Source organism: Corynebacterium urinipleomorphum (assembly GCF_900155535.1).
In the GTDB taxonomy this organism is placed as follows: domain Bacteria; phylum Actinomycetota; class Actinomycetes; order Mycobacteriales; family Mycobacteriaceae; genus Corynebacterium; species Corynebacterium urinipleomorphum.
Map to the genome: position 1 here is coordinate 296,087 of NZ_LT706965.1, position 230,686 is coordinate 526,772.

Sequence of the window (230,686 nt, forward strand, 5' to 3'; positions counted from 1 at the left end):
GACGGTGACCGCGCCGTCGCCCTCGAGCAGCTTCACCTGGGTCGAGCCGTCCGCACCGTGAATCTCCGCGTTGCGGACGAGATTGTCTACGGCCTGTCGGATGAGCACCGGATCGCCGGTGACCATGACCGGTGTGGGGTGCACGCCGGGGCAGACCGAAGTTATGTCGAAGGAGGACATCGCCGGTGTCTGGGCGCGTGCGAGGTCGAGCAGAGCGGCGACTGTTTCGGCGCTGCGGCTGTTCACCGTCCGGATCTGGGAGAGGGCTTCGCTCATCTCGGCGGAGGTGGCGTTCGGCGCGAGCGCCACATCGGCGACCGTCTGGATGGTGGCGATCGGTGTCTTCAGTTCGTGCGAGGCGTTGGCGGAGAACCGCTGCTGGCTGGCAATTGATGCTGCCAGGGAGTCCAGCATGGTGTCGAGGGCGTTGGCCAAATCCCCGACCTCGTCGGCGGCGCCGGTGTACCCGGTGCGCTGGCTCAAGTCGCCGGCGGTGACATCACGGGCGGACTGCGCGATGCCGGAGAGGGGAGTGAGCACCCATCCGGCGACGAACCAGCCGATCGCGCCGGCGAGCACGGTGAGGACAGCCAGCGTGGTCAAAGAGACCGTGAGCACCACGCGGAGGATGTCGTCCGTGACGGGAACGGCGCCGCTGATCGCCGCTTCGTCGGGGAACACCGCCTCAAACGGCACGGGGGTGAGTTTGAGGTAGGCGTACATCACCGCAATGAGAATGCCACCGACCCCGGCGACGGTGAGCACGAACAGCAGCGTGATCCGCGCGCGGAGACTCATCGCGGCTTTCACGAGCTCAACTCCGCTGGGTCAGCCGCGAAATATCCCTCGCCAGGGCGGGTGTGGATGATCCACGGCTCACCCAACTTTCGGCGCAAATACGAGATGGTCACGCGGGGCGAATTGGTGAAGGGATCGGCGTTGGCGTCCCACGCCTCCTCCAGGAGTTCCTCGGCGGAGATCACGGCGCCGCCGGCCTCCAACAGAACCTGTAGGACAGCGAATTCTTTCGGGGAGAGGCGGATTTCGGTCTCGCCGCGCATGACGCGTTTGCGGTTGACGTCTACGCGCACGTCGCCGCAGACGAGAACCGAATTGCGCTGCGGTGAGGAACGGCGTGCCAGAGCCGAGACGCGGGCGATGAGCTCGGGGAGCTCGAAAGGCTTAGGCAGGTAATCGTCGGCGCCGAGTTCGAAGCCGCTCAAACGGTCGTCAAGGGTTCCGGCGGCGGTGAGCATGAGCACCCGGATGTGCGGGTAGTCGGCCACGATCCGGGCGCAGATCTCGTCGCCGTGCACGCCGGGCAGGTCGCGGTCGAGCACCACCACGTCCACATTGCCGGCGTGGGAGGTGAGGTGGGACAGGGCGGACGTGCCGTCGTAAAGCGCGTGCGTGCGAAAGTCCTCCCTGCTCAACGCGGTGGAAATCGCGTCGGCGAGGAACTTCTCGTCTTCGACGATGAGTACGCGCGCGGTCATGGTTGCTGATCTTAACGCCCTCGCAACATCGCCCTGAATAGCGTGCGGAGCATGCCAAAACGGATTGTAGGAATCGACGTGTGCCGGGCTGTCGCGCTCATTGCGATGATGGCCGCGCACCTGACCACGACGGGCGCGAACACCCTCGGCGTGGCGGGGCAGTTGCTGTACGGGTTTCCCGCGGCGCTGTTCGCGGTGCTAGCCGGGGTGTCCATGATGCTCATGAGCCGCACTGCCGGGCCGCTCCAGTTCACCGTGCGCGGCGTGCTGCTGATCGTGCTCCACAGGGCGCTCGTGCCGTTCGCCGGCGACATCAGTGTCGTCCTGCTCCCTATTGGCATGTCCATGATCGCGCTCGGATGGATCACGCACTGGGACGTGCGGGCGAAGCTCGCTCTGTTCATGGTGTTGACGGCCGCCTCCGGGCTGATCTACCAGTACGGGCTCAAACCGTGGTCCCTGTTCGGCCCGCCGTACCCGCTGGTCATGTGGGCGGCGCTGATGGTGGCCGGAATGGTGGCGGAAGAAGCGGTGCTGCGCACCCATGCCGCCACCGCGTCCGCAGCCATTGCCGGTGCGGTCGTCGCCGCGGTGATCGTGGTGGTGCGCATGAATTACGTCGTCCCGTTCGCATGGCTGGAACCCAACGGGCACACCGGTGGCGTGCTGGACATCGCGGGCTCCGTCGGGATGTCGCTCGCGGTGTTGGGGCTATGCAGCCTCATCCCGCGCTCGTACGTGCTCCAGCCCCTCGGATCAATGTCGCTGACCATCTACTGCCTGCACATCCTCACCGCGCAGTGGCTGAACTTCCCCGTCAGCGTCGTGTTGTCGGCGGTGTTCGCAGTCGCCTGGTCGGCTGTGTTCCGTCGCGGCCCGATGGAAGCTGCCGTGCGCTGGTGCATCGACCGGACCACGGAGGCGGCCGCGGCAGCGGCTGCAACAAAGACTCCCACTACAACCTCGTAGACCCCTGAAAGAAGGAGAATCATGAAACTCACTCGGATCCCCGCAATCGCACTGGCAGCCTTGCTGGTCGCGCCGGCTCCCGCGTTTGCGCTGGACAGTAGCGACATGGCTGGCTCGAACCCGGAAGCCGATACTGTCGTCTCCCTGCGCATGGAGGATCTCGAACCCGATGACGGCAGCTGCACCGGCACAGCGATCGCCCCGCACTGGGTGGTCACGGCGCGCCACTGCATGGAGATGTTCAACAAACCCGGCGGTACCGTCCGCACCGGCCAGGGCGAGTATCAGCGCATGCACAAGGTGGACCGCTGGGAGAAAGCCCCGCGCGGCGACATTGGCTTGGTGCACACCGTCGACGATATGCAGCTCGACCACTACGCGGAGATCTCCCATGAAGACCTGAAGAATGGAGAGGTGACCGTCTACGGCTGGTCCTCGGAGGGCACCGGCGGAGTCGAGAAACTCCCCGTAGCCACGGGCGACGCGGACACCTCCGCAGGGGCTGACGCCCCAGCGCTTTTCGGCGCCCCTTCGGCCGCCGTCGTCTCCCTCAAGAACGGCGCGCGTATCCAGGGCGGCGATTCCGGCGGCCCGATTTTCGCCTACGGAAAGGTGTCGGCCGTGATGTCCGCGGGTCTTTTCGACGATCCGGACAACCCCTCCGAAGAAGACCTGCTGAGCAACCCGAAGGTGGCAGTCTCCCCGGTGGCGGACCAGGCGGAGTGGATTGAAAAGACTGTCGCGGGTGACAGTGCAGGCTCCGAATCTGATGCCGTTGCGGATTCCGCTGAGATGATGGCGGAGGAAAACGGCGGACAGATGCCGGTCAGCCTGTGGTTGATTCTCGGCAGCGCTGTGGTCCTCGCTTGCGCAGTGGTGTGGCGTCTTAGCCGCCGATAAGTGTCCGCGGGTCCACGCCGGCAGAGACAGCGGCGGCCAGAGCGATGCGCGCTTGTCCCGCGCGCAGCCACCCGCCGGGGATGGCGCCGCGGCTGCCCAAGGTGGCGCCGCCGCCGGCACCGCCGTAAGCGAATTCGACTTTTCCGCCCGGAACGACGGTGGTGATTACCACGGGGATCCCAGCATCGATCGCGCGGTGGAGCGCCTGGCCCATCTCGTCCGACACGTTGCCGGAGCCCAATCCTTCGACGACAATGCCGTCGGGCTTCAAGGCGGCGACAGCGTCGACGATGGAACCGTCCGCGCCCGCCCATGCAGCCACGACCGGGATAGTGGCACCGGCCAGAGCCACGGGGGCGATCGGGTCAGGGCGGACGGGGGCGACCGCGCCGTTGCCCACCGTGGGGCGGAACGCGTCGAGGGCGTGCGTGTCGGCTTTGACCAGACCCCGCGCCGGGTGAATCTGCCCGCCGAACGCGACGACGACACCCTTGCTCAAATCGCCGCCGGAGACGATGTGCTCCATCGCCGCGCGCACGTTACCGGGCCCATCGGGCTCTTCCGCATCGGCGGCGCGCTGCGCACCCGTGACCACGACCGGCCGGGGATCGGAATGGAAGAGGTCGAGGGCGAACGCCGTCTCCGCTAGAGAGTCGGTTCCGTGGGTGACCACGACACCCGCGACGGACGGGTCCGCAAGCTGCTCGTGCACCACGGCGATCAAGGCATCAACATCCGCCAGGGTCATCGACGACGAATCCACGGCGCGCACGTCAACCGGGCGGCAGGGAACGTCCACCCCCGCGGATTCAATGAGTTCCGCGGCGGTGCGGCGGGGAACCAGCGCGCCGGTCGCATCGGCCTCGCACGCGATCGTTCCGCCGGTGGCCACCAGAGCGATTTCTGAAGCGTTCATGATCATCAGATTAGGCGTGCCGATTGGTACAGCACTAGCAACCCGGTAACGTTGAGCCAGTTAGCGGAAATCAAGGAGAGATATATGAACGCACCGACCACAGCACGGAAATTCGCGGCCCTCGCGGCTGCGTTCGGCGCCGCGGTGTCGCTCGCGGCGTGCTCGAACGACGAGACCGAGACTGAGACGAAGACGGCAACCGAAACGAGCACCGCTTCCGAGCAGGCTGCGCCGGTCGCCGAGAAGCCGACCGCTGCACAACTCAACGAAGTCCTGGCGCGCGCCACGAACTCGCAGCTGCCGATGGAAGAGCGTGTGAAGACGGTTCAGGGCGGCGAGAACGCACGCGAGCTTTTCGACGTGATGACGCAGGCCAAGCAGGAGTCCGGTGCCGACTTCCAGGTTGTCGAGCCGATCCTGCCTGGTTATACCCCGAACGAGGTTCTCGCCGCCGTGAACTTCACGCAGCCGAACCAGGGTCCGTCTGTGGCCGAGAACGTCTCGTTCATTTTCGAGGACAACACGTGGAAGCTGTCCCAGTCCTGGGCCTGCACGCTGATCACCAACACCGTGACTCCGGACCAGGTCCCGGCAATGTGCAACGCCCCGAGCGGAGCTGACGCACAGGCTCCGGGCCAGGGCGCTCAGGCTCCGGCGCAGGGCGGCGCGGCCACCCCGGTCCCGGGCGCTGAAGCTCCGGCGCAGGGCGGCCAGGGGGCTGCTCCAGCAGGCGGTCAGGGTGCTCAGGCACCGGCACAGGGTGGTGCTCAGGCATCGGCTCTGTAAGACTCCTTAGTCTTCTTCGCGCCACACCTCATCAGTCCACAATGTGGACAGGGTGAGTAGTGTGGCGCGTCCGTCTTTCTGGGCGATGCGCTGGCGCCACCGGCGGCGAATCCACCGGTCGTGGCTAGTCATAATCACGGTGCCGGGGAAATCCACCAGAGCAGCCTCGAGCTCCTCCGCGAGGGCGAGGGAGAGGTGGTTGGTGGGCTCATCCAGAAGCAGCAGGTCGGGTGGGGACGACAGAATCATGCCCAGAGACACGCGGCGGCGCTGGCCCAAAGACAAGTCCGCTAGTGGTTTCGCGGCCTGTTCCGGAGTCATCAACCCCATGTCCACAATGCCGGTCACGAGTTCCGCGCCAGTGACCGAAAGATCGGTCCAGGAATCATCCTGCTCCAAACGCGCAACAGTCATTTCTTCCGGCATGATGATCTCGCCTGAATAGTCGGTGAGCTCCCCGTCGATGATCTTCAACAACGTCGACTTGCCGGAGCCGTTCGGGCCCTCCACCAGCAGCTGCTCGCCGGGCTGGACCTTGAGGTTCAGTGGCGCCAGCCGGTCCGGGACCGCGAGGTCGCGGGCGATCACGGCGGGCACCCCCAGCGAGGTGGCGGTGTGCTCGGGGATGCCCACGAACCGCAGCGGTTTCGGTGGAGCGGGGATCTGGTTGCGTTCGAGAGCCTCCAGCCGGTTCTCCGCCGCGCGGCGGCGGTTGCCCACCGTCTTCGCGGCGCGGTCGGCGTAGAACTTCGCAGCGGCACGAGTCTCCGTCTTGTTTTCCTGCGAGTGGAAAATCTCGTCCGCGGATTGCTCGGCGGCTTTCTCCAGCCGCTCGCGCTCGTGCTCTTGGGCGGCGTAGTCGGAGGCCCAGCGCTGCCGGCGCTGCTCGCGGGCGCGGAGGTAATCGCTGAAGGAGCCGGTGAAACGGGCACCCTGGCGTGTCTCTTCGCCCATACCACCTTCCGCACCCAGGCCCGGGTCGAGGTCTATGAGACCGTCGCACACCGCGTCGAGGAAATAGCGGTCGTGGGAGGCGGCCAGCACAGGCCCACTGAAGGACTCGAGTTCACCGACGAGGAAGTCCACGGCTTCGTCGTCGAGGTGGTTCGTCGGCTCATCCAGCACCATCGCGTCCACCGGGCGGAGCAGGAGAGTGGCCAGAGCAAAGCGGCGGCGCTGCCCGCCGGACATTTCGCCAAGCGGAGTGGACAGATCCACATTGGCAAGGCCGAGGCCGGCGAGAACGGTGGCGATGCGTGCGTCGAGCTCCCACACCCCTGAATTCTCTGCGCGGGCCAGGGCGAGGTCGAAGTCATCGGCCAGGCGGGAATTCTCCGGGTCCTCAGCCATCCGGCCGGAGAGATCGGCGATGGCGCGCTCGACGCCGCGGAGCTCGTCCACGGCGCCGTCGATAAGCATGCGTGCCGGCTCGGTGAACGGCAGCGACGTCTCCTGGGCGATGAAGCCGTTGACGGGCGGGGTGACAAGGGTTCCGGACGTCGGCGTGAGGTCCCCGGAAATGACGCCCAGCAGCGTGGACTTGCCCGCACCGTTCTCGCCGATCAGGCCGGTGACGGAACCGGATGGGACGGCGAACGAGATGTCCGTGAGCACGCGGTGCCCGTCGGGGTAGGTGAAGGAGATTCCGTCGAGTCCGATGTGCAGCGGGGCAGGCATGGTGCGTTATTTTCCGTATCTCGTCGCGGTGGTCACGTCCTGGACCACCTTGAAGTCTTGGTTGGGGCCGGAGTACACCACGCGCGTTGTCGCGGAATTCTGGCCGCTCACCGGGATGGGCTGGGCGAGGTCGACAGTGATCTCCGCCTGGGAGGACGTGCGTGCGCTCTCCGCAGTGAGCTTCTCGCGAGCTGCGCCTGGGGCGGTGCCGAGGTCGAGCTCTTTCTCCGTCGGCTCCTCCGCGATATCGAGGTTCAGGGTGACCGTCGATCCCTCGATCTTGGTCACGGTGTACGTGGTCGTGCGGCGCATGGATGTCTGGCCCGTCGTGCGCGCCGACGCTGTCCACGACGCGCCTTCGCCCACGGCTTCGCGCGGGAAGACAGGCATCGTGGACAGAATCTGTAGCAGCGCGCGTTCGAGCCGTTCGCGGTCCTCGTCGCTGCTCTCCTCGGCGGGGAGAAGTTTCACGTCGCTGATCTGGCCGGACGGATCCGCCGTCCAGCGCATGCGGAATCCCTCTGCAATCACATCGGTGGTCTCGCCGGTGCTGGTGGCCTCTAGCTGCAGTGTCTGCTCGTCCACGTCGCTGGCCTCCGGCGCTTCCGGATTGACCTTGTCTGAAGCGACGGCACCCTGGAACACCCCGGTAGCTACCTCGACGCCAGTGTTCTGCTGCGCACCGTCAGTGGCGTAGGTCAGGACTGACTTCTCGCCCTCGCCGTCTTCGACCAGTGTTACCTGGCCCGGGTCGACATCGAAAGCCGGAATTCCTTCCAGCGGGTCCGAATCCTGCTGGGAGCATGCGGCGAGTGTTCCAGCGAGACTCGCCGCGCATGCGACGGCGAGGGCGGTCCGGGCCGAAGCTGCCCGAGATTTTCGGGGTGCCGGTGGTGCATAAAACGCTGGGAAATGCCTAAAGCTCACACATTGAACCTACCGCACGCCGGACCGACTACAGTAAGGCCACGATGAGCACCACTATCTCTCACGGATCTCACGGGTCCGGCGGACACGGCGAGCCTGCGGGTCCCGGTCGCCCTGCCCGCCGCCCCTACGTGGCATTGATCGTAGGAGTGATGGTGGCCGTGGGGATCGTGGACCAAGTGGTCAAGCAGATCATGGTGTCCACGCTCAATCCAGGCGAAGCTGTGCCGGTGTTCGGCGACTGGTTCCGCTGGCTGCTGGTGTTCAATTCGGGTGCGGCGTTTTCCATGGGGCAGAACCTCACGTGGTTGATCACCGCCATCCAGATGGCGTTCGTTGTGGGCACGCTCATTGCCGCGCCCCGTATCAGCCACCGCTGGGAGGCTGTCGGCCTTGCGCTCATCGCCGGCGGCGCGCTGGGTAACCTCATCGACCGGCTCTTCCGCCCGCCGGGCTTCTGGTTCGGTCACGTGGTGGATTACATTTCCGTGGGTGATTTCGCGGTGTTCAACCTGGCGGATGTGGCCATCAATATCGGCGTGGCCGTGTTCGTCATTGCTCTGTTTTCCAACATCGACGACGGAACTGCCGTACCGGACGAGGGCAAGCAATGATCAGCGGATACAGGTCGATCACAGTTCCAGAGGGGCTCGACGGCATGCGCGTCGATGCCGCTGTGGCCAAGGTCTTTGGTATCTCGCGGTCTGTCGCAGCTGAGCTCGAGGTGCTTATCGACGGCACCGTCGCCCCCAAATCCACCCGCCTCACACCGGGGCAGACCCTCGAGGTGACGCTGCCCGAGCCCAAGACGGTGCCCATGCCCACAGAGGAACCGGTGGAGGGCTTGGACATCCTGTACGACGACGAGGATGTCATCGTCGTGGACAAGCCGGTCGGAGTGGCTGCCCACCCGACTCTCGGCTGGGAAGGTCCCACCGTAGTCGGCGGTTTGGTGGCCATGGGCTTCCAGCTGCCGGACGCCGGCCCGCCGGAGCGTAAGGGCATTGTCCAGCGTCTCGACGTCGGCACTTCCGGTGTCATGGTGGTGGCTAATTCCATCCCGGGTTATTCAGTGCTCAAGCGCGCATTCAAGGAGCGCACAGTGGAAAAGACCTATAACGCGGTGGTGCAGGGGCTGCCCGACCCGATCGTGGGCACAATCGATGCGCCGATCGGCCGCCACCCGTCCTCCGGCTGGAAATTCGCGGTGACCCAGGACGGACGCCATTCCGTCACCCACTACGAGGTGGTTGAGGCATTCCGGGAGGCGAGCCTGCTCGAGGTGCACTTGGAAACCGGCCGCACCCACCAGATCCGTGTGCACATGTCCTCGGTCGGCCATCCGTGCGTCGGTGATCCGATGTACGGTTCAGACCCGAACCTGACCAAGCGCCTGGGGTTGAAGCGCCAGTGGCTGCACGCCACAACTCTCGGCTTCACCCACCCGGGAACCGGAAAGTGGATGGAAGTCTCTTCCCCGTACCCGGAGGACTTGCAGCAGGCCGTGGACACGTTGCGCGGATGAGCCGACGCGAAGTCACTGCCGGGGTGGTGATCATTGCCGTGGCCGTTCTCACGGGTGTTCTCGCCGCTGGTATCTCGTGGCTCGGCGCCGCTACAGCATTCGAGCCCGTTCCGCGTGGCGATCAACTGGGGCAGGAGACCGGGGAGGACTTCAACGACTACGCTGCCCGCGCCACTGACTCTCTTGCGGCCGCCCCAGCAGAGGTGCCGGTCTACGCTCTGCTGACATTCACCGGCGTTCTCAGTTCTGCGCAAGCATCCGAGGCGCTGGGTTCTATCAACCGTGTCAGTGCTGTCATTCCTGACGGTTCCGCTGCACAGCCGGTAGGTGAGCCTAAAGCAAGCCGCGACCGATCAGAACAATTCCGCTTCGCGGCAGGTGACCGGATCGCCGGTGCGGTTGTGCGCGACACTGGGGATGTCCTGCGCGTGGTTGCGCAGGACCCGCTGATAGCCGCCGCCGAGACGCTTCCGCCGGATGCTGTCTGGGGAGCATTCGGCGTGCGTCAGGTCGAGGTCTTACCCCGATAGTCGCCCTATCGGCCCGGCCTATGAACGGTGTAAGGTCATGGGAACGGTGTAAGGTCATGGACGGTTATTTTTCGGTCCTGAATGAGGAGATGAGACGTGTCAGCTATCCGTAAAACCGGGGCATCGCTCGCTGTAGCTTCGACCCTGTTCTTTGCAACGGCGTGCGGTATCGGGGGTGACGGTGGCAGCGACAACGGCAATTCCCTCAATGCGGGTGAATACGATGTGGTGGCCAAGGAAGACGTGGTCAACAGCATCATCGTCGACGGTACGGTTGCCCCCATCCGCCAGGCCGGTATCTCGACGACACTGACCGTGCCAGTGGAAAAAGTGCACGTTGGTGTCGGGGACAAGGTGAAGCAGGGGCAGCTGCTGGTCACCATGGACACCTCGTCGATTGAGCGGGAACTCGATGTGCAGCGCCAGGCAAACCAGCAATTGATGAGCCAAGGGCTGACAGGTGAACCGGTGCACATGACCGCCGCCAGCGACCTGAAGAAGGTCGTGGCGGACGCCAGCAGCACAATCGAGGATTGCCTCAAGCGAATTCTCCCGGGTAAGGCTCCTGCCCCGCAGCCTGCGCCCGCGCCCGCTCCCGCCCCGCAGGGCCCGTCGCGCGAGCAGATTGAGCAAGCGTTGAACGAGGCGCACGCACAGGGCCGTGCCCAAGGTGCGCAGGAAGCGCAGCAAGCCTTCCAGCAGCAGGCTGAGATGGCCGGTGACGTTGGCGTCGGAATGCCGACGGGCGCTGCTGATGCCATGGCGCAACAAGAAGCAATGGCGCAGCAGCAGGCCCTCGCCCAGCAAGAGGAAATGGCTCAGCAGCAGGCACTGGCTCAACAGGAAGCAATGGCTCAGGGCGGCGGGGCAGACACCAGCATGCTCGAGTACCAGATGCAGGAGCGAGAAATCACGTCTCCGATCAACGGGGTTGTGACCAAGATTGAGGCTGAAGAAGGTTCGCCTGCGGGTGGCGCGCTGATGACTATCTCCGACACTTCGCGCTACCTGATCAAGGCATCGGTGCGTGAGACCGATGTTGCTGACGTGAAGGAAGGCAACCGAGTCACTTTCACGACCCCGATCACAGGCGATAAGAAGTTTGAGGGCAAGGTGCGCCGCATCGCCCCAATGGCGGATGGTGCGGACGAGGGTGCGGGTATGGGTGCGGCCGCGGCTGCACGCGCCATGCAGGGCGGCGGACAAGGCAACAGCAAGAAGGACACCGGCGTGATCTTCCCGGTGGAGATTGAGGCCACCGGCGACACCAAGGGCCTGCGCTTGGGCGGTTCCGCCCGCGTGGAAATCATCACCGAGGAAGACCGCGGCCACCTGAGCATTCCGCGTGATGCTGTGTACGACGAGAACAAGGTGCTTGTCCTGAGCCGCGAGAATAAGGACGCCACCGAGGGCACGATCGAAGAACGCACGGTGACAACCGGTGTGAAGAACGACACCGATATCGCTGTCACCAGCGGCGAACTCAAAGAGGGCGACGTTGTCATCGCGTGGCCGGATGATTTCCGGGACCGGGTGGGGGAGACCATCTCGATCTCCGACGAAAACTTCGACCCCTCCGGTAAGGGCAACAAGGACGAGAAGACCGAGAAGGCTTCGAAGGACGACAAGGCCGGTAAGGACGATAAAGCTGAGAAGTCCGGCGCTTCGAATGAGTCGGATAAGTAAGGGGAGAGTAGCCCTGTGAGCACTGCCATCAACGGCGGCGAACAGCCGGCCATGGTCAAAATCGATCCCGACAAGCTGATCTTCATGCGCGGGATCGTCAAAACTTACAACGAAGGCAAAGACACTGAGCTGACGGTTCTGCACGGCATCGACTTCGACACCGAGCACGGAGAGTTCGTGTCCATTGTCGGGCCGTCCGGTTGCGGAAAGTCCACCCTGATGAACCTGATCGGGATGCTGGATAAGCCAACCCACGGCGGGTACGCGTTCAACGGCGAGGACGTCTTCCAGAAAGTGGATAACGAGCTCGCCGCGTACCGTTCGCAAAACATCGGCTTCATTTTCCAGAACTTCAATCTCGTCGGCCGCATCAACGCGCTGCAAAACGTGGCTATGCCGATGATGTACGCGGGCGTCGGCAAGCGCGAGCGCGAAGAGCGCGCGGCTGACTTGCTGGACATCGTGGGCATGGGCGACCGTCTCACGCACGCGCCGAACGAGCTGTCCGGCGGGCAGAAGCAGCGCGTGGCCATCGCGCGCAGCCTCGCCAACGACCCGGATCTGCTGCTTGCCGACGAACCGACGGGTGCTCTCGACTCCGAGACCGGGCGCATGGTCATGGACCTGTTTCACCGTCTCAACCAGGAGTACGGCAAGGCCATCGTGTTCATCACCCACAACCCGGATCTGGCTCAAGAAACGAGCCGGATCGTCGAGATGAAGGACGGCCGCGTCATCGATGTGCGTGCGGGAGGTGCAGCCTAAACCATGGAATTTCGTGAATCAGTCAATCTAGCGTTAGGCAGCCTGCGGACGAACAAGATGCGTTCGATCCTCACACTTTTGGGCATCATCATCGGAATCATGGCCGTGGTGATCATCATGACTCTCGGTCGCGGCTTGCAAAACAGTGTGACGAGCGGTCTCGAGGACATCGGTGCGTCGAAGTACGCTGTGTTCATCACGGAAAAGCCGGATGAGGAGGAGGGCAGCGACGAGAACGCGGGCGGGTTCAACCCTCCCATCACGGACGAGTCCGACCAAGTCACCCTCGATCAGCTGGACGAGCTGAAGCAGCACTTCGGCGACCGCATCGTCGGCGTGGACATTCAGGACACCTACGGCGGCGATGCGACGTACGAGGACAAGGATGCCGCTGTCGACATCGCGCCCGTTTTGGGCGATTCCATGGACGTGCGCAATGTCGAGGTAGCATTCGGCCGCGCCATCGAGCAGCAGGACATCGACAGCCAGCGCCCGGTCGCGGTGGTTTCGCAAGAGCTTGTCGACGCCTTCTTTGACGGCGATAGCTCCGCCGCCCTGGGCAAGCGCATCGACCTGAACGTCGAATCCACCGGCGTGTACACTATCATCGGTGTGGCCGAGGCAAAAGAGAAGGACGCCAGCAACTTCGGCCAAGAGACTGCCACCGGTCAAGCCTTCGTCCCGTTGAGCTCCATCGACCGCATCTCGGAGCCGATCGAGGGCACAGACGGATTCCTCGTGCAGGCCAAGGGCGACGAGGACTCGACCGCGTTCCGCGACGAGCTGCAGAACTACGTGGACCGCTGGTACTCCAAGAGTGAGACCGCGCAGGCTGAAGTCCTCGATATGCAGGCGGAGCTCGCCTCCTTCACCAAGGTCTTCGGCGCGATCAGCGCCGTGATCGCTTCCATTGCCGGCATCTCCTTGCTCGTCGGTGGAATTGGTGTCATGAACGTCATGCTCATTACCGTCACCGAGCGCACCCGCGAAATCGGCGTGCGTAAGGCGCTCGGCGCAACACGCCGTGACATCCGCACCCAATTCATCGTCGAAGCTGTCATGGTCTGCCTTTTGGGCGGCATTATCGGTGTGGTGCTGGGCGGCATTATCGGCACTATCAGCAGCGGCTTCATCGGCATGGTCGGCGGCGGGGAATACGGCCCTATCGCGTGGCCACCGCTGAGTGCAGTGCTGTTCTCGCTGCTCTTCTCCATGGCGATCGGCGTTTTCTTCGGCGCGTACCCGGCGAACAGGGCCGCCAAGATGCAGCCGATCGACGCTTTGCGCTACGAGTAAACTGTCCGCCATGGCCAAAAACTCCTCGTTCGTCCACCTGCACAACCACACCGAGTTCTCCATGCTCGACGGGATGGCCAAGGTGGACCTTCTGGCCGAGGAAGTGGTGCGCCAAGGCATGCCGGCTGTGGGCATGACCGATCACGGCAACATGTTCGGCTCCAACGCGTTCTACCGCCGCATGGTGGACGCAGGAGTGAAACCGATCATCGGCATTGAGGCGTACATGGCGCCCGAGTCCCGCTTCAACAAAAAGCGTGTCCTGTGGGGCACGCCGGACCAGAAGGGCGACGACGTCTCCGCGTCCGGTGCCTACCTGCACCAGACCATGCTGGCGGAGAACGCCACCGGCCTCCACAACCTTTTCCGTTTGTCGTCCCTGGCGTCCTACGAAGGACAGCTGGGTAAATGGCCGCGCATGGACGCGGAACTCGTCGCCGAGCACGCTGACGGCATTATCGCCACCACCGGCTGCCCGTCCGGCGATGTGCAGACCCGCCTGCGCCTGGGCCAGTACGACCAAGCGCTGGAAGCAGCCGCGATGTGGCAGGACATCTACGGCAAGGACAACTACTTCCTGGAGCTGATGGACCACGGGCTGCACATCGAGCGCCGGGTGCGCGAGGATTTGCTGCGGATCGGCCAGGCACTTGACCTTCCGCCGCTGGTGACCAACGACTGCCACTACGTGCTTGAATCCCAGGCTCCGGCGCATGAGGCGATGCTCTGCGTCCAGACCGGAAAGACCCTGTTGGATCCGGACCGCTTCAAGTTCGACGCCACGGACTTCTACATCAAATCCGCAGAACAGATGCGCGCGACCTGGGATGACATGGTTCCGGACGGTTGCGACAACACGCTCTGGATCGCCGAACGTGTCGGCGACTACGGCGAACTGTGGGAGGAACACCCGCACGACCGCATGCCTATTGCCACGGTGCCGGAGGGGGAGACCCCGACGACGTGGTTGCGCAAGGAAGTGCACCGCGGACTGGAAGACCGCTTCGAAGGCAAGGACGTGCCGGAGGAGTACCTGAAGCGCGCGGACTACGAGATCGACGTCATCGACATGAAGGGCTACCCGTCCTACTTCCTCATCGTCGCCGAGTTGATCAAGCACGCCCGTTCCGTGGGTATCCGCGTCGGCCCCGGCCGTGGTTCGGCCGCGGGTTCGCTCGTCGCCTACGCGCTGACGATCACGAATATCGACCCGATGGAACACGGTCTCCTCTTCGAGAGGTTCCTCAACCCTGAGCGCCCCTCCGCACCCGATATCGATATCGACTTCGACGATCGCCGCCGCGGTGAGATGCTCACCTACGCGGCGGAGAACTGGGGTGAGGACAAGATCGCCCAGGTGATCACCTTCGGTACGGTGAAGACGAAGCAAGCCATCAAGGACTCGGCCAAGGTCAATTTCGGCCAGCCCGGTTTCCAGATGGCGGACCGGATCAACGCCGCCTTGCCGCCGGCGATCATGGCGAAGGACATCCCGCTGTCGGGCATCACAGATCCGGACCACGCGCGGTACTCCGAGGCCGCCGAGGTTCGCTCGATGATCGAGACCGACCCCGACGTGGCCAAGATTTACGAGACTGCCCGCGGTCTGGAGGGCGTGGTCCGTCAAGCTGGCGTGCACGCCTGCGCGGTGATCATGGCATCTGTGCCGCTCATGGACCACATCCCGATGTGGAAGCGGCCCGCCGACGGTGCGCTCATCACTGGTTGGGACTACCCGGCGTGCGAGGCCATCGGCCTGTTGAAAATGGACTTCCTGGGTCTGCGCAACCTCACTGTCATCGGCGACGCGATCGAGAACATCAAAAAGAACCGCGGCGAGACACTTGATCTGGAAGGCTTGGATACCGACGATCCGGCCGTGTATGAGCTGTTGTCCCGCGGCGACACCCTCGGTGTCTTCCAGCTCGACTCCGGCGGCATGCAGGAGTTGCTGAAGCGCATGAAGCCGACCGGCTTCAACGATATCGTCGCGTCGCTGGCCCTCTATCGACCGGGCCCGATGGGTGTCAACGCCCACTGGGACTACGCGGACCGCAAGAATGGCCGCAAGCCGATCACGCCGATCCACCCGGAACTGGAGGAGCCGCTGAGGGAAATCCTGGATGAGACGTACGGCCTCATCGTCTACCAGGAGCAGATCATGAGGATCTCCCAGAAGGTGGCCAACTACACGGCTGGTGAGGCAGACGGCTTCCGCAAAGCGATGGGTAAGAAGAAACCTGAGGTGCTCGCCCAGCAGTACGAGAAGTTCTCGCAGGGCATGTTCGACAACGGTTACACAAAATCGGCTGTCGACGCGCTGTGGGGAACGATCGAGCCGTTCGCCTCCTACGCGTTCAACAAATCGCACGCCGCCGGGTACGCGCTGGTGTCTTATTGGACCGCCTATTTGAAGGCGAACTACGCGTCGGAGTACATGGCCGCGCTTCTCACTTCAGTCGGCGACAAGAAGGACAAGTCGGCCATCTACCTCGCTGACTGCCGTCACTTGGGCATCTCAGTTCTGCCTCCGGACATCAACGAGTCGGAGGAGAACTTCCTGGCTGTGGACGAAGACATCCGCTATGGTTTGGCCGCCATTCGCAATGTCGGTGTGGAGGTGGTGGAGTCCATCATGGAGACCCGCCGCACCAAGGGCGCTTTCACGAGCTTCTCGGATTACCTAGACAAGATCGACCTGCTGCCGTGCAACAAGCGAATTACTGAATCGCTGATCAAGGGCGGCGCGTTCGATTCCCTCGGCCACCCGCGAAAGGGCTTGCTCCTGGTGTCCGATAGCGCGGTCGATTCGGTTCTGACCACCAAGAAAGCTGCTGACAAGGGCCAATTCGATCTCTTCTCCGCGTTCGGCGGAGGCGAGGGCGAGGACAATGCGGGAAGCGCGTTCAGCATTGACGTCCCCGACGACGAGTGGGAGAAGAAGCACAAGCTCGCTCTCGAGCGCGAGATGCTGGGTCTGTACGTTTCCGGTCACCCGTTGGATGGATTCGAGGAAGCTCTCGAAGCCCAGACGGACACGCCGATGCCGAAGATTCTCGGCGGTGAGATGCGGCATGGCGACGAAGTCACCATCGGCGGAATCATCTCGAGTGTGGACAGGCGCTACTCCAAAAAGGATGGCTCGCCGTGGGCGATTGTCACCCTTGAGGACCACAACGGTGCACAAGTCGAGGTCCTCCTGTTCAACAAGGTCTACGCGCTGGTCGCTCCCCAGATCGTGGAAGACAACATCATTTTGGTCAAAGCCCACGTATCTATTCGCGATGAACGCATGAGCTTGTTTGGCGATGATGTGAAAGTGCCGGAACTCGGCCCCGGCAACGGCGCGGGTCTCCCGCTGCGTCTCACGCTGCGCACGGAACAGTGCACGGTGGACAATATCCGAAAGCTCAAGCAGGTACTGGTGAATAACCCGGGCGATTCCGACGTGTACCTGAACCTGGTGAACGGCGAGCAGTCCCAGTTGATGGTGCTGGGCGACCACCTCCGGGTTGAGCGCTCCGGCAGTCTCATGGGCGACCTGAAGGCCGCCATGGGTGCCGGCGTGCTGGGTTAGGAGAATTTACCGGGGCGATTCTTTCAACCGGGATGGGCTCCCAGGAGCGAAGGTTCGGTGAATATCGGTGCCGCAGTCAGTGAGTCTATGATTGCGAGGTATGACACTTTCGCCTGACTTTTCTCCCGTTCATGCAGCAGATATTCAAGGGGCTCAGGCGAGTATCTCCAGCATCATTGCGCCGACACCGCTGCAATACTGCCCGCGCTTGTCCCAGGCCTATGGTGTGGAGGTGTACCTCAAGCGCGAGGACCTTCAGGATGTTCGCTCGTACAAGATCCGCGGCGCGTACTACAACATCAGCAACCTGTCCGAGGAAGAGAAAGCTGCCGGCGTTGTGGCTGCGTCTGCCGGCAACCACGCGCAGGGGGTCGCGTACGCGTGCCGCTCCATGGGGATCGACGGCAAGATCTTCGTGCCCAAGCGCACCCCGAAGCAGAAGCGCGACCGGATCAAGGTGCACGGGGGCAACAAAGTGGAACTCGTCCTCGTCGGCGACACTTTCGACGAGGCTGCTGAGGCCGCCCGAGCGGACGCAGAGGCCCGTGGTGCCACAATCGTCGAACCGTTCAACGCACGCAACACGGTGATCGGGCAGGGCACCGTTGGCGCGGAGATCGTGTCCCAGCTTTCGGGATTGGGTAAATCGCTCGACTCTATCGTGGTGCCTGTCGGAGGGGGCGGCCTCATCGCCGGCATTACCGCCTACTTGGCGGACATGTCCCCGCGGACCGCCGTGGTGGGCGTGGAACCGGCCGGCGGTCGTTCCCTCCAGGCGGCGCTCGATGCAGGGGAGCCTGTCACCTTGGAAACGGTCGATCCTTTCGTGGACGGTGCGGCAGTCAAGCGTATCGGTGACGTGAATTACCGCATTATCGACGAGAATCTGGGACGCCTGCACGTTGTCGCCACAGACGAAGGAGCAGTGTGCACGAGCATGCTCGCGCTCTACCAAAACGAAGGCATTATCGCCGAACCTGCCGGTGCGCTGTCGGTCGCTGCGCTCGGGGAAGTGAACTTGGCTCCGGGCAGCACTGTGGTGTGCGTCATCTCCGGCGGCAACAATGACGTTCTTCGCTACGCGGAGATCATGGAGCGCTCGCTGGTGCACCGCGGTCTCAAGCACTACTTCCTCGTGAATTTCGCTCAGGAACCGGGGCAGTTGCGCCGTTTCCTCAATGACGTGCTTGGTCCCGACGACGACATCGCCCTATTCGAATACCTGAAGAAGAACAACCGAGAAACTGGTGCGGCGCTCGTCGGCATTGAGCTCGCGCGGGCATCGGATTTGGAACCACTGCTCGAGCGCATGGAGGAGGCCTCCTTCGATTGCCGCCGTCTCATGCCGGGCACACCGGAATACGAGTTCATCGTCACCGGTTAGCCAGCTGAGTGCGTCTGCCGGCAGCGTTGCTCGGCGCGGTGAATCACTTTCTGATGATGGCGAATCCCCATGGCTCCAGCTGGGTCTCCGTCGGGGTGACGGTGGGGGAACTGAAGGAGTAAACGAGTTCGCCGCCGGCCGGCACCGTAGCGGGGCGGTCAGAGAAATTCGCGGCGAGGAAGACATCGTCGTACCCCATGGTCAACCATTCATCAGAGTGATCGACCTGCAACTCGCGCAGATCTTCGCGCGCCAGATCCAGATCCCGGCGCAAAGTGAGCAAGGTCTTGTACGTCTCCTGCATGGTCGCCGCATCAGAGCCGAAATCCCAGACCAGCTTCGCCGACTCGAACGTCGCGGGATCCGCAGGGTCGGGCACCTCATTGAAATCCCAGCCGTAGCGCGCGAACTCGTGGGCGCGACCCTCGCGCGTTAGCCTCATCAGCTCGTCGTCGGTGTGCGAGACGAAGAACGGGAAGGGCGTCTGGGCGAAGGATTCCTCGCCCATGAAGATCATGGGGGTGAACGGACTGAAGAAAATCACCGCGGCTTTCAAGGCGTGCTGCGCGAGTGTGAGGTTTTGCGACGGGCGGTCGCCTTGTGCACGGTTGCCCACCTGGTCATGGGTGGTGGTGTAGGTGATCAGTTTCCACGGCGGTATCGCGGCCAGGTCCAGCGCGCGGCCGTGGGTGCGGCCGCGGTAATTGGAATAGTCGTTCCGGAACCTGTACCCGTGGCGCAGCGTGTCCGCGAGAATCTCCACTGTCCCGAAATCTTCGTAGTATGCAGTGTTCTCGCCTGTGACAACCGTGTGGAGGGCATGGTGGACGTCGTCAAGCCATTGCGCGTCGAGACCGTACCCGCCGACCGAATAGTCGGCAATGATGCGCGGATCGTTCAGGTCGCTCTCCGCAATGATGATCGGGTTAGGCCCTAACTCTGCCTCCACCTCGTCGGCGAGCATGTTGATTTGCTCCATGATCGAATACGCCGCGCGGTCGTCGTAAGAATGCACCGCGTCGAGGCGCAGACCGTCGATGTGGAACTCCGTGAGCCAGCGGCGCACAGCGTCGAGCACGTAGGCCCGGACCTCGTCCGAGTTCGCGCCGGAGAAATTCACCACATCGCCCCAACCCGTGGTGCCCGCGGTGGTGTAGGGCCCGAACTGGCCGTTGTAGTTGCCGTCGGGGCCGAAGTGGTTGAACACCACATCCAGATACACCCCGACACCCTTGTGGTGAGCGGCATCGACGAGGCGCTTCAAACCTTCCGGGCCACCGTAGCTCTCCTGTACGGCGAACCAGTCGACGCCGTCGTATCCCCAGTTGCGCTCGCCGCCGAAGGGCTGGACGGGCATCAGCTCGATCGTGGTCACACCTAGGTCCACGAGATAGTCCAGCTTGTCCGCGACAGCATCGAACGTTCCCTCTTCCGTGAACGTCCCAACGTGGAGCTCGTAGATGACCTGGCCCTTGAGTTCGTAGTTGGTCCAGTGCTGGTCAGTCCACGCGAACTCCGGGTCCGTGACCTGAGACAGACCGTGTACCCCATCGGGTTGTCGGGTGGAACGAGGATCGGGGAGGGGAGGGGACCAGGACGCGCCGTCGAAAAGCGAAAAACCGTACTTCTGACCTGCGACCTTGTCCACGTCGCTAATCCACCATGCTCTACGCTCCTCGTCGCGCCGCATCTGGTGCTCGGTGTCGTCGACGACGACTTTCACGTCGTGCGCGTAAGGGGCCCATACCTCGAACTTCATGCCTCTAACCCTAAGTAAAATGGTCCGGCGATGGTGACAACGTATTCATTGCCAGCTGAAGGCGAGCCGACGGTCAACGAGATTGAAATCAAGCGCTCCCGATTCATCACATGGATCGCGCGCGCTGAAACCGAGCAGGAAGCGCGGGACGTCGTGGCGCGAGCCCGGCACGAATTCCCCGACGCACGGCACCATTGCTCGGCGTTCATCGTGCATGTCGACGGCGCGGTGCCGGTCGAGCGCTCCAGCGACGACGGGGAACCGGCGGGAACTGCCGGCAAGCCGATGCTCGACGCGCTGCGTGGGTCGGGGCTGGAATCGGCGGTGGCTGTGGTGACCCGTTATTTCGGCGGCATCAAGCTCGGCGCGGGCGGACTTGTGCACGCCTACTCCGAATCTGTCTCCCAGGCCTTGGAAGCGGTGCCTCGCGCTGAGAAGTCTCTGCGCGAATTGGTCGACGTCGACCTTCCGCACACCGATGCCGGGCGGATTGAAGCTGAGCTTCGAAGACACGGAGTCGATGTCGTCGACGTCTCCTACGATGCCCGTGCGCGCTACACTTTTGCGATCAACCCGGGCGGAAGGGAGGAATTCGACGCACTGCTCGCCGCGGTGACCCAAGGTTCCGCCGCGGCACGCGAGGCGGGCACGATGTGGGTGGAACGGCACCGCTAAACTTGAGGCCATGACTCTACAGCCCCGCCCGAACAACCCCATTGAAGCTCGTAAACAGGCTGTACGCCGTTACTCCCGCAACGGCGTGGCATGCGTCGGTGGAGGCATCCTCGGCGGCGTGGCGCTGGGCGTGCTCTTTTCTTCCTTCTGGTTCTGGATGTCCCTCGGCATGGTCGTTGCTGTGGCCGGCGGGTTGTACAACTACAGCAAGGTGCAAAAGATCATCAACCACCAAGACCGCTTCTAGTGGCGGGTTCGAACACGGGCGCTGAGCCGGGCGGTGGCCCCGTACGCATCGACGTGTGGGTGTGGGCTGTGCGCATGTACAAGACGCGCTCTGAGGCGGCGAACGCGGTTCGCGCCGGGCACGTCAAGCTCAATGGAGCGGCAGTGAAGCCGTCCACCCAGGTCGTCCCCGGCGACCGGGTCAAAGCCTGGAAAGACTACCGCGACTTGGAGTATGAAGTGGTGCAGACACTGCGCAAACGGGTTGGCGCTCCCATTGCCCGCCAGTGCTACATCGACCACTCGCCACCCCCTCCGCCGAAGGAGTACTTCTACTCCATGCCCAAGCGCGACCGCGGTGCCGGGCGACCGACCAAAAAAGAGCGCAGGGAGATTGACCGGCTGCAGGGGCGGAGATGACTTTCTAGTTCAAGTTGAACGGAGCTGCTTAAACCTCGACGTGATCGGCGACGAGCAGGGCAGTGGGCAAAACATCGAGAACCTCGCGTACCGCAACCGTTCCTTCGAACGTCTTTCCGGTGAGACGGTCGGTCCACCGGCCCTCTGGCAACGTCACGGTCGTCTCGCCCCACCCGCCGCGATCTTCCAAAAGCAGCGGCCGGCGGGTAGCTAGCGCGACCACATCTAGCCCGGAAACGCCACGCGCCATGCCGATGAGATGGCTGGCAGCATCGCCCACGGCGAAGACCGCCTGGTACTCGCCCGACAGAAACACGTCTGGGTGCTGGCGGCGCAGATACACACCCTCGTGCACCACGGCTTGCTTCGCGCGGTCTGCAATCTCCTCTAGGTGCGGGTAAAGACCCGGGTGGCCGTCAGCGGATGCAGTGTCCCGAGCTTGGATGAGTTCACCGTGGATCCGGCCGGACAGCGCTGATTCCTTGAATTGGTCGAGAGCCTGGGCACGGTTGACGTAGTCGACGAAACGGCGGTTGTCTGGGTCGACGAGGGAAAGATCCACGAACTCTTGGCCCTGGTAGGTGTCCGGGATACCTGGGCCGATGAGCTGCAGCATCTTGCGGCCGAGGGATACCTGCACAGCGCCACGGTGAATCTCCCGGACGAAGTCGTCGATCATGGGGGACGCGGGGCCTTCAATGAGCGCGTCAACCCAGTCCGTGACTGCTTTTTCAAAGTGCGTGTCATTGTCGAACCAGGATGTGTGCACACCCGCTTCACGGACCGCTTTGATTGCGTAGTCCTGGAGACGATCCCGGACTGCGTCGGTGGTGCCGCCGTCCACAGGCCACACACCGATGACGTTCTGGAGCAGAAAGTGCGCGGTCGCTTCATCGGGTGCGGGCACGAGCGCACTGACCTGCTGCGCCAATTCGACGAAGTCCTTGTGGCGCTCGGTGATCTCGATGATCCGGGCTCGAGTGTCCTCGCTGCGCTTTGTGTCGTGGGTGGTCAGCGTGGTCATCGCGTGCGGCCAGAGCATGGCGCGTTCCTGCTGGAGCAGATGGAATTCCGCGGCGGACACTCCGAAACGGCCCGGTGCGCCTCCGACCTCCTGGAGGGCGACGAGCCGGCACGCGCGGTAAAAGAGAGTGTCCTCCACGCCCTTCGCCATCACCGCACCGCAGACCTGGGCAAAGCGAGTCTTTGCTTCACCATTGGCGAGGAATGCTGCGGAAATCAGGTCGAGGGCAGCCCGGCGCGACGGGAAGCGCCGCACCATGTCGGCCACGATCGTCGAGGTCTGACGGGACAGCGAGATGTAGTCGGCGCGGTAGACCGGCATGGCGGCCACCAGGTCGATCACTGTGCGCTCCAAGTCCTCGTCGGAGACATCGGCGCCGGCGGTGGAGAAGTTATCGCGCCGGATTGCACGCGTCAGGCGGCGGATTTCCGCGGCGAGTTCGGATTGGGCCACGTCCCTTTTCAAAGTGTGTTCCGCAGCGGCGATTGCTGCCTCGTCCCAGGTGGATCCGGATTGCTGGAGGGATAGCATGCTCAACGAATCTTCAGCTTCGCGGGAGACGAAGATACCGTCGAGTTCCCTCAGTGCGTCGTAGCCGGTGGTTCCGTCGACGGCGAGGCGGGGGTCCAACGGTTCGGTGACACCGAGAATCTTCTCTGCGACCAACCAACGGTCTTCGCCGATCAAGTCGCGCAGACGGTTGAGGTACGTGAACGGGTCTGCGAGACCGTCCGGGTGGTCGACGCGCACTCCGTCGATAAGATCCTCCGCGATGAGTTGCCGCAGGGTCCTGTGTGTGTGCTCGAAGATGAGCGGATCCTCTTGGCGGATGCCGGCGAGACCGTTGACCGAGAAGAATCGGCGGTACGAGATCACCCCGTCACGCCAGAACATCAGCCGGTAGCTCTGGCGCTCGTACACCTCGCGCGGGTCGTCGTCGAGGCTTTCGAAGGAGCCCGGTGCAAGGGGAAAGTAGTTCTCGTAGTACGCGAGAACCGGCTCGTCGATCTCGTCGAGATGCGTGAGCGTGAATTTGTCTTCGTCTCCCGGTTCACCGAGGACAGGCAGACCGAGCTTTCCTCCGGCACCGTTGTCCTTGTGCCAGTCGATGTCGAAGTAGCTTTCAAACTCGGAATCCTGGCCGTTTTTGAGCACATCCCACCACCACTTATTCAGTTGCGGTGTTTCCACTCCCAAGTGGTTCGGCACTATGTCCAGAATGAGCCCCAGCCCAGCCTCGTGTGCCACGGTGGCGAGACGGCGCAACCCTTCTAGGCCGCCGAGCTCAGGGTTCACCACAGTCGGATCCGTGACGTCGTAGTTATGGTTCGACTCCGGGTAGGAGCTGAAAATAGGGGACAGGTACAAGTGGGAGATGCCCAGGGATTTCAGGTACGGCACGAGGTCGGCGGCATCGTCGAACCCGAAGCTTCTTCCCGCAGGGTCCGCTTTCGCTCCCCTCAGCTGAAGGCGGTAGGTCGAGGTGATGGGGCGGAACATGCGCGGGCACTCCTTTTCGTCGCCACTGGTACTCCCTCATACCCTAGTGAGGCGTAAGCGGGCTTTCACTGCGTCTGGCCGGGGTGGCTGACGGGAAAGCCCAAAGAATAAGTGAACACCGTCGCACGTGGGAACAACGCACACACGGTGTGCACGTCCGAGTCCAATACAAAGAGATCTCTGTGGTCGCGGGAGACGAACACCAAATCTTCTCGGGGCGATAGAACTGAGGAGAAATGGGCGTGGAGCATGGTGAACGTCCATGGATGCGCCAGCCACGCGGCAGGTGGGTGTACACCGCCTCTCACCTCGAGCCCACGGGGCGAAAAGTCTCCGAGAGCGAATGACGCATTCCTGACCGTGAACTCAATTCGACCCGCTTGAGTGCGGAGCAACGTGTCCGCCGCAGAGTCCCACGCCTGACGGGTGCTCAGCTCCATCTGGCCCAGATCGATGGGGGTGAGCAGTCGACCGTCGGGCGCTCTTAACAGCGCCACGTGGTCCCGCGAGAGGGAGATGTATGCCGGAGAGGTGGACGAACCCGGGCTGGCCCAGCCGTGTTTCTTCACCACTCGGGCACGGGGCGCGGGAACAGCGTGCAGGGCAGCGCTCGTGTCAGTGGCGGCGGAGATGGCGGGGCGGTGAGTAGCGCTTACAGGTACGGGCAGAGGGTTCAGGGCAATTCTCATGTCCTCTTAGACTGCACTTCAGGCCATCTGGTTCCCTCTTAGAGGCAGCCCGCCTCTGTTTTTAGAACGGAGGCTGCTCGCTCAACCCCAGCACATCCAGGAACTTGTCGGCCGGCCAGATCTCGATTTTCTGGCCTTTGTCCATCAATTCGCGGGCGCGTTTTTCTTTCGAAGTCATGTTGGCCCACTCACCGACGACGAGAATCGTCGTCTTCTTCGTCACGTTCTTGCCTACCTGCCCGCCGCGGGCAGCGATGCCGTTCCAGAGCTGACCCTTATCAAAAGGCTCGAACTCGCCCGTCAGCGTCACATGCTGTTCGTAGAGCGGTGAATCCGGATCCGCGTCAACGGCGGGCTCGGGGATGGTGTCCGGAGTAGCCACGGATTGCCACGGTGCGGGGCCACGCCCAGCGCCGGATTTGCCAGATACTCCGGAACCGCCGGATTGCTCTCCACTCGTCTCGGCTGGTTGACCCACCTGTAGCGCCGTCTGCGCGCCGGAGAGATCCTTGAGCACCGGAGTGACCCGGGAATCTCCGACAGATCCGAGCGCGAAGCCCGAGGCGTGCACAAAATCAGCCAGGGTGCCGGTGTGTTCGGCGCGACGCGCGAGACTGACCATCACTTCTGCGCACGCTTCAGCATCCGCACCCGCGTCGTGGTGGTTTTCCAACGCGACACCGAAGTACCGCGCGACAGTGGGGAGGCGGTGGTTGGCCACGTCGAGGTTAGAGGCACGGGACTGGGCAAGGGTGCACCCGAACGTGATTTTCGGTATGTCACGCCCCGAAGCCAATGCCGCGTAACGCAGGGCAGAGGCATCGAAATACGCGTTGTGCGCGACAATGGGCAGGTCGCCCACGAAATCGGAGAACCACTCGAAGAGCTCACCGACGGCCGGTTGGTCGGCGACCGCCTCAGCTGTGATGCCGTGGCAATCGATGTTGAACGGGTCGAATTCATCGATCCCTGCCGGGGGGCGGCACAGCCACGACGCGCGTTCGGTGATCTCCCCGTCAACAACACGCACGAGGCCCATCTGGCAGATCGAACCCCAATTCTGGTTCGCTGTCTCCACGTCGAAAGCGACGAAGCTGAAACCGGGGATACTGTCGGTGCTGATTTTCTTGCCCGACCGTGCAGCCTCCACGATGGAGCGCAGCTGCTCCGGGCCTTTATCGTCCCCCGGCGCAAAACGGATCACGGTCTCGTTCTCACCGGCAGAGACGATCACGCACGCAGCATCCCACGCATCGCCGGGGCGCACGCTTATCGACGCCACTTCGGCCAGCGCCAGAACCGCAGGCTCCGAGCTACCGGTCAACGCGGCTTCGAGGGGATCCGGGTGGATCTCGAGGGCGGTGTCTGTGACCAGGATTGTCGATCCGTGAGCATTAATCATCTGTGGAGCGTGCCTCCGCATCCCCGCCGGTTTGCTGGGCCTCGTCCTTACCAGGGGCCGTCAACGATTCGATCGTTGCTTTGGTGCTGCCTGATTGCTCGCTGCGTTCCGGGTTCTCGGTCTCTGCGTCGTCGAAGATTGGCGGTTCAATTTGCCGCAGGACGATCGTCGAGCGTGCGGCGACATTCTTTGTTCCTCCTGCTTCGATCTCATCCGTCTCAGCTGGGTAACCAAGAGGCTCAGTGGTGTCGATGAGGACTTCCCATTTTGCACCGAGGCTCTTCGGGGGCAGGGTGAATTCGATGTCTTCGTGGTAGGCGTTGAACAGCAGCAAGAAGGAGTCGTCGGTAACCTGCTGGCCACGTGCGTCAGGTTCCGCGATCTGGTTGCCGTTCACGTATGCCTGAAGAGCTTTGCCGAAGGCGAAGTCCCAGTCGTCCTGAGTCATCATTTTGCCGTCGGGCGTGAGCCACGCTACGTCCCGGTCCTGCGCGTCCGTGCCCAAGGGGCCGCCGGCCAAGAAGCGGCGCCGACGGAAGACTGGGTGCTCCTTGCGGATAGCTATGAGGCGTTTGGTGAAGTCGTGCAGGCCATCGCCCACTTCAAGGCGGTCCCAGTTCATCCAGGAAGTCTCGTTGTCCTGGCAGTACACGTTGTTGTTTCCGCCCTGGGTTCGTGCGAATTCGTCGCCGTGGGCGATCATCGGGGTACCCAGGGACAGCAACAGTGTGGTCAGGAAGTTACGGCGCTGCTGCGCGCGCATCGTGAGTACCTCGGGGTCATCGGTCGGACCCTCCACACCGCAGTTCCAGGAGCGGTTGTGGCTTTCACCGTCGCGGCCGTCTTCCTGGTTCGCCTCGTTGTGCTTCTCGTTGTAGCTGACCAAGTCATTGAGCGTAAAGCCGTCGTGGGCCGTGATGAAGTTGATCGAGGCGGTCGGGCGTCGGCCGTTGTGGTTGTACAGGTCGGATGAGCCAGTCAGGCGGGAAGCGAATTCGCCGAGTGTGGACGGCTCACCGCGCCAGAAATCGCGCACCGTGTCGCGGTACTTACCGTTCCACTCGCTCCACAGCGGCGGGAAATTACCCACCTGGTAGCCGTTCTCGCCGACGTCCCACGGCTCAGCGATGAGCTTGACCTGTGAGACGACAGGATCTTGCTGCACGAGGTCGAAGAACGTGGCTAGCCGGTCCACGTCGGAGAATTCGCGGGCCAGGGTGGAGGCCAAGTCGAAACGGAAACCGTCGACGTGCATCTCGGAGACCCAGTAGCGAAGGGAATCCATGATCAACTGCAGGGAGTGGGGGTCGCGGACGTTGAGCGAGTTACCCGTTCCGGTGTAGTCCATGTAGTGGAACCGGTCGCCGTCGACAAGCCTGTAGTAGGCCTCGTTGTCGATCCCCCGGAAGGCGATAGTGGGGCCCAGGTGGTTGCCCTCGGCCGTGTGGTTGTAGACGACGTCGAGGATGACCTCCATGCCCGCCTCGTGGTAGGCGCGAACCATGCCCTTGAACTCGGAGACAGCATCACCGGGCTTCTTGCTGGCGGCGTAATCCTGGTGCGGGGCGAAGAACCCGAAGGTGTTGTAGCCCCAGTAGTTGCGCAGGCCGAGGTCGCGCAGACGGTCGTCTTGGAGGAACTGGTGGACCGGCATGAGCTCCACCGAGGTCACACCGAGGTCCTGCAGGTAGGAAATGACGCTGGGGTGCGCCAAGCCGGCATACGTGCCGCGCAGTTCATCGGGGACATCGGGGTGCAGCTGGGTCATGCCTTTGACGTGCATCTCGTAGATGATCGTGTCATTGTCCGGGATGCGCGGGGAACGGTCGTCTCCCCAGTCGAAGAACGGGTTGATCACCACGGACTTCATGGTGTGGCCGAGCGAGTCTTCCTCGTTACGGCCGGTTCCCGCAGGCTCGGCGTGAATATCGTATGAGAAAAGTGACGAGTCCCCGTCGAATTCACCGTCGAACGCCCGCGCGTACGGGTCAACCAGCAGCTTCGAAGGGTCGCACCGCTTGCCGTTCTCCGGATCCCACGGCCCGTGCACGCGGTAGCCGTAGCGCTGGCCCGGCAACACTCCCGGCAGGTAGGCGTGCCAGACGTGGTTATCCACTTCCTCGAGGTTGACGCGGACCTCGTTGTCTTCGCGATCGATGAGGCAGAGCTCCACCTTCTCGGCGACATTGGAAAAGATCGCGAAATTGGTGCCGGCACCGTCATACGTGGATCCCAGGGGGTATGCGGATCCAGGCCACACCTGGATGTTCTGCTCGTTCGCGCTCGGTTTTGTCATGAGACCCGATGGTAATAGATAACGCACTCCGCGATGCCGCTAGTGGGTCTTCGCGTCGAGCCCTGCGAGAAGCAGGTCAATTGCTTGTCCGAGTTCGCTCTCCGAGCCGTACTTCACATTGCCGCTGCCATCGGTCAACTCCTTCAATTGGGTTCCCGCTTGGTGCAAGTTCGCGGCCCCCAGAGTCAGATAGAGCAATCCTGCGGCCGCGGCTTCGGCGGTGTCAGCGGAGTCGGGAAAGCTGGACCGGATACCGGACATCAACGCGGGAAAGACAGGGGAGTCGGGCTGGGCTGCCGCGGCGGAGACCACATCGGCTCCGTCGGTGTGCGACAGGAGGGCCTCGCGCAGCGCGGCGCAAAACGCCTTTGGGTCTTCGTGCGTTTCTGCCAATACCGGCGAGACGATCTCATCCGCCATCGCCGCTATGAGCGCCTGTTTGCTGTCGATGTGCCAGTACAGCGCTCCCGGGGCCACGTCGAGAGAGGCAGCGACGCGCCGCATGGACACATCCGCGAGCCCGTAGGCATCCAGAATCTCCACGGCGGCTCGTGCGATCACCGGACGGGACAGCTGCATGGTGTATCAGCGTACATGCAGATCGACGGCTATCCTCACAGCGTCTTCACTGCATCTTCACTGTCCCGCGGTTGAAAAGGCTGATGTGCCCGTTGTTATGATCTGATGTGCACTGAAAGCAACACAAAGCAATTTGCGTTATCAATGATGCTCCCATGTCACGTGGCGAGGGAGCTGGGCTTCGCCCAGCCCTGTAGCGGTTTTAGAGGGCTTTCGATAGCGGATCAGTTTGAGGAGACTTCTGTTATGACGTTGACCATCACTCCGAAAAAGACGGTCGCGGCCGCTCTACTCGTTGCTCCGTTAGCTCTTTCGGCTTGCGGTTCGGACGAGGAAGTCGTGTCGGGGATGGCCACGGAGACCAATGTGGTCACTGTCGCACCGGATGCAGGCAAGCCTGAGGACGAGAAGAAGGACGAAGACAAGGACAAAGCGAAGGATCCGGAGAAGAAGGACGAGGCGAAGCCGGAGGATCAGCCGAATCCGGATGACCCGCAAGCTCAGGGTGCGCCGAACGAGGGTGCTGCCGGCGTGGTCAACCCGTTCGAGGACGGCACACTGCCCAGTGTCGAGGTGAAGCCCGTGGAAGGCGGCCAGGCAGGTACGGACGCTGACGTGCAGAAGATGACCGAGACGATGAACCGGATCTACAACCCGAAGGATCTGGTGTCGTGGTCGCGCGTGATCATGGACAACTCGTGCAAGAAGGTCGTCGACCAGACCAACCAGGAGCTCGCTAGCCGCGGCACGTCCCTGGAGCAGACGGAACGTGAGATGCAGCAGGCGCTCGACGCGGCGCGCGCAGCGGGACGTCCCGCACCGGCCGTGCCGAAGACTAACGCGCAGCTTAGCGACGTCCGCGTGAACGGCAACACCGCATCCGCCACCGTGACCGTCAACACCGGCGGTCAGACCGAGTCTGGTGTCCAGCGCTTCGAGCGTGAGGGCGACCAGTGGAAGGTGTGCAACTAAAGGCTTCCCCGCGTTCTTCCCAGCCTCTTGGCTGGGGCGCGGGGATTCTTGCGCTCTCAGTCGGTCTCGCTGTGGTCGCCGGCGCTCTCTGGGGGTTGACCCGTCCCGGATATATCGCCTCATTCGATGAAGGCAATGCGCGCATAGACCCGTTAGCTAGCCCCGATAATGTCGAGTTCATCTCGTTCGCTGGCTTCGCCGTGCTCACTGCTTGCATTGGTGTGGTCGTGGGCGTGACTGCATTCGGGTCGGCGCAGCGGCGCGCGAGCGTGGGACGAATGCTGTTCGCAGTCGCTGTCGCCGCCTTTGCCAGTTGGACGTTCTATATTCTCGGCACAACGTCGGCGGAGTGGCGTCATGGGGTTCCGGACCCTCACGACCTGTCGCAAGGTGACAGGTTCACCTTGGTGCCGCTGCTGCGCCCTGGCCCCGCATGGCTAGCGGGGCCGTTCACGGCAGCGTTGACGTACTGGCTCGGGCTTGTTTCATCGGTGGGATGTGACCCGGCACCGGGCGACGCCGAATATGATGAGCGCCATGCTGAATCTGATTGATCTCCGAGGCCGTACTCCCTCGACATCCGAGCTTCGCCGCGCACTGCCCCGCGGGGGCATGGATGTCGCGTCGGTGGTTCCCACTGTCACTCCGATCATCCAGGACGTGAAAAACGGCGGGGCTGCCGCGGCACTCGATTACGGAGAGAAATTCGATTCGGTTCGCCCCGAGTCCGTCCGTGTCCCCGACGAGGTGATCGAGCAGTGCGTCGAGGAACTCGATGCGGACCTGCGGTCAGCACTGGAAGAAGCGATTGCTCGCATCCGTGCGGTCCACGCCGATCAGAAACCATCGGAGCACACGACGGAGCTCGCGTCCGGTGCCCGGGTCACAGAGGTCTTCCTGCCCGTCGAACGCGTCGGCCTATACGTTCCGGGTGGTAAGGCGGTGTACCCGTCGTCGGTGCTCATGAACGCTATCCCGGCTCAAGAGGCAGGTGCCGGTGCCCTCGTTGTGTGCAGTCCGCCGCAGGCTGAGCACGGCGGATGGCCGCACCCGACGATCCTGGCGGCTTGCGCCATGCTGGGGGTCGACGAAGTATGGGCGGTCGGCGGCGCGCAAGCTGTCGCCCTCATGGCCTACGGCGATGATTCCGGGGACGCTGGCGAACTCTTGGAGCCCGTGGACATGGTCACCGGCCCGGGCAACGTCTTTGTGGCTGCCGCGAAACGTGTGGTCAACGGCATCGTGGGCATTGACGCGGAAGCAGGACCGTCCGAGATCGCGGTCCTCGCGGACGATTCAGCCGATCCCACCTTGGTCGCCGTCGACCTCATCTCTCAGGCCGAGCACGATGAGAACGCTGCTTCGGTCTTGATCACGGATTCGCCGGAGCTGGCTGAGGCAGTGGACAAAGAGATCGGCACACGTGCCGCCACGACCCTCAACGCCGATCGCGCGGCGACCGCACTCGGCGGGCAGCAGTCGGGCATCGTCTTGGTGGACGACCTCGAAGCCGGGATCGCGGTGGCTGACGCCTACGCCGCTGAGCACTTGGAGATCCACACGCGCAACGCCGCCGATGTCGCACGGCGGATCACTCACGCCGGCGCGATCTTCGTGGGGCCGTTCTCGCCGGTGCCCCTGGGGGATTACATCGCAGGATCCAACCACGTGCTCCCCACGTCCGGTACCGCGAGGTTCACGCCGGGGCTATCCACGCACACCTTCCTGCGCCCTGTGAACATCATCGAATACGACGAGAACGCACTTGCCGAGGTGGGCCCGCACATCATCACTCTCGCCACCGATGAGCAGCTTCCCGCCCACGGGGAGGCGATCAAGGCCCGCACGGAACGCGCGGATGGGGCAGCAGCACACGAAGAAATAGGAGAGGAGAACTAGCCGCATGACAGAGACCAACGAGCACAACCGCACCACGCTCGCCGATCTGCCTTTGCGTGAGGAGCTGCGCGGGCAATCCCCGTACGGTGCACCGCAGCTGACCGTGCCGGTGGCGCTGAACACCAACGAGAACCCGTACCCGCCGTCCCAAGAACTTATCGCCGACCTCGTGCAGGAGATCCAGGAGGCGGCGCACGGTCTGAACCGCTACCCGGAGCGCGACGCAGTGGAGCTGCGTGATGATCTCGCCGCGTACGTGACGAAGCAGACGGGCGTCACCGTAACCCGCGATCAGGTGTGGGCCGCGAACGGTTCCAACGAGGTGCTGCAGCAGCTGCTCCAGGCTTTCGGCGGCCCCGGCCGTTCGGCGATGGGCTTCGTGCCCAGCTACTCCATGCACCCGATCTTGTCCGCCGGGACGCAGACTGAGTTCATCGGCATCCCGCGCGGGGAAGACTTCAGGATCGACATTGACCTCGCTGTCCGGGAAATCAACGAGAAGAAGCCCGATGTCGTGTTCATCACTACCCCGAACAACCCCACGGGCGATGTGACGGATTTGGTCGATATCGAGCGGATTCTCGATGTCGCGCCAGGCATCGTGATCGTGGATGAGGCCTACGCGGAATTCTCCCCGTCGCCGTCTGCCGTGACGCTGCTGGAGAAGTACCCGGCCAAGCTTGTGGTCTCCCGCACCATGTCCAAGGCTTTCGATTTCGCGGGCGGCCGTCTCGGCTATTTCGTTGCCGAGCAGGCTTTCATCGAGGCAGTCATGCTCGTCCGCCTGCCGTACCACCTTTCCATCTTGTCCCAGGCGGCGGCTCGGGTGGCGCTGCGGCATGCGGGGGAGACGCTGGGGGACGTCGATAAGCTCGCGTCAGAGCGTGAGCGCGTTCAAGCTGCGCTGCTGGAGCTGGGGTACAAGGTGGTGCCCAGCGAGTCGAACTTCCTCTTCTTCGGCGACTTCGACGATGCCGCGGCCGTGTGGCAGAAATTCCTCGACCGCGGAGTGCTCATCCGCGATGTGGGCGTGCCCGGGCACCTGCGTGTGACCATTGGGTTGGACGAAGAAAACGACGCGTTCTTGGCCGCAGCAAAGGAGATTAGAAGCAATGACTGACCGGATCGGCACAGCGACCCGCACGACGAGCGAGTCCGACATCTCAGTGGAGATCAACCTCGACGGAACAGGAAAAGTCGAGGTGGACACGGGGCTGCCGTTTTTTGACCACATGCTCACGGCATTCGGCACCCACGGCAGCTTCGACCTGAAGATCAAGGCGCAGGGCGACACACACATCGACGCACACCACACCGTCGAGGACACCGCGATCACGCTCGGCTGGGCACTCATCGACGCGGTAGGCGACAAGAAGGGCATCCGCCGTTTCGGCTCCATGGCGTTGCCCATGGACGAGACGCTCGTGGATGCCGTCGTGGATATTTCCAACCGCCCGTACTTTGTCATGAACGGGGAGCCGGAGAACATGGAATGGCAGATCATCGGTGGCCATTACGCCACCGTGATCAACCGTCACTTCTTCGAGACATTGGCGTACAACGCGCGCATCACACTCCACGTCAACGTCCAGTACGGCCGCGACCCGCACCACATCACGGAGGCCGAGTACAAGGCCGTGGCGCGCGCACTGCGTCAGGCGTACGAGCGCGATCCGCGCGTCACGGGCGTACCCTCTACGAAGGGCGCGCTCTAAAAGCACGCTTATCGACGTCAGCGTTGAGCGGTCTTCCCGCCCAACGCTGAATTTTCGGGCTGACTCAAACTGCATGGCGCATGCAGCTGAGTAAGCCTGATTTTTCTGTTTGAACGATTATTCAACCTGTAGTCGATCTGAGTCGTGGGAGGTTTTCATCGTGGGTTCCCCGCGCGGGGCTGGTCAGGCAGACAAGGGCTCGGTTTGGACAGCCCCTGGATTTGTTCCGACACTGGTGGCGGTCGCTGCCGCATTCGGCTCGTGGGCGTTATTGCTGCCGGTCGTTCCGGTGGCGGTCCTGGATGCGGGCGGCTCACACGCGCTGGCGGGCGCATCCACTGGCGTGTTCATGGTGGCGACCGTGCTCACGCAGGTGTTCATGCCGCGTCTGCTGCGCAAATTCAGTTACCGCTCGGCGATCGCGTTCTCTGCCGTTCTCCTCGGTGTGCCGGCGCTGGCCTTCATCTGGAACATGGACCCGTCGGTCGTGCTGGCGGTCAGCGTTTTGCGCGGCATCGGTTTCGGCGCGATGACCGTATCCGAGGCAGCTATCATCGCCGAGCTCGTGCCCCGCTCACTGCTAGGTAAGGCGTCAGGTGTGTTCGGTGCATCCAGCGGTTCCGCGCAGATGATTGCCTTGCCGTTGGGCTTGTTCCTCAGCGAGCGCATCGGATACGGGCCAGTCTGGGTTCTCGCCTTGGCCATCGCCGCCGTCGGTGGTGTGGCATGCGCCGGCATCCCGCCGATCAAGGGTGCCCAGCCTGACCCGGTTGCCAACGGTGCAGTGTCCGCGCCGACGTGGAAGCTCGTGCTGGTGCCCACGATGGCGTTGGCCATTGCGGCTATCGCGTACAGCTTGATCGCCAACTTCCTGCCGGCCGCGGCACGTGACACAGGAATTACCTCCGGCACTGCGCTGGGCGGCCTGATTCTGGCCGTGGTCAACCTCGCCGTCATGGGTGCACGCATCTTCACCGGCGTGGTCGCGGATCGCCGCGGCGAGCCCGGCACGCTCATGATCCCGTTCCAGATCGCCGCCGCGGTGGGCATGTTCGGCTTCGCCGCCTGCCTCGCTGCAAGCGCGCACCCGGTCTGGCTGGTCGTCTCCGCCGTCTGCTTCGGTGCCGGCTTCGGCGCGGTGCAAAACGAGTCTCTGCTGAGCATGTTCTACCGCCTGCCCCAGTCCAAGGTTAGCCACGCGTCCGCGGTGTGGAATGTGGGCTTTGACGGCGGCCAGGGCATCGGCTCGTTCCTGTTCGGCGGTATCATCGCCGGACTCGGTGCGGCGTGGGCGTTCGCCGTCTCCGGCATGCTCGTCGTCGCGGGAATCGTGATGACGACGGCCGACTGGATCGTCGGCAAACGCCGCCTCGGGCGGTAGTCCGGCCGCCCCTACAACGCGAACGGTAACAATCGAACGGTAACCCCGGTCTTTTATGACCGGCGTGAACGACGTAAAGGCCGCGGCGGGATCATTGTTACCGAACGATTGTTTCCGTTCGCCAAATCTGGGCGATGAAGGGGACAGAGGGGCGCTATGGGGTGGCGCTGTGGGGTGGCACCCTGCCCGGCGGGTTACACTTCCCAGCTATGAGCAACGTGGTGGCCTTTCTAGATTACGGTGCAGGCAATCTCCGTTCGGCGCAGCGCGCGCTGGAGCATGTCGGGGCGGATGTGGTGGTGACCCGGGATCCGATGATCGCGGTGGAAGCCGACGGTCTGGTCGTGCCGGGGGTCGGCGCGTTCGACGCGTGCATGCGGGGGTTGCGGGAGGTCGCGGGGCCGCGGCTGATCGGCCAGCGTCTGGCAGGGGACCGTCCGGTGCTGGGGATCTGCGTGGGGCTGCAGGTGATGTTCGACAAGGGAGTCGAGCACGGAATTGAGGCGCAGGGGTGCGGGGAGTGGCCGGGGGTCGTCGATAAGCTGGATGCCCCCGTGTTGCCGCATATGGGCTGGAACACCGTCGACGTTGCGGATGGTTCGGAAATGTTCGCCGGATTAGACGCGGATACGCGGTTCTACTTCGTGCACTCTTACGGCGTGCAGAAGTGGGAGATGCAGGAGGACGAGTTCATCGCGGCCCCGAAGGTCTCCTGGTCCGCGCACGGCAATTCGCGCTTTGTCGCGGCTGTGGAGAATGGGCCGCTGTGGGCCACCCAGTTCCACCCGGAGAAATCCGGCGAGGCCGGGTTGGCGCTGTTGCGGAATTGGGTCGGCCATCTGAATTAGACTGCGGATATGAGTTTCACTGTTCTGCCCGCAGTAGACGTTGTCGACAGTCAGGCCGTGCGCCTCGACCAGGGGGAGGCCGGCACCGAGAAGAACTACGGTGCTCCTTTGGAGGCGGCGCTGCAGTGGCAGCGCGAAGGGGCTGATTGGCTGCATTTCGTCGACTTGGATGCGGCGTTCGGGCGCGGCTCCAACCACGAACTGATGGCGGAAATCACCCGCGAACTGTCCATCAACGTGGAGCTGACCGGAGGCATCCGCGACGACGCGACGTTGGAACGCGCCCTGGCAACCGGGGCGAAGCGCGTGAACATCGGCACCGCAGCCCTGGAGAACCCGGAGTGGGCGGCGGCGGCAATCGGCAAGCACGGTGAAGCCATTGCGGTGGACATCGCGGTGCGAAATGAAGACGGTCAGTGGCGCACGAAAGGTCGCGGCTGGACCTCCGACGGAGGTGACCTGTGGGAGGTCCTGGAGTTTTTCGACGCTGCCGGGTGTTCCCGTTTCGTGGTCACCGATGTGAGCAAAGACGGCACGCTTGCTGGGCCTAACGTGGAATTGCTGCGAGAGGTATCTGCCGCCACGGACGCAGCGGTGACAGCATCTGGCGGGGTGTCCTCCCTGGCAGACATCGCGGAGATCGCGCGTTACGCCGACGAAGGAATCGACAGCGTTATCGTGGGCAAAGCACTCTACGAAAAGCGTTTCGCGCTGCGCGAGGCGTTAGAGACCGCGGCGGCACCGAGGGGCGAGTGAGTTCTCGTGCAGCCAGACGAGTTGAACAGGTACCTCGCGGTCGCGGAAGAAGCCACAGACATCGCGCGTCGGCAGTTCGTTGAGGGCATCGGTGCAGCCCCCGCGCTGTACAAGGGGTGCAACGACTTCGCTACAGAGGTGGACCTGCAGATCGAGACCACCCTGCGCGAGCACCTCACCGGATCCACAGGCATTCCGGTTCTCGGGGAAGAAGAAGGTGGGCAGGAGCGTGACCGTGCCCTCTGGGTCGTCGACCCGATCGACGGCACCGCCAACTTCTCCTCCGGGAACCCGAACTGCGCTGTTCTAATCTCGCTCGTGGTAGACAGACAGCCGGTCGCATCAGTGACCGACGTGCCCATGCTCAACATGCGTCTGACCGGTGTCGAGGGTTCGCCTGTGACGCTGAACGGCGCTGAGCTGCCGCGTATCAGCGACGTGACCCCGGCGAGCAACCAGGTGGGAGTGGGCGCTGTGGGCACCGACGACAGCAGCCGCGTTCCGCCCGACAGCCGTCTTCGCTTGATCAAAGCCCTCGAGTACTCCAACATGCGCCCTCGGATTAGCGGTTCGGTGGGGCTTGACTTGGCGTTTGTCGCCCAGGGCATCTACGAGGCAGCAGTGAGTTTCTCCCCGTTCCCGTGGGACAACGCTTCCGGTGTCTTGTTGGCTCGCTGCGCCGGTGCCGTAGTCACTGACGTGGATGGCGAACCGTGGTCCATGGGCTCCCTTGGCGTGATCGCCGGGTCCCCGGAGGTCCATGAATCGGTGCTGCGTACCATGAAGTCGATTCAGCGCGATGCCGGAAGGAAGTGATGGTGAAGTGACCGTAGCAACACGGGTCATTCCCTGCCTTGACGTGGATAACGGCAGGGTGGTCAAGGGCGTCAATTTCGAGAATCTTCGCGATGCCGGCGACCCAGTTGAGCTGGCCAAACTCTACGGCGAGCGGGGTGCCGACGAACTGACATTCCTCGACGTGACAGCATCGAAGCAGGACCGGGGAACAATGCTCGAGGTGGTCCGCCGTACGGCAGATCAGGTCTTCATTCCCCTCACAGTGGGTGGCGGTGTACGCTCGGAGGAAGATGTTCGGGAACTGTTGCGAGCTGGCGCCGATAAGGTTTCCGTGAACACGGCAGCGATCGCGCGCCCTGAGCTCCTGCGCGAGCTCTCCCAGATCTTCGGTGCCCAATGCATCGTGCTCTCCGTCGACGCGCGGCGTGTACCCGCAGGAGGCACCCCGCAGCCGTCCGGTTTCGAGGTGACAACTCACGGCGGAACCCGGTCAGCTGAACTGGACGCGGTCGAGTGGGCTGTCACCGGAGAAAAGCTCGGTGTGGGCGAGATCCTGCTCAATTCGATGGACGGTGACGGGACGAAGGAGGGCTTCGACATCGAGCTGATCAAGCGCGTGCGCGAAGCAGTATCCATCCCTGTGATCGCATCCGGTGGTGCAGGTAAAGCGGAGCACTTCCCGCCAGCTGTGGAAGCAGGTGCAGACGCTGTGCTCGCGGCATCCATTTTCCACTTCCGTGAGGTGGAAATCAGCGAGGTCAAGCAGGCGCTCGCCGACGCAGGTTGCGAGGTGCGGCTCTAAATGCCACACCAGATTCAAGAACACCAGTGGGACCTACGTCCCGAGGACGCTGAACTTTCCTCCGACGTTGCAGCACGCGTCCGGTTCAACGATGCAGGTCTTGTGCCCGCCATCGTCCAGGCAGCAGATACCGGCGATGTCCTCATGATGGCGTGGATGGATCACCGCGCGCTGGCCTACACTCTGGCCACCCGCCGGGGTACGTACTATTCGCGGTCGCGTCAGGAGTACTGGATCAAGGGTCTCACGAGTGGGAACACCCAACATGTCACCGAAGTTCGCCTCGATTGCGACGGTGACACGGTGTTGATGAAGGTGGAGCAGTGCGGCGGTGCGTGCCACACCGGCGACCGCACCTGTTTTGACAGCGACGTGCTTCTTGCCCCGGGCGAGGGGGAGAAGTGAGCGTGTCGCACGAGCCCAGCGCGGACCTCTCCGGCGGCGCGGAGTCTTCGAAGCGTCTTGCCCGCGTGGGCGCGGTGCTCATGGGGGCCGGTGCGCTGGTGCTGTGGCTCGCGTCGCGGGCGACATGGATGACGGTTGAGTATACGGACGACCGGACGGGCAGCGGGGCAGTGGATGTCAACGGTGCCACGTGGTCGACGGAGGTCACCGCGGTGGTCCTGCTACTGCTCGCTGCCACCGTTGCGGGTCTTGCCCTGCGTCGCTGGGGCCGACGCATCGTCGGTGCCGTCGGTTCCGTCGCCGCTCTGGCGGTAGTCGTCCCGCCTGTCAGCCTCCTCGCTGGAACGCCAGATCCGGAGCGAGCTAAAGCGCTTCTGACTTTGGGCGGTGAGGAGACAACGATTGGCAGCACTACCGGTCAAGCTGCCATTCCGGAGTGGGCCAGTATCTCGACGATCGATGTGTCCGCCCTTGGACCTGTGGCAGGTGTGATCGGCGCACTTCTCGCGTGTACCGGAGGTCTGCTTCTCGCTTTCCGTCCGGGTGGAGATGCGGCCACCGTGAACAAGTACGAGAAGACCTCCCAACGCCGAGAGAAGATCGAGCAGGATCTGGAGGCTGAGCCAGATTCAGGTCGTGTGCTGTGGGATGCCATCGACGCGGATTTGGATCCGACGGATCCCCGGACGAATCCTGCTTCTCGGCGCGAACGGTGATCTGGGTGGGGTCCGGCCCTCGCCATCCGTGTCTTTCTCTCCCCCGAAAACCGCATGATTTCGTGGTCTGCGTGTAACCCGATAATCTCGGTACCATGACCGCGGCGCAGGGGAAACGGCAGCTGGTCACCGACGCGACCCTCAATCCTGTAGTCGCCGGGGTGCTGGAGGATGTCGCCGCGCGTGAAGCGCTCATCCCCTTTAAGGAAATCAAGGCACGTTCGCGTTGTATGCCGGACACGAGGGATGTCCGCGCCGCTTTACTGGGACCCGGGTGCGGGGTCATCGTGGAGATCAAACGTACCTCACCCGTCTTCGGTCCGACCGGGGTGATCGATTCCATGGCGCAGCTGGCTTCCGAGATTGAGGCTGGGGGAGCCGCGCTCATTGCGTGCCAGACGGAGCGCCTGCGTTTTGACGGCTCCTTGAACGACATGGAACAGGCTCGCAATGCCACCACCTTGCCCATGGTGTGCCGCGACGTGATTGTGGATCCGTATCAGATCCACGAGGCACGCTGCTACGGCGCCGACATGGTGCCACTGCAGGTGGGGTTGCTGGAACAGGCGCGTCTGGAAAGCCTTCTCGACCGTGTGGAGTCCCTCGGCATGGTCGGCATGGCGGAGGTGCGCACGGTGGAGGAAGCGGACCGTGCTCTGCGCGCCGGGGCATCTGTCATCGGCGTGAATTCCTGGACCTTCGACACCAACGACCTCAACCGGGAGGCCTTCGGCGAGATCGAACCGGGGTTGCCTGAAAGCGTATTGCGGATCAGTCTTGGCGGTGTGCGCAATGCCCGCGATCTGATTTCCGCCGCGTCTATCGGTGCGGATGCGGTGCTCACAGGTGAAGCTGTGATGTCCAGCACCAATGTCACGGCCGCGACGCGCCGCCTCGTGGCGGCTGGGCAGCACCCGGCGTGCCCGTCGCGCTAAGGGCGTGTTCACCTCAGCGTCCCGCGGCGCATGATCACGGATGACCCCGGCGTGCTCTATCGCGCTCGTGCAATCGATCGGGCAAACTGTTCTGCGTGGTAACTGAGATTCTGGCTAATATTCCGTCGCCGCCGCAGGGCGTGTGGTACCTCGGTCCAATCCCGATCCGGGCCTACGCGCTTTGCATCATCACCGGCATTATCGTGGCTTTGACACTCACGTTGCGCCGGTACAAGGCTCGTGGCGGCGACACGGACATGGTGTGGGACGCGGCGATCGTGGCTATTCCCGCCGGCATCATCGGCGGCCGCATGTACCACGTGATCACAGACCACGACAGCTACTTTGGTCCTGGAAAAGACCCGTGGCAGGTGTTCAATTTCTCCGCTGGAGGTCTGGGCATCATGGGTGCGGTGGCCTTGGGCACGCTGGCTGTGTGGGGGTTGTTCAAGTACCGCAATGTGCCGCTGGCGCCGTTCGCTGATTCGGTTGGTCCAACGATCATTCTCGCCCAGGCAATCGGCCGGTTGGGCAACTACTTCAATCAGGAGCTGTACGGCCGTCCAACGGATGTGCCGTGGGCGCTGGACATTTTCTACAGGGTGGATGAGAACGGCAATTTCGCACCGCTGACGGGGCGCTCCACCGGTGAGATTGTCACCAGCGTGCACCCGACGTTTCTTTACGAGATGATCTGGAACGTCGCCGCGTTTGCGTTTCTGCTGTGGGCGGAGCGCCGTTTCCGGCTCGGTCACGGCCGAGTATTCGTGCTCTATATTGCCTCGTATACGCTCGGCCGCATTTTCATGGAGCTCATGCGCGACGATGCCGCGAACACGATCTTCGGCTTGAGGGTGAACCTCGTTGTGTCATCGGTGATTTTCATCGCATCCACGGTCGCTTTCTTCCTCATGCGCCGCGGCCGCGAAAATCCGGGGGAAGTCGATCCGCGAGGCATTGCCGAAAAGAGAAAACCGGAAGCAGACGGGCATGCAGCTGACGCTGACATGCAGGATGTCGACCCCGGCACCAACGCACCAGCGCGCGGCGATGTGAAAAACCCACACAAGCAAAAACGTTAGCGTTTCGGTAGCGTGGGGTGCGTATCCAATCCTTACCCGGCCAGCTGACACAACAAGCTGACCGCACAGAGTAGAAGAAGGAAGCTGTGGATAGACGCACCAAGATTGTTTGTACTCTCGGACCTGCAGTAGCCAGCAAGGACGCAATCCTCGGACTCGTGCGTGACGGCATGGATGTCGCCCGCCTGAACTTTTCGCACGGTGATTACCCGGACCACGAACAGAACTACAAGTGGGTGCGAGAAGCAACGGACGAGACCGGACACGCGGTAGGTATCCTCGCCGACCTTCAGGGGCCGAAGATCCGTCTCGGCCGCTTCGGGGGCGACGGTAAGACCTATTGGGAGACCGGTGAAACGGTCCGCATCACAGTCGACGACATCGAGGGCACACATGACCGCGTGTCCACGACGTACAAGAACCTCGCGCAAGATGCGAAGCCGGGGGACCGCCTGCTTGTCGACGACGGCAAGGTCGCCCTCGTCTGCAAAGAAGTGGACGGCAATGACGTGGTGTGCGAGGTCACCGAGGGTGGCCCCGTCTCCAACAACAAGGGCGTGTCGCTGCCGGGCATGGATATCTCCGTGCCGGCGCTCTCCGAGAAGGATAAAGCGGACCTGCGTTTCGCGCTGAACCTCGGCGTGGACTTCATCGCCCTGTCCTTCGTGCGCTCCCCGTCCGATGTGGACCTGGTCCACGAGATCATGGACGAAGAGGGCCGCCGCGTCCCCGTCATTGCGAAGCTGGAGAAGCCGGAGGCTGTCGATGCACTCGAGTCCATCGTGCTCGCGTTCGACGCTGTAATGGTCGCCCGTGGCGACTTGGGTGTGGAGATCGCGCTCGAGCAGGTGCCCCTGGTTCAAAAGCGCGTGATCCAGATTGCGCGCGAGAACGCCAAGCCGGTGATCGTGGCAACGCAGATGCTCGACTCCATGATCGACAATTCCCGCCCGACACGCGCGGAGGCCTCTGACGTGGCCAACGCTGTGCTCGACGGCACCGACGCTGTCATGCTGTCCGGCGAGACCTCGGTCGGTGTGGACCCGCACAATGTCGTGCGCACCATGGACCGCATCGTCCGCGTGGCGGAGTCGATGGGCGATGTCCCTCCGCTCAACCACATCCCGCGGACGAAGCGCGGCGTGATTTCGTACTCCGCTCGAGACATCGCTGAGCGCCTCAATTCCCGCGCGCTCGTGGCGTTCACCAGTTCCGGTGAGACTGCCCGCCGAATGGCACGCCTCCACTCCCACCTGCCTCTGCTTGTGTTCACCCCGAACCAGGAGGTGCGTTCGCAGCTGGCTCTGACGTGGGGCGCGGAGACATTCCTGTGCCAAAAGGTGGACAACACCGACGAGATGATGAGTGTTGTCGATCAGTCGCTGCTGTCGCTGGAGAAGTACAAGGAAGGCGACACGATGGTCGTCGTGGCCGGCACCCCGCCTGGGGTCGCAGGCACGACCAACATGATTCACGTGCACCAGTTGGGCGAGGACACACGCCGCCCGCAGTAACGTCCAGTTCTGGTTACCCTGGTGGGCATGTCAGAAACACCTGAGTTGACCGCCGGAATCGAAGTCAGGGATGCTCACCTGCACAACTTGAGGAATGTGGATGTCGACATTCCGCGGGGCACTCTCGTCGCCGTGACGGGTGTGTCCGGTTCCGGCAAATCCTCCCTCGCCTTCGGCACCATTCACGGCGAGGGGCAACGGCGCTACCTTGAATCGGTGGCGCCTTTTGCGCGCCGTCTGATCGGATCAGCGGTCGATCCGCAAGTCAGTGAGGTCAACGGTCTTCCGCCGACCGTAGCCCTCCAACAGTCCATGTCCGGTGGCGGGGCGCGCTCCACAGTCGGTACGGTCTCCGCGCTGTCCAACAGCATCCGATTGCTCTATTCACGCGCCGGGAACAACCCGGAGGGGCTGTATTCCGATTCGTTCTCACCGAATACTCCTGAGGGCATGTGCCCGACATGCCAGGGGACAGGTGTGGTCCACGAGCCCACCGAGCATTCAATGGTGCCGGATCCGACGCTGTCGATTGAGGACGGCGCGATTCAGGCCTGGCCGGGAGCATGGGCGGGAAAGAACTTCCACGACATCCTGGCCAATCTCGGTTACGACCTCGATTCACCGTGGCAGGACCTGCCACAGAAGGACCGGGACTGGATCCTGTTCACCGAGGAACGCCCAGTTGTGACCGTGAAGCCGCTGCGCGGTGAGACACAGATTCAGCGCAATTACAAGGGCACATGGCGGTCGGTGGCCAGCTACCTCACCAACACCCTCGCGGAGACCCAGTCCGACACGCTGCGCAAGCGCGTCCTGTCCTACATGGAGTCCCGGACTTGCGAGACATGCGACGGCCGCCGCCTCAACCCGGAAGCACTCAAAGTCACCTATGCGGGCATGCCTATCGACGAGCTCGGTGCCCTGCCCCTCGACCGCGTCCACGCCATTCTGTCTGAGCAGGAACCGGAAGAGAATTCGGCCGAAGACCTGCTGCTCAAGCAGATTCTGCCTGCGCTTCAGTCGGCGCTCGACCTCGGTCTCGCGCACTTGAGTCTGGATCGCCCCGCACCGACACTGTCTGCGGGCGAGCTGCAGCGCATCCGGCTCGCTGCCCAACTGCGCTCGGGACTTTTCGGCGTCGCATACGTGCTCGATGAGCCGTCGGCAGGCCTGCACCCGGCGGAGCGCGATGCTGTACTGGACATTTGCCGCCGCTTCATCGCCGCGGGCAATTCCGTCTTACTCGTGGAACACGACATGGAGTTGGTCGCGCAGACCGACTGGCTCGTCGACGTCGGCCCGCTCGCCGGCGAACAAGGCGGAAAGGTGGTCTACTCCGGCCCCACGAAAGACTACGACGCGGACACCCCAACCGCCCGCGCACTTAACAACCGCACGCTCACGCTTAACGACGCACCACGCGACGCCACAGGAACGCTCGCACTGAACGGAGTGAACGCCCGGTCCATCGAAGGGCTCGATGTGGAATTCGGTTTGGGCCAGTTCACTGCCGTTGCGGGCGTGTCCGGGTCCGGAAAGTCCACGTTGGTCAGCAACGTTCTCGCCGGTGTTTTGTGCGAGGCGGCATCAGCTGTCACCGATGACGAGGACGAGGACGGGGAGCAAGAGGCGGGGGACTGGTACGTCGATAAGCGTTCCGGTTTCGATGCAGTGAGCCGCGTCGTGCAGATCACCCAGAAGCCGATCGGCCGTACGCCACGCTCGACGCTTGCCACATACACCGGGCTTTTCGACGGTGTGCGAAAGCTCTTCGCCTCCACCGACGAATCCAAGAAGCGGACGTGGACGGTTTCGCGTTTCTCCTACAACGTGAAGCAGGGGCAGTGCCCGACGTGCGGCGGTGCCGGAAAGATCGAGGTGGAGCTGGTGTTCCTCCCCGGCTCTTACACCACCTGCCCGGACTGCCACGGAGCGCGCTACAACGACGAGACCCTCGAGGTGACATGGCAGGGTCGCACTATCGCGGACGTTTTGGACCTCACTGTCGACGAGGCTGCCGAAGTATTCGCCGACGAACCGAAGATCCTGCGGGCCGTGGAGACACTGCAGGCGGTCGGACTCGGATACCTGCGCCTAGGTCAGGGCGCCCCGGAGCTCTCTGGTGGTGAGGCTCAGCGCATCAAACTCGCCACAGAGTTGCAGCGGTCCCGCAATTCGCGCCGGGGCCACACGGTGTACCTCCTCGATGAGCCGACCACTGGGCTGCACCCTGCCGACATCCAGCTCCTGGTCACCGAGCTGAATAGCCTCGTTGACGCTGGCCAGACCGTCATCGTTGTCGAACACGACCTCTCGGTCATCGCGCAGGCTGACCGGGTCATCGAGATGGGGCCGGGTGCGGGTGCGGAAGGCGGGCAGATCGTCGCCGACGGCACGCCCGCTGAGCTGGCGAGCCAGGACACCGCGACGGGACATGTTCTGAAAGCACGCAGCGCGGGGAGATAAAGGTGGCAGACACCACTGCCTCCACAACGGTCTCCCAACTGCCTCCACACACAAATGCAGCTACCAAGACGCAGCTAAACGCCGAAAAGGGGATGCGGACGTTTTGTTGGAGTGTTTCCGAGGATTTTGTTCTCGTAGTTACGCGCTTAGTAGTTGTCGGTGTTGGGCGATTGTCGTGTAGCCCGCACCGAGTGTCGACTTAAACCGTTTGTGGATGTAGAAGTCGATGTAGTCGTTAATGTAATCGATCATTTCGGCCTTCGTCATCTGTTTGGTTTGGGGCCGGCCGATGAGTCGTTCTTGTTTCATCGTCCCGAAAAAGCCCTCGACCCGGGCGTTGTCCCCGCTGTTTCCTCGCCGCGACAACGACGGGATATACCGCCAAGACTGAGCGCACCGCCCGTCTGGGGTGCACTGGGGGCATGCGTTTGTGTCGTGTGCTGGGTCTGTGATCATCTCGACCCATTTCGTGCTGCGGTACAACCCGCCGCGATCGGAATGGATAATCGGCCGGGCACCGGCAGGTTTTTGTGCTTCGATAGCGCTGATCATCTCGGCGACAAGATCGTGGTTGGGTGAATCCGACATCGTCACTGCCACGGGCATCCCGTCGTAGAAGTCGATNGCGCGGAAGAGGGCGTCGCGCGTGACGTCGTCGTAGTCGTGCGCGGCGGCCGCGATCGCATCGGTGTCGCTGAGGAAATCAGCCAGAACAGTGGGGGCGTCGAGCTCGGGGAAATGCCTATCGACGATCCCCTCAACCTGCCCGTCCTCCGCCAGATCGTCGTGCAGCTGGTCGATGTCGGCCTCGGAGAGCAGGTTCTGTCCGCCAAGGGGGTCCGCGCCGATCTTCTCGGCGAGCGCCTCGGCGATGAGCTGGGTGAGGTGATCCGCGAAGATGGGGCGGGCCTCGTTATGTGGTTTGCGCGAGCGCCGTGCGCGAGTTCGGGCACCGGCAACCATGGCGGGAGTGACAGCGAGGTCAATGCCGTCGATGCTCAGTGCGATGTCCTCGTCGGGCACCGTCTGCAGGTTGCGCACGGCACGCTTGAGAATCAGCGCCATGTCTTCGGACCCCTTCACCTCGCGTGCGACCAACGATTCCGTGGCCGTCGGCGCAATTCCGGGGACGAGGTCGCCCACGGTGCTCAGCACCACGCCCGTCTCGCCGAGCTCCGGCAGGACCCTCGAAATGTAGTCGAGGAACGTGCGGTTCGGCCCGACAACGAGCACACCGGTGCGCGCGAGCTGGTCGCGCCAGGTGTACAGAAGGTAGGCGACGCGGTGCAGCGCCACAGCCGTCTTACCGGTCCCGGGGCCGCCGCCGACGACGAGGACGCCGCGCGTGGGATCCCGGATGATCTCGTCCTGCTCGCGCTGGATCGTCTCCACGATGGACTGCATGTGGCCCGTGCGCGGGGAGTTCATGGCGCGCAGCAGGGCAGCCTCGCTGCCCACGTCGCTCGCGGCCGAATCGTCGTCGGCGGCATGGTCGCCGGAGAGAACCTCGTCGTCCACAGCGGCGACAGTGCGCCCCCGCATGCGGATGTTGCGGCGGGTCTCCACACCCTCCGGGTGCGCGGTGGTGGCCAGGTAGTAGGGGCGGGCCATCGGCGCGCGCCAGTCGAGCAGGAGCGTCCGGTAGTTATCCGCTCGGTCGTCCATACCCATGCGGCCGATATAGCGGCGGTCAAGGTCGCCGCGGCCCGGCACCGGGTTCTCCGGATCTTCGTCGGCGATGTCGATCCGTCCGAATACCAGGCCCGTCTCGGCGATGTTCAGATCGTCCAGCTTGGCGTTCAGTGCGTGGTACTCCGTCTCGCGGCGCACCAGAGCGTCGGCGTCCGGATTGTCCGGGTCGACGGCCCGCTGCACCTCCTCGAGGCGCTCGCTGGCGGCTGCGACCTCCTGGTCCAGATGCGTGAACAGCGTATCCACGTGGAGCTGTTCCTCTGCGCGCTGCACATCTGCGCGGGTGTTCGACACTCCTGCCACCGGTGCGTTCTCCTTTCGCCGCGGAATATTCTGCTCGGGTTCCGAATAAACGAACGACCCCGGGGCGGGGAGTATTCCCTGCCGCGGGGCCGGACGTGAATGTCGGCGTTGAAGCGAATTACTTCAGCTTCTTCTCCGCCTTCTTCACCAGCTTGTTGGCCTTCTTCTCGGCCTTCTTAGCCTTCTTCTTCCACTTGCGCTTCTGCCACCAGGACGGGGAAGCGTCGAGCTTTTCAAACGCGTCCTGCAGGGAATCGATGGCGTCCTGAGCCTTGTCCTGTGCCTTGGAGGTAGCCTTGTTCACCTTGCGCTTGCCCTTGAACTTCTCCCACTCAGACGGGCCAAGGTCATCCAGGTTGGACTGCAGGTCGCTGACAACGCCGTTGACCTTGCGCTTTGCCTTGAACTTCTGCCACTCGGACGGGCGGATGTCCTCGATGCCGTCGGACAGGTTGTCCTGCAGGTCACCGACGAGGCCCTTCACCTTGCGCTTTGCCTTGAACTGCTCGACCTTGCCCGGCTTGAGGTCCTTGTAGGTGTCCTCGGCCCAGTCGGTGGCGTCATCGGCGAAGGAGGAAGCGCGGTCCGCTGCCTTGTCGGCGAACTTGGAGGCGGTCTTCTTCCAGTCGTCCTTGTTGTCGTCGACGTAATCGGTCACCTGCTCGGCGACTTCCTGAGCTCGCTCGGAGACGGTCTCAGCGGTGTTCTGGAACCACTCGCCGGCCTTCTTCTTGGCCTTCTCGGTCTCGGACTGGGTCGGCAGCGCCTGCTGGATATTCTTGTTGGCGCGCTTTGCGGCATCCTGTGCACGCCAAGCCAGACCCGGCTTGCCCTCGGTGTCTGCGCTAGCCAGCAGCACACCGCCGAGGAGAGCGACGTTGGTCATCGCGCCGTTGCGGCGGCGAGCCTGGTCGTCTGCGTCCTTGGCCTCCCAGAAGGCGTTGCGGCCCAGCAGGGTGCCCACGGTGGAAGCGGCGAGCAGGCCGGCGGACAGGCGCGGGGCCTTGCCCAGGGCGAAGGTGCTGCCGGCACCGATCTTCACGCCGCCGTTGATCTTGGCCACAGTCGCCGGGTCGGACGGGATGAACTGGGCGTACTGGCTCGGCAGCACGGACTTAATGGTCTTGACAACGCGCTCGGCGTCGTTCGCGTGCTCGGACGCGTTCTTGACCGTGTTAACGCCGTCTGCGATGTACACAGAGGCGAGCATCGGACGAGCAAGTTTGCGGATCATACTCACTTATTCCTTACCTCAATTAGCGGATGTTCCCCTCCCACTGTAGACATGTGTCGCCTACGAGAGGGCGGGCTGCACCGGATTTTTCACCAGCGGCGCTCCCACCACTCGTCCAGTTTCGGGCGTTCCGCACCGAGAGTGGTGGAGTCGCCGTGGCCGGGGCGGACGATGGCGGAGTCGGGGTAGGCGTCGAAGAGCCTCTTCTTCACGTCGTTGAAGAGACGCACGAAATCGCCCTCGCTGTGGGTCTTGCCCACGCCGCCGGGGAAGAGGGAGTCGCCGACGAAAAGGTTGATCTCCCCGTCGATTTCAACTGCGATGGCGGCGCCGCCCGGGGTGTGGCCGCGCAGGATGTGGACGGGGAAGTCGTGACCCGCGAAGGTCAACGTGTCCCCCTCGTTCAGCTCAACATCGGGCGCGGCAGGCAGGGCAGGAGCGTCCAGGTGGGAGGCCCAGTGCGTCGCGCCGGTCTGCTCCAGCACCTCCTCCAAAGCGCCGACGTGGTCCCAGTGGCGGTGCGTGGTCAGCACGTCGGTAATGCGTACGCCTGCGGTTTCGGCCATGGAAAGGAGGGTGGAGGGCTCGGCGGCGGCGTCGATAAGCAGGCCCTGGTCGCCGGAGCTGATCAGGTAGCAATTGTTGTCCATGCCGGACACGGACACGTGGTCGAGTTTGAGGGAATTCATAGCGCCCAAGAGTAGTTGGGTATGTGTTGGTAGGTTTGTTCGAAGGAAACGCCGTGGGAAGGGATGAACGTGGCTGAGAAACTGACGGTGCGCGGGGCACGCGAGCACAACCTCAAAGGTGTCGACGTGGAGCTGCCGCGCGACAAGATGGTGGTGTTCACCGGGCTGTCGGGCTCCGGCAAGTCCTCCCTGGCGTTCGACACGATCTTCGCCGAGGGGCAGCGGCGCTACGTCGAGTCCCTGAGCTCGTACGCCCGCATGTTCCTCGGTCAAATGGACAAGCCTGACGTCGAGTACATCGATGGGTTGAGTCCAGCCGTCTCCATTGACCAGAAGTCGACGAACCGCAACCCGCGCTCGACAGTGGGCACGATCACGGAGATCTACGACTACCTGCGTCTGCTCTACTCGCGCGCCGGCACCCCGCACTGCCCGGTCTGCGACGCGGTGATTCAGCGGCAGACGCCGCAGCAGATCGTCGACCGTGTCATGGCGCAGCCGGAGCGTACGAAGTTCCAGGTGCTCGCGCCCATTGTGCGCAAACGCAAGGGGGAGTTCGTGGACCTCTTCGCGGACCTGTCGGCGCAGGGTTACGCGCGAGTCACCGTCGACGGCGAGACGTACCAGCTTTCGGACCCGCCGAAGTTGGAGAAGCAGGTCAAGCACGACATCGACGTCGTCGTCGACCGCTTGACGGTTAAGGAGAGCCAGAAGCAGCGCCTGACGGATTCGGTGGAGACGGCGCTGAAGCTCGCCGACGGGCTCGTGGCCTTCGACTGGGTCGAGCGCGAGCAGGACGATCCGACTCGCGTGGAGGTCTTCTCCGAGAAGACCGCGTGCCCGAACGGCCACAAGCTGTCGGTCGAGGAATACGAGCCGCGCGCGTTCTCCTTCAACTCGCCGTTCGGCGCGTGCCCCGCCTGCGACGGGCTGGGCACCCGCTCGGAGATCGACGAGGACCTGGTCATTCCCGACCCCGACGCGCCTGCAGTCGACGCGTTCCAGCCATGGAACTCGTCGCCGAACAAGGGCTATTTTGAAAAGCTCGTCGTCGCGCTAGCCAAGGCAGAAGGGTTCGACGCGTATGCGCCGTTGTCGTCTTTGAGCGCGAAGCACCGCAAGGCGCTTATCGACGGCACGTCGACCAAAGTCTCCGTCCGCTACAAGAACCGCTACGGCCGGCAGCGTTCCTTCTCCTCCGCCTTCGAGGGCGTGAAAGGGTACCTGAACCGGAAGATCGAGCAGTCCGAGTCCGAGCACGCGAAGGAGCGCTACCTGGCGTACACCCGCGAGGTGGCTTGCCCTACCTGCAAGGGGACCCGACTGAAGCCGGAGATTCTCGCGGTGCGCCTGGATTCCACCACGCACGGCGAGAAGTCCATCGCTGGCCTGACGGAGATGTCCATCGAGGACGCGTCCGAGTACCTGGACAACCTGGTGCTGGGCTACCGCGAGGAGATGATCGCTGGCGCCGTGCTGCGTGAGATCCAGGCGCGTCTGCACTTCCTGCTCGACGTGGGCTTGAATTACCTGACGCTGGCGCGCTCCGCGGGGACGCTGTCCGGCGGCGAAGCCCAGCGCATCCGCCTGGCCACGCAGATCGGTTCGGGTCTGGCGGGCGTGCTGTACGTGCTCGACGAGCCATCGATCGGCCTGCACCAGCGCGATAACCAGCGCCTGATCGCCACACTGCAGAAGCTGCGCGACATCGGCAACACCCTCGTCGTAGTCGAGCACGACGAGGACACCATCCGAGCGTCCGACTGGCTTGTCGATGTCGGACCGCTCGCCGGCGAGTACGGCGGCGAGATCGTCTACCAGGGCAAGCCGGCCGGGATCGAGAAGGCCAAGGACTCGCTGACCGGCGACTACTTGTCCGGCCGGAAGGTGATCGAGGTGCCGCAGGAACGCCGCGGGGTGGACAAGCAGCGGATGCTCAAAGTGGTCGGCGCGCGCGAGAACAACCTCGACAATGTCTCAGTGAACGTGCCTCTCGGTGTGCTCACGGCTGTGACGGGCGTGTCCGGTTCCGGTAAGTCAACGCTGGTGAACCAGATTCTGGCCAAAACGCTCCAGAACCGGCTCAACGGCGCCCGCCAGGTGCCCGGCCGGGTGAAGAAGGTCGAGGGACTTGAGCACTTGGACAAGCTCGTGCAGGTGGACCAGTCGCCGATCGGACGCACGCCGCGCTCGAACCCGGCGACGTACACCGGTGTCTTCGACAAAATCCGCAACCTCTTTGCCGAGACGCAGGAGGCGAAAGTCCGCGGATACAAGGCCGGGCGCTTCTCCTTCAACGTCAAGGGCGGCCGCTGCGAGGCGTGCCGCGGCGACGGCACCATCAAGATTGAGATGAACTTCCTGCCGGATGTCTACGTCCCGTGCGAGGTGTGCGGGGGCGCGCGCTACAACCGCGAGACCCTCGAGGTGCGCTACAAGGGCAAGAACATCGCCGAGGTGCTGGACATGCCCATCAGCGAGGCCACGGAGTTCTTCGAGCCGATCACCTCGATCCACCGCTACCTGCAGACTCTGTGCGATGTCGGCCTGGGCTACGTGCGCCTCGGCCAGTCCGCCACGACGCTGTCCGGCGGCGAGGCGCAGCGTGTGAAGCTCGCTGCGGAGCTGCAGAAGCGCTCCAACGGACGCACTATCTACATTCTCGATGAGCCCACGACCGGCCTGCACTTCGAGGACATCCGCAAGCTCATGCTGGTTCTCAACGGCCTTGTGGACAAGGGCAACTCCGTCCTGGTCATCGAGCACAACCTCGACGTGATCAAGAGCGCCGACTGGATCATCGACATGGGACCCGAAGGCGGCTCCGGCGGCGGCACTGTTGTCGCGCAGGGCACCCCGGAGGAAGTGGCCAAGGTGAAGGGCTCGTTCACCGGCAAGTTCCTGAAGGACGTTCTGCCGGGCTAGTTTTCCCCGCTGTGTCGGGCTGAGCAGGGTTCACGGGGTTCCTCCTCTGGGCGCCCAGTACCGACACCGCAATGAGCAGCAGCCCGCACACGATGAACGTGATCACCCGGGGAATTCCGCTCAGCGACGCCATGTCGAACAGCACGAGCTTGCCCGTTGCCACGACAGCGATGACCAGTCCCGCTACCCGCGTGGCCCGGTCATCGACCCCGCTGACGCCGTAGCCGATCCTGGCAGGCCACCTCAGAAGCAACCACGTTGCCAGCGCCATCCAGGCGATGGACACGAGCATGTGGCCGATGAAGAACCCGACTTCCGCTCCCGGGCTGGTCACATACCGCGGGCTCGCACTCGGCGCGATCAGTCCTCCCAGTGACGCGCACACGGTCACCACCGCAACCATTCCCAGAACCATTGCCGCGCCCGCGAAGAGTCCGCGCACCGGGGAGGGCATGGGCCGCCACAGGTGGAATCGGGTGCCCGCAAAGAGGATGAGTGCCCCCAGAGCAACGCCCTGCGCGAGGTCGTACGCGGCGCCGGGTCTGATCAAGGTGCTGTCGAGGACGCTGAACAGAAGCGGCAGCATGATCGAGAACAACGCAAGTGTCCACGCTGCAAGGACGGCCACCCGGCTGGCGGGGGTGAACCGCAGCACTATCACGACTGCTGCGCTCGCCGCGATAAAGACGAGCACGGGCAGAGCCTCCGCGAATGGTTCCCTCAACGTGCGGGATTGAGCTTCGAATGCGACGGGGAGGAGAGTGAACGGAGTGACAATCAACCATCCAGTGAGGCGGTCAGAATTGCTCGTCGCCCCGCGCGAGAGGAGACCGGCTGTCAGCGCTGCGGCTGCGCTAACCGCTGGGGGAAACCACAGCAAGCCTCCTTCCAGGAGCCCGAACGAGGCGAGCACCACCACAGCGGGCGCCGCGACCGCAGCGAGAATGTCGGCGGCGCGGTCGTCCTCATGAGAGGGGAAGTAACGTTCTCCCGCGATCAACATGAAGACTCCGGCGTAGCCGACGGCGACGGCAGGCAGTAGAGCCGTGACCACCAGTACAGACATGATTCCGGCGAAAGCGAGCTGCCATGCTAGGAGAGCGCCGGCAAGAAGCCTGACCGCCAAGGTGAGGCGTGGCTTTGCCCCCGAAGAGCGCGTCGAGACGACCCACGTGCAGGTCAAAACCAAAAGAGGCGCAGCCATAGTGAGCGCACACGACATGGCGGTGTCCGGCCAAAGCACGATCTGGTACGGAAATACGGCTGCGCACATGCATACGACGAGCCACAAATTGCGGCGCCAGGATGCGACCGCAAGAAATAGTGCCCAGGCGAGTAGAAACAGCCCGACCGTCCCCAGGGTGCCGACCCATTCTTTCGTGGGGCCCGCGTAGACGAGGTCAGCGAGAAGCACCAAGAACGACGTGGCGTAGAGCGCTGTCACACCCGGCGAGGGGCCACGGCGGAGATCCACTGCACACCCCACTCCTAGCAGCAATAGTGCGAAGAGCAGGGCGCCGACCGCGCGGCCCACAGGTCCGAGCAGTCCGGTCTGAATGGCCAGCGCGACGCCGAAGCAGGCGCCGATGAAGGTGATCAGGGATCCGAGAACCGCAGCCGCCCGGATCACTTTCTGCTCAGTCGAAAGACGCGGGCCCGGTGACGCCGCGACCCAGTCTTGCATAGGCGGCGGTGGACCCGGATAGCCCGGAAGTGAAACGGGCGGTTGGGCGGAGACGGGTGGCTGTGTGGGCTGATTTGGCTGCGGAGGCGTAGCAACCGCGGCCGCAGCGGGTTGAACGGGGGTGATGACTGGCTCGGCATCGGGAGGAGCATGGCCGGCGGGATCAACGGACGGCGGGGTGAGGGAGTCGAGGGTGTGGGAGAGATCGTCGATAAGCTGCTGCGCGCGCGCAGTAGTTGCGCGGAGCTCGCCAAGTGTCTGTCTCGATTGGGCGATGAGTTGGTCGTGCCGGTTCATGGGTCCTCCTCGCGGTAACGTATTCACTTGTTAGACCGCAGCTTAAGCGCCTATGGTTCCTAAACACCGGAAAAATTGCGGGGAATTTTGTGTGATGGCACTTCGGTGCTACTCTTTACCCACTACCGCCTGGCGCGCCTAAAGCGCGCGGGTTGCAAGTGGAGTTTCTCCCACCTGATGCCGCCGGTCACCGGAAGGCTAAGGGTCAAAACAACGGTACAGATACGCACCCCTGGTGTGCGACTTACTGTGTTGAGGATGAACTCCCACGCACCACAGCCACAAATGGTTGAGGAGCGTGGGTTTTTGTCGTGGGGAGCGCTGCACGCGCAATTCGGTAGCGAACAGCACACGTCTTTCTCACCACTAGGAGTTCTCATCAGCGCTGAAGCTCGGATCAACGAACGCATCCGCGTTCCGGAAGTTCGTCTCGTCGGCCCGTCCGGCGAGCAGGTTGGAATTGTCCGTACCGATGACGCACGCAAGCTCGCGTACGAAGCCGACCTCGATCTGGTCGAGGTCGCTCCGAACGCAAAGCCGCCCGTGTGCAAGATCATGGATTACGGCAAGTACAAGTACGAGCAGGCCCAGAAGGCCCGCGAGTCCCGTAAGAACCAGCAGCAGACAGTGGTCAAGGAACAGAAGTTCCGGCCCAAGATCGATGAGCACGACTACCAGACGAAGAAGAGCAACGTCGAGCGCTTCTTGGAGAAGGGCAACAAGGTCAAGGTGACCATCATGTTCCGCGGCCGCGAGCAGTCGCGTCCGGAGCTGGGGTACCGCCTGCTGGAGCGCCTCGCCGAGGACATCCAGGAGGTCGGCCAGGTCGAGTCCCGTCCGAAGCAGGACGGCCGCAACATGACCATGGTTCTCGGGCCTGTTCGCAAGGGTAAGAAGTAGAGTTCCGCAGGCTGCACAGCCCGCGAAACGATAGAACGCTAAAGGATTTGCCACTATGAAGCAGAAGACCCACAAGGGCACCGCCAAGCGCATCAAGGTCACCGGCTCCGGCAAGCTGCGCCGCGAGCAGGCTGGTAAGCGCCACCTGAACGAGAAGCTGTCGGCTAAGCGCCGCCGCAAGCTCTCCGGCACCACCGACGTGGCTAAGGGCGACGTCAAGCGCACGAAGCGCCTCCTCGGCAAGGCTTAATAGAGCACCTGCCTCCAGAAATAACCGACTACATCTTGAACAAGTAAGGAAGTATCACTGTGGCACGTGTCAAGCGCTCAGTTAACGCCAAGAAGAAGCGTCGCGCCATCCTCAAGTCCGCGAAGGGCTACCGCGGCCAGCGCTCCCGTCTGTACCGCAAGGCTAAGGAGCAGTGGCTGCACTCTCAGACCTACGCGTACCGCGACCGCCGCGCCCGCAAGTCTGAGTTCCGCAAGCTGTGGATCCAGCGCATCAACGCCGCTGCACGCATGAACGACATCACCTACAACCGCCTCATCCACGGCCTGAAGCTGGCTGAGGTCGAGGTTGACCGCAAGATCCTCGCGGACCTGGCTGTCAACGACTTCGCTGCCTTCTCCGCCATCTGCGAGGTTGCCAAGAACGCTCTGCCGGAGGACGTCAACGCTCCCAAGGCTGCCTAAGAGCTTCTCGCTTATCGACGCCCCGTTGCCCCGGTTCCACTCCCGGGACAGCGGGGCGTTGTGTCGTATCTAGGGTGTGGCGGCTGTGGGCGTGAGGCGGCAACGCGAAGACCCGCCCTGGTGAGGGGCGGGTCGCGTGTTTAGGGTGTGCTCGGTTTAGAACAGACCGTTGTGCGGTTTGCCGAAGTCGTTGACGGTGGCAGTGCGCGAATCGACGTTCTGGTCGTTGGCGGTGGAGGTGTCGCCGGCGAGACGGCCGGTCTGGGTGACCGTCATGTAGTTGGTCAGGCGGCCTTCCTTTGTGTCGCCGTCGCCGAAGGAGAATGCGCCGAGCAGGACATCATCGCCCGCGTTGACCGGGTTGGACAACGTCACCTCGAAGGTGCGCACGCCCTTGTCGTGGTTGTAGCCCAGGTCGCGGACGTGCGCGCCGTTGTACTTGGTGGTGGTGATGAGGCGGTCCACGCCCTTGGGGCCGTCTTCGGTGCGGATCTCCACACGGAAGGTCACTGCCGGGAACTCGCCCCAGTAGCGGTCGGTGCCGGTGTTTTTCACGCGCAGCGCAACGGAGCCCGCGAAGCCCTTGGCCTTGGCGGACGAGGTGGTGAAGTAGGGCTGGAGGTCGAGCTTTGGTGCATCAGCCGCCGGTGTGACTTCCTTGGTCTCCGTCTCGGCCACGGCTTCGACCTTGTCCTTGCCCTTATCGCCTTTGTCGCCCTTGTTATCCGTGTCCTGGGGCTTCGGGGCGGTGAGGTCGATCTCCTTGTTCGTCACAGTGGCGGCGTCGGTGTCTGCGACCTTGGTGACGTCGGCAAGCGACTCGCCCTCGTTCATGGCCGCGACGTCCTCGTTGTACGCCGGGTTCGGGTTATCCACGGGCGTGGTCACTTGCGCGCCCTTGTTCGGAGCCCAGGAGCCTGCGGGCGTGGCGTAGTTCTTTACACGCACCTCGTTCTTGACCGGCATGTTGGCCACCCACGCGGTGGGGGTCGCCCAGGTGCCGTTCGGCTTGCAACGCTGCTGGGTGCCGGTCATGGTGATGGTGCGGAAACCGTAGGATGCCTCGCCGGTGTTGCCGGCCGGGACCTGGTACGGGCCGATCTTCTGGCCGACAGTCCAGCTGAGCGTTCCGGAGACCTCCCAGCCGAGGGATTTGGCGATGGAGTAGCCGATGTTGCCCTGCATTCCGTCCTTGGAACCGGAGCCGCCCAGGTTGAGAGTCTCGGTCTTGGAGCCGTTGATCTTGGCGGAAATGGACTGGGTGCGGGACAGGTCCTGCTGGAGCGGGATCTCCTTGTCCGACAGGTTGGTGGTGGAGATCGTGCCCACGGGGAGGAAGTTGTCGGTCACCTTGTACACGACGGTGCGGTAGTCCTCGGTGGAGTTGCACACCGGGCGTGGGTTGAGCACGTTGGCCTTCAGGTGATCGCTGCCGCGGTAGGTGTGGATGATCGGCAGAGCGCTGTTGGTCGCTGGGGTCTCCGGTGCTGATTCCTCGAGGGTCTGCGCGTTAGCGGCCGAGGTAGCTGCGGAAACGGTGAGAAGCGCTGCGAGTGCGGCTGCCGCGGCGCGGCGGCCGGATCGGTGGTGGCGGGTCATGACAGGTCGTTCCTTTCTGGAAGCTCGGGTGCAGCGTGCGCCGGGGCTTCTCCCCGGCGGCATGATTTGGGGGACGCTGATGAGCATCAACCTAAGAGCCGCACAGGCGGTGAACAAGGAAAAACCAGGTTCTCGAGCCGTAAGTTCGCAGGTCAGAGACTTTCGTCTATGGCCTAGGAAGCGCGTCCAGCGGAAAGGAACGAAAGTAGAAAGGGCGGGGGATGACCCCGCCCTCGTGCCCGCGAGGGGCGCTATTTTCCGTTGAGGACCGTCACCACGAGGTCAAGGCGGGAGGACACTCCATAGAGCGCCAACAGGTGCGAGACGTGCTTTTTCACCGTCGACTCCGAGTAGTTCAACCGCCGCGCGATGTCGGCGTTGCTCAAGCCTTCGCAGAGGAGATCCAAGACATCGATCTCCCCGTCGGTGATTCCTTCGGGGTACGTGCGCGCGGGCGAGACCACCGCCGGTTGCTCGGTCGGGGAGAGGTAGCGCACGAGATTCGTCATCGCGGCGGGGGAGACCACCGTCCCGCCGGTGACGGCCTGTCGCACGGACAGAATGATTTCTTCCGGCGGCTGGCTCTTCAGAATGTATCCCCGGCCGCCCTGGGCGAGGATGTCCAGCATCTTCTTGTCGTTTTCCAGCGATGTGATGGCCAGAAACGCCGGGGTGTCCGACCGCTCGTTGAGGTGGCCTAACAGCGTGGCACCGTCCATGCCCGGCATGTATACATCCGACAGGACGAGATCCACGGCCGCAGGCTCAATGCGTTCGAGGGCTTCAAAGCCGCTCGACGCGGTGCCGACGACCTCAATGTCGCCGGCGGAGGTGAGGTAGCGGTTGAGCACATCGCGCACGAGCGGATCGTCGTCGACGAGAAAGACACGGATGCGCTGAGAATTGCCGCTGCTCATGAGTTCCTATCTAGTCGGCTTATGGACGGGGCCTACTTCTTGCACCACAGTTTGCCGAAGGAGCCGCCGCACTTGAACATGTTCCCCATGGCGCTCCGGTAAAAGGAAATGGTCGGGGTCTCATCCGCTTCGTTGGCGGCGTCCAGATCCGTCGAGACGGCGCTTTCGTGTGTTCGCGAGGAATAAGAGGAAGACGTCGTTGCGGCATCGGCCGCCGGGGCGGCAGTGATCGCGGCGGCTGCGAGAAGGGCGGCGGTGACTGTGGAGAGCTTCTTCACGGTGGGGGTGATCCTTTCGGGTAATGACAGGGCAGTGGTCAGGCCAGGGGACAGGTGGCCGTACATGCAATCCGCCCTAGATTATCGGCTGGTGGTCAAGGGAGAACAAGCATTTCGGGGTATTGCGGGAAAGTCGGTACAAAAGTCTCCGGCCGCGAACTGGGAAAAGATACTTTCGTTCCGCGGGTGTGGGAGTGGGCTCGGGCTTCAGCTGTGCGCGCGTGACGGGAAAGCGAGTTCGCACCGCCAGGTGGTTCCGTCGGAGGTGAAGCTGAGGGCACCGCCGTCGCTCTCGACGAGTTCCGCCGCGTCTTTGAGGCCGATCTCGGTGGTCATGTGCACTCCTGGTTCGCCTCCGGCAATGGTGTTCTGTATGGCCACGGTGAGAGTGTCGTCTTCGTTGACCACAGCGACGATGACGGGCTTGCTGCGGTCGGCGTATTTGAGGATGTTCGTTTTCAATTCCCGGAACACGGTGTATCCGTGTGCGAGCTGGATGCAGCTGAGTGTTTCTTCGTTGACTCCAGAGTCGACGACGGTGAAACCGTGGCTGCGCAGTTTTCCCGTGATCGTGGTGAGGTTCTCGTAGAGCGTGTAGGGCTCCCGCATAGCGGAGCTCTCGAAGGCGGACTCGCTGTCTGTCCGCATGTAGTGGATGAGTTCCCGGACTTCGCGCATCGCCCGGCGGGCGTCCTCTGCAATAAGGAGGGATTCTTCACGCGACGAGTCCTCTGCTTTCATGGCCATCGACTCGCTGCGCAGCACCACTGATGTCAGGGAGGCTGCAACGGAACCGTGCAGGGCCTTGACCGTTCTCTCCCGTTCGTCCTCCAGCCGCCTCGTGAACTGCGTTGATTCTTGGCGGCGTTTGATCAGAGTTTCGCGCAGAACAAGAGCGCCCGCCCAGCCTGCGAGGAGGAGCGCGCCGAGGATGGCAGCGGTTTCACCGTCGTCAGGGAAGAAGTCTTTGGACGTGACACTGGTTAGAGCCAAGTACCAGAGGGCCACCGCGCACACAGCGCTGACCGCGGGCGCCGACCTCAACGCGACGAGGACGACAGTGGTGAGCACCCCGAAGACCATGATGGGGCTCTGCAATTCCGGGTAGGTGGCGCTGAGTTGGAGCAAGACGCCCATTGTGGCCGCGGCGGGAACCGGGCACAGGAGCGCGCTGAGTGCGCCAAGCACGACAACCAAATGGAATGCGAACGCCAGTCCGTCACCGTGGCCAGCCCCGAGCAGCAGAACAACGACAAGAGCGACAGCGCACACGACGATGGAAGTTCCCGCGAGGAACCACCGGCGGGGTGCCGGCGCTTCGGGGAATCCCTCGATCCACTGCCGCAACGTTGCCACACGGATAGCGTAATAGCGTGCCGGGGGATCCTGCTTATACGCTGGGTGAGCATGAGCCTTGATTTCTCGCAGCCTTTCACCGAACGCACTCCGCGCGTGGTCAACGCGGGGAAGTTGAACCGTGCGGCGGGGCGTCGTAAAGCCAAAGCTTTTCTTGCGGAGGGGGAGAATTCCGTTGAGGCGGCGGTGGCCACGGGCGCGGCGACGGACCTGTTCGTGACGGAAGCGGCCGCGGACCGGTTCGCGGACATCGTGACGGCGGCGGGGTACATGGACGTGTTCACGCACGCGATCACGGACAAGGCCGCGCAAACGCTGACCGACACGGTGAAGACGACCGGGATTTTCGCCGTGTGCAAGCCGGTGACGTGGACGCTCGGCGCGATTCTCAAGGGCCGCCCGAAGCTCGTCGCCGTGTGCGTGGAGACGAACGACCCGGGCAACGCCGGCACCATCATCCGGCTCGTTGACGCTCTCGGCGCCGACGCCGTCGTCTTCGCCGGCGACACCGTCGACCCGGAATCCCCGAAGGTCGTGCGCTCGTCTGCGGGCTCGCTCTTCCACGTGCCCGTCGCCCGCGAACGCGACATCAAGGGAGTCCTCGGCCAACTCAGAGCAGCAGGCTTATCGACGTTCGCCACCACCATGCACGGCGTCATCGACCTGACCGCCCCCGGCGATGTGTTGGACCAACCGACCGCGTGGCTGTTCGGCAACGAAGCCCACGGCCTGCCTGAGGAGGTCCTCGGCGCCGCCGACCACACCGTCTCCATCCCCATCCAAGGATCCGCCGAGTCCCTGAACCTGTCCACAGCCGCGTCGATCTGCTTGTGGGAGTCGGCGAAGGCGCTGGGCAGTTAGAACATATCGGCGGGAGAGTTAGGCGATTACCCCTGCGAGAACGGCGGTGGACCGGAGGGGCGCTCCCCATTCGGCGGCTCCGGCATTCCTTGCAGGGGTTGGCCTCCAGGGCCGCCGGGCCCGGCACTTTCTCCCGGGCCACCACCGCTATTGGGAGCGGCGTTGCCGCCGGAGTTCGGAGTCGTGGTGTCGATAGCTACGTTCAGTTCCATGTCGTAACCGCCCTCGACGCTGCCGGTGAAACTCGGTAACTGCTCGTCCCAGCCATCGTGGAAGACGTTGTCGGAGTCCAAAGAAATGCGCGAGTACGGTGTTCGCGACTGTTCATAGTTGTCCGTTTCGTAAACGGGGTCGCACACCTCCGCCGGGATGGCAATCTGGGACGTGAGGATGGCGTTCGATGCAACAGAGATGTCGTCCACAGAAGGGAAGACCTCGAAGTGAATGTGGGGATACCGCCCTTCGTAACACCCCGGCACGATCGTGGTGAACTCGACAGAACCGTCTTCACCAGTGACCTGCACACCGCGTAGATAGGTCTCGTCCTCGAGGCCGGATGAGTACATCGAATATCCGCCCGCTGAGTCGCAGTGCCAGATGTACACCGCTGCACCTGCCATCGGCGCGTTACTGTTGACCATGTCTATGATGTTCATCTTCAACGTCATCGACACACCGCTCGCCGTGGCGCCTCCACCGATCGAACCGCGGATGTCCCGCCGCTCGACACCGACTTTCTCGAGCACGTCCGGTCCGTTCGACCCGTCGCCAGGGTACGGGCCCGCAGTTTCCGTTTTGGTTTCAGTGAGGTCGGCAGCGGAAGTGCTGCCGGTAGTCGACGGAGCGCCACTTGTTGCGGTCGAACTTGAGCCGCGCCCATCACTTTGGCCGCCAGGCGCGCACGCAGCCAAGGCAGCGGAACCCGCCCCGATTCCCAGAAACCCCAGCAGCTTGCGCCGGGAGAGTCGGCTTTCAATGGTCTTCATGTCAAAGGCCAGACCCTGGTCTTCGACGTCTTCGTCCTGCCTGTCGAGGACTCGACCCTCGAATGTTTTCAAGCGCGGCTGCGGAAACAGCTCGTTGGACATTGTTCAGTTTTCCTTTCCAGATAGACCCGCCCCGTGGAGATGTCTCTGGATCCTCGGCGCGTGGCCGTTGAGGAATAGTAAGAACTGGAACTGGGGTGCAGCTCTCGTTGAGCTGTCAACAAAATCCGGATGTGTCGTGCATTGGCTCGGGAGATGCGGCGATTTACATTTGGCAGCCTCCGCGCACCGGTGTCGAGGGGCACGGGTAAGCTAGTCACCGTTTTGGAATCGAATGTCTCGAAAGGCGCGGGTGAACGGCAGCGTGGCTGATCAGAGCACTCCCACACAGGAAATCGAACTGACCGAAGAGAACCTGAACGCGGCGGCGGACGCCGCGATCGCGGCCTTTGAGGCGGCGCCGGACTTGGCGTCGTTGGAGGAAGCGAAGCGGGCGCATCTAGGCGAGCAGTCGCCGATCATGCAGGCCCGGAAATCGCTCGGTTCGATTCCGAAGGACCAGCGCAAGGATGCCGGCCGGTTCGTGAACATGGCCCGCGGCCGTGCGGAGAAGCGCTACAGCGAGCTGCACGCCGAGCGTGAGGCGGAGCACCGCGAGCAGCAGCTGCGCGAGGAAAAGGTCGACGTGACGCTGCCGACGTCGCGGGCACAGGCGGGCGCGATGCACCCGATCACGACGCTGAGCGAGCAGATCGCCGATATCTTCGTGGGCATGGGCTGGGAGGTCGCCGAAGGCCCGGAGGTTGAAGCGGAGTACTTCAACTTCGATGCGCTGAACTTCATCCCGGACCACCCGGCACGTACCCTGCAGGACACGTTCTACGTCGGCGAGGAGGGCTCCCGCCAGGTCATGCGCACGCACACCTCCCCGGTGCAGGTGCGCACGATGTTGGAGCGCGACCTGCCCATCTACATCGCCTGCCCGGGCCGTGTGTTCCGCACCGACGAGCTCGACGCCACGCACACCCCAGTCTTCCACCAGGTGGAGGGTCTCGCGGTGGACAAGGGGCTGACCATGGCCCACCTGCGCGGCACCCTCGACCATCTGGCAAAGGTGCTGTTCGGCCCGGAGACTAAGACGCGCATCCGCACCAACTACTTCCCGTTCACCGAGCCGTCCGCTGAGGTGGACGTGTGGTTCCCGAACAAGAAGGGCGGCGCCGGTTGGATCGAGTGGGGCGGCTGCGGCATGGTCAACCCGAACGTGCTCCGCGCGGTGGGCATCGACCCGGAGGAGTACTCCGGCTTCGCGTTCGGCATGGGCATTGAGCGCACGCTGCAGTTCCGCAACGGTCTGACGGACATGCGCGACATGGTGGAAGGCGACGTGCGCTTCACGTTGCCATTCGGTGTTCAGGCGTAACAGGGAAGAGAAGTAGGAGAGAAGATAATGCTGATTTCCCAGAAATGGTTGACGTCCCTGTTGAACAGCGCCGGTAACCCCGGCTGGTCGGTGAGCCCGGAGGAGCTTGACGCAGGCTTCGTGCGCGTCGGGTTCGAGACCGAGGGCTACGAGCCGCTGCCCGAAACGACGGGTCCGCTGGTGGTGGGCCGTGTCGAGGAGATTGAGGAGCTCACCGACTTCAAGAAGCCGATCCGCTACTGCCAGGTCAACGTCGGCGACGCGAACGGCACGGGCGAGCTGCAGGGCATCATCTGCGGCGCCCGCAATTTCAAGCTGAACGATCTCGTCGTCGTGTCCCTGCCGGGCGCAGTCCTGCCGGGCGGATTCGAGATCGCCGCGCGCAAGACCTACGACCACATCTCCAACGGCATGATGGCCTCCGAAGCGGAGCTAGGCTTCACCTCCAAGAGTGACGGCATCATCATTCTGCCGGAGGGCGCGGGCGAGCCGGGCCAGGATGCGCGCGAGGTCCTCGGCGGCTTCGACGACACCATTTTCGAGGTCAACGTCACCCCGGACCGCGGTTACGCTCTTTCGGCCCGCGGCCTGGGCAGGGAAGTGGCTTCGGCTTTCGGGTTGGAGTACAAGGATGTGGCAGAGGAGCCGCAAATAAGCGGCGTCGATCTCTCTGTCGTGCCGGAACCGACGGGAGACGCTCTGCCCATGACCGTCGAGGAATCGACGAAGGCCGTGCGCTTCGGCCTGCGCAAGGTCGAGGGGATCGATCCCTCCGCGCAGGCTCCGTTCTGGATGAAGCGCGCGCTGATGCTCGCTGGGGTGCGCTCAATCAACGCGGCGACGGACGTGACCAACTACATCATGCTGCTGCTCGGCCAGCCGATGCACGCCTTCGACGCGAACAAGATCGCTGGCGGGCTGCGCGTGCACAACGCCGAAGGCGGCGAGGTATTCGAGACCCTCGACCATGTGAAGCGCACGCTGACCCCGGGCGACGTGGTCATTTCCGATGACAACGGTATCCAGTCCCTCGCCGCGATCATGGGCGGCACGACCTCCGAGATCGCCGACGACACCACCGACGTCTACTTCGAAGCCGCATCGTGGGACCCGCTCACCGTTGCGCGCTCCGCACGGCACCACAAACTGAGCTCCGAGGCTTCTCGACGTTTCGAGCGCGGCGTCGACCCCGCCATCATCGAGGTGGCTCTTGACATGGCGTGCGCACTGCTCGTGTCCATTGCCGGTGGCACTGTCGTGGACAAGCGCACATTGATCGGTGATGCGCCGGAGCGCGAGGCGATCCGTTTGCGCGCGTCCCGTCCGTCGGAGCTGATCGGTGTCGACTACTCGGTCGAGACCGTGGTGAAGCGCCTCGAAGAGGTCGGCTGCGTGGTCGAGCAGGCCGAGGAGGACGGCGAGACCGTCTTGTCCGTCACCCCGCCGACGTGGCGCACCGACCTGAACGAGCCGGTGGAGCTCATCGAGGAGATCGTCCGTCTCGAGGGGCTCGACGATATTCCGCTCGAGCTGCCCACCCCGCGCGGCGGCCGCGGACTATCGCCGCTGCAGCGCCGTCGCCGTGCCGTGACGCACGCGCTGGCGTACTCCGGTTACGCGGAAGTCATCCCGACCCCGTTCATGTCTAACACCGTCCTGGACACGTGGGGGCTCGACGCCGACGACGCCCGCCGCCGTGTGGTCAAGGTGCAGAACCCGCTCGACAATGACTACGCCGTCCTGGCAACGACCCTGCTTCCTGCAATGCTCGAAGCCGTCGGCCGAAATGTCGCGCGCGGCCGGAACGACCTCGCGCTGTTCTCTGTCGCGCAGGTGTCATTCAAGACCGCTGACTCCTCGCCGATGCCGAGCGTGGCCGCACGCCCCGAGGATTCTGTCATCGAGGAGCTCATTGCATCGCTGCCGGAGCAGCACCTGCACGCGGCGACCGTGGCTATCGGCAACACCGAGCTGGCCGGGCCGTGGGGTGAGGGCCGCGCGTACAGCTGGGCCGACGCCATCGAGTCCGCGCAGATCGTGGCCAAGTCCGCCGGCGTGGAGCTCCAGGTCGCATCTGCCGAAGAACTATCGTGGCACCCGGGCCGTTGCGCCGAGCTGTCCGTCGATGTCGAGGGCGTGTCCCATGTGGTGGGTTACGCCGGCGAGCTGCACCCGCAGGTGCTCGAAGCTCTCGGTCTGCCGGCGCGCACGTGCGCGATGGAGCTCGACCTGACTGCCCTTCCGCTGGGCACCGCGCTCCCGGCGCCGGTGCTGTCGTCCTTCCCGGCGCTGCACCAGGATGTCGCGCTCGTGGTGGACGAGGACGTTCCGGCCGAGTCTGTGCGCCGCACGCTCGAGGAGTCCGCAGGCGAGCTCATCGAAGAGGTCACGCTTTTCGACGTCTACCGTTCCGATTCCCTCGGCGACGGCAAGAAATCGCTCGCCTTCGGTCTGGTGTTCCGTGCCCCGGACCGCACCTTGACGGAGGACGAGGCGTCTGAGGGTCGCCTGGCCGCCGCCGAGGCCGCAAAGGCCAAGTTCGGGGCCCAGATGCGCGCATAGTCGCGGCGGCACAGCCGCCTTGGTGTGTGCCCTGGTGTGTTTGCCCTGGGTCAAGTGCTCTTGGCGCGCCCCGCTGCCGGATGCGCCCGGCGCTATGCACCTCTGGGGCCAAAACGCCTGGCGCTACGCACCCTGGGGCCAAATGCAGCTACCTACTTGCAGCTGAACCCGGTTTTGGGGATGCGGACGTTTTGTTGGAGTGTTTCCGAGGATTTTGTTCTCGTAGTTACGCGCTTAGTAGTTGTCGGTGTTGGGCGATTGTCGTGTAGCCCGCACCGAGTGTCGACTTAAACCGTTTGTGGATGTAGAAGTCGATGTAGTCGTTAATGTAATCGATCATTTCGGCCTTCGTCATCTGTTTGGTTTGGGGCCGGCCGATGAGTCGTTCTTGTTTCATCGTCCCGAAAAAGCCCTCGACCCGGGCGTTGTCCCCGCTGTTTCCTCGCCGCGACAACGACGGGATATACCGCCAAGACTGAGCGCACCGCCCGTCTGGGGTGCACTGGGGGCATGCGTTTGTGTCGTGTGCAGGGTCCGTGATCATCTCGACCCATTTCGTGCTGCGGTACAACCCGCCGCGATCGGAATGGATAATCGGCCGGGCACCGGCAGGTTTTTGTGCTTCGATAGCGCTGATCATCTCGGCGACAAGATCGTGGTTGGGTGAATCCGACATCGTCACTGCCACGGGCATCCCGTCGTAGAAGTCGATCGCGGCAGAGACGTAGAGCCTGCCGTCGGCGCAGGCGATTTCTGTCACGTCGGTGCCGATCTTTTCCCACGGGGCGTCAGCGTGGAAGTCGTGGGTGAGCCCTAACCGATCGGCATTGCTGGTGAAATAACCCGATACAGCAACCTGGCGTGCCCTATCTGCTGTGTCGGCGGTAACGAGAAGGAGATTGTCCGGCCGGTGAGCTGTTTCCCCGGTGTAGGACGAGTACTTCGAAAACGTTCTTGCCGGCGGGTGCAGCCCAAGTTCTGTCATGCATGCGCGCACGATCTTTTCTGACACCGTGTGCCCGGCACAGGCCAGCCAGTGGTGGATCCTGCGGTAGCCGTAGCTGCGGCCGGTTTCTTCTACCGCTTGAGTGATCAAAACTTTCAACTCCTCGCGGCGTGCTGCGCGCTGTGTGGCCGATGCCGCTCGTCGGCGCTGGTAGTAGTAGGTCGATTCCGGCATCCCGACCTGCCTGCACGCTTTGGCGGTGCTGATGCCAGTAGCGTCCACGAGGGCATCAACAGCGGCAGCTTGCACCGCCGCTGCGGTTTTACCGTCGTGGACGAGGCCTTTTCCCGCCGTGCTGGCCTCCCCGGTGTCCATCAAGGCTTGGATCACGGCGTTTTTGACTTCGTTGCGGTCAAGCTCTTGCCGCAGGAGCCGTTTCAACGCTTCCGGGTCATCGGGAAGATGATCCTTATCCGGCACAGGGCCCGGTCCTGGGATCCACTCGTCGACAGGCCCCACCGGACGCGGAACCGGCTTGGGAGCACTTGAGCGTTGTGCTTCTTTGTCGCGTTTTGCTCTGCGCTGTTTTCTCACAGCATCCATTGTCGCCTCATAAACCTGCTCGAAGGTCATAGACGCAGCATCAGCAGGATCCGGGCCGAAGCGATCAACCCATTTGAGAATCGACCCTGCACGCACGCTGCATTCTGCTTCGATAGCGCGCAATGTCCACTCAGACGACATGCGCAACGCCACAGCACGCGCGACAGTCTCAGGCGGATGAGTCTGCGGCACCTCGGCGATGACGATGCCTCGTCGGATGTCGTCATTCCATTTGCATACCGTCAATGGGCTTGGGCGGCGGCCGCATTGCCGCTCAACCCAATCGCAGACCTCTTTGGCAGCAGAACCGTCCCGAAACCGCTTCACAGCGGCCTGACGGATATCGGTAGGAAACCTCGCGGCCATTATGGCCCCTCCCACCCCAGAACACTCCAACCTTTTGTCCGCGCTCCCAAAANAGAACACTCCAACCTTTTGTCCGCGCTCCCTTTTCGGCCTTTAGCTGCAAGCTGAAAGCTGCATTTGGGGTGTGATGTTGCCGAGGCAGCGGCTGGGTTTCACTGCGGGACGCCATTGTCCGCATAAAATTATTCCTTCGGAATAAATTGCATAACGGGGTGCCGGCTGTGTAGCCTGTCGCTATGAGCTACACAGTCGCAATCGCGGGTGCCACCGGATACGCCGGAGGGGAGATCCTCCGGTTGCTGGTCGGTCACCCGCGTTTTCTCGATGGGACGCTGGAAATCGGAGCGTTGACCGGCAACTCGAATGCCGGCCAGTCCGCCGCTGACGTGCTGCCGCACGTTCCGCAGCTCGCGGACCGCGTCATCGAGGACACCACGGTGGATGTGCTGGCGAAGCACGATGTGGTGTTCCTTGGTCTCCCGCACGGCTTTTCCGCCGAGATCGGCGCGGCGTTGCCGGAGAGCACGCTGGTGCTCGACTGCGCAGCAGATTTCCGCCTCCGCAACGCTGAGGATTGGACTGCATATTACGGGTCTGAGCATGCCGGTTATTGGCCGTACGGCATTCCTGAAATGCCGGGGCACCGGGAGGAGATCGCGGCGGCCAAGCGCATCGCCGTGCCGGGATGCTTCCCCACGGGGGCGACGCTCGCCGCACTGCCGGCGGCTGCCCGCGGCCTGGTCGAGCCGTCCTTCAACGTCGTCTCGGTCACCGGAGTGTCCGGTGCAGGGAAGAAAGCGAACGCGGATCTGCTCGGCGCGGAAACTATGGGGTCGCTGAAGGCGTACAACACCGCCGGTAAACACCGCCACACACCGGAAATGGTGCAAAACCTCTCCGAGGTGACCGATGAGAAAGTCACGGTCAGCTTCACCCCGGTGCTGGCACCGCTTCCGCGCGGCATTCTGTCTACAGTGACAGCGCCGCTCAGGGACGGTGTCACAGAGGAGCAGGCCCGGGCCGCCTATGCGGACTTCTACGCGGGCGAGCCGTTCGTGCGCGTGCTGCCCGCGGGCCGGCAGCCGCAGACCCAGCACGTGGGGGGCAGCAATATGTGCCTCATGCAGGTGGAAGTCGACGAGGGGGCCGGAGTACTTCTTGCTACCTCGGTGATCGACAACCTGACCAAGGGGACCGGCGGAGCCGCGGTTCAGTGCATGAATCTCGCGCTCGGGTTCGAGGAGACCGACGGACTGCCGCAGGCGGCGGTCGCGCCATAAGCTTTTGAGGAAGGTGAGGAACGAAGAATGTCTACAACAGGTGTGACAGCTCCTGCAGGATTCACCGCTGCGGGCGTCACCGCAGGAATCAAGCAGTCGGGCAAGCCGGACATGGCTCTGGTGGTCAACAACGGCCCACGTTTTGACGCGGCTGCGGTGACCACACGCAACAAGGTCGTCGCGGCACCCGTGAAGGTGACGCGTGAGGCTTTGGCGACCGGCTCGCTCGCTGCTGTGGTGTACAACTCCGGCAACGCGAACGCCTGCAACGGCCGCCAGGGAGATGTGGACGCTGTGGAAATGCAGGCGCTGACGGCGCGGCAACTCGGAGTGGATGCGCAGGATGTCGCAGTGTGCTCGACGGGTCTCATCGGCGATCTGCTGCCGATGGACGTGATCCGCGGCGGAATCGAGAAACTCGGCGCCGACCTCGGCGACAACGGCAGCGCGGCCGCAGAGGCGATCCTGACCACTGACCTTGTGTCCAAGGAAGCTGTCGTCCAGCGCGACGGGTGGAGCATCGGCGGCATGGCGAAGGGCGTGGGCATGATGGCTCCGTCGCTGGCGACGATGCTGGTGTGCATCACCACCGATGCCGTGGTGAGCTCTGCTGTGCTGGATTCCGCTCTGCGCGACGCATCCGGCACGACGTTCAACACCCTCGACATTGATGGTGCGACCTCCACCAACGACACTGTCGTGGCCATGGCGTCGGGCGCCTCGGGCGTGGAGCCGTCGGCGGAGGATTTCGCCGCGGCGGTCGCCGAGCTGTGCGAGGAGCTTTCCCGCCAACTGCAAGCGGATGCGGAAGGTGTGACCAAACGAGTAGTCATCACCGTCGAAGGCACGGGTGACAACGAGCAGGCGCTCAACGCCGCGCGCACCATCGGCCGGGACAACCTGGTCAAGTGCGCGATGTTCGGTTCCGATCCGAACTGGGGCCGAGTCCTCGCCGCTGTCGGCATGGCGGATGCGGAAATGGACCCGGAGAAGATCACGGTGTCCTTCAACGGCACCCCGGTGTGCGTGGACAGCACGGGCGCACCGGGCGCACGCGAGGTGGACCTGAGTGGCGCGGACGTGGAGGTCCTCGTGGACCTAGGCACCGGCGGACCGGGCCGGGCCAGCGTACGCACAACGGACCTGTCCTACTCGTACGTGGAAATCAACTCCGAGTACTCGACGTAGGAGCGACGCACATGAAACTAACTAACCAGGACCGGGCGCACGTTCTCGCCGAGGCGCTGCCGTGGCTGCAGCACTACCGCGACAAGATCGTGGTGGTGAAGTACGGCGGCAACGCCATGATCGACGACGACCTGAAATCCGCGTTCGCCGCAGACATGGTCTTCCTGCGCACAGTCGGCGCGAAGCCGGTCGTCGTGCACGGCGGAGGACCGCAGATCACCGCCATGCTGCGGCAGCTCGATCTCGACGGCGGCGAGTTCGTCGGCGGGTTCCGCGTGACTACGCCGGAGATTCTCGACGTCGTACGTATGGTGCTCTTCGGCCAGGTCGGCCGAGACCTGCTCGGGCGCATCAACTCTCACGGCCCGTACGCGGTGGGCACCTCCGGTGAAGATGCTGGGCTGTTCACTGCCCAGAAGCGCTACGTCGAGGTCGACGGGGAGAAGAAGGACATCGGTCTTGTCGGCGAGATTGTCGACGTGAACCCGTCCGCAGTCATGGACATCATCGAGGCTGGCCGGATTCCGGTGGTGTCCAGCATCGCTCCGGGAACGGACGGGGACGTCTACAACGTGAACGCGGACTCCGCAGCGGGCGCTCTCGCCTCGGCGCTCGGCGCTGAACGCCTCGTCGTGCTCACCAACGTCGAAGGCCTCTATACCGATTGGCCGAACAAGGATTCCCTGCTGTCCAAGATCACCCTCAGCGAGCTCGAACGCATGCTGCCGGGGCTGGACTCCGGAATGATCCCGAAGATGGAAGCATGCATGACGGCTGTGCGCGGGGGAGTCAGTGCATCCCACGTTATCGACGGACGTATCCCGCACGCTGTTCTGCTCGAGCTGCTCACCATGGGCGGCGTGGGCACGATGGTGTTGCCGGACGACTACGAGCAATCGAACTATCCCGAAGGAACCGTGTTCAGGAAGGATGATCCGCAGTGACCGACGCATCGACGACGACTCCGTCCGCAACCTCGATCTCTGACGCCCCCGCAAGCAACGCCGAAGCGCTGGAGCAGTGGTCGCAGGTGTTCATGAACACCTACGGCACGCCGCAACTCCACCTCGTCAAAGGTGAGGGCGCGACAGTGACGGACGCGGACGGCAACACCTACGTGGACATGCTCGCCGGGATCGCGGTGAACTCGCTGGGGCACGCGCACCCGGAACTGATCCGCGCAGTGACGGACCAAGCATCCGCACTCGGACACATTTCCAATTTCTTCGGCTCCAACGCAGCCCTGCAGGCAGCGAACACGCTGCGGGAGAAGATCGGCGATGACGACGCGAAGGTCTTCTTTTGCAACTCCGGTGCCGAGGCGAATGAGGCCGCGTTCAAGCTCGCCCGCTTGACCGGGCGCACGAAAGTGCTGACGGCCATCAACGGCTTCCACGGCAGGACCATGGGCGCGCTGTCGCTGACCGGCCAGCCCGGCAAACGCGAGCCGTTCGCGCCGCTGGTCCCGGGCGTGGACTACTACCGCTACGGCGACATCGACCACCTGCGCGAGCTGGTCGAGCAGGACCCGGAGGACGTGGCCGCAATCTTCCTCGAGCCCATCCAGGGCGAGGTCGGCGTCGTTCCCGCCCCCGAGGGCTTCCTCTTGGCCGTCCGCGAGCTGTGCGATGAGCACGGCATTCTCATGGTGGTCGACGAGGTGCAGACCGGTGTCGGCCGCACCGGAGCATTCTTCGCGCACACGGAATCGGGTGTGCGGCCCGACATTGTCACCATGGCCAAAGGGCTGGCGGGTGGTATGCCGATCGGCGCCGTGATTGCCACTAAGGAGACCGCCGCACTGTTCACCCCGGGGGCCCACGGAACGACTTTCGGCGGAAACCCGATCGCCTGCGCCGCTGCCAACGCTGTGCTGAGTATCGTCGACGACGCATTCTGCGCTGAGGTGAAGGAGAAGGGCGAGGGGCTGGCACGGGACGTCGATAAGCTGGCTGGCGTCGACCATGTGCGCGGCCGCGGGCTCATGCTCGGCGTTGTTCTCACGGAACCTGTGGCGAAGGACGCTGTGCGCGTGGGACTGACGCACGGTGTCATCTTGAACGCGCCGACGGATAACGTCATCCGTCTCACCCCGCCGCTGGTGATCACGGACGCCGAGCTCGCGCGTGCCGTCGACGCGATCGAAGCGACGCTGAACGAATGCCTTGGGGAGAAGCGATGACCGCACCGAATTCGCGCACAGTGCGCCAGGCGAAGATCCTGTCCATTCTGGATCACACCCGTGTGTCGTCGCAGGTGCAGCTCTCCGAGTTGCTTCTCGACGAGGGCATCGACATCACACAGGCGACCCTGTCGCGCGACCTGGATGAGCTCGGTGCCCGGAAGGTACGCCCCACCGGCGGCGGGCGTTCCTACTATGCCGTGGGAGAGGAAGCCCAATCCTTCCAGGCTTCCCCGAAGGGGCCCCGCGACAAGCTGCGCCGCATGCTGGCGGAACTCGTCGTGTCCATCGACCACACCGGCAACATCGCCGTGCTGCGCACCCCTGCGGGAGCGGCCCAGTACCTGGCAAGCTACATTGACCGGGTGGCACTGGAAAAAGTGGTGGGCACCATCGCGGGCGACGACACTGTGTTCGTCCTCGCGCGCGAACCGCTCACGGGCGCGGACCTCGCCGCTGAATTCATGGGTGAAGTGCAAAACGAGCCCAGTGACGACTGACCGAATAGCTGAATAACCCCAGTACAAACACTGATTGCTGATTGAAGGAGCATTGACTGACATGACTAACCGCGTTGTACTCGCATACTCCGGCGGCCTGGACACCTCTGTGGCCATCCCGTACCTGGCTGAAATGACCGGCGGCGAGGTCGTCGCCGTGTCCCTCGACCTAGGCCAGGGCGGCGAGGACCTGGAGTCCGTGCGCCAGCGCGCTCTCGACTGCGGCGCTGTCGAGTCCATCGTCGTCGACGCGCGCGACGAGTTCGCCGAGGAGTACTGCCTGCCCACCATCAAGGCGAACGGCATGTACATGAAGCAGTACCCGCTGGTATCCGCGATCTCCCGCCCGCTGATTGTCAAGCACCTCGTCGAGGCGGCCAAGGAGCACGGCGGCACCCACGTGGCGCACGGCTGCACCGGCAAGGGCAACGACCAGGTGCGCTTCGAGGTCGGCTTTGTCAACCAGGACCCGGACCTGGAGATCATCGCCCCGGCCCGCGATTACGCGTGGACCCGCGACAAGGCCATCGAGTACGCCGAGGGCAAGGACCTACCTATCGAGCAGTCCGCTTCCTCCCCGTTCTCCATCGACCAGAACGTGTGGGGCCGCGCCGTTGAGACCGGATTCCTCGAGGACCTGTGGAACCCGCCGACAAAAGACCTCTACGCCTACACCGAGGACCCGGCGCTGGGTAACGCGCCAGACGAGGTGATCATCTCCTTTGAGGCCGGCAAGCCCGTCGCCATCGACGGCCGCAAGGTCACCGTCCTCGAGGCCATCGAGGAGATGAACCGCCGCGCTGGCGCACAGGGCGTCGGCCGTCTGGACATGGTCGAGGACCGCCTGGTGGGCATCAAGTCCCGCGAGGTCTACGAGGCACCGGGCGCCGTCGCGCTCATCACCGCGCACGAGGCGCTCGAGGACGTCACGGTCGAGCGCGAGCTCGCACGCTACAAGCGGCTTATCGACGCCCGCTGGTCCGAGGAAGTCTACGACGGCCTCTGGTTCGCTCCGCTGAAGCGCTCCCTGGACGCGTTTATCGAGTCCACCCAGGAGCACGTCACCGGTGACATCCGCATGGTGCTGCACGCCGGCTCCATCACCGTCAACGGCCGCCGCTCCAACCACTCGCTGTACGACTTCAACCTGGCCACCTACGACACCGGCGACACCTTCGACCAGTCCCACGCCAAGGGCTTTGTCAAGCTCCACGGCCTGTCCTCCCAGATCGCCAACAAGCGCGACCGCGAGGCCGGCAAGTAATGGAACAGCACGGCACCAACGAAGGGGCGCTGTGGGGCGGACGTTTCTCCGGCGGACCGTCGGAAGCGATGTTCGCGCTGAGCGTGTCCACGCATTTCGACTGGATCCTCGCGCCGTATGACGTCCTCGCGTCGAAGGCGCACGCCCGGGTTCTCAACCGCGCTGGCTTGCTGACGGACTCCGACCTGGAAGCGATGCTAAACGGCCTGGATCAGCTCGGGCGCGATGTGGCTGACGGGTCCTTCGGGCCGCTGCCGACGGACGAGGATGTCCACGGCGCAATGGAGCGGGGCCTCATTGACCGCGTCGGGCCGGAGCTCGGCGGACGCCTGCGCGCAGGCCGTTCCCGCAACGACCAGGTGGCGGCGATGTTCCGCATGTGGCTGCGCGACGCTCTTCGCGACGTGGCCGCGGATGTGACTGACCTGGTCGAGGCTCTTTCGAACCAGGCGGCGGCGCACCCGGACGCGATCATGCCGGGCAAGACCCACTTCCAGGCGGCACAACCGATCCTGCTCGCGCACTCGCTTCTGGCGCACGCCCAGCCGCTGCTGCGCGATCTTGAGCGCATCCGGGACTTGGACAAGCGCGTCGCGGTGTCGCCCTATGGTTCGGGCGCGCTCGCGGGTTCCTCTCTGAAGCTCGACCCTGAGGCAATCGCCGAGGAGCTCGGCTTCAACGAGGCCGCGGACAACTCCCTCGACGGCACCTCTTCGCGCGACTTCGTGTCCGAGGGCGCTTTCGTCCTCGCTCAGATCGCCGTTGACATTTCCCGCCTGTCGGAGGAGATCATCGCGTGGTCCACGCCGGAATTCGGCTACGTCACGCTTGACGACGCCTGGTCAACCGGTTCTTCGATCATGCCGCAGAAGAAGAACCCGGACGTGCCGGAGCTCGCCCGCGGCAAGACGGGCCGCCTCATCGGCAACCTGGCCGGCCTGATGGCCACGTTCAAGGCACTGCCGCTGGCGTACAACCGGGACCTGCAGGAGGACAAGGAGCCGATCGTCGATTCGGTGAACCAGCTCCGCATCCTCCTGCCGGCGATGACAGGCCTGGTGTCCACGCTGACCTTCCACGAGGACCGCATGCGGGAGCTCGCACCGGCCGGATTCACCTTGGCTACGGATCTGGCTGAGTGGATGGTCCGGCAGGGCGTCCCGTTCCGCGAGGCGCACGAGGCATCCGGCGCATGCGTCCGTATCGCGGAGGCACGCGGAGTGGATCTCGTGGATCTGACGGATGAGGAGCTCGCGGACGTGGATGAGCGGCTCACACCTGAGGTGCGCGAGGTGCTCACCATCGACGGTGCCGTGGCTTCCCGCGCCACCCGCGGTGGAACCGCCGCCGTGCGGGTCGCCGAACAGCGCGCGCGTGTCGATGAAGCGAATGCCGCTGCGCGCGCGTGGGCGCAGACCCCGGTGCGCGGGGCGTAAAACCCGGCTGTTTCCCCGGTGTTGTCACTGGCTGCTTGAGCTTGGCTCAGCAGCCAGTTTCTCTGCGCGCACCCTGTGCGCACCATAAACTGTGCGCATGACCACAAAACAAGCCACTGGTGGGTCCGGTAGGGGACGCGGATGCTCAGTCATCGTCGGCATTCTCCTAGCGGTGCTGGCTGTCGTTGCCGTGCTCGCAGGCCGGGGTGTGCTTCCGGGCTTCGGGGGCGACGGCAGTGACGGGAAGGGAAACGGCGCCGGCGGCTTCCGCGCCGGCACCAAGGAAATCCACGGTGTGATCGGATCGGAGAAACGCGAATACTTCGAGGACCCCGCAGTGGTGGACCGGTTGAGGGAGCTCGGTTACACGGTGTCCGTGAATACCGCCGGGTCCCGCCGCATTGCCACGGAGGTGGATCTGGACCAGCAGGACTTCGTGTTCCCGTCCTCGAGTCCGGCCACGCAGAAGGTCACCGACCAGGGCTCGGACTATTCGGTGGACTACCCGTTCTTCTCGCCGATGGCGGTGGCCACGTTCCAGCCGATTGTCGACCTGCTTGAGGGCGCTGGGGTGGTGCGCAAGGAGGGGGAGAGCTACGTCCTCGACGTGAACGCGTACATCGATATGGCTCAATCCGGGAAGCGTTGGCGCGATCTGGGAACTGCGTTCCCGTCGCCGCGCAACGTGCAGATTTCCACGACGGACATCCGCACCTCCAACTCGGCTGCGATGTTCCTGTCCATCCTCGCCTGGCAATTCGGTGAGCGGGAGCCGGACAAGGCCAACGACGTCGGGTGGCTGACCGAGCAGCTCTCACCTTTCTTCACCGGTCAGGGCTACACCCAGTCCTCCTCGGCAGGGCCGTTCAACGACTACTTGAGCCAAGGCATGGGCTCCGCCCCAATGGTGATGGTCTATGAGGCCCAGTTCCTCGGCGAGAAGATGAAGCCGAATTCGAGGATCAAGGACGACATGGTTCTGGTCCAACTTGACCCGACGGTTCTGGCCAACCACGGCCTTGTGGGCATCAGTGCGGACGGCAAGGAGCTCGGACGGTTGCTCTCCACCGACGAGACGCTGCAGAAACTCGCCGCGGAGCACGGCTTCCGTCCGTCGAGTAATGACTACCTGACGCAGGCCCTGCAGGACAAAGGATTCCCGCCGCCGTCGAGCTACGTGTCGTCGGTGGACCCGCCGAACTACGACAGGCTGGAAGCACTTATCGACGGCGTGGGAATGCGCTACGGCACTGTACCGCCCCGCAACCAGGAGGAGCAGGAGAAATGAACAGACTAATTGCGGTTCTGCTGACCTTGTTGGCCGGTGCCGCCCTGACCGCCTGCGGGACGGACGGCGAAAACGGAGGTTCCGGAAAAGGCGGGGTTTCGGGCTCAGGCGACGCGCTTAATATCGTCGCCGCCACCGAGCTCAAAGACCTCGAGCCGCTGGTGCAGCAGGCGTCGGAGGAGCTCGGATTCCCCATCAACCTCGAATTCCCCGGTGGCACCCTGCAGAACTCACAGGACCTCAAGCACGGGCGTTTCGACGGCACGATCGACGCCACCTGGCTGGCAACTAACCGCTACATCGACTTGATCGGTGCGCGAAACGCTCTGGCCGATGAGACGAAAGTGGCCACCAGTCCGGTCGCCTTCGGTGTTCAAGAGGCGAAGGCGCGTGAGCTCGGATGGGAGACGACGCAGCCGACGTGGGGCGACTTCGCCGACGCGGCCCGGGAAGGCAAGTTCACGTTCGGCATGACCGACCCTTCCGTGTCCAACTCCGGTTTCTCGGCCCTGGTGTCGGTGGCCACCGCAATGGCGGACACCGGCTCAGCGCTCACCGACGAGGACATTGAGAAAGTCGGGCCGCGTCTGCACGAGCTCTTCCAAGCGCAGTCGATGGTTTCGGGCTCCTCCGGCTGGCTCGCGGATGCCTTCCAGCAGGATCCGGAGAAAGCCGACGCGATTGTCAATTATGAGTCCACCCTGCAGCAGATGCGGAAGGACGGTGCCGCGATCGCCATCATCGTGCCGGCCGACGGCGTGATCTCCGCCGACTACCCGCTGTCCACGCTTGCGAACCCGGCCCACAAGGATGCACCTGAGCAAGTGAAGGCTTTGGCGGATTGGCTGCTCGACCACCAGCAGGAAATGGCTGATTCTTTCCGCCGGCCGGTCGCAGATGTATCGAACATGCCCGCGGAGCTGTCCGGCCAAACCGTGATCGAGCTGCCGTTCCCCGCCAATTACGACACGGTCAATGCTCTCGTCGACCGATACAACAACGAGTTCCGTAAACGCGGATCAACAACGTTTGCTTTGGACACATCCGGGTCGATGCAGGGGGAGCGTCTGGAATCGTTGAAGCAGATTATGACATCCTTCGTCGACGGCACTGCGTCCACTGACATCGGCAACGTCGCTCTCCGCGACGGCGAGCAAGTGACTCTCCAGTCCTTCTCCTCCAAGCCGCACGAGCCGTTCACCGGAACTTTCAGCAAGAGTGACCCTGGAGTGCAGCAGCAGTTCCAAGGGTATATCGATGGTCTCGTCGCAGGAGGCAAGACAAATATCTACGACACGCTGCTGGAAGCGACAGAGAAGAGCGACCCGGCCAGCGGCATCAGTTCGATCGTCCTCCTGAGCGATGGAGCGGTCACCGCAGGTAGAAGCTTGGAGCAATTCAAGCGTGAGTACACGGCGGCCACCGCCACGAAAGGAAGGATTCCCGTCTTCGTCATCTTGTACGGCGAAGCGAGTGAGAAGGACATGAAGGAGGTCGCCGACCTGACCGGCGGCGCGGTCTTCGATGCGTTGAACGGGGACCTCAGTGAAGCATTCAAGGAGATCCGTGGCTACCAGTAATCCTTCCAGCCTGACCCCGTCGAAAAGCGGGGGAGGCGGTAACGGCAATTTCTTCACCTCCCGCAAGAACCTCGTTGGAATGATCCTGGCGGTGCTAGTGATCGCGCTGCACTTGGCTGTTGGTCTCGGCTTCCTGTGGCCCGTCGCCGCGGTCGCCGCGTGGGGCGCGGGCGTGGCGCTCACACCCGCTCCACGCAACGCGGAGCTGGAAGCACGCAAGCAGCCAATGCTCCCTGCGCCGATCGATTTGGGGCAAAAGCTCGATGCCTCGCTGGACACATTGAACGGTGCTCACCCGCCCAAGCCCGTCCGTGCACAGGCGAAGGAGATGGAAAATAACCTCCGGTTCGTGCTGGCTAACTGGGACGATTTGGAAGCTGCCCCGCAACACCAGCAGACGATTTGGGACATCGTGACCATTTATTTCCCGGATGTGGTGAAGACGTACTTGGATGCTCCGCAGTACCGCAGCCCGGAAGCCGTTGAGGTGATGACCGGTTCACTGAGCACGCTGACGTCGGCGGCGGAAAAGGTGAAGCGCGGAATTCTCGACCAGAATTTGCGCGCTATGGACTCGCAGGCTCGCACGCTGCGGGAAGCGTTCGGCGACCTGCCTGGGTTGGACAACACCTGAACAAGGTACGATGAACGACCATGACGGCCGACACACCGACGCTTGACCCGCAGCTTCTGGATATTCTCGCCTGCCCGCAGGACAAGGGGCCGCTCGAGTATCTGCACGACGAGCAGCTGCTGCTCAACCGCAGGCTCGGCGTCGCGTACCGCATCGACGACGGCATTCCTGTCCTGCTTATCGACGAAGCCGAGCCGTACCCCAACGCCTAGCCCCCCGGCTGGAGCATTGGCCCGGGCGAATTTCCTAACCATCTACGTGAACGAGGCTTGAAAGAACTGCTTTATGGCTGACAGCGCAACGATCATCGACGAACTGCAGTGGCGCGGACTGATCAACCAGTCCACCGACTTGGACGCGCTCAAGGAAGCGACCAAGGAGCCGATCACGCTGTATGCCGGCTTCGACCCGACGGGGCCGTCGCTGCATGCGGGCCACCTCGTTCCTCTGCTGATGCTGCGCCGGTTCCAGGAAGCGGGCCACCGGCCGATCGTGCTGGCAGGCGGTGCGACCGGCATGATCGGTGACCCGCGCGATGTGGGCGAGCGCACCATGAACACTGCGGACACGGTGAGCGACTGGGCGGAGCGCATCTCCGGCCAGCTGAAGCGCTTCGTCTCCTTCGAGGGAGAGAATGCGGCGATCCTGGCCAATAACGCAGAGTGGACCAACGAGATGTCCGCGGTGGACTTCCTGCGCGACGTGGGCAAGCACTTCTCGCTCGCGACGATGCTGTCGCGCGAAACGGTGAAGCGCCGTCTGGACAACGACGGCATTTCCTACACCGAGTTCTCCTACATGCTGCTCCAGGCGAATGACTTTGTTCAGCTGCGCCGCCGCCTCGATTGCACGCTGCAGGTCGGCGGCTCCGACCAGTGGGGCAACCTCGTTGCCGGTGTCGACTTGAACCGCCGCATGGACGGGGAGTCCGTGCACGCTTTGACGGTGCCGTTGGTCACGGACTCTGAAGGCAAGAAATTCGGTAAATCCACCGGCGGCGGCTCGCTGTGGCTCGATCCGGAGATGACCAGCCCGTACCGCTGGTACCAGTACTTCGTCAATACCGCCGATGCCGACGTGATCCGTTACTTGCGCTGGTTCACCTTCCTGACCAAGGAGGAGCTGGACGAGCTAGAGACCGAGGTGGAGGAGCGCCCGTTCAAGCGCGAGGCCCAGAAGCGCCTCGCACGCGAGATGACGGACCTCGTCCACGGCCCCGACGCCACCAAGGCAGTGGAGCTGGCATCCCAGGCATTGTTCGGCCGCGCGGAACTGACCGAATTGGATGAGCCGACGCTCGCCGCGGCCGTCTCCGAGACGGAGGTCTTCACCGTGGAGCCGGGTGCTCCGCGCACGATTGTCGATTTGCTGGTGGGCACCGGTCTGGTCGATTCCAAGGGTGCGGCGCGCCGCGCCATCAAGGAGGGCGGCGCTTACGCCAACAACGAGCGCATCGAGTCGGAGGACTGGGAGCCGGCCGAGGAGGATCTGCTGCACGGAAAGTGGATCGTGCTGCGCCGCGGCAAGAAGAATTTCGCCGGCGTGAAAATAGCCAACTAATCATCCGGTAGGCAACAGGGAGGACGTGGAGCATGAGCTACGACAACCGCAACAACGACCGCCGGAACGGTGGCGGAGGCAACCGGGGTAACCGCAACCAGGGCGGCGGATACGGCCGCAGGAACGACGACCGGCGCGGCAATGAGCGACGCGGCGACGACCGGCGCGACGGTGAGCGCCGCTACAACGATGACCACCGGGGCGGAAACCGCGAGCAGCGGCGCGGCGGGAACGACCGGCGGGGTGGCGGCGGGTACGACCGCGGTGACCGCCGTGGGGGCAATAAGGTCCGCCACGACCGGTCGAACCCGTACCGCCAGGGCTACCGCGAAGACCGCATGGCCCAGAAGGAGAATGAACCGGCGATTCCGGACGACATCGATGTCGCCGACCTCGACCCGTCGGTTCTTCAGGATTTGCGGGTGCTGTCCAAGGACAACGCGGACCGTGTGGCCAAGCACATGATCATGGCTGCCACATGGATGGCGGATGACCCGCAACTGGCGCTCACCCACGCCCGGGCGGCGAAAAACCGTGCGGGCCGCGTCGGGGTCGTGCGCGAGGCTGCCGGCATCGCCGCATACCACGCTGGCGAATGGAAGGAAGCGCTCTCCGAACTGCGCGCCGCTCGCCGTATTAGCGGCGGCCCGGGTCTTCTTGCTGTTATGGCGGATGCGGAACGCGGTCTCGGACGTCCGGAGAAGGCGCTCGAGATCGGGCGTAGCCCGGAGGCACGGGACCTGGACGAGGACTCCCGAATCGAGCTTTCCATCGTCATGGCCGGCGCACGCCATGACATGGGCCAGCACGAGTCCGCGTTGGCGACATTGCAGCAACTCAACCCGACGATGAAGGGCGACGGGTTTGAACACATCCGTCTCGCGTACGCCTACGGCGATGCGCTCGCCCAGGTCGGCCGCACGGACGAGGCGCGCCAGTGGTTCGAGCATGTGTCCAAGGCGGACACAGACGAGCTGACGGATGCCGCGGAGCGGCTCAAGGAATTGAAGTAGCGGGGGTCACTGTGGGCATGACTGAGCTTTTCGACGCCTTGTTGCTCGACCTTGACGGCACCGTGTGGGCTGGCGATACCGCTATCCCGCACGCGGTGGATGCGATCACCGCAGCGCAGCAAGAGGGAGTGGCACCGGCGTTCATCACCAACAACGCGTCGAAGTCGCCCGATGATGTCGCCGCCAAGCTGCGCGGGATCGGTTTGGATGTCGAGTCCGACGCTGTGATGACATCTGCCCAGGCTGCTGTGCAGCTCGCGGCGCAGCATGCGGAACCAGGCTCGGCGATCTTGGTGGTCGGAGCCCCGTCTTTTGTCGACCTTGTCCGCGAAGCCGGCTTCGTCCCCGTCACTTCCGCAGACGACAACCCGGTGGCTGTTCTGCACGGGCACTCGCCGGACAACGGCTGGAAGCAGCTCTCCGAAGCTGCTCTAGCCATCCAGCGGGGTGCCACCTACATAGCCAGCAACCTGGATTCGACACTGCCGATGGACCGCGGGTTCATGGTGGGCAACGGCTCGATGGTCGCGGCCGTGACCAATGCGACGGGCGTGATCCCGGAAGCCGCGGGCAAGCCAGGGCCAGCCATGTTCGAACTGGCGAAGAAGAACCTCGGTGTAAAGAGGCCGCTCGTTGTCGGAGACCGACTGGACACCGATATCGCAGGTGGAGTAGCTGCGGGAATGGACACGCTGCACGTCCTGACGGGCGTGTCAGGTCCGCACGCGCTCATCGATGCCCCGGCAGAGCAGCGTCCGACGTTCATTGCGCAGGACATGAGTGTGCTGCTCGACGCCGAGCTTGATCCGGACACTCTACGTCCCAGTGCACAGGGCGGGTTCACGGCTGTCCGCGAGGGCGGTGCGATTGTCCTCGACGGCGGCGATGAGTCCTCGACTCCGCTGCAGGCACTGCGCACGGTTCTCTCGGTGGCGTGGGCAGACGGGGGAGAGCGCGGAGACGTCGTCAAGCCTGCGTCGGACGCGGCTCGTGCCGCAACGCAAGCGTGGTGGTGAGCGCGATGATGCCGGCCCCGAAACCGCACGATCCCCGCACGCCGCAGATCAGCGTCGACGACCTGCGGGAACAGTACGAGCACGCGCTTGTCTCTTCGACAGAGGAGGACAACGGGGACGAGTTGGCAGGGGAGCTCGCTAGGTTCGAAGCCGCCTACGGTGTCCTCGCGTCCGCTCTGCAGGACGGGGAGTAGCTCATGCCGCCTTCGAGAAGACGGCTCGACGCCGAGCTGGTGCGCCGCAAGATCGCGCGGTCGCGGGAGCAGGCCGTGGAGTGGATCAAGGCGGGCCGCGTCGAAGTCGGCGGCTTTGTGGCAAAGAAGCCGGCGACCATCGTGGAACCGGATGTGTCCATCAAGGTCGCGCACGCCGACGAGGACGACTGGGCGTCGCGCGGCGCGCACAAACTGCTCGGTGCTTTGGAGGCCTTCGAACCTCTCGGCCTGAGCGTGGACGGTAAGCGTGCGCTGGACGCCGGGGCATCCACTGGGGGCTTCACCGATGTGCTGCTGCGCCGCGGCGCCCGAGAGGTCGTTGCCGTGGACGTCGGCTACGGGCAACTCGTGTGGCGCCTGCAGAACGACGAACGCGTGACCGTGCTCGACCGCACCAATGTCCGCCACCTCACCCCGGCACTCATGGACGGGCCAGCGGACCTCATGGTGGGCGACCTGTCATTCATCTCCCTCGAACTCGTGCTGCCCGCTATCACGGAATGCATGTCTGACGGCGCCGACCTGCTTCCTATGGTCAAACCGCAATTCGAGGTGGGCAAAGATCGTTTGGGAAGCGGCGGCGTGGTGCGCTCACCGGAGTTGCGGGAAGAAGTCACGCTCGATGTGGCGCGGAAATCGCTCGAGCTCGGGCTGAGTTGTAAGGCCGCCACCGCATCTCCGCTTCCGGGTCCGAGCGGAAACGTAGAATACTTCCTATGGCTTGTCCGCGACGGAGGTGCGAGCGCCCCGAGCGATGATGAACTAGTCCGGATGATTCACCGGGCGGTAGAGGAAGGACCGGAGAACTGATGTCCGCAGATGACGCCCACGACGTAGGCGGTGCTGAGGTAGCAGGTGCCGCAGACAACAGCGACCGCGTTGTTCTCCTGGTCCCGCACACCCGCCGCGAAGGCAATATCGCGTCCGCCGCGCGTGCGACCGAGCTGCTCTTGGAGGCTGGGCTGACCGTCCGCCTGCTCGGCGACCGGGATGTCCCGTTCACCGACAACTACCCGTCGCTTGCCGGGTTGGACACGGTGGACCCGGGCCCGGAAGCGGCGAAGGGCTGCGAGCTCGTGCTCGTCCTCGGCGGTGACGGTACGTTTCTGGGTGCTGCGGGCATGGCGCGCGAGCAGGACGTCCCCGTACTAGGCATCAACTTGGGCCACATCGGCTTCTTGGCTGAGTGGGAGGAAGACAGCCTGGAAACGGCGATCCGCCGTGTCATTGACCGCAATTACCGCGTCGTCGACCGCATGACAATCGACATCACGGTCCACGACTCGAATAATGAACTCGTGGGGGAGAGCTGGGCTCTTAACGAGGCCAGCCTGGAAAATATCGACCGTAGCGGTGTCCTCGATGCGATCCTCGAAGTGGATTTCCGTCCGGTGAGCTCCTTTGGCTGCGACGGCGTGCTCATCTCCACACCCACCGGCTCCACCGCTTACGCGTTCTCCGCCGGCGGGCCGATTCTGTGGCCGGAGCTCGACGCTATTCTCGTCGTCCCGAACAACGCACACGCCTTGTTCACCACCCCGCTCGTGGTCGCGCCGACCTCCACAGTCGCTGTCGAGTCGTTGATCACCACCACCCACGGCAAGGTGGTTCTCGACGGTCTGCGGCAGGTGGACATGCCGCCGGGCTCGCGCCTTGAAGTCGTGCACGGTAGCCGCCCGGTGCGGTTGGTGCGCCTTGACGACAGCCCCTTCACCGACCGCCTCGTGCGCAAGCTCCATCTTCCGGTCAATGGCTGGCGCGGTCCGGTGGTGGACGACAACAACTCCTATTCCGATTCCGTGACGCGCCGTTAAGCTCGTTCACGTCAGCCGCGTCAACAACGGTTCATCAACGTCGTTCTAAGGTCCGCATGCTCGTAGAAATCTCCATTGACAACCTCGGTGTCATCCCGCATTCGCACGTCGAATTCGCCCCCGGGCTCAACGTGCTCACCGGCGAGACGGGCGCAGGTAAAACAATGGTGGTTACGGGTCTTCGTCTACTCACCGGGGGCCGCGCGGATGCCTCCAAGGTGCGCACCGGAGCCGAACAAGCGAGCGTCGAGGGTGTCTTCAACGCAGATGCTCTGGACAGCGAGGCGCAAGAACGCATCGCAGAGCTTATCGACGACACTGGGGCATCCACCGACGAGAACGGGGAATACCTTGCTGCCCGTACCGTGAAGTCCACTGGCCGCTCGCGGGCACACCTCGGTGGACGAACCGTGCCCGCGGCGACGTTGAGCGCGTTCACTGGAGAACTGCTCACCATTCACGGCCAGAATGACCAGCTCCGTCTTCTCTCGCCGACCGAGCAACTCACTGCTTTGGACTCCTTCGACCCGGCGATCACACCGTTGAAAGAGAGCTACCGTGAGGCGTTCATTGCGTGGCGGAAAACCAGCAAAGATCTCGAGGAGCGGGTGAATAAGCGCCGCGAGCTGGCCCAAGAGGTGGACCGGCTTACGTTTGCTGTGGGCGAGATCGATGAGGTCGCGCCCGAGGTCGGGGAAGACACCGAACTGGTCGCAGCTGTCAACCGCCTGCAGGACGTGGACGCTCTGCGCGAGGCGGCGCAGGACGCAGTCGTCGCCATTGACGGAGCGGCAGCGGTCGGTGAATTCGGGGCGGAAGATGAGTCCGCGTCGGACCTGGTTGGACGTGCGGCTTCTGCGCTTAGCGGTTCGAGCGACGAGCAGCTCCGCGCTCTCGGCGGGCAACTGAACGACGTCGCCTCTGTGCTCTCCGATGTCTCGGGCGAGCTGGGGATGTACCTTTCGGAACTACCCAGTGACCCGGAAGAACTCGAACGCCTCCTGCAACGCCAACAGGAGCTCAAAGGGCTCACACGCAAATACGCCCCGGACATTGCGGGCGTGCTGAAGTGGCGCGACAAAGCTCAGGCCCGTCTGGAATCCATCGACACATCGGCCGAGGCCCTGGACAAGCTGAAAAAGCAGGTGGCCGAGCACAACAAGGCAATGGTGTCGCGGGCCAAGAAGCTGACCAAGGCCCGAACAGCTGCAGCGGAAAAACTCCAGGAAGCTGTGACGGAGGAGCTGCGCGGATTGGCTATGCCCAAGGCCAGGTTGACCGTGAACGTGGATACGCAGGATTACGACCGCGACGGCGCCGATGCTGTGGAACTGCGCTTGGCTCCGAACGACGCACTCGAACCCCAGCCGCTGGCATCCAGCGCTTCGGGCGGCGAGCTCTCCCGTGTCATGCTCGCGTTAGAAGTGATCCTTTCGGCGCGCCGCGGAGGTGCGACCCTCGTGTTCGACGAGGTGGACGCAGGCGTCGGAGGCCGCGCCGCCGTCGAGATCGGGCGACGCCTTGCGCGGCTGGCTCTTAACAATCAGGTCATTGTGGTCACACACCTGCCGCAGGTCGCGGCTTATGCCGACAATCACCTGCACGTGTCCAAGAACGTCGGGGACGAGTCCGTGACCTCTGGTGTACGCCAGCTTTCCCATGATGAGCGAGTGGACGAGCTCGCTCGCATGCTTGCCGGGATGGACGATTCCGAGTCAGGCCGTGCGCATGCCGCTGAATTGCTTGAGAAAGCAGGGGAGGACGTGGACAGCTTCCGCGCTTAAGCCGCCACCGACACTCGTGCCGCGTTCTCGTGTTTTCTGTTGCCGGTTCCGCGCGCCTTCACCGATTGTCCTGCGCCGATTGGCAGAATCGTGAGCCATGAGCTCAACTTCCCGTACCTCCTCCGCCGAGAAGAGCGGCACGAAGGCTTCAACATCCAGTAGCACTAAGGTGACGGCCGGCACCGAGAAGAAGTCTTCCGACAAGACAGTCACACCCAGTGAGAAAACAGTGGAGAAGTCTGCGAAGAAGCAGGCCGCTTCGGCGATCGCTGAGACGATCACTGGTTCACTGCGTGACTGCACGCCACAGGGCAAGGGGTTGCGCAAGTTCAACGCTGGTGACATCGCCATTGTCGATTCTCCGGATATGACCCGCCGTGAAGCGCAAGCGTTGGCGGATCGGCGTCCCGGCGCGGTGGTCAATATCGCTCAGTTCTCCTCCGGCAATGTGCCTAATTACGGGCCGCAATTGCTCCTGGACGAGGGAATTCCGTTGCTAGAGAACGCCGGTGCCGCCACCCGCGGTGCTTTCCGCGACGGCAAGAAGGGCTCCGTCACCCCAGACGGTGAGATCATCGCCGGGAAGAAGGCGATCGCCCAAGCCGATTCGCTGGACCGTACCGCGGCGGACGCGGTTTTCGATGAGTCGCAGCAGCACCTCGTCGACCACATGGAAGCGTATTTTGGCAACACCATCGAGTTCATCCATACGGAATCGCCTCTGCTTGTCGACGGTGTCGGTGTCCCCGAACTCGGAGATGCCATGGATGGGCGCAAGGTCCTGGTTGTCAGTCCGAACACGGACACCCGTGACCGGGTTGAGCACATGAGGAATTTCATCCGTGAGTTCCAGCCCGTCATCATCGGTGTTGGCAGTGCGGCGGACACGCTGTTGGACCTCGGGTATTCGTGCGATTTCATCGTCGGTGACCCGGCCGATATCTCAGCTGACAACCTGCGCGGCGATGCTCGTGTGATTCTTCCGGCCGACCCGGACGGCCACGCGGCGGGCTTGGAGCGCATCCAAGATCTCGGTGTGGGTGCTGTGACATTCCCGGCTGCGACAGATTCCCCGACTGATCTTGCGATCCTGCTCGCCGTCTTCCACAACGCGGAGACCATTGTCACCATCGGCGACGACGTGGACTTAGACCGCATCTTCGCCGGGTCCGCCGAAGCGACACCTGCCGCGATGCTCACCCGCCTCAAGGCCGGCAACCGGATCGTTGACTCCCGCGTGATTGAGAACCTCTACGATAAGTCGTCCTCAGGCGCCGGGATCGCGTGGGCGTGGGCGATCCTCGGGCTGCTTGTCGCGGTCGCCACAGTGATCCTCATCGTCGGCCTCATGGGTAACGGTTCCTTCGTGGACAACTTGATCGACACGTGGAACAACTTCGCCCTGACCGTCCAGAACCTGTTTGCACGCTAAAGGAGGAATCGCTTCACCATGCCTAAGAAGAAGACCGGAGCACCGGGGTGGGTTGCAAGCGGCCTCGCGTGGGGTATCGCAGGCGGCATTGCGTTGGGTGCCCTTGTGCTTGCACCGTCCATGGCCCCGATTGCCGATAACAGCTTCAACCAGATTGAGGGCAGCTCATCCGAGAACGGTGGCGGCGCCAAGGGCGCGAAGGCGAATGAAGAGAGCCAGCGCCAGGTGAACTCCGCGAATGCATTGCTGGCAAATTCGTCGACGGCGATTGTCCAGGGTGCGTTGGATCAGCGCCCGTTCATGATTATCCGCACGCCGGATGCGGATCCTGAGGACGTGGAGGTGACTGGTTGGCTGGCCAAGCAGGCCGGTGGTGTCGCCTCGGGCCAGATCACTCTCACCGACAAATTCCTGTCTTCGGATGGGGCTGACGAGCTTCGCTCGATCATTGCGACTACGCTACCGGCCGGTGCACAACTTTCCGTGAACAACCAAGAACCGGGTGTTCACGCCGGTGAATCCCTCGGAGCTGCTTTGATGTTCGACCCGAAGGGAGATCAGCCGCTGGCTACCGTCGAAGACCGTACGGTAGTGCTCCAAGCGCTTCGTGATGCCGGATTCATTGAGTACGCTGACGGAACCATCACGCCGGCACAGGGAATCATCATCGTCACCGGAGGTGCCGCTGACGAGGAGGAAGCGAAGGGAACCAAGGACGAGAGCAACGCGTACTCTGCGACGGTTCTCGCCGATTTCGCCCGTGCACTCGACTCCAAGGGTGACGCAGTAGTGCTCGCCGGCCGCCGTGGGGCGGCGGCAAATAATGGTTCTCTTGCGGTGATTCGTGCGGACGAGAAGTCCAGGGTCTCTACCGTGGACTCCCTCGATTCGGAGACCGGCCGCATTTCCACGGTGCTCGCGCTCGCCGAGCAGATCGGCGGCGGTTCCGGGGCATACGGCTCAGCATCCAACGCGAACGCGGACATGCCGGCACCGAAACCGGCACCCCGCCGCGCGGGTTAAGCCTGGGGCTATCGTGGGCACCATGTCTGAGACCGAAACCTCATCCAGCAGCGCAGGCCAGCAGCGGCACGAGTTCGAGGTCGTCGACTCGCAGCTGCTTGTCGACGCCCCGATTCTCGCCCTCCGCCGCGACACCGTCACCATGCCGGGCGGGACAACTGCGGACCGTGAGGTTGTCGAGCACTTCGGTGCCGTCGCCGTAGTCGCTGTGGACGGCGACGGACGCATCGCCATGGTTGAGCAGTACCGCCACACCGTCGGGCGACGCCTTTGGGAACTGCCGGCGGGCCTTCTCGATGTCGCCGGTGAGGATGAGTTGAACACGGCCAAGCGCGAGCTCGTGGAAGAAGCAGGGCTCGAGGCGCAGGACTGGTCTGTCCTCGTCGATTTGGTCACCTCGCCCGGTTTCGCGGAGGAGGCGGTCCGGGTCTTCCTGGCTACCGGTATCAGCGAAACGGAGCGGCCGGAAGCCGTGGATGAGGAAGCCGACATGGACTTCGCGTGGGTGCCGTTAGAGGAGGCCCGGAGAGGCGTCATGTCAGGACGCATCGCCAACTCCATCGCCATTGCGGGCATTCTCGCGGCATCGGAGGTGCTTGCAGGTCGCGCGGAAGCACGCAGTACCGCCACGCCGTTCGACCTGCGGCCGACGCACATGGCGGACAGACGGCGTGAGCAGGGTGTCGCACCCGACATGAAGAAGATCAAGAAGTAAGTCCGTGGACGCACGAACGGTCGGCCAGCTGTGGCTCGACCACCTCGCTGTCGAGCGCGGCGTCTCCGCGAACACGCTGAGTAATTACTGTCGCGACGTGGAGCGGTACCTCAACTGGCTGGAAGCCGCGGGCACAACGGAGCTGGGCGAGGTCACCTCGACAGATCTCGAGGACTATGTGGCGGATCTGCGCCGCGGGGATAAGGGGCGGAAAGGTCTTGCGGCGTCGTCGGCAAGCCGGGCTCTGGTCGTCGCGCGCGGATTGCACAAATTCGCGGTGAGCGAAGGCGTGGTCGCGGCAGATGTCGCCGCCGCGGTGTCGCCGCCGAAACTCGGGGAGAAGCTGCCGGACACGCTCAGCATCGAGGAAGTGGGCATGCTTCTCGACGCCTGCCCGGACGATACCCCCACCCACCTGCGCGACAAGGCGCTCCTCGAGGTGCTCTACGCCACCGGAGCGCGTATCTCGGAGGTTCTCGCACTGGTTGTCGACGATATTGCGGAGACCCGCGACTTCATCAAAGTCACCGGCAAGGGCGACAAGCAGCGCATCGTTCCAGTGGGTGGAGCCGCACGGCGGGCACTTGAGGCGTACCTGGTCCGCGGCCGCCCAGCCCTAGCGGCTGGAAAGTCCCACGCCGTCTTTCTGAACAAAAGGGGAGGCGCATTGTCGCGGCAAAGCGCCTGGACGATCATCAAGGACGCGGCATCGCGCGCCGGAATCGACAAAGACATCTCCCCGCACACGATGCGGCACTCGTTTGCCACCCACCTGCTTGAGGGCGGCGCCGACGTCCGCACGGTGCAGGAATTACTGGGACACGCGTCGGTGACGACGACTCAGATATACACCCACGTCACACCAGAAAACTTGCGTGAAGTGTGGAGCACAGCTCATCCCCGTTCGTGAGTGCGGAGGAATCACACCCGTGTAAGATGACCGTCAACAGCGTTCGCGGGACACAAAGGAGTGGCGGTGACGGAGGACGGACTTTTCAGCGCTTCGGAGACGGAGGTCGGGCTGACCGGCCGGCCGGTGCGCACGCTGCCGCAACCCGCGCCCGTCGATAAGCACGGCCCCGCAACGATCATTTCCATGGTCAACCAGAAGGGCGGCGTGGGTAAGACCACCTCGTCGATCAACTTGGGTGCCTGCCTGGCGGAACAGGGCCGGAAGGTCCTGCTGGTGGACCTGGATCCTCAGGGTGCGCTGTCTGCCGGGCTGAATGTCTCGCACGACGAGGAACAGGTGACGGTCTACGACCTCATGCTGGACAACACGTCCTCGATCCACGCGGCGATCAAGCACACCAACGTCAACGGGCTAGACCTGGTGCCGGCGAATATCGATCTGTCAGCGGCGGAGATCCAGCTGGTCAACGAGGTCGGCCGCGAGCAGACGCTCGGCCGCGCTCTGCGCCCGGTGCGCGGGGAGTACGACTTCATCATTATCGATTGCCAGCCGTCGCTGGGCCTGCTCACGGTCAACGCGTTGGCGTGCTCGCAGGGCGTGATCATCCCGATGGAGTGCGAATACTTCTCGCTGCGCGGACTCGCCCTGCTCACGGACACTGTGGAGAAGGTGCGCGACCGCATCAACTTCGACCTGGACATCGTGGGCATCCTGGTGACCATGTTCGACCGCCGCACCACCCACGCGCGCGAGGTCATGGACCGCGTCGTGGAAGTCTTCGGCGACCGCGTCTTCGACACCGTGATCACCCGCACTGTCCGGTTCCCGGAGACCTCCGTGGCCGGCGAGCCGATCATTACCTGGGCCCCCAATTCGCCCGGCGCGGAACAGTACCGCAACCTCGCCCTCGAGGTCATCGAGCGCACCTCCTAGTCGCGCCACCGTGCGTGTGACCGATTCATGAGCGCAGCTAAGCCGATCGATCCCCGTGATGCCGCGTACGCGGGGGAGGGGTACCAGCCGGAGATCACCGGTTTCACCCTCGTGTTGAACAACTTCGAGGGGCCGTACGATCTGCTGCTCAACTTGATCAGCTCCCGCAAGCTGGACATCACCGAGGTGGCGCTGGCGGAGGTGACCGATGAATTCATTGCGTACGTGAAGCAGCTGGGGGAGACCGCGGAGCTGGACGAGATCACTGAGTTCTTGGTTACGGCGGCGACGCTGTTGAATTTGAAGGCGCAGCGCCTGCTTCCGCGGAGCGGGGACGAGGACGAAGAGGACCTTGAGCTGCTGTCCTCGCGCGATCTGCTCTTCGCGCGCTTGCTGCAGTACCGCGCCTACCAGCAGGTGGCCGACCAGTTCGAACGCTGGCAGGCGGGTGCGCGCCGCCGTTACCCGCGGGCAGTGGGAATGGAGGAGGCATTCGCCGAGGTGCTCCCGCCCGTTTCGCTCGGTCACACCCCCGGGTCCTTCGCAGAGCTGGCGGCGTCTGTGTTCCGCCCAAAGCCCCCTGAAGAAGTGGGTGTGGATCACGTTCATGTCCAGGCAGTCTCGGTTCCGGAGCAGGCAGGTAAGCTTCTGGACACTCTTAAACTCGCTGGCCCGGCTCACTGGCTGACGTTCACGGCGCTGACACGGGACTGCACGCGCTCAATGGAAATCGTGGGGCGGTTCCTCGCCGTGCTGGAACTGTACAAGGCCCACGCGATCGACGCGCAGCAGGAAGAAGCCCTTGGCCCGCTGAATATTTCGTGGACGGGCAAGGACGTCGACCCGGCAGTAGTAGCAGCGGCGAACTGGGAATAGCAGGCAGCAAGAGCAAAACGGTAGGGAGACGGATAAATGAGCGAGCAGGCACCGGTGCCGATGGTGAGCCAATTGCGCTCCCAGGTCGAATCGATCCTCCTGGTCATCGACACACCGGCCACAGCCGCCGATATCGCCGGTGCCCTGAACGCCGCCGAGGCGGATATCACCGAGTGCCTGGTGGAGTGGGCCGAAGAACTGAACGAGCGCGGGTCCGGCATCGACTTGCGGGAAACCGCTGAGGGGTGGCGCCTGTACACCCGCCCGGCCAATGCCGACGCTGTCGAGGCGTTCCTGGTTGACGGCACGCACACAAAACTCAGCCGCGCGGCGATGGAGACACTTGCGGTGGTCGCGTACCGCCAGCCGGTGACCCGTGCGCAGGTGGCGGCAGTGCGCGGAGTCAATGTCGACGGAGTAATGCGGACGCTGACACTGCGCGGTCTCATCGCCGAAGTCGACCCTGACGCGGCGACTGGTGCACACCGCTACGTGACCACAGAGCTGTTCTTGGAGCAGCTCGGCATTGATTCGCTCGAGCGTCTGCCGGACTTGGCGCCGCTGCTTCCGGAAGTCGATTCCATCGAAGACGCCTGGTAGCTTGGGGGACTATGACCCCACCCGCTCGCCGAGAAGGCACACCGGACAGGAGCAAGGACGAGAAGTTCTTCCTCTCCAACGCGAAACCCGCAAAGCACCAGAACGTCAGCTTGAGCAAGCGGCGCGAGAACGCCGAGAAGAACGCTGGCACTGCCGACGGCCACGAGGAGCCGCATCCGCTTGCTGATAACTGGTGGGACGAGCGCGAAGACCCCGTCGCACCGCTGGGCAAGGCTGTGGAGGACGGCACGGGTGAGCGCAACAGCAGCCCGAAAAAGAAGTCCAACGAGGGCATTCGCCTCCAGAAAGTTCTGGCCCAGGCTGGCGTGGCATCGCGCCGCCACTCCGAGGTGATGATCGACGAGGGCCGCATCGAGGTCAACGGCAAGATCATCCGCCAGCAGGGCGTGCGCGTGGATCCGAACGTGGACATCATCCGCGTCGACGGCGTGCGCGTGAACGTCAACGAGGAGCACCAGTACTTCGCGCTGAACAAACCCCGCGGCATGCACACCACAATGGAGGACGACCTGGGCCGTCCCTGCGTCGGTGACTTAGTCGCTGACCGCGTGGTGTCCGGCCAGCGTCTGTTCCACGTGGGTCGACTCGACGCGGACACGGAAGGACTGCTTCTGCTCACCAACGACGGCGAGCTGGCAAACCGCCTCATGCACCCGAAGTACGAGGTGTCCAAGACTTACTTAGCCACGGTTCTCGGCGAGGCCAAACCGGCGCTTGTGCGTGAACTGAAGAAGGGCGTGGAGCTGGACGACGGCATTGCCAAGGCCGATTATGCGCAGATCGTGGACACCTACCAGGGCCAGTCGCTCATCCGCCTCGAGATTCACGAGGGCCGCAAGCACGTGGTTCGCCGCATGCTCAAAGCGGCGGGCTTCCCGGTCCAGCGCCTCGTGCGCACGAAAGTTCACACAGTTCAGCTTGGTGAGCTGAAGCCCGGCGCCATGCGCGCGTTGAACGAGTCCGAGATGACTGCGCTGTACAAGGCGGTGGAAATGTAATGAGCACTGAGAACACCAACTCCGACAACGGGAGTCGTACGTTGTCAAACATGCCGGACGGCGGCCTCATCCTGGCTGTCGACGGCCCGTCCGGTACGGGTAAATCAACCACGTGCCGCGCGCTGGCGAAGCAGCTGGACGCCAAGTATGTCGACACCGGCGCCATGTACCGGGTGGCCACGCTCGCTGTGCTGCGCGCGGGCGTCGACCCGCAGGACACCCAAGCAGTGATCGCCGCCACGCGCGACCTTCCGCTGGAGATTTCCGACGACCCAGATTCCACGGATGTCATCCTCGCGGGTGAGAACGTCGCAGGGGAGATCCGCGGGCGCGAAGTCACACAGAATGTCTCGGCGGTTTCCGCGATCCCGGAGGTGCGCACGAACCTCGTGGAATTGCAGCGCAAGCTGGCCAGGGACGCGCACCGAGCGATCGTCGAGGGTCGCGACATCGGTACCGTCGTGCTTATCGACGCCCCAGCGAAAGCCTTCCTCACCGCCTCCCCGGAGGTCCGGGCCACCCGCCGGTACAACCAGGACGTTGCCGCGGGACGCGACGCCGATTACGACACGGTTCTCGCCGACGTGATCCGCCGCGATGAACTTGACTCCTCCCGCGCGACGAGCCCGTTGCGCCCGGCGGATGACGCAGAGATCATCGACACGTCCGACATGGACAAAGATGAGGTGCTAGGCGCATTGATCACGCTCATTGAAAGGAGCGCCCGGTGACCGATCAGCACGACGCAGGGGCTGGACGCCAGAACGGCGAGGACCTCGGCGAGACCCAGTTCGAGTACACCCAGTTCAACCCAGACGACTACGAGGGCGAGGTCGTCTCCGAGTACGAGGCCTACGAGCAGGCGTACGAGGACGACCTCTCAGAAGAGTTCGGCGAAGAGTTCGAGGGCTTCGACGATTCCGAGTTCGGCCCCGCCGACTACGGCGAGCACGATGCCGACGGCGACAGCGACTTCTCTGAGGACTACGAGTACACCGACGAGGAATGGGAGGAGATCGGCGAGGCCTTCGGCATCACACCGGACGGCCACGTCGAAGAGGCTCTACCGACGGTCGCTATCGTCGGTCGCCCAAATGTGGGCAAGTCGACCCTGGTCAACCGCTTCCTTGGACGCCGCGAGGCAGTCGTGGAGGACCACCCGGGTGTGACGCGCGACCGCGTGAGCTACCTCGCCGACTGGAACGGCCAGCGCTTCTGGGTGCAGGACACCGGCGGTTGGGACCCGGACGCGAAGGGCATCCATGCCTCGATCGCGCACCAGTCCGAGGTGGCCATGGAAGACGCCGACGTCATCGTCATGGTCGTCGACGCGCATGTCGGTGTCACGGATTCGGACGCCTTCATGGCGCGCAACCTGCAGCGTTCGCATGTCCCTGTGCTGCTCGTGGCCAACAAATTCGAGTCCGAATCCCAGTGGGGCGACGTTGCCGAGTTCTACTCTCTGGGCTTGGGCGACCCGTGGCCGGTCTCGGCGCTGCACGGGCGCGGCGGCGCGGATGTCCTCGATGAGATCGTCAAAGTCTTCCCGGAAGAGCCGAAAGCGGCTAGCTCGATCACGGAGGGGCCGCGGCGCGTTGCGCTCGTCGGAAAGCCGAACGTGGGTAAGTCCAGCCTGCTGAACAAGCTGTCCAAGTCCGATCGCGCCGTCGTGGACAATGTCGCGGGCACGACAGTCGATCCGGTGGATGAACTGATCCAGCTGGATGAGCGCCTGTGGCGCTTCATCGACACCGCCGGTCTGCGTAAAAAGGTGAAGAACGCGACGGGGCACGAGTACTACGCGTCACTGCGCACCCGCGGAACGATCGAGGCCGCCGAGGTGTGCGTCGTGCTTATCGACGCCTCCCAGGAAATCACCGAGCAGGATCAGCGCGTCATTTCCATGGTGCTCGAAGCCGGCAAGGCGATGGTCATCGCCTTCAACAAGTGGGACCTCATGGACGAGGACCGCCGGTACTACTTTGACCGGGAATTCGACATGCAGCTCAACCAGCTGCCGTGGGTGTCCAAGATCAACATTTCCGCCGAGACAGGCCGCGGCCTGCACCGTCTGGAAAAGGAGATGGTCACCGCCCTGGAGAACTGGGATAAGCGCATTTCCACCGGTCAGCTGAACAACTGGATGCGCGAGGCGATCGCGGCGAACCCGCCGCCGATGAAGAATAACCGCCTGCCGAAGGTCCTGTTCGCCACAATGGTGAACACCCGTCCTCCGACAATCGTGCTCTTCACCACCGGTTTCCTGGATGGCGGGTACCGCCGCTACCTGGAGCGCAAATTCCGCGAACAGTTCGGCTACCACGGCACCCCAGTCCGCTTCGCGGTCCGCGTGCGCGAGCGCAACCCGCGCCGCCGCTAGCGTTTGAGGAAGTCTCCACCCCACGATGAATGAGAGTTCCAGCCGCCGCATTGCCCGCACCGTTACTGTCGACGGTGTCGAGCGCTCCTACCAGTGTTCCGTACCCGCCAACGCGGGTGGAGGCGACCCTTTGCCCGTGATTCTGGCCATCCACGGCAAAGGCGACAACGGGCTGGATTTCCTCATCGGCACGAACCTGGGGTCCGCTAACGCGATTGTCGCCGCCCCCACAGGCCAAGGTCTTGCATGGAGCCCAGCGCCGTACGCCGTCACCACAGTGGAGGAGGACACAGCGCTGATTCATGCCATTCTCGACGACATTGCTGTGACATACCCCTTGGATCCCGATCGTATTTACCTCGCTGGTTTCGCCAACGGGGGCGGATTGGTCACCGTCTTGGCGGTCAATGAACCCGAGAGATACGCCGGCGTGGCTACAGTTGCCGGTGCGATCCGAACGGACCTCGACGAGATCGCCCATGGTGCACCGATCGACTACCTGAACATTCACGGCACGTGGGACGACGTCGTACCGTACGCCGGACAAGACCGAGGATCGCTCGGGCTGATCCTTCCAGCTCAGGAAGTCAGCTCCGCTTTTGGGCAGCGCAACGGCGGTAAGGCCCGCGCCGTCCACATTCCTGTTGAGGGGATGAACCACGAGTGGCCGGCAGGCGTCTGGGCGCGCAACCGCGGAATCGACGTGACGGAGGGGATCCTTGACTTCTTCGGCATCGACACCCTCGAATAGCGCTAACTAATTCTCCCCGCTACGGCGGTACAAGAACGCGTCCGTCCGGTAGGGCAGAGGGATCGGCTGCCCGGGATCGAATCCGAGCCTGTCGTAGAGGTACCAGTTCAAATTGTCGGTGACTTTCTGGCGTGTCGCCTCGTTCGCGCGCAGCCAGTAGGACCGTGTTCGCGCCAAAGCGAAGAGATGCTCCGGAGTCACTGCCTCAAACCAGCGGGTGCGCAATTCCTTTTCTAGCCGCCACGGAGCATCGACAGACGGATAGAAACCTTCACGGTGCACGTCACCAGAATGGCTGATGCGCGACAGGCGAAGCACCCACGGGTGCGAGACATCCAGTGTGTTCCAGCACAGCATCAACGCGCCCCCGGGCTTGACCACCCGGTCAGCTTCCGCGCTGGCAGCGGCGGTATCGACCCAGTGCCACGTTTGCGCGCTGACGTAGGCATCGACACAGCTGTCCGCCACCCCGGTGGCCTCCGCCGTCGCCTGCCAGACGGGTACATCAGGATGGCTGGACCGGAGCACGGAGAGCATGGCTTTAGACGGATCCAGCGCCCCCACAAACCGCCCCGGCCGCACCAAAGTGGAGGTGAGCTTGCCGGTGCCGGCGCCGACGTCGATAAGCGAATCGGCTTCTGCGATGAGCTCCGCGACATCGCGCGGATACGTCGGGCGCACGTCGTGGTACTCATCGGACCCGAAGGTGAATGCACCCGCCGTGAACGTGCGGGCGGCATCATTGGCGAAACCCGGATTCTCCTTGCCGCTCGGCTTGAAATGCCGTGGTTCCGGGTTCCCTGCCATGCCGTGCAATCTACCTGGTTTAGGTGACGCGGTGAATTCACTGTGAACGCTTCCGGCACGCGACGCAAAATGCGCTCGGGACTTATACGATGGCGTAGGTTCGCGTGCGGGCACGTTTCCCGCACTGTTTTGATTGATTGTTCCACCGAAAGATGACTCGTACCCCCGTGAAACGACGTACACGCACGACCGCCGGCTGCGCGGCACTACTGCTCTCAGTCTCAGCGTTGGGAGCGTGCGGGGAACGCGAAGAAGACCTTCAGGTGTCTGACGCGGCGAACGAGGTGCGGGAGGAACTCGCCGAAGTGGAAGCCGATTTCTCCGGAGAATCGAGCACGTTCACCCAGACCATGAAGGTCGCCGGCCGGGAACGCGAATACCTGGTAACAACCCCGCCGAACGTCGAGGAACGCGAGAACCTTCCTCTCATCTTCGCTTTCCACGGGTACAAGATGTCCGATGATTCCATGCGGTCGATGACGGAACTCGACAAGGCCAACGCAGTCGTGGTGTACATGCAAGGCGTGAATGATGCGTGGGCTCCCGCACCGTACGCCGTGACCTCTGGCGACGAGGACCTAGAGTTCTTCGATGCGGTGCGCCAAGAGATGCTGGATAAATACCCGATCAATCCCTCGCGTGTCTTCGCGGCAGGGCACTCAAATGGAGGTGGTTTCGCGGCGTACACAGCTTGCCATCGCGCCCACCAGCTCACCGGGATCGCTACTGTCTCCGCCGCCTTCTATGACGAGGTCTTCGAGGGATGTTCGCAGATCCCGACTAAGCAGATAGATTTCCACGGCACGAAGGACAGCATCATCGGCTACGACGGCGGATCCCGCCACGGTGCAGAATTCGAGCCTGTCGAGGAAGTGATGAACCAGGCGGCTCAGCGCAACTACTGCGAACCCGACCCGGCCGTGGAGCCCCTGACCCGCCCAGGGGAGGAGTTTGTGTGGGAGGGCTGTGATGCGCAACTACGCCACTACCGCCTCGATGGAAGCGGCCATATTTGGCCCGGGAGCGACAGTGATCAGGGGCCAGGGGAGAACACCGCCGACGACTTGGCCACCCGCGAGATCCTCGATTTCTTCGGCATCTCCTCTCACGGGAACTTGGGCTAACAGCTCGTTCCGTTGCCGCCTCAGCGTTGCTGCCTCCGTTACAGCGGAAGCGCGAGCTGCCACGTTCCGTCGATCTTCTGTTTGTAGCCGTACCGCGTCCGTGCCGGTCCTCGCTCAATCTCCTGAGGCGTGAGTTCATAGTGCCGGGGGAGTCCTTCGCGCCCGTAGGACATCGTGCGGTGGAGCTTCTCAAACGGCCCTGGAATTCCGTGCCGCTCCATGACCCATGCCACGAGCAAGGTCACCAGCCACACACCGGTGGCCAAAGCCATTTGTCCGGCGATGGGGAAGTCGTGCCCGATATTGAGAAGGAAGACGGACGTGAGCGGGAAAAGGATGATGGTTTGCCCTAGGTAACCGGTCATGGACCGTTTACCTAGGGCATTGAAAGCGGCCAGCCAGCCTGGGATCGGTGCACCTTCCGCGATACGGCGCTGTACCGGCCGCATCGCCAGCATCACTGCGGCGAGGATGCCCGGACCAGTCAGTCGACCAAACGCTTGGTTGAGAATGGCGAATGCCGGCTCCCACTCATAGGGGAGCACGCCAATCGACGACAACCCGAACGGGACTCCCACCAAGACGATGACGGCCACCGTCACGGCCACCCACGCCCACAGCCGCACCGCGTACCTGTCCACGTCCTCCATGACCCGTTCACGGCCCCAGACGAACCCGAGCAGAATCATCGGGAGGATCGAGATGATCGGGAATGCGTGCCCCGCGAGAATACCCAGGGCATGACGGATCTGGCCGGTGTAGGTCTGCTCGACGCTGCCGTAGAACAAGTCCATGGTCATCGTCGGGGCACCCGGACCATCGATGAAGATCATGAGCGCCCCCAAAGCGCACCACACGCACCACAGGCCGAGCAGAACACCGGATACGATCCGCAGGATTCTGTCCCCGCATCCGATCAGCAGCGCGAGCACCATCCCGCAGATCCCGTAGGCGGTGAGGATATCGCCGGGAAAGAAGAAGATCAGGTGGACGAGGCCGAAACAGAAGAGGAAGAAGTAGCGTTTCAGCACCACTTTCTTGGCGGCCAGGTTGGTGTAACCGCGCCGCCACAGACTGCCCACGATCATTCCGACGCCCATGCCGAGCAGTACAGAGAACATCGGGAGTCCGCGAACATGCACGAACATCGCTTGGAAAACGATGAGCACTTTCTCGAGGACACTCGGGTCAGGTCCCGTACCACCGAAGAACCCTGAGTGCGCCGCGTCATGTGTTGCCAGCCAGTTCGTCGGCACATTCGCCAACGCGATGCCCAGCAGGGCCATGCCCCGGGCCACGTCAGGTGCGACGTAGCGCACCTTGTTCATTCCAGCGCCCTGCTGCGTCCGGCTAGCCATGTCCCCATCCTTTCCCAGAATCCCCTAAAAAGGGGCGATGAAGTGGTATTTTCAAGCAAAACTATACCGTTTTTCCTCGCGTCGCGGAGCGCCGCGCCATGGCAGCACGGCACGGCATCGAGGTCATCGGGGGCAGCGACGAGGAAGTCGTGGAGAAGCTGCGCGAGCTTACTGACGGCCGCGGGCCCGACTCCGTCGTCGACGCCGTCGGCATGGAAGCGCACGGCTCTCCGGTCGCTGGAACTGCGCAGGCTGCTACCGGTCTGCTACCGTCCTCGCTCGGCCGTGCTGCCATGGAGCACGCGGGTGTGGACCGTCTTAGCGCGCTCTACACCGCCATCGACGCTGTGCGACGCGGTGGCACAATCTCCCTCAGCGGTGTCTACGGCGGTATGAAGGACCCGTTGCCGATGCTCACGCTCTTCGACAAGCAGATCCAGATGCGGATGGGCCAGTGCAACGTGCGCAACTGGACCGATGACATCCTCCCGCTGGTCGACGACCCGTCGGATCCCCTCGGCGTCCTCGATCTGAAAACCCACACCGCGCCGCTCGACGACGCCCCCGAAATGTACGAGAAATTCCAGAAGAAGCAGGACGGCTGCATCAAGGTCGTGCTCAAGCCGTAAAGAGGCTCGCTGCTTCATACGCGCTGGACAAAGCAATCGGCTCTCTGTCCGGCTCTAGTCGGGATTACCGAAAAGATGCTGGACAGAGGGCCGAAACTTTCCAAAAAATGGTCGGGCTGACAGGATTTGAACCTGCGACCCCTACACCCCCAGTGTAGTGCGCTGCCAAACTGCGCCACAGCCCGTTGTTCGTCGTGCGGTGCATGCCGGAGCATGCTCGCGTGGAACTCCGTTAGATTACCGCATGGTCGGGTGATTGCTGTAATCGGCTGGTCACGTAAAGTTGCCCCATGGGCAAGTTTGACTGGTTCTGGAAAGCGATGGGCTCGTCCAGCGAGCGCAACGACAAGAAGTCCAAGGGCATCGTGTCGCAGGCGCACGGCTTAATCGCCGGGTACGAGCAGCGTAGTGACGCGGAATTGGTCGACGCGATCCGGGGGACAGTGGACAACGGCCAGATCACAGATAAGGCGAATTTCTTGGCCGTGCTCACGGTGGCATCCGCCCGCACGTTGGGCATGACACCGTTCGAGGTTCAGAATCAGGCGGTGTTGCGCCTGCTGGAAGGCGATGTCATCCAGATGGCCACCGGCGAGGGCAAGACACTCGTCGGCGCGATGGCGGCGACGGGGTTCGCGCTGACAGGCAAGCGCGTGCATCTCATCACCGTGAACAACTACCTGGCCGCGCGCGACGCGGACTGGATGCGCCCGCTCGTTGAATTCTTCGGGTTGACGGTCGCGGCGGTGACGGAGTCGTCGACACGCGAAGAGCGCGTGCGGGCCTACCGCAGCGACATCGTCTACGCACCGGTAGCGGAAATCGGCTTCGACCACCTGCGCGACAACCAGATCACGCACCGCGACCAAACAGTCCAAGTACCCGCGGACGTCGCGCTCGTCGACGAGGCGGACAGCGTGCTTGTCGACGAAGCCTTGGTTCCCCTCGTCCTCGCCGGCGCCAAGCCGGGGGAGCAGGCGACCGGCCAGATCACGGAGGCGGTCTCCCATCTTGTGGAAGGCACCGACTACACCATTGATTCGGACCGCAGGAACGTCTTCCTCACCGACGCCGGTGCAGCGAAAGTGGAGCGCGCGCTGGGCATCGACTCGTTGTACTCCGACGAGAACATCGGCACGATCCTGGTACGGGTCAACCTTGCGCTACACGCTAAGGCGCTGCTCATCCGCGACGTCCACTACATCGTGCAGGACGGCAAGATCGACCTGGTCGATGCCTCCCGCGGCCGCGTCGCCGAGCTGCAGCGCTGGCCGGACGGCCTTCAAGCCGCGGTGGAGTCGAAGGAGGGATTGGACGTTTCCGAAGGCGGACGCATCCTCGACCAGATCACGCTGCAAGCACTCATGCGCCGCTACCCGATGGTGTGCGGCATGACGGGTACGGCAGTCGAGGCCACCGACCAGCTACGGCAGTTCTACGACCTCCACGTCTCCGTCATTGACCGTGCCAAAGAGCTGCGCCGCTTCGACGAAGCCGACCGCATCTACGCCACGATGGAGGAGAAATTCGCGGCGATTGTCGACGAGATCGCCCACATTCACTCCGCGGGCCAGCCGGTGCTCGTGGGCACCCACGACGTCGCCGAGTCCGAGGCGCTCGCTCAGGCGCTCGAGGAGCGGGGAATCACCGTCAATGTGCTCAACGCGAAGAACGACGCGGAGGAAGCGCGCATTGTCGCGGAAGCGGGTGATCTCGGCCGCGTGACCGTGTCCACCCAGATGGCTGGCCGCGGCACCGACATCCGGCTTGGAGGCGCCGACGAGAGCGACCGGGACGCCGTGGTGGACCTCGGCGGATTGGCCGTCATCGGCACCGCCCGTCACCGCACCGCGCGCCTGGACAACCAGTTGCGTGGACGCGCGGGACGCCAGGGCGACCCTGGTCTGAGCGTGTTCTTCGTCTCCCTCGAGGACGACATTGTCACCGCCGGCGGTGCGGATGAGCGGGTGAGTGCACAACCGGATGCGGACGGCCGGATTGATTCCAAGCGCGTGCAGGACTTCATCGAGCACTGCCAGCGCGTCACCGAGGGGCAGCTGTTGGAGATCCACGCGCAGACCTGGAAGTACAACCAGTTGCTGGCGGACCACAGGGAGATCGTCGATAAGCGGCGTGCGTCGCTGCTGGATACCGATCAAGCGTGGCGGGAACTCGCCGAACGCGATCCCGCGCGCGCCGCTGAGCTGGAGGCTCAGGGGGTCGAGCGCGGAGTGCTCGAGCAGGCTGCACGGGAGATCATGCTGTTCCATCTCGACGACGAATGGTCGGAGCACCTAGCGCTCATGGACGATGTGCGCGAATCGATCCACCTCCGCGCTATCGCCCGCGAGACACCGATCACGGAGTTTCACCGCATTGCCGTGAGGGAATTCAAGGAGCTGGCTAACCGCGCCGTCGAGCGCGCCGTGGAGACTTTCGGCACGGTGCTTATCGACGCCGACGGTGCCCACCTCGCCGACGCCGGCTGGAAACGCCCCAACGCGACGTGGACCTACATGGTCTCCGACAACCCGCTCGCCGGCGGCGGAAACTCCGTAATATCGGGCATAGCCAGCATTTTCCGCTGACGCGGGCGGGCCCCAGAGGTGTCACAACCGCGCGGCGGGGCTAGTTGTCAGTATGATGATCGTGGACTTAAATTTGGATTTGTATCCGTCAAAACGTCAGGAGAAGAGATGAGCGAGAACACCGGTACACCGGAGGCACAGGTAGAGACCACCTCTGTCTTCCGTGCGGATCTTCTGAAAGAGATGGAGACGGGAGCTACCACCGCCTCTGACCACGTCGGCGGAGTCGAGGGCCTGCCAGCTGGCGCGGCCCTGCTGGTGGTCAAGCGCGGCCCGAATGCGGGCGCACGCTTCCTGCTGGACCAGGACACCACCACGGCTGGGCGCCACCCGGAGGCGGACATCTTCCTCGACGATGTCACCGTCTCCCGCCGTCACGCCGAGTTCCGCCGCAACGACGGCGAGTTCGAGGTTGTCGATGTCGGATCCCTCAACGGCACCTACGTCAACCGCGAGCCGCGTAACTCGCAGGCGCTGTCCACCGGCGACGAAATTCAGATCGGTAAATTCCGCCTGGTATTCATCGCAGACGAGGACTAGCCGCAGCGGGCATCAACGATTGATGCCACATCCACCCACCGGTGTCGAGAGGGCACCGGTATTTCTGCCCCGTTCCCCGAAGACTGGAAATGTTTTCAGGGAAACCCGGGCACCGTGAGAACCATTTAGACAGAATTAGACACTGTGAGCGCAATCCGGAAGACGAAGCCGAGCAACCAGGCACCCCGCTCGGGCACAAAGACCATGTCGATCGGCGTGGTGATCAAGTGCCTCAGCGAGGAATTTCCGGATGTCACCGTGTCTAAAATCCGGTTTCTCGAATCGGAAGGGCTGATCAGCCCGGAACGAACGCAGTCAGGTTACCGTCGCTTCACCGAAGCGGACGTGGAGCGGCTGCGCTACATTCTCATCACCCAGCGCGACAATTACTTGCCGCTCAAAGTCATTCGCGAGCAGCTGGAAGCAATGGATTCCGGCAAAGTCACGGCTGTCATGACCAGTCAGAAGACCGCCGAACCGTTGATTGCGCCGGAGCAGTTCGCGGCTCCTGCCGCCACGCGCCTCACCGACGAAGATGTCGCCACCCAAGCTGAGTGCACACCTGACGATGTCGCCCAATGCATCGATGCTGGGTTGATCGTTCCGGACGCTTCCGGTTTGTTCACGGTTGATGATGTTCGTGTTGTCTCCACCGCCGTCTCGCTGACTGAGTTCGGCCTCGACGCCCGGCATCTGAAGCGAATCCGCCAATCCGCGAGCCGGCAGGCCGATTTGATCACCCAGGTCACGGATCCGGTTGCTAAATCAGGTCGCGCAGCCGCAAAGCAAGAAGCTGGCGAGATCAGTCAACAGATGACCGCGCTTGTCGTGTCGCTGCACGCCGCGCTGGTCAAGAACGAGCTACGCCGTGGCCTTGCCTAGAAGCTAACCAGAATCATGAGTACAGTTCCCGTTTCTTTGTGCGGAGTCTTTCCCGTCGGTCCCGAGAATTTCCTGTGCGCAGTACTTCTCTGGGAAGAGCGCCGGCGCTTTCTTCCCATCTGGCTGTCACCCGTGGGCGGAGCCCAGCTCCTCGGCCGGATCGGTGAGTGGGAGCCGACCCGCCCCGATACTCATAACCTGTTAGTAGACATCATTGAGCAGTCCACCGCCGGCGTGTCTGCCATTGAACTGACCGGTTACTACAACGGTGTCTATATGGCGCAAGTGACCATGGACGATGGAGCCGAATTCGACTGCCGCCCAACCGATGCTCTTGTCCTTGCGTTGATGCTGGATATGACCATCGAGGTGGAAGAAGACGTCCTCAACCACGCCTCGCTGTGGCTCAGTGCCGAGGATGCCGCCGACTATTTCGATGTTGAGTTCGACTCTGACTTTGCGGATGGGGCAGAGGCATCATCCGAGGGTAACGGCAACTCCGCTAGTGGGGACAAACAGGCGGACCTGGACTTTGAGAACCTCATGCGCGAATTGGGTGTCGAAGAAGAGGATCTCGGTTTCGGCGGTACCCCTGATGACGTTGATGCTGACGATGATAGTGAGGGAAACTGACCCTAAAGTTAAAGTTGAGGTTAAAACTTCGGCGTGTTGAACGCTGTGGTCTTGACCGCAGCTTAAGCTTGCCTTTAAATAACCACTAGGCACTTTCCTAAACTTCATGGGAGTAATTACGTGACTTCGATCGATAGCGCCACCGCCGCCGACGGTGCCCAAGCACCGGTCCAGGAGACCCTTTTTGACCTGGGCCCGTCTGACGAGGTCGGCTACCGCGTCCCGATCGCCTGCCAAGTCGCCGGCATCACCTACCGCCAGCTGGACTACTGGGCACGCACCGATCTGGTCCGCCCGTCCATCCGCAACGCTACGGGCTCGGGTTCGCAGCGTCTTTACTCCTTCAAGGACATTCTGGTCCTGAAGATTGTCAAGGGTCTGCTGGACACCGGTATCTCCCTGCAAAACATCCGTCTCGCCGTGGACAAATTGCGTGACCGCGGAATCAACGAGATCTCCGAGATCACCCTCGTCTCCGACGGCACCACCGTGTACGAATGCCGCAGCAACGATGAGATCATCGACCTTCTCGGCGGCGGTCAGGGCGTCTTCGGTATCGCGGTACCGCAGATCGTGAAGGAACTGACCGGAACGATTTCCGCGTTCCCGTCGGAGCGCATTGGTGGCATCTCCGGGGATGAAGGCGACAACGTCGTCGCACTCGACGAACTGGCTGACCGCCGTCGCCGCCGTTCCTCCTAAGACTTCTTGGGGCCACCGGTTGAAGGGTGGTCCACTTTGCTCCCTCTATTTCAGGGCGCGGATCCCGATGCGGACCGCGCCCTTTTTCGTGCCCGGGGCGTTGTCACCTCCGCGTGGTAGATCTCAATGACATGAGCGTCTAATTGCTCGATCATGGCCTGCGGTAACAGCGCACGAGCTCAGCACGGGTGTAAGACAAATACACCAATCGTGGACGCGGTAACGCTCTAAGCGAGACCGGATGCCGCACGGATAGCACCCGTGAGTTCGTCCGCAGCGGAGACATTGGTTGAGAATTCAGCAGCCTCGCTCAGACCTCTATCGGCCCCGCCCTGTCCGACATGAACGATAGTCAACGATATTTTCTTGTCCCTTGCGGCAGTGAGTGCCTGGATTGCTGAATCATCGGAGCTGTCGGCGGTGCCCGAGGTAATGAGCACAATCCGGACCGGTGCCTCTCCCGTTGCTTCCGATTCGACGTAATCCACGGCAGCGGTGACAGCCTCGCGCGTCAAAGGCTCGCCGTCGTTGATGAATCGGTGGGCTGTACCGGCGACATCGTCAGCGTTACCGGTGAAAGAGATGTTCGCGCGGTATCCCTGGGTCACGCCAGGAGTGAGTGGGGAAGAGTAATTCCACAGTGCGACGGAGTGACCCGAACTGGTCAAGTCCGCCACTGAGGCATCGATGGCGTCTGCAGCATCATCGTTGAAGGCTGACATAGCGGCGGAAGTGTCCAGAAGGAACAGCGTGTTTGTTGCTTCACTGGGGGCGCTACCGTTTGAGTCGGTACCGGCACTGGTGCCGGCCGTGTCGGAGGCACTCTCGGAGCCGGGGATCCGTCGACCACCTTCTGGTACCGCAGCAGCCCACACCCCGTCGGAGAGTTCGCTCAGGGCTTTTTGGTTCCCGCCGTGAGAGTCCGCAAAGGACGTGCCAGCGTCTTCTGCGAAGTTTTGGGCGGCGCGACTCTGTTCCTCGGTGACATCATCTGTTGTGGTCAGCGGGATAGCAGAATAAAGCAGTTCGGCACCGTCGAGGGGTGCAAAGGCTATTCCCTCTGGAGCAGAATCCTGAGCGGTCGCGACCACCTTTTGCGTGGACGCGGAGGCTTCAGAGACGGTTGTGACGCGCTGTTCTTGGAGCGCCGAGATTGCAGAGTCGTCGGAGTCGGCGATCGCGTCGGCAACGATCGCGGACGCCTCTGGTTGCTCTCCCGTGGGGAAGAGGACATCACTCAAAGCCGGGGTGCCTCCGTCCGTGCTGAGTGATCCACCCGAGACACCGACAACGGTGGAGTACACGGTAGGGGGCTCGTTCGTCGCTGCGCTGCGGCCGGCTTGGGAGAGCTCCTCCTTCGCCACCGGCGAGAACGGGGCGATGTACACGGCGGCGTCGTGGAGGGAATCGACGTATTCCGGCTTCACGCAATAGTCGCGGACGACGGGGTTGGTGGCCACATAGGCGTCGATAAGCTGTTGCCCGACTTTCTTGTTCGCGGCGGCGACGGGAAGAGCGAGATCGCCGGAGACGCACTCGGGCTGGCCGCCAGAGGCTGCATCCGAATCGGAATCATTGTCGCGCATGAAAAACACCGTGACTGCAACGAGCAACAGGGCGAGGGCAGCGATGAGCGCGATCAACCCTTTCGACAGGGAATAGTTGTTCTTTCCGGTGGAGTGCCGTCCCATGACCCAGGCTCCTTTCGAGCAGACAACGTCCCCGATAGCTTAACCGTTGAGAACGTCTTCGAGGATCGCGACAAGGCGGTGTCGCAAGGGTTCTGCGCGTGCGGCAAAGGCGCGTTGTCGTGCGACGTACTGCGCTTTCCCTTCCGCCATTTCAATCGGAACGACCCCATACCCGAGGCCGCGGCAATCGTACGGGGAGGCCTCCATGTCCAGCAGGCGGATATCGCGGGCAAGCTCGAAGCAATCAAGAAGTAACTCGCCCGGCACCAGGGGCCCCATCTTTGCCGCCCACTTGAACAAATCCATGCCTGCGTGAAGGCATCCGCTTTGCTCGTGGTTCGGTCTTGCCGTGTTTTCCAACACCGTCAAATTCAGCGGTTTGGCGGGCGGGGTGAAGAACCGGTAGGCGTCGTAATGCGTGCATTTGATGTCGTGAGCTTCAAGGACGTCGTTGGTGCGATCGGTGCCTAGGCGAAGGGGGAGGTCATGGCGAGTTTGACCCTGGCGGTAGACCATGGCCCACTCGTGCAGGCCAAAGCAATCGAACTGCGTCCGGTTTGTCTGCGTGGCACGTAGCAAGAGCAGGAGATTCTCCATGTCCGTGCGGCGGTGGGAGAGAAACGCGTGCACATCCGCTGTGACGCTGCCATCGGGGCAAAGGCTGTAATCGCGCCACTGTGCGTGCGGTGAGTCAGCAGCGTCATCGAGTACCACTCGCGCGCCTGGGTGCCAGCGCAAGACGTGGGACGGGCGGACCGCGTAATAGTCAAAAAGAAAGTCCCAGATCGGGTGCTTCTCGCCCCGGGAGCGACGTTTCAAGTGCGGGTCGATCCATATGCGGGCGCGCTCTTCGTGTTGGGCGATGCAATCAGACCATTCCTCGCGGGCGAGCCTGGTAGAAGCGTCGGTGGGCATGGTGGAGCCTAATCGTCCTCGTGCGTCCAGTCGGACACAGTGCCAACGTATTCCTCGATCAAGTCCTCCAAGGCGAGCACTCCGACCAGCTCACCGTTATCGCGGACTTGCGCCATGTGGGCGGAGCGGCGGTGCATAGACGTCAGAGCGTCGTCGAGGCTGCCGGAACCGTCGACAATGCTCAACCGGCGAATGCGGTTCTGCGGGATGACCGGGTTGGCCGCCTCGGATTCGAGCAGGTCCAACACGTCCTTCACATGGATGTAGCCCACCAGCGCGCCTGCGGATCCCTCGACGGGAAAGCGGGAGAATCCGGTTTCCTGAACCGCCTTCTCCAACGCCGACAGAGCAATACCGCCGCGGGAATAGGGGATGGTCACGACATCCTCGATCGGAATCATGACCTCCTTGAAGCTGCGGTGTTCGGAGGAAAGGGCGTTGGCCAGGCGTGCGGTCTCCTCCGCATCCAGCAGGCCTTCCTGCCGCGATTCCTGGATCATCGTGGCAAGCTGCTCCTGATCCACCGTGGCATCCAGCTCGTCACGCTGCTCCACGCCGAAGAGGTGAAGCGTGAAGCGGGCGAGCTCGTTCAATGCGTAGATGAGCGGGCGGGTGAGCTTCACCCACACGTCCATCGCCGGGGTGAGCCACACCGCGAGGGTTTCCGGTCCCGCAATGGAGATATTCTTCGGAATCATCTCGCCGAAAATGATGTGCAGCACCGTGATGATCAGCAGAGCGATGACAAACGACAGCGGGTGCAGGAGATTCTCCGGTACTCCGAGGCCCGTGAACGGTGCCTCGAGGAAGTGCGCAATAGCGGGTTCAGCCACTTTGCCCAGGATGAGGGAAGCGATGGTGATACCGAACTGGGCTCCCGCAAGGTAAATGGACAGGTGCTCGGTGGCATTCAATGCCCTGCGGGCCCCCGTCTTGCCCTGCGCCAGCATCGACTCGAGCCGGTCTTTGCGTGAGGAGACCAGCGCGAACTCTGTGGCCACGAAAAAAGCGTTGGCCAGAAGCAAAACGACGATGAGGAGGGAAGCTACCCAGATACTCATGCGGACCACCTCGCAGCCTCTTCATCGGACACGGGCGTGAGGATCGCCTTGTCCAGTCGCCGTCCTTCCATGACGGAGACGCGTGCGAGCCAGCGGCCAGCATTACCGGATTCAAAATCGTCCTGGACTTCATTGTCGGGGAGGGGAAGAAGCACCGAGTCTCCAACCTGGGGGACCCGGCCCAAGGCCGACATGATCAAGCCGCCGAGGGTCTCGTACGGGCCGTCCGGCGCCAGGTAACTCGTCCGCTCCGATAACTCGTCGAGACGGACCAGACCTGAAACTTCCCAGGACGTGCCGAAGCGGTGGAAATCCCGCTCCGACTCGCGGTCGTCGTACTCGTCGTACACTTCGCCGAGAATCTCCTCGACAACATCCTCGATGGTGACCAAGCCCTGGGTGCCGCCGTACTCGTCGGCGACAAGCACCATCTGGGAGCCAGCGGAGCGCACCTGGTTGAGCACGGCGTCGCCATCCAAGGTGCCGGGAACGAAGGAGACAGGTTTGGCCAGCGATCCGAGCAGAGTCGTAGCTCGCTCGTCCCGCGGAACCGAGAAAGCATCCTTGATGTGCACGAGCCCGACTGTGTCATCCAAGTCGCCGCGTCGGACCGGGAAACGGGAGTGGCCGGTCTCAATGGCCAACGCAATGAGGTCGCTGACCGTGTCCTCAACGTCGAGGGAATTGACCGTGGAACGGGGGGACATGACCTCCTCTGCGGTGGTCTCTCCGAATTGGAGCGAGCGGTCAAGCATCTTCGCGGTGGTGGCGTCGAGACCTCCAGCTTCGGCAGAGCTGCGCACCATTGCGCCGAGCTCCGGACCCGATCGGGCCGAGGCCAGCTCATCGGCGGGCTCGATACCCAGCTTGCGCACAAACCAGTTCGCGGATGCGTTCAACGCTTTGATGAACCAGGAGAACACTGTGTTGAATGCGTTGACCGGCGGCACAACGAAGCGGGCAGTTTCCAAGGGTTTGGAAATAGCCACGTTCTTGGGCACCAACTCACCGAACACCATGGACAAGGTCGTGGCCACGATGAGCGCCAGCACGAGCGCCACCGGGCGCGAGGCGGACTCGGAGAGCCCGACGAGCTCCAGCAGCGGGCCGAAGAACCGGGCGAGCACGGGCTCTGCGAGAAAGCCCGTCGCGAGCGTGGTGATGGTGATGCCCAGCTGCGCACCGGACAGTACAAACGAAAGATTGCCGTGGTCGCGCTGAACGGCACGGGCGGTCTTATCGCCTTTTTCTTGCACGTGCGCTTCGATCGTGGAGCGTTCGAGGCCGGTCATGGCGAACTCAATTGCCACGAACAAGCCGGTGGATGCGGTGAGCAGAACGAAGCCGACAAGGGCGAGGATGGAAATCAGTATGTCCATGAGTGGTTACGACTCTTTGCGCCTGGAACTCCTTCTGCGGCGGCGCCCACCGTTACTGTTGGTGCGAGCAGTGCCCTGTTGCCGCCCGCGCCGCGATCCACCCGAACGCTGGTTGCGCTTCTGAGCGGGTGCCGCGGTCTGGCCCGGCGGGGGAAGCGGGTCACCGGACGGTTCCCGCGCTCCCGTGATCTTAGCAAGCTCCGTCGACCCTGCGCTAACCTGGACTTTCTCCGCGTCGACCCCTGCCTTTCGCAGAAGGGTGTCCACGTCTTTCCGTTGCTCGTCCATCACGAGTGTGACAACGGTGCCTTCGGTGCCCGCCCGTGCAGTTCTGCCGGCGCGGTGCAAGTACGCCTTGTGCTCGGCAGGGGGGTCGATGTGCACGACGAGGGAGACATCGCTGATGTCGATGCCGCGTGCGGCGATATCCGTGGCCACGAGCACCGGTAACGACCCGTCGGCAAAGCCCTCGATGGCGCGGGTGCGAGCGCCCTGACCCTTGTCACCGTGGATGCCCTGGGCGTTCACGCCGACGCGGCGCAGCTTCTTCACCTGCCGGTCCACGCCGTGCTTCGTCCGCATGAACATGATGGTCTTTCCCTCGCGGGCGGCGATGAGCGGGACAATCTCATTGCGGGACTCGCGGTCGCCCACCAGAAGTTGGTAGTGCTCCATTGAATCGACGGCAGCAGCTGCGGGCGCAGTCGAGTGCGTCACGGGATCATCGAGATAGCCCCGCACGAGCTTATCGACGTCCCCGTCAAGCGTCGCCGAGAACAGCAGACGCTGGCCGGTGTCCGGTGTGGCGTCGAGAAGCTTGCGCACCTGCGGCAGGAAGCCCATGTCCGCCATCTGGTCCGCTTCGTCGATCGCCGTGATTGCCACGTCGTCGAAGCTCAACTTGCCTTGGTTAATCAGGTCCTGCGCGCGTCCGGGCGTGGCCACGAGAACATCGACGGGTGCGGCGAGAGCACGGATGTGATTGTTGATGTTCACGCCACCGACGACCTCAATGACGCGGAGATTCACGGCGGCGGCCGGTTCGTCGAGGCGTTGGCGGATTTGGGCGGCGAGCTCACGGGTGGGGGCGAGGATGAGGCCCCGTGGACGTCCCGGGCGCGATGGAGCGCCGGCAAGGAGCGCGAGCATAGGCAACCCGAAAGTGAAAGTCTTGCCGGAGCCGGTCGGACCGCGGCCGAGGACATCGCGGCCGCTGAGAACAGCCGGAATAGCAGCCTGCTGGATGGGAAAGGGTTCAGTGATGTTCTGATTGTCCAGCACATCGACGATGGGGCGTGGAAGACCGAGGTCTAAAAAAGAAGGCACCGGGGGAAGTCTACCGACCGCCCCACGGTGCCTGGGTTAACGCAACGCTAGTAGGTGATTTCCTCGCGTTCGCCGGACCAAGTGGTGTGGTACGTGCCTTCCATGTCGACGCGCTTGTAGGTGTGGGCACCGAAGAAGTCGCGCTGGCCCTGGATCAGCGCCGCCGGCAGACGGTCGGAGCGCAGCGAGTCGTAGTAGGAGAGGCTGGAAGCGAAGACCGGGATCGGCAGACCCAGCTGGGTGGCGGTGACCACCACGCGGCGCCAGGAATCGATCAATCCGTTCTCCAGCTCGCCGCGGAAGTACGGGTCAAGCAGCAAGGACGGCAATTCCGGATCGTTGTTGTACGCCTCGGTAATGCGGTTGAGGAATTTCGCGCGGATGATGCAGCCGCCGCGCCAGATGGTGGCCAAGTCCTGCGGTTTGAGGCCCCAGCCGTACTCCTGGGAGCCGGCGTTGATTTCGTCGAAACCCTGAGCGTAGGCCACGAGCTTGGAGGCGTAGAGCGCACGACGGACATCCTCGACGAACTGCTGCTTGTCCACGCCGAGGGACTCGAGCGTGGCCGTTTCGCCTGAAGGCAAGCCAGTCTTCTTGACTGCCTCGCGCTGGGCGAGAGCCGAGGACAACGCACGTGCGAATACCGCCTCGCCGATACCGGTAGTGGGCACTCCCAGATCCAGCGCTTCCTTGACGGTCCAGCGACCGGTGCCCTTCTGGCCGGCCGCGTCGACAATGACGTCGATGAAGGGCTTGCCCGTCTTCGCGTCCACCTGGCGCAGAACCTCGGCCGTGATCTCGATGAGGTAAGAATCGAGGTCGCCCTGGTTCCACTTGGAGAAGATATCCGCAAGTTCAGCTGGCTCGATGCCTGCGGCGTAGCGGAGCAGGTGGTATGCCTCGCCGATGACCTGCATGTCGGCATACTCGATGCCGTTGTGAACCATCTTGACAAAGTGGCCTGCACCGTCCGGTCCGATGTGCGTCACGCAGGGGACACCGTCGACCTTTGCGGAGATGTCCTCCAGCAGGGGACCGAGGGTCTCCCAGGACTCCTTCGGTCCGCCCGGCATGATGGACGGGCCGCGCAGCGCGCCCTCCTCGCCGCCAGAGATACCGGCGCCGACGAAGTGGCGGCCCTTGGCGGCGACTTCCTTCTCGCGGCGGATTGTGTCGGTGAACAGCGAGTTGCCGCCGTCGATGATGATGTCGCCTTCATCCATCGCTTCGACGAGCTGGTCGATAACAGCATCAGTCGCCTTGCCCGCCTGCACCATGATCACGGCCTTGCGCGGGCGCTCCAGGGAGGCGACGAAGTCCTCGATCGTCTCGGACGGAATGAACGACCCTTCGTCGCCGTACTGCTCCATCACCGCGCGGGTCTTTTCAGGCGAGCGGTTGAAGATGGCCACGGTGTGGCCGCGGGACGCGAAGTTGCGGGCCAGGTTGGAGCCCATGACTGCCATGCCGACAACGCCGATTTGAGCGAGATTCTCATTAGTCATGCCCAAAAGCATACGCAGGCCGTCTCGCTGCCCGCAGTGAATATGCCTTGAAATCCAGACTGGTCAATAACCGCACACGGTCTGCTTTTGTTGCTAAAATCACACTTCATGAACGCTAGTGACGTACAGAACATCGATTTAAGTAAACTCCTGGCCACGGTGAAGGAGCGCCAGCTCAACGAGCAGGAACTTGCCCTCCTCAACGCAAACCACGTGGAGTTCGACACATTCATCGGTCTACACTTCACCGACTTCGGTCCGGAGCGCATCGCCGCGACGGTGGAGGCTGACCCGCGCCACCACCAGCCGGCAGGCCAGGTCAACGGCGGCGTGTTCTGTTCCATCGGGGAGAGTATGGGATCCTATGCAGGCTTCGTCGCCGCCGGCGTTCCGGTCGTGGGCATGAACAATAACACCGACCTCATTCGTCCGGTCACCTCCGGCACGATTGAGGCCGAGGCCATTGCCATCCACGTTGGCCGACGTACCCAGATCTGGCGCATCGAAATGAAGCAGGACGGCAAGATCGCGGCTATCACGACCCTGCGCACCATGGTCATGGGGTGACGGCTTAGAGCCAGTGGTTCTTCCGGAACCACCAGTACATGCCCAGGATGGATCCGAACATGACCAGGAGCACAACGGGGTAGGCGTAGTGCCACCCGAGCTCCGGCATGTACTCGAAGTTCATGCCGTACACGCCGGCGATCATGGTCGGTAGCGCCGCCATACCGACAACAGCTGAGATCGTGCGCATGTCGCTGTTCTGCTGCATGGAGACCTTGGCCACCGAGGCGTCGAGAAGCGAAGAAAGCCGCTCGTCGAAGCCAGAGACGTGGTCGCTGACGATCATGGCGTTGTCCTGCACGTCGCGCAGGTAAGAGCGGATCGGCTTGCTCAGCAGGTCCTTGTGCAGCGTCAACCCTGAACGAAGTGCGGGGCCGAGCGGATCGGTGGCGTGGCGCATCTCCAAGACCTCACGTTTGTACATGTAGATCTTGTCGATGTTGATGAGGTGCCGCGGCGTGAATACCTCGTTCTCCAGCTCGTCGACGTCGCTGGAGAGGAAGGTGGTGACCTTCATGTAGTTCTCCACGATGTGATCGGCGACCTTCCATGCCACCGCGGCGGGGCCGAGAGAAGAGATTTCCTGGTCTTCAATGAGTTCCTGCGTGAGGTTCGGCAATTCGGCATTGTGGCGGATGGTGATGACGAAGTTGTCGCCGATGAGCATCTGCACTTCACCGGTAGAAATGATCTCGCGGAGGTCGGTGACTTCCTCGTCGTCGCGGTACACCACTGTGCGGATGACAATGAAGAGCTGCTCGCCGAATCGCTCCACTTTGGGGCGCTGGTGCGCGGCGACAGCGTCCTCGACAATGAGGTCGTGGATGCCGAATTCCTCGGCGACACGCTCCATCTGCTCGGCGGACGGCTCGCGAAGAGAGAGCCACACGTACCCGTTCTCAGCTTCCTTCACTCGCTCCATAGCGGTGGTGTAATGCATCGATCCCGGAAGCGCATTACCTTCGACGAACACCCGGCAGAAGTCCACCGAGCGTTCAACCGGAACCGGCACCGGCCGATCAACCTGTTTCTGCCTAGTCTGCGTTTTGGTCTTGTTACGGGGTAGAGGAAGTTTCGGCGGCATAGCGACCCCCTTTTTTCACAGACTCGGCAAACAACCAGTGAGCCTGCGGGGCCCGCGGGAATAATGCAGGATCCAGACCGACTGGTTTTGAACTAAACAGATCATACGCCCCGCCCGCCGGAAACGCGGTACTGGAAGGGCGGGCCGACTAGCAGTTGGTAGCGAGGGGAACTGATTTCAGTGCATCCTGCTACTGCACATGAAAAACCGGTTGCGGTCCCGAGGTGGGCCGCAACCGGATCGGATTAGTGAGAGGGGAGATGGATTAGTTCTCGCCGTTGGTGTCGCGCAGCTCGGAGTATTTCTCGGTGTTGTCGCCGGACTCCTTGGCAAGGTTGAGCAACGCGGTGCGGGCATGCATCTCCTGGAGGGTCGTGGGCAGGTTGTAGCGCTTCGGGGTGAGCGCGTTGAGGGTCCAGGTGAACATGGACACCACGCGGTTGCGCTTGGACACCAGGAAGGACACGTGGACGAGCAGCCACATGATCCAACCGAGGAAGCCGGCTATCTCGACCTTGCCCATCTTCACCACGGCGTGGAAGCGGGACACGATGGCCATGGAACCCTTGTCAAAGTAGGAGAACGGCTCCCGCTGATCCGGCTCCTGACCATTTTCGACTCCGGCCTTGATCGCCTTAGCGGCGTATTCACCGGACTGGATAGCTACCTGAGCCAAGCCAGGCAGCTTATCCAGGTTCATCATGTCGCCGACGACAAACACGTTGCGGTGGTCGCCGACGGAGAGGTCCTTGTTCACCGGAACCTTGCCGGCACGGTCGACCTCAAGGCCAGCTTGCTCCGCAACCATCTTGCCCAGCGGGGAAGCGGCGACACCGGCGGACCAAATCTTGGTGTACGAGTCGATCGTGGTCTCTTCCTCGGTCTTCATGTCCTTGTAGGTCACCGAGGTCTCGTCGATGTTGGTCACCATCGCGTTCAGGCGCACGGTGACGCCGATGCGCTCCAGCTCGCGCTGAGCCTTGCGGCCGAGGCGTTTGCCGAACGGGGGGAGGACCTGGGGTGCGCCGTCGAGAAGAATGATCTTCGCGCTGGAGGGACGGAAGTTGGAGTATTCGTCGCGGAAGCTGCGGTGCGCCATCTCAGCGACCTGGCCAGCGAGCTCGACACCGGTCGGGCCGGCACCCACGATGACGAAGGTGAGCAGGCGCTCACGCTCTTCGGGATCCTCGGCGACCTCAGCGCGCTCGAAAGCGGTGACAAGGCGCGAGCGAATCTCGAGGGCATTGTCCAGAGTCTTCAGACCCGGGGCGAACTCGGCAAAGTGGTCGTTACCGAAATAAGACTGACCGGCGCCGGCGGCGACAATCAGGGAGTCGTACTCGTAGGTGCGGGTGAAGTCGCCCTCTTCGAACGTGACCGTGTTGTTGTCCAAGTTGATGTCGGTGACATCGCCGCGGACCACATCGGTGTTGTTCTGCTTGTCCAGGATTTGGCGAGTGGAGGAGGCGATCTCGCCTGTGGAGAGAATGCCGGTAGCCACCTGGTAGAGCAACGGCGGGAAAAGGTGGAAGTTGGTGCGGCTAATCAACGTGACGTCCACGTCGGTTCCGTCTAGCTCGCGAGCTGCAAAAAGCCCGCCGAAGCCGGAGCCGATGATGACGACGTGATGGCGGTTTCCTGCGGGGCGGTACGGCTTATCCGACATTTATCTAAACTCCTTGTAGCAATTGCATGCTTATCCGCCATGAGATCATACGCTGGTTTATCTACTCCGCGCGCCGTGGCTCCCATGAGGCGGCTTGCCGTCGGTCTATGGTAGACGGCGTGTCCGACAACCCCGCGATCCCCATGCACTTAGCCACTGTTGACGCCGATCAGTGGCCGAGTATCGCGGTTGTGCCGACAGGACGGTTGCTGGGCTTGCGCGCACGCCGGGCGGAAGCTCAGTTCGCTTCCGCGTGCTCCCGCGCCGAGCTTGATCTGGACCCGGAAGGAGCCCCGGACCTCGTGGTCGACCAAGCTGAGGTCTTCGAACGCATTGTAGTCAACGGTTGGATCGGCCTCGCCGAAGGGTTCATGGCAGGAGAGTGGCGTACGGAGACGCCGGAGGACTTAGTCCACGTCCTGCACAGACTCATCGCCACCGGGTACAGCCCGAAAACACAGTTGAATCAGGGCGCGAGGTTCAGTGGGGGCGAGGTGCCGCCGGAACTCGTGGAGAAATTCTCTGGGGACGGAATGAGCGCGTTCGCCGGCCATTTCGCTACAGGAGTGCCCACGATGGAGCGGGTTAGCGTTCCATCGCATTCGCCGGGCGCAGGGCGTGGAAAAGAACCAAAGAATTATTTCGTTTCCGAGACAAACTATAGCGCTCCGCTTGAAACGGAGAAGCTCGATCTCGGTGACGCCCAAGCACGAAGCGTGGGTATGCTTCTCGACGCCGCGGTGGTCCGCCCCGGCACGCACCTCGCCGAATTGCCCTCATCCGGCGGGGCTGTGGCCATCGGTGCCGCAGCACGCCGTGCGACGGTCGACTCGGTCGTGACCGATCCTGCAGTGGTACACGCCCTGCGGGAGCGTCTCACGTTAGGCGGGGCAGAGGACGCGGTGCACATCAGCGTCGTCGACAATCTTCCGCGCGACATGAGCCGGCGTAAGGCGCGTTATGATGCCGTCGTGTCCGCCGAGCACCTCGAGACCATGCCAGCAGCAATGCAGGGTCACTATTTCGCGCTTATCGACGGCCTCTTGGCCCGCTCCGGCCGCGCCGCCCTCCAGACCGTCGTGTCGACGGGGAAGATGAACCCGGCGGCAGAAGCCGCCCTGGAATCACTGCGCGCGTATGTCTGGCCGGGGCTGAACTATCAGACGGTCGAGCAGATCCGGAAGACCGTAGATACCCGAAGCGGCCTCCGTGTCATCGCGGAGACGCACGCGCCCGCGCACCTCGAGCTCTCGTTGAAGCATCAGCGCACCATGTTCCAGAGCCAGCTCCGTGAAGCGGCTGCCGACGGATTCGACTCCGTGTACCGGCGCCTGTGGATGTGGCAGCTTGCTCTGCGGGAGGCCCTAGCCCGCGAAGGCATGCTCGACGTCGTTCAACTGACGCTCACGCACAGGCATCGTCGGGGCGTCCGCTGACTTATCGGTGGAGTTTCAGTCGCAGCGAGGGGGCAGCAGGGCAATCAGCGGGATTCTCCGCCCTTTGCGTTACTTGACATAATGTACATTATCGGACAAATACCGATATAAGGTGAAGCGCGAGGCTCAATGCTCCCGCGCTTTCATGGCCTCTTCTCGGGCCGTTATTCCTTCTCCAGCTTCAGGCGGATATTCACGTCGCCGTCCTCTGCGATCTTCGCCGCCACGAACTCAGGAGTCTCCACTCCATAGTCGGTCCGTTTGATCGGAATGTCTGCGTGCACGATGACGGTGTCTCCGGTTCGCAGCACATTGAACTCCTGCGTGACGGCATTCGTCTGGCCATGAATGGTCAGATCGCCCGTGAGCGTCACGGTGCCCACGGTGCCGTCCTCCGGGAGCTGAGACACATCGGCAGGTTTGGTCAGAGTGAATGTGGCTTCCGGGTACTGCTCCGCATGAAGAATCTTCCTGCGCACATTTTCGTCACGCACATCCTTGTCCGTGACGATATTGTCCATGCCCACGGTCACCTCGCCGGCGGTCAAAGAGCCGCCTTCAATAGTCATCTGACCTTCGACGTCTTGAGTGGAGCCCGATGTGGTCCGCTCGTCGCCAGGCAACAGCTCATGGAACGTGAAACCGGCGGACGTGACGTTCTTGCCCGGCTTGTGCGAGACGACCCACTGCCCGTCCACGTCTGTCGTCGCGGCCTTAGCCCCGTCCGCGTCGATTCCTTCGGTCTTGATTCCGGGGTGAGACACGATGGAGATGAACAACGGGACCAACGCCAGCAACGCCAGCAGGACGATGACAATGGCACCGCCGATGACAATGAGTTTCTGGTTCCGCGTCCGCATCAGTATCCCTCTCTGCCTGAGTGTCAGCTACCGCGCCGAGGCCACCTCCGGCTCGTGCCGGTTCATTGGAGCCTCTCTAGCTTCTTAGCCATGGTAACCAGCTCATCGCACAGAGACTGAATCTCGTTTGCGTCAGCACCCTCGTTTGTCGCAATGGCGATGTCCTCTGCGGCGCACCGCAGCTCAAAAAGCTTGTCACGCAAGGTATTGTCGGATACCCGTCGTGCACCTTCCCGGCTCGCGGACGCTGGGTGCCGCAGCTCGTACGCGCGCTGTTTGCACGAATCGCTGCAGTACTTGCGTGGACGGCCACGGCCAGGTGTGCGCTGGATTTCCTTGCTGCAGTACTGACATGTCGGCGCCTCAGTAGTCTTCTGGTTCATGATCGCCGTTCATCATATCGACGAAGAATGTGCGTGGTGCGGAACATACCACGCAGTCAGTGCGTTATTGATGGTGGCCGTTATACTTTAGGCTCGCGACTGAATTTTTCAACGAAGGGATAGATGCAGCATGGCTGATCGGGTGCTACGTGGTAGCCGCATGGGCGCAGTGAGCTACGAGACGGATCGTGACCACGACCTGGCCCCGCGCAGGATGGCAAAGTACCGCACCCCGAACGGTGAGGTCTATGAAATCCCGTTCGCCGACGACGCCGAGATCCCCGAAGAGTGGCCGTGCAAGAACGGCCAGGTGGGCACCTTGATCGAGGGCGAAGGCGTCGAGTCTAAGCCGGTCAAGCCCCCGCGCACCCACTGGGACATGCTCCGTGAGCGCCGCAGCCTCGAAGAATTGGATGAGCTGCTGGAAGAGCGCCTTGAGCAGCTGCGCAAGCGCCGTCGCACCGCAGCGCGCATTGCCAAAGAGCAGAAGGAAGCTCAGGAGAACGGGAACTAGGCGCTTCAGTGGCGCTCGCTTGGGCGTCGCTTCCTCACCTCCCTGAGACACACAGAAGGCCGGCAGGAACTCTCCCTGCCGGCCTTTTTCCGTTCGTTCTAGTGGCGGTTGTTCAGCGCGCGCTGGATCTCGTACTTGGCCAACTTGGCGCCTTCCTCAACCAGGTCGCCGGCGACACCGATCGCGTGGGTGACCTTTCCCGGGATCTTGTTCACACCGAGCTCATCAAGCTGGTAGCGGCCGAGTCGTGCTAATTCACCAGCCATCTCGGAAGCCTGAGTCGTGCGGCGCTTCCAACCCCACTTGGTCACCTCGGACAGGGACTCGCCCGCGAAGCTCGCGTCCAGCTTGGATTCGCCGAGTTCGCGGTCGACGAACGTGATCGGCACCTCGCGCACGTCGAAGCCTTCCTGCACGGCGCGGTCCGCCAAGTCCACCTGGAAGATGTATCCCTTGCGGGACAGACCGTCCAGATCAATCGCCTCAAGCACCTCGCGGCGGAACGCGCGGTACCCGGCGGTCATGTCCGCCACATCGTCGCCGAGAGCGACAGAGATGTACAGGTTGCCCAGCTTGGACAGCAGGTAACGGTTCTTCGGCCAGTTCACGGCTTCGCCGCCGTCGACGTAGCGGGAGCCGATGACGAGGTCCGCCCCTTCGTCGATAGCCGAAAGCAAGCGCGGCAGCTGCTCCGGTGCGTGCGAGCCGTCGGCATCCATCTGGCACAGGACGGCGTAATCGCGCTCGAGACCCCAGTTGAAGCCCGCGGTGTAGGCCCCCAGCAGCCCGGTCTTCTCCTCGCGGTGAATCACGTTGATGTGGTTGTCCTCGGCGGCCATCTCGTCGGCCTTGTCGCCGGTGCCGTCCGGAGAGTTGTCGTCGACGACCAGGATGTCCACGTCCGGGTTCGACTCGCGCACACGCCCGATGATGAGGGGAAGGTTCTCCACCTCGTTGTATGTCGGGATGATCACCAGAGTCGAGTCGGTCGGTTTCTCTGCCACAGTGTCTCCGTTTCCTTCAGCTGTGTCGGACATAGCTAATTCTCGTTGTCGGGCAGCCCGGTGCGGGGCGCCGTTTGATTCCTGTTTGAAGCATACCCCCGCCGCGCACCCACGCTCGCGGCAAGCATCACGGCCGCACCGCCCAGCGCCAGAAGCCACTGGATGATCTGCCCGTAGCGCACAGCGAAGGTCGTGGAATCACGCAGCGGAAGATCCTCCACGAGGTAGCCGGGTTCAAAGATCTCCGTGTGCTGGGACACCGAACCGTCCGGGTGAACGATGGCCGACACACCCGAAGTCGCGGCTACCACCACTGCCCTGTCGGTCTCCATCGCGCGGATCCGGCTCATGGCCAACTGCTGGTAGGTCATGTCGGTGAAGCCGAAGGTGGCGTTGTTCGTCGGCGTCGTCAGAATCTGGGCGCCTGCCTTGACTGCGTCGCGGTAAGCAGCATCGAAGGCGACCTCGTAGCACGTGGCTACACCGACGATGTGGTCCCCCATACGCACTGTTCCGTTTCCGTCGCCGGGCTTGAAGTCGCCGGCCATGTCCACGTAAGAGGAGAAAATACGGAAGAAGTCGCGCATGGGCATCCATTCGCCGAAGGGCTGCAGGAAGCGTTTGTGGTGCAGGTCGCCCGCCCCGGTCTCCGGGTCGAAAACGACGGCGGTGTTTCGATCCCCTACCTCGTCTTTAGTGAGCGTGCCCACAAGGACGGGAGCATCCACGGCATCCACTGCTTCAGTGATCAGGTCGCGCGCTTCCCTATCCCGGAACGGGTTCACGTCCGACGAGTTCTCGGGCCAGAAGACCAGATCGGGGTGCTCGCCGCTGGCTCCGAGCTCTTTGGTCACGTTGACGTGGTTTGCCAGAACAGCGCGCCGCTGCGCGTTGAAGTCCAGTCCCATCCGCGGCACGTTGCCCTGAATGGCGGCCACTTTCACTTCCCCCGTGGTGGGCCCTGGTGTGTTGACGGCCAGGCCCGCGAGTAGCGCCAGCCCAATCACGATCCCCGGGACTGTGCCCACCGGCACAGCTTGCCGGGCCTTGTCCGGCTGCCGGCCAATCAGGAGAAGAAGGAGCGCCCCAAACGACGCGGCGAGAAGCACCGCCGCAAAAGTGATCAGGGCGGGCCCACCCCACGGCGCGAAGTTGGCCAACGGGCCGTTGATCTGGCCCCACGCGAGCCGCACCCAGGAAAAGCCCCCGAAGGGGAACGAAGAGAGCAGGAACTCCACCGCGGAATAGACGAAAGCGAACGCGATGAACCCGAATTTCCATCGGGCCACCAGCACACCGAAGATTCCGGTCAGAATCGACCAGAGCGCGAGGGTGATTGAAAGAGCGATCCACGGCAACGCGCCGACGAACTCGCCCACCCACGGCAAGAGCAGAACGTACGCGCAGAAACCGTGGACAAAGCCGAGCAGAGCTCCCTGCTTACCGCTGGGGCGTCCCTTAGCCTTCTCCCCTACGGCCGGCCACGGAGCCAGGGCGAGATAGAACAGGGCGATCCCTGCGACACCGGCGGCAGCCACGCCATGCGGTTCGTACGAGAAGTAGACGAGAATCCCGCCTATACCAGCGAGAAGGATGCGCGCGATCATTGCGGAACGTGTGGCCCCGGCCTGTGCGCGGGCACGGGTACGGCTACGGGTGCCTTGCGCTAGCGCTGTGGTCATTTCTGCGGATCCCCGAAGTCTTCCGGGCGGGCGCTGCGGGACCAGTTCTCAATGTCCTCGTCGCTGGGCTCCGGCTCCGCGTCAATCACGGTGCTGCCATCGCCGAATGTGCCGTAAGAGGTGCTGCGCCGTTTCATGGGAGAGGCGTCGTAGACCTGAACGCCGAAGTCCTCCACGCGTTTGCGCAGCGAGTTGGCCATGGATTTCCGGACCAGTTCGCGTGTCGGGCGGAGCAGGAGCACGAGCCCTGTCAGCGAGGTGACATAGCCGGGAACGATAGCCAGCGCCCAGCCGGCGGCCACAAGAGCGGTGCCACCAGCGAACTGCCCGACCGTGCCGTTGCCGGAGGAGGCCCTCTCAAGTTCAGAGCGCAACGCGGGCGACGCGGCGAGGGCACCGATGAGCATGAGAGCGAAGATGCCCACGAGAGCCCAGCCGACGCCGACGAGCTGGCTCACGCCCCAGAAGGCGAGGGCTTCAATGAGGAAATACGCGAGTATCGGCATGGGGCACAGACTACCTGCCGGTGCGCATCTACCGGGGCATCCGTCGCCAGATGGGTCGTGGCACGCACCGCATCACCCATGCGAGGAGCTGCAGTGAGCGCGGGATCCACACAGTTCGGCTCCCCTTCCCCATTTCCGCGACGACTGCGTCAGCGACGATGTCCGGTGTGACTGACAACGGCGCGGGTTTCATTCCTTCGGTCATGGAGCCGATGACGAATCCCGGGCGGGCGGTGATCAGCGACAGGTTCGTTCCGTGCAGTCGGTCAGCCAGCCCTTGACAGAATGCGTCCAGGCCAGCCTTGGTGGAGCCGTACACGTAGTTCGCGCGTCGTGCGCGCCAACCGGCGATCGAGGAGAAAGCGAAGATGTGGCCGCTCGACATGACGTCTGCAAGCACCGTCAGCATGCTCACCTGAGCTGTGTAGTCGACCATGGCTATCTGGGCCGCATGCGTCTCGTCGTGCTCGGCGCGTTCCTGGTCGCCGAGGATGCCGAAAGCGACGATCGCCGTCGTGATCGGACCCGATTCCGCTGCGCGTTCCACGACGACACGGTGGGACGCGAGGTCTACGGCGTCGAATTCGATTGAGCGCACGCTCGCCGCGCCCGCCTCGAGCATCCGCTTTTCGACGCCTCCCAGCTCCCCCGGCCTCCGTCCCGCCAGCACCACATCGCGGCCGGCGCACAGGCGCACTGCCATTTCCCCGCCGATGTCGCTGGTGCCCCCGAGGAGGAGAAGGGTGCCGCGGTCAGTTTCATTGGGTGTCATGCCGGAAAATTATATGCGCGCGGTGTTCAGGCGGCGTGCGCCGTCGTCCTCGAGCACCACGATGTCCTCGATGCGCATGCCCCACTTTCCGGGTATGTAGATGCCGGGCTCGATGGAGAACGCCATGCCCGTCTGCAGCACCGTTTCGCTGCGCGCGATGATGAACGGCTCTTCGTGCAGTCCGAGTCCGATCCCGTGGCCGAGCCGGTGTGTGAAGTATGTGCCGTATCCGGCTTCGTTGATGCGCCCGCGCGCGACGGCATCGAGGTCCCCCGCCGTCATTCCGGGCCGTGCCGCTGCGACAGCATCGGCTTGGGCGCGCCGAAGAGTCTCGTAGGCACGGGTGAAGCCCCTATCCGCTGCTTCCGCACCGCCGACGACGTAGGTGCGCGTGCAATCGGAGTGGTACCCGGCACCGACGGTGCCGCCGATGTCCACCACCACGGGATCACCCACCTCGAGGACCCGGTCGGAGAAATCGTGGTGGGGGTCAGCGCCGTTCGGCCCCGACCCGACGATGATGAAGTCGGTTCGGGAGTGCTCGCGGAGAATCAATGTGTCGAGTTCCGCAGCGATGTCGCGTTCTGTCCGGCCCGGCTGCAGTAGTTCGGGAACGGCGGCGTGGACACGATCGATCGCGGCACCCGCGAACGACAGCTGCTCGATCTCTTCTTGATCCTTCACCATGAAAGCTGCGGCAAGAACCTCTGTCGCCAGAACGATGTCGCCGCAGACATCCTGCAACCGGAGCACATGATCGGCAGTGAGCGCGCTGCCCACGGCAATGGGGCCGGTGCCGCATGCTCCCTCCACGAGCGCATAGGGGTTCTCACCGTCGCGCCACGTGACCAGTTGGATGCCCGCGGCTTCATTGAGACTGGCCAGCGCAGTCGCATCCGTCGCCGGAGCAATCAATTTCGCATCCCCCACCGGCGGGACCACGAGTGCGGTGAGGCGTTCGTGGGAAGAGGTCCACGAGCCAGTCAGGTACGCCAGTTCTGGCCCGGTGCCGATGACAGCTCCACCCAGCCCGCGTTCCCGAACCTCGTGTTGCACACGTGCGCGGCGGCGAGCGTAGACCCCGGGGGCGAGAATCTCGGGAACGGAAGCAGAGGAATCAGCATGATCGGTCATGTCCTCATGCTAGATCCTCGCCACCTACGATCGGAGCTATGTTTCCCGACGCGCTGGTCCGCCTGTCCGCCCGCCGCGCGTACTGCAGCGGCACCCTTGTAGCGTCGGACACGGTGCTCACCTGCGCCCATTTCTTCCGGCATTACCCGGACGGTGTGACGGTGCGCAGCCACCGCGGGAAGATCCGCACGATCACGAGCGTCGATCTGATCGACGGCTCCGACATCGCGGTCGTGCGGATCCGGCCGTTCCAGCAGCTCCAGGAGGAGGAGCTGCCTACGGTCGGGGACGTTCCTCGTCCGGGGCAACCCACTGTCACTTTCGGCTACGGCGGAAGGGCGAAGCGACTTCAAGCCCGCGACGGAGTGTGGATCACGCGAATGCCGCTGGCGATCTCGCGGACGGGCTCGCTCGTCCGCCCCGCGGGTGTGGTGTTCAACCGGATACCGGCGATCAAGGGCGACTCGGGAGGACCCGTGCTCGCCGGGGGCAGGGTCGCCGGTGTTCAGTCGCTGATCGTGGACCCGCTGGGCCGCAACTCGCACTTCGCTGTGGTCAATCTCGTGCCGGCCGGCCTCCGAGAGCAGCTGTGCCGCTAGTTGCCGATTGCAACCACGCCGCGGCGGATCGCATCCACGGCGCGTCGGGCGTTGTGCTTGATCTCGTCGGAATATCCGGTCTGGACGATCTGCTCGAGCAGGTCGATGACCTGGCGGCACCAGCGCACGAAATCGCCCGGGGTGAGCTCCGCACCGGACTCGGCGGCCGCGGCGAGCGCGTAGCCGAGCGGGGCGCCCGCGGCCCACTGGTGCAGCGACAGCGCGAACCCCGGGTCCGGGATATTCGTCGGTGGAAGGCGGTGGCGCTGCTCGTCGCTAGCTAATTCGCCGTAGATGCGCTGCGTGGCGTTCATCGCATCCGCCATCCGGTCGGTCGTGGCTTCGGGGTATCCGCCGGTCGCTTTCCGGTTCTCAAAGACGCACATGGACGCGACCCCGGCGAGCTCCGCGGGATCAAGCTCGTCCCAGATTCCCCGCTTGAGGCACTGGGCGACAAGCAGGTCGGAGACGTTGTGGATTCGCGCGAGACGTTCGCCTTCCTCGGTGACGGTGGGTTCGCCGTCGATAAGCTCGACGTAGTCCATTTCCGTGAGCAGCCCGATAATGCGCTCGAACATGCGACCCAGGGTGTCGGTCTGTGTGTCCACACTGGCCTGCGCCTTTTGCAGCGCGCGCTCCTCCCGCACGAGGTCCTCGCCGAGGCGGGCGAGCCGCTCGCGCTCGGCCGGGGGCCAGGAGTGGACGGGGTGGGCACGGATGGCGTCGCGAAGCTGGAGCACGCGCTTCGACGTTCTCGTGCGCGCCTTCTCCTTCAAATTCTTCGGCGCGCGGAAATGCCCGCGGCTGAGTTCCTGCACCACCTTGCGCGTGTGCCTGCGGGGTTTGTGCGCGACATCGCGCGGGACCTTGATCTGCCCGACCACAACGGGGACGTTGGCGAAGGAAGCTGCGTCAATGCGCCCCGACCAGCCGCGTTCGGTGGTGATCCAGGGGCGCGGATCGTCCTTCCGCCCCGCGGGCGCGACCACGGCGGCGAGCTCTGGACGGCGCTTCGACGGCAGCGCAATCACCTCACCGACCTGGAGGCGGCCCAGCACCTTCTGTATCTCCTTGTGGCGCTCGTCGATGGAGTTCTTCTTCGCCTTCTTCTCTTCCTCGACAAGATCCCGGCGCAGACGCGTGTACTCGACGAGCTGCGCCGCAATATCCCCGTCGGCGTCGTCGAAGCCGAGCTCCTCCACAGCGGCATCCAGCTCGGCGCGCAGCTTATCGACGCTCCCCCGCTGCCTCTCAATCTTCCGCACCTCCCCGACAACGCTGCGGTCGGTCTGGAACTGGGCGAAAGACTTCTCGATGAGCCGGATCGAGTCCTCGAACCCGTTCATCTGCAGCATGTTGATCGCCATGTTGTACCCGGGAGTGAACAGGGAGATGAGCGGGTATGTGCGCGTGGACGCGAGGCCGGCCACCTGGCGCGGGTCCATCGCCGGTGCCCACTGCACGACAGCGTTACCAATCGAGTCAATCCCGCGGCGGCCCGCGCGTCCCGTCAGCTGCGTGTACTGCCCTGGGGTGAGGTCCACATGGGCGTCGCCGTTGAACTTGACCATCTTCTCCAGCACGACCGTGCGCGCCGGCATGTTAATGCCCAACGCGAGGGTCTCGGTGGCGAAGACGACGCGGACGAGCCCCTCGACGAAGAGCTGTTCGACGATGTGCTTGAACGCCGGCAGCATGCCCGCGTGGTGCGCCGCGAAACCGCGCGACCAGGCAGTCCGAAGCTGCCGGTAGTTGAGCACGTCCAAGTCCTCGTCGGGAATGCCTTCCACGCCCTCGTCGGCGATCTGTTTGATGCGCTCGGCTTCCTTGGGGCTGGTCAGCTCTTTGCGGGAGCGCAGGCATTGGAACAGTGCGCCGTCGCAGCCCGCGCGGGAGAAAATGAAGACGATCGCCGGAAGCATGTCGCGGCCCCGCAACGCCTCCACGACCTCGGGGCGGCCTACCGGGCGGACCCGGTCCTGCGGGCGGCGTTCTCCGCTTCGGCGTCCACCGCTGGACCGGGAGCGGAAACCGCGGCCTTCCTCGAAGTCGCGGCGGCCTTCATCCGCACCCGATTCGAGTCTTTCGATGGTGCGCTCGAGGTCGCGGTTCACTTGGTCGGTGCCGGGCTCGAACAGCGGCATGATTTTGCGCTGCACCATCATGAACTGGTTGAGAGGTACCGGGCGCTTCTCGGAGACGATGACGTCGGTGTCCCCACGGACCTCATCGAGCCATTCACCGAACTCCTCAGAATTGGACACCGTCGCCGACAGCCCGATGATCCGCGCGGATTCATCGAGGTTGAGGATGATCTCCTCCCACACCGCGCCGCGGTCGCGGTCCGCCAGATAGTGGATCTCGTCCATGACCACGTGCGACAAACGGTCTAGCGCCGGCGACTCCGCGTAGATCATGTTGCGCAAGACCTCGGTGGTCATCACGACGATTTCAGCGTTGCCATTGATACTCGTGTCACCAGTGAGCAGACCGACAGCATCTTCGCCGTGCTCGGCGACGAGGTCGTGGTACTTCTGGTTGCTCAACGCCTTGATAGGCGTGGTGTAGAAGCATTTCGTGCCGCGCGACAACGCTAGCGAGACAGCGAACTCACCCACCACCGTTTTGCCGGAGCCTGTGGGCGCGCAGACAAGCACTCCGCGGTCTGCCTCGACGGCCTCGCAGGCCTCGATCTGGAAATCATCGAGAGGAAAAGGCTTGCTCACGCGGAACTCATCGAGGTGCATGCCCACCACCCTAACGCAGGGTTACAGCACGTCGTCGAAGAAGTTCGGTGCCGAAGCGCGAGCGCGAATAGAACGGTCCTCCGCGGTTCGTTGAGTACCGCCCCCATTGGAAATCAACGTGGGGGCTGCTACTGCTCCAGCACCGCTGATCGGGGATGCCCCCGCTACTCCGGTGGCGGCACCGATCGGGGCAGGGGCGGCTATGGGGCCGGACGCTTCGTCGTCGTCAAGCGAAGCCCACTCGTTGTTGCGCTTCGCGTTCCGTTTGTCGTGGATGCGGCAGAACTGGAACGCCATCTCCACGAGCAGACAGAGTGACAAAGCCAGGACGATCATGGAGAACGGGTCCTGGCCCGGTGTGATGAACGCGGCGAAGATGAACAGGACGACGATGATGATGCGCCGCTTGTCCTTGACCTGCTCGTAGCGCAGCAAGCCTGCCAGGTTGAGCATGATGATCACGAGCGGGACCTCGAAGCTCACGCCGAAGATAACGATCAGGGCGAGGACGAAGTTGTAGTACTGCTGGCCCGACAATGCCGCGATCTGATACTCCTGGCCGATCGACATCAGGACATAAAGCCCCTGGTCAACGATGAAGTATGCAATGAGCGCGCCTGCCACGAAAAGGGTGACGGCAAACGTGACAAAGCTAAGTGTCCATCGCCGTTCATTCTTGTGCAGACCGGGTGTGATGAAGGCCCAAATCTGCTGCAGCCACACTGGCGAAGAGACGACAAGGCCTGCGAGGAATCCCACCTTCAGGCGCAACATGAACATCTCAAAGGGCGTCGTGGCGATGAGGCGGCACGCACCGTCTGACGTCAAGTCCGCCCGCAGCTCCTCGGGAAGAGAGCAATACGGCCGGCGGATGATCTCCCCTAAGGGCATGACTGGGCCTGGTGCCCACTGGTACCACACGAAGCCGAAGATAGTCCCGACCACAATGGCCAGCAGCGAGATGATCACGCGGCGGCGCAACTCCTGGAGGTGCTCGGTGAGGGACATGATGCCCTCGGGGTCACGCCTGCTGCGCACTCGCTTCCCCGGCGCCCGCTTCGGGCGCTTTGTAGAAACTGGTTGTCCCACGGGCGCGGTTAAGCGTTAGGGTTCGTGCCCGGCTGGTTCGGCTGCTGCTGCTGGTTCTGCGGCTGGTTCCAGAACCCCTGCTCGACGCTCTGCTGTGCCTGAGTGTTTGCCGGGCCGGAAGTAATTTCGCGCTGCGGTGACGCGGTTTGTGTCGGGTTCTGCTCAGTAACGTTGGCGGCGGTCTGGTCCTGCGGCTTGCCGTCGTTCTGCATCTCGTTGACCTCGGATTTGAAGATGCGGGCGGAACGACCCACCGACCGTGCCAAGTCGGGAAGCTTGGATGCGCCGAAAAGCAGCAGGATGACGAAAACGATGAGGAGGATTTCCATTGGGCCAAGATTCGGCATCGGAGGTCCTTTCAGAAGAATATGAGCACGATTGAGCGTGACCGCGTTATCTAAGCATAACGCCCGAGCGCTGCCGCGCCGCGAGAGGCGATCTCGTCGGCGATGCGTGGGGGTGATACTACTCGCACTCGGTCTCCCTGGCTAAGGCAGAAGCGGATGAGCCAGTCGTCGTTACCGTACGGCATGGTGGCGGGGACCCATTCCGCGTCGGCACCGTCGTCGGGGGTAGCGGACAGTTCAATGTGCCAGTAGTCGGCCAGCCACGTCGCTTCGGTGCGGATTCGTAGTTCGGCGATGTTTGCCTGCCGGAAGCCGAACGGATCGTCCGCGTCGTAGCGGACTGTGGGCGCGGGGGTCGACGGCGTGTCCAGAAGTTCGGCGCCGCGGATTCGATCCAGCCGGAATGTCTTTGCGGAACCGTCCTCGAAGGCGGAGAGGTACGTGTTCCCGTCCCGGTGAAATAGACCCATTGGAGAGACTGTTCGTACCCGTACTGTGTCCGAAGTGGCCGAGTAGTAGGTCAGCTCCAGCATCCGCCGCTGCGCGAGTGCCTGCGACACCACAGCTTCAGGGCCGGTGGTCTGCGGGTGCTCCGCATCAGGCACACCGGCCGAACGCACCACATCACGCAGTTTCTGCGCTGCAGAAGTCACTGCCTGCTGGTCGATGAGGCCCGGCATCGTCTCCAGGGATTCGAGGGTGAGCAGAAGCGCATTCGCCTCCGTCGGAGTCAGTCGCAGCGGAGTGTTCAGCCCTTGGTCGTCGATCACGGTGACCCCGGTCCACTCGGCAGCCAGATCGATGAGTTCGCCGGGGCCGGTGCCCACACCCGACATCTGCAGTCGGCGCAGGTCCTCCATCACCTCGGCGGGCGTGTGGCCTAAGTCGCGGGCGATCTCCATCGGTGTCGCCTGCGGGTGTTGGTGCAGGTACGGGATCAGGTTCAGCGCACGCACGAGTGCGGCGAGCTTCTGCGGGCTGTCCTTACGCTCAGTCATCACTTCCCTTCCGTTCGTGAGCGGAATCCACTGCGGCGCTGAGCAGCGCCACCACGTCGGCGCGCACGTCTTCCGGTTCTTCCACCACGACGTGGGGCGCGAAGCTGGCGGCGGTGCGCACGAGCCAATCGCGCTCGACGGCAGTAAGGCGCACCCGGCCGTCGTCAAGCCTGGTGCCCGCGGCGACGACCTCGTGTGCTGTATCCGGGTCGACAGTGACCACGGCGTCCACAACCGGGCCGCGCAGAGAGTCCTCGACAACCTGTTGGAGTGGTCGGTCAGGTAGATGGAAATCGTTCGCCTGCACCTTGCGGATGTCGCTCACCCGGACGGCGCGGAAGCTGCGTTCAGCCCCGCGATCGACATCGAATCCGACCACGTAGGCACGGTTATTCAGAGCGACGATGCCCCACGGGTCCATCGTGCGTGTCTGCGGCTGCGCCGTGGGCGAGGACCGGTAGGTGAAACGCATGCGGGTGTTCGAGCGGACGCAGGCTGTGACCCCGGTTACGGTGTCCGCGTCGAGGCGCGAGATGTCGTTGTCCAGCGCGGCGATTGGCGGTGCGTCAAAGGTGCGGGTGGCGCCCCCGGCGGCGATCTTTGTCCAGCCCGAGCGCGCGAACGCGCCGAGGCTTCCGGCCGTGCCCAGATCCCCGGCAAGGCCGAGCACGAACGCCTCGTCGTCAGTGAACGAGATCGGCGGCAGCTCGTAGACGTCCTTGTCCACCCAGATCAGACCGTTTTCGACCCGGGCGGGGACGCCGGCGCGGCGCAAGGAGCGCACATCGCGGTTGAGCATCCGGTTGAGGGCCACGTCGGTTCGGTCCTTATACCCCTCGACGTGGCCGCGCACCCACTCGTAATCGCGTGGCTTGGAGGAACCGAGCAGAGCGAAGGTGAGGTTAGTCAACCTCTCCACAACGCCAGTCTGCTCAGCCACGGATCCCTCCCTGCGCGTCGTTCAAGTGCTCGCGGTGCGTTTCCATATAGCTAAGCAGATCTTCCACCCGCGCGTCGGACGTGGCGAAGGGATCTTGCAGGTCCACCGTCTGCGGTTCCGGCCGGTCGACTTTCAGGTGCACCCAGTCCACGGTGTAGCGGGCACCAAGCTCTCGTGCGCGCGCCAGAAAGGCGGCACGCAACCTCGCGCGCGTCGTCTGGGGGGCTGTGGCCGCGGCTTCCGCAATCGCCTCGTCGGTGGTCCACCGCTGCACGAGTCCCTTGCGCTGGAGGAGGTAGAACAGGCCGCGGTCGCGGTCGATGTCGTGGTACGCGAGGTCGATTTGCGCGAGCTTCGGGTGCGCCCAGTCGCCGCCGAGCCGCGAGCGGTAGCGTTCCAAGAGATCGCGCTTGATCACCCAGTCAATCTCAGTCGCCACATCAGCGAAGTCCTGCTTTTCGACGCACCTCAGCACCCGGCCCCATAACTCCACCACCCGGGAAAGCTCCTCATTCGGTGTGCCTCCGTCCGGGCGCTGAGCAAGCCATGCCTCCGCTGCTTCGAGCACCGCCTGCTGGACCTCCAAGGCGGTGACGGTCGACCCGTCTTTGAGCTTTAGTGGTGTCTGGCCCGTTGGATCCAGCGCGATCTCCTTGATGTGGGCGATCGGGTCCGCGATGTCGAAGGCCGGCATGTCCCACTCGGCCTCGAGCATCTCGATGACCAGCTGTGTCGAGCCGACTTTGAGCGCGAACGTCGGCTCCGCCATGTTCGAGTCGCCGACGATGACGTGCATGCGCCGGAACCTGCTGGAATCACCGTGGGGCTCGTCGCGGGTGTTGATGATCGGGCGTGTCCTCGTTGTTGCCGACGACACTCCTTCCCACACCTGGTCCGCGCGCTGCGAGAGGACGAAACGCCCGTCTCTGCTGATCATTCCCGCGCCGCACAGCAGCTGGCGCGTGATCAAGAACGGCAGAAGGCGTTTGCCGAAGTGCTTCAGCGACAACTCCCTGCTGATCAGGTAGTTCTCGTGCGTGCCGTAGGAGTTCCCGGCGGAATCGACGTTGTTCTTGAACAAGTAGACGTCCCCGCCGATGCCTTCCGCCGCGAGGGCCTCTTTCGCCTGCACAGCGAGGTCGTTGAAGAGTAGCTCACCGGCTTTGTCGTGGTTGAGCAGCTGCGTGAGCGAATCGCACTCAGCTGTCGCGTATTCGGGGTGCGCGCCGACATCCAGGTAGAGCCGCGCGGCGTTCTCCGTGAAGATATTCGTGCTCTTGTACTGCGCCACCACGGGGCGGAACAGATAGCGGGCAATCTCGTCGGGCCGCAGAACTGCCGAGCCGTCCCGGGTCGCGGTGAGGCCGAATTCCGTCTCCACGCCCATGATGCGGCGCGGGTACACGGCAGGGACGTGAGCGGTTGCACCCGCCACTACTGGCCGCCTTTTTGCACGTAGGAGCGCACGAACTCTTCCGCGTTGGTATCCAGGAGCGCGTCGATCTCGTCGAGCAGGTCGTCGGTGCCGCCTACGTTCACGTTCACCTGGCCTGCGTCCTGAGCATCGCCCGAGTCCGCATCGTCGCCGCCACCGGAGATGTTGATCTGTTCTTGAGCCATGACTTCTACCCTACTTTCCGTTCACGAGCGCGGCGACGAGGTCGTCCACCCCGACGGCGCGGTCAAGCAGCTCGCCGACATCGGTCTTAGTGAACTCGTCCACTGCGTTGAGAGGAATCGTGCGCGCACCTTCGGCAGTGTCGAACTGGATTGACTGCCAGCTCGACGCAATGACGTGCTTGCCGAATTCCGCCGCCACTCGGCCGCGGAAGTACGCGCGCGAATTCTCTGGTGGGTGCGCCGCCGCGTGGGCGATCTCCTCCTCGCCTGCCAGCGTGCGCATCCTTCCCGCACGCACCAACGCGTGGTACAGCGACTTCGCTGGATCAATATCCGCGTACTGCAGGTCCACCGCCTTCAGCTTCGCGTCGCTCCACGGCAACCCGCGGTCGACATACCCCTTGACCAGCGCATACTTCGCCGTCCAATCCAGGCGGTCCGCAGTAGACAGCGGGTCCCGTTCAAGGTCGTCGAGCACCTCGCCCCATAGTTCGAGCACACGCTTATCGACGTCCCCCTGATCCCCTTCCACCCCGCTCACCCTGCGCAGGTACTCGCGTTGGAGGGAGATGGGGGTGTGCACGGTGCCATCGATAAGCGAAAGCTCGTGCGTGAGCGTGAGGTCGCGCGAAACGTTCTTCAATTCGGCGACGGGATCCTTCAAGCGCAGATCGGTGAAGTCCACGCCCGCTTCAATCGCGTCGAGGACCAACTTCGTGCTGCCGAGTTTGAGGAACGTAGCGTACTGCGACATGTTCGCGTCGCCCACGATGACGTGCAGGCGGCCGAACTGTGTCGCATCCGCGTGCGGCTCGTCGCGCGTGTTGATGATGCCGCGGTTGAGCGTGGTCTCCAGCGAGACTTCCTGGAAGAAATAGTCCGCGCGCTGGGAGATCTGGAAACCGTCGGTCTCCCCCTCCTCCCCGATGCCGACGCGCCCGGCGCCCGCGAAGACCTGCCGTGTGACAAAGAACGGGATCAGCCCCGCCGCGATCTGTTCGAATGGAGTCTGCCGCGAGTACTGGTAGTTCTCGTGTGCGCCGTAGGAAGCGCCCTTACCGTCGACGTTGTTCTTGTAGATCTTCAGCGGCGGGCACGGCTCGTGCCCCTGCAAGACACTCACGCCCCCGATGTAGAGCTGTGCGACGCGCTCGGCTGCCTGGCGCAGGACGAGGGCGCCCGCCGCGTCGTACACCATCGCGCTGTACGCGTCCGGCACCTCCGGCGACGAGTATTCCGGGTGAGCATGGTCGACGTAGAACCGCGCCCCGTTCGACGTGACCACGTTGGCCACACCGATCGCGTTCGGCGCGACGACCGGGACCGTCTGGTAGCGCTTGAGGTCGAAGCCGCGGCTGNGCGACGCGCTCGGCTGCCTGGCGCAGGACGAGGTCGCCCGCCGCGTCGTACACCATCGCGCTGTACGCGTCCGGCACCTCCGGCGACGAGTATTCCGGGTGAGCATGGTCGACGTAGAACCGCGCCCCGTTCGACGTGACCACGTTGGCCACACCGATCGCGTTCGGCGCGACGACCGGGACCGTCTGGTAGCGCTTGAGGTCGAAGCCGCGGCTGTCCTTCAGCGGGTGCTCGTCCTGGTAATCCCACCTCGCCCGGGCCGCGGTGTTCATCGCGGCGTACGCCACCACCGCGTGCGTCGAGCTCACGATCGGGCTCAACGACATGTCCTCAGGTGTGGTGATGCCGTACTCGGTCTCCGTGCCCATGAAACGCGTCATGGGCTCAAGCTTATCGGCCTACCGCGGGTCCGCGGCCTCGGGTCAGATGCTTACCAGCCGCGCTCCGCGAGGCGGTGCGGCGCCGGTAGATCCGCCACGTTGATGCCCACCATCGCTTCGCCGAGACCCCGGGAGGCCTCCGTCACAGCGGCGATGTCGTCGTAGTTCTTCGTCGCCTTAACCACGGCTGCCGCGCGGGCCTCCGGGTTGCCCGACTTGAAAATGCCGGAGCCGACGAACACGCCGTCCGCGCCCAGCTGCATCATCAGCGCCGCGTCCGCCGGAGTGGCAACTCCGCCCGCAACGAACAGCGGGACGGGAAGACGGCCGTGCTCGGCAGCGGACACGACAAGCTCGTACGGTGCCTGCAGCTCCTTCGCCGCAACATATAGCTCGTCTCGGTTGCCGTTCCACAGCGCCTGCAGGCCCGCGATCTCGCTTGTGATGGTGCGCAGGTGCTTCGTCGCCTCGGAGACGTCGCCGGTGCCGGCCTCGCCCTTCGAGCGGATCATGGCTGCGCCCTCGTTGATCCGGCGGAGTGCCTCGCCGAGGTTCGTCGCGCCGCACACGAACGGCACGTCGAAGGAGCGCTTATCGATGTGGTTGACGTAATCCGCCGGACTGAGCACCTCCGACTCGTCGACGTAGTGCACGCCGAGGTGCTGCAGCACCTGTGCCTCCACCGTGTGGCCGATGCGGGCCTTCGCCATCACCGGGATGTCCACCGCGTCCAAGATCCCCTCGATCAGGTCCGGGTCGGACATGCGCGCCACGCCGCCTTGCGCGCGGATGTCCGCAGGCACACGCTCGAGAGCCATCACCGCGACGGCACCGGCATCCGCTGCGATTCTCGCCTGCTCGGGCGTGACCACATCCATGATCACTCCGCCTTTGAAGGTGTCGGTCAATTCTGCCTTGCTCAACTGTGTCGAAAACGTCATGCGGTCCAGCTTCGCCCGCCTACTGGTAGATTCCAAGGGCCAGCAGTCCACTATTTTCTTAGACCAGTTGCCATGCTTTTCGACGTCTCCCGCTCCCTCCCCATCCCCCTCCCCGCCCAAGTCGCCGCTGCCGTGCGCTCAGCGATCTCGACCGGCGCACTGCGGCCCGGTGACGAGGTACCTTCCACCCGCGTTCTGGCAGCCCAGGCGGGCGTGTCCCGCGGCACTGTGGTGACCGCGTACGACCAGTTGATCAGCGAGGGATACCTCACCGCCATACAGGGCGCCCCGACGCGGGTGAATCCGTCTCTTCCGGCTGTCGTGGAAAAGGAATCGGCACCGGCCGCATCCGCTAGCTGCGTCGTCCGACCGGAGCCGCGCCGGCGGCCTGTGATCTCGTTGAAACCGTCGTCCGGTCACGCTGGCGCCATCCGTCCCGCTGCGTGGCGGCAGGCGTGGCGCGAGGCGGCTGCTGACCCCGCGGTCGTCGTTGAACCGACAGGCCAGGAAGCACTCCGGCACGCGATTGCGGAGCACCTGCGCACAGGGCGCGGGATGACAGTGAATGATCAGGATGTCGTAGTCACTGGCGGGACCCGCGAAGGACTGCTGCTAGCGCTCATGACTCTGAGTCACGGTGGGGTGCTGCGCGTCGGCGTCGAGGATCCCGGCCACCCCGGATTGCGCAATATCATTCCGCTGGCGGGCCACACGGTCGTACCCTGCGCAGTTGACGACCACGGTGTCGACGTCGGCGAACTGCCCGCCGACCTCGATGCTCTCATCGTCACTCCTTCTTTCCAGTTCCCCCTCGGAGCCTCGATGCCCGCCGCGCGCCGCACCGCTCTGCTCGAATGGGCGGCGGCGAAGGACACGGTCATCGTCGAAGACGACTTCAACGCGGAGCTGCGCTACCGCACCGCACCGCTGCCACCTCTCGCCGCACTTCAGACGGAAGCACGCGTGCTCACGCTCGGCACATTTTCAACTCTGCTGAGCAGGTCTGTTGCCGCCGGGTACGTGACAACCAGCTGCGCGCTGGCCGACGAACTGCGCCGCACACGCGCCGCGCTCGGCATGCCTGTTTCGGCTGTCACCCAGCTCGCCATCGCACACCTGCTGCGCAACGGCCACGTCCGCCGGAACACGAAGGCGGTGCACAACCGTCTTTCCCGGCGGCGCGCGGTGATCGAAGCGGACGTCATCCCCCAGCTCACGGGGCGCGGTGCTGTGGTCACCGAAATGGCGGAGGCGAACGGCGTCGATCTCGCAGTCACCTTCTCCGAGGCTGCCGCCCGCGACGGGTTTGCCCGCCAGCTCGCGGAGCATGGCATCGAAGGCGGGCGTCTCGACGCACTGTGGTCCGGGCGCGACGACGGTCTCATCCTCAGTTTCGCGCACCTCTCGGACCACGATTTCCAGCGGGTCTGCGTGGTCCTCGGAGAAATCACGCGGCCCTAGAGCAGCTACAGCACCTCCGCGGCAACGACGCGTTTGCCGTTGCGTCCCGTGATCCGCGCCCACTCGTCCGGGTTAGACACGTTCGGCATGTCTTCGCTCTCATCCTGCTCGGCCCGCACAGCCAGGCGCAGGTGCTCGGCGGTCACGCCGCGGCCGGTGCCGTCGATCTCGTCCTTGATGGCGAGCTTCTTCGCGCGGTCGACGATATTCGCGATCATCGCGCCCGACACGAAATCCGCATAGTGCAAGGTCTCCTCGGAGCCGTCCACCAGCGTCAGTTTCACGAACGGGCGGGGGGCGAAGAGCTTGTCGACGGCTGCGTCGATAAGCACCCCCGTGCTTTCCCCGTGGGGGACGCTGTCGGTCAGGTATCGCGCGAAGATCTCCCGTGCTTCCGTGCGGTCCGGGCGGTCGATGCGGATCTTGATGTCCAGGCGGCCCGGACGCAGGATCGCCGGATCGATGAGCTCCTCGCGGTTGGTGGCGCCGATGACGATGACGTTGGCGATGTCCTCCACACCGTCGATCTCCGTGAGCAGCTGCGGCACGACCGTCGTCTCCATGTCCGACGACACTCCCGAGCCGCGTGTGCGGAAGATCGACTCCATCTCGTCGAAGAAAATGATCACAGGGCGACCCTCGCCGGCCAGTTCACGTGCGCGCTCGAAAATCAGGCGGATGCGGCGCTCTGTCTCGCCCACATACTTGTTCAGCAGCTCCGGGCCCTTGACGTTGAGGAAGTGCGCCTTGCCGCCGTCGCCGATGCGCGCGGACAGCGAATTCGCGACAGCTTTAGCGATCAGCGTCTTGCCGCAGCCCGGCGGCCCGTACAGCAGCACGCCCTTCGGTGGCTTCAGGTCGTACGTCTTGTACAGCTCCGGGTGTGTGAACGGCAGCTCCACGGAATCCCGGATCGTCTCGATCTGGGTGCGCAGCCCACCGATGTCGTCGTACGTCACGTCGGGGACCTCTTCGAGTGAGAGCTGGTTGACCTCCGTCTTCGGGATCCGCTCAAACGCGTAACCCGCCTTCGAGTCGATGAGCAGCGTGTCGCCCGCGCGCGCCTTCTCCTGCAGCGGCTGAGTCAGGTGCACGACCTGCTCCGCGCCCTGCATGTCCGCGACGATCGCGCGGTCGTGCCCGATGCGCTCTGAAAGCGTGGCCAACTGGCCCGTCTTGGAATATCCGCACGCCTCCACGACGACCGATCCTTCACCGAGCCGGACCACTCCACCCGGAGTGAGCGTTCCCGGCTCCACCGCGGGCGAGACATGCAGCCGCATCCGGCGCCCCGACGTGAAGACCTCCGCCTCTTTGCCGCGGCGCGCCGGGCCGAGGTAGATCCCGTACGTGGACGCCGGCTCGCCGAGAGCTTCGACCTGGGCGCTCAAGTCCTGGAGCTTATCGCGGGAGGACTTCAGCAGCTCAGCCAGCTGCTTGTTGCGCGCGGACAAGGCCCGGTTCTGGACTTTCAGCTCGGCGATGTCTTCGCGATCGCCGCGATTCGTGCTCGCAAGGCTGTTGGCATCCCTCGTTCCGGGATTCTGTGGGCGGGTCATACCGTCAAAGCCTAACGGCGGGCGCGGCGTTGGGGACGTGGTGGGGTGACGCCGTCGGCAAGCCGGCGCGTCCAGACGAGGAATGCGGTGTGCGCGTTCATGCGGTGCTCCGGGCGAGTGGCCAACCCCTCGACCTTCCACTCGCGCAGCAACGTTTCCCACGAGCGCGGCTCAGTGAAGCACTTCGCCTCGCGGATCGTCTCCACAATGTTCATCAGCTGCGGGACGGTGGCCACGTACGTCATGAACACACCGCCCGGAATCAAGATGTCCTTGACGGTATCGATGAAATTCCACGGCTCCACCATGTCCAGGATGACGCGGTCGACCGGGCCGCCCAGCTCGTCGATGGTGATCTCGCCGAAATCGCCCAGCTTCGGTGTCCACCACTCCGGCTCCCCGCCGAAGTAGTCGGCGACATTGTCGCGTGCGTAGGCCAAGTGGTCGTCGCGGATCTCGTAGGAGAACACGTGGCCTTCCGGTCCGACGGCACGCAGCAGCGACATCGTCAGCGCGCCCGATCCGGCGCCGGCCTCGAGAACGCGGGCGCCCATGAAGATGTCGCCCTCGACGAGAATCTGGCCGGCGTCCTTCGGGTAGATCACGGCGGCGCCGCGCGGCATGGACAGCACGTGGTCGACGAGCAGGTGGCGGAAGCAGAGGAAGTCGGCGCCCAGGGTGGACTTGGCCACGGTCCCCTCGTCGACGCCAATGATGTCGTCGTGGCTGACGATCCCCTTGTGCGAGTGGAACTGGCCGCCCGGGGTGAGCTCAATGGTGAAGTGGCGGCGCTTCGCGTCGGTCAGCTGGACTTTATCGCCAGGTTGGAATGGTCCGGAATACATCGGTCTCCTTGGTCGGTGATGGGCCGTGATGGGAGGTGTGGACGGGGACAGCCGCGGGGTGGAACCGCGGTTTAGGAACCTGCAAAGTATGCCGTAAGAGCCTCGGTGAACCACACCTGGTCCTGAATACCCACGAGCTCGCGCGCCGAGTGCATGGACAGCAACGGCACGCCCACGTCGACGGTAGGAATGCCCAGCCTCGTCGCGGAGATCGGGCCGATCGTCGATCCGCACGGCACGGCGTTGTGCCCGACGAACGTCTGCACAGGGACATTCGCGGCTCGGCACGCACGGATCCAGGCAGCTTCCGTCGCGGCATCCGAGGCGTAGCGCTGGTTCGCGTTGATCTTCAGCACCGGGCCGCGGTTCATCAGCGGGCGGTGCGTCGGGTCGTGCTTGCCGGGGTAGTTCGGGTGCACCGCGTGCGCCGCGTCAGCTGAGACAAGAAGGGAATTCGCGTAGACCTCGAGCGGGTCGCCGAGCGCGGCGGCGATCTTGGACAGCACGCGTTCGAGCAGCGGGCCGCCCGCGCCCGTCGTCGAGGCGGAACCGACCTCCTCGTGGTTGAACGCGGCGAGCACCAGCACGTCGCGGGGCCAGTCGGCTCCGCCAGCACCTGTGGCGGCCGCCGCGAGCATCGCCTTCAGCGACGCGTGGACGCTGCTCAGGTTGTCCATGCGCCCGGCGGCAAGAGTGTCGCCGAGCACCTCCGGGAGCTGAGAATCGGTCGAAATGAGCTCGTGGGACACGATGTCACCTGACTGCACGGGGGCGCCGTCGGGCCCGGTCACTCCGTCGGCGCGGAGCTGCTCGGCGACGATCTCCAGCAGCGGCCGGTCCACGCCCATGACCGGCTGCATGTGCACCTGGCGGTCGATCTCAGGGACATCGCCCCGGTACAGGTGGATGGCCAAGTTGGGTACGCGGGCGATGGGAGGGGTGGAAAGGGTGTGGGTGGTGCCGTCGATAAGCGCGACGCGTCCTGCGAAGCGCAACTCGCGGTCGAACCAAGAGCTCAAGATCGGTCCGCCGTACACCTCGACTGCGAGCTGACGGAAGCCTTCGCGGACGACGTCGGGGTCGGGCTTGAGCATGAGCCCCGGCGAATCCGTGTGGGAGCCGATGATGCGCATGGCGGCGTTCGGGCGTTCTGGGATCCACCACGCGATCACCGCGCCGCCCTGAAGGAGCACATGCCCGCCCGGTTCGGTGCCCGTGTCCTCGCGGAAACCCGCGGCCACGAGCTCGTCGCGCACGTTTTCCGCCGCGTGGAACGCGCTCGGGCTCGCCGCCAGGAAGTCTGCGAAATCGCTGATCTGCATGAGCCCTACTCTATGATGTAGCGCGATATGACTCCACGATCGCTCGCCCTGTCCCCCTCCCGCGCCAACGACTACCAGCAGTGCCCGCTGAAGTACCGCCTGCGCGCGATCGACCGGATCCCGGAACCGAAAACAGAGGCGCAAGTCAAGGGCACGCTCGTCCACGCCGTCCTCGAGGCCATGCACGCATGGCCGCGCGAGCGACGCACGTTCCCCGCCGCCGTCAAGCAGCTCAAACCAGCGTGGGCATCGCTCGTCAGCGAAGACCCATCCGTCGCCGACCCCATCGACGACGAGTACCAACTGCTTGTCGACGCCCGCGATCTCCTCCGCGGCTATTTCCACATGGAAAACCCCTTAGGCTTCGACTCCCACGAGCAGGAAATGTACGTCGACGCCGTCCTGCCCAACGGCGTGCCCGTCCGCGGATTCATCGACCGCGTGGACATCGCCCCAACCGGTGAAGTCCGCGTCGTCGACTACAAGACCGGTAAGAAACCCCTGCCCCGGTACTCCGCCGAAGCCCAGTTCCAGATGCGGTTCTATGCGCTGGTGTACTGGCGGTTGTTCGGCACCATCCCCCACCAGCTACGCCTGATGTACCTGAAGGTGATGGACTCCATGTTCCTCACTCCGTCGCGCGAGGAACTCGAATACTTTGAGCGCGACCTCGGCGACCTGTGGGCCAAGATCGAAGCCGACGGCCGCTCTGGCAACTTCCGCCCGAAAACCTCGAAGCTGTGCAACTGGTGCTCGTTCCAGAGCCTCTGCCCCGCCTTCGACGGGACTCCGCCGCCGTACCCCGGGTGGCCGGGCTCAACCGCTGACGCTGCCGGCGAAGCCGACACCACCGGCGAGGCCGACGCCACCGGTGCTGCTGATGCGCTACGTGACCCCAAAGTTTCCGGCACGGCAGCTCAGCCGAACAGCTCGAACGCTGACGTACCGGGCATCGGCGAGGCACCCTCTGGCGAGCACCCCACCGACTAGCTCGGCCGGGCGGTTTAGAACAGACCGCTGATCGTTCCGTCCGCGTCGACGTCGATGTTGTTCGCGGCGGGCACCTTGGGCAGACCCGGCATGGTCATGACGTCGCCGGTGAGCACGACGACGAAACCAGCGCCCGTGCGCGGGAGCAGGCGTTGCACGTGCAGGGTGTGTCCTTCCGGCGCGCCGAGGGCTGTCGGGTCGTCGGAGAAGGAGTACTGCGTCTTGGAGATGCACACCGGAAGCGTGTCCCACCCGTTGTCCTTCAGCAGCTGCAGGTCGCGTCGGGCGGCGGCGGAGTACTGGACGTCCTCGGCGCGGTAGATTTCCCGGGCGATTGTCTCGATGGACACCTCGGTGCCAGCTGCGGGATCGTAGAGCTGCTTGGAGGTGCCGTTGCCGAGTGTGCCCACGAGGGTCTCAGCGAGACCGGTGGCGCCATCGCCGCCCTTGGCCCACACCTCAGCTTCTTCAAGGGCAACGCCGAAATCAGTGGCCCAGTCGCGCATGAAGTCGCGTTCCGCGTCGGTGTCGGACGTGAAGAGGTTGAGGGCGACCACCGGCTCGACGCCGAATTTCCGCACGTTCTCCACGTGGCGCTCGAGGTTGACCACGCCTGCACGCAGAGCGTCGACGTTCTCGTCGGTCAGGTCCTGTTTAGCAACGCCGCCGTTGTACTTCAGCGAGCGGATGGTGGCGACGATCACGGCACCTGCAACATCGAGGCCACCGTAGCGGGCTTTGATGTCGAAGAATTTCTCGGCGCCAAGATCCGATCCGAATCCGGCCTCAGTGAGAACAATGTCCGCGCACATCCGCGCAGTTTGCGTTGCGACGAGCGTGTTGCACCCGTGCGCGATGTTCGCGAAGGGGCCGCCGTGAATGAAGGCCGGGGTGCCGCCGAGAGTCTGCACGAGGTTCGGGTTGATCGCGTCCTTGAGAAGCGCGGCCATCGCGCCCTCGGCATGGAGATCGCCTGCGGTCACAGGTTCTTTGTCGTAGGTCAGACCGACCGTGATCCGTGCGAGGCGCTCCTTCAGGTCGGCGAGGTCGGTGGCCAGACCCAGAATCGCCATGATCTCGCTGGCGGCGGTGATGGTGAAGCCGGTTTCAGCGGGTGTTCCGCTTGCCGGGCCGCCCAGGCCGGTGACCACGTTGCGCAGGGAGCGGTCGTTGACGTCGAGGCAGCGCTGCCAGGTAACGCGGCGGGCGTCGATACGCAATTCGTTGCCTTGCTGGATGTGGTTGTCGATCATCGCGGCGAGCGTGTTGTTCGCGCTCGTGATTGCGTGGAAGTCTCCGGTGAAGTGGAGGTTGATGTTCTCCATGGGCACGACCTGCGCGTACCCGCCGCCGGCGGCGCCGCCCTTGATGCCCATGACGGGGCCGAGGGACGGCTCGCGAAGAGCGACGGCTGCCTTGTGGCCGAGCTGCGCGAGCGCGTCAGTGAGACCGATCAGGACGGTCGACTTGCCTTCGCCCGCCGGTGTCGGCGACACGCCGGTGACGAGCACGAGCTTCGCGTCCGGCTCCCCCTCGAGTGCTGTCACGTCGACTTTGGCCATGGAGCGGCCGTACGGGATGAGTGCGTCGTCCGGGACATCGGCTTTCGCCGCGATATCCGCGATGGGCTCGAGAGTGTGCGCTTGGGCGATTTCTACGTCAGTCTTCGGGTGCGTCATACACCCCAGCCTAGGCGAGGCGTGCGCCCCGATGGCTTAGATCAGCACTGCCCCGATGCCGTAGCCGAGGAGCACCGACACCACGATGCAGAACACGCCCGGAACAATGAACGGGTGGTCGAAAACGTACTTGCCGATGCGCGTGGAGCCGGTGTCGTCCATCTCCACCGCGGCGAGCAGCGTCGGGTACGTCGGCAGCACGAACAGGGCGGACACCGCCGGGAACGCGGCGACCGCAGTCAGCGGGCTCACGCCGATCGCCAGAGCTGCGGGCATGAGCGCCTTCGCGGTCGCGGCCTGCGAGTACAGCAGCGATGCCGCGAAGAACAGCACGACGGCGAGCAGCCACGGCTGCGAGTGCAGAATATTGCCGGAGATGTTCTGGATGTCCTCGATGTAGTGGTTGATGAATGTCGTTCCCAGCCACGCGACACCGAGCACGCACACGCACGCGGACATTCCGGAACGGAACACCTGGGTGCCCAGGATCTCGGCCGATGGAATCTTGGTCACGATGACGATGATCGCGGCAGCGGCGAGCATGATCGCCATGATGGCTTCGTTGCGCGGGATAGTCGGATCGGTGATCAGGCCGACTTGGTCGGAAATCAGCGTCGCGTACAGCATGACCACGACGATCGCGAGCAAGAAGACGCTTACCGACGTTTTCGCTGCCCTCGTCGGCACATACCCGCTTTCCGACGCCGCCGGCTTCACCAAACCGTCCGCCACCCTCTTCTGGTAGATCGGGTCGTCGGCGAGGTCCTTGCCCATGCGGTTGGCGATCCAAGCCGTCGGGAAAATGGCCAGGAACGTCGCCGGGATCATCACCCCAAGCAGTTGGAGGTAGCCGACACCGAGCGGCTCCAGGATGCCGGCCATGAACACGACCGCCGCGGAAATCGGCGAAGCGACGATGGCCATCTGCGACGCGATCACCGCCACCGACAGCGGGCGCGACGGCCGCACTTTGCCTTCCTTGGCCACCTCGACGATGACCGGGAGCGTGGAGAACGCCGTGTGGCCGGTGCCGGCGAGCACTGTCATCAGCCACGTCACGATCGGCGCGTACAGCGTGATCCGTTTCGGGTCCCGCCGCAGGAATTTCTCCGCCAGGTAGACGAGGTAATCCATGCCGCCTGCGAGCTGCATCGCGGAAATCGCGGCGATGACGCACATGATGATGCCGATGACGCCGAAAGGAATGTCCTCTGCTGTCACCGTCATTCCGGTCACGCCGAGCAACAACACCCCCAAGCCGCCGGCGAATCCAATGGCGATCGAACCGTAGCGTGCGCCGAGCACGATCGCGCCGAAGAGTATGACTAGCTGTAATGCAAGCAGCATGGTGGGAGCCTTTCAAACACGTCCCGGCCGCCAGAGTAAGACGGCCTCATTCGGTCACCAGTATGAAACGCGACAATCCGCCCCACCAAGACGGCGGGGCGGATTCATGCGTTTTTGTGTCAGGATTAACAGTTAATGCCTGTTATCGGCCGACGGGTGTTACCGACCGATGACTGTCGCGACCTGGTCAACTAGTCCAGGTACAACTTGCCGCGGAACTCCGGGTGCATCAGGTTCTCTTTGGAGAGGATTTGGTCGAGGGTGGCTTCGTCGAGAAGCTCCTTTTCGAGCACGAGCTCGCGCACTCCCCGACCCGTCGCTGCTGCCTCTTTGCCGATCATGTCGCCGTTGTGGTGGCCGATGAACGGGTTCAGGTAAGTGATGATGCCAATGGAATTCTCCACGTACGCCTGGCACACATCAGCGTTGGCGGTGATGTCCACCACGCACTTTTCGCGCAGCGTCTTGGCGGCGTTGCGGAGCAGCTCGATCGAGCCGAACAGGCTGCGAGCGATGACCGGTTCCATGACGTTGAGCTGGAGCTGCCCGGCCTCCGCAGCCATGGAGACGGTGACGTCGTTGCCGAACACCTTAAAGCAAACCTGGTTGACCACCTCAGGGATGACCGGGTTGACCTTGGCCGGCATGATCGACGAGCCGGCCTGACGTTCCGGCAAGTTGATCTCGTTGAGTCCGGCACGCGGACCCGACGACAGTAGACGCAGATCGTTACACGTCTTGGACAGTTTCATGGCCACCCGCTTCAGCGCGGAGTGAGCCATGACGTAGCTGCCGGTGTCGGAGGTCGCTTCGATGAGGTCCGGCGACGTGGAGATCGGCAGGCCGGTGACCTCGCGGAGCGCTGCGACGACCTGGTCACGGTAGCCGCCCGGGGTGTTCACGCCGGTACCGATCGCCGTTGCACCCAAGTTGATCTCCAACAGCTGCTCTGCTGCCTGCTGCAGCTTGTCCTGCTCCTCTGCGAGGTTCGCGCCGAAAGCCGTGAACTCCTGGCCCAGCGTCATCGGCACTGCGTCCTGGAGCTGCGTGCGGCCCATCTTCAGGATGTCGGCGAACTCATCGCCTTTGGCGCGGAATGCCCGCTGCAGCTCGTCGAGCTCATCGATGAGGCCCAGCATTGCGTGGTACAGACCGAGGCGGAATCCGGTCGGGTACGCGTCGTTGGTGGACTGGGACATGTTGACGTCGTCATTGGGGTTGATGACGTCGTATCGCCCCTTCTCCAAGCCGAGGTGTTCCAGTGCGAGGTTGGCCACGACCTCGTTGGTGTTCATGTTCACCGAGGTGCCAGCACCGCCCTGGTAGGCGTCGGTGGGGAATTGGTCCATGCAGCGGCCGTCGAAAAGAATCTGGTCGCAGGCGACGATGATGGCATCGGCCTTTTCCTTCGGCAGCGTGTGAAGGCGGCGGTTGGCCATCGCGGCGGCCTTTTTCACCATGACCATTCCGCGGACGAAATCCGGGTAGTCCTGGATTTTCGCCGAGGAAATCTGAAAGTTGTCGATGGCGCGCATCGTGTGCACGCCGTAGTACTTGTCGTCGGGGACGTCGACGGTTCCTAGCAGGTCTTCTTCTGTTCTGTAACCCATGGGGCCCAGTGTAGAGAAGATTAAATTCGCGCGATTTGAAGCTCCGTAGCCAGGATTGCTTCGGCGCCGGCAGCGGCAAGGCGGTCCATGAGCTGGTTCGCCTCTTTGCGCGGGACCATTGCGCGTACGGCGACCCAGTTGTCGCGCTGCAGCGGGGAGACAGTCGGCCCCGTCAAACCGGGGGTGATGGACACCGTCTCCTCGAGGTTGTCGCGGGAGACGTTGTAGTCGAGCATGACGAAGTTGTGCGCGGTCAGGATCCCGCGGATACGCGAGAGCAGCACCTCGTCCTCAGCAGTCAGCTCACGGTCTTTCCGCTTGACGACGACCGCCTCACTCTTCACAATCGCCTCCCCGAACGGCTCCAACCCCTGCTGGCGGAGAGTCGCCCCGGTGGAAACCACATCAGCGATCGCGTCTGCCACACCGAGCTTGATGGAAATCTCCACAGCACCGTCGAGGCGGATCACTTCAGTATTGATACCGCGGGCGGAGAGGTAGTCGGAGGCGAGGTGGGGGTAGCTCGTCGCCAAGCGTTTGCCCTCGAGGTCTTCGATCGTCCACTTCTCCCCTGCTGGTGCCGCGAAACGGAAGGTCGAGCCACCGAAACCGAGGTCGAGCACCTCCTCCACGTCGGCGCGGGAGTCCAGCGCGAGGTCGCGACCCGTGATGCCGAGGTCGAGGTGCCCGGCAGCGACGTAAATGGCGATGTCCTTCGGGCGCAGGAAGAAGAACTCGACGTTATTCGCCTCGTCGACGATGTTGAGCGCCTTGCTCACCCCACGGCCCTTGTAACCAGCTTCCTTGAGGATCCCGGTGGCAGCTTCCGACAGAGAACCCTTGTTGGGCACAGCGATCTTGATCATGGTGGGTCGGGTCTCCTCTAGAGGTACTTGTAGATGTCGTCGGGCGTGAGACCGCGGTGAACCATCATCACCTGCGTCCAGTACATGAGCTGACTCATCTCCTCAGCGAGCTCCTCGTCCGACTGGTACTCAGCGGCGATCCACACTTCGCCAGCTTCCTCGATGATCTTCTTGCCGATGAAATGCGCTCCCCTATCCAGCGCCTCCACCGTGCCAGAGCCCTCCGGGCGCTGCGCGGCTTTCGTGGACAGTTCCGCAAAAAGATCGTCGAAATTCTTCACGCAGATCACTCTAACCTAAGAGCTGGCTGCTTAGCTGTGCACTGCCGGGATCCTCGTTCGCGCCACTCTCCGAATCGCTCTCTGTATCTCTGTACGGTTCGCGGCTCGGATCTCTATCCGAGCCGCTCAACGAATCGCTGCCTGGGCCACAGAGCTGCTCTTAGCGCTCGGCCCCAAGCCCGCTTCGGGACAAGCGCGTTCAGCGCGCATCCCGGGTGCGGCGCGCGTCCGCGAACCAGCTGGCCACGTCGGCTGCATCGGCGCCAACGAGACGTTCGGGGTCGAAGCGGTGGACGCCGTCCGGCACCGTCTCAGCGAGACCGAGGACAGCGCAGCCGGCGGCAGCTGCAGCGCTCATGCCGGTCCAGGAATCCTCGAACACGAGGCAATCGGCGGGGTCCTGGCCGACCATTGACGCTGCTTTCAGATACATATCGGGCGCGGGCTTGGGGTTGTCGACCTCGTCACCGGTGACCGACCCCACGAAAAACGCCCGTCCGACGGTGTCGATGCAGCGGTCGGCGAGCACGCGCTCGGTGTTGGTGGTCACGAGCATGGGCACTCCAGCCTGCTTGAGCGACGCGAGAACTTCGCGGACGCCCGGGTTTGTCACCAGACTCCCGGTGAACAGCTCTGCCATTCGCCCGAACATCCAAGAGCAGTGGTGGTTGTAGTCGAGTTGAGCCACCGACAACCCGGCCCATTCCGCGCAGACGCGCAACGTGTTGGCGAAGCTCCCGCCGACGGTCTCCTCTCGCTTTTCCGCGCTCAGGCGGCGGCCGAGACGTTCGGACAGCTCGTATGTGGCCACGCCCCAGAGCGGTTCCGTGTCAACCATCGTGCCGTCCATGTCCCAGAAAACGGCGCGCGGTCCTTGGGGTTGGCTGTTGCTCCCCGCGCTGCTAGCCGCTTCCTCAGTCAACGGCTTAGTCAAGTTCAGGGAGGGAGTTCAGCGCTTCGTCGTCCGCGCCGGTGGCGGCGGCAGCACGGTACGCGAGATCCTGCAGGTCTGACTTCTCCTCCGGTTCGAGCACTGCGTCGGCGTGCTTCGCGTTGAAGTCGTGCAGGCTGTTGAAAAACGGTTCCACCACCGAGACGAGGGTGTCGGCCTCCGGGTCGTCGCCGATGAGTTCCAGGGCGTCGAGATAGCCTTCGATCAGCTTCTTCAGCTCGGGCAGGACTGCCGGGTCGAAGGGCTCCTCCCACAGCTCCTTGTCGTCGTCCTTGAGGTAGGAACCGGTGGCGAAGGTGGTCAGGTCATCGATGAACTCGTCGACGTCGGGTTGGAACTGATCGCGAATGGTCATGTCCGCCATCATTCCCCAAGTTCAGCGGAGCTGCACGCCGAGCAGACCGTCGATTGCGTCCGCGATGATTCCGTTGTGGTCGCCGGGGGCGTCATCGACGATGCGGAGAGCGCTCACAGTGTCCAAATCGCGGGCAAGTGCAGCACGCAGCTTATCGACGACCCCCACCGCCTCCTCTTCCCCCACCTCCCGCGCGAGGGCCTCGCGCCAGCGGGTAAGACGTGCCTCCGCCTCATCGAGTGCCTCGTAGGAAAAGTCCCGGTCGTCGCGGTAGTGACCGGAGAACACGGCCAGGCGGATCGCCGACGGGTCGTGCCCCTGTTCCGACAGCTTGTGCACGAACACGAGGTTGCCCAGGGACTTGGACATCTTCACCCCGTCGAGAGCGATCATGCCGGTGTGGACGTAGTGGCCGGCCATGCGGTCCACGTCGTACGTCGCCTCAGCGTGCGCTGCGGAGAATTCGTGGTGCGGAAAAGCGAGGTCGCTGCCGCCACCCTGGATGGCGAACGTTGTGCCGAGACGGTTCGTGGCGATCGCCGAGCACTCGATGTGCCACCCCGGTCGGCCGGAGCCGAACGGAGCATTCCACGCCGGCTCCCCGTCGCGGTGGCCCCGCCACAGCAGCGCGTCGAGCGGGTCGCGTTTCCCCGGACGCTCCGGGTCGCCGCCGCGCTCGGCAAAGTACTCCTCCATCGTCGCCCGGTCGAGGTTCGATTCGTACCCGAACTGCTCGGTCGCCGTGATGGGGGCGTAGATGTCGCGGGCACCGGAGGCGTCGTCAAGCGAATATGCGATGCCCTTGTCCAACAAGGTCTGCACCATTTCGACGACCTCGTCGACGGCCTCCATCGCACCGATGTAGTCGCGCGGCGGGATGACGGAGAGGATCTCCATGTCGCTGCGGAACAGGTCGATCTGGCTCGTGCCCAGCTCGCGCCAATCCACGCCGTCGCGTTCCGCGCGCTCGAACAGCGGGTCATCCACATCCGTGATGTTCTGCACGTAATGGACCTTGTGGCCGTTTGCGAGCAGCTGGCGGTACACGAGGTCGAACGTCAGGTACGTCGCCGCGTGGCCGAGGTGCGTCGAGTCGTACGGCGTGATCCCGCAGACGTACATGCCCACTTCGCCGTCCGCGTTGCCGCGCGTATCGACGACCCTCACACCCCCATCCGCCGTGTCATACAGAGCAAGCGGCACCGGTGTGCCAGCGACGTCAGGGACGGCAGGAGTAGGCCAAGAATGCATGCAGCCCACAGTACAGCTCCCGCCGCCGCGGCTGCCCCGGGTGCCCGCCGTTCAGGATTGCTGCTGCTCCGCAGCCGCGCTGACACCCTGTCCCCGCTGCCCGATAAAGGTACGAGCTGCCCCCTTCCGCGCATGACTGTTGGGCCGTGGGGCGTGCTTCGCCCCCGGCCGTGACGGCTATTTCAGCTCGCGCCTCGGACGCGCGGCTACTTCCGCAGCTTCTGGCTTCTTCCCGCTACCGCGGTTGCCGTATGGTTCGGGTTATTCTCGTTGTTTTCCGAACAGTAGGTGCATCGCACCGTATTGGTGGGTGGTGTTCGCCGCCGGTCGCCCCCTAGGTGATACCCACACCGGGGTCCCTGCCCTAATCTCTACCCGTCCCCGGTGGTGGCGGGTGGGGTCATCATCTGAAGCGTCCTGGTTTTTGTTCCGCTTATTTAACGCCCAACGTTTGAGCGTCTGATCGTTGATAGTAGGCGTCCTCCATCTCCTGTGGAGTGATATATCCCAGGGATTGATGAAGTCGCTGGTTGTTCCACCAGTGCACCCAGCGAAGGGTGGCGATCTCGACTTCACCGACCGATGCCCACGGCCGGTGGGGATAAATCAGCTCTGTTTTGTAGAGCCCGTTGACCGTTTCAGCCAACGCGTTGTCATAGGAGTCGCCGACGGTGCCGACAGACGGATCGATACCTGCCTGGGTGAGCGCTTCACCGTAACGGATCGAGACATACTGCGAGCCGCGGTCACTGTGGTGGACAAGCCCTTCTGAGCGAAGATCACCAGCGTGATACAGGGCGTGCTCAAAGGCCTCCAACGGCAGTTCATCGGTACGCATGCTCGCCCGAGTCGCCACACCGACGATCTTCCTGGAGTACACATCAGTGATAAACGCGGTGTAGGCAAAACCAGACAAGGTGCGCACATAGGTGATGTCAGCGACCCACAACCGGTGCGGCGCGGGTGCAGTGAAGTCACGGTTGACCAGGTCAGGGCGGCAATCCGGCACGTTGGCCCGAAGCGTTGTCATCGGTGTGCGGCCACGCCTGCGGCCTTGAATACCAGCTTGCTTCATCAAACGCGCGGTCTGATCACGACCGATGTTCCAGCCGGCGCGCTGCATAGCCTTCCACATCTTGCGGACCCCGTAGACGCTGAAGTTGTCCTCGTAGACCCTCACCAATTCAGGAATAAGCAGCGCATCTGACAAACTCCTCGCCGACGGCGCTCGTGCTTTCGCTGCTCGGTAACCGCGAGAGGTGATGAACCCACATTCTGTCTCTTTCAAGGTGCGACAGATAGCCTCGACCCCGAAGCGATCGCGATACGCATCGATGTATTCGATCATCTTCTGGTGGGACGGTCGAGTTCCGCCGCGAAAAAAGCTGACGCGGTTTTCAAGATCTCGTTAGCCCTGCGTAGCTCCTTAATCTCTTTCCGGAGCCGCTTCAGCTCGTCAGCCGCTGACTCGCCGGCGCCAATCTCAACATCGGACGAGGCCATATTCGGCTTCAACCAATCGTTGAGCGTGTGCGCTGGAATGCCGAGCTTTTCACCGATCTCTACGGCTGCACCCCATTTCGAACACCCTTCGAGCTCAACGAGATCCTCAGCCAAACGCACTGCCTTGGCCTTGAACTCGTCACTGTACTTCCTTGGCATGATTCCAATCCTTCTCTAGAAATGATCGGAACTAAACCCAGGACACTTCAGAGACTTCCCCGTCTCCCGAGCAATCCGGATGGCCTGGGCCTGCTTCCGGGTGAACCGGGTTGTGCCGAAGTAGACGGTGTGAACACGCTCCCACTCATCAACAGTGGTGGGTTTGACGCCAGCATCACGAGCAGCCTGACGGTCAAACCCAGCCAGGACATCCAAAGGACTCGCAACAGAAGCGAGAAACGCGTCAAACGTGCTCATGCCCCACACGCTAAAACCCGACAACCACAAACGAAAGGGCACGGCCCGAAACCTGTGGATAACCGTGGTGACGTGACAGCGTTCTGTGGAAAAGAACGCCGTTAAGCATGCCTGATCTGCGGTTCCACAACCCCCGAAAAAATCCGGGAACAAGGAATTTGCTCGCCGCGTCAAGGAAAGAGTCGAGGGAAAGTGACGGGTGGGGCGTCCATAGGCGAAATGCTTTAAGCGGTCATGATTCCGGCGGCGAGGAGCGCCATCACGATGAGACCCAGCGGGATGCGGTAGGCGGCGAACCATGCGAAGGAGTGGTTGGACACGAACTTGAGCAGCCACGCGATGGAGATGTAGCCGAGGACGAAGGCGATGACGGAACCGACGAGGAGTTGCCCGCCGGTGGCGGATTGGCCGGCTTGGGGGGCGAAGGCGTCGGGAAGCGAGAAGAGCCCGGACGCGAGGACGGCCGGGATGGCGAGGAGGAAGCTGAAGCGAGTGGCCACCTCACGGTCGAGTCCACGGAGGAGGCCGCCGGAGATCGTGCCGCCGGAGCGCGAGACACCGGGGATGAGGGCGAGGCACTGCCACAGGCCCATCACGATGGCGTCTTTCATGGTCAGCTCTTCGTAGCCGCGGGTCTTCTTGCCTTGGCGTTCCGCGAAAATGAAAACGAAGGAGAAGAGGATGAGAACGGCAGCGGTGATCCAGAGATTGCGGAAGTTCTCGCGGATGAGATCTTTGAGCAGCACGCCGGCGATGCCGACTGGGATGGTGCCCACGATGACCATCCACCCCATCCGGTAGTCGAAGCCGCGTTTTTCGGGGTTGAACAGGCCCGCGAACCACCCGGTGAGGATCTGCCAGATCTCTTTGGCGAAGAAGACCAGCACCGCTAGCTCTGTTCCCAGCTGGATGACGGCGGTGAAGCTGGCGCCTGCGTCTTGGCCCCAGAACAGTTCGGAGACGATCCGCAGGTGGCCGGAGGAGGACACCGGAAGGAATTCGGTGAGTCCTTGGACGACGGAGAGGACGACGACCTGGATCCAGGACATCGTTTCGGGGGTTGCTGCAATCACGGACGACACACTACCGCTGCGCTCCGCCCGGGACGAAGCGCGACGCGGTGGAGGGGCTGGGGTTGATAAGGTTGAGCCTGTGAAAAGTCGCCGTTCTTTGACAGTTTTGTCGTCGTTGTCAGCGTCGTTCGCGGCGTCTGCCCTGCTGCTCGCCGGCTGCGGCCAACCGCCGGGGGCGCCGCAGGAGGTCCCGGATATGGGCAATGCGGAAGCGGTGCAGTCGCCGCCGACCAGCGACGCGGCGGGTGAAACAGTGGACTACCCGGCTATCCAGGACCTGGAGGCCACGAACGGGATTGTCGCGGTGCGCGCGGACGGAAAGCTCCGGTTGGGCAGCATCGACGAAATCAAGGGCGGCGCGGGCGCAACCTACGACGTCGCTGATTCGTGCGGGGATGTCTCGGCGAACGAGGGCGAGTTCGCGGTGGTGTGCGATGGCGCGGTGCGCGTCTTCACGGGCACGGAGGAACGTTCGTTCACGCCGGAGGAGCCGGTCACGGTCGCAGTGCCGCTCCCCGGCGGCCGCGTCATCGCTGGTTCCGCTGACACGCCGAAGGTCTGGGTGTATGACAGCGACGGCACGCAGACCGACAGCATTAAGGTGGCGCGCCCGACCGATTTCATTCTCGCGCAGGGCGATTCCGTCGTCCGCTTGAACAGGTTCGACACCACGATCCAGGACATTCAGCTGGACAAGAGCCGCCAGGGCGGCACGCTGCGCGTGGGGCTCGGAGTCGGGCAAGCGGCGTTTGGAGAGAACGGTCTCGTGCTCGCCTCCGACGCGACGGGAGGCCAGTTGATGGTCTACACCACGGACGAGGTGGTCCGCCTCCACCAGACGGTCCCGACCGACCCCAGTCCGTGGGCCGTTGCCTGGGATCCCGCGAACAAGCTCGCGTGGATCACGTCGACGGAGGCCAACACAGTCACCGCCTACGACATTTCAAAGGGCGTGCCGCGCGAGCAGCGGAAGGTGGGCACAGTCGCGGACGCGCAGAACATGGTGTCGCTTGACGACGGCACCCTGCTCATCGCCTCCTCCTCCGGCGCCGGCTTGCAGATCATTCCGCCGGGAACCGGCGCGCCCTAGTCCTGCTGCCCCGCCAGCTGCGACGTCCGCCTGAGTAACCTGAATTAACAACGCCTCTTTCAAGGGAGTCCTCCACATGAGCGCTTACGATGCTCTGCTCAAGGTCATGTTCACTCTTCCGCCCGAGCGGATCCACGGAATCATCAGCGGCGCACTCGGTGTTCTGAACGCTGTGTCACCAGCTAACCGGGTGATGGAGAAGGTCGTCCGCGTCCACGACCGCCGTCTCGAGCAGGAGCTGTTCGGGGTACGGTTCCCGGCGCCACTGGGGCTGGCAGCGGGATTCGACAAGAACGCCACGGCTATCGACGCCTGGGGCGCTGTCGGCTTCGGCTTCGCCGAACTGGGCACCGTTACTCCCCGCCCTCAACCCGGCAACCCGGCACCGCGCCTGTTCCGCCTGCCGGAGGACAAGGCGATCCTCAACCGCATGGGCTTCAACAACGACGGTGCTCTCACTGTGGCGAAGAACCTGGAGCGGAGGAAGTCGGGCGATGTGGTGGGCATCAACATCGGCAAGAACAAGACATCCGAAGATGCCGTCCGGGACTACCGCACGGGCGCGAGCCTGCTCGGGCCGCTGGCGGACTACGTGGTCGTGAACGTCTCTTCCCCGAACACGCCGGGCTTGCGCGACCTGCAGGCGATTGAGGAGCTGCGCCCGATTCTCGGCGCTGTCCAGAACGCCACCGACACCCCAGTGCTGGTGAAGATCGCGCCGGATCTGAGCGACGAGGACATTGACGCCGTGGCGGACCTGGCTATGGAGCTGGGGCTCGCAGGGATCGTGGCGACCAACACCACCATTAGCCGCGAAGGGCTCGCCACCAACCGCGCAAAAGTCGAGGCGATGGGCGCTGGAGGAATCTCGGGCGCGCCGCTGAACAACCGCTCACTGGAGGTGCTGAAGCGGCTTCGCGCACGCGTCGGCGACCAGTTGGTGCTGGTGAGCGTCGGCGGCATTTCCACGCCGGAGCAAGCGTGGGAGCGCATCGCGGCGGGTGCGAGCCTGCTCCAGGGCTACACGCCGTTCATCTACGGCGGGCTCGGCTGGATCCGGGGCATTCACCGTGGTTTGGCACGGCAGCTCGAAGCCCACGGCCTGGACTCGATCGAGCAGGCCGTGGGCAGCGGTCTCGACTGGAAAGCCTGAAAGCTCTAGTTCTCGTCCCAGCCCCAGATGATGGCGCGGCCGAGCGAGTGGAAGTTGAGGTTGAAGCCGAGCTGCGTAGGGTTGGCCACCTCATCGGCGGGCAGTTCAGTGTCCACCGCGTGCACCGCGAACAGGTAGCGGTGCGGTCCGTGGCCTTCCGGCGGGTTGGAACCGTAGTAGCCCTGCACCCCGGAGTCACCGGTGAGCACCACCGCGCCGACACCAAGGCCGTCCTTGGAGCCTGCGTCCGTGGGCAGTTCCGTCACGTCGACGGGAATATTGAACGCGGACCAGTGCCAGAATCCGGACGCCGTCGGCGCGTCCGGGTCGAAGCACGTCACAGCAACCGTTTTCGTGCCCTCCGGTAGCTCCGACCACGCCAGGTGCGGGGAGACGCCGTCGTCGCCGGTGTGGGCGCTAGGAAGCTTCTCCCCGTCCGCGAAGTCTTCGGAGGTAAGAGTGAACGACGGAACGCGGGCAAGCGGCGCGTACGGGTCGGGGCCGGGGAAACGGTCGGAAACATAAGAAACAGTCATGCCTCCTTTGTACCGGCGTTTTGCGTTTGACGTGGCGATTTGCCGTTTGCGCACGCCACGTCCTATAGTTCTACGAGTGCCCAGCCGCAAGGCTGAAACACCCAAAGCCCGGGTGGCGGAATGGCAGACGCGCTAGCTTGAGGTGCTAGTGTCCTATTAACGGACGTGGGGGTTCAAGTCCCCCCTCGGGCACAAGCTACCGGTCCTTTTGGGGCCGGTTTTCTCGTTTTCAGGAGGCACGATGCGCACACGCTGGAAGATGGTTGCGCTCGTCGCCGCCGTCGCGGTGTTCATCGTGGCGTGGGTGCTTATCGATGTCCCATCGCTCGCCCAACTCCGCTCCTGGTCCGACCAGACCGGCCCGTGGTTTCCTGCGCTCTTCTGGCTGCTGTACGTAGTGGTGACGCAGTTCCCCATCCCCCGGACGCTCTTGACGGTCTCTGCCGGCATCCTCTTCGGCGCCGTGAAGGGGATTCTGCTGGCACTGACAGCGACGACGGTGTCCGCGGTGATCTCGCTGCTGCTCGTGCGGTTCCTGCTGCGGGACTGGGTGGAGCCCCGCTTAACGCACCCGGCGGTGCAGCGCATCAACCAGCGTCTGGAGGAACGCGGGTGGCTGGCGATTACGAGTCTGCGCATGATCGCGGGCGTGCCGTTCTCCATTCTCAACTACGCAGCGGCACTCACCCGCGTGCCGGTGCTGCCATTCGCCGCGGCCACATTCGTGGGGTCGGCACCCGGCACCATTCTGGTGACATTGTTCGGGGAGACGCTCACCGGCGACCCGGACCCCGTGTTCGTGGCCATCATGGTCGTGCTCGCTATCGTGGGTCTCGCTGGTGTGGTGTTCGATGCCACCACGCCCACCCGTCAAGCCTCCACCGTAGACCGGGGGTCGGGGGTCTAGACTGTCCCCCATGATTGCTGTCCATGCCCGCTACCGCGGACGCGACAACCGTCGCGCCGAGATCGTGAAACGCTCCGCCGACGCCTTGTCCACCCTGGAAGGTGTGGGGCGTTTCGAGGTCGTGGGCGTCGAGGACATCCGCGCCCACGTCGACGATGCTGAGGCAGCGTGCATGCTCGTCATGGCACTGCTATCCGACGGCAACTGGGCCATCGGCATCGGCATCACCGAATCCGGCCCCGCAATCTATGCGGCTACGGATGCGGTGGGGGCACGGGCTGGTAGCGTGCGGGTGGTCGTCGATAAGCGTGAGCCAGGCACGGACGCCGCGGATATCGCCTCGGCGTTCGCGTTGCTCGGCCATGTACTGGCGAAGCGCACCGTCGAGGGCCGCGAGGCCACGTCGCTGGTGCGCTCGGGGCTCAACCAGAATGAAGCTGCGGCTGAGCTCGGGATATCAAAACAGGCCATGAGCCAGCGCCTGCAGGCTGCCGGGTGGCAGGCCGAGCAGGCGGGGTGGCAGCTGGCCGTGAACTTGATGTCTAGGGCTGCTGGGGCGACTCAGTAGGCTCCGGCTGCGGGGCGGGACGCCACTCCGGCGACTCCCCCTCGGCCGGCGCGACGCGGCTCGTGATCGCAGGCTGGTCGGTGGTTGCCGAACTGGTACCTGCGGCGTCGTCAAGCGACGTGGAGACCGGCTTGTTCGCCACTGCCCGGGCCTCGGCGACAGCCTTGGCAATCTCGGGGTCCGACGCTGTCTCGAACCACCGGTCCGTGTCTTCCTGGCCAGCGATCTCCTTGGCCTCCGGGTCGATCTGGCCGGGCTCGTAGCGGAACACGCCGTCGTCGTCCTTCTTGGCAAAGGCTTTGGCGAATTCCTCCAGCGAGTCCCCGAACTGCGACGGGATCATCCACATGGTGGAACCGTTGCCTTCGGCGATCTTGGGCAGCTTCTCCATGTACTGGAATGCGAGGAGCTCCGGCGTGACGCCCGAGGACTTGATCGCGGCGTTGACCTTCTGGATCGCGCGGGCCTCACCCTGCGCTTCAAGGAACTTCGCGGCGCGCTCACCTTCGGCGCGCAGAATCGTCGCCTGGCGTTCCGCCTCTGCGGCGAGGATGGACGCGTGCTTTTCGCCCTCCGCCGAGAGAATGCGCGCCTGCTTCTCGCCTTCCGCCGTCTTGATGTCGGACTCGCGCCGGCCCTCCGCGGTGAGGATCATGGCGCGCTTTTCACGGTCCGCCTTCATCTGCATCTCCATGGATTGCTGGATGGACGGCGGCGGATCGATCGCCTTGAGCTCGACTCGGCTGATGCGCAGACCCCACTTGGCGGTAGCCGCGTCCAGCTCGCCGCGCAGACGGCGGTTAATGGTCTCGCGGGACGTCAACGTCTCCTCGAGGGTCATTCCGCCCACGACATCGCGAAGCGTCGCGGTGGAAATCTGCTCCACACCCACGATGTAGTTGTCCACGCCGTAAATCGCGCGGGCTGGATCGTTGATTTGGAACGTCACCACCGTGTCGATGGCCACGGTCAGGTTGTCCTGCGTGATCACGGCCTGCGGCGGGAAGGACACGACGCGCTCGCGGGTGTCCACGCGCTCGCGGACGCGGTCCACAAACGGGATGAGCAGCGTGATGCCGCCGGACACCGTGCGGGTGTAGCGGCCGAGGCGCTCGATGACCGCCGCCTCACCCTGCGGGATCAGCGCGATGGAGCGGAAAACGATGACGACGATAAAGACGAGTAGGACGAACAATAAGACGAGTGTTTCCACGGTCACTCCTTCCAGACGACGGCGGTGGGGCCGTCAATATCAGCGACGGTGACGTGCTCACCGGCGGGGATGGTGGTGCTGGGGTCGATGGCGCGGGCCGACCAGATCGACCCGTCGAGGCGCACCTGTCCGCCGGTGGGCCCGATCTCCTCCAGCACTTGCGCCCTGGTGCCCACGAGCGCTTTGGGCGACGTGTCCAGAGCCGAAGGCTTGAGATAGCGGCGGTGCAGCCACGGGCGGAGGAACAGGATCAAGGCACCGGATGCGAGACCAAAAATGACGATCTCCGCCCAAAGCGGAATGCCGAACAGGCTCGCCCCGGCGGTGGCCAGCGCACCTCCCGCGAGCATGAGAAAGGTGAACTCGCCGGCAGCTAATTCCAGGCCGGCGAGAACGAGCGTGCCAATGAGCCAAATAACTGTTCCCACACGGTCAGGTTAACGCATGCGGGGCGCTGATAAGCCACTCAAAAGCTTTCCTTGGGCAGCTCCGGGTTTGTCACGAAGTCGACCAACCGCTCCACGGCGCCGATCAACGTGTAGTCGAGGTCCCGGAAAGTCTCGACGGCGTTATACACGCGGTTCCACCCCTCGCGCGGGTCGGACCAGCCGACGCGGCGGCAGATGCCTGTCTTCCAGTCCTCCCCCTTGGGCACGTCCGGCCACGCGCGCAGGCCCAGCCGCTCGGGCTTGACGGCTGCCCAGATATCCACGTACGGGTGACCGGTGACCAGCACGTGCGGGCCGACATCGGCAACAAGACGCGACTCCTTCGACCCTTTGATGAGGTGATCTGCCAGGACACCGATCCGCCGCCCCGGCCCCGGCTGGAATTCGGCGAGACGGTCAGGCAAATTGTCCAGGCCCTCCAGGAATTCAACGACCACACCTTCGACCCGCAGGTCGTGGCCCCACACCTTTTCCACGATCGCCGCATCGTGCACGCCCTCGACCCAGATCCGGGAAGGCATGGCCACTTTCGCCTGAACGTTCTCCACCCGGCGGGACCCCGAATTTGACCGCCGCGCTTCCTGCTTGACCACGGGCCGCGTGAGCGTCACCCGTTGTCCCTCCACCAGGAACGCGCCGGGCAGCAGTTTGAACAGGCGTTGGGTGCCGTAGCGGTCCTCAAGCCGGACGAAGTCGCCGTCGTAGGTGCGCTCCAGCCCCACGACGAGCCCCACGAAGTCGTCGCCGAAGACTTCCGCGACGATATCCGAAGTCGCTTCCACCTGCGGGAAAGTCTTCGGTTTATTGCGTGCGTGGCCGGCGAAGATATCGCCGCCGTAGGGGTCTGCGTGGCCGTTGAATCCGCTCATAGTGGGCCAGAGTGTATCCGTTATACTTCCGCTCCGTGAGTACGCGCGCCGAAGTCTATTCTCCCCTGCAGAACACCGCCGTATGGTTGGCGGCGTGGCTGTACGGGCACGAATCTGCGGACGCGCTCATCGGCGCGATGACGGAGTTGCACGGCCGGAACAGCTACCAGGGCGAGCCGCTCACGCATTTGCTTCGCGACGTCCGCGCCGCCACCGACCTCCACACCCCCGGCCCCGCGGTGCGGCTGATTCTCTCCGGCCCGGGCCAGGCACCGGAACTGCCGGCGGGCTCTGCTGCTGCAGAGGCTGCCGCCGAGGTGAGCGGGGGCAGCGCGATTGTTCTCCGTGGAGAAGGCGGGGTTTCCCACATTCTGGTTCCGGATTCCTCGGACGAACAGGTGAACTGGCGCTGGTTTGAGGAGCCCGATCCTCTCCCCGCGCCCGCGTGGCTCACCCCTGGTGAGGCTGATGCGTTGCTGTCCCGCGCGACGAATGAGGCCGCCGTGCTCATCGAGGCCGCAGGCGGCACGCGCGCTGACCTGCCGGACCCGCGCCTGACTGTGGGCACTCTCGCGGATTTCTACGACACCCCGGGTCTGCCCATAGGCACGCCCCCGCGCGCCGCGAAGCTCTTCGCGCGGGCGGATGCAGTCGCCGCGGTGATTGAGACGGTGGTGGACCGACTGGGCGACCACAGCTTCGACCCGCAGCTATTCGGGCTCTGGAGGCACATCCGCACCGCGCGGATGGCCGGAGTGGCCGACGCAGTGCTGGATTACCAGCGTTGACGGCACTTCACCACGAAGCCACCGCGGCCCTGGCCCGAACAGTCGGTTAGGACGCAGCAGGCTTCGGTCGCTGCGGAGCGCAGCACCCTTCCTTGCACGGTGCGCCGTTAAGGGTGCAGCCCTGGACGGTGATCGTCGATAAGCTCTCTGGCTCTGTGCCTGCGGCCGTGTTGTCCACGAGGTCGAGGACGAGTGTGGCAAAGGTCGGATCCAAGCCCACCGTCGGCGTGCGCGTCAACGTGATGCCGCGCTCCTCGCACGCTTCCTTGAGCTCGGTGTCCAGGTCCCAGACGACCTCCATGTGATCGGTGATGAAGCCGACAGGGACACAGATGATGTGTTTCACGCCCTCGCCTGCGTCGTCGATCTCCTCGGTGCGGTCGACGACGTCCGGCTCGAGCCACGGGGTGCGCGGATTACCGGAACGGGACTGCCAGACGACCTCGTAGTCTGGGACGCCGGCTTCTAGAGCGATGAGGCGCGAAGCCTCAGCGACCTGACGGGAGTAGAGGTTTGCGTCGGCGGGGCCGCCGGAAGCGTCATCTGCGACGTTCGGCACGGAGTGAGCGGTGAACAGGACACGGGTGGTGGATTGATCCGCCGCCTCCCACGCGGCGCGGACGTGATCCGCCATCAGCTTGACAAAAATTGGGTGGCCGTAGAACTGCCAGAGTTTGGTGAACTCGATCTCCGGGTGCGCCTCACGCAGCTTCACAATGTCCTCGTCGTACTGCCGGCACGCGGAATATCCGCCCCACGCGGAGGTGGCGAAGACGGCGACGTTACGGTGGCCGTCCGCCGCGAGCTGGTCGACAGCGTCAGCGGCGTACGGGTGCCAGTTGCGGTTGCCGAAGTAAACGGGCAACGTCTGACCGCGATCGGTGATCTCTTTTTCCAAATTGGCGATGATCTCGCGGTTCTGCCCGTTGATCGGGCTCACACCGCCGAAGTTGAAGTAGTGTTCGCCCACCTCCGCGAGGCGGTCGCGCGGGATCCCGCGGCCGCGGGTGACGTTCTCCAGAAAAGGAATGACCTCGTCCTCTCCCTCGGGGCCACCGAAGGAGAGAACGAGGAGTGCATCAAATTGACTTTCAGACATGATGCCAGTCTAGATCAACCAAATGGTGTAAGTGCCTAGATCAGGCGGACTGCCATCGGTGCGAGTCCATTGCGGCGCACCGCAGTCTTCTGGACATTCATTCCGGTCTGCGGGGCTTCGAGCATCATGCCGTCGCCAAGATAGATGGCCACGTGCTGGCTACCACCGTTGCCCCAGAAAAGGAGGTCGCCGCGTTCAGCCTCATCCACGGGGATCTGGGTGCCGCGCTGGTACTGGTAGCCCGTGTAGTGCGGCAGCGAAACGCCTGCGCCGGAGTAGGCGTAGAGGACAAGACCGGAGCAGTCGTAACCCGCTTTGCCGTTGTACCCCTGGCCGTCCAAGCCCATGGTCGCACCGTTCGCGTCGCCGCCGCCCCACACGTACGGGGTGCCGATCTGCGATTCAGCGCGGGCGATGACCGCCTCGATCTGCTGTGAGCGGTTCGCGTCGGACGCCGTCTCCGTGCCGCGCAGCTCATCGGTGACATTCTTCGCGTCGCTGACTTCCGGGAGAACGCCCGCGACGTTCGTCCCTTCCTCTTCATCCGTAGCCGCGACTGCAGCATCCGCGCTATCGCTTGACGACGGCGCCGCGATCCCCTCCGACCCCTCACTCGAGCCAGTGTCTGCAGTGTCTGCTGCATTTGCTGCGTCCGAGTACGGATTGTCGAAGCTCGTGTGGTCCGCCTGAGTCTGTCCGACAGCTTCAGCGAAAGCGTCGAGGGCAGCTTGAACAGTGTCGGGGTTAGCAAAGTCGTCGAGAGTCGGAGCCGTGGGAGCTTCAGGTGCCGCGGTCTCAGGCGCGGTCTCCGCGCCTTCATCTACTTCTGGCTCTGAGGCATGCCCGGGCTCTTCCTCGGCCGGGTCCTCCTGAAGAGCTTCTTCTTCGGCTGTGTTCGCGGAGACCGATTCCGTGGGCTCGGATACCTCAGAAGACTCTGTCGGTTCGTCCTCTACGGAAGGCTCGGACTCCTCCGTCGAGCTGGCGGGTTCAGCGGTGTCCGCACTCGGAGTCTCCGAAGCGGACGAATCCGATGGGATTGCAGGCGCGCTTTCCGTCTCGGGAGCCTGCGGGGCAGAAGCTGGCTCAGAAGAGTCGTGTTCCGCCTGGGCAGCGGATTCAGCTTCTGGCTCAATACCGATGGCGGCAGCCGCTTCCGGACGCTGCTCCACGAGTTCGGTCTGCGCCTGCTCGAGTTCAACGGACGCGGCATCACGCTGCGCCAGTTGCGTCTCCAGCGATGTCAGGGTTTCATCCAGTGTCTCCCGCGCGTGGGTTTCGGCTTCTTCAGCGACGGTGGCGCGTTCGTCGGCAAGCCTGCTTGCTTGACGCAAGGTGGATTCGTAGTTCGCTGCCTCCGTGCGCGCGCGCTGCAGTTCCTTCAGCGCCCGTTGCTTCTCCTCAGACTCCTTGCGCAGGTATGTCTGGCGATCAAGAGAGTCCTTGCGCCCGTCCGCATCAGCATGAACTGGGGAACCGTTAGCTCCGCTGGAACGGTACGAGGAACGCGAGATCTGGTCGAGGTCGCTTTGAGCATGCTCGACATCAGCTTGGGTCTCGTCCAAACGCTTACGTGCCTCATCGGCACCGCGCCGAGCCTGTTCGGCTAGGGATTGCGCGTCATGCAGATCGACGAGAGCTTGATTCACGGCCTCGCGGAGATTACCGATCTCCAGATTGATGCGGTTGATATCCGCCTCGTACCGGGAAATCTCGGAGATGATCGCGGTCAACGGCGATTCTTGCGCAACAGCTTCGACCGAAGTGCTCGCCACAGACAACGTAGCTACGCAGGCGGCGGCAGGAAGGATGGTGCGGAACCTGAATCTGCCCCATTTCGCAGTGCGTTTACTGGACAGGCGGGGCCGAGATTCTGCGGGCTGGACGGTGAAATCCACGGAGGTATTCCTCTCACCGCACACGTCACTGACGGCTCGCTTCCGGCCACGTGAGATGCCGGTGCGAGCCGCGAATGCGCCAGGACGTCAAGCCTGGAGTGCGGACGATTGAACGATCACGGATGTGAGCCCATGCGCCAGCGCGAAACCACCATCCCCGCGACGAAACGCGATCATTCTTGGCGTGCTTCCCCACATGCCCGAATATCCCAGGTGTTGCGTCTGCGGTTTGGTTTGATGTCTGCCAGCTCATCAGCCAACACGGAAACCATAGGCCACAAAACACGTCAGCCGCACACGCTTTACCAAAATTCACACGCGTCAAGCTGAATAACATGACTGTGACATCGTCACGTACAGCACTTTTGTGACGGAGCGGCACGGGTGTGACATCGGACACATTGGAGCTACGGACCTACCATCAGGAAGCGACCAAACCGGCCCGACACGCCGATGCGAATCTAGGCAAATGAAACAGTCAGGCTTCAATCATTGACGGATCGCCGTTCAGGCGCGTCGGTAACTGGCGACGGTAACTACCGCAGTCACGAGACAAATAAGGAGCGCCGCTATGGCGACAAGCGTCCACGGAACAGCGAATCCACCGGCCTCTTCACCAAACGCTCTGAGCCCAACCGCGTAATCGGGTTCTGAGATGAGGGCGTACTGCGCTTTCTCCACCTGTGCGCGACTGAGATTGTCGCTCACCGCGGCTGTCGAAGCAGGGGTCCGAACTATCACGGTGTCCAGGTCCGTTAAACCCTTCACATCAGTCGCGAGGTCCCGAAGTTGCCCCGCCGGCTGGCCTGTCTGCTCCAGGACCACGACACCGGACCGGCCGGCCGGGGAAGAAGCTACGTCGATAAGCGCGGCCTTCAGATCCCGCCGCAAGATGTCATTTAGAGGATTGTCGGTGCCAAATGCCACGCCGTCCTGGCCAAGCTGTTCCGCGAGACCGCTGATATCGAGAGCGTTGTGGTCCATGTTTCCTAACATTATCGACAGCACCCTCGGTTGTGCGTCGGGCACGCCGCGCCCGCTCGGGGTAGCTGAAAGTCTTAATTGGGGTAAATGTGCAGCACCAAATACCACCGAAACAACGTGTGTGGCTTAACATTGTCCCGTAGGGACCCTTTTGGGTCACACACCCAGATTTTCAGTTCTTTACAACGAGAAACGGAGCTCACGTGTCTGAAAGCAAGAACTCCTTCAACGCCAAGAAGACGCTCGAGGTCGGCGACAAGTCCTACGACTACTACGCCCTCGACGCTGTCGAAGGCATGGAGAAACTCCCCTACTCCCTCAAGGTGTTGGGCGAGAACCTCCTGCGCACCGAGGACGGCAAGAACGTCACCGAGGAGCACATCAAGGCTATCGCCAACTGGGACCCGTCGGCCGAGCCGTCCGTGGAGATCCAGTTCACCCCGGCACGCGTCCTCATGCAGGACTTCACCGGTGTCCCCTGCGTGGTCGACCTGGCCACGATGCGTGAGGCCGTTTCTTCCCTGGGCGGCAACCCGGATCAGGTCAACCCGCTGAACCCGGCCGAGATGGTCATCGACCACTCCGTGATCATCGAGGCGTTTGGCTCCGAGAACGCACTGGACAAGAACGTCGAGATCGAGTACGAGCGCAACGAAGAGCGCTACCAGTTCCTGCGCTGGGGTGCAGAGAACTTCTCCAACTTCCGCGTCGTTCCGCCGGGAACCGGTATCGTCCACCAGGTCAACATCGAGTACCTCTCCCGCGTGGTTTTCGACAACGAGGGCGTCGCTTACCCGGACACCTGCATCGGTACTGACTCCCACACCACCATGGAGAACGGCCTGGGCATCCTGGGCTGGGGTGTCGGCGGCATCGAGGCTGAGGCCGCAATGCTCGGCCAGCCGGTGTCCATGCTCATCCCGCGTGTCGTCGGCTTCAAGCTCACCGGCGAGATCCCGGTCGGCGTGACCGCCACCGACGTCGTTCTCACCGTCACCGAGATGCTCCGTGAGCACGGTGTGGTGCAGAAGTTCGTCGAGTTCTACGGCGACGGCGTGAAGGAGATCCCGCTGGCGAACCGCGCCACCATCGGCAACATGTCGCCGGAGTTCGGCTCCACCTGTGCGATCTTCCCGATTGACGAGGAGACCATCAACTACCTGCACCTCACCGGCCGCGACCAGGAGACCATCGACCGCGTCGAGGCATACGCCAAGGCTCAGGGCATGTGGCTCGAGCAGGGTGCTGCCGAGGCTGAGTACTCCGAGTACCTCGAGCTCGACCTGTCCACGGTGAAGCCGTCCATCGCTGGCCCGAAGCGTCCGCAGGACCGCATCCTGCTTGCCGAGTCCAAGGACACCTTCCGCAAGCAGCTGCCGGACTACAACACCGCAGGCGACGGCCAGGCTGAGCCGGTCCGCGCCGAGAAGGTCGAGACTGTTTCCTACAACGAGTCCTGGCCGGCAAACGGCGAGTCCGCCGCTGAGGGCGCTGAGGGCCGTGCATCCAAGCCGGTCATCGTCGAGTCCCCGCAGGGCGGCGAGTACACCCTCGACCACGGCATGGTCGCCATCGCCGCCATCACCTCCTGCACCAACACCTCCAACCCGTCCGTCATGGTCGGTGCGGCGCTGCTGGCACGCAAGGCGGCAGAGAAGGGCCTGAAGGCAAAGCCGTGGGTCAAGACCATCATGGCTCCGGGCTCCCAGGTCGTCGACGGCTACTACAACCGCGCGGACCTGTGGAAGGACCTCGAGGCAGTCGGCTTCTACCTCTCGGGCTTCGGTTGCGCGTCCTGCATCGGTAACTCCGGCCCGCTGCCGAACGAGATCTCCGACGCCATCAACGAGTACGACCTGACCGCCACCGCGGTGCTGTCCGGTAACCGTAACTTCGAAGGCCGCATCTCCCCGGACGTGAAGATGAACTACCTCGCGTCCCCGCTGCTGGTCATCGCCTACTCGATTGCCGGCACCATGGACTTCGATTTCGAGTCCCAGCCGCTCGGCCAGGACCAGGACGGCAACGACGTCTTCCTGAAGGATGTCTGGCCGTCCGCCGACGAGATCGAGGGTGTCATCGCCGAGACGATCTCCCGCGAGATGTACGAGAAGGACTACGCGGACGTCTTCAAGGGCGACCAGCAGTGGCAGAACCTCGACGTTCCGGAGGGCAAGACCTTCGCGTGGAACGAGGACTCCACCTACATCCGCAAGGCTCCGTACTTCGACGGCATGCCGGAGCAGCCGGAGGCAGTCGAGGACATCTCCGGTGCGCGCGTTCTGGCGAAGCTGGGCGACTCGGTCACCACCGACCACATCTCCCCCGCTTCCTCCATCAAGCCGGGCACCCCGGCGGCAAACTACCTCGACGAGAACGGTGTGGCACGCCACGACTACAACTCGTTCGGTTCCCGTCGCGGTAACCACGAGGTCATGGTCCGCGGTACCTTCGCCAACATCCGTCTCCGCAACCAGCTCGTGGAGGATGCCGGCGGCTACACCCTGGACTTCACCCAGGAAGGCAACCCGCAGGCGTACATCTACGACGCTGCGCAGAACTACGCCGAGCAGAACATTCCGCTGGTTGTTCTGGCCGGTAAGGAGTACGGCACCGGTTCCTCCCGTGACTGGGCTGCGAAGGGCACGAACCTGCTCGGCGTCCGCGCTGTCATCACCGAGTCCTTCGAGCGCATCCACCGCTCGAACCTGATCGGTATGGGCGTGCTGCCGCTGCAGTTCCCGGAGGGTGAGTCCCACGAGTCCCTGGGTCTCGACGGCACCGAGACCTTCGACATCTCCGGCATCACCGCCTTCAACGACGGTGACTCCATCCCGGAGACCGTCCACGTCACCGCGACCAAGGACGGCGGCGAGACCGTCGAGTTCGACGCCAAGGTCCGTGTCGACACACCTGGTGAGGCTGAGTACTACCGCCACGGCGGCATTCTCCAGTACGTGCTGCGCCAGATGGTCAAGAGCTAACCGCATCGTTTGCTCGCACGCTCCGATAAGGAGCTGAGAGGCCGGATCCTAGTCGGGGTCCGGCTTTTCGCTTTTCGACGTCCCCCTGCCCCGCCCCGAATTCACGCCAACTAGACCAAGCGGTATAGACTCACCGTCATGTCTCGTCTGCTCTTCCTGTCCCTGCGCGACGGCGCGATCGGCCCTGAGGTCTCGCGTGCCGAATACCACGACGTCCTCAACGCAACGGGGCTTGCAACCGAGCAGGTCGAGCGACGGTTGATCCCCGACCAGCACACTCCACTGGGCGACCTCGAGGGCTTTGACGGCATCATCGTGGGTGGCAGCTCGCTGAACATCACCAACGAGGAGTGGTCACCGTGGCAGCACCACGTGGACAAGGTGCTCTCGGAGGTCGTGGCCGGGCCTCGCCCAGTCTTCTTCGTCTGCTTCGGTCTGAGCTGGCTCACGCACCACCTCGGCGGCGCTGTGGCGCACACGCATCCGGAGGCGGCGGGGCCGACCGTCGTTAAGCTTCTGCCCGAGGCTGAGAATGACCCGCTCGTGGCGGGTCTTCCGGAAGAATTCACGGCGCTGACGGGTCACACAGAAAACGCGGAGCCACTGCCAGCGGAACTTGAACTGCTCGCCAATGGCCCCACATGCCCCGTCCAAATCGTCCGCTACGGTGACCACGTCTGGGCGACGCAGTTCCACGCGGAGATGGACCACGCCGCGATGAAAGCCCGCATGGACTTCTTCTACGACTACGGTTACTTCCCCGCCGCGGAATACGACACGATCGTTGCTTCGCTTCCCAGCGTGGACACCACGTACGCGAACGAGCTTCTGCGCCGTTTCACCGCGTACTGCGGCGTGAACAACTGAGCTAGGCCTGGGAAACGGCGGTGTCACCGTCCTCGAACTCGAACGGGTTCGGCTGAAGGCCGCCCCGATCCACGGCGTCGACGATGACCTCGGCGACAAGCTCGCGCGAGGTGGTCGAATCCGCATTGCGTGCGCTGGTGAGCACGTTCAACCCCTTCGACGGCTCGTCGGTCAGACGCGTCGGACCCAGGATCGTGAACGGCAGGTTCGATTCAAGCAGGCGCTTGTCCACAGCCTTCTTGGACTCCACGTACGCGTACCAGGATCCACCGTCGTCCTCAGCGGTCGCTTCCGTCGAGCCGGCGTAGGAGACCATGATGAAGTGCGGGGCGAACTCCCCAAGTTCCTCGAGGGCGTCGACGGCTTTCAGTGCCGCGTCGCGGTCGACCGCGTAGGTGCGCTCGGCGCTGCCGCCGCCTGCACCCGCTGACCAGACAACAGTGTCGAACGGGGTGATCAAACGGGCCCAGCCCTCTTCGTCGAGGGTGGTCAGGTCTTGGACGATGACGGTGGCGCCGGCGTTGATAAGCTGCTGCGCGTGGTCCGGATTGCGCACGAGCGCCGCGACCTTGTGCCCTGATTCGATGAGCAGAGGAACCGTGTGCTTGGACACGTTGCCGCCCGCACCGAGAACGAGAACGAACTTGGCTGTGTCTTGAGTGTTTTCTTCGTGGGTCATGCATCCCACGCTAGCCATGTCCGCCCGATTGTGCCCGAGTCGTACTATTGGACGCATGTACGCCATCATCACCACTACCGGCCCCGACCGCGTGGGCATCATCGCCGGCGTCGCGCAGGCCGCAGCCGACCACGACCTGAACATCGTCGATGTCTCACAAACGATCATGGACGACTTCTTCACGATGATCATGCGTGCCGAACTTCCGTCGGGCGGCTTCGACCTGGCGGGCTTGCAAGACACGATGGCTGCCTTGGGCAAGGAACTCGGCGTGGACATCCGCGTGCAGTCGGAAGCGCTGTTCACAGCCATGAACGAGGTGTAGCGCCGGTGGCTAACGAGCTCAATTTCAAGGCCTCTAACATCGTCGACGTCATCTCGATGATCGAGGACTACCGCCTGGACATCCGCACCGTGACCATGGGCATATCGCTGATTGGCTGCACGCGCGCGACGATGGAAGCCACCGCGCAGGCCGTTTACGACCGCGTGACCACGCGTGCGGCTCGTCTCGTCGAGGTCTGCGAAGGCATCGAGCGCGAGCTGGGCATCCCGATCGTGAACAAGCGCGTCTCGGTCTCCCCCATTGCGCTTGTCGCCGCGGGTGTGGACGGCAATCCGGCCGACATTGCCCGCGCGCTCGACCGCGCCGCGACCGAGCTGGGCGTGAACTTTATCGGCGGCTATTCCGCGCTTGTGGAAAAGGGCGCGACGGAAGCGGATTCACGGCTGATCCACTCCATTCCGGAAGCACTGTCGGAGACGAGCTTCGTCTGCGGTTCCGTGAACGTGGCGTCCTCCCGCGCGGGCATCAACATGGATGCCGTGAAGACCATGGGACACGTGATCAAAGACGCCGCCGAGCGCACCGCCGATGAATCCTCCATCGCCTGCGCCAAGCTCGTCGTCTTCGCCAATGCTGTCGGCGACAACCCGTTCATGGCTGGGGCATTTCACGGCATCGAGGAGCCCGATACGGTCATTTCCGTCGGCGTTTCCGGCCCCGGTGTCGTCGACCGCGCCATCACGCCTCTTTCCGGCAAGTCGCTGAACGAGGTCGCCGAAGAGATCAAGAAGGCGGCCTTCAAGATCACGCGTGCGGGCCAACTGGTGGGCACCCTCGCCGCCGAACGTCTCGGTGTCCCGTTCGGCATCGTGGACTTATCGCTCGCCCCTACCGCCGAGGTCGGCGACTCTGTCGCCCACATCCTGGAGCACATGGGCCTGGGCCGAGTGGGTACGCACGGCACGACTGCGGCGCTCGCGCTGCTTAACGACGCTGTCAAGAAAGGCGGAATGATGGCCTGCTCCCGCGTCGGCGGTCTGTCGGGATCCTTCATCCCGGTGTCCGAGGATCAGGGCATGATCGATGCCGTCCGTTCCGGAGCCATTTCCCTGGACAAGCTGGAGGCGATGACGGCGATCTGCTCCGTCGGCTTTGACATGATCGCTATTCCGGGCGACACTCCTGCAGCAAGCATTGCCGCAATGATTGCCGACGAAGCTGCCATCGGCGTGATGAACCACAAGACCACCGCCGCTCGCCTCATCCCTGTTCCAGGCACAAAGCCCGGCGACGAGGTGAACTTCGGTGGTCTGCTCGGCTACGCGCCAGTGATACCGGTCAACGAGTTCCCCAGCGGTGACTTCATCGAGCGCGGCGGTTTCATCCCCGCGCCCGTGCACGGCTTCCGCAACTAGCGGTAAACCCGCGTTTACTTCTTCTTGTTCTTTGCGCCGCTGCGCTTCTTGCCCACGGTGAAGTAGCTTGCCCAGCCGATGGTGTTGGCGGCGCCGATGAAGGTGGTCCAGAACCACTTCGGGCCGCGGAGGTGGTTGGAGTCGGTGCGGGCGAGGTCCCACAGAGCGATGCCCTTGGCCGCGGTGTCAATCGCGCCGATGATGCCGGCTGCGGTCTTCTCCTTCTTGCTGAGGGACTTCCAGGCTTCGAGTACTGAATCAATCGGGTTCATGCGCCCCATCATATTCTCTCGGCGGTCTGCACGGTGCAGCGCAGGCCCCTCCGCCCCCGTGGGGCGGACGAAATTTAGTGGGGCGAGGATGCATGCGAGGGGCCTGCTACCCGCTACATTCATTGTGGTGACCACTCACCGTCCTTTCCTGTTGCTGAGCACCCGACCCGAAGACGAAGCCGCGGCCGAAGAGCTTGAGAGCTTCGCCACCGCCATGAAGGTACAGATCGGCGACATCGAGCAACGTCGCCTCGAAGTGGAGGAGCTCGGCCGCGTCGACCTCGACGCGTACTCCGGCGTGCTGCTCGGCGGCAGCCCGTTCAACAACCTCGAGCTGCGCAAGTCGCCGTTGCAGCTCCGGGTGGAGCGTGAGATCGGCACACTCGTCGCAGACTGCATCGACCGGGACTTCCCTGTTCTGGGCGCCTGCTACGGCATCGGCGCCATCGGCACGGTCATCGGGGCGACGCTGTCAAGCGAGTTCGCTGAGGAAGCCGGCCCCGTCACGGTCGCCCGCGCTGAAACGGAAGACGCAGTTCTGGGCGGCACGCCGGAGAGTTTCGACACCCTCGTCGGGCACAAGGAGGCGCTGGCAAAGCTTCCCGACCACTCCCGCGTGACCGTCCTAGTCACCGGCGATGCCTGTCCCACCCAGATGTTCCGGGTCGGCCAGAATGTCTACGCCACGCAGTTCCACCCGGAGCTCACGGCGGAGGCGCTCGAATTCCGGCTGCGGCTCTACGCGCACCTCGGCTACACCTCGACCGAGACCTTCGAATCGCAGATCGCGCGAGCCTACGACTTCGACTACACGGCTAACAACCAGATCCTGGCTAATTTCGCGGCGCGCTACCGACGCTAACAAGCCCCGCGTTAGATGAGACCCGATAGGTCGCGCACCACCGTGAAGTTCCGGTTGTCAGTGCGGTAGAGGGTTCCCTCCGGCAGCACACCGTGGGACGACCAACGTTCGGGAACCATGCGGCCGCGGACGCGGGCGGTATCCGGCCGGTGGCTGGTGACCATGTAGCCGCCGGTGTACAGGTCAATCAGGGTGTAGACGTTAGGGAACTCACCGCTCGCCGGGGTTTCCAGGAAGTCGACGTTCGTGGCAATGTGGCCCCGGCTGCGCCGCCCGCGGTGCGTGTGCCCGCCAAGGTGCAGGAACGCACCTTGAGCTGACGCTTCAATGTGCTCCACCTGGGTAGCGCTGCGCTTATCCATGAGGAATGGGCGCGAGCCCCAAGCCGTGGCTGCTTGTTCAAGTGAAAGCGGGTGGTGGGACATGACGATCGTCGGCACGCTGGGATCTGAAGCCATCTCTGCGCGGAACGCTTCCATCTGGGAGGGGCGGATCGTGCCTCCGGCCGAGTTTTCGGCCATCGACGAATCCAGCCCGACGATGCGCAGGTTGCCTCGACGGGTCACCCACATCTGCTGGTATGGGAGATCGAAGTAGTCGATGACGTTGTCGTAGAACGGTTCGGACGCAGAGGATCCGGAACTCGCCTCGAGCTCCTTGGGTAAAAGTGTCCCCGTCTCGTATGCGGCGCGTGGATCCTCGCTCGCTCGGTGCGGCCGGTCGTGGTTCCCGCGGGTGAGGAAATAATCGACCTTCTCACGTCCATACCCGTCAAGGATCTCTTTCGCTTTCCTCAGCTCATGCGGGCGTGCCTCCGAAGTGAGGTCGCCGTTGACTAAGAGGATCGAGGGGGCGGCGGCCTTGATTTCGGCGAGCTCGTCCTCGAGCATGAAATAGCTGTACGGCGTTTCGTCCGTACCTACAACGAGGTGCTCGCCCAATCCGACATGGGTGTCATTGAGCACCGCTACAGTCTGCACATAGTCCCCAGGTGGACGGGTCAGAGTAGTGAAGAAGCCGTCGCGCGTCATCGGGTCGATCAGCTTCGTCGCAAAGTAGTTCGGGACGGCTCGTACCCCGTTGCTGCGGGCTTCGAAGCGGTAGGTGGTTCCGGGCACCAGCCCGCCGATTCGCATCTGGTGGTACCCCGTGGGCGAGGCGTCGTAGTGCACCTGAGCGCTGCCGTCCGGAAGGTCTGCCCGACTTATGCGGACCTCGGAATCAGCGGGCACGGCATCTTGCTCGGTGAAATACGGGAAGTGCCGTTTCGCGTACGTCATCCATGCGATTGTCACCGACGTATCGGTGATTGTGACAATGTGCAGATCGGCCGCGTACAACTCGGCGTGCCGCCGGGAGGAACTCGACTGCGCGGATGCTTCCCCGACGCCAATGCTTATCGACGCCCCCGCAACCGCCGACCCCATCAAGAAAGCCCGCCGAGACACCGGGGATCCAGCGTGAATGGAAGATCCGCGGGTTACGCTGCTGTTTTTCGATGTCGCCACGGCCTTAAACTAGCACCGGCCGGGCACGCGCGCAGTGCGGGAGCCCGCCCTACGCGAGCTCCACGATCTCCATGTATTCGTCGCTCCACATGTCCTCGTCGCCTTCGGGCATGATGATCACGCGTTCCGGCTCGAGAGCACGCACAGCGCCCGGATCGTGGGTGACTAGGACGACGGCGCCGGTGTAGGTCTTCAACGCATCGAGGACCTGTTCGCGGGACTGGGGGTCAAGGTTATTGGTGGGCTCGTCGAGAAGCAGCACGTTGGCGCGGGAGGAGACGAGCGTGGCTAGGGCGAGGCGCGTCTTCTCGCCGCCGGACAGTGTGCCGGCGGGTTGCTCGAGCTTGTCGCCACTGAACATGAACGCGCCGAGCAACCCGCGCAAGTCTTGCTGTCCGGCGTCGGGGCAGGCCTCGATGGTGTTCTCCCACACGGACTTGGAGCCGTCGATCGTGTCGTGCTCCTGCGCGAAATACCCGAGTTTGAGGCCGTGGCCCGTGACCAGGCCGCCCTCCCCGTCGGTGCGCTCCACTCCGGCGAGGAGTTTGAGCAGCGTCGTCTTGCCTGCGCCGTTGGTACCCAGCACGACCACGCGCGAACCTTTGTCGATGGCAAGGTCCACGCCCGCGAAGACTTCCAGTGAGCCGTACATCTTCGTCAGCCCCTTACCAAACAGCGGGGTCTTACCGCACGGCGCGGGCTCGGGGAAGCTAATCGACGCCACCTTGTCCGCCACCCGCACCTCATCCAGCTCGTTCATCATGCGGTCGGCGCGGGCGAGCATCTGCTTGGCGGCTGCTGCCTTAGTGGCTTTCGCTCCGAGTTTCGCGGCCTGCTTCTGCAGGGCGGATGCCTTTTTCTCCGCGTTCGCGCGCTCGCGGCGGCGGCGCGCCTCGTCCTCGGCGCGGGCATCCTTGTACTTGGAAAAGCCCATGTTGTACACGTCGGCTTCACCGCGGACAGCGTCGAGGAACCAGACTTTGTTGCACACGGCATCGAGGAGCTCGACGTCGTGGGAGATCATGATCAGTCCGCCTTCGTGCTTGGACAGGAAGTCCCGCAACCAGGTGATGGAGTCGGCGTCGAGGTGGTTAGTGGGCTCGTCGAGAAGCAGTGTTGTCGTCGACTTGCCGGCGCCGTCGTTGGCGGCAAACAGAATCTGGGCGAGCTCGACGCGGCGGCGCTGGCCACCCGAGAGCGTTTTCAGCTGCTGGTCGAGGACGCGCTCGGGCAAACCGAGGTTGTCGCAGATCTGTGCGGCCTCGGCATCGGCTTCGTATCCCCCGAGGGCCTGGAACCGTTCCTCGAGGCGGGAATACTTCGAGATCGCCGCGTCGCGCTTCGATCCGTCCTCGACCTCCATGATCTCCTGCTGCCGCTCCATGGAGGAACGGATCTGGTCGAGGCCTCTCGCCGAGAGAACACGGTCGCGCGCAGTCTGCTCGATATTGCCCTCACGGGAATCCTGCGGCAGGTAGCCGATATCCCCGGAGCGCGTCACCGATCCCCCGTAAGGCTCCGTCTCCCCCGCCAGGATGCGCATCGTGGTGGTCTTGCCGGCACCATTGCGGCCGACGAGCCCGATGCGGTCGCCCGCCTGCACGCGGAGGTGCTGGCCAGGGGCGTTCAGCAAAGTGCGGGCGCCGACACGGACTTCGAGGTCGTTGGTGACAATCACAACCGGTCAGTGTACCGCCGCAGACACGCTGCCCACGAAGCGGTCACGTGGCTAACCCGAGCGCCACGAGCAGCGCGGCATTGATCTTTCTAAGCGTCGGCAGGGTGACCGCTCCACCGAAACGCGGGTCATCATCGAGGTAAATGGTCTCTAAATCGTCGCAGATGACCGAACCAACCAGAGGGTCTCCTGCCTCGAGCTCCACAATGCTCGGCAGCGGTGGTTTAGGTGTGGTGGTCACGCGCGCAACGAGCGCACTCCCCAACGCCCGGTTACGCGAGTTGTTCGACACCACGAGCCATGGCTTCTCCCCATAACCGAGGTCCAGCCAATAAATTTGCCCCCGCAGAAAGATCATTGCTGAGCCTGTTCACGTCGATCTGCGCGAAGTTTACGGCGGGCGCGGGTCGCGTCCTTGTACGAGACCTCCTCCTCGAGCAGCTGCTGGGCGTACGCCTCGTAGGCGGAATCCAAGGCCCGCTCTCTCACCGAGCGTGCGCCCAGCGCCACAAGCTCGGCAATCGCCTGGGACTCCGAAAGGTTGGCAGGCATCTGGCCGAGGGCGTTTTCCAAATATTCGCGTTCTGGGCTGCCCGCCTCGCGCAGACGCTGAACGACGTCCAGATCTTCGGGCGTCAGGGCCACTGATTTGCGGGTGGTGGAAGCAGTCATGGCTAAAGCATAGAGAACGCGCTTCACCGAATGCAACAGTTTCTGCAGCATCCTGTGAAGCGCTGAGGCGGTTGTCCTACACCGCGAAGCCGAGGGCGCGCAGCTGCTCGCGGCCCTCCTCGGTGATCATGTGCGGCCCCCACGGCGGCATCCAGACCCAGTTGAGCGTGATCGCGTCGACGGTGCCGGAGCCGACGGCAGCCTGCTCTGCCTGCTCCTCGATCACTTCGGTGAGCGGGCACGCCGGGGAGGTCAGCGTCATGTTGATCACGGCGCGGTTCTTCTCCCCTTCCTCCTCAATCCAGATGTCGTAGACGAGGCCGAGGTCGACGACGTTGATGCCCAGCTCCGGGTCGATCACGTCGTGGAGGTACTCGGCCACATCCGCGGCGAGCTGGATCTGCTTCTCGGTCTGCTCGGGGCGCTCGCCGGGGCCTTCAAAGCTTGAGGAGCTGGAAAAGCCCGACGCATCCTGGGCATCCTGCGCGGCCTGCGCGGTGGCAGTGTCGGTGGGCGCGAGTTCGCCGTTCTCGTCGACGGCGTTGTTGTACGTGTTGTCGGTGTCCATGAGTAACTCCTAGTTGTTCTCGAGGTTCGTGATCGCGTCGCTCGTCGCCGCCTGGAACGCCTTCCACCCGAGTAGCGCGCACTTCACGCGGGCCGGGAATTTAGCCACGCCGGCAAAGGCGATACCGTCGCCGATCAGGCCAGCATCGCCTTCCTTCTCACCCTTCGAGGTGATCATGTCCTCGAAGGCGTCGAGCTTCTTCATCGCCTCAGCGACCGGCAGCCCGATCACTTCTTCGGTGAGCACGCTTGTCGACGCCTGCGAGATCGAGCACCCCTCCGCCTCATACGAGATGTCCTCGACGGTGTTCCCGTCCTCGGACAGGTGGACCCGGAGTGTGAGCTCGTCGCCGCAGGACGGGTTGACGTGGTGCACCTCCGCCTCGTAGGGGTGGCGCAGGCCCGCATTCTGCGGGTTCTTGTAGTGGTCGAGGATGACCTCTTGGTACATCGACTCTAGGTTCATGCTCTTCTTTCTCTACTTGGGCGTTTGTTGGCCGATTGGCGTTGTCAAGTTCCGGTTTTACCCTCGGTGCAACGGCGCTAGGCGCCGAAGAATTCCTTGGCGGCGTGGATCCCGTCGACTAGCGCGTCGATTTCTTCCTTCGTGTTGTAGAGGTAGAAGCTGGCGCGGGCAGTGGACTGAGCATCGAGGCCGCGGTGTGCGGGCCACGCGCAGTGGTGGCCGACGCGGATGCACACGCCCTTGGAATCCAGCACCTGGCCGAGGTCGTGAGGGTGGATGCCGTCCACGACGAAAGAGATCGCTCCACCGCGCGAGTCGGCGGTCTGCGGGCCGGCGATACACAGTCCCCCGATCTCCTTCATGCGCTCAAGTGCGTACGCGGTGAGCTCGTGCTCGTGCGCGGCGATATTCTCCATTCCGATCTCATTCAGGAAGTCCACTGCTGCCCCTAGCCCGACAACCTGGCTGGTCATCTGGGTGCCAGCCTCAAATCGTTGCGGCGCGGGAGCGAAGGTGGACTCCTCCATCCGCACCACCTCGATCATGGATCCGCCGGTAAGGAAAGGCGGCAGCTGATCGAGGAGCGAACCCTTGCCGTAGACCACGCCCACACCGGACGGGCCGCACATCTTGTGGCCGGAGAACCCGGCGAAATCTACGTCGAGCGCGTGGAAGTCGACCGGCTGGTGCGGAACTGATTGGCAGGCATCGAGCACCGTGACCGCGCCGACGGCCTTTGCGCGGCGGACGATCTCGGCAACATCCGGGATTGCTCCCGTGACGTTGGACTGGTGAGTGAAGGCGACCACCTTGACAGTCTCGTCCAGCTCCAGCGAGTCGAGGTCGATGCGGCCGTCCTCGGTCAGGCTGTACCACTTCAGCGTGGCACCGGTGCGGCGGGCCAGCTCCTGCCAGGGAACGAGGTTTGCGTGGTGCTCCAATTCCGTGATCACGATGGTGTCGCCTTCGCGGACTTGGAGGTCGCCCGCGCGGTCGTCGCCAAGCGTGTATGCCACGAGGTTGAGCGCTTCGGTCGCGTTCTTTGTGAACGCGATTTCGTGCCCCTCCGCCCCGACGAAACGGGCGATTTTCTCGCGCGCCGACTCGTACGCGTCGGTCGCCTCCTCCGCGAGCTGGTACGCGCCGCGGTGGACGGGCGCGAAGGTGTTCAACACGAACTCCTCCTCCGCGCGCCAGACTCGCTCAGGGCGCTGTGACGTGGCGCCGGAATCCAGGTAGACCAAGGGAATGTCCTCCCGCACGGTGCGCTGGAGAATGGGAAACTCCGCGCGGATAGCGTCGGTGTTCAGTGTTCCGTCGGTGTTCACGTACTGCGTCATGAGCTCGGTTTTCGTCTCGTTTGTTTCGGTTGCGGATGGGATACAAAAACGGCCGGCGTATGGTGAGGCCGGCCGTTGTGGAGGGTTTAAACGAATGCTTCGTAACCCTCGGCCTCGAGCTTCTCAGCCAGCTCGAAACCGCCGGAGTGCTTGATCACGCCGTCAGCGAAGATGTGCACGTGATCCGGCTTCACGTAGTTCAGGATGCGCTGGTAGTGGGTGATCATGAGGATGCCGCCGTTGGTCTCGTCCTGGTAGCGGTTGATGCCCTCAGAGACGATGCGCAACGCGTCGACGTCGAGGCCGGAGTCGGTCTCGTCCATGACGGCGAACTTCGGCTTCATCAGGGACAGCTGCATGACCTCGTGGCGCTTCTTCTCGCCGCCGGAGAAGCCCTCGTTGACGGAGCGCTCGCTGAACGACGGGTCGATCTTCAGCTCGTCGCGCACTTGGTTGAGCTCCTGCACCCATTCGCGAAGCTTTGGTGCCTCGCCGCGGACGGCGGTGACAGCGGAGCGCATGAAGTTGGAGGAGGACACACCCGGCACCTCAACCGGGTACTGCATGGCCAGGAAGAGGCCGGCACGTGCGCGCTCGTCGACTTCCATCTCGAGGATGTTCTCGCCGTCGAGAAGCACCTCACCCTCGGTCACCTCGTAGGACGGGTGGCCGGACAGCGTGTAGGCCAGCGTGGACTTGCCGGAGCCGTTCGGGCCCATGATGGCGTGGGTCTCGCCGGAGTTGATGGTCAGGTTGACGCCCTTGAGGATCGGGGTGGGATCCTGGCCTTCCTCGAGCGGGAGGACCGAGGCGTGGAGGTTCTTGATTTCCAGAGTAGACATAGAACTCGTTTCTCTTTCGTCTTAAAAGGTTATTGCCTTGGCCAGGGCCCTACAGGTTGACCTGCTCGAGCTCGCCGGACACACGGTTGATCAGCTCTTCGCGCACGGACTCGACCGGGATGCGGTTGAGCACCTCGTTGAAGAAGCCGCGGACGATGAGGCGGCGTGCCTCGCCGTCGGGAATACCGCGGGACTTGAGATAGAACAGCTGCTCCTCGTCGAAACGGCCGACCGTCGCGGCGTGGCCCGCACCCGGGATGTCGCCGGTCTCAATCTCCAGGTTCGGGATTGCGTCAGCGCGAGCACCGTCGGTGAGAACGATGTTGCGGTTCGCCTCGTAGGTGTCGGTGCCGGACGCGTTGGAGCGGATGAGCACGTCGCCGACCCAGCAGGTGCGGGCGTCGGGCAGCTTGGAGTCCTTGTCGCCCTGCAGCGCGCCCTTGTACAGCACGTTGGAGCGGCAGTACGGGTGGTTGTGGTCCACCAACAGACGGTTCTCGATGTACTGGCCGTCGTCGGCGTAGTACACACCGGTCAGCTCGACGTCGCCGCCGGAACCCGCGTACTTCACGCGCGGGGTGTTGCGGACAACCTCGCCGCCGAAGGTGGCCACGGTGTGGCGCAGGACAGCATCGCGGCCGACAACGATGCTCTGGGCACCCACATGCACGGCGTCATTGTTCCACTCCTCGTCGACGATGACGTTGACGTGGGCGTTATCGCCGATGACGAAGTTGACGTTGTCGGCGTGTGTGCCGGAGCCGGTGTACTGGACGATCACGGTGGCGGTGGCGGACTGCCCCACTTCGACGTGGACGCCCGCGAAGGTGGTGGCGTCGTCGCCGGCACCGGTGGTGGTGATCACCACGGGCTCAGACAGTTCGGCGTTGGCCGGGACGGTCACAACGGTCGCGCTGGGCATGGAGGTCCACGCCTGCGCGGCGATGCGGTCGGTGGGGGCGGTGACGGCCTTCAGGCGGTCGTCGTCACGCGAAACCTCCTCGACGGTGACCTCAGAAGGTGCCTTCACGTCCACCTTCGCGTCGGTCTGCTCGGCGAACTTGCCGTTGTGCAGGCCGCGCAGACGGCGCAGCGACACGAAACGCCAGACCTCGTCGCGGCCCTGCGGAACGTCGAAGTCGTTGACGTCGTACGAGGCGAACAGGTCGCCCTTGTTGTCGTGGAAGGTCGCGTTACCCACGCGCTCCTTCTTAGCTACGGTCTCGGTCAATTAACCCACCGATCCTTCCATCTGCAGTTCAATGAGGCGGTTGAGCTCCAGCGCGTACTCCATCGGGAGCTCCTTAGCAATCGGCTCGATGAAGCCGCGGACGATCATCGCCATCGCGTCTTCCTCAGAGATGCCGCGGGACATGAGGTAGAACAGCTGCTCCTCGCTCACCTTGGACACCTTCGCCTCGTGGCCCAGGGTCACGTGGTCGTTGCGGATGTCGTTGTACGGGTAGGTGTCCGTGCGGGAGATGTTGTCCACCAGCAGAGCGTCGCACTCGATGTTGGAGGTGGAGTTCTTCGCGTTGGCGTTGATCTGCACCAGACCGCGGTACGCCGCACGGCCGCCGTTGCGGGAGACAGACTTGGACACAATGTTGGAGGAGGTGTTCGGCGCCATGTGGACGACCTTCGCACCGGTGTCCTGGGTCTGGCCCTCGCCGCAGAACTGAGCGGACAGCACCTCGCCGCGGGCGTTCGGGCCGGTCATCCAGACAGCCGGGTACTTCATGTTCACCTTGGAGCCGATGTTGCCGTCGACCCACTCCATTGTGGCGCCTTCCTCGGCGCGGGCACGCTGGGTGACCAAGTTGTACACGTTGTTGGACCAGTTCTGGATCGTGGTGTAGCGGCAGCGCGCGTTCTTCTTCACGATGATCTCCACCACGGCCGCGTGCAGCGAGTCGGACTGGTAGATCGGCGCGGTGCAGCCCTCGACGTAGTGGACGTAAGCGTCCTCGTCGACGACGATCAGGGTGCGCTCGAACTGGCCCATGTTCTCGGTGTTGATGCGGAAGTAAGCCTGCAGCGGGATCTCCACGTGAACGCCCTTGGGCACGTAGATGAAGGAGCCGCCGGACCACACAGCCGCGTTCAGGGCGGAGAACTTGTTGTCGCCGGCCGGGACGACGGAGCCGAAGTACTCCTTGAACAGCTCGGGGTACTCGCGCAGACCCGTGTCGGTGTCCACGAAGATCACGCCCTGCTCCTCAAGGTCCTCGCGGATCTTGTGGTAGACCACCTCGGACTCGTACTGGGCGGCCACACCAGCGACGAGGCGCTGCTTCTCGGCCTCCGGGATGCCCAGCTTGTCGTAGGTGTTCTTGATGTCTTCCGGCAGGTCTTCCCAGCTCGTCGCCTGCTTCTCGGTGGAGCGGACGAAGTACTTGATCTGGTCGAAGTCGATGCCGGACAGGTCCGGACCCCAGTTCGGCAGGGGCTTCTTGTTGTAGATGTCCAGTGCCTTCAAGCGCTGCTCGAGCATCCACTCCGGCTCATTCTTGGCCTCGGAGATGGTGCGCACAACATCCTCGTCGAGACCGCGGCGGGCAGCGGAACCTGCCTCGTCAGAGTCGTGCCACCCGTAGTTGTACGGGCCCATGGACTCAATGATCTCGTCGTCGTTCATCGGCTTTTCCAGGCCGGGTGCGGGAGTCGTACTAGTCATCGTCTCCGCTCCTTTCGCATTGTGGTTCCTCCAGCTTGGGTGCTCCTTGCGAGGCTGATGTGCGTCGTGCACACGCCGTCTCCGTTCGCGATCAGTGCCAACGGGGCGACAGTTGAGCCCACCAGCTCCGCAATTAACTCATGTTCAGCTTCACAGATTTCCGGGTATTCGGCCGCGACCGCATGGACCGGGCAGTGATGCTGGCACAGTTGCAGACCCGAGCCTACGTGGTTCATTTCAGCGGCGTAACCATGGGCTGCGAAAGCGTCCGCGACGTGGTTCGCGGCCTCAGTCACATCCTCGGCACCACGGGTTTTCCGCTTATCGACGTCCCCCGCCACCCCCAGCATCCGCTCCGCCCGCTTGCGCGCGAGCCGCTTCACGGCTTCGCGGCCACCGAGTTCTTCTACTTCGGCAAAGGCGGCGAGTGCGAGCTCGTCGTAGCCGTTGCCGAAGCGGTCGCGGCCGCTGTCCGTGAGACGGTAGTGCTGGGCTGGCCGTCCCCGCGCGGGCTTCCCCGCGGGCGACTGGGCTGGAGCGTCGCATGCCTCCACTAGCTCGGAATCGAGCAACTTGTCTATGTGCCGGCGTACACCGGCAGGTGAGAGACCCACTTTCTCCGCGAGGCCGGCCGCCGTCGCCGGGCCGGACTGGAGCATGCACGACATGATGCGCCTGCGGGTCTGACCTTCGGTCGACCGTTGAGCACCTGCCATTACTATTGCCCTGCCCTTTCCTTCAGAATGCGCCGTTGGCCCGCTCTTGCGCGGGGTCCCACAACCTTTAGACAACACTAGTGTGCGTTAATTTCCGTCTTTCTTCAAGGGTGCCGTTGCACTCTTAGCCCCTGTCCGCCCCGCGGCGCGGGCAGTCACCTTCCAGCCCGGTTACTCACGGGTTTTGTACACTACGTCTGTGAATTCGGAGCCCCGCGCAGACAACTCAGCCCTGGCCGCAACGGCCCCGGGTGACGCCGCTCAGCGCAGTCGCGGCCGCTCACGCGTTGTGTCCGTCACCAGAGAGCTCCCCCGCTTCGGCCGGCCCGGTTCCCGCTCCGCGGAGCTTCACGCCGGTTCGCTCGGCGGGTCGTCCCCGATCTCGCCACCTTCCGCTGCTCCCTCTATGCGTGAGCGGAACCGCTTCGAGGTGCTGCGTGTTCTAGGGCTCATGGGCACCCTCCTCATCGCGCTCGGCGGGCTCGGGGGCGGCGCCTTACCGGTGGTCGACGCGTCCGCCACCTCCTTCACGTCGCTCCCATTGGGGGCGTGGATGGGGAGGATGATGTTGGCGTCGTCAAGCGTGGTGCTCGTAGGCGTCGTCTTCCTCGTTGTGGCCTGGCTGCTCATGGCCGTGTTCGTCGGTGCGGGTGGCGGGCCAGCCCGCGTCGGGGTGCCGACTTTGCTGCGCACATTCGGCGCATGGATCCTTCCGCTCATCTTCACCGCCCCGCTGTTCACGCAGGACATTTATTCCTATCTCGCGCAAGGCGCGATCGTTGAGCGCGGGATGGACCCGTACGCGGCCGGACCTGTCGAGCTCCTCGGCCACGAAGACCCGCTCGCGCGCAGCGTGCCGTTCATTTGGGCGGAATCGCCCTCGCCATACGGCCCCGTGGCTCTCGGAATCGCTAAAGTGATCGCGCAGATCACGGGGTCCTCGATCTTCTGGGGCGTGATCTGCCACCGTCTCGTGTCACTGCTGGGCGTGGCAGCGGCAGCGTGGGCGATCGTCGCCTTAGCGCGCCGCTGCGGTGTCAATCGTTCCGCCGCTGTCTGGCTGGGGGTGCTCAACCCGCTGGTTGTGCTGCACCTCATTGGTGGAATTCACAACGAGGCCGTGATGATGGGCATTCTGCTCGTGGGTCTCGAACTGGGTTTGCGCGGTGTCGACCGGCTGGATGCCGCAGCGGGTTGGGGCCTGCTTATTGCGTCCGGGGTTTTGATCAGCTGCGCGGGAATGGTCAAAGTGACCGGTTTCCTGGCTCTCGGCTTCGTCGGGATGGCACTTGCGCGCCACTGGGGCGGCATCCTCGGAATTGCGCGCGCCGTAGCGGTCCAGTCAACGGTGATGATCGCATCCGTTGCCGCCGCCACCGCCATCACCGGGATCGGGCTCGGGTGGGTGACGGGACAAGGCGGTGCCGCAACGATCCGCAGCTGGCTATCGCTCACCACCGATATCGGCGTGATCTCCGCGTTCATCGGCCAGCTGCTCGGTCTCGGCGACCACTCGGAGGCTGCGCTTGTCGTGACTAGGACGTGCGGGCTGCTCATCGCCGCCGGCTTCGTCGTGCGCATGCTGTGGGCGACGTACAAAGGCACGATTCACCCCGTTGGGGGGCTCGGCGTGTCCACGCTCGTGCTTGTCTTCCTTTTCCCTGTCGTCCACCCCTGGTATCCCCTGTGGGGCATCATGCCGCTGGCTGGCTGGGCTAACCGCACCTTCTTCCGCGCTGGTACAGCCGCCTACTGCGCGCTCTTCAGCTTCACCGTGCTCCCCCGCGGGCTCGCGCTCCCTCCGGCGGCGGTGGCGACAATTTACGTCAATGCTCTGCTCGCAGTCCTCGTTATCGGTGCCTGTGCATGGGCGTGGTTCCGGATTCGTAGTAAAAAAGTTCTACACTAAGCGCGATGAAACTTGCACGATCCACAGGCTCAGCCAGCCACTCGGTGCCGCGCGAGACTACCGCGGCAGGGTCGTCAGCGGCGCTCGAGCTCCACGACGTGGTCAAGACCTTCGGGTCCACGACCGCTGTCGACCACCTGTCATTCACCGCGCGCCGCGGCGAGGTCCTCGCGTTGCTGGGCCCCAACGGTGCCGGTAAGACCACGACCATTGAGATGTGCGAGGGCTTCACTGCCCCAACAAGCGGCTCGATTTCTGTCTTGGGAATGGATCCGCAGCGCGAAGGCGAGCAAGTCCGCAAACGGATCGGAATCATGCTCCAAGGCGGCGGTTCCTATTCCGGTATCCGTGTCAAGGAAATGCTCGAATTGACCGCTTCCTACAACGCGCATCCACTCGATCCGTCGTGGCTCATGGACATCCTCGGCCTGAACAAGGTGGCAAAGACAACGTACCGCCGCTTGTCGGGAGGCCAGCAGCAGCGTCTTTCGCTCGCGCTGGCATTGATCGGCCGGCCCGAGCTCGTCTTCCTCGACGAACCGACAGCCGGCATGGACGCGCAATCCCGCCACGCAGTCTGGGGGCTCGTCGAAGCTCTCAAACGCGACGGCGTCACAGTCATCCTGACCACCCACCTCATGGACGAAGCGGAACGCCTCGCCGACAACGTGGTCATCATCGACCGCGGTTCCGTTGTCGCATCGGGCTCGCCGCAAGAGCTCACGGACACCGGCGACCACCCCGCCCTGCACATCCGCACCGACCGTCCGCTCGACCTCACGGCGGTCCCCGCCGAAGCATCGCTTATCGACGACACCCCCCTCACCTACCGCCTACACTCCGCCGGCGACCCGCAGGCTATAGCCGCGATCGCCTCCGAAGCTGCACGGCAGAACGTCCTGATCAAGGAACTCGGTCTACACCACCGCACCCTCGAGGACGTCTTCCTTGATCTCACCGGCCGGGAATTGAGGCCTTGATTCATATGAGCACTACTGCTGAGAAATTCGCGCCGGGCACGTTCACCCCGGCACCACAACGCTCTAGCGCCACGCGAATGATCGCTGCGCAGGGCCGCATCGAAGCTCTTCTCTTGCTGCGCCACGGCGAACAAATCCTCGTGAACCTACTCATCCCCGCGGCCATCCTGATCGGTGCGGCGCTGGTGCCGGTGCTCGGTGAGCAGACCAGCTTGGAGCAGATCGTCACCATGGTTTTCTCTATCGCCGCTGCGTCCGCCGGCTTCACAGGGCAAGCGATCTCCCTGGCTTTCGACCGCAGATACGGCGCATTGAAACGCACCGGCGCCTCCGGTGTTCCCGCGTGGACGATCATCGCTGGCAAGGTGCTGGGGGTTCTAGCGACTGTGCTGGTCCAAATCGTGGTGCTCGGTGGAATCGCCCTCGTCCTTGGTTGGCGAGTCTCTGCGGGCGGTGCTGTCCTCGGGTTTATGACTTTGCTCGCCGGTGTCACCACCTTCACCGCCTTGGGTTTGCTGCTCGGAGGGACCCAGTCCTCCGAGATCGTCCTCGCCTGCGCCAACTTCATCTGGCTGGTCATGCTCGCTGTTTTGGGCTGGGTGGTGTATTCCGGCAATCTGGGCACCCCGGGCGTGTGGGACCTCGTTCCCTCGGTCGCGCTCGCCGATGCTATGGACGGTGCCCTCGCCGCCACCATCCACCCTTGGGCATGGCTGTCCCTCATCGGGTGGGCCGTTTTCGCCGTCGCGGGAACTATCCGGTGGTTCAGATTCGACGGATAAGATGACCGGACCGCAGAAACACTCGCTCATACTCGACCACAATCACGTGAAAGGCACGATCTGACCGTGAGCACCTCGACTTCTACTCAGCCCGCCGACTCCCGCAGTTTCGGCGAGCGTCTGAAAAGTGTGCCGACGCTGAAAACCCAGCGCATCCTCGCCCTCATCGTCCTCATCGCGCAGGCGGGCATCACCTTTACTGGCTCGTTGGTCCGCGTCACCGGCTCCGGCCTCGGCTGCGACACGTGGCCGTTGTGCCACGAAGGTTCGCTCTTCCCTGTCCCGGGCGCGAACCCGTGGGTGCACCAGCTCATCGAATTCGGCAACCGCACCCTGACTTTCGTCGTGGCTGCCGCGACGATCGTGCTGTTCGTGGCGGTGCTGCGGGCGAATCGTCGTCAAGAAATCATTGCGCTTTCAGTCATCTCCGGACTCGGAGTCGTGGTCCAGGCCATCATCGGTGGAATCTCGGTCCTGCTCGACCTGCGCTGGTGGTCCGTGGCGATCCACTTCCTGCCTTCGATGATCCTCGTGTTTGTCGCGGCTGTGCTCTACATGCGCATCGCGGAACCCGACGATGTCGCCCCCACCCGCCGGTACTCCCCGACCGCACGCTGGCTCGTCGTAGCCGCCGCGGTCGCCCTGTGCCTCGTCCTTGTCACCGGCACCATGGTCACCGGATCCGGCCCCCACGCCGGCGACGCCGCAGCAGGCATGGAGGGACGCCTCGAGCTGCCCACCCGCACGCTCGCCTACGTCCACGCCGCATGCATGTACATCTACCTCGCGTTCACGCTGCTGTCCGTGTACATCCTGCGGCGCAACAACGCCCCGAAAGACGCATTCAACACGTCCCTGGTGCTCGTCGCCATGATCGTGGTCCAGTGGGCCATCGGCGTCGGCCAGTTCTACCTCGGTGTCCCCCGCTGGACCGTGCCGCTACACATCCTCATGTCCGGTGTGGTCGTCGCGTTCACCGCGTTCCTGTTCAGCCACGGCAACCGCCGGCTGCCGCTGCTTGAACCGCACCAATACAACACCGCGACGTCGTAAAGCGCGGGACCGGGCCCCGCTGAACGCGTAGCCTGGGTGGGTATGAAGGCTATCCAGATCACCGAGAACGGCGGACCTGACGTCCTAGTACTTGCGGACGTCCCCGCGCCCACCCCCTCCCCCGACCAAGTGCTGGTCAAGGTCGCCTACGCGGGTGTCAACTACATCGACACCTACTACCGCGAGGGGATCTACCACTCGGAGCTCCCGTTCATTCCCGGACTCGAAGGCTGTGGCGAAGTCGTGGAGGATCCAACCGGCGAGATCGCTCCCGGCACTGTCGTTGCCTGGGACTCCGCACCCGGCTCGTACGCGGAGTACGTGTGCGTCGACCGCAACCGCCTTGTGGCAGTGCCGGACTCGATCCCGGCGAGCGTTGCGGCGACCATGTTCTTGCAGGGAATCACCGCGCACTACCTCCTCTACGGCGTCCGCGACACGAAAGAGGGCGACACGCTGCTCATTACCGCCGGTGCCGGCGGTGTGGGGCTGCTGCTCACCCAGCTCGCAGCGGCGCAGGGTGCGACGGTGTACTCCGTTGTCTCCACCGACGAAAAAGAAAAGCTGGCCTACGATGCCGGCGCCACCGAGGTGTTCCGCTACAGCGACGACCTCGCGGAGATGGTCCGCCGCCGCAACGGCGGCCGCGGTGTGGACGTTGTCTACGACGGAGTGGGCAAAGACACCTTCGGTGAGTCGCTGGAAGCCGTGCGCCCCCGCGGCCTCGTCTGCCTCTTCGGCGCGGCTTCAGGCCCGGTGGACCCGATCGACCCGCAGCTACTCAACACCCACGGATCGATCTTCCTGACCCGCCCATCCATCGGCGCCTACACCGCCACTGACGACGAATTCCGGATGCGCGCGCAGGCCGTGGTCCGCGCAGTGGACGACGGAACGCTCACCCTCCGCGTCCAGGAGCCGTACGCGCTTTCTCACGCTGCCCAGGCCCACAAAGATCTTCAAGGCCGTAAGACGACCGGATCGATCGTGCTTAAGGTCGCCGACTAGCAGGGCCTAGCTGCGCCTAGCGGTGATTAACAGCCCGGGGGCTCATTGCACCCCGCCCCCGTGGGTGCATCTGCGCGGCGCAGCTTCTAACCGACTAGCCCGCCACCGACGATCTCGCCTAGCGTCTCCAGCCCGAAGACAGCGTCCACGGACAGGCCGAGGAACAACGCCGCCAAGTAGTTGTTCGACAAAATGAACAGCTTGAGCGGTTTGACATCGCCACCCGCTTTCACGCCGGCGTGCAAGCGCGTCGCCATGACCAAGAATGCGCCGCCGGACAGCAGCGCCACAGCGAAGTACACCCACGACGCAGCGGGAACGAGCAGCAGCGATGTGATCACGGTCAGCCAGGAGTACAGAACAATCTGGCGGGTGGTGGCCTCTGGCGTTGCCACGACGGGGAGCATCGGCACTTCGGCGCGCTCGTAGTCGTCGCGGTACTTCATCGCCAAGGCCCAGGTGTGCGGCGGTGTCCAGAAGAAGATGATCATGAACAGCACAATCGCCTGCCACCACTGGTCGGCGCTGCCGTCGATGACGTGGCCGCGGATCACTGCCCAGCCGACGAGGACTGGCATGCAGCCGGCCGCGCCGCCCCAAATCACGTTCTGCCACGTCTTGCGCTTGAGCCACTTCGTGTAGACGAAAATGTAGAACCAGTTGGTCAGGACGATGAAGAACGCCGCGAGCCACGAACGGCACACTAACCCAAGCCACAGCACGGATAGCACGAGCAACGCCCACGCGAAGATGCGGGCGCGTTCCTTCGTCACGGTGTGGCGCACGAGCGGGCGTGCGCGGGTACGGCCCATTTTCTGGTCAATGTCGTAATCGACGACCATGTTGAACGTGTTCGCCGCGGCGGCACCCATCCAGCCCCCGAACAGCGTCGCCAGAATCAGCCAGACGTGCACTTCGCCGCGATCAGCTTGCAGCATCGCGGGGATAGCGGCGACCAGCAAAAGCTCGATGACCCGCGGCTTAGTCAACGCGAAGTACGCTTTGACGGTCTCCAACACAACTCCTCATTCAGCGCGGTTTTTTGTTGGGGACTAGTCGCAGCCATGCGCGCATTAGTTCCCGCGCTTATCGACGCCCCGTTCTCTCGTCCTACGCATCCTAGTCCCCGCCAGCACCCGCATGAAATTAACGCGCGAACCCGGCGGGTCCGTTGTTAAATAATCTCTTATGATTCTGCGCCGCTCCTTTCGTCCCGCCGCGTCGGCCGTTGCCCTTCTGACGGCTGGTGCCGTTCTCGCCGGGTGCACCATCGGTGGATCCGGCGACAATAGCGCACACAGCCCGGGCTCCCCCGCTGCTTCGGCGCCGGCTTCCGCGACCTCCCGCGTCGATGAAGCGAAGAGCAGCGCTGAGGAAAGTCCCGCTCCCCACTTCACGGAGGCGTCGGTGACGATCCGGTCCGTCGGCGACATCCTCATCCACAGCGAGGTCTATACCGACGCCGCAACGAACGCCGCGATGAATGCGACAGCAAGCGCCACAGGGGAAGGCGGCACCGCGGCGGCAGGAGGTTACGACTTCGCGCCGATGCTTGCCCCGGTGGCGAAATACATGCGCAACGCCGACATCACCACCGCCAACATGGAGGTGCCCGTCGCGGGGCCGGCCTTCGAGCTGTCCGGCTACCCGGCGTTCAACTCCCCGCCGCAGATTATCGATGCACTGAACGGCGCAGGTGTGGACATCGTCAACAACGCCACCAATCACTCGATGGATAGGGGGACGGGGGGGCGTTGAGGCGTCGACAAGCAATATGCGTGAACGCGGAATGCTGTACATGGGCAGCTTCGCTTCCCCGCAGGATCGTGCGACGCCGCGAATCATCGAGCGCAACGGGCTGAAAATCGGGTTCCTTGCGTACACGTACGGCACGAACGGCATTCCCGTACCCGCGGGCGAAGAGTACTCCGTGAACCTCATCGACCCGGAACTGATGCGCGGCGACATCACAGCGCTGCGCGACGACGTCGACATCCTCATCGTCATCCTCCACGCCGGCGAAGAGTACGAATCGCTGCCGGTCCAGGCGCAGCTCGACGCCGCCGACACCGCCCGCAACGCCGGCGCCGACTTCGTGCTCGGCGGGCACCCCCACATCCTCGAGCCCTTCCAGCGCTACCCAGAAAATGAACCCGGGCTCGGCGTGTGGTTCTCCCACGGTAATTTCCTGCACGGCCAATACGACGAGCGAACCAAGTACGGCGGCATCGGCGAGTACACCATCACCCGCCGCGCCGACGGCACCTTGAGCCTGGGCCGCATCCGTTTCATGCCCACCTACACCGTGGGCATGCCCCACTCGTCCCATTACAAAGTCATTCCACTTGCTGACGCCCGCCATCTCCCCTGGGTCGACGTCGACCAATCCCGCGCCGACATCACCGCCCTCATGAACACCTACACACCCGTCGAGGTCGTCGACTACCTCGACTGAGCTGGAGGCGGGGTGTAGACGAGTTTGCACTGCTGCAGCTCTGCCCACCTGCGGGGCAGGCGACGCGCTGACCCCGGCCCACCACAGTCTTCGACCGAGCTTTGGCAGTAGTGTGTAAGGAGTTAGTTAGCTCCGACACACTGGTAAGCGAGGACACTGTGACTACCTCTTCCGATAACTCTTCCCAGCCGACGACCGGCGTTTCCGACGCCGCAGCGTCGCTCCCCGTCGAGCTGCAGGCCATGACCGTGGCCCGCTATCCGGAGGACTGGACCGCAGAAGACACCCGCGCCGTGGACACTGTGCGCATCCTGGCTGCCGACGCCGTGGAAAACTGCGGCTCCGGCCACCCGGGCACCGCAATGTCCCTCGCCCCGCTGGCGTACACCCTCTACCAGCGCGTCATGCGCCACGACCCAGCTGACCCGCACTGGGCGGGCCGCGACCGCTTCGTGCTGTCCAACGGGCACTCTTCGCTGACGCAGTACATCCAGCTGTACCTCGGCGGCTTCGGCCTGGAAATCGAGGACCTGAAGGCTCTGCGCACCTGGGGTTCCAAGACCCCGGGCCACCCGGAGTACAACCACACCGCTGGTGTGGAGATCACCACGGGTCCGCTCGGCCAGGGCTTGGCGTCTGCAGTAGGCATGGCCATGGCTGCCCGCCGCGAGCGCGGCCTGTTCGACCCGGAGGCAGCTCCCGGCCAGTCCCCGTTCGACCACTTCATTTACGTCATTGCCGGCGACGGTGACCTGCAGGAGGGCGTGACCAGCGAAGCCAGCTCGCTCGCCGGCACCCAGCAGCTGGGCAACCTGATCGCGTTCTGGGACGACAACCGCATCTCCATCGAGGACGACACCCAGATTGCATTCAACGAGGACGTGCTCGCGCGCTATGAGGCATACGGCTGGCAGACGCTCACCGTAGAGTCCGGCGAGGACGTCACGGCCATCCTCGCCGCCGTCGAGCAGGCGAAGGCGGAGACAAGCAAGCCGACGATGATCCGCGTCAAGACGGTCATTGGCTACCCCGCCCCGAACATGATGAACACCGGCGCTGTCCACGGTGCGGCGCTCGGCGCCGACGAGGTCGCGGCAGTCAAGGAGGTCCTCGGCTTCGACGCGCAGGCGTCCTTCCCGGTCGAGGACAACGTCATCGCGCACACCCGCCAGCTCGTCGATCGCGGCGCGCAGGCGCACAGCGAATGGCAGGAGCTTTTCGACGCCTGGGCTACCGCCAACCCCGACCGCAAGTCCCTCTTCGACCGCCTCGCCGCCCGCGAACTGCCAGCAGGCTGGGCTGATGAGATGCCGACGTGGGAGCCGGACGAGAAGGGCATCGCCACCCGCAAGGCCTCTGAGGCAGCCATCCAGGCACTCGCCGCGACCCTGCCGGAGCTGTGGGGCGGCTCTGCTGACCTGGCGGGCTCGAACAACACCCTGATCAAGGGTGAACCGTCGTTCGGCCCGGAGGCGATCTCCACCGACATGTTCACCACCCACCCGTACGGCCGCAACCTGCACTTCGGTATCCGCGAGCACGCGATGGGCTCGATCATGAACGGCATCGCCCTGCACGGCAACACCCGCGTCTACGGCGGCACCTTCCTCATCTTCTCCGAGTACCTCTACCCCGCCATCCGCGTGGCTGCACTGTCGGGTATCGACGGCTACTACGTCTTCACCCACGACTCCATCGGCCTCGGCGAGGACGGCCCGACCCACCAGCCGGTGGAGACCCTGACTGCCCTGCGCGCCATCCCGGATCTCGCGGTCATCCGCCCGGCTGACGCCAACGAAACGTCCGCCGCGTGGAAGGCAGCTATCGAAGCTGACCCGCAGCCGAAGGCGCTCGCCCTGTCCCGCCAGAACCTCCCCGTGCTCGAGGGCACCAAGGAGAAAGCCTTCGAGGGTGTCGCCCGCGGGGCGTACGTCCTTGTCGAAGCGTCCACCGGCACCCCCGACGTGATCCTCATGGGCTCCGGCTCCGAGGTTCAGCTCGCTGTCGAGGCCGCGAAGGTGCTGGAGGCCGACGGCATCGCCACCCGCGTCGTGTCCATGCCGTCCATGGACTGGTTCCTCCTGCAGGACCGCTCCTACATCGACGAGATCATCCCGCGCGACGTCCTCGCCCGCGTCTCCGTCGAAGCAGGTGTGGCCATGCCGTGGTTCCGCTTCACCGGCGACCAGGGCCGCAACGTCTCCCTCGAGCACTTCGGCGCCTCCGCACCGGGCGCTGAGCTCTTCGAGCGCTTCGGCTTCACCACCGACGCCGTCGTCGCAGCCGCACGCGAGTCCCTCGACTCCGTGCGTACCCGCACCGCCGACTCCGCAGCCGACCCGGAGCGTGGCCCGGTGCGCGGGGACGGGGTGTAAAGGGCTGCAGGGAAACGTCGATAAGCGATAAGCGAAAAGGAGAAACCCATGACCGCAATTGACCGCCTCGCCGAAGCCGGCACCTCCACCTGGCTCGACGACCTCTCGCGCGACCGCATCGTGTCCGGCAACCTCGCAGAGATCAAAGCCGCTAAGACGCTCTCGGGCGTGACCACGAACCCCGCGATCTTCGCCAAAGCCATGTCGTCCGGCACCGCCTACGACGAGCAGATCACAGAGCTGAAAGCCGGCCAGATCGGCGTCGATGAAGCCGTCTACGCCATGAGCGTCAAGGACGTGCAGGATGCCTGCGACCTCTTCCTCGACGTCTTCGAAGCCACTGGCGGCCGCGACGGACGCGTGTCCATCGAAGTCGACCCCCGCCACGCCGACGACGAGGAGCGCACCGTCGCCCACGCCAAGGAACTGTGGGAGCTCGTCGACCGCCCGAACGTGATGATCAAGATCCCGGCGACCGACGCGTCGCTGCCCGCGATCACCCACGCGCTCGCAGAGGGCATCTCCGTCAACGTCACGCTGATCTTCTCCGTCGAGCGCTACCAGCAGGTCATCGATGCCTACAAGGCCGGCATCAAGCAGGCCGCCGCGAACGGGCACGACGTATCGAAGATCCACTCCGTGGCGTCCTTCTTCGTTTCCCGCATGGATACCGAGGTGGACAACCGCCTCGACGCCATCGGCACCGACGAGGCGCGCGCGCTCAAGGGAAAGGCCGGCATCGCCAACGCACGCCTGGCGTACCAGCTGTTCCTCGACTCCTTCGGCGACGATTCCGGGCTTCCGGAAGGCGCGAACAAGCAGCGTCCGCTCTGGGCATCCACCGGTGTGAAGAACCCGGACTACCCGGCCGACATGTACGTCACCGAACTCGCCGGGCCCGACACCGTCAACACGATGCCTGAGCCCACCATCGACGCCGTCCTCAACGCCGACAACATTCACGGTGACACGCTCACGGGAACCGCCGACGACGCACGCGAGATCTTCAAGCAGCTCGAAGCAGTGGGCATCGAGCTTGACGACGTCGTCGCCGTCCTCGAACGCGAAGGCGTCGACAAGTTCGTCGAAGCGTGGCAGGAACTGCTCGATTCCATGCTCGAGAATCTGAAATAGCCAATTCCTTCGTCGCGGCCGTCCTTTTAGGGTTTAATCTTCTTAATTGGTAAACGGCCGCGACGTATTTTCGCGGCGGCGCACCTTACTGTCCCGCCCCCCACCAGACGAAAGGCCACCGCCTGTGTCGAATCTGGCACCCGAATGGAAGAACCCCCTCCGCTCCTACGCTGACCGGCGGCTACCGCGGATTGCAGGCCCCTCCGGCATGGTCATCTTCGGCGTCACCGGCGACCTGGCCAAGCGGAAACTCCTCCCAGCTATCTACGACCTCGCCTACCGTGGTCTGCTGCCCGCCGGCTTCACCCTCGTCGGCTTCGGCCGCCGCCCGTGGTCCAAGGAGGAATTCGAGTCCTACGTCCGCGAACAAGTCGAAGTAGGAGCACGCACCGTCTTCGACGAGCACGTCTGGGCTCGCCTCGCCGAAGGCATGCACTTCGTCCAAGGCGCATTCGACGACGACGAAGCGTTCGACAACATGGCCGAGCTACTCGACCACATGGATGCCACCCGCGGCACCGCCGGCAACTGGGCCTTCTACCTGTCCGTGCCGCCCGAGTACTTCGCAGGCGTCATTGACCAGCTCGACCGCACCGGCATGGCGCAGGCAGCGGACGGACAGTGGCGCCGCGTGATCATCGAGAAGCCCTTCGGCCACAACTTGGCCACCGCGCGCGAGCTCAACGAGACAATCAACTCTGTCTTCCCAGAGCGCGCCGTCTTCCGTATCGACCACTACCTGGGCAAGGAAACTGTCCAGAACATCCTGGCCATGCGCTTCGCCAACCAGATGTTTGAGCCGCTGTGGAACGCCCAATTCGTGGACCATGTGCAGATCACCATGGCCGAGGACATCGGGCTCGGCGGCCGCGCCGGCTACTATGACGGCATCGGCGCTGCACGCGACGTCATCCAGAACCACCTGCTGCAGCTCCTCGCGCTCGTCGCCATGGACGAGCCCGTCTCCTTCTCCCCGCGCCAGCTGCGCTACGAGAAGCTGAAGATCCTGCGCGCCACAAAGCCGATCGGCCCCTTCGAGGAGACCACCGCCCGCGGTCAGTACACCGCCGGCTGGCAGGGATCCGAGCAGGTTGTCGGCCTCCGCGAAGAAGACGGGTTCGACCCCGAGTCCACCACTGAGACCTACGCCGCGTGCACCCTCGGTGTGAACTCCCGCCGCTGGGCCGGCGTACCGTTCTACCTGCGCACCGGTAAGCGCCTCGGCCGCCGCGTCACCGAGATCGCCCTCGTGTTCAAAAAGGCTCCCCACGAAGCGTTCGGCCCGGGTCTGACCAGCCAGCTGGGCGCCAACACACTCGTCATCAGGGTCCAGCCCGACGAGGGAATCCTGCTCCGTTTCGGCTCCAAGGTCCCCGGCTCCACCCTGGAAGTCCGCGACGTCAACATGGACTTCTCGTACACCGAAGCCTTCACCGAAGAATCGCCGGAAGCCTACGAGCGTCTCATCCTCGACGCGCTTCTCGACGAAACCGGCCTCTTCCCCACCGCCGCCGAAGTCGAGCGCAGCTGGGAAATCCTCGATCCGATCCTGGACTTCTGGGCTGAGAACGGCCGCCCCGACGAATACGCTGCCGGCACCTGGGGTCCGTCCTCCGCCGACGAGATGATGGCCGCGCACGGCCGCACCTGGCGCCGCCCGTAGTACCGACGCACAAGACGCGAACACTGGCACGACCGCCGGAACGACCACCCGCCCGAACGCAACACGCCCCACCACCGCCACCGCACGCCCCACGAGAAGAGTCCCGCATGATCATCACCATGTCCGACACGTCCACCCGCGAAATCACGAAGCTGCTGCTGGACACTCAAGAAAACTACTCGCTAGCCACCGGCCGCGTGCTCACCCTGATCGTTGTGGCCGACATCCACGACGACGTGGAGTCCATCCTCGACCACGTGCGCACCGCCTCCCATGAACACCCCTCGCGCGTGCTCATGCTCATTACTGGCAACCCCGAGAGCGGAAACGTCCTCGACGCCCAAGCAATTCTCGCGGACGATGCCGGTGCCTCCGAGATCATCGTCATGGATTTGCACGGGGACTTGGCGAACAACTTGGCGTCCGTCGTCACGCCTCTTCTGCTTCCGGATACCCCTGTCGTTGCCTGGTGGCCGTCGACTGCTCCCGCGCGCCCCGCTGAACACCCGCTGGGGCAGCTCGCGCACCGTCGGATCACCAACGCCCGCGAGAACGTTGACGGGAACACGCTCCTGCGGCTCGCCAACGGTTACTGCCCGGGCGATTCCGACATGCTCTGGTCGCGCATCACGCACTGGCGCGGGGTAGTTGCTTCCGCTCTCGACCGTTACCCCCACGAACCTGTCACCGCCGTCGAGATCGACGGCCCCGCGGACGACCCGAGCGTGGACATCGCCGCCGCTTGGCTGTCGTCATGTCTCGACGCGCCTGTGAACAGGATCAGCAGCGAGCAATCCGCCGAGGAGCCCTCACGCCTGTTCCCGGTTCGCCGCCTGACGTTGCAACGCGATTCAGGCCCCGTCTCTGTCAGCGTGAAGGACGACAAGACGATCCGCGTCCGCGTCCCGGGGCTCCCCGATTCCTTCGTGGCCATGAGCACCCGAAGTGACGCCGACTGCCTTTCCGAAGAACTCCGCCACCTTGACCCCGACGGGGCCTATTCGCAGGCGCTGCGCTCACTCTCGGCCGTGAATTTTGTCTAGAGTCATAAGGCAAGCAGTTTTTGAAGGAGCGATAAGAATGATTACCGTCGAAAACGTCCCCAATCTCGATGTGCTTATCGACGAAGCCTCCACCCGCTTCGTCGACACCGTCAGCGAGATCATTGCCTCCGACACCGGCGGCGTGCACGGGGACGGAATCGCGCGCGTAGTCTTCACAGGCGGTGGCGCCGGCATCAAGCTTCTATCACGCCTCGTGCGCGCCAAGAACCTCGACTGGACACGCATCCACGTTTTCTTTGGCGACGAGCGCAACGTCCCCGTCTACGACCCAGACTCCAACGAGGGGCAAGCCCGTTACGCGCTGCTCAACCACGTGAGCATCCCAGAATCCAACATCCACGGGTACCGCCCAGGCAACTTGTCGCTTGAGGACGCCGCCGTAAACTACTCCAACGCCATCCTCCAACACGCTCCCCGCGGTTTCGACCTCCACCTCCTCGGCATGGGCCCCGACGGCCACATCAACTCCCTGTTCCCGTCTTCCGCGCAGCTTGAGGAACGCGAGAAGCTGGTTGTCGGTGTCGCCGATTCCCCCAAGCCTCCCGCGGAGCGTCTCACCCTGACTCTCCCCGCAATCACCCGTGCAAAGCAGGCCTGGCTTCTCGTTTCCGGTTCAGAGAAGGCAGACGCCATCAGCCATCTCGTCGACGGTGAACCTTCCGCTGAATGGCCTGTAACGCTCGTCCCCACAGTGACCGACACCACGCTGTTCGTCACCGACGACGCATTCACTGTGAAATAGCTGTCCCCCTGAGAAGAGCGCTCGCGGTGTCGTAGCCACCAGCTCCGCGGGCATTACTCCGCGCATGACTGTTGGGCCGTGGGGCGTGTTTCTCCCCCCGGCCGTCCCGGCTGTTTTAGCTCGTGCTTCGGATGCGCGGCTACCTCCCGCTTCTATCCGCTATGTCCGTGTCTGTCTGCTGGTCTGCAGATCGATCCTGGCGTTATTCCCGTTGTTTATTCTCGTTGTTTTCCGAACAGTAGGTGCATCGCGCCGTATTGGTGGGTGGTGTTCGGAGCGGGTCTTCCCCTAGGTGATACCCATACGGGGGTCCCTGCTCTGATTTCTATGCGGCCGCGGTGTTTTCGGTTGGGGTTATCGTCGTTGGTGCGGTTGTGGTACCTGCACACCACCGCCAAGTTGTTCATGTTGGTCTGCCCGCCGCGTGACCACGCGGTGACATGATGCACCTCGCAGTTATCGGCGGCGTGCCGGCACCCCGGCACCGGGCATGTTGTGAGTGTTGCTCGGGCAAGGTCACGCTGCTTGGCGTTGGCGAAGCGTTTCGTGTCGTATAGGTTCACCGCACCCGCCTGCGGATGGAAGATAGCTACTTCCAGGTCCTCCCCGTGGAACCGGGCCAAATACTCCGCACCGGTCATGGTTGTGCCGTTAGACAGTCCCAGGATGGTGTCGTTGCCCTCACCACGCAGAATCCTCGTGTGCTCTGTTAACGGGACTACTACCAGTGGGCGGGGTACAGCATCAGCGACACCACCCTCACCGCGCAGAATGTCGGTCAGTGCTTCGTACATTTGTGGGCCTGCCGGACGACCTGGATCCAGGTTCCGGCGCAAGGCGTATTCGAGGGCGGCGATGAAGCTGTCGTCACCGGTGGCGGTAAAGGAGCGTTTGCCTTTCTTCGGTGTGCTGAACCGGACCGTGGACTCCGGGGCGGGTGTGTCAGCATCAGGATCCGGGATGATCGTCTTCGCACGCCGCTTCAATGTGTTGTAGTCCCCATGCACGGACAACAAGGCGAGGCGGAGCCGCCACGTCTCACTTGCCGGTGTGACTGCTTTGAGTTGGTTTTCGATCAACACCAACTGATCCAAAGACTTCCCCGACTCCCGGGCAATCCGGATGGCATGCGCTTGCTTCCGGGTAAACCGGGTTGTGCCGTAGTAGACGGCGTGGACACGCTCCCACTCATCAACAGTGGCGGGTTTGACGCCGGCATCACGAGCAGCCTGACGGTCAAAACCAGCCAGGACATCCAAAGGACTGGCAACAGAAGCGAGAAACGCGTCAAACGTGTTCATGCCCCACACGCTAAAACCCGACAACCACGAAGAAAAGGACACGACCCGAAACCTGTGGATAACCGTGGTGACGTGACAGCGTTCTGTGGAAAAGGAACGCCGTTAAGCATGCCTGATCTGCGGTTCCACAACCCACGAAAAAAGTCCGGGCAAAAAGAAAACGCTCACCGCATCAAGCAAGTGAGCGTTGAACTCCTAAGTCTTGGAGGTCAAATTAGAGGCCGTACGTCTGGATCAGGTTCAGTCCGATGATGCAGACGATCCAGATGATCGCCACGGCAACGGTATAGCGGTCGAGGTTCTTCTCCACGACGGTGGAACCTGACAGGTTGGCTTGGACACCGCCACCAAAGAGGGACGAAAGACCTCCACCTTTACCCTTGTGCAGCAGAACGAAGATGGTCATCAGCAGGGACGCGATTACCAGGATGATCTGCAGGGTGAGGGTCATGAGTGTGCCTCCAAAAAGCGGGTGCTCGGCGTTTACGCCTATCTGGCGGTTAACCGTTCACATATTACATGAACACCCACTCCTCCCCGGCATCGACGTGCGGGCTGGGAAGGGGCGGGAGCGGGTGATGTTTCAGCTGCGGCAGTTATTAGGCGCGGACAGCGTCGCCTGCTGCGGCAACGAGTTTGGCGAAGTCATTGCCGTCGAGGGAGGCGCCGCCGACGAGGCCGCCGTCGACATCCGGCTGGCCAATGATGTCGGCGACGGTCTCAGCCTTCACGGAGCCACCGTAGAGGATGCGGATGTTCTGGGCGACGGTGTCGTCGGCAAGCTCGGCGATGAGCGCGCGGATTGCTGCGCAGATCTCCTGGGCGTCTTCCGCGGATGCGCTCTTGCCTGTGCCAATGGCCCAGACCGGCTCGTAGGCGATGACTGTCTTGGACAGTTCCTCTGTGGAGAGGCCGGCGAGCGATTCGCGCGTTTGCTTGACGACGAAGTCCACGTGGTCCCCCGCCTCGCGCACGTCGAGTTGCTCGCCGACGCAAACGATCGGGCTGATGCCGTTGTCGAGTGCCGCCTTCGCCTTGGCGGCGACAAGCTCGTTGGACTCGGCGTGGTACTCGCGACGCTCGGAGTGGCCGACGACGACCCAGGTGCAATCGAGCTTGGCGAGCATGGATGCGGAGATCTCTCCGGTGTACGCGCCGGACTCGTGGGCCGACACGTCCTGGGCACCGTAGGTGATCTTCAGCTTGTCGCCCTGAACGAGAGTCTGCAGCGAGCGCAGGTCCGTGAACGGGACGGTGAGCGCGACGTCAACGTCTTCGTAGTAGTCGGCCGGCAGCGCGAACGCGAGGCGCTGTGCCTGGGAGATGGCCTCGAGGTGGTCGTGGTTCATCTTCCAGTTACCGGCAATGAGTGGAGTACGTGCCATTAGGGCACCTTCCTTTCTGTTGCGAGGATCCGGGTGTTAGTTCTGCTCGAGGACGGCGACGCCCGGCAGTTCCTTGCCTTCCACGAGCTCCAGGGAGGCGCCGCCGCCGGTGGAAATGTGGGAGAAGCCATCCTCATCCAGGCCGAGGGTCCGCACGGAGGCAGCGGAGTCGCCGCCGCCAACGACAGTGAAGGAGCCGTTGTTCGCAGTAGCGTCGATCATGGCCTGGGCGACAGCGCGGGTGCCGTCGGCGAAGTTGGACTTCTCAAAGACACCCATCGGGCCGTTCCAGAAAACGGTCTTGGAATCGGCAATGATCTCGGCGTACTTCTTGCCGGACTCCGGGCCGATGTCGAGGGACATCCAGCCCTCGGGGATGCCGTCGAGGTCGACGACCTTGCGGTCCGCGTCGTTGTCGAACTCGGATGCCGCGACGAGGTCGACGGGCAGGACGATCTTGTCGCCGTACTTCTCAAGCAGTTCCTTGCAGGTGTCCACCATTTCCTCCTGCAACAGGGAGTCCTGGGTGTTGTGGCCCTGCGCGGTGAGGAAGGTGTAGCACATGCCTCCGCCGATAATGACCTTGTCGGCCTTCTCTGCCAGCGCCTCGATGACACCGAGCTTGTCGGACACCTTGGAGCCACCGAGCACCACGATGTACGGGGAGGTCGGGTTGTCCTTCACAGCGGCTAGCTTTTCTACCTCGTCTTGGACGAGGTAACCGGCGTACGCGGGCAGGCGCTTTGCCACGTCGTAGACGGATGCCTGCGCGCGGTGCACGACGCCGAAACCGTCCGACACGAATGCGCCGTTGTCCGCGGCGAGAGCTGCCAGCTCGTCGGCGAAGGTGCCGCGCTCGGACTCGTCCTTCGAGGTCTCGCGGGCATCAAAACGCACGTTCTCCACGAGCAAGACATCGCCCTCGGACAGGCCGTTGGCGCGCTCGTGCGCATCCTCTCCGGTGACATCGGAAGCGAGTGCGACGTACTGACCGAGCTTCTCGGACAGGGCTTCTGCCACAGGCTTCAGGGAGTACTTCGGGTTGACTTCGCCTTTAGGGCGGCCGAGGTGGGCGGTGAGGATGACCTTGGCGCCGCCGTCGATAAGCGCCTGGATGGTGCGCAGCGACGCGTCGATGCGCCCTGCGTCGGTAATGTTGCCGTCGTCGTCGAGCGGGACGTTGAAGTCGGAGCGGACAAGGACGTGGCGTCCGTCGACGCCCTCCTTGAGCAGTTCGTCGATGGAACGTACAGCCATGGTTTTTACTCCTTGGATTCAGGGTGAAACGAGCAAAACCCGGATAGGGTGCGTGCTTGCACTCTACCCGGGCATCGCGTTACTCAAGTGTGGTTTACAGGTTGTCCGCGACGTGCTTGGTGGTGCGGATGTACTGGGAGGTGTAGGAGAACTCGTTGTCGTACCAGGAGATGATCTTCACCAGGTTGCCGTCGATGACGCGGGTCATGCCAGCGTCGAAGATGGCGCCGTGGGAGTTACCGATGATGTCGGAGGACACGATCGGCTCTTCGGTGTACTCGAGAGCACGGCCGAACTCGGAGTCCTGGACAGCGTTCTTGATGGCCTCGTTGACCTCGTCGACGGTGACTTCCTTGCCCAGCGTGACGGTCAGGTCGGTTGCGGAACCGGTGATCGTCGGGACACGCATTGCGAAGCCGTCGAGCTTGCCCTCGAGCTCCGGGAGGACCAGAGCGACAGCCTTGGCTGCACCGGTCGTGGTCGGAACGATGTTCTGCGCAGCGGCGCGTGCACGGCGCAGGTCCTTGTGCGGTGCGTCCTGGATGCGCTGGTCACCGGTGTACGCGTGGATGGTGGTCATCAGGCCGCGCTCGATGCCGAACGCGTCGTTGAGGACCTTAGCCACCGGCGCGAGGGAGTTGGTGGTGCAGGAAGCCGCGGAGATGACGTTGGCGTCGTTGGTGTAGTCGGTGTGGTTGACACCCCACACGTAGGTGCCGTCGACGTTCTTGCCCGGGGCGGAGATGATGACCTTCTTTGCGCCGGCATCGAGGTGTGCCTTTGCCTTCTCGCCGTCGGTGAAGATACCGGTGCACTCGAGAACGATGTCCACCCCTGCGTCGCCCCAAGCCAGGTTTGCCGGGTCCTTCTCAGCGGTGACCTCGATGCGCTTGCCGTCGACGGTGATGGACTCGTCGTCGTAGGAGACCTCGCGGCCGAGCTGGCCGTAAGCGGTGTCGTACTTCATCAGGTGAGCGAGGGTCTTGTTGTCGGTCAGATCGTTGATCTTCACGACCTCGAGGTCGCCTGCGTACTCGTTGAGGATGATGCGGAACGCGGAGCGGCCGATGCGACCGAAGCCGTTGATGCCAATGCGAGTGGTCATGTATTGCTCCTTCGGGAGTTTGGGTTCCTTTGCTAGGCCGTCTGCCGAGCTGGTCTCAACTCGCGACCTTCACGTTCCAGTGTAGAGAAATACGGAATCCCCCGCAGAAGCTTTTCGCCGCGCCTGAAATTTGCCGCCTTCACCCCTGTTATGCAGCGATATTGTTGCGCCGGGGGAGGGCGACGGGGTGCGAGACGTCTCAAAATGCTTAAGCAAAAGCAGAAATAATCGGAACCATCCGGAACCTATCGGGGCGACACCCACCCCCGCATCACCTACGACACGGGCGCTGATTGAACCCGCCTCAAAGGCCGTGCCGCAGGTGTCACTCTTCGGTGTGGACTGCGGCGTGTGTGTCAGGGATGCCCAACTCCTCGGCGCGCTTATCGGCGAGCGAAAGGAGGCGGCGAATGCGGCCGGCGACGGCATCCTTGGTCATCTGGGGGTCCGCGAGGCGGCCAAGTTCCTCGAGGGATGCGTGGCGGTGCTTCACGCGTAGATAGCCTGCGTCGGCGAGGTGTTCGGGGACATCGTCGCCGAGAATCTGCATCGCCCGGTCAACGCGGGCGGCGGCTGCCGCGGCGGCTTGGGCGGAACGGCGCTGGTTGGCATCGTCGAAATTAGCGTGGTGGTTGGCACTCGTGCGTTCGTGCCGCACTTTGCGTTTCTCGTCCCACTCCAGTCGAGTCCGGGGAGCGCCCATTCTGGACAGGAGAATGCCGATCGCGTCGCCGTCGCGGACGAATACGCGCTCACTCCCCCGTGTCTCCTTCGTCTTGGCGGAGACGGAGAGTCGTCGGGCGAGGCCGACGAGTGCAAGCGCAGTTTCTTGGCGTGGGCACACGACTTCGAGGTTGGCCGTCCGCCCCGGCTCCGTGAGCGAACCACGGGCGAGGAAGGCGCCGCGCCATGCCCCTTCGACCTCGGCGGTAGTTCCGGAGATGATGGTGCGCGGCAGCCCGACGACAGGGTGGCCGGAGGCGGTGACGAGTTTGAAACGGCGGATTACGTCGCGCGCGCCGTCGGTGACCGCGACATCGTAGCGGGTGTCGCGGGAATTGCCGCCGGCACTGACAGGATCGACGGAGACGTGCACGTCACAGACATCACGAATTGTTGCCGCGAGGTGCTCCGCCACGTTTAGCTCGGCGAAGTCCGCTCGCACTTCAAGACCATGCAGGCCTTGGCTGAACTCTCCTGCTACCCGCAGCATTGCGGTCGCTTCGGCGATGCGGGCGTCAGCGCCGGAGGGGGTCACTGCCAAGAGTTCGTCTTTGACTTTCGACGTCAACGCCACGTGAGAGTTCTTCCTTTCCTGTTCGCGGCAGCGGTTGCGTCTGCTGCGCGGCTAGCTGTGCGACAGTTTAGTTTCCGCCCAACACGGACGTGATGGCAGCTGCCAGTTTCCGCGGATCGTGCCTGTTGGTGAGCGCGCCGGAAGCGTCCACCTCACGCAGGTCCGCGAACACCATCTCAGCACCGGCCTGTTCAGCGGTGCGGGTGAGATAGGTGCGTTCGCCCTCGGTGAAGTCGGTAGCGTCGTCGACAAGGAATTTGTCCACCTTCAATCCAGGTGCATGCTGGTTGAAGACGTGGATGTGGCGCTCGGTGGTGAATCCGGGTGTCTCGCCTGCCTCCGGCGACAGATTAAGGATGACCACGACGGGAGCCGATGTCTCATTGAGCGCTTCGACGATCTCCGGGACAAGCAGGTGCGGGATGACGGAGGAGAACCAGGAACCCGGGCCGATGGTGACTACGTCGGCGTTCTTGATGGCCTCCACCGCAGCAGGATTCGCAGATGGTTCCCCTGGGTGCAGGCGGACGCGGCGCACTGATCCGGGGGTGGTGGCTACAGCTACTTGGCCGCGGACGGTGCGGAGGACACGTGGGTCGTCGTCAAGCCCTGCGACTTCGGCCTCGATATCGAGCGGTTCGAGCGCAACGGGAAGCACCCGCCCAGTCGAGCTGGCCCAGTGCCCGACGGTATCGAGCGCGGCTTGGATTTCGCCGGTCATTTCCGTCAGGCCGGCGATGACGAGGTTGCCCACGGCGTGGCCCGCCATTGCTCCGTTGCCGCCGAACCGGTGCTGTAGGGCGTCACGTAGAGCGTGCCCGTCCTCGTTGTTGGGAGTGAGCGCGGCCAAGGCCATGCGCAGGTCACCGGGAGGAACCACACCGAGCTCGCGTCGGAGGCGCCCTGAAGAACCACCGTCGTCGGCGACGGTCACCACCGCGTTGACACGGCATGTGGACGGGGAGCAGCCCTCTCTTTCTTCAGCTTCCGCGAGGATCTTCGCGGCGAGGAGGGTTTGGTGGAGGCCATGCCCTCCACCGAGACTCGTGATGCGCAATTGGGACATTGTGGTGCTCCCTTCTAGTGGCGCTGCAGGTCGCGGTGCATGACGGAGACATCCACGCCTCCGCGTTGGGCGAGCCTGCGGCCGACTTCTTCGGAGACTGCGACCGAGCGGTGGTGGCCCCCAGTGCACCCGATGCCGACGGTGACGAAGTCTTTTCCTTCATGCTTGTATCCGGCCATCATCGAGCTGAGTAGTTCAACGACGTTGTCGACGAATTCGTCGGCGCCGGGGCGCGACAGCACGTAATCGCTGACTGGTTGGTCGATGCCGCGGAAATTGCGGAGTTCTTCGATCCAGTACGGGTTAGGCAGGAACCGAACGTCGAAGACGAGGTCGGCGTCGCGCGGTGAGCCGTGCTTGAAGCCGAAGGACTGGATGGTCACGTGCTGCTTGGTCGAGTCGAGGTCGCCGATGGATGCCTGGATCGCACGCCGCAGATCGTGAATGGAGAGGTTGGAAGAGTCGATGATCACGTCGGCGGTGTCGCGGACACGGGCAAGTTCGGCGCGTTCGCGTTCGATTCCTACGCTCAAGGGATTGTCGCCTTGCAGCGGGTGCGTGCGCCGAACACTGTCGAAGCGTTTGATCAGGACATCATCACGCGCTTCGAGGAACAGGATGAACGGGTTGAAACCGCGTTCGCGCGCTCCCTCGATCATGTCCATGATGGCGCCTTTGAAGATCCGCGCACGGACATCGGTGACTACGGCGAGCTTTTCTACGGGCGATCCTTTTTCCGCAGCGAGGTCCATTAGTTCCAGAATGAGTTGCGGCGGGAGGTTCTGGGACACGAAGTAGCCCTTGTCCTCGAAGACTTTCGCGGCCGACGAGAGACCACCGCCGGACATTCCCGTGATGATGACAGGTCGCAGCTCAGTTGGGGTCGCCATGTGCCCCATCGTATCCAATTGCACGCTTGTCGACGTCAGCTTTCCCGCAGATGCTCATACACCGTCTGCGCGAGCTTGGGGCCGATTCCGTTGACCTCTGTGATGTCTTCGACGCTGGCTTCCTTGAGCTTTTTCACGCTGCCGAAGTGCTTGACCAGGTCGCTGCGGCGGGCGGGGCCGAGTCCGGGGATGCCGTCGAGAGCAGAGGCGCGCATCCGCTTAGACCGCTGCTGCCGGTGGTAGGTGATGGCAAAGCGGTGGGCTTCGTCGCGGATCTGCTGCAGCAGGTACATGCCGTCGGAGTTGCGGGGCAGAATGAGAGGCTCGTCGTCGTACGGCACCCAGATCTCTTCGAGGCGCTTGGCCAGTCCGATGAGGGTGACGTCCATGATGCCCAGCTCGTCGAAGACTTTTTGCGCGGCGGTGACCTGCGGCTTGCCGCCGTCCACGATGAAGAGCTGAGGCGGATAGGCGAAACGCTTGTTGTCGGTGGATTCTACCGACGAGGATTCGGCGAGTTCTTCGTCGGAGAAGCTGGTCTCGTCCAGATCCGGGTCTTCCGGGTTTGCCAGTTTGTCCTGGTTGTGGCGTTTGAAGCGGCGGCGGGTGACCTCCGCAATAGAGCCGACATCGTCGCTGCGGCCATCGCCGGCTGCCTCCTTGATGCGGTACCGGCGGTAATCGGATTTCTTGGGCAGGCCGTCTTCGAAGACGACGAGCGACGCTACGACATCGGTGCCCTGGATGTGGGAGATGTCGGTGCACTCGATACGCAGCGGGGCATCGTCCATCCCCAACGCGTCCTGGATGTCCTGCAGCGCCTGGGAACGCGCGGTGAGGTCGCCGACCCGCTTGAGCTTGTGCTGGCGGAGAGATTCTTTGGCGTTGCGCTGCACCGTTTCCATCAGCGCCTTCTTGTCGCCGCGCTGAGGCACACGGAACTCGACAGGGCCGCCGCGGAGTTTTTCCAGCAGCGCACGGGTCTCCTCCGGCTCCTCGGGCAGGACTTGGACGAGTATTTCGCGCGGCACCGGCATCGGCGGCCGGATCTTCTCGTGGGACTCCTGGTCCACACCGCGACGGCGGACTTTCTTGGCGGCCAGCCGTTCATCCTCCGCTCTCTCCTGCTCCATGCGCTCTACGGTGTCGGAATAGTGCTGCACCAGGAAGTTCTGCATGAGGGCGGGCAGTGCGGGGTCGTCTTGCCCGTCGTCGAGACGCTCCATGGAGCCGGGCTCGTCCCCCGTCTTCTCAACAACCCAGCCGCGTTGCGACCGGATGCGGCCTTCGCGCACGGAGAAAATCTGCACGGCGGCTTCCAGCTCGTCGGTGTCGAAGGCGATGATGTCGGCGTCGGTGTCGATGCTCAGCACGACTGTTTGCCGTTCCATGACTTTGTTCACGGCACCGAGGTCGTCGCGAAGTCTCGCGGCCTTCTCAAATTCGAGGTTCTCGCTGGCCGCCATCATCTGGGTGGTCAGGCCCTTCACCACGTCGTCGGTGCGGCCGGACATAAAGCCCATGAAGCCGGAAACGATCTCGTCGTACTCCGCTTCATCCACGCGCGCGATGCACGGTGCGGAGCACTTATCGATGTACCCGAGAAGGCACGGCCGCCCGAGCTGCTCGTGGCGGTTGAACACCCCGTTGGAGCAGGTGCGCACGGGAAATACGCGGGTGAGCAAGTCCAAGGTTTCGCGGACGGCCCACGCGTGCGAGAATGGCCCGAAGTAGCGCACGCCTTTTCGCCGCGGCCCACGGTAAAAGAATGCGCGAGGGTACTTCTCCCCTACGCTGACCGCGAGCATCGGGTACGTCTTGTCGTCGCGGTACATGACGTTGAACCACGGGTCGTAGCGCTTGATCCAGGTGTATTCGAGCTGGAGCGCCTCGACTTCGCTGGCCACCACGGTCCACTCGACTTTGGATGCGGTGAACACCATCTGGCGAGTGCGGGGGTGCAGCTGCGCGGGCGGTTGGAAGTAGTTGTTCAGGCGGGCACGGAGATTCTTCGCTTTGCCTACGTACACGACGCGGCCTGCCGCATCGCGGAATTTGTACACACCGGGATCGGTGGGAATCGTCCCGGGCGCGGGACGGTAGGTTGCGGGGTTGACCACGTACTTTCCAGCCCTAGTCTTCCGGCATATAGCGGGCTTCGAGGCGGCGGAATGCCTTCACGGATTCGATGGCGCGCTCATTATCGCCGGACTGGATGGCCCACAGCGGGACGTATTCGAATTCGGGGAGTTCAAGCCGCGCCATGCGGGAGCCGCGCGGGAAGGACAGGCCGTAGACGACCACCCACGGGTAGAAGCGCGTGCCGATGATGTTGCGCACCTCCACGCCATCTTCGTTAGCGCGCACACGCGGACGCGTTAGCGCCCACCACACGAGCACAGAGAAAATCAGCCCGATCGCCGGAAAGGCCAGCTTATCGACGGTCGTGATCGCCGCCCCCGTGAATTCCAGGTCGACCGTGACACCGGCGAAGATGTGGGCGGCCATGATCAGGATCACGGCGAGTGCGGCCACGCGGCGCAGGAAGTGCGAGACAATTTCGATCTCCCACGGCTTAGTCGAAGTGGCGGCGTGGGGGTCGAGAGCGTTGAAGAGGGCGATATCTCGGTCGCGGTCGCTCGCTTGTGCTGCCTGCGCCGCGGATGCGCCGTCCGCACTGCTATTGACGTTGCTCACTTGCTTCCTTCCGCCTCTTTCACATCTCATTTTCTGTTCTTGCCGTCAGGTGCCGCTCGCGTAAGCGGTGTCGCACAGGGCGATGGTATGCGCGTCTACCAAGCGTCGTGCGCGTTGCCGCGGGTGAGCTTCATCAGCGGGAAACGCTCGATTTCGCTCATCACGTTCGCTGCGCCGAGCGCCGCAGTCAGTGCCTCCGCACCCTTGTCCTCTCGGGCATCGGGGCCGCCGGTGCGGGCCACCGCCTGCTCGTACGTGTCCACAGTGAGAACACCGTTGCCCACCGGGACAGACATGTCTAGGGCCACGCGGGTCAAACCGTCAGTGACAGCGCGGCAGACGTAGTCGAAGTGCGGGGTCTCGCCCCGGATGACACAGCCGAGGGCCACGACAGCGTCGAAACGCTTCGCGGCGGCCTGCGCCATGAGCGGGAGCTCCATCGCGCCGGAGACCATGAAGACATGGACTTCTGCGCCAGCAGCCTCAGCGGTCTCGACAGCACGGTCGATGAGCATGTCCACGACGTGGGCATTCCACTCCGTTCCCACGACGGCGACACGCATTCCTTTCGCGTTGATGCGCTCCGGGGAGGAGTCGGGTGCTCCGAAGATCATGGTTGCTCCTTAATCAGAATTCGAACTTCTTAGCCAATATCTCAGCCAAAGAGACGTACGGGTCCATCTTAGATGCCGTACGACTTATCCCATTTTTCGACTGCCGGGAGGTCGTGCCCCATCCGGTCGCGCTTGGTGCGCAAATAGGCGATGTTTTCGTGGGACGGCACAACCTCAATGCGCGTGCGGCCGGCGACAACTGGACCGTAGCCGCTCAATGCCTCAACCTTTTCGGGGTTGTTGGACAGCACGTCTACAGAGGCGACGCCGAGGTCCGCAAGAATCTGGCCGGCCACGGAGTACTCCCGGGCATCTACGGGCAGCCCTTGCTCCACATTTGCGTCGACGGTGTCCAGGCCTTGCTCCTGCAGACGGTAGGCCTGGAGCTTCGCGGTCAGGCCGATGCCGCGCCCCTCGTGTCCGCGGACGTACACGATCACGCCTCGGCCAGCCTCCTGGATGAGGCGCATCGACTCGTGCAGTTGCGGGCCACAATCGCACCGCAGCGAACCGAAGATGTCGCCGGTCAAGCATTCGGAGTGGACCCGAACGAGGATATCTTCCCCGCCAGTGATGTCGCCGGTGACGAGGGCGATGTGCTCGGAACCGTCGATAAGCGATGTGTATCCGTACGCCGTGAAGGGGCCGTGACTGGTAGGAAGCGATGCCTCTGCGACGCGCTCGATGATGCGCTCAGTGTGGCGGCGGTACGCGATGAGCTGGGCGATGGAGATCATTTTGAGGCCGTGCGCGTCGGCGAATCGGCGGAGCTCGTCGCCGCGCGCCATGTCCGTCGGGTCGTCCTCGGAGACAATCTCGCACAGCGCACCGGCGGGCTGGCACCCTGCGAGGCGGGCCAAGTCGACGCTGGCTTCCGTGTGGCCGTCACGGACGAGGACGCCGCCGCGGCGGGCGCGCAGAGGCACCACGTGCCCTGGCCGGGGGAAGTCTGCGGCTGTGCGAGACGGCTCAGCGCGACGCTGAATGGTCTCCGCGCGGGAGGGAGCGGNAGGACGCCGCCGCGGCGGGCGCGCAGAGGCACGACGTGCCCTGGCCGGGTGAAGTCTGCGGCTGTGCGAGACGGATCAGCGAGACGCTGAATGGTCTCCGCGCGGGAGCGAGCGGAAATGCCGGTGGTGCCCGTCGCTGCGTCGACTGTGACGGCGTAGGCCGTGCTGCGGGCGTCCTCGTTCACGGCCACCATCGGTGGAAGCTCGAGCCGCGTCGCTGCCTCGTCTTCCATGGCCACGCAGATGTAGCCCGACGAATACCGCACCATGAACGCGACGAGCTCCGGGGTGGCGTGCTCGGCCGCAAAGATCAGGTCGCCCTCGTTCTCGCGGTCTTCGTCATCCACCACCACGACCGCTTCACCACGGCCCACCGCGGCAACAGCGTCTTCAACTGAATCAAGTCGCAGGGTGTCCGTCATGGGGACTAATGGTAGCCCCCCACCATTTTCTCGACGTACTTGGCCACCACGTCCACTTCCAGGTTCACAGGCTCCCCCACGGCGAGCTCCCCGAAGGTCGTCTCCGCCAGCGTCGTCGGGATGAGCGAGACCTCCAGGAAGTCCTCGCCTACCGCGGAGACAGTAAGCGAGGTGCCGTTGAGCGCGACCGAGCCCTTCTCCACGACATAGAGCGCGAGCTCCGGCGGCAGAGAGAACCGCAGCACATCCCAGTGCTCGGTGGACTCGCGCGACACGAGTTCGCCCACACCGTCAACGTGGCCTTGTACGATGTGTCCGCCCATGCGCGCGCCCGCGGCGAGCGCCCGCTCGAGGTTCACGTTCGAACCGACCTCGTAGCTGCCCAGCCGGGAGCGGTTGAGGGTCTCCCGCATGACGTCCGCGGTGAAGCTGCCGTCCGCCGCGTCGACGACGGTCAGGCACACGCCGTCGACCGCGATCGAGTCGCCGGGGCGCGCGTCGGACGTGACCAGCGGGCCACGCACTGTGAGTCGCACAGCGTCCTCGAGCCGCTCAAGCTTCTCGACGACCCCCACTTCCTCAACCAAACCCGTGAACATCAGTCGTCCTTTCTGCGCAATTGGATCAGCACATCGTCGCCGGCGGCGACGATGTTATCGAGCTCGTACCGTTCGGCGTCGGCAAGCGTGCCGGCGAGTGGCCCGTCGACAATGCCGCGGCCGGCGCCGAGCAGCATCGGCGCGACGTAGGCCTGCACCGCGTCGACGACGCCGAGTTCGAAGACGCTGCGCATCAGCGTCGCGCCGCCCTCGACAATGACGTGGCGCGCGCCGGTCGCCCACAGCTCGTCGAGGGCTTCCTGCGGGGTGGCGTACTGCTCGAATCCGAGCCGCTTCAGGTTGCCCTCGGGCACCTTCCGCTTGCCGACGACCACCCGCCTCGGCTGATTCTCGTACAGACTTCCGTCCTCGCGGCGGGCGGTGAGTGACGGATTGTCCGCCAGCGCCGTGCCAGTGCCGACGATGATGGCGTCGCACCTCGAGCGGTCCGCGTGGACCCACGAGCGCGCCATCTCGCCGGTGATCCACTGGCTCGTGCCGTCCGGGGCGGCGGTGAATCCGTCGAGGGTGGCGGCGAACTTCGCCGTCACGGAGACCCTGCGGTTGCGGACCGCCGTGAGCCACGGTTCGAGCGCCGGGACCGGGTACGGGACGTGCCGCACCTCGACGCCGTGGTTGCGTAGGTACTCTGCTCCCCCGGCCGCTTCCGGATTCGGGTCGGCGTTAGCGTAGACGACCTTCGCGACGCCCGCCTGAACAATCGCCTCCGCACACGGCCCCGTCCGCCCGGTGTGGTTGCAGGGCTCGAGCGTGACCGCCATGTGCGCACCGCGCGCCCGCTCCCCGGCGGCGTCCAGCGCACGCTTACCGNTTCGCGCAGTTTCTCCACGGCCGTCGCCGGGTCGTCCGCCCCGAACACCGCCGAACCGGCCACGAAGGATTCCACACCGGCTTCGGCCGCCTGGGCGATGGTGGATTCGCCGATGCCGCCGTCGATGCCGATGATCGTCGATAAGCCGGCGTCTGCGATGTGCTCGCGCAAGGTGACCACCTTGCTCAAGACCTCCGGCATGAACTTCTGGCCGCCGAAGCCGGGCTCGACGCTCATGACCATGACTTCCTCGAAGTGCTCGAGGTCGTCGAGGTAGGGCTCGATCGGCGTGCCGGGCTTGATGGCAAAACCTGCCTCAACGCCGAGGTCATGCAGCTTTTTCGCGGCCTCGACGTGGTCGTTCGTCGCTTCAATGTGGAAGACCAGGCGGTCGCCGCCGGCGTCGATGTAGGTCTCGAACCAGGCTTCAGGCTCCTCGATCATCATGTGGATATCCAGGAACTGGTCGGTGACGCGGTTGACGGCCTTGGTCACGTCCGGGCCGAAGGAGAGGTTGGGCACGAAGTGGCCGTCCATGATGTCCACGTGGATGAGGTCAGCGGTGGGGACTTTCTCCACGTCCGCGCCGAGTGCGGCGTAGTCGGCGGCCAGGATCGACGGGGCGATGTAGATCATGACTTCATCTTACGGAGAACGGCCATGAACATCGCGTCGGTGCCATGCCGGTGCGGCCACATCTGCGCGCTCAAGTGCTGGCCGAGCTCGTCCATCTCCGGAATGTAGTCGCGCGCGTCGAGCTCTTCGACGTTGCCCTGCGCCACTTGCTTATCGACGATCCCCCGCGTCTCCCTCACATCCGGCGAGCACGTCGAGTACACGACCACCCCGCCCGGCTTCGCCAGATCGACTGCGGATGCCAGCAGGTCCGATTGGAGAGTGTTCAGGTCGGCGATGTCGTCTTCGGATTTGCGCCAGCGGGCTTCGGGGCGGCGGCGCAGGGCGCCGAGGCCGGAGCAGGGGGCGTCCACAAGCACGCGGTCGAAGCCCGGCTCCAGTCCGGGGCTCCGGCCGTCGGCGACATGCACCGTGACCGGCAGGCCGTCGGTGCTCTTCCGGATGAGCTCAGCGCGGGTCTCGCCGACCTCGACGGCGTCGACGTGCGCGCCGTCGATCTCCGCGATGGAGCCCATGAGCGCTGCTTTGCCGCCGGGACCCGCGCACAGGTCGAGCCAGCGGCCCTGGTCATCGTCCACCGGCACCTCAGTCACGGCGCGGGCGATGAGCTGGGATCCTTCGTCCTGGACCGCAGCCATTCGGTCGCGCACCGGTTCGAGCGAGCCGGGGTCGCCGCCGTCCGCCAAGTACACGGCGTACGGGCTGTAGCGCCCCTCGTCCCCACCAGTGACAAGGGCGAGTTCCTCCGCCGACATCTCGCCTGGTCGGGCAACGAGGTGCACGATGGGGCGCTGCGAATCGGCCTCGAGCGCCGCTTCGAGCTCGTCCTTCCCCACGACCCGAGCGAAAGACTGCGCGATCCACTCTGGGTGCGCAGTGCGGAACGCCACTGCGGCGACCGCGTCATCTGGGGTGAGTTTGTCCATCCACGCCTCGGCGCTCGTGCGCGAGACCGTGCGCAGAATGCCGTTGACGAAGCCTTTCGCTTTACCGGCACCAGCGGCCTCGGCGAGCCGGACGGAGGTGTCCACCGCGGCGTGGTCGTCGACGCGTGTGAACAGGAGCTGGTAGGTGCCCAACCGCAGGGCGGTGAGGACTGCTGGATCGAGGTCGTTCAGACTGCGGGACGAGCAGTCGGCGATCACCGCGTCGAGGACCCCCAAGGAGCGCAGCGTGCCGTAGGCGATCTCGGTGGCGAAGGCCGCGTCGCGGCCCTTGATCTTTCGCTCGCGGAGGATCTGGGGCAGAACGAGGTTGCCGAAGGCGTCCTCTGTTTCCACCCGCAGCACAGCGTCGAAGGCGGCCTGGCGCGCGGGGTCTCCGATGTCGGCGGTCGCGCTCGGGTTGCGCCGCGGGGCGTCGTCACGCGTGCTCTTTTTCACCGGGCGCTGGCTCTGCCCGTGCACCGCTTCTTGCTCGGCCTGCTCCTTCGCGCGTTTCGTGCGGGACCGGAATCCTCCGCTCACTCGAACCTCACTCCCTTAGTGTCCTGGAGCCCGCGAGCCCAATCGGCTGCGGACATCATCTTCTTTCCTGGCGGCTGGATGGTGTCGAGCACGACCGCCTCCGTCCCAGTTCCGACCCGCACAGAATTCTTGGTCACCTCGAGCTGGCCGGGTTCGAGGGCCTGCGCTTCTGCGTCGAGGCGGACGGGGCTGACCTTCACGCGGTCACCGTTCAGCGTGGTCCACGCGCCCGGGCCCGGGGTGTAAGCGCGGATCGAACGGTCAATGTCCTCGGCGGCTGCGGTCCAGTCGATACGCGCGTCGTCCTTGCTGATCTTCGGCGCGTACGTGGCATCTCCTTCCTGGGGCGTGAACGTGGAGTGCCCGGTGGCCAGGTCGTCCATCGTCCGAACAAGCAGATCGCCGCCGGAATAGGCCAGTCGGGTGAGCAGGTCGTCAGCGGTGTCGTCCGCCTGGATCAGCTCCGGTTCCTGCAGCAGGATGTCACCGGTGTCCAATCCGGCATCAATACGGAACGTGGTCGCACCGCTGTACTCGTCGCCGTGAAGAATGCCTGCCTGTACCGGGGCGGCACCGCGCCACCGCGGGAGCAGCGAGAAGTGCAGGTTGATCCACCCGTGTGTGGGAATGTCCAGGAAATCCTCGGGAATCAAGTTGCCGTAGGCGACAACGGGAATCGCGTCGGGCGCAAGCTCCTTCAGAGTGGCCTTGACTTCCTCGTTCCCTTTGAGCTTCTCCGGCGTGAGCACCTCAATACCGTGCTTCTGCGCCAGCGCCTTCACCGGGGACGGGTGAAGCGTCCGGCCCCGCCCCTTCTTGGCGTCGGGGCGGGTAAGCACAGCCACCACTTCGTGTTCGGAGGCGATCAGCTTCTCTAGCGCCACCACCGCCGGCTCCGGGGTTCCCGCGAAAACTATGCGCATCGTCTCGTCTTCCTCTCTCCTACTTCCCTGGCTTTCCTATCCGTTCTGCCCGTCCGTGTACCAGTCCATGCCCCGGATCATCTGCATAGCTTCTTTCCGCACCTCCGGATCGAGGCGACGGAGGAACAGCACCCCGTCTAGGTGGTCCGTCTCGTGCTGGATGCAACGGGCCAGCAAACCGTTCGCACGCAGCGCCACGGGCCGGCCGAATTCATCCGATCCACGGGCCAGAACGGTCTCGTGCCGCACCACGTCCGCCTGCAGGTCCGGGATGGACAGGCAGCCCTCCGGGCCGACCTGGACCTTATCGTCGACAGGCTCCCACTCCGGGTTGATCAGGGCTCCGCGCATCCCGTCGCAGTCGTACACGAACACACGTTTGGCCAGGCCGATCTGGTTGGCGGCCAAGCCCACGCCTCCGGCATCGTCCATTGTCTTGAGCATGTCGTGGACGAGGCGGATAAGTGCGGCGTCGAAAAGCTCGATGCGCGAAGCCTGCGTGTTCAAAATCGGATCGCCGAAGATCCTGATGCGGCGGATGGTCATGGCTGCCCAGTCTACGTGCCCGGGTGCGGGGCAGTTACGGCGGCGCGAGATGCTGGAGATTAGCCGATATGCATCGGGTTGACCTGAATTCTCAACGGCAGGTCCTGCTTGCGGGTCGCCCGGTTCACAGCCGCGGCACGCAACGCTTTGCCCAGCGCGCTACGCGTGGACAACGGTGTGCGGATGAGCACGCGCTGAGCTGGTCCAGCGACACGCTCGTCCCACTCCCCCGGCAGATCTGCACCGGGCGGAACGTCGACCGGGCCGAGAATATCCACGTCAGCCGGTAAGTCGATGTGTTCCAGGAAGTCGGTGAGCGAATCACGCGGGCTGTCCACGGCAGCCATGTGAACGGCGGGCGGGAAACGCACCTCGCGGCGCTGCGCGAGCTCAGTTGCGGCGTGCCCCGCCGCATCCCACCGAATGAGGTGCTGGACAACGGGCAGCGCGGCATCGGCGACAACCACGACTTCACCGCCTTTTCCGTGCGGTGCGACGAGGGTGCACCCCGCCATCCACTTGGCCATCGTCTCCTCAGCCGCGCGGAGGTCGGGCCGCCCCAGTAGCGCCCATGTGTCCAGCAGAACCGCGGCACCGTATTTCCCGCCGTCGGCGACACGCGGCTCGGCACCCGGCGTGGACACCACGATCGCTGGCGCATCGGGCACCTCGGTGAGGATGCGCTCGCCCCACGACGTGATCACTTTCTGCGGAGCGAAAGCCCGGCCAAGTTCCTCCGCCGTCCTTTGAGTGCCCACAACCACGGCACGGAGACGATGTGAACCGCAATGAGGACACACGTATGAACTGTCCATTCGCCCGCACCATCGGCACGTCGGCGCCGCGGCCTCGTTTCCGGAAGGCAACCCCAGCGGACCGTTGCAGGCGCGGCACCGGGCGGGGGTGCGGCAGATCCCGCACGCCAACGACTGGACATACCCGGCACGCGGCACTTGGAAGAGAACTGGTTTCCCCGCCGACAAAGCCCGCCGAGCAGCCTCGAACGCCACCGAAGGCAACCGGGCGGCACCTGCCCGCGGGTCGCGCTCCAGCTCAAAATCACTGTCGCCCGCAGCGTGAATGTGCGGGGACCGTGTGCGAACCGTGGACCGTGGCGCGATCAGGTCGTGCACCCACCCAGATTCCACGAGCAGCTGAGTCTCCGCGGTGCGGGAGTGCCCGCCGATAATGAGAGAGCATTTCTCTACGGCGGACCGCGTTGTCAACACCTCTCGCGCGTGCGTGTACGGCGCACGGGGATCCACCAGGGAATCGTCGCCGTCGAACATCACCACGGCCAACTGCAAGTTCTCCACCGGGGCGAAGCTTGCGGACCTCGTACCCACCACGAGGCGCCCCTGACCGTGGAGGATGGACAAGAAACGGCTGTAGCGCGCCTGCGGGCCGAGCGAGGCTGTCAGGGTGGTGATTTGCCGCGGACCGATGATCTTGCGCAGGGCAGCGTCCACGCGGTCCACATCCGCCTGGTCTGGCACCACAATGAGCACCCCGCCACCGCCGTGCGCGACCTTCGTGGCCAGCGTGGCCAATGCGTCGGCCCAATCATCGCCGGGAGCGATCTGCCACGCCGCTCGGGCAACAGTGCCGGCGACCACCGCGTCGACGAATGACTCGCCGTGCGTGTACACGCTCCACCCGGACAAGTCGGGTTCCTCGACTTGCCCGAGGTCCTCCCATGGCGTCGATGTATCGGTCGTCTCAGCCTTCACGTGGCGGGCGGGAATAGCGGAGCGGATGATGTCCGACCGCGTTCCCGCGTACCGGTCAGCTAGAGCGTCCACCAGCTCGCGCATCCGTTCCGGGTAGACAACCTCGGGGGAAACCACCCGCTCAATGAAACGGAGTTTGCCTTCGTGATCGGACTCAGCCACACGGGAAAGCACCAAGGCGTCAACCAGCCGGCCAGCGAAACGGATGCGCACACGGACCCCCGGTTGCGCATCTGCAGAGTGACTCTCCGAAACCAGATAATCAAAGGTCCTGTCCAGATGCGGAAGTCCCAACAGCGGAAGCACACGGGCGACTGGGTCGACCGCCGCAGTAGCGCTGTTCGGGTTCTCAGGCATGCACCAGAGTGTAACGGCCCCGTGAACCACGCCCTACCGGTCTGGTGAAACCCTGGACTATTCACCCGAAATTCGTGTGTGATTGCTTGCAGAAAAGGAGCTCCGGACGCATAATCAATTCGTTTTCACTCCTTCTTCGTTTGAAAGTGCGCGCATCACCGTGAAACGCTCCCTCACCGCCTCCTCCCTGGCTTTGATCACCACTGCCTTGATGGTCAGCCCGGCCACGGCTGCTCCGCTGTCCGGTGCGCCAAGCCCGTCCTTGGAACCGAACACTCTGGCATTGAGTTCACAGGCGGCCCGCAATATCGATTCGGGTGTCCAAAACGGTATGCGCCAGGCATTCAACGCGCTCCCGGCCGATGTGCGAAAGGCAATCCCCGGCGAGCTCCGCCCGGTGCAGCACAGCCCCCACCCGCAGACGCAGCCGCTGCCCCAGGCTCCCTCAATGTGCTTCGACACCAACGGCCGCAAGAAAAAGGCCCCGGAGGCCCCGCCAGCCTGCACGAACACTGTCGCTCTCACCTACGACGACGGCCCATCGCCGGAGACGACCAGGCGCTTGCTGGATATCCTCAAGAGCAAGAACGTGAAGGCGACTTTCTTCACCATCGGCGGTAACTCCGATGCCTTCCCGGAAATTCTGCGCCGTGAGCGCGACGAGGGACACATTGTGGCGAACCACTCCTACAACCATCCGCAGCTGAATGCGATTGCGGACGAGAGGATCGCTGCGGAGCTGGACGAGACCGACAAGGCCATCGAGGCTGCACTCGGCTCGAAACCCCGTTGGCTGCGTCCGCCGTACGGCGCCACCGACGAGCGCGTGGCATCTATCGCCGGCCAGCGTGGGTTGAGTCTCGCCCTGTGGGACGTTGACACTTCGGACTGGCAGAACCGCAACGCAGACATCACTTGCCGCAACGCAGTCGACAACGCTGTGCCGGGATCGATCATTCTCATGCACGACATTCACCCGAGCACCGTCGACGCTACCGCCTGCATCATCGACGGACTGCGCGAGAAGGGTCTTCGCCCCGTGACCTTGGATGAGCTCGTCCAGCCGGTGCCCGGACGCACCTACACCAACGCCGAATAGCGCTTCCGCCCCAGCATCGACAATCCCCGTTGAGTAAACGGTTTCGCTGACATAAGTTCGAGGCATGAGTGAATCGGTTGCGGTAGACGTCGATAAGCAAGAAGCCCATAAAGGCGCGCGTACAGGTGCCCAGCGCGCCACTCCGTACGCGATGTTCGCCGTCTATTTGCTTGGGCCGCTCGTTCTCATTCCCGCCGTAGGCGAAGAGAACGCGGTGATTCCGTCGATCGCCCTCATTTTGGGCGCTGCTGCGATCTTCGGGTTCATCGACGGCTGGACTTACCGCCCAACCTGGTCTTTCCCGGTTCTTGCGGGCGTTGCTTTCCTCGCCGCGAAATTCCTGTACTTCAACGACGGGACCGTCATTTATTTCATGGGTGCCGTCCTCGTCGCCGCGGCCGCCACGTTCCTCGCAGGTGCGCTAGCCGGCACTAACCCGAAGGAAAGCTAAACCATGGAGACCTGGGTTCTCGACCACCCTGACTACGGGCGCATAGAGGTCCGTTCCGGCTTCGACAAAGACTTCCACGCCATCGACCCCGACTGGCCGGGAGAGCCACCGGAGAAATTCGCGGACCGACCCGATGCTGGCACACGCGCACCCGCCGACGCGAAGCCATGGCAGCGCATCAAAGAATTCCGCGACAACCCGCCGCTTCGCTTGGAGGTGCTTGTCGACGGCACCGTGCAGAACCAATACTCTTCCCTCGAACAGGGCTCCAACCGGATTCCCTTGCGCGGCCCCGGCAAGAAGGACGAGCTGCAAACCTTTATCAGCGTGGGCACCGACCGCGCAAAGCCCCACTTGCGGATTCTGGTGAACACGTTCAAAGACATTTTGCAGATCGAATTCCGCGAAGGCAGTACCGTCGTCGAATTTGATCCACCAGCTGGGTCGCGCGGAGAACGCCGCCGGGACATCATGCAGTCCAGCCCGGTCAAGCGGACGCTGATACCCATGGCAGAAGGGTTGGGCAAGGCCGGTTGGGCCATTGCGGTGCTCGTGCTCGGGCCGCTGGTGGGTAAGGTCCTCGACTGGCTGTCGCAGTTCCTGCCCGACTGGAAGCTGCCGGAGTTCACAACCCCCCACGTGGACCTGCCCGTTCCGAAACTGCCGCAGGTGACCCTGCCGACACCCGGCATCGACTTACCCGCGCTGCCCGAGTTACCGGGGTGGGTTCAAGTCCTCATGGAATACACCAAGATCTGGGTGCCCATCGTCATCGGTGTCGTTGTCGGGCTGATCGCTTTGCGGAACTACCGTAAGTCCGAAGAGCAGAAGGAAGAGTGGCGCCACGCGAGCAGTGGGCCCCCGGGCACGACGGCCCCCCCGAATGGCGAAGCAGCCCCAGCTCAGGTTGAGCCGGGGCTGGCGGACGGGCCGAGACTTTAGAGCCCGGCGGCCGCCTTCAGCTCGTCGACCTTGTCCAGGGCCTCCCACGGGAAGTCCACGTCGGTGCGACCGAAGTGGCCGTAGGCGGCGGTGTCGGCGTAGATCGGGCGCAGCAGGTCCAGCTCGCGGATGATCGCCGTGGGGCGCAGGTCGAAGACCTTTTCCACGGCTTGCTGAATCGTCTCGTTGGTCTGGCCTTCGGCGGCGGTGCCGAAGGTTTCCACGTACAAGCCCACTGGAGTAGCTCGGCCGATGGCGTAAGCGACCTGGACTTCCACGCGCTTGGCCAGACCAGCGGCGACGATGTTCTTAGCCACCCAGCGCATCGCATACGCGGCCGAGCGGTCGACCTTTGACGGGTCCTTGCCGGAGAAGGCACCGCCGCCGTGACGGGCCATGCCGCCGTAGGTATCCACGATGATCTTGCGGCCGGTCAGGCCCGCGTCACCCATCGGCCCGCCGAGAACGAAGGAACCGGACGGGTTGACCAGCAATTTGGTCTCGGGGGTGTAGAACTGCGTCAACCCAGCGTCCTCCAGCACCCACTCCAGCACGTGCTCACGCAGTGCAGTCTCGAGGGGTTCGCCGGTGAAGTCCGGGTCGTGCTGCGTGGAGATGACCACGGTGTCCAGATGAACCGGTGTCTCGCCGTCGTACGCGAAAGTGACCTGTGTCTTGCCGTCCGGGCGCAGCCCCTGGACGATGCTCTCTTTGCGCACCTGCGTGAGGCGGCGTGAGAGGCGGTGCGCTGTGGAGATGGGCAGCGGCATGAACTCCTCGGTCTCGTCCGTCGCGTAACCGAACATGAGGCCCTGGTCGCCTGCGCCGGACTGATCTTCCTCCCCGGTCGAGGTATTCGACCGGACTTCGAGGGAATCAGTGACGCCGTCGGAAATCTCGGCGGACTGGTCGCCGATGGCGATATTCACGCCGCAGGTGCGGCCGTCGAAGCCGACCTCGGAGGAGATGAACCCGATATCGACCAGTTTGTCGCGGACCAGTTTGGCGATGTTGGAGTACGCCTTTGTGGTCACCTCGCCCACAACGTGGACCTGGCCGGTAGTCACCAAAGTCTCCACGGCCACACGCGACAGCGGATCCTGCGCAAGCATATCGTCCAGAATCGTGTCCGAGATGGCATCGCAGATCTTGTCGGGGTGCCCCTCAGTCACGGATTCGCTGGTGAAAAGGCGGTAGAAGGGGTCAGTCATCGTGTACGTGGTCCTTTAAAGTGAGACGGCTGTCTGAATTTTTGACACGCGTTCTTCGCGGCGCACCCACAACAATAGACCAAGCTGTCTAACGAAGACAACCTCACTGTCTGTTTTCAGTCATCTCCTCGATCGCATCCCAGATCCGCGCAGCTACCACGTGCTTCGGGCCGTCTGCGATTTCCTGGGTCTCGCCGCCGCGGCCGATCAACCAACCGCTGTTGCGTGTCTCACCGAACACGGCACCGCCCGCCACAGAATTGACCATGAGCATGTCGGCGCCCTTGCTCTTTAGTTTCGCCTTACCGTATTCAAGCAGGTTGTCTGTTTCCGCGGCGAAGCCGACGATCGCGGCGGAAGTCTCCCCCGCATTCCGCTTATCGACGAGCCCCTTCAGAATGTCCGGGTTCTCCACCAAACGCAGGGTCGACAGCGCGTCATCGGCCTGGCCCTTTTTCAGTTTGGAGCCAGCCTCATTCTCCGGCCTGTAATCGGCGACAGCTGCTGCCATGATGACGATGTCCGCGTCCACAGCCGCGGTGTCGACGGCCTCCTTCATCTCGCGGGTGGAGCGGACTTTGATGATCTCTGCACCGGGTGGGGTGTCCAGTGCGTCAGTATCGCCGGCGACGATAGTGACCTGTGCCCCGCGGTGGGCCGCGATATCGGCGAGCGCGAAGCCTTGGCGGCCCGAAGACCGGTTGCCGATGAAGCGGACCGGATCGATATTCTCCTGGGTGCCGCCGGCGCTGATGACCACCTTTATGCCTTCCAATGAGCGGGTGTAAGCCCCCGCCTCGAGCACGGTCCGCGCCATCTCCGCTATCTGCCCCGCTTCTAGCATCCGTCCTGCACCTGAATCCGTGCCGGTGAGGCGACCCCGCGCCGGCTCCAGCACCGTTAGGCCCCGGCGGCGGAGAGTAGCCACATTGTCTTGCGTGGCGGGGTTCTCCCACATTTCCGTGTGCATCGCCGGTGCCAGCACGACCGGGCAGGTGGCAACGAGCACTGTCGCGGTCAGCAGGTCATCCGCGCGCCCCGCCGCGATCCGCGCGATTGTGTCCGCTGTGGCCGGTGCGATGACGATCAGGTCCGCTTCCTTGCCCACGCGGACGTGCTGCACCTCGTCCACGCGGGAGAACACGCCCGTATCCACCGGTTGCCCGGAGAGCGCCTCGAACGTGGCCGCCCCGACGAAATTCAACGCCGCCGGTGTGGGGACCACCCTGACTTCGTCACCGGCTTCCGTGAACTCGCGGACCAGGTGGCAGGCTTTGTACGCTGCGATTCCACCTGCCACACCGATGACGACTTTACGGGGGGCGTGGGTGTTCTCATTGGGCTCTAGGCTCATGGCCCCCGAGCTTACCCACCAGTTCTAGGTCCGGGGCTGCCGCACCCACGCACCGATCACACCGGGGACTACTTCCGGGGCTTCCCCCAGCAAGGCTTTGAGGTTGCCTTCACGTTCTACTGCCGACGTCACCGCCTGCACTTTCCCCCGCTTCCGTTTACCGCTACCGCGCTGGCCGGCGCCGTACATGCTCGGTCCTGCTGCTGCACCACCACGTGCACCTGACTGGCCGCTACCGGCCTGACCGCCAGATACGAAGGTGTTGCCGCCCTGCACGCCACCCTGCAGACTGGCACCTGGTCCGGGTGTCAGTCCCATGCCCGTCCCGGATCCCGCGCTGAAACCACCCAAGGGCCCTGAGGCCATCCGGCCGGCGTTCAACGCATTCATTCCGCCGCCCGATCCGCTTGCTCCTCCGAGACCACCGCGGCCGGCAAGCCCGCCGAGTGCTCCGGCACCTGCTTGGCTTCCCAGGCCGCTCAAGCTACCTGCACGCCCGGCCCCTCCGGTGCCGGAGCGTCCACTGCTCACTCCCCGCAGATTCGTCACTGCACTATTCGCGCGCGACGCGCCCCCCGGAAGCCCGGCAGCGGGCATTCCTGCTCCTCCGGCGGCACCCGACGCTGCTGGGCTGCCTGCGCCCATAGCACCAGCACCCGGCACTCCACCGCCGGAGCCAATACTGACTGGTGTGATGTGGCCCAATGGCGCACCGGCACCCGGCTGAATCGCCCCTGTTCCGAGTGCACCCGCAGGCGACACCGTATTCAGCGACGGAGGCATCGCTGGTGCCGCTGCGCTCGCTACCTGTGTCGGCGTAGCCCCCGCGGCGATAGATTCGAGCATGTCCGGATTTGGCCGCCCGAACTGCTCAACCACCTGCGTCGGCGTGGACGCGTAGGCCAAATCCCGGTAACCAGCGTTGGAGAGAGCCTGTTGAACGATCTTCGGCAATGGCGTGTTCTCGAACGACGGCGCGGTCGGTGCCAAAGCTCCCGACTGGTCGGTGCCCGCTCCGTTCGGCGCGCCCAGTTCTGGCAGCAGTTGCGTGAACATAGGCGTAACCGGAACGAGTTCCGTCGTGAGCTTCGGGGAAAACGCCGCCAGGAAAGATTCCTCCAACGCCTTAGCCACGCCCGGGTTCGGTGTTCCCCGCACTACTGCTAGAGCTGCCGCAGCTTGAAGCGCATTCGCCTCCGCCACCGTGGCTAGATCAGCCGTGTGCGCCGACAACGCACTGGCATTGCCCATATATTGCGAACCCGCTGCTTCAACTTGGCTAAGGTGCTCGATCGCCCTTGCAATCGATTCCGTTTCCGCCGACCCTTGCAGGTCCCCGATCGCTGCCGGTATGAACGACAACGCCTCCCCGATTGTGGTTGCCGTATCTGCCCAATCCATTGACATCCCAGCCATCGATGCTATGTCTGTCGCGATCAACTGCGCATTCAATGCTTCCAAGCTTTGCGGCCTGCCCGCCACCGGGTTTGTAGCGTTGAAAGCTTTGATCACCGGATCACCTGTCTTAACGTTGTCAACCAGGGCCTTGTAACCGTTCCCCCGCACTGCCTGCCCGATGTTGCCCAGCGCGTCACCGAAGCTCTCATCCGCCATCTGGTAACCCACCAGCTGCGCCGACAGCAGATCCACCGCATTACTGAAATGCTGCGCCAGCCCCTTCGTTGCCTCCGGCTCACTGTCAGAGCGGATACTCCCGTGCATCAAGCCCGATTCGTCGAGGCCGGAGACCTTCGAAAATGCTAATCCGCTTGGCGGCAAAGCTAGAAGAGAAGTAGGTGCCAAAGTAGATCTTGCTTGGCCTAGTTTGCTTATACTGTTCTGAACCTCTTCACTAATGATCTTCATAGTCCCCCCTATTTATTTAACTTGTAGAGCTCATCGAGAACTCTGACTGCATCCTCGCAGAAGTATTCATTCGGAAGATCTGCTCTTAAGCGACCTGCCGTAACACCGAGCTGGCCCCTCTTAGTGTCGACGGCAGCCCCACAAACGCCTTCGTCCCCTTGATTTTCATAGGTGTAAACCCCTGGCATAGATTTTGAGGCATCCGAATCAACGATGTGGCGTTGCTCTGTCGTGTTCGAGAGGTTTCCAGAACCACCTGATACTGCGAAACTTAGTGAATCGTCCTCAATCGCGTAAATGGCACACCCATAGAGATCCTTAGTCTCCACGCGACGGACCTTGCCCTCCTTCTCAAACCCAATAGCAGCAAACTCCTCGACGGAAATCTCCTCGCAGGGGTTGAAGATGTTCCCGGCAACGTCCTCGTAGGTGAAATCGCCGAGGACGAGGTCGCCGCTTTCGAAGTGGAAGGCGGGCGGGTCGTCGTGGGGTGGATTGTTAGATGGATCGGTTGGCTGGCTGTCTGCGGGGGCGGAATGAGTCGCGATGCCGGAGGAAGCTTCCTGTGCGGAATCTCCCAACGAGCAGCCGGCCAGCACCACTACCAACACAGCCCCCGAAGCGGCGGAGAATACGCGGGCTGCCACGGTCCCCCAACCTATGGTCATGCCGCGTCGCATTCTCATCTCCTCCGTCCCCCCATCGCGGTGGAATCGCCCTGTGTTTGTACTGGTGCTGGCCGACAGCAATAAGAATGGCACGAGGTCAAAGCAAGGGAAAGGGGAAGATGTCTACTTCAGTAGACATCGGAGCCAAAAAGATCTGCACCACACTGAAGGAATCAAGGTGAGAGAGAACACATGCTCGACTCGAAGTATGGAGCAGAGGAATTGAGGGGCACAACGCTTACAGCAGCGGGTGGAACAGGAAGCATGCGTACAAAGAAGCCCGCACCGAAAAGAAAGCAGGGGAAAGGATGGGCGAACGCGCCCCTTCCTAGCTTCGATGTAGGTCCTTAAAAGAAAATTTGGACGGAACGCATAAAAAACGCGGACCGCGCACCATTCGTCGGGTGTACGGACCGCGTTGTCAGTTAGAACAGGTGAAAAGACTTACTGGCCTTCCTCATGCTCCAGAAGACCGTGCTCGATCTCACGGAGAGCGATGGACAGCGGCTTCTCGCCCGGCTGAGGAGTGACCAGGGGGCCGATGAACTCGAACACGCCCTCGTCCTGCTCCTGGTAATAGCTGTTGATCTGGCGGGCACGCTTGGCCGCAAAGATCACCAGGGCGTACTTGGAAGACACCTTGGTCAACAGCTCGTCAATAGGCGGGGCCGTGATGCCTTCGGGTGCGTCGTACACCTGCTCGTTGACGTCGGCGGTCTCTGCCGAATTAGCCAGATCGTTGGTCACGTTGCTCACTCACACCTACTCGTTGTTTGGACGCTGGTCGCACAAGAGAATATCACTGATCCCCTGCACAGCCTCATCCAGATCGTTGTTGACAATGACATCGTCGAACTCGTCCTGAGCAGCAAGCTCAGCGCGAGCCGTTTGAAGTCGACGCGCGATCACGTCCTCGGTCTCCGTGGCGCGACCCGTCAGGCGTTCCACGAGGACCTCCCACGAAGGAGGTGCAAGGAAGACGGTGATGGCTTCCGGCATGATGTCTTTGATGTTCCGGGCACCGGCCAAGTCCACTTCGACGAGCACCGGGCGACCGGCATCAAGAGCTTCGCGCACTGGAGCAGCCGGCGTGCCGGAGCGCTGGAGCCCACCGTGAATGTCAGCCCACTCGAGCATCTCCCCTGCGTCAATACGCTCCTGGAAGGCATCGCGGCTAACAAAGAAGTAGTCCTTGCCGTCCACTTCACCCGGACGCGGGTCACGTGTGGTCATGGAGACGGAGAAGTACAGGTCCTCCACTTCCTTGCGCAGACGCTGGACCACCGTCGACTTTCCAACGGCGGAAGGGCCAGCCAAAACAACCAGCCGGCCCTTCCTATTCATACTTGTCACCGATTATTCCCCGAAACCGAAGCGCTCGAGCAGAGCGCGACGCTGACGGTCACCGAGGCCGCGGAGGCGACGGGTCTGAGCGATCTCGAGCTCCTCCATGATCTCGCGAGCCTTGACCTTGCCCACCTTCGGCATAGCCTCGAGGAGAGCGGAGACCTTGGTCTTGCCGATGATCTCGTCAGACTCGGCCTTCTCCAGCACTTCCTTGAGGTTCGTGTCGCCGCGCTTCAGGGACGCCTTGAGCTCAGCACGCTGCTTGCGTGCTTCCGCAGCCTTAGCGAGAGCTTCCTGGCGCTGTTCCGGGGTCAGTTCGGGAAGGGCCACTGGGTTCCTCCAATGTGTTAGGGGTTGATTTCGAACGAGCTTATAAAACCGCTTCGACACTGTCGCAGAAGAATTACAAACATGCAACTTGCCGACGTGGGACAACTGTACCACTGCGCGGTTACAGACACGGTGACCGCCAGCCTATTTTGCCACGTCACCGCATCGACGCCTATAACCTACCAGCAGTTTTAGCCTCAGCGATAGTCAGGGTGAGTTTAACCGCGCCCGGCCAGGACTTTGGCCGCTTTCCGCAGGTCAGCAACATCCGGGCCCTCGGAGAGCACAGAACGGGAGACGTTTGGGAAGACGAGGTGGGCGTTCGCGCCGGCGATCCGCGAGACGTCCTCCATCGTCGCGCCCTGTGCACCCACTCCGGGCATGAGCACAGGAGCATTCAGGTGGTCGAGGTTCGGCGGGGTTTTCACTGTCGCGCCGACAACCACACCAACGTGCCCGACGTACGCGTACTCCGAATCGCTTTCAGCACGCTTATCGACGTTGTACGCCGCGCATTCGTCCACCATCTGCTGCGCCACGGTGACACCGCTCCGGTCGAGAACCTGGGACTGAAACGCTTCCGCCTCCGGGTTGGAGTTTGCGGACATGACGAAGACACCGCGGTTCTCGCGCCCGGCTAGTTCGATGGCCGGAGCCAGAGACCCGACACCGAGGTAGGGAGTCAGTGTCACGGCATCGCAGCGCAACGGGGAGTTCTCGTCGAGCCATGCAAGGGCATAACCCTCCATGGTCGAGCCGATGTCGCCGCGTTTGGCGTCGGCCACCACGAGAGAGTCACTCTCCCGCAACTGTGCGAGTACCTCCTCCAGCACGGCAAATCCGGCGGAGCCGAAGCGCTCGTAGAACGCCACCTGAGGTTTGATCAGCGCGACGTGGCCGGCAAAGGCCTCGACGCAGCGCAGGGAGAACTCTCTCAACCCTTCGGCATCCAGGGAGAGCCCCCAGGCACTGAGCAGCGCCTCATGGGGGTCAATACCAACGCAGAGCCGGCCGAAGCACTCCCCCGCCGCGACAAGACGGTTGCCGAAATTCCGCGGATTAGCGTCCTCGATGCCCATTTACTCAGCCGCCTGCGCGTTGTGCTCGAGTTCCTGCAGGCTGGTCACCGTGATCTCGTTCGCGCGCAAGGATTCGATGCCCTGCACTGCCGCGGTGACACCCTGAACGGTGGTCATGATCGGCACGCTGGAGACCACAGCGGCAGCGCGGATGTCGTAACCGTCGTGGCGCGCACCGGCGGAACCGGCCGGCGTGTTCAGGACCAGATCAATCTCGCCTTCCAGGATGCGGTCGACGATCGACTTGCCCTCGGCACCCTCGCGGACCTCCGACGCCTTCAGCACGACCTCGCAATCAATGCCGTTTCGGCGCAGCATCTGTGCGGTGCCCTCGGTGGCCAGCACCTTGAAGCCCATCGTGGACATGCGCTGGATCGGGAAGATCAGCGTGCGCTTGTCGCGGTTAGCCAGAGACACGAACACCGTGCCTTCCGTCGGCAGTTCGCCGAAGGCGGCTGCTTCGGCCTTGGCGAAGGCCACGCCGAAGGACGGTGCCAGGCCCATCACCTCACCGGTGGACTTCATCTCCGGGCCCAGGATGGTGTCCAGAACAGCTCCGTCGGGGCGGCGGAAGCGCGTGAACGGAAGGACGGCTTCCTTGACGGCGATCGGGTGCTCCAGCGGCAGAGAGCCGCCGTCGTAATCCGACGGAATGAGTCCTTCGCCACGGAGCTCCTCGATGGTTGCACCGAGCATGATGCGGGCCGCGGCCTTGGCCAGGTGCACGCCGGTGGCCTTAGACACGAACGGCACTGTACGGGACGCGCGCGGATTCGCCTCGATGACGTAGAGAATGTCGTCCTTAAGGGCGAACTGGACATTCATCAGGCCCCTCACACCAATACCATGGGCAAGCGCCTCGGCGGAACGGCGGACCTTCGCAATGTCGTCCGGACCCAACGTCATCGGCGGCAGTGCGCATGCCGAGTCGCCGGAGTGGATGCCCGCTTCCTCAATGTGCTCCATGACACCGCCGAGGTACACATCCTTGCCGTCGCACAGGACGTCGACGTCGATCTCGATCGCGTTGTCCAGGAACCGGTCCACCAGCACCGGGTGGTCCGGGGAAAGCTCAGTTGCACGGTCGATGTAGTCGCGCAGGTTGCCTTCGTCGTAAACGATTTCCATGCCGCGTCCGCCCAAAACGTACGACGGGCGGACCAGCACCGGGTAGCCGATGCGGTCGGCCACATCGCGGGCGCCGTCGAAGGACGTCGCGGTGCCGTAGGCCGGAGCGGGCAAGTTGGCGGAGTCCAGGACCTTACCGAACTCACCGCGGTCCTCAGCCAAATCGATGGCCTCGGGGGTGGTGCCAACGACGGGAACACCGGCGTCGGCAAGCTTCTGCGCAAGGCCGAGCGGCGTCTGGCCGCCC

General features: G+C 63.7%; 209 protein-coding genes, 2 tRNA genes, 7 pseudogenes and 1 other annotated feature (2 of these 219 cut by a window edge). Of the genes and pseudogenes, 105 read left to right on the plus strand and 113 right to left on the minus strand.

Features of this window, described 5'->3' with window-relative positions; translation table 11 throughout:
- Both CZ338_RS08560 and CZ338_RS08565 read right to left on the minus strand, forming a co-directional pair.
- Positions 1-798: the 5' portion of a sensor histidine kinase gene (locus CZ338_RS08560; RefSeq protein ID WP_087118213.1), read on the minus strand. Its footprint begins 258 nt before the window's first position; the window shows 798 of its 1,056 coding nt (coding positions 1-798); the start codon lies at positions 796-798; the stop codon falls past the left edge of the window.
- Between the two features lie 8 nt (positions 799-806).
- On the minus strand, positions 807-1,496 hold the full coding sequence (locus CZ338_RS08565; protein ID WP_087117816.1) for a response regulator transcription factor: 690 nt from the start codon (positions 1,494-1,496) through the stop codon (positions 807-809).
- Positions 1,497-1,547: 51 nt separating this feature from the next.
- Between CZ338_RS08565 and CZ338_RS08570 the strand changes: the two genes are divergently transcribed.
- Both CZ338_RS08570 and CZ338_RS08575 read left to right on the plus strand, forming a co-directional pair.
- Entirely contained in the window at positions 1,548-2,465 is a 918-nt protein-coding gene (locus CZ338_RS08570; protein WP_143341290.1) for a DUF418 domain-containing protein, read from the plus strand.
- A gap of 21 nt (positions 2,466-2,486) precedes the next feature.
- Complete coding sequence (locus CZ338_RS08575) at positions 2,487-3,365, plus strand: trypsin-like serine protease (RefSeq protein WP_087117818.1); 879 nt, start codon at positions 2,487-2,489, stop codon at positions 3,363-3,365.
- On the opposite strand, the gene CZ338_RS08580 is transcribed toward CZ338_RS08575, so the two are convergent.
- Positions 3,352-4,281: an asparaginase gene (locus CZ338_RS08580; RefSeq protein ID WP_087118214.1), complete on the minus strand. Its 930-nt coding sequence runs from the start codon at positions 4,279-4,281 to the stop codon at positions 3,352-3,354. The two genes, CZ338_RS08575 and CZ338_RS08580, sit on opposite strands and share 14 nt — an antisense overlap.
- A gap of 84 nt (positions 4,282-4,365) precedes the next feature.
- Between CZ338_RS08580 and CZ338_RS08585 the strand changes: the two genes are divergently transcribed.
- Positions 4,366-5,067 carry a hypothetical protein gene (locus CZ338_RS08585; RefSeq protein ID WP_087117819.1) on the plus strand — a complete coding sequence of 234 codons (702 nt, stop codon included), beginning with the start codon at positions 4,366-4,368 and terminating at the stop codon, positions 5,065-5,067.
- Between the two features lie 6 nt (positions 5,068-5,073).
- Here CZ338_RS08585 and CZ338_RS08590 read toward each other — a convergent pair whose 3' ends face one another.
- Positions 5,074-6,744: an ABC-F family ATP-binding cassette domain-containing protein gene (locus tag CZ338_RS08590; RefSeq protein ID WP_087117820.1), complete on the minus strand. Its 1,671-nt coding sequence runs from the start codon at positions 6,742-6,744 to the stop codon at positions 5,074-5,076.
- Positions 6,745-6,750: 6 nt separating this feature from the next.
- The gene (locus tag CZ338_RS08595) at positions 6,751-7,671 is read right to left on the minus strand and encodes a hypothetical protein (protein ID WP_087117821.1); all 921 of its coding nucleotides are present in this window, start codon (positions 7,669-7,671) and stop codon (positions 6,751-6,753) included.
- Positions 7,672-7,715: 44 nt separating this feature from the next.
- Between CZ338_RS08595 and lspA the strand changes: the two genes are divergently transcribed.
- From lspA to ilvA, 8 genes are all read left to right on the plus strand, one after another.
- Entirely contained in the window at positions 7,716-8,285 is a 570-nt protein-coding gene (gene lspA / locus CZ338_RS08600; protein WP_087117822.1) for a signal peptidase II, read from the plus strand.
- Positions 8,282-9,196 (plus strand): RluA family pseudouridine synthase, encoded by a 915-nt coding sequence (locus CZ338_RS08605; RefSeq protein WP_407919373.1) that lies wholly within the window; start codon positions 8,282-8,284, stop codon positions 9,194-9,196. Before lspA ends, CZ338_RS08605 begins: the two co-directional genes overlap by 4 nt.
- Positions 9,193-9,726 carry a hypothetical protein gene (locus CZ338_RS08610; protein ID WP_087117823.1) on the plus strand — a complete coding sequence of 178 codons (534 nt, stop codon included), beginning with the start codon at positions 9,193-9,195 and terminating at the stop codon, positions 9,724-9,726. Before CZ338_RS08605 ends, CZ338_RS08610 begins: the two co-directional genes overlap by 4 nt.
- Positions 9,727-9,822: 96 nt before the next feature.
- Positions 9,823-11,412, plus strand: a complete 1,590-nt coding sequence (locus CZ338_RS08615; protein ID WP_087117824.1) for an efflux RND transporter periplasmic adaptor subunit — start codon at positions 9,823-9,825, stop codon at positions 11,410-11,412.
- Between the two features lie 51 nt (positions 11,413-11,463).
- Complete coding sequence (locus CZ338_RS08620) at positions 11,464-12,177, plus strand: ABC transporter ATP-binding protein (protein WP_087118216.1); 714 nt, start codon at positions 11,464-11,466, stop codon at positions 12,175-12,177.
- A gap of 3 nt (positions 12,178-12,180) precedes the next feature.
- Positions 12,181-13,473: an ABC transporter permease gene (locus CZ338_RS08625; RefSeq protein ID WP_087117825.1), complete on the plus strand. Its 1,293-nt coding sequence runs from the start codon at positions 12,181-12,183 to the stop codon at positions 13,471-13,473.
- A gap of 10 nt (positions 13,474-13,483) precedes the next feature.
- A complete protein-coding gene (gene dnaE / locus CZ338_RS08630; RefSeq protein WP_087117826.1) occupies positions 13,484-17,050 on the plus strand; it encodes a DNA polymerase III subunit alpha in 3,567 nt (1,188 codons plus the stop codon).
- 100 nt (positions 17,051-17,150) lie between these two features.
- The gene (gene ilvA, locus CZ338_RS08635; protein WP_087117827.1) at positions 17,151-18,434 is read left to right on the plus strand and encodes a threonine ammonia-lyase IlvA; all 1,284 of its coding nucleotides are present in this window, start codon (positions 17,151-17,153) and stop codon (positions 18,432-18,434) included.
- A gap of 43 nt (positions 18,435-18,477) precedes the next feature.
- On the opposite strand, the gene treZ is transcribed toward ilvA, so the two are convergent.
- Positions 18,478-20,193, minus strand: coding sequence for a malto-oligosyltrehalose trehalohydrolase (gene treZ / locus CZ338_RS08640; RefSeq protein WP_087117828.1), 1,716 nt, complete (start codon positions 20,191-20,193; stop codon positions 18,478-18,480).
- Positions 20,194-20,226: 33 nt separating this feature from the next.
- On the opposite strand from treZ, the gene CZ338_RS08645 reads away from it, so the two are divergent.
- The 3 genes from CZ338_RS08645 to CZ338_RS08655 are packed head-to-tail and all read left to right on the plus strand — an operon-like array spanning position 20,227 to position 21,513.
- A complete protein-coding gene (locus CZ338_RS08645) occupies positions 20,227-20,868 on the plus strand; it encodes a YigZ family protein (RefSeq protein WP_407919379.1) in 642 nt (213 codons plus the stop codon).
- Positions 20,869-20,878: 10 nt separating this feature from the next.
- Positions 20,879-21,115 (plus strand): hypothetical protein, encoded by a 237-nt coding sequence (locus CZ338_RS08650; RefSeq protein WP_087117830.1) that lies wholly within the window; start codon positions 20,879-20,881, stop codon positions 21,113-21,115.
- Positions 21,115-21,513, plus strand: coding sequence for an RNA-binding S4 domain-containing protein (locus tag CZ338_RS08655; protein WP_087117831.1), 399 nt, complete (start codon positions 21,115-21,117; stop codon positions 21,511-21,513). Before CZ338_RS08650 ends, CZ338_RS08655 begins: the two co-directional genes overlap by 1 nt.
- Positions 21,514-21,541: 28 nt before the next feature.
- Here CZ338_RS08655 and treY read toward each other — a convergent pair whose 3' ends face one another.
- From treY to CZ338_RS08680, 4 genes are all read right to left on the minus strand, one after another.
- A complete protein-coding gene (gene treY, locus CZ338_RS08660; RefSeq protein ID WP_087117832.1) occupies positions 21,542-24,037 on the minus strand; it encodes a malto-oligosyltrehalose synthase in 2,496 nt (831 codons plus the stop codon).
- Between the two features lie 750 nt (positions 24,038-24,787).
- Complete coding sequence (locus CZ338_RS08670; protein ID WP_087117834.1) at positions 24,788-26,128, minus strand: exonuclease domain-containing protein; 1,341 nt, start codon at positions 26,126-26,128, stop codon at positions 24,788-24,790.
- Entirely contained in the window at positions 26,121-28,424 is a 2,304-nt protein-coding gene (glgX, locus tag CZ338_RS08675; RefSeq protein ID WP_087117835.1) for a glycogen debranching protein GlgX, read from the minus strand. The genes CZ338_RS08670 and glgX overlap by 8 nt, the downstream gene beginning before the upstream one ends.
- A 39-nt stretch (positions 28,425-28,463) precedes the next feature.
- Positions 28,464-29,003: a TetR/AcrR family transcriptional regulator gene (locus tag CZ338_RS08680; protein ID WP_087117836.1), complete on the minus strand. Its 540-nt coding sequence runs from the start codon at positions 29,001-29,003 to the stop codon at positions 28,464-28,466.
- 246 nt (positions 29,004-29,249) lie between these two features.
- Between CZ338_RS08680 and CZ338_RS08685 the strand changes: the two genes are divergently transcribed.
- From CZ338_RS08685 to CZ338_RS08760, 16 genes are all read left to right on the plus strand, one after another.
- Positions 29,250-29,975, plus strand: coding sequence for a hypothetical protein (locus CZ338_RS08685; RefSeq protein ID WP_087117837.1), 726 nt, complete (start codon positions 29,250-29,252; stop codon positions 29,973-29,975).
- The gene (locus CZ338_RS08690; protein WP_087117838.1) at positions 29,966-30,529 is read left to right on the plus strand and encodes a hypothetical protein; all 564 of its coding nucleotides are present in this window, start codon (positions 29,966-29,968) and stop codon (positions 30,527-30,529) included. Before CZ338_RS08685 ends, CZ338_RS08690 begins: the two co-directional genes overlap by 10 nt.
- Positions 30,513-31,874 (plus strand): histidinol dehydrogenase, encoded by a 1,362-nt coding sequence (gene hisD, locus CZ338_RS08695; protein ID WP_087117839.1) that lies wholly within the window; start codon positions 30,513-30,515, stop codon positions 31,872-31,874. The genes CZ338_RS08690 and hisD overlap by 17 nt, the downstream gene beginning before the upstream one ends.
- Before the next feature lie 4 nt (positions 31,875-31,878).
- Positions 31,879-32,994, plus strand: coding sequence for a histidinol-phosphate transaminase (locus tag CZ338_RS08700; RefSeq protein ID WP_087117840.1), 1,116 nt, complete (start codon positions 31,879-31,881; stop codon positions 32,992-32,994).
- Complete coding sequence (gene hisB / locus CZ338_RS08705; RefSeq protein WP_087117841.1) at positions 32,987-33,589, plus strand: imidazoleglycerol-phosphate dehydratase HisB; 603 nt, start codon at positions 32,987-32,989, stop codon at positions 33,587-33,589. Before CZ338_RS08700 ends, hisB begins: the two co-directional genes overlap by 8 nt.
- A 160-nt stretch (positions 33,590-33,749) precedes the next feature.
- Positions 33,750-34,970 carry an MFS transporter gene (locus CZ338_RS08710; RefSeq protein WP_087117842.1) on the plus strand — a complete coding sequence of 407 codons (1,221 nt, stop codon included), beginning with the start codon at positions 33,750-33,752 and terminating at the stop codon, positions 34,968-34,970.
- Positions 34,971-35,179: 209 nt separating this feature from the next.
- Positions 35,180-35,818 carry an imidazole glycerol phosphate synthase subunit HisH gene (hisH, locus tag CZ338_RS08715; RefSeq protein ID WP_087117843.1) on the plus strand — a complete coding sequence of 213 codons (639 nt, stop codon included), beginning with the start codon at positions 35,180-35,182 and terminating at the stop codon, positions 35,816-35,818.
- A gap of 9 nt (positions 35,819-35,827) precedes the next feature.
- Positions 35,828-36,574, plus strand: a complete 747-nt coding sequence (priA, locus tag CZ338_RS08720; RefSeq protein WP_087117844.1) for a bifunctional 1-(5-phosphoribosyl)-5-((5-phosphoribosylamino)methylideneamino)imidazole-4-carboxamide isomerase/phosphoribosylanthranilate isomerase PriA — start codon at positions 35,828-35,830, stop codon at positions 36,572-36,574.
- A 6-nt stretch (positions 36,575-36,580) separates the two neighbouring features.
- Positions 36,581-37,390 carry an inositol monophosphatase family protein gene (locus CZ338_RS08725; RefSeq protein ID WP_087117845.1) on the plus strand — a complete coding sequence of 270 codons (810 nt, stop codon included), beginning with the start codon at positions 36,581-36,583 and terminating at the stop codon, positions 37,388-37,390.
- Between the two features lie 7 nt (positions 37,391-37,397).
- Entirely contained in the window at positions 37,398-38,174 is a 777-nt protein-coding gene (gene hisF / locus CZ338_RS08730) for an imidazole glycerol phosphate synthase subunit HisF (protein ID WP_087117846.1), read from the plus strand.
- Positions 38,175-38,579, plus strand: coding sequence for a phosphoribosyl-AMP cyclohydrolase (hisI, locus tag CZ338_RS08735; RefSeq protein WP_087117847.1), 405 nt, complete (start codon positions 38,175-38,177; stop codon positions 38,577-38,579).
- Complete coding sequence (locus tag CZ338_RS08740; RefSeq protein ID WP_235839515.1) at positions 38,576-39,295, plus strand: TIGR02234 family membrane protein; 720 nt, start codon at positions 38,576-38,578, stop codon at positions 39,293-39,295. The genes hisI and CZ338_RS08740 overlap by 4 nt, the downstream gene beginning before the upstream one ends.
- A 95-nt stretch (positions 39,296-39,390) precedes the next feature.
- Complete coding sequence (locus CZ338_RS08745) at positions 39,391-40,230, plus strand: indole-3-glycerol phosphate synthase TrpC (RefSeq protein ID WP_087117848.1); 840 nt, start codon at positions 39,391-39,393, stop codon at positions 40,228-40,230.
- A 95-nt stretch (positions 40,231-40,325) separates the two neighbouring features.
- A complete protein-coding gene (gene lgt, locus CZ338_RS08750) occupies positions 40,326-41,312 on the plus strand; it encodes a prolipoprotein diacylglyceryl transferase (protein WP_087117849.1) in 987 nt (328 codons plus the stop codon).
- 86 nt (positions 41,313-41,398) lie between these two features.
- A complete protein-coding gene (pyk, locus tag CZ338_RS08755) occupies positions 41,399-42,826 on the plus strand; it encodes a pyruvate kinase (RefSeq protein ID WP_087117850.1) in 1,428 nt (475 codons plus the stop codon).
- A gap of 27 nt (positions 42,827-42,853) precedes the next feature.
- Positions 42,854-45,292, plus strand: a complete 2,439-nt coding sequence (locus CZ338_RS08760) for an excinuclease ABC subunit UvrA (protein WP_087117851.1) — start codon at positions 42,854-42,856, stop codon at positions 45,290-45,292.
- Positions 45,293-45,430: 138 nt separating this feature from the next.
- Here the strand turns inward: CZ338_RS08760 and CZ338_RS11410 are convergent, their stop codons facing one another.
- From CZ338_RS11410 to CZ338_RS08775, 4 genes and pseudogenes are all read right to left on the minus strand, one after another.
- Positions 45,431-45,844, minus strand: a complete 414-nt coding sequence (locus CZ338_RS11410; RefSeq protein ID WP_456236332.1) for an IS3 family transposase — start codon at positions 45,842-45,844, stop codon at positions 45,431-45,433.
- Positions 45,818-47,287 (minus strand): annotated as a pseudogene (locus CZ338_RS08765) (HelD family protein); the annotation flags it as partial. The gene CZ338_RS11410 and the pseudogene CZ338_RS08765, both read right to left, overlap by 27 nt.
- 118 nt (positions 47,288-47,405) lie before the next feature.
- Positions 47,406-48,521: a DoxX family protein gene (locus CZ338_RS08770; RefSeq protein ID WP_087117853.1), complete on the minus strand. Its 1,116-nt coding sequence runs from the start codon at positions 48,519-48,521 to the stop codon at positions 47,406-47,408.
- Between the two features lie 89 nt (positions 48,522-48,610).
- Entirely contained in the window at positions 48,611-49,210 is a 600-nt protein-coding gene (locus tag CZ338_RS08775) for an MBL fold metallo-hydrolase (protein WP_087117854.1), read from the minus strand.
- A 69-nt stretch (positions 49,211-49,279) separates the two neighbouring features.
- Between CZ338_RS08775 and uvrA the strand changes: the two genes are divergently transcribed.
- Positions 49,280-52,135: an excinuclease ABC subunit UvrA gene (gene uvrA, locus CZ338_RS08780; RefSeq protein WP_087118218.1), complete on the plus strand. Its 2,856-nt coding sequence runs from the start codon at positions 49,280-49,282 to the stop codon at positions 52,133-52,135.
- On the opposite strand, the gene CZ338_RS08785 is transcribed toward uvrA, so the two are convergent.
- Positions 52,098-54,116: a DUF2339 domain-containing protein gene (locus CZ338_RS08785; protein WP_087117855.1), complete on the minus strand. Its 2,019-nt coding sequence runs from the start codon at positions 54,114-54,116 to the stop codon at positions 52,098-52,100. The genes uvrA and CZ338_RS08785 overlap by 38 nt on opposite strands.
- 258 nt (positions 54,117-54,374) lie before the next feature.
- On the opposite strand from CZ338_RS08785, the gene infC reads away from it, so the two are divergent.
- The 3 genes from infC to rplT are packed head-to-tail and all read left to right on the plus strand — an operon-like array spanning position 54,375 to position 55,709.
- Positions 54,375-55,016, plus strand: a complete 642-nt coding sequence (infC, locus tag CZ338_RS08790; protein WP_235839516.1) for a translation initiation factor IF-3 — start codon at positions 54,375-54,377, stop codon at positions 55,014-55,016.
- Between the two features lie 55 nt (positions 55,017-55,071).
- Positions 55,072-55,266 (plus strand): 50S ribosomal protein L35, encoded by a 195-nt coding sequence (rpmI, locus tag CZ338_RS08795; protein WP_005290299.1) that lies wholly within the window; start codon positions 55,072-55,074, stop codon positions 55,264-55,266.
- 59 nt (positions 55,267-55,325) lie between these two features.
- A complete protein-coding gene (gene rplT, locus CZ338_RS08800) occupies positions 55,326-55,709 on the plus strand; it encodes a 50S ribosomal protein L20 (RefSeq protein ID WP_087117856.1) in 384 nt (127 codons plus the stop codon).
- A gap of 156 nt (positions 55,710-55,865) precedes the next feature.
- Here rplT and CZ338_RS08805 read toward each other — a convergent pair whose 3' ends face one another.
- The 4 genes from CZ338_RS08805 to CZ338_RS08820 all read right to left on the minus strand — a co-directional run bounded on the left by CZ338_RS08805 (position 55,866) and on the right by CZ338_RS08820 (position 59,859).
- Positions 55,866-57,308, minus strand: coding sequence for a hypothetical protein (locus CZ338_RS08805; protein ID WP_087117857.1), 1,443 nt, complete (start codon positions 57,306-57,308; stop codon positions 55,866-55,868).
- Between the two features lie 251 nt (positions 57,309-57,559).
- Positions 57,560-58,225 carry a response regulator gene (locus CZ338_RS08810; protein ID WP_087117858.1) on the minus strand — a complete coding sequence of 222 codons (666 nt, stop codon included), beginning with the start codon at positions 58,223-58,225 and terminating at the stop codon, positions 57,560-57,562.
- A 32-nt stretch (positions 58,226-58,257) separates the two neighbouring features.
- Positions 58,258-58,569 (minus strand): hypothetical protein, encoded by a 312-nt coding sequence (locus CZ338_RS08815; protein WP_143341293.1) that lies wholly within the window; start codon positions 58,567-58,569, stop codon positions 58,258-58,260.
- Positions 58,570-58,710: 141 nt separating this feature from the next.
- Positions 58,711-59,859: a sensor histidine kinase gene (locus tag CZ338_RS08820; RefSeq protein WP_087117860.1), complete on the minus strand. Its 1,149-nt coding sequence runs from the start codon at positions 59,857-59,859 to the stop codon at positions 58,711-58,713.
- 51 nt (positions 59,860-59,910) lie between these two features.
- Between CZ338_RS08820 and CZ338_RS08825 the strand changes: the two genes are divergently transcribed.
- Positions 59,911-60,720 (plus strand): TrmH family RNA methyltransferase, encoded by an 810-nt coding sequence (locus CZ338_RS08825; RefSeq protein ID WP_087117861.1) that lies wholly within the window; start codon positions 59,911-59,913, stop codon positions 60,718-60,720.
- A gap of 26 nt (positions 60,721-60,746) precedes the next feature.
- On the opposite strand, the gene CZ338_RS08830 is transcribed toward CZ338_RS08825, so the two are convergent.
- Positions 60,747-61,808, minus strand: coding sequence for a dioxygenase family protein (locus tag CZ338_RS08830; RefSeq protein WP_087117862.1), 1,062 nt, complete (start codon positions 61,806-61,808; stop codon positions 60,747-60,749).
- A gap of 232 nt (positions 61,809-62,040) precedes the next feature.
- Here CZ338_RS08830 and pheS point away from each other — a divergent pair, with 232 nt between their 5' ends.
- Entirely contained in the window at positions 62,041-63,129 is a 1,089-nt protein-coding gene (gene pheS, locus CZ338_RS08835; RefSeq protein WP_087117863.1) for a phenylalanine--tRNA ligase subunit alpha, read from the plus strand.
- Between the two features lie 27 nt (positions 63,130-63,156).
- Entirely contained in the window at positions 63,157-65,691 is a 2,535-nt protein-coding gene (gene pheT, locus CZ338_RS08840; RefSeq protein WP_087117864.1) for a phenylalanine--tRNA ligase subunit beta, read from the plus strand.
- A gap of 226 nt (positions 65,692-65,917) precedes the next feature.
- On the opposite strand, the gene CZ338_RS08845 is transcribed toward pheT, so the two are convergent.
- Positions 65,918-67,606, minus strand: a complete 1,689-nt coding sequence (locus CZ338_RS08845) for a DDE-type integrase/transposase/recombinase (protein ID WP_143341294.1) — start codon at positions 67,604-67,606, stop codon at positions 65,918-65,920.
- A gap of 236 nt (positions 67,607-67,842) precedes the next feature.
- Between CZ338_RS08845 and argC the strand changes: the two genes are divergently transcribed.
- The 29 genes from argC (at position 67,843) to CZ338_RS08990 (ending at position 97,002) form a co-directional block, all read left to right on the plus strand.
- Complete coding sequence (gene argC / locus CZ338_RS08850; protein WP_087117866.1) at positions 67,843-68,886, plus strand: N-acetyl-gamma-glutamyl-phosphate reductase; 1,044 nt, start codon at positions 67,843-67,845, stop codon at positions 68,884-68,886.
- Positions 68,887-68,913: 27 nt separating this feature from the next.
- On the plus strand, positions 68,914-70,074 hold the full coding sequence (gene argJ / locus CZ338_RS08855) for a bifunctional glutamate N-acetyltransferase/amino-acid acetyltransferase ArgJ (protein WP_087117867.1): 1,161 nt from the start codon (positions 68,914-68,916) through the stop codon (positions 70,072-70,074).
- A gap of 11 nt (positions 70,075-70,085) precedes the next feature.
- The gene (argB, locus tag CZ338_RS08860; protein WP_087117868.1) at positions 70,086-71,018 is read left to right on the plus strand and encodes an acetylglutamate kinase; all 933 of its coding nucleotides are present in this window, start codon (positions 70,086-70,088) and stop codon (positions 71,016-71,018) included.
- 92 nt (positions 71,019-71,110) lie between these two features.
- On the plus strand, positions 71,111-72,256 hold the full coding sequence (locus tag CZ338_RS08865; RefSeq protein WP_087118220.1) for an acetylornithine transaminase: 1,146 nt from the start codon (positions 71,111-71,113) through the stop codon (positions 72,254-72,256).
- Complete coding sequence (locus CZ338_RS08870; protein ID WP_087117869.1) at positions 72,253-72,756, plus strand: arginine repressor; 504 nt, start codon at positions 72,253-72,255, stop codon at positions 72,754-72,756. Before CZ338_RS08865 ends, CZ338_RS08870 begins: the two co-directional genes overlap by 4 nt.
- Positions 72,757-72,817: 61 nt before the next feature.
- Positions 72,818-74,020 carry an argininosuccinate synthase gene (locus CZ338_RS08875; protein WP_087117870.1) on the plus strand — a complete coding sequence of 401 codons (1,203 nt, stop codon included), beginning with the start codon at positions 72,818-72,820 and terminating at the stop codon, positions 74,018-74,020.
- Positions 74,020-75,456: an argininosuccinate lyase gene (gene argH, locus CZ338_RS08880; protein WP_087117871.1), complete on the plus strand. Its 1,437-nt coding sequence runs from the start codon at positions 74,020-74,022 to the stop codon at positions 75,454-75,456. The genes CZ338_RS08875 and argH overlap by 1 nt, the downstream gene beginning before the upstream one ends.
- 97 nt (positions 75,457-75,553) lie before the next feature.
- Positions 75,554-76,744 carry a hypothetical protein gene (locus tag CZ338_RS08885; RefSeq protein ID WP_087117872.1) on the plus strand — a complete coding sequence of 397 codons (1,191 nt, stop codon included), beginning with the start codon at positions 75,554-75,556 and terminating at the stop codon, positions 76,742-76,744.
- Positions 76,741-78,324 carry a VWA domain-containing protein gene (locus CZ338_RS08890; protein WP_087117873.1) on the plus strand — a complete coding sequence of 528 codons (1,584 nt, stop codon included), beginning with the start codon at positions 76,741-76,743 and terminating at the stop codon, positions 78,322-78,324. Before CZ338_RS08885 ends, CZ338_RS08890 begins: the two co-directional genes overlap by 4 nt.
- Complete coding sequence (locus CZ338_RS08895) at positions 78,311-78,958, plus strand: hypothetical protein (protein ID WP_235839517.1); 648 nt, start codon at positions 78,311-78,313, stop codon at positions 78,956-78,958. Before CZ338_RS08890 ends, CZ338_RS08895 begins: the two co-directional genes overlap by 14 nt.
- Before the next feature lie 20 nt (positions 78,959-78,978).
- Positions 78,979-79,170 (plus strand): Trm112 family protein, encoded by a 192-nt coding sequence (locus CZ338_RS08900; protein ID WP_087117874.1) that lies wholly within the window; start codon positions 78,979-78,981, stop codon positions 79,168-79,170.
- 73 nt (positions 79,171-79,243) lie between these two features.
- Entirely contained in the window at positions 79,244-80,518 is a 1,275-nt protein-coding gene (gene tyrS / locus CZ338_RS08905) for a tyrosine--tRNA ligase (RefSeq protein WP_087117875.1), read from the plus strand.
- A gap of 32 nt (positions 80,519-80,550) precedes the next feature.
- Positions 80,551-81,531: a tetratricopeptide repeat protein gene (locus tag CZ338_RS08910; RefSeq protein WP_087117876.1), complete on the plus strand. Its 981-nt coding sequence runs from the start codon at positions 80,551-80,553 to the stop codon at positions 81,529-81,531.
- Positions 81,532-81,542: 11 nt separating this feature from the next.
- Positions 81,543-82,547, plus strand: a complete 1,005-nt coding sequence (locus tag CZ338_RS08915; RefSeq protein ID WP_407919374.1) for an HAD-IIA family hydrolase — start codon at positions 81,543-81,545, stop codon at positions 82,545-82,547.
- A gap of 5 nt (positions 82,548-82,552) precedes the next feature.
- Complete coding sequence (locus tag CZ338_RS08920; RefSeq protein WP_087117878.1) at positions 82,553-82,741, plus strand: hypothetical protein; 189 nt, start codon at positions 82,553-82,555, stop codon at positions 82,739-82,741.
- 3 nt (positions 82,742-82,744) lie between these two features.
- Positions 82,745-83,572 (plus strand): TlyA family RNA methyltransferase, encoded by an 828-nt coding sequence (locus CZ338_RS08925; protein WP_087117879.1) that lies wholly within the window; start codon positions 82,745-82,747, stop codon positions 83,570-83,572.
- Positions 83,572-84,576: an NAD kinase gene (locus CZ338_RS08930; protein ID WP_087117880.1), complete on the plus strand. Its 1,005-nt coding sequence runs from the start codon at positions 83,572-83,574 to the stop codon at positions 84,574-84,576. Before CZ338_RS08925 ends, CZ338_RS08930 begins: the two co-directional genes overlap by 1 nt.
- Positions 84,577-84,632: 56 nt before the next feature.
- The gene (recN, locus tag CZ338_RS08935; protein WP_087117881.1) at positions 84,633-86,360 is read left to right on the plus strand and encodes a DNA repair protein RecN; all 1,728 of its coding nucleotides are present in this window, start codon (positions 84,633-84,635) and stop codon (positions 86,358-86,360) included.
- 97 nt (positions 86,361-86,457) lie between these two features.
- Positions 86,458-87,792 (plus strand): putative cytokinetic ring protein SteA, encoded by a 1,335-nt coding sequence (gene steA, locus CZ338_RS08940; RefSeq protein ID WP_087117882.1) that lies wholly within the window; start codon positions 86,458-86,460, stop codon positions 87,790-87,792.
- Between the two features lie 18 nt (positions 87,793-87,810).
- Positions 87,811-88,815, plus strand: coding sequence for a copper transporter (locus CZ338_RS08945; protein ID WP_087117883.1), 1,005 nt, complete (start codon positions 87,811-87,813; stop codon positions 88,813-88,815).
- Positions 88,816-88,837: 22 nt separating this feature from the next.
- A complete protein-coding gene (locus CZ338_RS08950; RefSeq protein WP_087118222.1) occupies positions 88,838-89,530 on the plus strand; it encodes an NUDIX domain-containing protein in 693 nt (230 codons plus the stop codon).
- 4 nt (positions 89,531-89,534) lie between these two features.
- Positions 89,535-90,440, plus strand: coding sequence for a site-specific tyrosine recombinase XerD (gene xerD, locus CZ338_RS08955; protein ID WP_087117884.1), 906 nt, complete (start codon positions 89,535-89,537; stop codon positions 90,438-90,440).
- A gap of 60 nt (positions 90,441-90,500) precedes the next feature.
- The gene (locus CZ338_RS08960; protein WP_204211910.1) at positions 90,501-91,376 is read left to right on the plus strand and encodes a ParA family protein; all 876 of its coding nucleotides are present in this window, start codon (positions 90,501-90,503) and stop codon (positions 91,374-91,376) included.
- Positions 91,377-91,403: 27 nt separating this feature from the next.
- Complete coding sequence (locus CZ338_RS08965) at positions 91,404-92,252, plus strand: segregation and condensation protein A (protein ID WP_087117886.1); 849 nt, start codon at positions 91,404-91,406, stop codon at positions 92,250-92,252.
- Positions 92,253-92,288: 36 nt separating this feature from the next.
- Positions 92,289-92,852 carry an SMC-Scp complex subunit ScpB gene (scpB, locus tag CZ338_RS08970; protein ID WP_162287328.1) on the plus strand — a complete coding sequence of 188 codons (564 nt, stop codon included), beginning with the start codon at positions 92,289-92,291 and terminating at the stop codon, positions 92,850-92,852.
- 11 nt (positions 92,853-92,863) lie between these two features.
- Positions 92,864-93,871, plus strand: a complete 1,008-nt coding sequence (locus tag CZ338_RS08975; protein WP_087117887.1) for a pseudouridine synthase — start codon at positions 92,864-92,866, stop codon at positions 93,869-93,871.
- On the plus strand, positions 93,871-94,602 hold the full coding sequence (cmk, locus tag CZ338_RS08980) for a (d)CMP kinase (RefSeq protein WP_087117888.1): 732 nt from the start codon (positions 93,871-93,873) through the stop codon (positions 94,600-94,602). Before CZ338_RS08975 ends, cmk begins: the two co-directional genes overlap by 1 nt.
- Positions 94,599-96,251, plus strand: a complete 1,653-nt coding sequence (der, locus tag CZ338_RS08985) for a ribosome biogenesis GTPase Der (RefSeq protein ID WP_087117889.1) — start codon at positions 94,599-94,601, stop codon at positions 96,249-96,251. The genes cmk and der overlap by 4 nt, the downstream gene beginning before the upstream one ends.
- Before the next feature lie 25 nt (positions 96,252-96,276).
- Positions 96,277-97,002 (plus strand): alpha/beta hydrolase family esterase, encoded by a 726-nt coding sequence (locus tag CZ338_RS08990; protein WP_087117890.1) that lies wholly within the window; start codon positions 96,277-96,279, stop codon positions 97,000-97,002.
- Positions 97,003-97,008: 6 nt separating this feature from the next.
- On the opposite strand, the gene CZ338_RS08995 is transcribed toward CZ338_RS08990, so the two are convergent.
- Positions 97,009-97,809 (minus strand): class I SAM-dependent methyltransferase, encoded by an 801-nt coding sequence (locus CZ338_RS08995; RefSeq protein WP_087117891.1) that lies wholly within the window; start codon positions 97,807-97,809, stop codon positions 97,009-97,011.
- A 263-nt stretch (positions 97,810-98,072) separates the two neighbouring features.
- Between CZ338_RS08995 and CZ338_RS09000 the strand changes: the two genes are divergently transcribed.
- Positions 98,073-98,933: an alpha/beta hydrolase family esterase gene (locus tag CZ338_RS09000; RefSeq protein ID WP_087117892.1), complete on the plus strand. Its 861-nt coding sequence runs from the start codon at positions 98,073-98,075 to the stop codon at positions 98,931-98,933.
- 38 nt (positions 98,934-98,971) lie between these two features.
- Here CZ338_RS09000 and CZ338_RS09005 read toward each other — a convergent pair whose 3' ends face one another.
- Positions 98,972-100,291 (minus strand): DUF418 domain-containing protein, encoded by a 1,320-nt coding sequence (locus CZ338_RS09005; protein WP_087117893.1) that lies wholly within the window; start codon positions 100,289-100,291, stop codon positions 98,972-98,974.
- An 80-nt stretch (positions 100,292-100,371) separates the two neighbouring features.
- Between CZ338_RS09005 and CZ338_RS09010 the strand changes: the two are divergent.
- Positions 100,372-100,920: pseudogene (locus CZ338_RS09010) on the plus strand (glutathione-dependent formaldehyde dehydrogenase); the annotation flags it as partial.
- A gap of 108 nt (positions 100,921-101,028) precedes the next feature.
- Here CZ338_RS09010 and CZ338_RS09015 read toward each other — a convergent pair.
- Positions 101,029-101,105 (minus strand) — tRNA-Pro (locus tag CZ338_RS09015).
- Between the two features lie 105 nt (positions 101,106-101,210).
- Between CZ338_RS09015 and secA2 the strand changes: the two genes are divergently transcribed.
- From secA2 to CZ338_RS09040, 5 genes are all read left to right on the plus strand, one after another.
- Positions 101,211-103,508 (plus strand): accessory Sec system translocase SecA2, encoded by a 2,298-nt coding sequence (secA2, locus tag CZ338_RS09020; protein ID WP_087117894.1) that lies wholly within the window; start codon positions 101,211-101,213, stop codon positions 103,506-103,508.
- Between the two features lie 108 nt (positions 103,509-103,616).
- Positions 103,617-104,048 carry an oxoglutarate dehydrogenase inhibitor Odhl gene (gene odhI, locus CZ338_RS09025; RefSeq protein WP_087117895.1) on the plus strand — a complete coding sequence of 144 codons (432 nt, stop codon included), beginning with the start codon at positions 103,617-103,619 and terminating at the stop codon, positions 104,046-104,048.
- A 144-nt stretch (positions 104,049-104,192) separates the two neighbouring features.
- Entirely contained in the window at positions 104,193-104,930 is a 738-nt protein-coding gene (ftsR, locus tag CZ338_RS09030; protein ID WP_407919375.1) for a transcriptional regulator FtsR, read from the plus strand.
- A gap of 15 nt (positions 104,931-104,945) precedes the next feature.
- Entirely contained in the window at positions 104,946-105,563 is a 618-nt protein-coding gene (locus CZ338_RS09035) for a bifunctional nuclease family protein (protein WP_087117896.1), read from the plus strand.
- A gap of 129 nt (positions 105,564-105,692) precedes the next feature.
- Positions 105,693-106,265, plus strand: a complete 573-nt coding sequence (locus tag CZ338_RS09040) for a MerR family transcriptional regulator (protein WP_087118225.1) — start codon at positions 105,693-105,695, stop codon at positions 106,263-106,265.
- Positions 106,266-106,492: 227 nt separating this feature from the next.
- On the opposite strand, the gene CZ338_RS09045 is transcribed toward CZ338_RS09040, so the two are convergent.
- The 6 genes from CZ338_RS09045 to gndA are packed head-to-tail and all read right to left on the minus strand — an operon-like array spanning position 106,493 to position 114,142.
- Positions 106,493-107,956: a vWA domain-containing protein gene (locus tag CZ338_RS09045; RefSeq protein WP_087117897.1), complete on the minus strand. Its 1,464-nt coding sequence runs from the start codon at positions 107,954-107,956 to the stop codon at positions 106,493-106,495.
- A 39-nt stretch (positions 107,957-107,995) separates the two neighbouring features.
- On the minus strand, positions 107,996-108,871 hold the full coding sequence (locus CZ338_RS09050; protein WP_087117898.1) for a 3-methyladenine DNA glycosylase: 876 nt from the start codon (positions 108,869-108,871) through the stop codon (positions 107,996-107,998).
- A gap of 8 nt (positions 108,872-108,879) precedes the next feature.
- Positions 108,880-109,932 (minus strand): hemolysin family protein, encoded by a 1,053-nt coding sequence (locus tag CZ338_RS09055; RefSeq protein ID WP_087118226.1) that lies wholly within the window; start codon positions 109,930-109,932, stop codon positions 108,880-108,882.
- Positions 109,929-111,311, minus strand: coding sequence for a hemolysin family protein (locus CZ338_RS09060; RefSeq protein WP_087117899.1), 1,383 nt, complete (start codon positions 111,309-111,311; stop codon positions 109,929-109,931). The genes CZ338_RS09055 and CZ338_RS09060 overlap by 4 nt, the downstream gene beginning before the upstream one ends.
- A 6-nt stretch (positions 111,312-111,317) precedes the next feature.
- Entirely contained in the window at positions 111,318-112,637 is a 1,320-nt protein-coding gene (locus CZ338_RS09065) for a DEAD/DEAH box helicase (RefSeq protein ID WP_087117900.1), read from the minus strand.
- Between the two features lie 47 nt (positions 112,638-112,684).
- Positions 112,685-114,142 carry an NADP-dependent phosphogluconate dehydrogenase gene (gndA, locus tag CZ338_RS09070; RefSeq protein WP_087118227.1) on the minus strand — a complete coding sequence of 486 codons (1,458 nt, stop codon included), beginning with the start codon at positions 114,140-114,142 and terminating at the stop codon, positions 112,685-112,687.
- A 108-nt stretch (positions 114,143-114,250) separates the two neighbouring features.
- On the opposite strand from gndA, the gene CZ338_RS09075 reads away from it, so the two are divergent.
- Positions 114,251-114,709 (plus strand): PaaI family thioesterase, encoded by a 459-nt coding sequence (locus tag CZ338_RS09075; RefSeq protein ID WP_087117901.1) that lies wholly within the window; start codon positions 114,251-114,253, stop codon positions 114,707-114,709.
- 4 nt (positions 114,710-114,713) lie between these two features.
- On the opposite strand, the gene CZ338_RS09080 is transcribed toward CZ338_RS09075, so the two are convergent.
- Positions 114,714-115,793, minus strand: a complete 1,080-nt coding sequence (locus tag CZ338_RS09080) for a magnesium and cobalt transport protein CorA (protein WP_087117902.1) — start codon at positions 115,791-115,793, stop codon at positions 114,714-114,716.
- A gap of 265 nt (positions 115,794-116,058) precedes the next feature.
- Complete coding sequence (locus CZ338_RS09085) at positions 116,059-117,459, minus strand: NAD(P)/FAD-dependent oxidoreductase (RefSeq protein WP_087117903.1); 1,401 nt, start codon at positions 117,457-117,459, stop codon at positions 116,059-116,061.
- A 119-nt stretch (positions 117,460-117,578) separates the two neighbouring features.
- Here CZ338_RS09085 and CZ338_RS09090 point away from each other — a divergent pair, with 119 nt between their 5' ends.
- Positions 117,579-118,895 carry a class I SAM-dependent methyltransferase gene (locus CZ338_RS09090; protein ID WP_235839520.1) on the plus strand — a complete coding sequence of 439 codons (1,317 nt, stop codon included), beginning with the start codon at positions 117,579-117,581 and terminating at the stop codon, positions 118,893-118,895.
- Positions 118,896-119,059: 164 nt separating this feature from the next.
- On the opposite strand, the gene CZ338_RS09095 is transcribed toward CZ338_RS09090, so the two are convergent.
- Together CZ338_RS09095 and CZ338_RS11170 are read right to left on the minus strand one after the other, a co-directional pair.
- On the minus strand, positions 119,060-119,755 hold the full coding sequence (locus CZ338_RS09095; protein ID WP_087117904.1) for a YceI family protein: 696 nt from the start codon (positions 119,753-119,755) through the stop codon (positions 119,060-119,062).
- A 62-nt stretch (positions 119,756-119,817) separates the two neighbouring features.
- Positions 119,818-120,138, minus strand: a complete 321-nt coding sequence (locus tag CZ338_RS11170) for a hypothetical protein (protein ID WP_087117905.1) — start codon at positions 120,136-120,138, stop codon at positions 119,818-119,820.
- Between the two features lie 130 nt (positions 120,139-120,268).
- Here CZ338_RS11170 and CZ338_RS09105 point away from each other — a divergent pair, with 130 nt between their 5' ends.
- A complete protein-coding gene (locus CZ338_RS09105; RefSeq protein WP_087117906.1) occupies positions 120,269-120,652 on the plus strand; it encodes an RNA polymerase-binding protein RbpA in 384 nt (127 codons plus the stop codon).
- A gap of 98 nt (positions 120,653-120,750) precedes the next feature.
- Here CZ338_RS09105 and CZ338_RS09110 read toward each other — a convergent pair whose 3' ends face one another.
- The 5 genes from CZ338_RS09110 to CZ338_RS09130 form a co-directional block, all read right to left on the minus strand.
- Positions 120,751-121,656 carry a polyprenol monophosphomannose synthase gene (locus CZ338_RS09110; RefSeq protein ID WP_235839521.1) on the minus strand — a complete coding sequence of 302 codons (906 nt, stop codon included), beginning with the start codon at positions 121,654-121,656 and terminating at the stop codon, positions 120,751-120,753.
- 35 nt (positions 121,657-121,691) lie between these two features.
- Positions 121,692-123,263, minus strand: coding sequence for an apolipoprotein N-acyltransferase (gene lnt / locus CZ338_RS09115; protein WP_087118229.1), 1,572 nt, complete (start codon positions 123,261-123,263; stop codon positions 121,692-121,694).
- Between the two features lie 71 nt (positions 123,264-123,334).
- Complete coding sequence (locus CZ338_RS09120; RefSeq protein WP_087117908.1) at positions 123,335-123,844, minus strand: FxsA family protein; 510 nt, start codon at positions 123,842-123,844, stop codon at positions 123,335-123,337.
- A gap of 28 nt (positions 123,845-123,872) precedes the next feature.
- A complete protein-coding gene (locus CZ338_RS09125) occupies positions 123,873-124,616 on the minus strand; it encodes an SDR family oxidoreductase (RefSeq protein ID WP_087117909.1) in 744 nt (247 codons plus the stop codon).
- 9 nt (positions 124,617-124,625) lie between these two features.
- The gene (locus CZ338_RS09130) at positions 124,626-125,750 is read right to left on the minus strand and encodes a M24 family metallopeptidase (RefSeq protein WP_087117910.1); all 1,125 of its coding nucleotides are present in this window, start codon (positions 125,748-125,750) and stop codon (positions 124,626-124,628) included.
- A gap of 38 nt (positions 125,751-125,788) precedes the next feature.
- Between CZ338_RS09130 and CZ338_RS09135 the strand changes: the two genes are divergently transcribed.
- Positions 125,789-126,349 carry a S1 family peptidase gene (locus tag CZ338_RS09135; RefSeq protein WP_087117911.1) on the plus strand — a complete coding sequence of 187 codons (561 nt, stop codon included), beginning with the start codon at positions 125,789-125,791 and terminating at the stop codon, positions 126,347-126,349.
- Here the strand turns inward: CZ338_RS09135 and CZ338_RS09140 are convergent.
- From CZ338_RS09140 to pdxS, 10 genes and pseudogenes are all read right to left on the minus strand, one after another.
- Positions 126,346-129,096, minus strand: a complete 2,751-nt coding sequence (locus CZ338_RS09140) for a DEAD/DEAH box helicase (protein ID WP_087117912.1) — start codon at positions 129,094-129,096, stop codon at positions 126,346-126,348. The two genes, CZ338_RS09135 and CZ338_RS09140, sit on opposite strands and share 4 nt — an antisense overlap.
- A 21-nt stretch (positions 129,097-129,117) precedes the next feature.
- Complete coding sequence (tatC, locus tag CZ338_RS09145; RefSeq protein ID WP_087117913.1) at positions 129,118-130,104, minus strand: twin-arginine translocase subunit TatC; 987 nt, start codon at positions 130,102-130,104, stop codon at positions 129,118-129,120.
- An 89-nt stretch (positions 130,105-130,193) separates the two neighbouring features.
- Positions 130,194-130,532 (minus strand): Sec-independent protein translocase subunit TatA, encoded by a 339-nt coding sequence (gene tatA / locus CZ338_RS09150; RefSeq protein ID WP_087117914.1) that lies wholly within the window; start codon positions 130,530-130,532, stop codon positions 130,194-130,196.
- A 50-nt stretch (positions 130,533-130,582) separates the two neighbouring features.
- Positions 130,583-131,530 (minus strand): helix-turn-helix transcriptional regulator, encoded by a 948-nt coding sequence (locus CZ338_RS09155; RefSeq protein ID WP_087117915.1) that lies wholly within the window; start codon positions 131,528-131,530, stop codon positions 130,583-130,585.
- The gene (locus tag CZ338_RS09160; RefSeq protein WP_087117916.1) at positions 131,523-132,470 is read right to left on the minus strand and encodes a helix-turn-helix transcriptional regulator; all 948 of its coding nucleotides are present in this window, start codon (positions 132,468-132,470) and stop codon (positions 131,523-131,525) included. The genes CZ338_RS09155 and CZ338_RS09160 overlap by 8 nt, the downstream gene beginning before the upstream one ends.
- Entirely contained in the window at positions 132,463-133,857 is a 1,395-nt protein-coding gene (gene pafA / locus CZ338_RS09165) for a Pup--protein ligase (protein WP_087118230.1), read from the minus strand. Before pafA ends, CZ338_RS09160 begins: the two co-directional genes overlap by 8 nt.
- Before the next feature lie 47 nt (positions 133,858-133,904).
- Positions 133,905-134,090, minus strand: coding sequence for a ubiquitin-like protein Pup (locus CZ338_RS09170; protein WP_087117917.1), 186 nt, complete (start codon positions 134,088-134,090; stop codon positions 133,905-133,907).
- 10 nt (positions 134,091-134,100) lie between these two features.
- On the minus strand, positions 134,101-135,555 hold the full coding sequence (gene dop, locus CZ338_RS09175; protein WP_087117918.1) for a depupylase/deamidase Dop: 1,455 nt from the start codon (positions 135,553-135,555) through the stop codon (positions 134,101-134,103).
- A pseudogene (locus CZ338_RS09180) lies at positions 135,497-135,829 on the minus strand (proteasome accessory factor PafA2 family protein); the annotation flags it as partial. The gene dop and the pseudogene CZ338_RS09180, both read right to left, overlap by 59 nt.
- 50 nt (positions 135,830-135,879) lie before the next feature.
- The gene (gene pdxS / locus CZ338_RS09185) at positions 135,880-136,770 is read right to left on the minus strand and encodes a pyridoxal 5'-phosphate synthase lyase subunit PdxS (RefSeq protein WP_087117919.1); all 891 of its coding nucleotides are present in this window, start codon (positions 136,768-136,770) and stop codon (positions 135,880-135,882) included.
- Positions 136,771-136,842: 72 nt separating this feature from the next.
- On the opposite strand from pdxS, the gene pdxR reads away from it, so the two are divergent.
- Positions 136,843-138,231, plus strand: coding sequence for a MocR-like pyridoxine biosynthesis transcription factor PdxR (gene pdxR, locus CZ338_RS09190; RefSeq protein ID WP_087117920.1), 1,389 nt, complete (start codon positions 136,843-136,845; stop codon positions 138,229-138,231).
- A 5-nt stretch (positions 138,232-138,236) separates the two neighbouring features.
- Here pdxR and arc read toward each other — a convergent pair whose 3' ends face one another.
- The 3 genes from arc to CZ338_RS09205 all read right to left on the minus strand — a co-directional run bounded on the left by arc (position 138,237) and on the right by CZ338_RS09205 (position 141,957).
- Complete coding sequence (gene arc, locus CZ338_RS09195) at positions 138,237-139,790, minus strand: proteasome ATPase (protein WP_087117921.1); 1,554 nt, start codon at positions 139,788-139,790, stop codon at positions 138,237-138,239.
- An 11-nt stretch (positions 139,791-139,801) separates the two neighbouring features.
- Positions 139,802-140,635 (minus strand): tRNA (adenine-N1)-methyltransferase, encoded by an 834-nt coding sequence (locus tag CZ338_RS09200; protein ID WP_087117922.1) that lies wholly within the window; start codon positions 140,633-140,635, stop codon positions 139,802-139,804.
- A 71-nt stretch (positions 140,636-140,706) separates the two neighbouring features.
- Positions 140,707-141,957, minus strand: coding sequence for a M18 family aminopeptidase (locus tag CZ338_RS09205; RefSeq protein WP_087117923.1), 1,251 nt, complete (start codon positions 141,955-141,957; stop codon positions 140,707-140,709).
- Positions 141,958-141,984: 27 nt separating this feature from the next.
- Here CZ338_RS09205 and CZ338_RS09210 point away from each other — a divergent pair.
- Positions 141,985-142,785: pseudogene (locus CZ338_RS09210) on the plus strand (RecB family exonuclease); the annotation flags it as partial.
- A gap of 176 nt (positions 142,786-142,961) precedes the next feature.
- Here CZ338_RS09210 and CZ338_RS09215 read toward each other — a convergent pair.
- From CZ338_RS09215 to CZ338_RS09265, 11 genes are all read right to left on the minus strand, one after another.
- Positions 142,962-144,626, minus strand: coding sequence for a formate--tetrahydrofolate ligase (locus CZ338_RS09215; protein ID WP_087117925.1), 1,665 nt, complete (start codon positions 144,624-144,626; stop codon positions 142,962-142,964).
- Positions 144,627-144,662: 36 nt separating this feature from the next.
- Positions 144,663-145,973, minus strand: coding sequence for an anaerobic C4-dicarboxylate transporter (locus CZ338_RS09220; protein ID WP_328588359.1), 1,311 nt, complete (start codon positions 145,971-145,973; stop codon positions 144,663-144,665).
- A gap of 191 nt (positions 145,974-146,164) precedes the next feature.
- Entirely contained in the window at positions 146,165-147,583 is a 1,419-nt protein-coding gene (gene aspA, locus CZ338_RS09225; RefSeq protein WP_087117926.1) for an aspartate ammonia-lyase, read from the minus strand.
- A gap of 20 nt (positions 147,584-147,603) precedes the next feature.
- On the minus strand, positions 147,604-148,449 hold the full coding sequence (gene hisG, locus CZ338_RS09230) for an ATP phosphoribosyltransferase (RefSeq protein ID WP_087117927.1): 846 nt from the start codon (positions 148,447-148,449) through the stop codon (positions 147,604-147,606).
- 17 nt (positions 148,450-148,466) lie between these two features.
- Positions 148,467-148,730, minus strand: a complete 264-nt coding sequence (locus tag CZ338_RS09235) for a phosphoribosyl-ATP diphosphatase (RefSeq protein WP_087118232.1) — start codon at positions 148,728-148,730, stop codon at positions 148,467-148,469.
- A 199-nt stretch (positions 148,731-148,929) separates the two neighbouring features.
- Positions 148,930-149,652 (minus strand): HAD family hydrolase, encoded by a 723-nt coding sequence (locus CZ338_RS09240; protein ID WP_268875439.1) that lies wholly within the window; start codon positions 149,650-149,652, stop codon positions 148,930-148,932.
- Between the two features lie 4 nt (positions 149,653-149,656).
- Complete coding sequence (locus CZ338_RS09245) at positions 149,657-150,037, minus strand: hypothetical protein (RefSeq protein WP_204211911.1); 381 nt, start codon at positions 150,035-150,037, stop codon at positions 149,657-149,659.
- A gap of 21 nt (positions 150,038-150,058) precedes the next feature.
- Positions 150,059-151,288 carry a cysteine--1-D-myo-inosityl 2-amino-2-deoxy-alpha-D-glucopyranoside ligase gene (mshC, locus tag CZ338_RS09250; protein ID WP_087117930.1) on the minus strand — a complete coding sequence of 410 codons (1,230 nt, stop codon included), beginning with the start codon at positions 151,286-151,288 and terminating at the stop codon, positions 150,059-150,061.
- 433 nt (positions 151,289-151,721) lie between these two features.
- Positions 151,722-152,950, minus strand: a protein-coding gene (locus CZ338_RS09255; RefSeq protein ID WP_143341226.1) for an IS3 family transposase whose coding sequence is annotated in 2 segments (ribosomal slippage) — positions 151,722-152,674 and positions 152,674-152,950 — 1,230 coding nt in all. Because the reading frame shifts where the segments join, the coding sequence is not laid out codon by codon here.
- Positions 152,576-152,675, minus strand: a sequence feature (AL1L pseudoknot). It overlaps the preceding gene by 100 nt.
- A gap of 15 nt (positions 152,951-152,965) precedes the next feature.
- On the minus strand, positions 152,966-153,208 hold the full coding sequence (locus tag CZ338_RS09260) for a hypothetical protein (RefSeq protein WP_143341296.1): 243 nt from the start codon (positions 153,206-153,208) through the stop codon (positions 152,966-152,968).
- A gap of 224 nt (positions 153,209-153,432) precedes the next feature.
- Positions 153,433-154,257 carry an undecaprenyl-diphosphate phosphatase gene (locus tag CZ338_RS09265; RefSeq protein WP_087118233.1) on the minus strand — a complete coding sequence of 275 codons (825 nt, stop codon included), beginning with the start codon at positions 154,255-154,257 and terminating at the stop codon, positions 153,433-153,435.
- Positions 154,258-154,360: 103 nt separating this feature from the next.
- On the opposite strand from CZ338_RS09265, the gene CZ338_RS09270 reads away from it, so the two are divergent.
- Together CZ338_RS09270 and CZ338_RS09275 are read left to right on the plus strand one after the other, a co-directional pair.
- Positions 154,361-155,371: a YncE family protein gene (locus CZ338_RS09270; RefSeq protein WP_143341297.1), complete on the plus strand. Its 1,011-nt coding sequence runs from the start codon at positions 154,361-154,363 to the stop codon at positions 155,369-155,371.
- Between the two features lie 76 nt (positions 155,372-155,447).
- Positions 155,448-156,524: a quinone-dependent dihydroorotate dehydrogenase gene (locus CZ338_RS09275; RefSeq protein ID WP_087117933.1), complete on the plus strand. Its 1,077-nt coding sequence runs from the start codon at positions 155,448-155,450 to the stop codon at positions 156,522-156,524.
- 5 nt (positions 156,525-156,529) lie between these two features.
- Here the strand turns inward: CZ338_RS09275 and CZ338_RS09280 are convergent, their stop codons facing one another.
- Positions 156,530-157,060, minus strand: a complete 531-nt coding sequence (locus CZ338_RS09280) for a YbhB/YbcL family Raf kinase inhibitor-like protein (RefSeq protein WP_087117934.1) — start codon at positions 157,058-157,060, stop codon at positions 156,530-156,532.
- Between the two features lie 106 nt (positions 157,061-157,166).
- Between CZ338_RS09280 and CZ338_RS09285 the strand changes: the two genes are divergently transcribed.
- From CZ338_RS09285 to CZ338_RS09295, 3 genes are all read left to right on the plus strand, one after another.
- Positions 157,167-157,252 (plus strand) — tRNA-Leu (locus tag CZ338_RS09285).
- A 49-nt stretch (positions 157,253-157,301) separates the two neighbouring features.
- Positions 157,302-157,967, plus strand: a complete 666-nt coding sequence (locus CZ338_RS09290) for a TVP38/TMEM64 family protein (RefSeq protein WP_087117935.1) — start codon at positions 157,302-157,304, stop codon at positions 157,965-157,967.
- Positions 157,968-157,977: 10 nt separating this feature from the next.
- On the plus strand, positions 157,978-158,535 hold the full coding sequence (locus CZ338_RS09295; RefSeq protein ID WP_087117936.1) for a MarR family transcriptional regulator: 558 nt from the start codon (positions 157,978-157,980) through the stop codon (positions 158,533-158,535).
- On the opposite strand, the gene CZ338_RS09300 is transcribed toward CZ338_RS09295, so the two are convergent.
- The 3 genes from CZ338_RS09300 to CZ338_RS09310 are packed head-to-tail and all read right to left on the minus strand — an operon-like array spanning position 158,510 to position 161,066.
- Positions 158,510-159,748: an SPFH domain-containing protein gene (locus CZ338_RS09300; protein WP_087117937.1), complete on the minus strand. Its 1,239-nt coding sequence runs from the start codon at positions 159,746-159,748 to the stop codon at positions 158,510-158,512. The two genes, CZ338_RS09295 and CZ338_RS09300, sit on opposite strands and share 26 nt — an antisense overlap.
- A gap of 2 nt (positions 159,749-159,750) precedes the next feature.
- Positions 159,751-160,176, minus strand: coding sequence for an NfeD family protein (locus CZ338_RS09305; protein ID WP_087117938.1), 426 nt, complete (start codon positions 160,174-160,176; stop codon positions 159,751-159,753).
- A 38-nt stretch (positions 160,177-160,214) separates the two neighbouring features.
- Complete coding sequence (locus CZ338_RS09310) at positions 160,215-161,066, minus strand: DUF3097 domain-containing protein (protein ID WP_087117939.1); 852 nt, start codon at positions 161,064-161,066, stop codon at positions 160,215-160,217.
- A gap of 35 nt (positions 161,067-161,101) precedes the next feature.
- Between CZ338_RS09310 and CZ338_RS09315 the strand changes: the two genes are divergently transcribed.
- A complete protein-coding gene (locus tag CZ338_RS09315) occupies positions 161,102-161,854 on the plus strand; it encodes a hypothetical protein (RefSeq protein ID WP_087118234.1) in 753 nt (250 codons plus the stop codon).
- A 46-nt stretch (positions 161,855-161,900) separates the two neighbouring features.
- Here the strand turns inward: CZ338_RS09315 and CZ338_RS09320 are convergent, their stop codons facing one another.
- From CZ338_RS09320 to CZ338_RS09330, 3 genes are all read right to left on the minus strand, one after another.
- Positions 161,901-162,953, minus strand: a complete 1,053-nt coding sequence (locus CZ338_RS09320; protein WP_087117940.1) for a ferrochelatase — start codon at positions 162,951-162,953, stop codon at positions 161,901-161,903.
- 35 nt (positions 162,954-162,988) lie between these two features.
- Complete coding sequence (locus tag CZ338_RS09325) at positions 162,989-164,812, minus strand: DIP1281 family NlpC/P60 protein (RefSeq protein ID WP_407919380.1); 1,824 nt, start codon at positions 164,810-164,812, stop codon at positions 162,989-162,991.
- Positions 164,813-165,358: 546 nt separating this feature from the next.
- Positions 165,359-165,835: an Rv1476 family membrane protein gene (locus tag CZ338_RS09330; RefSeq protein ID WP_087117942.1), complete on the minus strand. Its 477-nt coding sequence runs from the start codon at positions 165,833-165,835 to the stop codon at positions 165,359-165,361.
- 203 nt (positions 165,836-166,038) lie between these two features.
- Between CZ338_RS09330 and acnA the strand changes: the two genes are divergently transcribed.
- Both acnA and CZ338_RS09340 read left to right on the plus strand, forming a co-directional pair.
- Positions 166,039-168,819 carry an aconitate hydratase AcnA gene (gene acnA, locus CZ338_RS09335; RefSeq protein WP_087117943.1) on the plus strand — a complete coding sequence of 927 codons (2,781 nt, stop codon included), beginning with the start codon at positions 166,039-166,041 and terminating at the stop codon, positions 168,817-168,819.
- Between the two features lie 138 nt (positions 168,820-168,957).
- Positions 168,958-169,686 carry a glutamine amidotransferase gene (locus tag CZ338_RS09340; protein WP_087117944.1) on the plus strand — a complete coding sequence of 243 codons (729 nt, stop codon included), beginning with the start codon at positions 168,958-168,960 and terminating at the stop codon, positions 169,684-169,686.
- Position 169,687: 1 nt separating this feature from the next.
- On the opposite strand, the gene CZ338_RS09345 is transcribed toward CZ338_RS09340, so the two are convergent.
- Positions 169,688-170,365 (minus strand): SDR family oxidoreductase, encoded by a 678-nt coding sequence (locus tag CZ338_RS09345; protein WP_087117945.1) that lies wholly within the window; start codon positions 170,363-170,365, stop codon positions 169,688-169,690.
- A gap of 55 nt (positions 170,366-170,420) precedes the next feature.
- Between CZ338_RS09345 and CZ338_RS09350 the strand changes: the two genes are divergently transcribed.
- Entirely contained in the window at positions 170,421-170,690 is a 270-nt protein-coding gene (locus CZ338_RS09350) for an ACT domain-containing protein (RefSeq protein WP_087117946.1), read from the plus strand.
- Between the two features lie 5 nt (positions 170,691-170,695).
- Positions 170,696-172,066, plus strand: a complete 1,371-nt coding sequence (locus CZ338_RS09355; protein WP_087117947.1) for a PFL family protein — start codon at positions 170,696-170,698, stop codon at positions 172,064-172,066.
- A gap of 14 nt (positions 172,067-172,080) precedes the next feature.
- Here CZ338_RS09355 and CZ338_RS09360 read toward each other — a convergent pair whose 3' ends face one another.
- The gene (locus CZ338_RS09360) at positions 172,081-172,338 is read right to left on the minus strand and encodes a hypothetical protein (RefSeq protein ID WP_087118235.1); all 258 of its coding nucleotides are present in this window, start codon (positions 172,336-172,338) and stop codon (positions 172,081-172,083) included.
- Between the two features lie 127 nt (positions 172,339-172,465).
- Between CZ338_RS09360 and CZ338_RS09365 the strand changes: the two genes are divergently transcribed.
- Positions 172,466-173,200 (plus strand): glutamine amidotransferase-related protein, encoded by a 735-nt coding sequence (locus tag CZ338_RS09365; RefSeq protein WP_087118236.1) that lies wholly within the window; start codon positions 172,466-172,468, stop codon positions 173,198-173,200.
- A gap of 11 nt (positions 173,201-173,211) precedes the next feature.
- Here CZ338_RS09365 and CZ338_RS09370 read toward each other — a convergent pair whose 3' ends face one another.
- The 11 genes from CZ338_RS09370 to CZ338_RS09420 all read right to left on the minus strand — a co-directional run bounded on the left by CZ338_RS09370 (position 173,212) and on the right by CZ338_RS09420 (position 183,666).
- Positions 173,212-174,627: a metallophosphoesterase gene (locus CZ338_RS09370; protein ID WP_087117948.1), complete on the minus strand. Its 1,416-nt coding sequence runs from the start codon at positions 174,625-174,627 to the stop codon at positions 173,212-173,214.
- Between the two features lie 130 nt (positions 174,628-174,757).
- Positions 174,758-176,386: an ABC-F family ATP-binding cassette domain-containing protein gene (locus tag CZ338_RS09375; RefSeq protein ID WP_087117949.1), complete on the minus strand. Its 1,629-nt coding sequence runs from the start codon at positions 176,384-176,386 to the stop codon at positions 174,758-174,760.
- Positions 176,387-176,429: 43 nt separating this feature from the next.
- Entirely contained in the window at positions 176,430-176,744 is a 315-nt protein-coding gene (locus tag CZ338_RS09380; RefSeq protein ID WP_087117950.1) for a type II toxin-antitoxin system PemK/MazF family toxin, read from the minus strand.
- On the minus strand, positions 176,741-177,058 hold the full coding sequence (locus tag CZ338_RS09385; RefSeq protein WP_143341299.1) for a hypothetical protein: 318 nt from the start codon (positions 177,056-177,058) through the stop codon (positions 176,741-176,743). The genes CZ338_RS09380 and CZ338_RS09385 overlap by 4 nt, the downstream gene beginning before the upstream one ends.
- A 76-nt stretch (positions 177,059-177,134) precedes the next feature.
- Positions 177,135-177,626 (minus strand): metal-sulfur cluster assembly factor, encoded by a 492-nt coding sequence (locus CZ338_RS09390; RefSeq protein ID WP_087117952.1) that lies wholly within the window; start codon positions 177,624-177,626, stop codon positions 177,135-177,137.
- A gap of 9 nt (positions 177,627-177,635) precedes the next feature.
- Positions 177,636-178,091: a Fe-S cluster assembly sulfur transfer protein SufU gene (sufU, locus tag CZ338_RS09395; RefSeq protein WP_087117953.1), complete on the minus strand. Its 456-nt coding sequence runs from the start codon at positions 178,089-178,091 to the stop codon at positions 177,636-177,638.
- A 77-nt stretch (positions 178,092-178,168) separates the two neighbouring features.
- Complete coding sequence (locus CZ338_RS09400) at positions 178,169-179,431, minus strand: cysteine desulfurase (RefSeq protein WP_087117954.1); 1,263 nt, start codon at positions 179,429-179,431, stop codon at positions 178,169-178,171.
- Positions 179,432-179,517: 86 nt separating this feature from the next.
- Positions 179,518-180,273: a Fe-S cluster assembly ATPase SufC gene (gene sufC, locus CZ338_RS09405; protein ID WP_087117955.1), complete on the minus strand. Its 756-nt coding sequence runs from the start codon at positions 180,271-180,273 to the stop codon at positions 179,518-179,520.
- A gap of 49 nt (positions 180,274-180,322) precedes the next feature.
- Complete coding sequence (gene sufD / locus CZ338_RS09410; protein WP_087117956.1) at positions 180,323-181,504, minus strand: Fe-S cluster assembly protein SufD; 1,182 nt, start codon at positions 181,502-181,504, stop codon at positions 180,323-180,325.
- Positions 181,505-182,950 carry a Fe-S cluster assembly protein SufB gene (gene sufB / locus CZ338_RS09415; RefSeq protein WP_087117957.1) on the minus strand — a complete coding sequence of 482 codons (1,446 nt, stop codon included), beginning with the start codon at positions 182,948-182,950 and terminating at the stop codon, positions 181,505-181,507.
- On the minus strand, positions 182,947-183,666 hold the full coding sequence (locus CZ338_RS09420; protein ID WP_087117958.1) for a helix-turn-helix transcriptional regulator: 720 nt from the start codon (positions 183,664-183,666) through the stop codon (positions 182,947-182,949). Before CZ338_RS09420 ends, sufB begins: the two co-directional genes overlap by 4 nt.
- 289 nt (positions 183,667-183,955) lie before the next feature.
- Between CZ338_RS09420 and mptB the strand changes: the two genes are divergently transcribed.
- The 5 genes from mptB to CZ338_RS09445 all read left to right on the plus strand — a co-directional run bounded on the left by mptB (position 183,956) and on the right by CZ338_RS09445 (position 189,398).
- Complete coding sequence (gene mptB / locus CZ338_RS09425) at positions 183,956-185,575, plus strand: polyprenol phosphomannose-dependent alpha 1,6 mannosyltransferase MptB (RefSeq protein WP_087118237.1); 1,620 nt, start codon at positions 183,956-183,958, stop codon at positions 185,573-185,575.
- Positions 185,576-185,580: 5 nt separating this feature from the next.
- Positions 185,581-186,555 carry an ABC transporter ATP-binding protein gene (locus CZ338_RS09430; protein WP_087117959.1) on the plus strand — a complete coding sequence of 325 codons (975 nt, stop codon included), beginning with the start codon at positions 185,581-185,583 and terminating at the stop codon, positions 186,553-186,555.
- A 5-nt stretch (positions 186,556-186,560) separates the two neighbouring features.
- Positions 186,561-187,337, plus strand: coding sequence for an ABC transporter permease (locus CZ338_RS09435; protein ID WP_087117960.1), 777 nt, complete (start codon positions 186,561-186,563; stop codon positions 187,335-187,337).
- 66 nt (positions 187,338-187,403) lie between these two features.
- Positions 187,404-188,390 (plus strand): COX15/CtaA family protein, encoded by a 987-nt coding sequence (locus tag CZ338_RS09440; RefSeq protein ID WP_087117961.1) that lies wholly within the window; start codon positions 187,404-187,406, stop codon positions 188,388-188,390.
- A 42-nt stretch (positions 188,391-188,432) separates the two neighbouring features.
- The gene (locus tag CZ338_RS09445; RefSeq protein WP_087117962.1) at positions 188,433-189,398 is read left to right on the plus strand and encodes a quinone oxidoreductase family protein; all 966 of its coding nucleotides are present in this window, start codon (positions 188,433-188,435) and stop codon (positions 189,396-189,398) included.
- An 86-nt stretch (positions 189,399-189,484) separates the two neighbouring features.
- On the opposite strand, the gene CZ338_RS09450 is transcribed toward CZ338_RS09445, so the two are convergent.
- A complete protein-coding gene (locus CZ338_RS09450) occupies positions 189,485-190,414 on the minus strand; it encodes a heme o synthase (protein ID WP_087118238.1) in 930 nt (309 codons plus the stop codon).
- Positions 190,415-190,586: 172 nt separating this feature from the next.
- Here CZ338_RS09450 and CZ338_RS11280 point away from each other — a divergent pair, with 172 nt between their 5' ends.
- From CZ338_RS11280 to pgl, 7 genes are all read left to right on the plus strand, one after another.
- Complete coding sequence (locus tag CZ338_RS11280) at positions 190,587-191,156, plus strand: CapA family protein (RefSeq protein WP_087117963.1); 570 nt, start codon at positions 190,587-190,589, stop codon at positions 191,154-191,156.
- 16 nt (positions 191,157-191,172) lie between these two features.
- The gene (locus CZ338_RS11285) at positions 191,173-191,853 is read left to right on the plus strand and encodes a CapA family protein (protein ID WP_087117964.1); all 681 of its coding nucleotides are present in this window, start codon (positions 191,173-191,175) and stop codon (positions 191,851-191,853) included.
- A gap of 242 nt (positions 191,854-192,095) precedes the next feature.
- Positions 192,096-194,228 (plus strand): transketolase, encoded by a 2,133-nt coding sequence (gene tkt, locus CZ338_RS09465; RefSeq protein ID WP_087118239.1) that lies wholly within the window; start codon positions 192,096-192,098, stop codon positions 194,226-194,228.
- Between the two features lie 48 nt (positions 194,229-194,276).
- On the plus strand, positions 194,277-195,362 hold the full coding sequence (gene tal, locus CZ338_RS09470) for a transaldolase (protein WP_087117965.1): 1,086 nt from the start codon (positions 194,277-194,279) through the stop codon (positions 195,360-195,362).
- Between the two features lie 124 nt (positions 195,363-195,486).
- Complete coding sequence (gene zwf / locus CZ338_RS09475; RefSeq protein WP_087117966.1) at positions 195,487-197,025, plus strand: glucose-6-phosphate dehydrogenase; 1,539 nt, start codon at positions 195,487-195,489, stop codon at positions 197,023-197,025.
- 107 nt (positions 197,026-197,132) lie between these two features.
- Complete coding sequence (locus CZ338_RS09480) at positions 197,133-198,068, plus strand: glucose-6-phosphate dehydrogenase assembly protein OpcA (protein WP_087117967.1); 936 nt, start codon at positions 197,133-197,135, stop codon at positions 198,066-198,068.
- Between the two features lie 37 nt (positions 198,069-198,105).
- On the plus strand, positions 198,106-198,831 hold the full coding sequence (gene pgl, locus CZ338_RS09485; RefSeq protein WP_087117968.1) for a 6-phosphogluconolactonase: 726 nt from the start codon (positions 198,106-198,108) through the stop codon (positions 198,829-198,831).
- A gap of 215 nt (positions 198,832-199,046) precedes the next feature.
- Here the strand turns inward: pgl and CZ338_RS09490 are convergent, their stop codons facing one another.
- The 20 genes and pseudogenes from CZ338_RS09490 to CZ338_RS09585 all read right to left on the minus strand — a co-directional run bounded on the left by CZ338_RS09490 (position 199,047) and on the right by CZ338_RS09585 (position 218,964).
- Positions 199,047-200,132, minus strand: a complete 1,086-nt coding sequence (locus CZ338_RS09490) for an HNH endonuclease signature motif containing protein (protein WP_143341300.1) — start codon at positions 200,130-200,132, stop codon at positions 199,047-199,049.
- A 214-nt stretch (positions 200,133-200,346) separates the two neighbouring features.
- Positions 200,347-200,583, minus strand: a complete 237-nt coding sequence (gene secG / locus CZ338_RS09495; protein ID WP_087117970.1) for a preprotein translocase subunit SecG — start codon at positions 200,581-200,583, stop codon at positions 200,347-200,349.
- Positions 200,584-200,731: 148 nt separating this feature from the next.
- Positions 200,732-201,517, minus strand: coding sequence for a triose-phosphate isomerase (gene tpiA, locus CZ338_RS11180; protein ID WP_087117971.1), 786 nt, complete (start codon positions 201,515-201,517; stop codon positions 200,732-200,734).
- A gap of 36 nt (positions 201,518-201,553) precedes the next feature.
- Positions 201,554-202,774: a phosphoglycerate kinase gene (locus CZ338_RS11185; RefSeq protein ID WP_087117972.1), complete on the minus strand. Its 1,221-nt coding sequence runs from the start codon at positions 202,772-202,774 to the stop codon at positions 201,554-201,556.
- 94 nt (positions 202,775-202,868) lie between these two features.
- Positions 202,869-203,879, minus strand: a complete 1,011-nt coding sequence (gap, locus tag CZ338_RS09510) for a type I glyceraldehyde-3-phosphate dehydrogenase (protein ID WP_087117973.1) — start codon at positions 203,877-203,879, stop codon at positions 202,869-202,871.
- A gap of 325 nt (positions 203,880-204,204) precedes the next feature.
- Complete coding sequence (gene whiA, locus CZ338_RS09515; RefSeq protein ID WP_087117974.1) at positions 204,205-205,176, minus strand: DNA-binding protein WhiA; 972 nt, start codon at positions 205,174-205,176, stop codon at positions 204,205-204,207.
- A gap of 67 nt (positions 205,177-205,243) precedes the next feature.
- On the minus strand, positions 205,244-206,242 hold the full coding sequence (locus CZ338_RS09520; protein WP_087117975.1) for a gluconeogenesis factor YvcK family protein: 999 nt from the start codon (positions 206,240-206,242) through the stop codon (positions 205,244-205,246).
- Positions 206,243-206,256: 14 nt separating this feature from the next.
- The gene (gene rapZ, locus CZ338_RS09525; RefSeq protein ID WP_407919376.1) at positions 206,257-207,141 is read right to left on the minus strand and encodes an RNase adapter RapZ; all 885 of its coding nucleotides are present in this window, start codon (positions 207,139-207,141) and stop codon (positions 206,257-206,259) included.
- Positions 207,142-207,167: 26 nt separating this feature from the next.
- Complete coding sequence (gene uvrC / locus CZ338_RS09530) at positions 207,168-209,252, minus strand: excinuclease ABC subunit UvrC (protein WP_087117977.1); 2,085 nt, start codon at positions 209,250-209,252, stop codon at positions 207,168-207,170.
- A 13-nt stretch (positions 209,253-209,265) separates the two neighbouring features.
- Entirely contained in the window at positions 209,266-209,859 is a 594-nt protein-coding gene (locus tag CZ338_RS09535; protein WP_087117978.1) for a PH domain-containing protein, read from the minus strand.
- Between the two features lie 65 nt (positions 209,860-209,924).
- Positions 209,925-210,443, minus strand: a complete 519-nt coding sequence (gene ribH, locus CZ338_RS09540; protein ID WP_087117979.1) for a 6,7-dimethyl-8-ribityllumazine synthase — start codon at positions 210,441-210,443, stop codon at positions 209,925-209,927.
- Between the two features lie 68 nt (positions 210,444-210,511).
- A pseudogene (ribA, locus tag CZ338_RS09545) lies at positions 210,512-211,348 on the minus strand (GTP cyclohydrolase II); the annotation flags it as partial.
- 117 nt (positions 211,349-211,465) lie between these two features.
- Positions 211,466-211,875 (minus strand): annotated as a pseudogene (locus CZ338_RS10845) (3,4-dihydroxy-2-butanone-4-phosphate synthase); the annotation flags it as partial.
- 5 nt (positions 211,876-211,880) lie between these two features.
- Complete coding sequence (locus CZ338_RS09555; RefSeq protein ID WP_087117982.1) at positions 211,881-212,474, minus strand: riboflavin synthase; 594 nt, start codon at positions 212,472-212,474, stop codon at positions 211,881-211,883.
- Positions 212,474-213,256 carry a bifunctional diaminohydroxyphosphoribosylaminopyrimidine deaminase/5-amino-6-(5-phosphoribosylamino)uracil reductase RibD gene (gene ribD / locus CZ338_RS09560; RefSeq protein WP_087117983.1) on the minus strand — a complete coding sequence of 261 codons (783 nt, stop codon included), beginning with the start codon at positions 213,254-213,256 and terminating at the stop codon, positions 212,474-212,476. The genes CZ338_RS09555 and ribD overlap by 1 nt, the downstream gene beginning before the upstream one ends.
- 53 nt (positions 213,257-213,309) lie before the next feature.
- Positions 213,310-213,942, minus strand: a pseudogene (gene rpe, locus CZ338_RS09565) (ribulose-phosphate 3-epimerase); the annotation flags it as partial.
- Complete coding sequence (locus CZ338_RS09570) at positions 213,939-215,408, minus strand: RsmB/NOP family class I SAM-dependent RNA methyltransferase (protein WP_087117984.1); 1,470 nt, start codon at positions 215,406-215,408, stop codon at positions 213,939-213,941. The gene CZ338_RS09570 and the pseudogene rpe, both read right to left, overlap by 4 nt.
- A complete protein-coding gene (gene fmt / locus CZ338_RS09575) occupies positions 215,405-216,331 on the minus strand; it encodes a methionyl-tRNA formyltransferase (protein ID WP_087117985.1) in 927 nt (308 codons plus the stop codon). Before fmt ends, CZ338_RS09570 begins: the two co-directional genes overlap by 4 nt.
- 36 nt (positions 216,332-216,367) lie before the next feature.
- Positions 216,368-216,877: a peptide deformylase gene (gene def, locus CZ338_RS09580; protein WP_087117986.1), complete on the minus strand. Its 510-nt coding sequence runs from the start codon at positions 216,875-216,877 to the stop codon at positions 216,368-216,370.
- A gap of 59 nt (positions 216,878-216,936) precedes the next feature.
- Positions 216,937-218,964 (minus strand): primosomal protein N', encoded by a 2,028-nt coding sequence (locus CZ338_RS09585; protein WP_087117987.1) that lies wholly within the window; start codon positions 218,962-218,964, stop codon positions 216,937-216,939.
- A gap of 160 nt (positions 218,965-219,124) precedes the next feature.
- Between CZ338_RS09585 and CZ338_RS09590 the strand changes: the two genes are divergently transcribed.
- The 3 genes from CZ338_RS09590 (at position 219,125) to CZ338_RS09600 (ending at position 221,456) form a co-directional block, all read left to right on the plus strand.
- On the plus strand, positions 219,125-220,063 hold the full coding sequence (locus CZ338_RS09590) for a polysaccharide deacetylase family protein (RefSeq protein WP_087117988.1): 939 nt from the start codon (positions 219,125-219,127) through the stop codon (positions 220,061-220,063).
- A 64-nt stretch (positions 220,064-220,127) separates the two neighbouring features.
- Positions 220,128-220,514, plus strand: a complete 387-nt coding sequence (locus CZ338_RS09595; RefSeq protein WP_087117989.1) for a hypothetical protein — start codon at positions 220,128-220,130, stop codon at positions 220,512-220,514.
- 3 nt (positions 220,515-220,517) lie between these two features.
- Entirely contained in the window at positions 220,518-221,456 is a 939-nt protein-coding gene (locus CZ338_RS09600; RefSeq protein WP_087117990.1) for a hypothetical protein, read from the plus strand.
- On the opposite strand, the gene metK is transcribed toward CZ338_RS09600, so the two are convergent.
- From metK to carB, 9 genes are all read right to left on the minus strand, one after another.
- Positions 221,453-222,667 (minus strand): methionine adenosyltransferase, encoded by a 1,215-nt coding sequence (metK, locus tag CZ338_RS09605; protein WP_087117991.1) that lies wholly within the window; start codon positions 222,665-222,667, stop codon positions 221,453-221,455. The genes CZ338_RS09600 and metK overlap by 4 nt on opposite strands.
- A gap of 103 nt (positions 222,668-222,770) precedes the next feature.
- Positions 222,771-224,021 carry a bifunctional phosphopantothenoylcysteine decarboxylase/phosphopantothenate--cysteine ligase CoaBC gene (coaBC, locus tag CZ338_RS09610; protein ID WP_087117992.1) on the minus strand — a complete coding sequence of 417 codons (1,251 nt, stop codon included), beginning with the start codon at positions 224,019-224,021 and terminating at the stop codon, positions 222,771-222,773.
- Positions 224,022-224,045: 24 nt separating this feature from the next.
- Complete coding sequence (locus tag CZ338_RS09615; protein ID WP_087117993.1) at positions 224,046-225,743, minus strand: hypothetical protein; 1,698 nt, start codon at positions 225,741-225,743, stop codon at positions 224,046-224,048.
- Between the two features lie 152 nt (positions 225,744-225,895).
- Positions 225,896-226,534, minus strand: a complete 639-nt coding sequence (locus tag CZ338_RS09620) for a DUF3558 family protein (RefSeq protein ID WP_162287329.1) — start codon at positions 226,532-226,534, stop codon at positions 225,896-225,898.
- 465 nt (positions 226,535-226,999) lie between these two features.
- Positions 227,000-227,311 (minus strand): DNA-directed RNA polymerase subunit omega, encoded by a 312-nt coding sequence (gene rpoZ / locus CZ338_RS09625; protein WP_204211912.1) that lies wholly within the window; start codon positions 227,309-227,311, stop codon positions 227,000-227,002.
- Between the two features lie 6 nt (positions 227,312-227,317).
- Positions 227,318-227,899 (minus strand): guanylate kinase, encoded by a 582-nt coding sequence (gmk, locus tag CZ338_RS09630; protein ID WP_087117995.1) that lies wholly within the window; start codon positions 227,897-227,899, stop codon positions 227,318-227,320.
- A 12-nt stretch (positions 227,900-227,911) separates the two neighbouring features.
- The gene (mihF, locus tag CZ338_RS09635) at positions 227,912-228,232 is read right to left on the minus strand and encodes an integration host factor, actinobacterial type (RefSeq protein ID WP_087117996.1); all 321 of its coding nucleotides are present in this window, start codon (positions 228,230-228,232) and stop codon (positions 227,912-227,914) included.
- A gap of 218 nt (positions 228,233-228,450) precedes the next feature.
- Entirely contained in the window at positions 228,451-229,311 is an 861-nt protein-coding gene (gene pyrF / locus CZ338_RS09640) for an orotidine-5'-phosphate decarboxylase (protein ID WP_087117997.1), read from the minus strand.
- On the minus strand, positions 229,312-230,686 hold the 3' portion of the coding sequence (carB, locus tag CZ338_RS09645; RefSeq protein ID WP_087117998.1) for a carbamoyl-phosphate synthase large subunit. 1,967 nt of this gene lie beyond the right edge of the window; only the last 1,375 of its 3,342 coding nucleotides appear in the window; its start codon lies beyond the right edge, outside the window; the stop codon is at positions 229,312-229,314.

Bases quoted from the DNA above. Each gene is read 5' to 3' on its own strand.
- fmt (WP_087117985.1), bottom strand. From the start codon at position 216,331: ATGCGCATAGTTTTCGCGGGAACCCCGGAGCCGGCGGTGGTGGCGCTA.
- CZ338_RS09595 (WP_087117989.1), top strand. From the start codon at position 220,128: ATGAGTGAATCGGTTGCGGTAGACGTCGATAAGCAAGAAGCCCATAAA.
- CZ338_RS09130 (WP_087117910.1), bottom strand. From the start codon at position 125,750: ATGACCGATCATGCTGATTCCTCTGCTTCCGTTCCCGAGATTCTCGCC.
- def (WP_087117986.1), bottom strand. From the start codon at position 216,877: ATGACCATCCGCCGCATCAGGATCTTCGGCGATCCGATTTTGAACACG.
- CZ338_RS08910 (WP_087117876.1), top strand. From the start codon at position 80,551: ATGAGCTACGACAACCGCAACAACGACCGCCGGAACGGTGGCGGAGGC.
- argB (WP_087117868.1), top strand. From the start codon at position 70,086: ATGAAACTAACTAACCAGGACCGGGCGCACGTTCTCGCCGAGGCGCTG.
- rapZ (WP_407919376.1), bottom strand. From the start codon at position 207,141: ATGGGGCACATGGCGACCCCAACTGAGCTGCGACCTGTCATCATCACG.
- hisD (WP_087117839.1), top strand. From the start codon at position 30,513: ATGCTGAATCTGATTGATCTCCGAGGCCGTACTCCCTCGACATCCGAG.
- tpiA (WP_087117971.1), bottom strand. From the start codon at position 201,517: ATGGCACGTACTCCACTCATTGCCGGTAACTGGAAGATGAACCACGAC.
- secG (WP_087117970.1), bottom strand. From the start codon at position 200,583: ATGACCCTCACCCTGCAGATCATCCTGGTAATCGCGTCCCTGCTGATG.
- hisB (WP_087117841.1), top strand. From the start codon at position 32,987: ATGACTGACCGGATCGGCACAGCGACCCGCACGACGAGCGAGTCCGAC.
- hisG (WP_087117927.1), bottom strand. From the start codon at position 148,449: ATGATCAAGATCGCTGTGCCCAACAAGGGTTCTCTGTCGGAAGCTGCC.
- CZ338_RS09360 (WP_087118235.1), bottom strand. From the start codon at position 172,338: ATGAACCCGATTGATTCAGTACTCGAAGCCTGGAAGTCCCTCAGCAAG.
- lnt (WP_087118229.1), bottom strand. From the start codon at position 123,263: ATGATCGCGCGCATCCTTCTCGCTGGTATAGGCGGGATTCTCGTCTAC.
- CZ338_RS09205 (WP_087117923.1), bottom strand. From the start codon at position 141,957: ATGCAGATCAGCGATTTCGCAGACTTCCTGGCGGCGAGCCCGAGCGCG.
- cmk (WP_087117888.1), top strand. From the start codon at position 93,871: ATGAGCACTGAGAACACCAACTCCGACAACGGGAGTCGTACGTTGTCA.
- CZ338_RS09140 (WP_087117912.1), bottom strand. From the start codon at position 129,096: ATGCACCTCGATGAGTTCCGCGTGAGCAAGCCTTTTCCTCTCGATGAT.
- CZ338_RS09155 (WP_087117915.1), bottom strand. From the start codon at position 131,530: ATGACTGAGCGTAAGGACAGCCCGCAGAAGCTCGCCGCACTCGTGCGT.
- CZ338_RS08610 (WP_087117823.1), top strand. From the start codon at position 9,193: ATGAGCCGACGCGAAGTCACTGCCGGGGTGGTGATCATTGCCGTGGCC.
- CZ338_RS09280 (WP_087117934.1), bottom strand. From the start codon at position 157,060: ATGACTGTTTCTTATGTTTCCGACCGTTTCCCCGGCCCCGACCCGTAC.
- CZ338_RS08565 (WP_087117816.1), bottom strand. From the start codon at position 1,496: ATGACCGCGCGCGTACTCATCGTCGAAGACGAGAAGTTCCTCGCCGAC.
- CZ338_RS09045 (WP_087117897.1), bottom strand. From the start codon at position 107,956: ATGGGACGGCACTCCACCGGAAAGAACAACTATTCCCTGTCGAAAGGG.
- CZ338_RS09220 (WP_328588359.1), bottom strand. From the start codon at position 145,973: ATGCTGCTTGCATTACAGCTAGTCATACTCTTCGGCGCGATCGTGCTC.
- CZ338_RS09215 (WP_087117925.1), bottom strand. From the start codon at position 144,626: ATGACGCACCCGAAGACTGACGTAGAAATCGCCCAAGCGCACACTCTC.
- infC (WP_235839516.1), top strand. From the start codon at position 54,375: ATGAACTCCCACGCACCACAGCCACAAATGGTTGAGGAGCGTGGGTTT.
- CZ338_RS09430 (WP_087117959.1), top strand. From the start codon at position 185,581: ATGAAACTTGCACGATCCACAGGCTCAGCCAGCCACTCGGTGCCGCGC.
- CZ338_RS09290 (WP_087117935.1), top strand. From the start codon at position 157,302: ATGCGCACACGCTGGAAGATGGTTGCGCTCGTCGCCGCCGTCGCGGTG.
- CZ338_RS08575 (WP_087117818.1), top strand. From the start codon at position 2,487: ATGAAACTCACTCGGATCCCCGCAATCGCACTGGCAGCCTTGCTGGTC.
- CZ338_RS08815 (WP_143341293.1), bottom strand. From the start codon at position 58,569: ATGTACGGCCACCTGTCCCCTGGCCTGACCACTGCCCTGTCATTACCC.
- treZ (WP_087117828.1), bottom strand. From the start codon at position 20,193: ATGAAGTTCGAGGTATGGGCCCCTTACGCGCACGACGTGAAAGTCGTC.
- CZ338_RS09535 (WP_087117978.1), bottom strand. From the start codon at position 209,859: ATGAGATGTGAAAGAGGCGGAAGGAAGCAAGTGAGCAACGTCAATAGC.
- priA (WP_087117844.1), top strand. From the start codon at position 35,828: ATGAGTTTCACTGTTCTGCCCGCAGTAGACGTTGTCGACAGTCAGGCC.
- glgX (WP_087117835.1), bottom strand. From the start codon at position 28,424: ATGACAAAACCGAGCGCGAACGAGCAGAACATCCAGGTGTGGCCTGGA.
- metK (WP_087117991.1), bottom strand. From the start codon at position 222,667: ATGACTGACCCCTTCTACCGCCTTTTCACCAGCGAATCCGTGACTGAG.
- CZ338_RS09080 (WP_087117902.1), bottom strand. From the start codon at position 115,793: ATGCCGCCGAAACTTCCTCTACCCCGTAACAAGACCAAAACGCAGACT.
- CZ338_RS09420 (WP_087117958.1), bottom strand. From the start codon at position 183,666: ATGGCAGGTGCTCAACGGTCGACCGAAGGTCAGACCCGCAGGCGCATC.
- CZ338_RS08995 (WP_087117891.1), bottom strand. From the start codon at position 97,809: ATGGCAGGGAACCCGGAACCACGGCATTTCAAGCCGAGCGGCAAGGAG.
- CZ338_RS09125 (WP_087117909.1), bottom strand. From the start codon at position 124,616: ATGACACCCAATGAAACTGACCGCGGCACCCTTCTCCTCCTCGGGGGC.
- CZ338_RS11285 (WP_087117964.1), top strand. From the start codon at position 191,173: ATGCGTGAACGCGGAATGCTGTACATGGGCAGCTTCGCTTCCCCGCAG.
- CZ338_RS08625 (WP_087117825.1), top strand. From the start codon at position 12,181: ATGGAATTTCGTGAATCAGTCAATCTAGCGTTAGGCAGCCTGCGGACG.
- CZ338_RS09085 (WP_087117903.1), bottom strand. From the start codon at position 117,459: ATGTCGGATAAGCCGTACCGCCCCGCAGGAAACCGCCATCACGTCGTC.
- CZ338_RS08900 (WP_087117874.1), top strand. From the start codon at position 78,979: ATGACGGCCGACACACCGACGCTTGACCCGCAGCTTCTGGATATTCTC.
- CZ338_RS09385 (WP_143341299.1), bottom strand. From the start codon at position 177,058: ATGACTGCTTCCACCACCCGCAAATCAGTGGCCCTGACGCCCGAAGAT.
- CZ338_RS09135 (WP_087117911.1), top strand. From the start codon at position 125,789: ATGTTTCCCGACGCGCTGGTCCGCCTGTCCGCCCGCCGCGCGTACTGC.
- CZ338_RS08925 (WP_087117879.1), top strand. From the start codon at position 82,745: ATGCCGCCTTCGAGAAGACGGCTCGACGCCGAGCTGGTGCGCCGCAAG.
- mshC (WP_087117930.1), bottom strand. From the start codon at position 151,288: ATGCATTCTTGGCCTACTCCTGCCGTCCCTGACGTCGCTGGCACACCG.
- tyrS (WP_087117875.1), top strand. From the start codon at position 79,244: ATGGCTGACAGCGCAACGATCATCGACGAACTGCAGTGGCGCGGACTG.
- CZ338_RS09120 (WP_087117908.1), bottom strand. From the start codon at position 123,844: ATGCCGATACTCGCGTATTTCCTCATTGAAGCCCTCGCCTTCTGGGGC.
- CZ338_RS08700 (WP_087117840.1), top strand. From the start codon at position 31,879: ATGACAGAGACCAACGAGCACAACCGCACCACGCTCGCCGATCTGCCT.
- CZ338_RS09585 (WP_087117987.1), bottom strand. From the start codon at position 218,964: ATGCCTGAGAACCCGAACAGCGCTACTGCGGCGGTCGACCCAGTCGCC.
- ilvA (WP_087117827.1), top strand. From the start codon at position 17,151: ATGACACTTTCGCCTGACTTTTCTCCCGTTCATGCAGCAGATATTCAA.
- tkt (WP_087118239.1), top strand. From the start codon at position 192,096: ATGACCGTGGCCCGCTATCCGGAGGACTGGACCGCAGAAGACACCCGC.
- hisI (WP_087117847.1), top strand. From the start codon at position 38,175: ATGCCACACCAGATTCAAGAACACCAGTGGGACCTACGTCCCGAGGAC.
- argH (WP_087117871.1), top strand. From the start codon at position 74,020: ATGGAACAGCACGGCACCAACGAAGGGGCGCTGTGGGGCGGACGTTTC.
- tal (WP_087117965.1), top strand. From the start codon at position 194,277: ATGACCGCAATTGACCGCCTCGCCGAAGCCGGCACCTCCACCTGGCTC.
- CZ338_RS09200 (WP_087117922.1), bottom strand. From the start codon at position 140,635: ATGTATTCCGGACCATTCCAACCTGGCGATAAAGTCCAGCTGACCGAC.
- CZ338_RS09520 (WP_087117975.1), bottom strand. From the start codon at position 206,242: ATGTCCCAATTGCGCATCACGAGTCTCGGTGGAGGGCATGGCCTCCAC.
- CZ338_RS08890 (WP_087117873.1), top strand. From the start codon at position 76,741: ATGAACAGACTAATTGCGGTTCTGCTGACCTTGTTGGCCGGTGCCGCC.
- CZ338_RS08885 (WP_087117872.1), top strand. From the start codon at position 75,554: ATGACCACAAAACAAGCCACTGGTGGGTCCGGTAGGGGACGCGGATGC.
- CZ338_RS09275 (WP_087117933.1), top strand. From the start codon at position 155,448: ATGAGCGCTTACGATGCTCTGCTCAAGGTCATGTTCACTCTTCCGCCC.
- coaBC (WP_087117992.1), bottom strand. From the start codon at position 224,021: ATGAGCCTAGAGCCCAATGAGAACACCCACGCCCCCCGTAAAGTCGTC.
- CZ338_RS08810 (WP_087117858.1), bottom strand. From the start codon at position 58,225: ATGAGCAGCGGCAATTCTCAGCGCATCCGTGTCTTTCTCGTCGACGAC.
- argC (WP_087117866.1), top strand. From the start codon at position 67,843: ATGAGCTACACAGTCGCAATCGCGGGTGCCACCGGATACGCCGGAGGG.
- recN (WP_087117881.1), top strand. From the start codon at position 84,633: ATGCTCGTAGAAATCTCCATTGACAACCTCGGTGTCATCCCGCATTCG.
- CZ338_RS09435 (WP_087117960.1), top strand. From the start codon at position 186,561: ATGAGCACTACTGCTGAGAAATTCGCGCCGGGCACGTTCACCCCGGCA.
- CZ338_RS08930 (WP_087117880.1), top strand. From the start codon at position 83,572: ATGTCCGCAGATGACGCCCACGACGTAGGCGGTGCTGAGGTAGCAGGT.
- CZ338_RS08650 (WP_087117830.1), top strand. From the start codon at position 20,879: ATGACTCTACAGCCCCGCCCGAACAACCCCATTGAAGCTCGTAAACAG.
- CZ338_RS09035 (WP_087117896.1), top strand. From the start codon at position 104,946: ATGAGTACAGTTCCCGTTTCTTTGTGCGGAGTCTTTCCCGTCGGTCCC.
- CZ338_RS08920 (WP_087117878.1), top strand. From the start codon at position 82,553: ATGATGCCGGCCCCGAAACCGCACGATCCCCGCACGCCGCAGATCAGC.
- CZ338_RS09330 (WP_087117942.1), bottom strand. From the start codon at position 165,835: ATGGACCACAACGCTCTCGATATCAGCGGTCTCGCGGAACAGCTTGGC.
- CZ338_RS09615 (WP_087117993.1), bottom strand. From the start codon at position 225,743: ATGCACGGGAGTATCCGCTCTGACAGTGAGCCGGAGGCAACGAAGGGG.
- CZ338_RS09380 (WP_087117950.1), bottom strand. From the start codon at position 176,744: ATGATCTTTCTGCGGGGGCAAATTTATTGGCTGGACCTCGGTTATGGG.
- CZ338_RS08865 (WP_087118220.1), top strand. From the start codon at position 71,111: ATGAACACCTACGGCACGCCGCAACTCCACCTCGTCAAAGGTGAGGGC.
- CZ338_RS08605 (WP_407919373.1), top strand. From the start codon at position 8,282: ATGATCAGCGGATACAGGTCGATCACAGTTCCAGAGGGGCTCGACGGC.
- CZ338_RS08670 (WP_087117834.1), bottom strand. From the start codon at position 26,128: ATGATTAATGCTCACGGATCGACAATCCTGGTCACAGACACCGCCCTC.
- CZ338_RS08950 (WP_087118222.1), top strand. From the start codon at position 88,838: ATGTCTGAGACCGAAACCTCATCCAGCAGCGCAGGCCAGCAGCGGCAC.
- CZ338_RS08870 (WP_087117869.1), top strand. From the start codon at position 72,253: ATGACCGCACCGAATTCGCGCACAGTGCGCCAGGCGAAGATCCTGTCC.
- CZ338_RS09390 (WP_087117952.1), bottom strand. From the start codon at position 177,626: ATGGACACCGACAACACGTACAACAACGCCGTCGACGAGAACGGCGAA.
- pheS (WP_087117863.1), top strand. From the start codon at position 62,041: ATGTCTCGAAAGGCGCGGGTGAACGGCAGCGTGGCTGATCAGAGCACT.
- CZ338_RS09320 (WP_087117940.1), bottom strand. From the start codon at position 162,953: ATGTCTGAAAGTCAATTTGATGCACTCCTCGTTCTCTCCTTCGGTGGC.
- CZ338_RS09490 (WP_143341300.1), bottom strand. From the start codon at position 200,132: ATGAACACGTTTGACGCGTTTCTCGCTTCTGTTGCCAGTCCTTTGGAT.
- sufC (WP_087117955.1), bottom strand. From the start codon at position 180,273: ATGTCTACTCTGGAAATCAAGAACCTCCACGCCTCGGTCCTCCCGCTC.
- CZ338_RS09170 (WP_087117917.1), bottom strand. From the start codon at position 134,090: ATGGCTCAAGAACAGATCAACATCTCCGGTGGCGGCGACGATGCGGAC.
- arc (WP_087117921.1), bottom strand. From the start codon at position 139,790: ATGACCCGCCCACAGAATCCCGGAACGAGGGATGCCAACAGCCTTGCG.
- CZ338_RS09260 (WP_143341296.1), bottom strand. From the start codon at position 153,208: ATGAGCACGTTTGACGCGTTTCTCGCTTCTGTTGCGAGTCCTTTGGAT.
- sufB (WP_087117957.1), bottom strand. From the start codon at position 182,950: ATGACTAGTACGACTCCCGCACCCGGCCTGGAAAAGCCGATGAACGAC.
- CZ338_RS09075 (WP_087117901.1), top strand. From the start codon at position 114,251: ATGAACGCTAGTGACGTACAGAACATCGATTTAAGTAAACTCCTGGCC.
- scpB (WP_162287328.1), top strand. From the start codon at position 92,289: ATGAGCGAGCAGGCACCGGTGCCGATGGTGAGCCAATTGCGCTCCCAG.
- hisH (WP_087117843.1), top strand. From the start codon at position 35,180: ATGAGCAACGTGGTGGCCTTTCTAGATTACGGTGCAGGCAATCTCCGT.
- lspA (WP_087117822.1), top strand. From the start codon at position 7,716: ATGAGCACCACTATCTCTCACGGATCTCACGGGTCCGGCGGACACGGC.
- pdxS (WP_087117919.1), bottom strand. From the start codon at position 136,770: ATGACGTTTTCGACACAGTTGAGCAAGGCAGAATTGACCGACACCTTC.
- CZ338_RS08830 (WP_087117862.1), bottom strand. From the start codon at position 61,808: ATGTCCAACGAGCTGTTTCCGCAGCCGCGCTTGAAAACATTCGAGGGT.
- CZ338_RS09400 (WP_087117954.1), bottom strand. From the start codon at position 179,431: ATGACGCAGTACGTGAACACCGACGGAACACTGAACACCGACGCTATC.
- pgl (WP_087117968.1), top strand. From the start codon at position 198,106: ATGATTACCGTCGAAAACGTCCCCAATCTCGATGTGCTTATCGACGAA.
- ribH (WP_087117979.1), bottom strand. From the start codon at position 210,443: ATGATCTTCGGAGCACCCGACTCCTCCCCGGAGCGCATCAACGCGAAA.
- CZ338_RS11280 (WP_087117963.1), top strand. From the start codon at position 190,587: ATGATTCTGCGCCGCTCCTTTCGTCCCGCCGCGTCGGCCGTTGCCCTT.
- ribD (WP_087117983.1), bottom strand. From the start codon at position 213,256: ATGGCGGTCACGCTCGAGCCCTGCAACCACACCGGGCGGACGGGGCCG.
- CZ338_RS09370 (WP_087117948.1), bottom strand. From the start codon at position 174,627: ATGGGGTCGGCGGTTGCGGGGGCGTCGATAAGCATTGGCGTCGGGGAA.
- CZ338_RS09095 (WP_087117904.1), bottom strand. From the start codon at position 119,755: ATGCGGACGCGGAACCAGAAACTCATTGTCATCGGCGGTGCCATTGTC.
- gndA (WP_087118227.1), bottom strand. From the start codon at position 114,142: ATGACTAATGAGAATCTCGCTCAAATCGGCGTTGTCGGCATGGCAGTC.
- CZ338_RS09055 (WP_087118226.1), bottom strand. From the start codon at position 109,932: ATGAGTATCTGGGTAGCTTCCCTCCTCATCGTCGTTTTGCTTCTGGCC.
- CZ338_RS08965 (WP_087117886.1), top strand. From the start codon at position 91,404: ATGAGCGCAGCTAAGCCGATCGATCCCCGTGATGCCGCGTACGCGGGG.
- CZ338_RS09105 (WP_087117906.1), top strand. From the start codon at position 120,269: ATGGCTGATCGGGTGCTACGTGGTAGCCGCATGGGCGCAGTGAGCTAC.
- CZ338_RS09005 (WP_087117893.1), bottom strand. From the start codon at position 100,291: ATGGCTAGCCGGACGCAGCAGGGCGCTGGAATGAACAAGGTGCGCTAC.
- CZ338_RS09310 (WP_087117939.1), bottom strand. From the start codon at position 161,066: ATGAGCGGATTCAACGGCCACGCAGACCCCTACGGCGGCGATATCTTC.
- CZ338_RS08825 (WP_087117861.1), top strand. From the start codon at position 59,911: ATGAGCCTTGATTTCTCGCAGCCTTTCACCGAACGCACTCCGCGCGTG.
- CZ338_RS11170 (WP_087117905.1), bottom strand. From the start codon at position 120,138: ATGAACCAGAAGACTACTGAGGCGCCGACATGTCAGTACTGCAGCAAG.
- CZ338_RS09265 (WP_087118233.1), bottom strand. From the start codon at position 154,257: ATGTCCTGGATCCAGGTCGTCGTCCTCTCCGTCGTCCAAGGACTCACC.
- pdxR (WP_087117920.1), top strand. From the start codon at position 136,843: ATGCTTTTCGACGTCTCCCGCTCCCTCCCCATCCCCCTCCCCGCCCAA.
- tatC (WP_087117913.1), bottom strand. From the start codon at position 130,104: ATGTCCCTCACCGAGCACCTCCAGGAGTTGCGCCGCCGCGTGATCATC.
- CZ338_RS09340 (WP_087117944.1), top strand. From the start codon at position 168,958: ATGTCTCGTCTGCTCTTCCTGTCCCTGCGCGACGGCGCGATCGGCCCT.
- pyrF (WP_087117997.1), bottom strand. From the start codon at position 229,311: ATGGGCATCGAGGACGCTAATCCGCGGAATTTCGGCAACCGTCTTGTC.
- odhI (WP_087117895.1), top strand. From the start codon at position 103,617: ATGAGCGAGAACACCGGTACACCGGAGGCACAGGTAGAGACCACCTCT.
- CZ338_RS08805 (WP_087117857.1), bottom strand. From the start codon at position 57,308: ATGACCCGCCACCACCGATCCGGCCGCCGCGCCGCGGCAGCCGCACTC.
- dnaE (WP_087117826.1), top strand. From the start codon at position 13,484: ATGGCCAAAAACTCCTCGTTCGTCCACCTGCACAACCACACCGAGTTC.
- CZ338_RS08620 (WP_087118216.1), top strand. From the start codon at position 11,464: ATGGTCAAAATCGATCCCGACAAGCTGATCTTCATGCGCGGGATCGTC.
- CZ338_RS08775 (WP_087117854.1), bottom strand. From the start codon at position 49,210: ATGAATTCCCTCAAACTCGACCACGTGTCCGTGTCCGGCATGGACAAC.
- CZ338_RS09350 (WP_087117946.1), top strand. From the start codon at position 170,421: ATGTACGCCATCATCACCACTACCGGCCCCGACCGCGTGGGCATCATC.
- CZ338_RS11185 (WP_087117972.1), bottom strand. From the start codon at position 202,774: ATGGCTGTACGTTCCATCGACGAACTGCTCAAGGAGGGCGTCGACGGA.
- gap (WP_087117973.1), bottom strand. From the start codon at position 203,879: ATGACCACTCGCATTGGCATCAACGGCTTCGGTCGCATCGGCCGCTCC.
- aspA (WP_087117926.1), bottom strand. From the start codon at position 147,583: ATGGGTTACAGAACAGAAGAAGACCTGCTAGGAACCGTCGACGTCCCC.
- CZ338_RS08760 (WP_087117851.1), top strand. From the start codon at position 42,854: ATGTCAGAAACACCTGAGTTGACCGCCGGAATCGAAGTCAGGGATGCT.
- pheT (WP_087117864.1), top strand. From the start codon at position 63,157: ATGCTGATTTCCCAGAAATGGTTGACGTCCCTGTTGAACAGCGCCGGT.
- CZ338_RS09245 (WP_204211911.1), bottom strand. From the start codon at position 150,037: ATGACCATTCGCGATCAGTTCCAACCCGACGTCGACGAGTTCATCGAT.
- secA2 (WP_087117894.1), top strand. From the start codon at position 101,211: ATGGGCAAGTTTGACTGGTTCTGGAAAGCGATGGGCTCGTCCAGCGAG.
- CZ338_RS08785 (WP_087117855.1), bottom strand. From the start codon at position 54,116: ATGAACCGGCACGACCAACTCATCGCCCAATCGAGACAGACACTTGGC.
- CZ338_RS08845 (WP_143341294.1), bottom strand. From the start codon at position 67,606: ATGGCCGCGAGGTTTCCTACCGATATCCGTCAGGCCGCTGTGAAGCGG.
- CZ338_RS09600 (WP_087117990.1), top strand. From the start codon at position 220,518: ATGGAGACCTGGGTTCTCGACCACCCTGACTACGGGCGCATAGAGGTC.
- CZ338_RS08945 (WP_087117883.1), top strand. From the start codon at position 87,811: ATGCCTAAGAAGAAGACCGGAGCACCGGGGTGGGTTGCAAGCGGCCTC.
- CZ338_RS09445 (WP_087117962.1), top strand. From the start codon at position 188,433: ATGAAGGCTATCCAGATCACCGAGAACGGCGGACCTGACGTCCTAGTA.
- CZ338_RS08685 (WP_087117837.1), top strand. From the start codon at position 29,250: ATGACGTTGACCATCACTCCGAAAAAGACGGTCGCGGCCGCTCTACTC.
- CZ338_RS09555 (WP_087117982.1), bottom strand. From the start codon at position 212,474: ATGTTCACGGGTTTGGTTGAGGAAGTGGGGGTCGTCGAGAAGCTTGAG.
- CZ338_RS09050 (WP_087117898.1), bottom strand. From the start codon at position 108,871: ATGCCCACCGACGCTTCTACCAGGCTCGCCCGCGAGGAATGGTCTGAT.
- CZ338_RS09480 (WP_087117967.1), top strand. From the start codon at position 197,133: ATGATCATCACCATGTCCGACACGTCCACCCGCGAAATCACGAAGCTG.
- CZ338_RS11410 (WP_456236332.1), bottom strand. From the start codon at position 45,844: ATGATCAGCGCTATCGAAGCACAAAAACCTGCCGGTGCCCGGCCGATT.
- treY (WP_087117832.1), bottom strand. From the start codon at position 24,037: ATGTTCCGCCCCATCACCTCGACCTACCGCCTTCAGCTGAGGGGAGCG.
- CZ338_RS09295 (WP_087117936.1), top strand. From the start codon at position 157,978: ATGATTGCTGTCCATGCCCGCTACCGCGGACGCGACAACCGTCGCGCC.
- argJ (WP_087117867.1), top strand. From the start codon at position 68,914: ATGTCTACAACAGGTGTGACAGCTCCTGCAGGATTCACCGCTGCGGGC.
- tatA (WP_087117914.1), bottom strand. From the start codon at position 130,532: ATGCCGAATCTTGGCCCAATGGAAATCCTCCTCATCGTTTTCGTCATC.
- CZ338_RS08990 (WP_087117890.1), top strand. From the start codon at position 96,277: ATGAATGAGAGTTCCAGCCGCCGCATTGCCCGCACCGTTACTGTCGAC.
- CZ338_RS08590 (WP_087117820.1), bottom strand. From the start codon at position 6,744: ATGCCTGCCCCGCTGCACATCGGACTCGACGGAATCTCCTTCACCTAC.
- CZ338_RS08680 (WP_087117836.1), bottom strand. From the start codon at position 29,003: ATGCAGCTGTCCCGTCCGGTGATCGCACGAGCCGCCGTGGAGATTCTG.
- steA (WP_087117882.1), top strand. From the start codon at position 86,458: ATGAGCTCAACTTCCCGTACCTCCTCCGCCGAGAAGAGCGGCACGAAG.
- CZ338_RS09060 (WP_087117899.1), bottom strand. From the start codon at position 111,311: ATGGACATACTGATTTCCATCCTCGCCCTTGTCGGCTTCGTTCTGCTC.
- CZ338_RS08585 (WP_087117819.1), top strand. From the start codon at position 4,366: ATGAACGCACCGACCACAGCACGGAAATTCGCGGCCCTCGCGGCTGCG.
- CZ338_RS08975 (WP_087117887.1), top strand. From the start codon at position 92,864: ATGACCCCACCCGCTCGCCGAGAAGGCACACCGGACAGGAGCAAGGAC.
- pafA (WP_087118230.1), bottom strand. From the start codon at position 133,857: ATGGGCGTGGAGACGGAATTCGGCCTCACCGCGACCCGGGACGGCTCG.
- rpmI (WP_005290299.1), top strand. From the start codon at position 55,072: ATGAAGCAGAAGACCCACAAGGGCACCGCCAAGCGCATCAAGGTCACC.
- CZ338_RS08580 (WP_087118214.1), bottom strand. From the start codon at position 4,281: ATGAACGCTTCAGAAATCGCTCTGGTGGCCACCGGCGGAACGATCGCG.
- CZ338_RS08875 (WP_087117870.1), top strand. From the start codon at position 72,818: ATGACTAACCGCGTTGTACTCGCATACTCCGGCGGCCTGGACACCTCT.
- gmk (WP_087117995.1), bottom strand. From the start codon at position 227,899: ATGAATAGGAAGGGCCGGCTGGTTGTTTTGGCTGGCCCTTCCGCCGTT.
- CZ338_RS08570 (WP_143341290.1), top strand. From the start codon at position 1,548: ATGCCAAAACGGATTGTAGGAATCGACGTGTGCCGGGCTGTCGCGCTC.
- CZ338_RS08770 (WP_087117853.1), bottom strand. From the start codon at position 48,521: ATGATCCGCAAACTTGCTCGTCCGATGCTCGCCTCTGTGTACATCGCA.
- CZ338_RS08745 (WP_087117848.1), top strand. From the start codon at position 39,391: ATGACCGCGGCGCAGGGGAAACGGCAGCTGGTCACCGACGCGACCCTC.
- CZ338_RS09345 (WP_087117945.1), bottom strand. From the start codon at position 170,365: ATGACCCACGAAGAAAACACTCAAGACACAGCCAAGTTCGTTCTCGTT.
- sufU (WP_087117953.1), bottom strand. From the start codon at position 178,091: ATGAACCTAGAGTCGATGTACCAAGAGGTCATCCTCGACCACTACAAG.